The organism is Paenibacillus sp. SJS-P3, from assembly GCF_056711585.1.
In genome coordinates, this window is the sequence record NZ_CM160043.1 from 2,067,916 (window position 1) to 2,296,572 (window position 228,657).

General features: G+C 58.9%; 229 protein-coding genes, 1 tRNA gene, 2 pseudogenes and 1 riboswitch (2 of these 233 cut by a window edge). Of the genes and pseudogenes, 200 read left to right on the plus strand and 32 right to left on the minus strand.

From position 1 onward, the window contains the following. Positions 1-338: the 3' portion of a stage II sporulation protein M gene (gene spoIIM, locus AC06G8_RS09400; RefSeq protein ID WP_480285123.1), read on the plus strand. 301 nt of this gene lie to the left of the window's left edge; the window shows 338 of its 639 coding nt (coding positions 302-639); the start codon falls outside the window, past its left edge; the stop codon is at positions 336-338. Between the two features lie 77 nt (positions 339-415). Next, entirely contained in the window at positions 416-874 is a 459-nt protein-coding gene (fur, locus tag AC06G8_RS09405; RefSeq protein ID WP_447661829.1) for a ferric iron uptake transcriptional regulator, read from the plus strand. A 66-nt stretch (positions 875-940) separates the two neighbouring features. On the opposite strand, the gene AC06G8_RS09410 is transcribed toward fur, so the two are convergent. Next, entirely contained in the window at positions 941-1,207 is a 267-nt protein-coding gene (locus AC06G8_RS09410; protein ID WP_480285124.1) for a hypothetical protein, read from the minus strand. Between AC06G8_RS09410 and AC06G8_RS09415 the strand changes: the two genes are divergently transcribed. From AC06G8_RS09415 to AC06G8_RS09565, 31 genes are all read left to right on the plus strand, one after another. Beyond that, complete coding sequence (locus AC06G8_RS09415) at positions 1,206-1,439, plus strand: DUF4227 family protein (protein WP_480285125.1); 234 nt, start codon at positions 1,206-1,208, stop codon at positions 1,437-1,439. The genes AC06G8_RS09410 and AC06G8_RS09415 overlap by 2 nt on opposite strands. A gap of 97 nt (positions 1,440-1,536) precedes the next feature. Next, entirely contained in the window at positions 1,537-2,508 is a 972-nt protein-coding gene (locus tag AC06G8_RS09420) for a tyrosine recombinase (protein WP_480285126.1), read from the plus strand. A gap of 21 nt (positions 2,509-2,529) precedes the next feature. Then, positions 2,530-3,360, plus strand: a complete 831-nt coding sequence (locus tag AC06G8_RS09425) for a purine-nucleoside phosphorylase (protein ID WP_447661826.1) — start codon at positions 2,530-2,532, stop codon at positions 3,358-3,360. A gap of 111 nt (positions 3,361-3,471) precedes the next feature. Beyond that, positions 3,472-3,648: an aspartyl-phosphate phosphatase Spo0E family protein gene (locus AC06G8_RS09430; RefSeq protein ID WP_447661825.1), complete on the plus strand. Its 177-nt coding sequence runs from the start codon at positions 3,472-3,474 to the stop codon at positions 3,646-3,648. A 217-nt stretch (positions 3,649-3,865) separates the two neighbouring features. Further along, positions 3,866-5,104: a D-alanyl-D-alanine carboxypeptidase family protein gene (locus AC06G8_RS09435; protein WP_447661824.1), complete on the plus strand. Its 1,239-nt coding sequence runs from the start codon at positions 3,866-3,868 to the stop codon at positions 5,102-5,104. 110 nt (positions 5,105-5,214) lie between these two features. Further along, positions 5,215-5,568, plus strand: coding sequence for an anti-sigma F factor antagonist (spoIIAA, locus tag AC06G8_RS09440; protein ID WP_048748177.1), 354 nt, complete (start codon positions 5,215-5,217; stop codon positions 5,566-5,568). Continuing rightward, entirely contained in the window at positions 5,565-6,017 is a 453-nt protein-coding gene (spoIIAB, locus tag AC06G8_RS09445) for an anti-sigma F factor (RefSeq protein ID WP_480285127.1), read from the plus strand. The genes spoIIAA and spoIIAB overlap by 4 nt, the downstream gene beginning before the upstream one ends. Before the next feature lie 19 nt (positions 6,018-6,036). Then, a complete protein-coding gene (gene sigF, locus AC06G8_RS09450) occupies positions 6,037-6,792 on the plus strand; it encodes an RNA polymerase sporulation sigma factor SigF (RefSeq protein ID WP_447661822.1) in 756 nt (251 codons plus the stop codon). 130 nt (positions 6,793-6,922) lie between these two features. Then, the gene (locus AC06G8_RS09455) at positions 6,923-7,582 is read left to right on the plus strand and encodes a stage V sporulation protein AA (RefSeq protein WP_480285128.1); all 660 of its coding nucleotides are present in this window, start codon (positions 6,923-6,925) and stop codon (positions 7,580-7,582) included. Continuing rightward, entirely contained in the window at positions 7,575-8,003 is a 429-nt protein-coding gene (locus AC06G8_RS09460; RefSeq protein ID WP_447661820.1) for a stage V sporulation protein AB, read from the plus strand. The genes AC06G8_RS09455 and AC06G8_RS09460 overlap by 8 nt, the downstream gene beginning before the upstream one ends. Before the next feature lie 488 nt (positions 8,004-8,491). Continuing rightward, positions 8,492-10,243 (plus strand): spore germination protein, encoded by a 1,752-nt coding sequence (locus tag AC06G8_RS09465; RefSeq protein WP_447662240.1) that lies wholly within the window; start codon positions 8,492-8,494, stop codon positions 10,241-10,243. Between the two features lie 152 nt (positions 10,244-10,395). Continuing rightward, entirely contained in the window at positions 10,396-11,727 is a 1,332-nt protein-coding gene (gene lysA, locus AC06G8_RS09470) for a diaminopimelate decarboxylase (RefSeq protein WP_480285129.1), read from the plus strand. Between the two features lie 798 nt (positions 11,728-12,525). Continuing rightward, the gene (locus AC06G8_RS09475) at positions 12,526-12,957 is read left to right on the plus strand and encodes a peptidylprolyl isomerase (RefSeq protein WP_447661818.1); all 432 of its coding nucleotides are present in this window, start codon (positions 12,526-12,528) and stop codon (positions 12,955-12,957) included. Between the two features lie 217 nt (positions 12,958-13,174). After that, positions 13,175-13,378: riboswitch (FMN riboswitch) on the plus strand. Positions 13,379-13,655: 277 nt separating this feature from the next. Further along, positions 13,656-14,786, plus strand: coding sequence for a bifunctional diaminohydroxyphosphoribosylaminopyrimidine deaminase/5-amino-6-(5-phosphoribosylamino)uracil reductase RibD (gene ribD / locus AC06G8_RS09480; RefSeq protein WP_480285130.1), 1,131 nt, complete (start codon positions 13,656-13,658; stop codon positions 14,784-14,786). Further along, a complete protein-coding gene (locus AC06G8_RS09485; RefSeq protein ID WP_447661816.1) occupies positions 14,771-15,445 on the plus strand; it encodes a riboflavin synthase in 675 nt (224 codons plus the stop codon). The genes ribD and AC06G8_RS09485 overlap by 16 nt, the downstream gene beginning before the upstream one ends. Before the next feature lie 24 nt (positions 15,446-15,469). Further along, positions 15,470-16,702 (plus strand): bifunctional 3,4-dihydroxy-2-butanone-4-phosphate synthase/GTP cyclohydrolase II, encoded by a 1,233-nt coding sequence (locus AC06G8_RS09490; protein ID WP_480285131.1) that lies wholly within the window; start codon positions 15,470-15,472, stop codon positions 16,700-16,702. Between the two features lie 37 nt (positions 16,703-16,739). After that, positions 16,740-17,210, plus strand: a complete 471-nt coding sequence (ribH, locus tag AC06G8_RS09495; RefSeq protein WP_447661814.1) for a 6,7-dimethyl-8-ribityllumazine synthase — start codon at positions 16,740-16,742, stop codon at positions 17,208-17,210. Between the two features lie 86 nt (positions 17,211-17,296). Next, complete coding sequence (locus AC06G8_RS09500; RefSeq protein WP_076356475.1) at positions 17,297-18,079, plus strand: segregation and condensation protein A; 783 nt, start codon at positions 17,297-17,299, stop codon at positions 18,077-18,079. 13 nt (positions 18,080-18,092) lie between these two features. Then, positions 18,093-18,662, plus strand: coding sequence for an SMC-Scp complex subunit ScpB (gene scpB / locus AC06G8_RS09505; RefSeq protein ID WP_480285132.1), 570 nt, complete (start codon positions 18,093-18,095; stop codon positions 18,660-18,662). A 115-nt stretch (positions 18,663-18,777) separates the two neighbouring features. Further along, a complete protein-coding gene (locus tag AC06G8_RS09510; protein WP_480285133.1) occupies positions 18,778-19,464 on the plus strand; it encodes a DUF2953 domain-containing protein in 687 nt (228 codons plus the stop codon). Beyond that, the gene (ytfJ, locus tag AC06G8_RS09515; protein ID WP_447661812.1) at positions 19,437-19,898 is read left to right on the plus strand and encodes a GerW family sporulation protein; all 462 of its coding nucleotides are present in this window, start codon (positions 19,437-19,439) and stop codon (positions 19,896-19,898) included. The genes AC06G8_RS09510 and ytfJ overlap by 28 nt, the downstream gene beginning before the upstream one ends. Before the next feature lie 137 nt (positions 19,899-20,035). Next, positions 20,036-21,226: a serine hydrolase gene (locus tag AC06G8_RS09520; protein ID WP_447661811.1), complete on the plus strand. Its 1,191-nt coding sequence runs from the start codon at positions 20,036-20,038 to the stop codon at positions 21,224-21,226. A 21-nt stretch (positions 21,227-21,247) separates the two neighbouring features. Then, entirely contained in the window at positions 21,248-21,934 is a 687-nt protein-coding gene (locus AC06G8_RS09525) for a nucleoside recognition domain-containing protein (RefSeq protein ID WP_447661810.1), read from the plus strand. A gap of 24 nt (positions 21,935-21,958) precedes the next feature. Beyond that, positions 21,959-22,492 (plus strand): spore maturation protein, encoded by a 534-nt coding sequence (locus tag AC06G8_RS09530; RefSeq protein WP_021878382.1) that lies wholly within the window; start codon positions 21,959-21,961, stop codon positions 22,490-22,492. Positions 22,493-22,631: 139 nt separating this feature from the next. Next, positions 22,632-23,378, plus strand: a complete 747-nt coding sequence (locus AC06G8_RS09535; protein WP_447661809.1) for a pseudouridine synthase — start codon at positions 22,632-22,634, stop codon at positions 23,376-23,378. 76 nt (positions 23,379-23,454) lie between these two features. Continuing rightward, a complete protein-coding gene (locus AC06G8_RS09540; protein WP_447661808.1) occupies positions 23,455-23,985 on the plus strand; it encodes a redoxin domain-containing protein in 531 nt (176 codons plus the stop codon). 53 nt (positions 23,986-24,038) lie between these two features. Next, positions 24,039-25,697: a cytochrome c biogenesis protein ResB gene (gene resB / locus AC06G8_RS09545; RefSeq protein WP_480285134.1), complete on the plus strand. Its 1,659-nt coding sequence runs from the start codon at positions 24,039-24,041 to the stop codon at positions 25,695-25,697. Beyond that, positions 25,694-26,953 (plus strand): c-type cytochrome biogenesis protein CcsB, encoded by a 1,260-nt coding sequence (ccsB, locus tag AC06G8_RS09550; protein ID WP_480285135.1) that lies wholly within the window; start codon positions 25,694-25,696, stop codon positions 26,951-26,953. Before resB ends, ccsB begins: the two co-directional genes overlap by 4 nt. A 36-nt stretch (positions 26,954-26,989) precedes the next feature. Beyond that, positions 26,990-27,706, plus strand: coding sequence for a response regulator transcription factor (locus AC06G8_RS09555; protein ID WP_447661805.1), 717 nt, complete (start codon positions 26,990-26,992; stop codon positions 27,704-27,706). 2 nt (positions 27,707-27,708) lie between these two features. Continuing rightward, the gene (locus AC06G8_RS09560; RefSeq protein ID WP_480285136.1) at positions 27,709-29,151 is read left to right on the plus strand and encodes a sensor histidine kinase; all 1,443 of its coding nucleotides are present in this window, start codon (positions 27,709-27,711) and stop codon (positions 29,149-29,151) included. Between the two features lie 181 nt (positions 29,152-29,332). After that, positions 29,333-29,890, plus strand: coding sequence for a histidine phosphatase family protein (locus AC06G8_RS09565; RefSeq protein ID WP_447661803.1), 558 nt, complete (start codon positions 29,333-29,335; stop codon positions 29,888-29,890). A 111-nt stretch (positions 29,891-30,001) separates the two neighbouring features. Here the strand turns inward: AC06G8_RS09565 and serA are convergent, their stop codons facing one another. Next, complete coding sequence (gene serA, locus AC06G8_RS09570) at positions 30,002-31,594, minus strand: phosphoglycerate dehydrogenase (protein ID WP_447661802.1); 1,593 nt, start codon at positions 31,592-31,594, stop codon at positions 30,002-30,004. A 361-nt stretch (positions 31,595-31,955) separates the two neighbouring features. On the opposite strand from serA, the gene AC06G8_RS09575 reads away from it, so the two are divergent. Continuing rightward, the gene (locus tag AC06G8_RS09575) at positions 31,956-32,297 is read left to right on the plus strand and encodes a rhodanese-like domain-containing protein (RefSeq protein ID WP_447661801.1); all 342 of its coding nucleotides are present in this window, start codon (positions 31,956-31,958) and stop codon (positions 32,295-32,297) included. Between the two features lie 3 nt (positions 32,298-32,300). Here AC06G8_RS09575 and AC06G8_RS09580 read toward each other — a convergent pair whose 3' ends face one another. Further along, on the minus strand, positions 32,301-33,221 hold the full coding sequence (locus AC06G8_RS09580; protein ID WP_447661800.1) for a hypothetical protein: 921 nt from the start codon (positions 33,219-33,221) through the stop codon (positions 32,301-32,303). A gap of 61 nt (positions 33,222-33,282) precedes the next feature. On the opposite strand from AC06G8_RS09580, the gene AC06G8_RS09585 reads away from it, so the two are divergent. The 3 genes from AC06G8_RS09585 to AC06G8_RS09595 are packed head-to-tail and all read left to right on the plus strand — an operon-like array spanning position 33,283 to position 35,047. Beyond that, complete coding sequence (locus AC06G8_RS09585) at positions 33,283-33,876, plus strand: CPBP family intramembrane glutamic endopeptidase (RefSeq protein WP_480285137.1); 594 nt, start codon at positions 33,283-33,285, stop codon at positions 33,874-33,876. Beyond that, positions 33,873-34,157, plus strand: coding sequence for a hypothetical protein (locus AC06G8_RS09590; RefSeq protein ID WP_447661798.1), 285 nt, complete (start codon positions 33,873-33,875; stop codon positions 34,155-34,157). Before AC06G8_RS09585 ends, AC06G8_RS09590 begins: the two co-directional genes overlap by 4 nt. After that, a complete protein-coding gene (locus AC06G8_RS09595) occupies positions 34,142-35,047 on the plus strand; it encodes a metallophosphoesterase (protein ID WP_480285138.1) in 906 nt (301 codons plus the stop codon). The genes AC06G8_RS09590 and AC06G8_RS09595 overlap by 16 nt, the downstream gene beginning before the upstream one ends. Here the strand turns inward: AC06G8_RS09595 and AC06G8_RS09600 are convergent. Beyond that, positions 35,023-35,661: a polysaccharide deacetylase family protein gene (locus AC06G8_RS09600; RefSeq protein ID WP_447661796.1), complete on the minus strand. Its 639-nt coding sequence runs from the start codon at positions 35,659-35,661 to the stop codon at positions 35,023-35,025. The genes AC06G8_RS09595 and AC06G8_RS09600 overlap by 25 nt on opposite strands. On the opposite strand from AC06G8_RS09600, the gene AC06G8_RS09605 reads away from it, so the two are divergent. The 60 genes from AC06G8_RS09605 (at position 35,660) to AC06G8_RS09900 (ending at position 85,429) form a co-directional block, all read left to right on the plus strand. Continuing rightward, positions 35,660-35,878, plus strand: a complete 219-nt coding sequence (locus AC06G8_RS09605) for a hypothetical protein (RefSeq protein WP_480285139.1) — start codon at positions 35,660-35,662, stop codon at positions 35,876-35,878. The genes AC06G8_RS09600 and AC06G8_RS09605 overlap by 2 nt on opposite strands. A 207-nt stretch (positions 35,879-36,085) precedes the next feature. Further along, positions 36,086-36,424 (plus strand): hypothetical protein, encoded by a 339-nt coding sequence (locus tag AC06G8_RS09610; protein ID WP_447661794.1) that lies wholly within the window; start codon positions 36,086-36,088, stop codon positions 36,422-36,424. 162 nt (positions 36,425-36,586) lie between these two features. Continuing rightward, the gene (locus AC06G8_RS09615; protein ID WP_447661793.1) at positions 36,587-37,201 is read left to right on the plus strand and encodes a genetic competence negative regulator; all 615 of its coding nucleotides are present in this window, start codon (positions 36,587-36,589) and stop codon (positions 37,199-37,201) included. Positions 37,202-37,305: 104 nt separating this feature from the next. Continuing rightward, on the plus strand, positions 37,306-38,001 hold the full coding sequence (gene prsW / locus AC06G8_RS09620) for a glutamic-type intramembrane protease PrsW (protein ID WP_447661792.1): 696 nt from the start codon (positions 37,306-37,308) through the stop codon (positions 37,999-38,001). Positions 38,002-38,059: 58 nt separating this feature from the next. Next, the gene (locus tag AC06G8_RS09625) at positions 38,060-38,218 is read left to right on the plus strand and encodes a hypothetical protein (protein ID WP_021878400.1); all 159 of its coding nucleotides are present in this window, start codon (positions 38,060-38,062) and stop codon (positions 38,216-38,218) included. Between the two features lie 80 nt (positions 38,219-38,298). After that, on the plus strand, positions 38,299-39,645 hold the full coding sequence (gene ypeB, locus AC06G8_RS09630) for a germination protein YpeB (protein WP_447661791.1): 1,347 nt from the start codon (positions 38,299-38,301) through the stop codon (positions 39,643-39,645). Between the two features lie 92 nt (positions 39,646-39,737). Continuing rightward, a complete protein-coding gene (locus AC06G8_RS09635) occupies positions 39,738-40,388 on the plus strand; it encodes a flagellar brake protein (RefSeq protein ID WP_480285140.1) in 651 nt (216 codons plus the stop codon). Between the two features lie 79 nt (positions 40,389-40,467). Next, positions 40,468-40,623: a hypothetical protein gene (locus AC06G8_RS09640; RefSeq protein ID WP_480285141.1), complete on the plus strand. Its 156-nt coding sequence runs from the start codon at positions 40,468-40,470 to the stop codon at positions 40,621-40,623. A gap of 118 nt (positions 40,624-40,741) precedes the next feature. Next, complete coding sequence (gene cmk / locus AC06G8_RS09645) at positions 40,742-41,449, plus strand: (d)CMP kinase (protein WP_480285142.1); 708 nt, start codon at positions 40,742-40,744, stop codon at positions 41,447-41,449. Continuing rightward, entirely contained in the window at positions 41,446-42,018 is a 573-nt protein-coding gene (locus AC06G8_RS09650; protein WP_480285143.1) for a lysophospholipid acyltransferase family protein, read from the plus strand. The genes cmk and AC06G8_RS09650 overlap by 4 nt, the downstream gene beginning before the upstream one ends. Before the next feature lie 127 nt (positions 42,019-42,145). Beyond that, the gene (gene rpsA, locus AC06G8_RS09655; RefSeq protein ID WP_447661786.1) at positions 42,146-43,396 is read left to right on the plus strand and encodes a 30S ribosomal protein S1; all 1,251 of its coding nucleotides are present in this window, start codon (positions 42,146-42,148) and stop codon (positions 43,394-43,396) included. Positions 43,397-43,547: 151 nt separating this feature from the next. Next, positions 43,548-44,186: a YphA family membrane protein gene (locus AC06G8_RS09660; protein WP_480285144.1), complete on the plus strand. Its 639-nt coding sequence runs from the start codon at positions 43,548-43,550 to the stop codon at positions 44,184-44,186. A gap of 2 nt (positions 44,187-44,188) precedes the next feature. Next, positions 44,189-45,115: a YIEGIA family protein gene (locus AC06G8_RS09665; RefSeq protein ID WP_447661784.1), complete on the plus strand. Its 927-nt coding sequence runs from the start codon at positions 44,189-44,191 to the stop codon at positions 45,113-45,115. Continuing rightward, positions 45,108-45,290, plus strand: a complete 183-nt coding sequence (locus AC06G8_RS09670; protein ID WP_447661783.1) for a capping complex subunit for YIEGIA — start codon at positions 45,108-45,110, stop codon at positions 45,288-45,290. The genes AC06G8_RS09665 and AC06G8_RS09670 overlap by 8 nt, the downstream gene beginning before the upstream one ends. Before the next feature lie 100 nt (positions 45,291-45,390). Next, a complete protein-coding gene (gene der, locus AC06G8_RS09675) occupies positions 45,391-46,713 on the plus strand; it encodes a ribosome biogenesis GTPase Der (RefSeq protein WP_447661782.1) in 1,323 nt (440 codons plus the stop codon). 12 nt (positions 46,714-46,725) lie between these two features. Continuing rightward, entirely contained in the window at positions 46,726-47,325 is a 600-nt protein-coding gene (gene plsY / locus AC06G8_RS09680) for a glycerol-3-phosphate 1-O-acyltransferase PlsY (protein WP_447661781.1), read from the plus strand. A gap of 8 nt (positions 47,326-47,333) precedes the next feature. Further along, positions 47,334-48,365 (plus strand): NAD(P)H-dependent glycerol-3-phosphate dehydrogenase, encoded by a 1,032-nt coding sequence (locus tag AC06G8_RS09685; protein ID WP_447661780.1) that lies wholly within the window; start codon positions 47,334-47,336, stop codon positions 48,363-48,365. 118 nt (positions 48,366-48,483) lie between these two features. Continuing rightward, positions 48,484-48,759, plus strand: a complete 276-nt coding sequence (locus AC06G8_RS09690; protein ID WP_447661779.1) for a stage VI sporulation protein F — start codon at positions 48,484-48,486, stop codon at positions 48,757-48,759. Between the two features lie 142 nt (positions 48,760-48,901). Continuing rightward, positions 48,902-49,090: a DUF2768 family protein gene (locus AC06G8_RS09695; RefSeq protein WP_021879539.1), complete on the plus strand. Its 189-nt coding sequence runs from the start codon at positions 48,902-48,904 to the stop codon at positions 49,088-49,090. A gap of 17 nt (positions 49,091-49,107) precedes the next feature. Beyond that, on the plus strand, positions 49,108-49,404 hold the full coding sequence (locus AC06G8_RS09700) for a 2Fe-2S iron-sulfur cluster-binding protein (RefSeq protein WP_447661778.1): 297 nt from the start codon (positions 49,108-49,110) through the stop codon (positions 49,402-49,404). 30 nt (positions 49,405-49,434) lie between these two features. Next, complete coding sequence (locus AC06G8_RS09705) at positions 49,435-49,803, plus strand: 2Fe-2S iron-sulfur cluster-binding protein (protein ID WP_447662238.1); 369 nt, start codon at positions 49,435-49,437, stop codon at positions 49,801-49,803. Between the two features lie 22 nt (positions 49,804-49,825). After that, positions 49,826-50,590, plus strand: a complete 765-nt coding sequence (locus tag AC06G8_RS09710) for a hypothetical protein (protein ID WP_447661777.1) — start codon at positions 49,826-49,828, stop codon at positions 50,588-50,590. Positions 50,591-50,864: 274 nt separating this feature from the next. Beyond that, entirely contained in the window at positions 50,865-52,343 is a 1,479-nt protein-coding gene (gene spoIVA, locus AC06G8_RS09715) for a stage IV sporulation protein A (RefSeq protein ID WP_447661776.1), read from the plus strand. A gap of 286 nt (positions 52,344-52,629) precedes the next feature. Then, the gene (locus AC06G8_RS09720; protein WP_447661775.1) at positions 52,630-53,748 is read left to right on the plus strand and encodes a sugar ABC transporter substrate-binding protein; all 1,119 of its coding nucleotides are present in this window, start codon (positions 52,630-52,632) and stop codon (positions 53,746-53,748) included. Positions 53,749-53,823: 75 nt separating this feature from the next. Beyond that, positions 53,824-55,314, plus strand: coding sequence for a sugar ABC transporter ATP-binding protein (locus tag AC06G8_RS09725; protein ID WP_480285413.1), 1,491 nt, complete (start codon positions 53,824-53,826; stop codon positions 55,312-55,314). Next, positions 55,311-56,297, plus strand: a complete 987-nt coding sequence (locus tag AC06G8_RS09730) for an ABC transporter permease (protein WP_480285145.1) — start codon at positions 55,311-55,313, stop codon at positions 56,295-56,297. The genes AC06G8_RS09725 and AC06G8_RS09730 overlap by 4 nt, the downstream gene beginning before the upstream one ends. Before the next feature lie 176 nt (positions 56,298-56,473). Next, positions 56,474-56,749 carry an HU family DNA-binding protein gene (locus AC06G8_RS09735; RefSeq protein WP_076356399.1) on the plus strand — a complete coding sequence of 92 codons (276 nt, stop codon included), beginning with the start codon at positions 56,474-56,476 and terminating at the stop codon, positions 56,747-56,749. 253 nt (positions 56,750-57,002) lie between these two features. Then, positions 57,003-57,079 (plus strand) — tRNA-Pro (locus AC06G8_RS09740). A 93-nt stretch (positions 57,080-57,172) separates the two neighbouring features. Next, on the plus strand, positions 57,173-57,394 hold the full coding sequence (gene mtrB, locus AC06G8_RS09745) for a trp RNA-binding attenuation protein MtrB (protein WP_076357080.1): 222 nt from the start codon (positions 57,173-57,175) through the stop codon (positions 57,392-57,394). 212 nt (positions 57,395-57,606) lie between these two features. Beyond that, a complete protein-coding gene (locus tag AC06G8_RS09750) occupies positions 57,607-58,140 on the plus strand; it encodes a hypothetical protein (protein ID WP_447661773.1) in 534 nt (177 codons plus the stop codon). 105 nt (positions 58,141-58,245) lie between these two features. Next, positions 58,246-59,118, plus strand: coding sequence for a heptaprenyl diphosphate synthase component 1 (locus AC06G8_RS09755; RefSeq protein ID WP_480285146.1), 873 nt, complete (start codon positions 58,246-58,248; stop codon positions 59,116-59,118). An 8-nt stretch (positions 59,119-59,126) separates the two neighbouring features. Then, positions 59,127-59,846 carry a demethylmenaquinone methyltransferase gene (locus AC06G8_RS09760; RefSeq protein WP_480285147.1) on the plus strand — a complete coding sequence of 240 codons (720 nt, stop codon included), beginning with the start codon at positions 59,127-59,129 and terminating at the stop codon, positions 59,844-59,846. Beyond that, positions 59,843-60,721 (plus strand): UbiA-like polyprenyltransferase, encoded by an 879-nt coding sequence (locus AC06G8_RS09765; protein WP_480285148.1) that lies wholly within the window; start codon positions 59,843-59,845, stop codon positions 60,719-60,721. The genes AC06G8_RS09760 and AC06G8_RS09765 overlap by 4 nt, the downstream gene beginning before the upstream one ends. Beyond that, positions 60,712-61,368: a UbiX family flavin prenyltransferase gene (locus AC06G8_RS09770; RefSeq protein ID WP_480285149.1), complete on the plus strand. Its 657-nt coding sequence runs from the start codon at positions 60,712-60,714 to the stop codon at positions 61,366-61,368. The genes AC06G8_RS09765 and AC06G8_RS09770 overlap by 10 nt, the downstream gene beginning before the upstream one ends. Then, complete coding sequence (locus AC06G8_RS09775) at positions 61,337-62,194, plus strand: menaquinone biosynthesis protein (protein WP_480285150.1); 858 nt, start codon at positions 61,337-61,339, stop codon at positions 62,192-62,194. Before AC06G8_RS09770 ends, AC06G8_RS09775 begins: the two co-directional genes overlap by 32 nt. Before the next feature lie 4 nt (positions 62,195-62,198). Continuing rightward, positions 62,199-63,173 carry a polyprenyl synthetase family protein gene (locus tag AC06G8_RS09780; RefSeq protein ID WP_447661768.1) on the plus strand — a complete coding sequence of 325 codons (975 nt, stop codon included), beginning with the start codon at positions 62,199-62,201 and terminating at the stop codon, positions 63,171-63,173. A 42-nt stretch (positions 63,174-63,215) separates the two neighbouring features. Beyond that, the gene (gene ndk, locus AC06G8_RS09785) at positions 63,216-63,659 is read left to right on the plus strand and encodes a nucleoside-diphosphate kinase (RefSeq protein WP_447661767.1); all 444 of its coding nucleotides are present in this window, start codon (positions 63,216-63,218) and stop codon (positions 63,657-63,659) included. Next, the gene (locus tag AC06G8_RS09790; RefSeq protein ID WP_480285151.1) at positions 63,631-64,452 is read left to right on the plus strand and encodes a CheR family methyltransferase; all 822 of its coding nucleotides are present in this window, start codon (positions 63,631-63,633) and stop codon (positions 64,450-64,452) included. The genes ndk and AC06G8_RS09790 overlap by 29 nt, the downstream gene beginning before the upstream one ends. Positions 64,453-64,776: 324 nt before the next feature. After that, positions 64,777-65,946 carry a chorismate synthase gene (gene aroC, locus AC06G8_RS09795; protein ID WP_447661765.1) on the plus strand — a complete coding sequence of 390 codons (1,170 nt, stop codon included), beginning with the start codon at positions 64,777-64,779 and terminating at the stop codon, positions 65,944-65,946. Between the two features lies 1 nt (position 65,947). After that, positions 65,948-67,051, plus strand: a complete 1,104-nt coding sequence (gene aroB, locus AC06G8_RS09800) for a 3-dehydroquinate synthase (protein ID WP_447661764.1) — start codon at positions 65,948-65,950, stop codon at positions 67,049-67,051. After that, entirely contained in the window at positions 67,048-67,425 is a 378-nt protein-coding gene (gene aroH, locus AC06G8_RS09805; RefSeq protein ID WP_048746911.1) for a chorismate mutase, read from the plus strand. Before aroB ends, aroH begins: the two co-directional genes overlap by 4 nt. A gap of 427 nt (positions 67,426-67,852) precedes the next feature. After that, positions 67,853-69,427, plus strand: a complete 1,575-nt coding sequence (gene trpE / locus AC06G8_RS09810) for an anthranilate synthase component I (protein ID WP_447661763.1) — start codon at positions 67,853-67,855, stop codon at positions 69,425-69,427. After that, positions 69,424-70,482, plus strand: coding sequence for an anthranilate phosphoribosyltransferase (trpD, locus tag AC06G8_RS09815; protein ID WP_480285152.1), 1,059 nt, complete (start codon positions 69,424-69,426; stop codon positions 70,480-70,482). Before trpE ends, trpD begins: the two co-directional genes overlap by 4 nt. Continuing rightward, a complete protein-coding gene (gene trpC, locus AC06G8_RS09820) occupies positions 70,469-71,266 on the plus strand; it encodes an indole-3-glycerol phosphate synthase TrpC (RefSeq protein ID WP_480285153.1) in 798 nt (265 codons plus the stop codon). Before trpD ends, trpC begins: the two co-directional genes overlap by 14 nt. Continuing rightward, on the plus strand, positions 71,263-71,964 hold the full coding sequence (locus AC06G8_RS09825) for a phosphoribosylanthranilate isomerase (protein WP_480285154.1): 702 nt from the start codon (positions 71,263-71,265) through the stop codon (positions 71,962-71,964). The genes trpC and AC06G8_RS09825 overlap by 4 nt, the downstream gene beginning before the upstream one ends. Further along, entirely contained in the window at positions 71,961-73,166 is a 1,206-nt protein-coding gene (gene trpB / locus AC06G8_RS09830; RefSeq protein WP_447661759.1) for a tryptophan synthase subunit beta, read from the plus strand. Before AC06G8_RS09825 ends, trpB begins: the two co-directional genes overlap by 4 nt. After that, entirely contained in the window at positions 73,153-73,959 is an 807-nt protein-coding gene (trpA, locus tag AC06G8_RS09835) for a tryptophan synthase subunit alpha (protein WP_447661758.1), read from the plus strand. The genes trpB and trpA overlap by 14 nt, the downstream gene beginning before the upstream one ends. 177 nt (positions 73,960-74,136) lie before the next feature. Further along, entirely contained in the window at positions 74,137-75,234 is a 1,098-nt protein-coding gene (gene hisC / locus AC06G8_RS09840; RefSeq protein ID WP_480285155.1) for a histidinol-phosphate transaminase, read from the plus strand. A gap of 1 nt (position 75,235) precedes the next feature. After that, positions 75,236-76,330 (plus strand): prephenate dehydrogenase, encoded by a 1,095-nt coding sequence (locus AC06G8_RS09845; RefSeq protein WP_480285156.1) that lies wholly within the window; start codon positions 75,236-75,238, stop codon positions 76,328-76,330. Between the two features lie 679 nt (positions 76,331-77,009). Further along, positions 77,010-77,603: an RNA polymerase sigma factor gene (locus AC06G8_RS09850; protein ID WP_447661755.1), complete on the plus strand. Its 594-nt coding sequence runs from the start codon at positions 77,010-77,012 to the stop codon at positions 77,601-77,603. Beyond that, positions 77,600-78,199: an anti-sigma factor family protein gene (locus AC06G8_RS09855; protein ID WP_447661754.1), complete on the plus strand. Its 600-nt coding sequence runs from the start codon at positions 77,600-77,602 to the stop codon at positions 78,197-78,199. The genes AC06G8_RS09850 and AC06G8_RS09855 overlap by 4 nt, the downstream gene beginning before the upstream one ends. Positions 78,200-78,269: 70 nt before the next feature. Next, a complete protein-coding gene (locus AC06G8_RS09860; RefSeq protein ID WP_480285157.1) occupies positions 78,270-78,854 on the plus strand; it encodes a histidine phosphatase family protein in 585 nt (194 codons plus the stop codon). A 120-nt stretch (positions 78,855-78,974) separates the two neighbouring features. After that, positions 78,975-80,195 carry a hypothetical protein gene (locus tag AC06G8_RS09865; RefSeq protein ID WP_480285158.1) on the plus strand — a complete coding sequence of 407 codons (1,221 nt, stop codon included), beginning with the start codon at positions 78,975-78,977 and terminating at the stop codon, positions 80,193-80,195. A 215-nt stretch (positions 80,196-80,410) separates the two neighbouring features. Further along, entirely contained in the window at positions 80,411-80,596 is a 186-nt protein-coding gene (locus AC06G8_RS09870) for an IDEAL domain-containing protein (protein WP_021877924.1), read from the plus strand. Between the two features lie 226 nt (positions 80,597-80,822). Then, on the plus strand, positions 80,823-81,227 hold the full coding sequence (locus AC06G8_RS09875) for a DUF2487 family protein (protein WP_447661751.1): 405 nt from the start codon (positions 80,823-80,825) through the stop codon (positions 81,225-81,227). 271 nt (positions 81,228-81,498) lie between these two features. Continuing rightward, positions 81,499-82,032: a Rieske 2Fe-2S domain-containing protein gene (locus AC06G8_RS09880; protein WP_480285159.1), complete on the plus strand. Its 534-nt coding sequence runs from the start codon at positions 81,499-81,501 to the stop codon at positions 82,030-82,032. A 15-nt stretch (positions 82,033-82,047) separates the two neighbouring features. Next, positions 82,048-82,719: a menaquinol-cytochrome c reductase cytochrome b subunit gene (qcrB, locus tag AC06G8_RS09885; protein ID WP_048746929.1), complete on the plus strand. Its 672-nt coding sequence runs from the start codon at positions 82,048-82,050 to the stop codon at positions 82,717-82,719. Between the two features lie 19 nt (positions 82,720-82,738). Then, positions 82,739-83,617 carry a menaquinol-cytochrome c reductase cytochrome b/c subunit gene (locus AC06G8_RS09890; RefSeq protein ID WP_076356355.1) on the plus strand — a complete coding sequence of 293 codons (879 nt, stop codon included), beginning with the start codon at positions 82,739-82,741 and terminating at the stop codon, positions 83,615-83,617. Positions 83,618-83,723: 106 nt separating this feature from the next. Then, a complete protein-coding gene (locus tag AC06G8_RS09895; protein ID WP_480285160.1) occupies positions 83,724-84,365 on the plus strand; it encodes a DUF1405 domain-containing protein in 642 nt (213 codons plus the stop codon). Between the two features lie 140 nt (positions 84,366-84,505). Then, the gene (locus tag AC06G8_RS09900) at positions 84,506-85,429 is read left to right on the plus strand and encodes a sporulation protein YpjB (RefSeq protein WP_480285161.1); all 924 of its coding nucleotides are present in this window, start codon (positions 84,506-84,508) and stop codon (positions 85,427-85,429) included. Between the two features lie 25 nt (positions 85,430-85,454). Here the strand turns inward: AC06G8_RS09900 and AC06G8_RS09905 are convergent, their stop codons facing one another. Then, a complete protein-coding gene (locus AC06G8_RS09905; protein ID WP_447661747.1) occupies positions 85,455-86,336 on the minus strand; it encodes a YitT family protein in 882 nt (293 codons plus the stop codon). 138 nt (positions 86,337-86,474) lie between these two features. On the opposite strand from AC06G8_RS09905, the gene AC06G8_RS09910 reads away from it, so the two are divergent. The 25 genes from AC06G8_RS09910 (at position 86,475) to AC06G8_RS10030 (ending at position 109,663) form a co-directional block, all read left to right on the plus strand. Continuing rightward, positions 86,475-86,813 (plus strand): nucleotide pyrophosphohydrolase, encoded by a 339-nt coding sequence (locus AC06G8_RS09910; RefSeq protein WP_447661746.1) that lies wholly within the window; start codon positions 86,475-86,477, stop codon positions 86,811-86,813. 51 nt (positions 86,814-86,864) lie between these two features. After that, positions 86,865-87,383 (plus strand): tetratricopeptide repeat protein, encoded by a 519-nt coding sequence (locus AC06G8_RS09915; RefSeq protein ID WP_480285162.1) that lies wholly within the window; start codon positions 86,865-86,867, stop codon positions 87,381-87,383. Between the two features lie 42 nt (positions 87,384-87,425). After that, positions 87,426-88,232: a 4-hydroxy-tetrahydrodipicolinate reductase gene (dapB, locus tag AC06G8_RS09920; RefSeq protein ID WP_447661744.1), complete on the plus strand. Its 807-nt coding sequence runs from the start codon at positions 87,426-87,428 to the stop codon at positions 88,230-88,232. Positions 88,233-88,275: 43 nt separating this feature from the next. Next, a complete protein-coding gene (locus AC06G8_RS09925) occupies positions 88,276-88,689 on the plus strand; it encodes a methylglyoxal synthase (protein WP_447661743.1) in 414 nt (137 codons plus the stop codon). A 4-nt stretch (positions 88,690-88,693) separates the two neighbouring features. Next, positions 88,694-89,404 carry a bacillithiol biosynthesis deacetylase BshB1 gene (gene bshB1, locus AC06G8_RS09930; protein ID WP_480285163.1) on the plus strand — a complete coding sequence of 237 codons (711 nt, stop codon included), beginning with the start codon at positions 88,694-88,696 and terminating at the stop codon, positions 89,402-89,404. A 64-nt stretch (positions 89,405-89,468) separates the two neighbouring features. Further along, complete coding sequence (gene bshA, locus AC06G8_RS09935) at positions 89,469-90,632, plus strand: N-acetyl-alpha-D-glucosaminyl L-malate synthase BshA (protein WP_447661741.1); 1,164 nt, start codon at positions 89,469-89,471, stop codon at positions 90,630-90,632. Next, complete coding sequence (locus AC06G8_RS09940) at positions 90,629-91,987, plus strand: CCA tRNA nucleotidyltransferase (protein WP_480285164.1); 1,359 nt, start codon at positions 90,629-90,631, stop codon at positions 91,985-91,987. The genes bshA and AC06G8_RS09940 overlap by 4 nt, the downstream gene beginning before the upstream one ends. Further along, positions 91,984-92,964: a biotin--[acetyl-CoA-carboxylase] ligase gene (locus tag AC06G8_RS09945; protein WP_447661739.1), complete on the plus strand. Its 981-nt coding sequence runs from the start codon at positions 91,984-91,986 to the stop codon at positions 92,962-92,964. The genes AC06G8_RS09940 and AC06G8_RS09945 overlap by 4 nt, the downstream gene beginning before the upstream one ends. A 339-nt stretch (positions 92,965-93,303) precedes the next feature. Continuing rightward, positions 93,304-94,158, plus strand: coding sequence for a 3-methyl-2-oxobutanoate hydroxymethyltransferase (gene panB, locus AC06G8_RS09950; RefSeq protein WP_048749013.1), 855 nt, complete (start codon positions 93,304-93,306; stop codon positions 94,156-94,158). Next, positions 94,155-95,048 carry a pantoate--beta-alanine ligase gene (panC, locus tag AC06G8_RS09955; RefSeq protein ID WP_480285165.1) on the plus strand — a complete coding sequence of 298 codons (894 nt, stop codon included), beginning with the start codon at positions 94,155-94,157 and terminating at the stop codon, positions 95,046-95,048. Before panB ends, panC begins: the two co-directional genes overlap by 4 nt. Before the next feature lie 16 nt (positions 95,049-95,064). Next, on the plus strand, positions 95,065-95,448 hold the full coding sequence (gene panD / locus AC06G8_RS09960) for an aspartate 1-decarboxylase (protein ID WP_076356336.1): 384 nt from the start codon (positions 95,065-95,067) through the stop codon (positions 95,446-95,448). A 144-nt stretch (positions 95,449-95,592) separates the two neighbouring features. After that, a complete protein-coding gene (locus AC06G8_RS09965) occupies positions 95,593-96,432 on the plus strand; it encodes a hypothetical protein (RefSeq protein WP_480285166.1) in 840 nt (279 codons plus the stop codon). Positions 96,433-96,450: 18 nt separating this feature from the next. Further along, a complete protein-coding gene (dinG, locus tag AC06G8_RS09970; RefSeq protein WP_480285167.1) occupies positions 96,451-99,315 on the plus strand; it encodes an ATP-dependent DNA helicase DinG in 2,865 nt (954 codons plus the stop codon). After that, on the plus strand, positions 99,312-99,971 hold the full coding sequence (locus AC06G8_RS09975; RefSeq protein WP_076356330.1) for a redox-sensing transcriptional repressor Rex: 660 nt from the start codon (positions 99,312-99,314) through the stop codon (positions 99,969-99,971). The genes dinG and AC06G8_RS09975 overlap by 4 nt, the downstream gene beginning before the upstream one ends. After that, the gene (locus AC06G8_RS09980; RefSeq protein WP_480285168.1) at positions 99,952-101,250 is read left to right on the plus strand and encodes an amidohydrolase; all 1,299 of its coding nucleotides are present in this window, start codon (positions 99,952-99,954) and stop codon (positions 101,248-101,250) included. Before AC06G8_RS09975 ends, AC06G8_RS09980 begins: the two co-directional genes overlap by 20 nt. 23 nt (positions 101,251-101,273) lie before the next feature. Continuing rightward, positions 101,274-101,771 carry a cell wall elongation regulator TseB-like domain-containing protein gene (locus AC06G8_RS09985; protein ID WP_447671041.1) on the plus strand — a complete coding sequence of 166 codons (498 nt, stop codon included), beginning with the start codon at positions 101,274-101,276 and terminating at the stop codon, positions 101,769-101,771. Between the two features lie 155 nt (positions 101,772-101,926). After that, entirely contained in the window at positions 101,927-102,463 is a 537-nt protein-coding gene (locus AC06G8_RS09990; RefSeq protein WP_447661732.1) for a hypothetical protein, read from the plus strand. Further along, complete coding sequence (locus tag AC06G8_RS09995) at positions 102,456-103,955, plus strand: AAA family ATPase (RefSeq protein ID WP_480285169.1); 1,500 nt, start codon at positions 102,456-102,458, stop codon at positions 103,953-103,955. The genes AC06G8_RS09990 and AC06G8_RS09995 overlap by 8 nt, the downstream gene beginning before the upstream one ends. Before the next feature lie 219 nt (positions 103,956-104,174). Continuing rightward, on the plus strand, positions 104,175-105,047 hold the full coding sequence (locus AC06G8_RS10000; RefSeq protein WP_048749027.1) for a 3-hydroxyacyl-CoA dehydrogenase family protein: 873 nt from the start codon (positions 104,175-104,177) through the stop codon (positions 105,045-105,047). Then, complete coding sequence (locus tag AC06G8_RS10005) at positions 105,044-106,267, plus strand: acetate/propionate family kinase (RefSeq protein WP_480285170.1); 1,224 nt, start codon at positions 105,044-105,046, stop codon at positions 106,265-106,267. The genes AC06G8_RS10000 and AC06G8_RS10005 overlap by 4 nt, the downstream gene beginning before the upstream one ends. After that, positions 106,264-107,562, plus strand: coding sequence for an asparagine--tRNA ligase (gene asnS / locus AC06G8_RS10010; protein WP_480285171.1), 1,299 nt, complete (start codon positions 106,264-106,266; stop codon positions 107,560-107,562). Before AC06G8_RS10005 ends, asnS begins: the two co-directional genes overlap by 4 nt. 79 nt (positions 107,563-107,641) lie before the next feature. Continuing rightward, entirely contained in the window at positions 107,642-108,322 is a 681-nt protein-coding gene (locus AC06G8_RS10015) for a DnaD domain-containing protein (protein ID WP_447661727.1), read from the plus strand. Between the two features lie 205 nt (positions 108,323-108,527). Further along, on the plus strand, positions 108,528-108,749 hold the full coding sequence (locus AC06G8_RS10020; protein ID WP_447661726.1) for a DUF1450 domain-containing protein: 222 nt from the start codon (positions 108,528-108,530) through the stop codon (positions 108,747-108,749). 129 nt (positions 108,750-108,878) lie between these two features. Further along, positions 108,879-109,382 carry a ferritin gene (locus tag AC06G8_RS10025; RefSeq protein ID WP_480285172.1) on the plus strand — a complete coding sequence of 168 codons (504 nt, stop codon included), beginning with the start codon at positions 108,879-108,881 and terminating at the stop codon, positions 109,380-109,382. Positions 109,383-109,456: 74 nt separating this feature from the next. Further along, complete coding sequence (locus tag AC06G8_RS10030; protein WP_480285173.1) at positions 109,457-109,663, plus strand: hypothetical protein; 207 nt, start codon at positions 109,457-109,459, stop codon at positions 109,661-109,663. Positions 109,664-109,668: 5 nt separating this feature from the next. Here the strand turns inward: AC06G8_RS10030 and AC06G8_RS10035 are convergent, their stop codons facing one another. Both AC06G8_RS10035 and AC06G8_RS10040 read right to left on the minus strand, forming a co-directional pair. Next, positions 109,669-109,869 (minus strand): hypothetical protein, encoded by a 201-nt coding sequence (locus AC06G8_RS10035; RefSeq protein WP_447661724.1) that lies wholly within the window; start codon positions 109,867-109,869, stop codon positions 109,669-109,671. 22 nt (positions 109,870-109,891) lie between these two features. Next, on the minus strand, positions 109,892-110,818 hold the full coding sequence (locus AC06G8_RS10040; protein WP_480285174.1) for a helix-turn-helix domain-containing protein: 927 nt from the start codon (positions 110,816-110,818) through the stop codon (positions 109,892-109,894). A 155-nt stretch (positions 110,819-110,973) separates the two neighbouring features. Between AC06G8_RS10040 and AC06G8_RS10045 the strand changes: the two genes are divergently transcribed. From AC06G8_RS10045 to AC06G8_RS10055, 3 genes are all read left to right on the plus strand, one after another. After that, positions 110,974-111,825, plus strand: coding sequence for a sugar phosphate isomerase/epimerase family protein (locus AC06G8_RS10045; RefSeq protein ID WP_480285175.1), 852 nt, complete (start codon positions 110,974-110,976; stop codon positions 111,823-111,825). After that, the gene (locus AC06G8_RS10050) at positions 111,822-112,853 is read left to right on the plus strand and encodes a Gfo/Idh/MocA family protein (protein WP_480285176.1); all 1,032 of its coding nucleotides are present in this window, start codon (positions 111,822-111,824) and stop codon (positions 112,851-112,853) included. The genes AC06G8_RS10045 and AC06G8_RS10050 overlap by 4 nt, the downstream gene beginning before the upstream one ends. A gap of 63 nt (positions 112,854-112,916) precedes the next feature. After that, complete coding sequence (locus tag AC06G8_RS10055; RefSeq protein WP_480285177.1) at positions 112,917-113,495, plus strand: ExeA family protein; 579 nt, start codon at positions 112,917-112,919, stop codon at positions 113,493-113,495. Positions 113,496-114,693: 1,198 nt separating this feature from the next. Here AC06G8_RS10055 and AC06G8_RS10060 read toward each other — a convergent pair. After that, positions 114,694-115,647, minus strand: coding sequence for a methyltransferase domain-containing protein (locus AC06G8_RS10060; RefSeq protein ID WP_480285178.1), 954 nt, complete (start codon positions 115,645-115,647; stop codon positions 114,694-114,696). A 429-nt stretch (positions 115,648-116,076) separates the two neighbouring features. On the opposite strand from AC06G8_RS10060, the gene AC06G8_RS10065 reads away from it, so the two are divergent. Together AC06G8_RS10065 and AC06G8_RS10070 are read left to right on the plus strand one after the other, a co-directional pair. After that, positions 116,077-116,955 carry a sugar phosphate isomerase/epimerase family protein gene (locus tag AC06G8_RS10065; RefSeq protein ID WP_480285179.1) on the plus strand — a complete coding sequence of 293 codons (879 nt, stop codon included), beginning with the start codon at positions 116,077-116,079 and terminating at the stop codon, positions 116,953-116,955. Positions 116,956-117,193: 238 nt separating this feature from the next. After that, positions 117,194-117,586 (plus strand): DUF3238 domain-containing protein, encoded by a 393-nt coding sequence (locus AC06G8_RS10070; protein ID WP_480285180.1) that lies wholly within the window; start codon positions 117,194-117,196, stop codon positions 117,584-117,586. Positions 117,587-117,650: 64 nt separating this feature from the next. On the opposite strand, the gene AC06G8_RS10075 is transcribed toward AC06G8_RS10070, so the two are convergent. After that, positions 117,651-118,082 (minus strand): DUF6843 domain-containing protein, encoded by a 432-nt coding sequence (locus tag AC06G8_RS10075; RefSeq protein ID WP_480285181.1) that lies wholly within the window; start codon positions 118,080-118,082, stop codon positions 117,651-117,653. A 544-nt stretch (positions 118,083-118,626) separates the two neighbouring features. Beyond that, entirely contained in the window at positions 118,627-119,607 is a 981-nt protein-coding gene (locus tag AC06G8_RS10080; protein WP_480285182.1) for a hypothetical protein, read from the minus strand. 135 nt (positions 119,608-119,742) lie between these two features. Between AC06G8_RS10080 and AC06G8_RS10085 the strand changes: the two genes are divergently transcribed. The 3 genes from AC06G8_RS10085 (at position 119,743) to AC06G8_RS10095 (ending at position 121,657) form a co-directional block, all read left to right on the plus strand. Then, on the plus strand, positions 119,743-120,045 hold the full coding sequence (locus AC06G8_RS10085) for a hypothetical protein (protein WP_480285183.1): 303 nt from the start codon (positions 119,743-119,745) through the stop codon (positions 120,043-120,045). Positions 120,046-120,498: 453 nt separating this feature from the next. Then, positions 120,499-121,023, plus strand: coding sequence for a hypothetical protein (locus tag AC06G8_RS10090; protein WP_480285184.1), 525 nt, complete (start codon positions 120,499-120,501; stop codon positions 121,021-121,023). Positions 121,024-121,147: 124 nt separating this feature from the next. Further along, a complete protein-coding gene (locus tag AC06G8_RS10095) occupies positions 121,148-121,657 on the plus strand; it encodes a VanZ family protein (protein ID WP_480285185.1) in 510 nt (169 codons plus the stop codon). A 118-nt stretch (positions 121,658-121,775) separates the two neighbouring features. Here AC06G8_RS10095 and AC06G8_RS10100 read toward each other — a convergent pair whose 3' ends face one another. Then, positions 121,776-122,774: a DMT family transporter gene (locus tag AC06G8_RS10100; protein WP_480285186.1), complete on the minus strand. Its 999-nt coding sequence runs from the start codon at positions 122,772-122,774 to the stop codon at positions 121,776-121,778. 96 nt (positions 122,775-122,870) lie between these two features. On the opposite strand from AC06G8_RS10100, the gene AC06G8_RS10105 reads away from it, so the two are divergent. The 3 genes from AC06G8_RS10105 to AC06G8_RS10115 all read left to right on the plus strand — a co-directional run bounded on the left by AC06G8_RS10105 (position 122,871) and on the right by AC06G8_RS10115 (position 127,328). Then, positions 122,871-124,325 carry an aminotransferase-like domain-containing protein gene (locus AC06G8_RS10105; RefSeq protein WP_480285187.1) on the plus strand — a complete coding sequence of 485 codons (1,455 nt, stop codon included), beginning with the start codon at positions 122,871-122,873 and terminating at the stop codon, positions 124,323-124,325. Positions 124,326-124,402: 77 nt separating this feature from the next. Then, on the plus strand, positions 124,403-126,229 hold the full coding sequence (locus AC06G8_RS10110; RefSeq protein ID WP_480285188.1) for an RNA polymerase sigma factor: 1,827 nt from the start codon (positions 124,403-124,405) through the stop codon (positions 126,227-126,229). After that, entirely contained in the window at positions 126,216-127,328 is a 1,113-nt protein-coding gene (locus AC06G8_RS10115; RefSeq protein ID WP_480285189.1) for an extracellular solute-binding protein, read from the plus strand. The genes AC06G8_RS10110 and AC06G8_RS10115 overlap by 14 nt, the downstream gene beginning before the upstream one ends. A 193-nt stretch (positions 127,329-127,521) precedes the next feature. On the opposite strand, the gene mtnB is transcribed toward AC06G8_RS10115, so the two are convergent. From mtnB to AC06G8_RS10155, 8 genes are all read right to left on the minus strand, one after another. Beyond that, positions 127,522-128,184, minus strand: coding sequence for a methylthioribulose 1-phosphate dehydratase (gene mtnB / locus AC06G8_RS10120; RefSeq protein WP_480285190.1), 663 nt, complete (start codon positions 128,182-128,184; stop codon positions 127,522-127,524). After that, a complete protein-coding gene (locus AC06G8_RS10125; protein WP_480285191.1) occupies positions 128,181-128,918 on the minus strand; it encodes a 2-hydroxy-3-keto-5-methylthiopentenyl-1-phosphate phosphatase in 738 nt (245 codons plus the stop codon). The genes mtnB and AC06G8_RS10125 overlap by 4 nt, the downstream gene beginning before the upstream one ends. Positions 128,919-129,130: 212 nt before the next feature. Beyond that, positions 129,131-130,351, minus strand: a complete 1,221-nt coding sequence (locus AC06G8_RS10130; protein ID WP_480285414.1) for a 2,3-diketo-5-methylthiopentyl-1-phosphate enolase — start codon at positions 130,349-130,351, stop codon at positions 129,131-129,133. 16 nt (positions 130,352-130,367) lie between these two features. Beyond that, on the minus strand, positions 130,368-131,279 hold the full coding sequence (gene proC / locus AC06G8_RS10135; RefSeq protein WP_480285192.1) for a pyrroline-5-carboxylate reductase: 912 nt from the start codon (positions 131,277-131,279) through the stop codon (positions 130,368-130,370). 32 nt (positions 131,280-131,311) lie between these two features. Continuing rightward, entirely contained in the window at positions 131,312-132,592 is a 1,281-nt protein-coding gene (locus AC06G8_RS10140) for a glutamate-5-semialdehyde dehydrogenase (RefSeq protein ID WP_480285193.1), read from the minus strand. A 1,203-nt stretch (positions 132,593-133,795) separates the two neighbouring features. After that, entirely contained in the window at positions 133,796-134,899 is a 1,104-nt protein-coding gene (proB, locus tag AC06G8_RS10145) for a glutamate 5-kinase (protein WP_480285194.1), read from the minus strand. 364 nt (positions 134,900-135,263) lie between these two features. Next, positions 135,264-136,466, minus strand: coding sequence for an aminotransferase class I/II-fold pyridoxal phosphate-dependent enzyme (locus AC06G8_RS10150; protein ID WP_480285195.1), 1,203 nt, complete (start codon positions 136,464-136,466; stop codon positions 135,264-135,266). A gap of 131 nt (positions 136,467-136,597) precedes the next feature. After that, positions 136,598-136,840 (minus strand): hypothetical protein, encoded by a 243-nt coding sequence (locus AC06G8_RS10155; protein ID WP_480285196.1) that lies wholly within the window; start codon positions 136,838-136,840, stop codon positions 136,598-136,600. A 386-nt stretch (positions 136,841-137,226) separates the two neighbouring features. On the opposite strand from AC06G8_RS10155, the gene AC06G8_RS10160 reads away from it, so the two are divergent. Next, on the plus strand, positions 137,227-138,030 hold the full coding sequence (locus AC06G8_RS10160) for a carbon-nitrogen family hydrolase (RefSeq protein WP_480285197.1): 804 nt from the start codon (positions 137,227-137,229) through the stop codon (positions 138,028-138,030). On the opposite strand, the gene AC06G8_RS10165 is transcribed toward AC06G8_RS10160, so the two are convergent. After that, entirely contained in the window at positions 138,024-138,935 is a 912-nt protein-coding gene (locus AC06G8_RS10165; protein ID WP_480285198.1) for a LysR family transcriptional regulator, read from the minus strand. The genes AC06G8_RS10160 and AC06G8_RS10165 overlap by 7 nt on opposite strands. Before the next feature lie 141 nt (positions 138,936-139,076). Here AC06G8_RS10165 and leuC point away from each other — a divergent pair, with 141 nt between their 5' ends. Continuing rightward, on the plus strand, positions 139,077-140,498 hold the full coding sequence (leuC, locus tag AC06G8_RS10170) for a 3-isopropylmalate dehydratase large subunit (protein WP_480285199.1): 1,422 nt from the start codon (positions 139,077-139,079) through the stop codon (positions 140,496-140,498). 37 nt (positions 140,499-140,535) lie between these two features. Then, positions 140,536-141,135 carry a 3-isopropylmalate dehydratase small subunit gene (gene leuD / locus AC06G8_RS10175; RefSeq protein WP_447661700.1) on the plus strand — a complete coding sequence of 200 codons (600 nt, stop codon included), beginning with the start codon at positions 140,536-140,538 and terminating at the stop codon, positions 141,133-141,135. 363 nt (positions 141,136-141,498) lie between these two features. On the opposite strand, the gene yedF is transcribed toward leuD, so the two are convergent. Continuing rightward, entirely contained in the window at positions 141,499-141,744 is a 246-nt protein-coding gene (gene yedF / locus AC06G8_RS10180; protein WP_447661699.1) for a sulfurtransferase-like selenium metabolism protein YedF, read from the minus strand. Beyond that, entirely contained in the window at positions 141,716-142,942 is a 1,227-nt protein-coding gene (gene yedE / locus AC06G8_RS10185; RefSeq protein WP_480285200.1) for a selenium metabolism membrane protein YedE/FdhT, read from the minus strand. Before yedE ends, yedF begins: the two co-directional genes overlap by 29 nt. A gap of 138 nt (positions 142,943-143,080) precedes the next feature. Here yedE and AC06G8_RS10190 point away from each other — a divergent pair, with 138 nt between their 5' ends. The 16 genes from AC06G8_RS10190 (at position 143,081) to gyrA (ending at position 168,792) form a co-directional block, all read left to right on the plus strand. Further along, positions 143,081-143,578: an endonuclease/exonuclease/phosphatase family protein gene (locus AC06G8_RS10190; protein ID WP_480285201.1), complete on the plus strand. Its 498-nt coding sequence runs from the start codon at positions 143,081-143,083 to the stop codon at positions 143,576-143,578. A 126-nt stretch (positions 143,579-143,704) separates the two neighbouring features. Next, positions 143,705-145,228, plus strand: coding sequence for an N-acetylmuramoyl-L-alanine amidase (locus tag AC06G8_RS10195; RefSeq protein ID WP_480285202.1), 1,524 nt, complete (start codon positions 143,705-143,707; stop codon positions 145,226-145,228). Between the two features lie 297 nt (positions 145,229-145,525). After that, on the plus strand, positions 145,526-147,073 hold the full coding sequence (locus AC06G8_RS10200; RefSeq protein WP_480285203.1) for an N-acetylmuramoyl-L-alanine amidase: 1,548 nt from the start codon (positions 145,526-145,528) through the stop codon (positions 147,071-147,073). A gap of 16 nt (positions 147,074-147,089) precedes the next feature. Next, the gene (locus AC06G8_RS10205; protein WP_480285204.1) at positions 147,090-147,737 is read left to right on the plus strand and encodes a GerMN domain-containing protein; all 648 of its coding nucleotides are present in this window, start codon (positions 147,090-147,092) and stop codon (positions 147,735-147,737) included. A gap of 31 nt (positions 147,738-147,768) precedes the next feature. Beyond that, positions 147,769-150,477: an S-layer homology domain-containing protein gene (locus AC06G8_RS10210; protein WP_480285205.1), complete on the plus strand. Its 2,709-nt coding sequence runs from the start codon at positions 147,769-147,771 to the stop codon at positions 150,475-150,477. Positions 150,478-150,619: 142 nt separating this feature from the next. Further along, the gene (nth, locus tag AC06G8_RS10215; protein WP_480285206.1) at positions 150,620-151,336 is read left to right on the plus strand and encodes an endonuclease III; all 717 of its coding nucleotides are present in this window, start codon (positions 150,620-150,622) and stop codon (positions 151,334-151,336) included. Between the two features lie 7 nt (positions 151,337-151,343). Further along, positions 151,344-151,625 carry a hypothetical protein gene (locus tag AC06G8_RS10220; RefSeq protein ID WP_021879354.1) on the plus strand — a complete coding sequence of 94 codons (282 nt, stop codon included), beginning with the start codon at positions 151,344-151,346 and terminating at the stop codon, positions 151,623-151,625. Between the two features lie 209 nt (positions 151,626-151,834). Further along, entirely contained in the window at positions 151,835-155,515 is a 3,681-nt protein-coding gene (locus AC06G8_RS10225) for a dynamin family protein (RefSeq protein ID WP_480285207.1), read from the plus strand. A 479-nt stretch (positions 155,516-155,994) separates the two neighbouring features. Next, the gene (locus AC06G8_RS10230) at positions 155,995-157,770 is read left to right on the plus strand and encodes an ABC transporter ATP-binding protein (protein ID WP_447665273.1); all 1,776 of its coding nucleotides are present in this window, start codon (positions 155,995-155,997) and stop codon (positions 157,768-157,770) included. A gap of 62 nt (positions 157,771-157,832) precedes the next feature. Next, entirely contained in the window at positions 157,833-159,638 is a 1,806-nt protein-coding gene (locus AC06G8_RS10235) for an ABC transporter ATP-binding protein (RefSeq protein WP_447665279.1), read from the plus strand. A 279-nt stretch (positions 159,639-159,917) separates the two neighbouring features. Next, on the plus strand, positions 159,918-161,102 hold the full coding sequence (gene purT, locus AC06G8_RS10240) for a formate-dependent phosphoribosylglycinamide formyltransferase (protein WP_447665272.1): 1,185 nt from the start codon (positions 159,918-159,920) through the stop codon (positions 161,100-161,102). 226 nt (positions 161,103-161,328) lie between these two features. Beyond that, entirely contained in the window at positions 161,329-162,144 is an 816-nt protein-coding gene (locus tag AC06G8_RS10245; protein ID WP_480285208.1) for a GDSL-type esterase/lipase family protein, read from the plus strand. Positions 162,145-162,318: 174 nt separating this feature from the next. Continuing rightward, positions 162,319-163,275 (plus strand): ABC transporter ATP-binding protein, encoded by a 957-nt coding sequence (locus AC06G8_RS10250; protein ID WP_480285415.1) that lies wholly within the window; start codon positions 162,319-162,321, stop codon positions 163,273-163,275. Beyond that, positions 163,272-164,258 carry an ABC transporter permease gene (locus AC06G8_RS10255; RefSeq protein ID WP_480285209.1) on the plus strand — a complete coding sequence of 329 codons (987 nt, stop codon included), beginning with the start codon at positions 163,272-163,274 and terminating at the stop codon, positions 164,256-164,258. Before AC06G8_RS10250 ends, AC06G8_RS10255 begins: the two co-directional genes overlap by 4 nt. Before the next feature lie 85 nt (positions 164,259-164,343). Continuing rightward, positions 164,344-166,326: a DNA topoisomerase IV subunit B gene (gene parE, locus AC06G8_RS10260; RefSeq protein WP_447665270.1), complete on the plus strand. Its 1,983-nt coding sequence runs from the start codon at positions 164,344-164,346 to the stop codon at positions 166,324-166,326. A 12-nt stretch (positions 166,327-166,338) separates the two neighbouring features. After that, on the plus strand, positions 166,339-168,792 hold the full coding sequence (gene gyrA / locus AC06G8_RS10265; RefSeq protein ID WP_480285210.1) for a DNA gyrase subunit A: 2,454 nt from the start codon (positions 166,339-166,341) through the stop codon (positions 168,790-168,792). Between the two features lie 99 nt (positions 168,793-168,891). Here gyrA and AC06G8_RS10270 read toward each other — a convergent pair whose 3' ends face one another. Beyond that, positions 168,892-169,071: a hypothetical protein gene (locus tag AC06G8_RS10270; RefSeq protein WP_048744240.1), complete on the minus strand. Its 180-nt coding sequence runs from the start codon at positions 169,069-169,071 to the stop codon at positions 168,892-168,894. A 225-nt stretch (positions 169,072-169,296) separates the two neighbouring features. Here AC06G8_RS10270 and AC06G8_RS10275 point away from each other — a divergent pair, with 225 nt between their 5' ends. Next, a complete protein-coding gene (locus AC06G8_RS10275) occupies positions 169,297-169,707 on the plus strand; it encodes a MarR family winged helix-turn-helix transcriptional regulator (protein WP_076356242.1) in 411 nt (136 codons plus the stop codon). Positions 169,708-169,958: 251 nt separating this feature from the next. Here the strand turns inward: AC06G8_RS10275 and AC06G8_RS10280 are convergent, their stop codons facing one another. The 3 genes from AC06G8_RS10280 to AC06G8_RS10290 form a co-directional block, all read right to left on the minus strand. Beyond that, the gene (locus AC06G8_RS10280; protein WP_480285211.1) at positions 169,959-170,735 is read right to left on the minus strand and encodes an RluA family pseudouridine synthase; all 777 of its coding nucleotides are present in this window, start codon (positions 170,733-170,735) and stop codon (positions 169,959-169,961) included. 4 nt (positions 170,736-170,739) lie between these two features. Then, positions 170,740-171,603, minus strand: coding sequence for a class I SAM-dependent methyltransferase (locus AC06G8_RS10285; protein ID WP_480285212.1), 864 nt, complete (start codon positions 171,601-171,603; stop codon positions 170,740-170,742). Positions 171,604-171,821: 218 nt separating this feature from the next. Continuing rightward, a complete protein-coding gene (locus AC06G8_RS10290; protein ID WP_447665266.1) occupies positions 171,822-172,151 on the minus strand; it encodes a helix-turn-helix domain-containing protein in 330 nt (109 codons plus the stop codon). 202 nt (positions 172,152-172,353) lie between these two features. On the opposite strand from AC06G8_RS10290, the gene AC06G8_RS10295 reads away from it, so the two are divergent. The 3 genes from AC06G8_RS10295 (at position 172,354) to odhB (ending at position 178,221) form a co-directional block, all read left to right on the plus strand. Next, positions 172,354-173,802, plus strand: a complete 1,449-nt coding sequence (locus AC06G8_RS10295; RefSeq protein WP_480285213.1) for an aldehyde dehydrogenase family protein — start codon at positions 172,354-172,356, stop codon at positions 173,800-173,802. 291 nt (positions 173,803-174,093) lie between these two features. Beyond that, positions 174,094-176,946 (plus strand): 2-oxoglutarate dehydrogenase E1 component, encoded by a 2,853-nt coding sequence (locus AC06G8_RS10300; protein ID WP_447665264.1) that lies wholly within the window; start codon positions 174,094-174,096, stop codon positions 176,944-176,946. Between the two features lie 6 nt (positions 176,947-176,952). Next, a complete protein-coding gene (odhB, locus tag AC06G8_RS10305; protein WP_480285214.1) occupies positions 176,953-178,221 on the plus strand; it encodes a 2-oxoglutarate dehydrogenase complex dihydrolipoyllysine-residue succinyltransferase in 1,269 nt (422 codons plus the stop codon). A gap of 75 nt (positions 178,222-178,296) precedes the next feature. On the opposite strand, the gene AC06G8_RS10310 is transcribed toward odhB, so the two are convergent. After that, positions 178,297-178,569, minus strand: coding sequence for a DUF3784 domain-containing protein (locus AC06G8_RS10310; protein ID WP_447665262.1), 273 nt, complete (start codon positions 178,567-178,569; stop codon positions 178,297-178,299). 91 nt (positions 178,570-178,660) lie between these two features. Here AC06G8_RS10310 and AC06G8_RS10315 point away from each other — a divergent pair, with 91 nt between their 5' ends. From AC06G8_RS10315 to AC06G8_RS10340, 6 genes are all read left to right on the plus strand, one after another. Beyond that, on the plus strand, positions 178,661-178,876 hold the full coding sequence (locus AC06G8_RS10315) for a hypothetical protein (RefSeq protein WP_480285215.1): 216 nt from the start codon (positions 178,661-178,663) through the stop codon (positions 178,874-178,876). A gap of 172 nt (positions 178,877-179,048) precedes the next feature. Further along, positions 179,049-179,498, plus strand: a complete 450-nt coding sequence (locus tag AC06G8_RS10320; RefSeq protein ID WP_447665260.1) for a Fur family transcriptional regulator — start codon at positions 179,049-179,051, stop codon at positions 179,496-179,498. 273 nt (positions 179,499-179,771) lie between these two features. Beyond that, positions 179,772-180,479, plus strand: coding sequence for a metal ABC transporter ATP-binding protein (locus AC06G8_RS10325; protein ID WP_447665259.1), 708 nt, complete (start codon positions 179,772-179,774; stop codon positions 180,477-180,479). Beyond that, positions 180,425-181,321: a metal ABC transporter permease gene (locus AC06G8_RS10330; RefSeq protein ID WP_447665258.1), complete on the plus strand. Its 897-nt coding sequence runs from the start codon at positions 180,425-180,427 to the stop codon at positions 181,319-181,321. Before AC06G8_RS10325 ends, AC06G8_RS10330 begins: the two co-directional genes overlap by 55 nt. Before the next feature lie 27 nt (positions 181,322-181,348). Further along, positions 181,349-182,320 (plus strand): metal ABC transporter substrate-binding protein, encoded by a 972-nt coding sequence (locus AC06G8_RS10335; protein ID WP_447665257.1) that lies wholly within the window; start codon positions 181,349-181,351, stop codon positions 182,318-182,320. Between the two features lie 115 nt (positions 182,321-182,435). Further along, complete coding sequence (locus AC06G8_RS10340) at positions 182,436-183,686, plus strand: GTP-binding protein (protein WP_480285216.1); 1,251 nt, start codon at positions 182,436-182,438, stop codon at positions 183,684-183,686. A 113-nt stretch (positions 183,687-183,799) separates the two neighbouring features. Here AC06G8_RS10340 and AC06G8_RS10345 read toward each other — a convergent pair whose 3' ends face one another. Continuing rightward, positions 183,800-184,846 carry a CobW family GTP-binding protein gene (locus tag AC06G8_RS10345; RefSeq protein WP_480285217.1) on the minus strand — a complete coding sequence of 349 codons (1,047 nt, stop codon included), beginning with the start codon at positions 184,844-184,846 and terminating at the stop codon, positions 183,800-183,802. Between the two features lie 150 nt (positions 184,847-184,996). On the opposite strand from AC06G8_RS10345, the gene AC06G8_RS10350 reads away from it, so the two are divergent. From AC06G8_RS10350 to AC06G8_RS10420, 15 genes are all read left to right on the plus strand, one after another. Continuing rightward, positions 184,997-185,473 (plus strand): Fur family transcriptional regulator, encoded by a 477-nt coding sequence (locus tag AC06G8_RS10350; protein WP_447665255.1) that lies wholly within the window; start codon positions 184,997-184,999, stop codon positions 185,471-185,473. Positions 185,474-185,485: 12 nt separating this feature from the next. Continuing rightward, a complete protein-coding gene (locus AC06G8_RS10355) occupies positions 185,486-185,986 on the plus strand; it encodes a GrpB family protein (RefSeq protein ID WP_480285218.1) in 501 nt (166 codons plus the stop codon). Between the two features lie 294 nt (positions 185,987-186,280). Beyond that, positions 186,281-187,765 (plus strand): glycan biosynthesis hexose transferase WsfD, encoded by a 1,485-nt coding sequence (wsfD, locus tag AC06G8_RS10360; RefSeq protein ID WP_480285219.1) that lies wholly within the window; start codon positions 186,281-186,283, stop codon positions 187,763-187,765. Further along, on the plus strand, positions 187,735-188,577 hold the full coding sequence (locus tag AC06G8_RS10365; protein ID WP_480285220.1) for a GGDEF domain-containing protein: 843 nt from the start codon (positions 187,735-187,737) through the stop codon (positions 188,575-188,577). Before wsfD ends, AC06G8_RS10365 begins: the two co-directional genes overlap by 31 nt. Beyond that, the gene (locus AC06G8_RS10370; protein WP_480285221.1) at positions 188,567-189,904 is read left to right on the plus strand and encodes a hypothetical protein; all 1,338 of its coding nucleotides are present in this window, start codon (positions 188,567-188,569) and stop codon (positions 189,902-189,904) included. The genes AC06G8_RS10365 and AC06G8_RS10370 overlap by 11 nt, the downstream gene beginning before the upstream one ends. 4 nt (positions 189,905-189,908) lie before the next feature. Continuing rightward, the gene (locus AC06G8_RS10375; protein WP_480285222.1) at positions 189,909-191,171 is read left to right on the plus strand and encodes a glycosyltransferase family 2 protein; all 1,263 of its coding nucleotides are present in this window, start codon (positions 189,909-189,911) and stop codon (positions 191,169-191,171) included. A gap of 12 nt (positions 191,172-191,183) precedes the next feature. Beyond that, positions 191,184-193,490: a cellulose biosynthesis cyclic di-GMP-binding regulatory protein BcsB gene (locus tag AC06G8_RS10380; RefSeq protein WP_480285223.1), complete on the plus strand. Its 2,307-nt coding sequence runs from the start codon at positions 191,184-191,186 to the stop codon at positions 193,488-193,490. Between the two features lie 5 nt (positions 193,491-193,495). Beyond that, entirely contained in the window at positions 193,496-194,563 is a 1,068-nt protein-coding gene (locus AC06G8_RS10385) for a glycoside hydrolase family 113 (RefSeq protein WP_480285224.1), read from the plus strand. A 122-nt stretch (positions 194,564-194,685) separates the two neighbouring features. Then, positions 194,686-195,525 carry a DegV family protein gene (locus AC06G8_RS10390; RefSeq protein WP_447665247.1) on the plus strand — a complete coding sequence of 280 codons (840 nt, stop codon included), beginning with the start codon at positions 194,686-194,688 and terminating at the stop codon, positions 195,523-195,525. Between the two features lie 117 nt (positions 195,526-195,642). After that, positions 195,643-195,948 (plus strand): hypothetical protein, encoded by a 306-nt coding sequence (locus AC06G8_RS10395; RefSeq protein WP_480285225.1) that lies wholly within the window; start codon positions 195,643-195,645, stop codon positions 195,946-195,948. 66 nt (positions 195,949-196,014) lie between these two features. Beyond that, positions 196,015-196,989, plus strand: coding sequence for a phosphoenolpyruvate hydrolase family protein (locus AC06G8_RS10400; protein ID WP_480285226.1), 975 nt, complete (start codon positions 196,015-196,017; stop codon positions 196,987-196,989). A gap of 43 nt (positions 196,990-197,032) precedes the next feature. Beyond that, on the plus strand, positions 197,033-197,731 hold the full coding sequence (locus tag AC06G8_RS10405) for a methyltransferase domain-containing protein (RefSeq protein ID WP_480285227.1): 699 nt from the start codon (positions 197,033-197,035) through the stop codon (positions 197,729-197,731). Continuing rightward, on the plus strand, positions 197,658-198,887 hold the full coding sequence (locus AC06G8_RS10410; protein WP_480285228.1) for an NAD(P)/FAD-dependent oxidoreductase: 1,230 nt from the start codon (positions 197,658-197,660) through the stop codon (positions 198,885-198,887). Before AC06G8_RS10405 ends, AC06G8_RS10410 begins: the two co-directional genes overlap by 74 nt. Before the next feature lie 38 nt (positions 198,888-198,925). Beyond that, complete coding sequence (locus tag AC06G8_RS10415) at positions 198,926-199,390, plus strand: SRPBCC family protein (RefSeq protein WP_447665243.1); 465 nt, start codon at positions 198,926-198,928, stop codon at positions 199,388-199,390. Next, positions 199,387-200,619, plus strand: a complete 1,233-nt coding sequence (locus tag AC06G8_RS10420) for a beta-ketoacyl-[acyl-carrier-protein] synthase family protein (protein WP_480285229.1) — start codon at positions 199,387-199,389, stop codon at positions 200,617-200,619. Before AC06G8_RS10415 ends, AC06G8_RS10420 begins: the two co-directional genes overlap by 4 nt. Before the next feature lie 76 nt (positions 200,620-200,695). Here the strand turns inward: AC06G8_RS10420 and AC06G8_RS10425 are convergent, their stop codons facing one another. After that, positions 200,696-200,974, minus strand: coding sequence for a DUF2653 family protein (locus AC06G8_RS10425; protein WP_048749306.1), 279 nt, complete (start codon positions 200,972-200,974; stop codon positions 200,696-200,698). A 6-nt stretch (positions 200,975-200,980) separates the two neighbouring features. Then, complete coding sequence (locus AC06G8_RS10430; RefSeq protein ID WP_447665241.1) at positions 200,981-201,412, minus strand: hypothetical protein; 432 nt, start codon at positions 201,410-201,412, stop codon at positions 200,981-200,983. A gap of 192 nt (positions 201,413-201,604) precedes the next feature. On the opposite strand from AC06G8_RS10430, the gene AC06G8_RS10435 reads away from it, so the two are divergent. Next, positions 201,605-202,153 carry a DUF309 domain-containing protein gene (locus tag AC06G8_RS10435; protein ID WP_480285230.1) on the plus strand — a complete coding sequence of 183 codons (549 nt, stop codon included), beginning with the start codon at positions 201,605-201,607 and terminating at the stop codon, positions 202,151-202,153. 78 nt (positions 202,154-202,231) lie between these two features. Here AC06G8_RS10435 and AC06G8_RS10440 read toward each other — a convergent pair whose 3' ends face one another. Both AC06G8_RS10440 and AC06G8_RS10445 read right to left on the minus strand, forming a co-directional pair. Beyond that, positions 202,232-202,822 carry a beta-class carbonic anhydrase gene (locus tag AC06G8_RS10440; protein ID WP_480285231.1) on the minus strand — a complete coding sequence of 197 codons (591 nt, stop codon included), beginning with the start codon at positions 202,820-202,822 and terminating at the stop codon, positions 202,232-202,234. A 33-nt stretch (positions 202,823-202,855) separates the two neighbouring features. Next, positions 202,856-203,191, minus strand: a complete 336-nt coding sequence (locus AC06G8_RS10445) for an iron-sulfur cluster biosynthesis family protein (RefSeq protein WP_021880760.1) — start codon at positions 203,189-203,191, stop codon at positions 202,856-202,858. Positions 203,192-203,314: 123 nt separating this feature from the next. On the opposite strand from AC06G8_RS10445, the gene AC06G8_RS10450 reads away from it, so the two are divergent. The 22 genes and pseudogenes from AC06G8_RS10450 to AC06G8_RS10555 form a co-directional block, all read left to right on the plus strand. Next, positions 203,315-204,832, plus strand: a complete 1,518-nt coding sequence (locus tag AC06G8_RS10450) for a carboxypeptidase M32 (protein WP_480285232.1) — start codon at positions 203,315-203,317, stop codon at positions 204,830-204,832. A 396-nt stretch (positions 204,833-205,228) separates the two neighbouring features. After that, entirely contained in the window at positions 205,229-206,227 is a 999-nt protein-coding gene (locus tag AC06G8_RS10455) for an ABC transporter substrate-binding protein (RefSeq protein ID WP_480285233.1), read from the plus strand. 87 nt (positions 206,228-206,314) lie between these two features. Beyond that, entirely contained in the window at positions 206,315-207,112 is a 798-nt protein-coding gene (locus AC06G8_RS10460) for an ABC transporter ATP-binding protein (RefSeq protein WP_480285234.1), read from the plus strand. 94 nt (positions 207,113-207,206) lie between these two features. Then, positions 207,207-208,007, plus strand: a complete 801-nt coding sequence (locus AC06G8_RS10465) for an ABC transporter permease (protein WP_480285416.1) — start codon at positions 207,207-207,209, stop codon at positions 208,005-208,007. 183 nt (positions 208,008-208,190) lie between these two features. Further along, positions 208,191-208,460 carry a hypothetical protein gene (locus AC06G8_RS10470; protein ID WP_480285235.1) on the plus strand — a complete coding sequence of 90 codons (270 nt, stop codon included), beginning with the start codon at positions 208,191-208,193 and terminating at the stop codon, positions 208,458-208,460. Continuing rightward, a complete protein-coding gene (locus AC06G8_RS10475; protein ID WP_480285236.1) occupies positions 208,441-209,433 on the plus strand; it encodes an aromatic acid exporter family protein in 993 nt (330 codons plus the stop codon). The genes AC06G8_RS10470 and AC06G8_RS10475 overlap by 20 nt, the downstream gene beginning before the upstream one ends. Before the next feature lie 146 nt (positions 209,434-209,579). Next, positions 209,580-210,149: an outer spore coat protein CotE gene (locus tag AC06G8_RS10480; protein ID WP_447665234.1), complete on the plus strand. Its 570-nt coding sequence runs from the start codon at positions 209,580-209,582 to the stop codon at positions 210,147-210,149. 177 nt (positions 210,150-210,326) lie between these two features. Then, complete coding sequence (locus AC06G8_RS10485) at positions 210,327-211,943, plus strand: putative amidoligase domain-containing protein (protein WP_480285237.1); 1,617 nt, start codon at positions 210,327-210,329, stop codon at positions 211,941-211,943. A gap of 330 nt (positions 211,944-212,273) precedes the next feature. Beyond that, positions 212,274-215,048, plus strand: a complete 2,775-nt coding sequence (gene mutS / locus AC06G8_RS10490; protein ID WP_480285238.1) for a DNA mismatch repair protein MutS — start codon at positions 212,274-212,276, stop codon at positions 215,046-215,048. 28 nt (positions 215,049-215,076) lie between these two features. Further along, positions 215,077-217,237, plus strand: a pseudogene (mutL, locus tag AC06G8_RS10495) (DNA mismatch repair endonuclease MutL). 251 nt (positions 217,238-217,488) lie between these two features. Next, a pseudogene (locus AC06G8_RS10500) lies at positions 217,489-218,016 on the plus strand (class I SAM-dependent methyltransferase); the annotation flags it as partial. After that, a complete protein-coding gene (gene miaA, locus AC06G8_RS10505; RefSeq protein WP_447664666.1) occupies positions 218,009-219,007 on the plus strand; it encodes a tRNA (adenosine(37)-N6)-dimethylallyltransferase MiaA in 999 nt (332 codons plus the stop codon). The pseudogene AC06G8_RS10500 and the gene miaA, both read left to right, overlap by 8 nt. Further along, positions 218,991-219,236 (plus strand): RNA chaperone Hfq, encoded by a 246-nt coding sequence (hfq, locus tag AC06G8_RS10510; protein WP_447664667.1) that lies wholly within the window; start codon positions 218,991-218,993, stop codon positions 219,234-219,236. Before miaA ends, hfq begins: the two co-directional genes overlap by 17 nt. A gap of 162 nt (positions 219,237-219,398) precedes the next feature. After that, on the plus strand, positions 219,399-222,035 hold the full coding sequence (locus AC06G8_RS10515) for a transglycosylase domain-containing protein (protein ID WP_480285239.1): 2,637 nt from the start codon (positions 219,399-219,401) through the stop codon (positions 222,033-222,035). A gap of 242 nt (positions 222,036-222,277) precedes the next feature. After that, positions 222,278-222,967 carry a peptidylprolyl isomerase gene (locus tag AC06G8_RS10520; RefSeq protein ID WP_480285240.1) on the plus strand — a complete coding sequence of 230 codons (690 nt, stop codon included), beginning with the start codon at positions 222,278-222,280 and terminating at the stop codon, positions 222,965-222,967. An 84-nt stretch (positions 222,968-223,051) separates the two neighbouring features. Further along, a complete protein-coding gene (locus tag AC06G8_RS10525) occupies positions 223,052-223,306 on the plus strand; it encodes a hypothetical protein (protein WP_480285241.1) in 255 nt (84 codons plus the stop codon). Between the two features lie 195 nt (positions 223,307-223,501). Further along, positions 223,502-224,488: a cytochrome aa3 quinol oxidase subunit II gene (gene qoxA, locus AC06G8_RS10530; RefSeq protein ID WP_447664671.1), complete on the plus strand. Its 987-nt coding sequence runs from the start codon at positions 223,502-223,504 to the stop codon at positions 224,486-224,488. 25 nt (positions 224,489-224,513) lie between these two features. Then, positions 224,514-226,484 (plus strand): cbb3-type cytochrome c oxidase subunit I, encoded by a 1,971-nt coding sequence (locus tag AC06G8_RS10535; protein WP_447664672.1) that lies wholly within the window; start codon positions 224,514-224,516, stop codon positions 226,482-226,484. Then, entirely contained in the window at positions 226,484-227,089 is a 606-nt protein-coding gene (gene cyoC / locus AC06G8_RS10540) for a cytochrome o ubiquinol oxidase subunit III (protein ID WP_048745903.1), read from the plus strand. Before AC06G8_RS10535 ends, cyoC begins: the two co-directional genes overlap by 1 nt. Then, positions 227,090-227,428, plus strand: coding sequence for a cytochrome o ubiquinol oxidase subunit IV (gene cyoD / locus AC06G8_RS10545; protein WP_447664673.1), 339 nt, complete (start codon positions 227,090-227,092; stop codon positions 227,426-227,428). A gap of 230 nt (positions 227,429-227,658) precedes the next feature. After that, positions 227,659-228,216, plus strand: coding sequence for a ribonuclease FAU-1 family protein (locus AC06G8_RS10550; RefSeq protein WP_048745902.1), 558 nt, complete (start codon positions 227,659-227,661; stop codon positions 228,214-228,216). Next, a protein-coding gene (locus AC06G8_RS10555; protein ID WP_480285242.1) for a YdcF family protein crosses the window boundary here: on the plus strand, positions 228,213-228,657 show its 5' portion. The gene runs 266 nt beyond the window's last position; 445 of the gene's 711 nt are visible here — the first part of the coding sequence; the start codon lies at positions 228,213-228,215; its stop codon lies beyond the right edge, outside the window. Before AC06G8_RS10550 ends, AC06G8_RS10555 begins: the two co-directional genes overlap by 4 nt.

Genomic DNA, 228,657 nt, shown 5'->3' on the forward strand with positions numbered 1-228,657 from the left:
TCAAAGGCGTGCTCGTCGGATTCGCGATCGGAACGCTCGTCAGCCAGCTGTCGTGGAGAGGCTTCGCCTTTTCCCTGCTGTCAGTCGTTCCTCCGAATTTGATCGGCGTCCCGGCATACTTGGCCGTCAGCAGCGCATCGATCTCTTTTTCCCTCTATGTCATCCGCAACCGGTTCATCCGCAGGAAAGGTTCCCTGCTGCCTCCCGCAGCTGCGCTTGCCGGCACTGCGGCGGCGATGTTCCTTGTGCTGGCGGCTGCTTCGGCGGTCGACGCCTGGCTGTCTCCGTCCTTGATGAGATGGGCGGCGGACTGGGCGGCAGCAAGCCGGAATCATTGACTTCATAGAAGTTTTCCAACTATAATAGGTTCATAAGCGCCGGCGGCAAGCCGGCTTTCTTGTAGTAGGGGGGAATTATGGAATCCCGCATTGATGCCATTAAGCAGCAGCTCCAGTCGCAGGGCTACAAGTTGACCCCGCAGCGCGAAGCAACCGTTCGCGTCCTGCTTGAGAACGAAGAGGATCATCTCAGCGCCGAGGATGTGTTCATGCTCGTCAAGGATAAGGCTCCCGAGATCGGCCTTGCCACCGTCTACCGCACGCTTGAGCTCCTCAGCGAGCTTCACGTCGTGGAGAAGATGAACTTCGGAGACGGCGTAGCCCGTTACGATCTCAGAACGGACAACAGCAAGCATCACCATCATCATCTGATTTGCGTGCAATGCGGCTCCATGGAGGAGATCAAGGACGACTGGCTCGGACCTCTGGAAGAACGTCTCGAAGCCGAGTACGGATTTTCCGTTCTGGACCACCGGCTTGATTTTCAAGGGATCTGCAGGCGCTGCCGAGACCTGAGCGACTCAAAAAAGCCATGACAGCTCTGCATTCGTTTCCGGCCCCCAGCGGGGAGGGAAATGGAATGGCAGAGCTGTTTTCTGCTTTCAGCGGGCAGCGTGTAGGCAGGACTTTGCCGCCGGCAGACAGACGGAGCCGATTCGTCCGAGCTGGAGCAGTCCGGCTCCTTGGGAGCGGCTTCCATAGCCCGGCAGCCTGCGTGCACACCGCTTGAGCACCGATGCGGCTCCTGCCGGGGGAAGGCAGGGATGGGCGGCGAGCAGCAGGGCGGCGCCTGCCTTGCGGGAGCAATTATGGGCATAGAGCGCGATCGGCGAGCATAGGTTGTCACTGTAAAGGAGGCGCCTGTCCATGATTCTCTCCATCCGAAGCTGGCTGTCGCGGCTGGCTTTCATCGCGCTGTTCGCTGCCCTTACCGTCGTGTTCTACGAAGGCTGCCGCTTGGCTGAAAGCTGGGTCGCTCCGGTCAATCCTTATGCGCTGCCCCGAGGGCCTGCCCTCAAAGTATTCGAGCCTCACGGGGCGCCGCCGGAGGGCGGTACGATCGCCGACAGGCTGCGCTGGTTCTACTATAACGGGGAATGATCGGATACGGCGGAAGAGCCGGCATGATGCCGGAGCTTCCGCCGTTTGCCGTAAAGGGGGTTCACCGTCTATACTGACAAGCGAGGGGGAGGTTGGAATGGAGCTGAATCAATGCCTGTTCGCATATCTGGAAGAGCTGCAAAACGGCAGGAGAGTTTCGGCATCCACCTATGATGCCTACCGCCGCGACCTGGAGCATGCGCTGGCGTATCTGGAGGGGCAAGGCCTCTCGTCCATCGGGAGCGTCCAGAAGCATCATCTGATGCGTTATTTGCAGCGCATCAAGGAGGAGGGCTGCCGTCAGTCCACCGTTTTGCGCCGGCTCGCTTCGATTCGTTCCTTCTATCGCTTCCTGACGCGGGTCGGCTATACCGACCGCGATCCTTCCATGCATGTGGAGCTGTCCCGCAGCGAGCTGCCGAGACCCGTGCCCCTGACGCTCGACGAGGTCGAGCTGCTGATGAATGCTCCGGAGACGGATTCTCCGGCAGGTCTCCGGGACAAGGCGATGCTGGAGCTGCTCTACGGCTCCGGCATCCGGGTGTCGGAGCTGCTCGGCATGAGCGTGTCCGATGCCAATACCGGCATGGGCTACGTACGAGTCGTATCTCCCCGGTCCAGGGAGCGGATCGTTCCGCTCGGCCATATCGCCTCCGGCTGGATGGGGCTTTATTTGCGGGAAGGCAGGCCGAGGCTTGCAGAGCAGGCGGAAGCCGGAGACGGGCTTTCGAGGCGGCGGCCCGACGTTCATGACCGGGAAGAGGCAGCGCCCTTGTTTCTCAATCCGGCCGGGGAAAGGATGTCCCGACAGGGATTCTGGAAGCTGATCAAGAAGCATGCGCGCCACTCCGGAATCGACGATCCCGAGAAAATAACGCCGCATTCGCTGCGGACTTCGTTTGCCGCCCATCTGCTCGAGCGGGGCGCCGACATGCGCGCCGTGCAGGAGATGATGGGCCATGCCGGAATCGTGTCCACGGAGCGTTATGCCGGCACGGAAAGGCCTCGGGTAAAGGACGTATACGAAAGAGCGCATCCGCGCGCAGGCAATCCCGCAGATCGTTTTTGAGACAAGAAAGGAAGATGAATAATGACGACAGCAGCACCGACGGCCTTACATATCCGGGAGGCAGCGGATTATATCGCCTCCAAGACATCGATCAAACCGCAGGTCGGCCTCATCATGGGATCCGGCCTCGGCATTCTCGGGGATTATATCGAAGAAGCGGTGACGATCCATTACAGCGACATTCCCCACTTTCCGATCTCGACCGTAGAAGGGCATGCCGGCGAGCTGCTGGTCGGCAAGCTTTCAGGCGTGAGCGTCATCCTCATGAGAGGGCGCTTCCATATGTACGAAGGATATGGAGCCGAGCTGACGGCTTTCCCGGTCCGTGTCATGAAAGCGCTTGGAGCGGACAAGCTGCTAGTCACCAATGCGGCAGGCGGAATCAATACGAACTATGAAGCGGGCGACCTGATGCTGATATCCGATCAGATCAACTTCACCGGACGCAACCCGCTCATCGGACCGAACGACAGCTCGATCGGCGTCCGCTTCCCGGACATGTCCGAAGGCTACAGCCGCAGAATGCGTGCCGTAGCGAACGAGATCGCTTCGGAGCAAGGCTTCGCCCTGCGCGAGGGCGTCTACCTGGCCGTTCTCGGTCCATCCTACGAGACTCCTGCCGAGATCCGCATGATGCGTACTCTGGGAGCGGACGCCGTCGGAATGTCCACCGTAGCCGAGGTCATCGCGGCGCGGCATTGCGGCATGGAGACGGTCGGGATTTCCTGCATCACGAACATGGCTTCAGGCATCTTGGACCAGCCTTTGTCGCATGAAGAAGTCATCGAGACGACAGAACGCGTCAAATCTCGCTTCCTTGGGCTTGTGCAAGCCCTCATTCCGCGCCTTTAGTCCTTTCTCGCCTCCAAAAATGATTCTTTCGGCTCGACGCGGCGCGACAGCATTTTTAATTCGCGTGGCGTATGATGACCGTGATAAATCATGAAATTTGGAGAGGAATGTATGAACGAGAGCGTTCCATTAAATCAGCAGATCGAACGGCTGCGCGGCCAAATGGTGCAGTCGGCTGAAACCCAGAATACGCTTCTGCACCGCGAAGTGCTGCGGATCAGCCAGTCTCTGGACCGGCTCATCGTGCAGGTACAGGAAGAGCGGATGACCAAGAGTCGCAAATACTAGCAGCTTTTCGGACCTGTCGAACGGGAGCCGGGCTGCCAATCGCAAGCGGGCCATGCGGGCCATTCACCGGAGAAATGTCTTCGGAGATAGCCGCATGACCCGCTATTTGTGTTGAGCCTTAGAATATCTTCCTCTTAATTGGGCGATACTGGAAAAATGTTGTGCGCCATCCTGCCACATTCCAGGAGGCCGCCAGACCTATTAGGAGGGAAACGAATTGAAACGATCCGGTAAGAAATGGGTAGCGATCATATTAGGCTTGCAGCTGATTCTGGCCTTGCCGGCCGCGGGAGCCGCCGCCCCTGCGCTTCAGCCGCTGACGCCGGGAACGGCAGAGGCGCTTGAAGCCGCTTCTGCGGCCAACCCTGCGGCGTCGACAGGCTCCGACCTGGCTCCTTCCGCCCGTTCGGCCATCGTCATGGATGCGGACAGCGGAACCGTCATCTATGAAAAGAACAGCCACGCCAAGCTTCCTCCGGCAAGCATCACCAAGATCATGACGATGCTGCTGACGATGGAAGCTTTGAAGGACGGCAAGATCAAGCTGACCGACAAGGTGCGGACGAGCGAATATGCGGCTTCCATGGGCGGTTCCCAGATCTTCCTGGAGCCTGGGGAAGAAATGACGGTGAACGATATGCTCAAGGGCATCGCGATGGCGTCGGGCAACGACGCTTCGGTCGCGATCGCCGAGAAGCTCGAAGGGACCGAAGCGGAATTCGTCGCCATGATGAACGCCAAGGCTGCTCAGCTCGGACTCAAGGATACGCATTTCGCCAACTGCAACGGGTTGCCGGCTGCGGATCATTACTCATCCGCCCACGATATCGCCGTCATGTCCAGGGAACTGCTCAAGTACGGCGACATCACCAAATATACCGGCCAATACCAGGACTATCTCCGCAAGGATTCGGCCAAGCCGTTCTGGCTCGTCAACACGAACAAGCTGGTGCGCTTTTATGACGGCGCCGACGGCCTCAAGACCGGCTACACGACCGAAGCGAAGTACTGCCTGTCGGCGACGGCTTTCCGTGACGGCATGAGGGTCATCGCGGTCGTCATGGGAGAGCCGAACACGAAGACGCGCAACGCGGAAGTGTCGGGACTGCTCGATTATTCCTTTGCCCAGTACGCCAACTACCCAATCCTGAAAAAAGGCGAAAGCATGGGGATGCTGACGATCGAGAAAGGCGTGAAGAGCAAGCTTCAGCTGACCGCGCAAAACAATTACAGCATCCTGATGAAGAAGGGCGCCGCGGCCAAGGATATCCGCTTCGAGCTTAAAATTGAAGGCCCTGTCAAAGCTCCGGTCAAAATCGGCGATCCCGTCGGCAAGCTGATCGTCTATCAGGGGGACAAGGTGATCAAGGAATTCCCGGTCGACATGCCGGTATCCGTGGAACGCGCCGGATGGTGGAAGCTGTTCAAGCGCTCGACCGGAAGCCTGTTCTCTTAAGCGAGAAATGTCATAACCTAGCGCCCTGCTTCTAGTTTTGTCGTCAGGCAGGAAAGGAGCTTCGCCATGGAGAATCCCTCTGTCATTCAACGGGAGGAGTGTGCAGAGCAATGAGTCTTCATGTCGATCTGGAACATCAGCGCCATATCCTGATCGTCCGCCTGCAGGGAGAGCTGGATCACCATACGGCGGATGAAGTCAGGGCCAGGATGGAGGATGCGATCCTCAGGGGAAACAGCACCCATGTCATCCTCAGCCTGAAGGAACTGGCCTTCATGGACAGCTCCGGGCTTGGAGTCATCCTCGGCCGCTACAAGCTGCTGAAGAGCCGGGGAGGCAAAATGGTCATCTGCGACGTCAGTCCGGGAGTGTACAGGCTGTTCGAGCTGTCAGGCCTGTTCAAGATCATGCCGATTCACGACAATGAGCGCGACGCGCTCTCAAGCCTGGAGGTTGCCCTATGAATGCATCCCGGTCCAATGCCATGCAGCTCAGCTTCAGCGCCCGTTCCGAGAACGAAGCCTTCGCGCGAGTCAGCGTGGCGGCATTCGTCTCCCAGCTTGATCCGACGATGGAGGAGCTCAACGACCTCAAGACGGTCATTTCCGAGGCGGTAACCAACTGCATCATCCATGCCTATGACTGCGACGAATCCAAGATGGTCAGAATCGAAGCCTCCATCGAAGGCGATTCCGTGACCATCGTCATTTCCGATGAAGGAAGCGGGATCGAGGATCTGGAGCTGGCGCAGCAGCCGCTGTATACATCCAAGCCTGAATTGGAGCGTTCAGGCATGGGCTTCACGATCATGGAAAATTTCATGGACAGCTTTGAGGTTACCAGCGAGCCCGGTCGCGGTACCCAGATCGCCATGACCAAGCGAATCGAATCCAAAAAGGCGCTCTACAATTAGAACGCATAGGGGCTGAATCATGGATGCCGAGTTGAAGAAAAACGCGGGTCCTTACCTGGACGATTCGGAAGTCAAGCGGCTCATCGCTCTGAGCCAATCCGGAGATTCCCTTGCCAGGGATACGCTGGCCCGCTGCAATATCCGTCTGGTCTGGTCGGTCGTCCAGCGCTTCATCAACCGCGGCTACGAGCCGGAGGACCTGTTCCAGATCGGCTGCATCGGATTGCTCAAATCCGTCGACAAGTTCGATCTCAGCTATGACGTCAAATTTTCCACTTATGCCGTTCCGATGATCATCGGCGAAATCCAGCGCTTCCTGCGGGATGACGGCACCCTCAAAGTAAGCCGCTCCCTCAAGGAAACGGCCAACAAAGTGCGCAAGGCGAAGGACGAGCTGTCCAAGACGCTCGGCAGGCTGCCGACCATCTCCGAGGTGGCCGGATTTCTCGGCATTACGCCGGAGGACGTCGTCTTCGCCCAGGAAGCCAATAAACCTCCGACATCGATCCACGAGACGGTATTCGAGAATGACGGAGATCCGATCACGCTCATGGATCAGATCGCCGACGAGTCCGGGGAGCGATGGTTCGACCGGCTGGCACTCAACGAAGCGATCGGCGGGCTGACCGAGCGGGAGCGCCTGATCGTGTACCTGCGTTATTACCGGGATCAGACCCAATCCGAGGTGGCCGGCAGGCTCGGCATCTCCCAGGTGCAGGTATCGAGGCTCGAGAAGAAAATATTGCAATCGATCAAGGACCAGATCGCCCAATAGGGCGGCCTGGCCTTTTTTTGCTGTTGGAGCCTGCCGGATGAGAACGGGGCGATTTGCCCCGGGACGAGTAACCTTAATCATCCTGTCCCATACTATCCATGCACAGGCAAATGCGGAAGGAGGCGGGAGAATGAAGGGCAAGCCGGCTGATCCTACGGAGACGAAGGTCTACCTTCGGATGAAAAAAAGAATAACGGTTCCGCCTGGAAGCACAGTCCGCCTCGGAGCGGTCGCGCGGCTGCTCGCCGAGCCGCCGCTGCTGGAGCGGCTGCAGCAGCTGCCGCTCTACACCCACCGCAAGGAAGACGGCAACCGGGTCGTCATCGACGTGCTGCAGATCATCAAGACGCTGCGGGAGAAAGCGCCGGCCACGATGGTGGAGACATACGGCGATCCCCAGGTGCTGATCATGGTCGAGGAGAACGGGGCATCCGCAACGCCGCGCGCCGCCGTTCTGGTCGCCGCCTGGCTGCTGCTTTTTTTCGGAGCGGGTCTGGCCATCATGAACTTCCATACGGATGTCAGCATGAAAGAGGTCCATCAACGGCTCGCCTTCCTGCTCACCGGCAAGCAGACGCTCCATCCGCTCTGGTTCCAGATTCCGTATTCGTTCGGAGTCGGACTGGGAATGATCATTTTCTTCAATCGTATTTTCCGCAGGCGGTTCAACGAGGAGCCTAATCCGCTGGAGCTGGAAATGTACACCTATCAGGAAAATATCAACGCCTACGTCATTGCCGATGAGATGCGGAAGAAAGCGGGGAGAGTGGAGGAGAAAAGCGATGGCTGACCTGTTCGCGGGAATATTCATGGGCGTGCTTGGCTTGGCGGGGGGCATCGCGGTCGGGAGCGGCATGGTGGCGCTGCTGATTGTCTTCGATCTGATTCCGAGGCTGGCTCAGCTTGCCCGGGCGTTCAGCAAAGCCGCCGTGTTCGAGTCGGCTGTCGTCGGAGGTTCGGTGTTCTGGACCTGGGCCGATTTCTTCGATTGGCGGATTCGCCTGCCGGTTGTCCTCGCCCTTCCATTGCCGGGACTGTTATGCGGAATCTTCATCGGCATGCTGGCCGCCGCCTTGACGGAAGTGATGAATGTGCTTCCGATTCTGGCCAAGCGGCTGCGGCTGACCGCATTCATGGGAGCGCTGGTCATGGCGATGGTGATCGGCAAGACAGCGGGTTCTTTGTTCGACTGGCTCGTTTATCAGTGGTAGCTTGCCCGTGCAAGCAGCTGGCCTATATGGAAGGCGTGCATTTCCTTCCTTCTGAACGATCAACATCATGACACGGCGGTGATTGCATTATGACGAAATGGCAGCGAGTGAAGCGGATCGGCGAAGAGAAAGGAAAGCCGGCGGAGAGCCGCGAGGAGAAAAGGAATTTCTCCATCGACGAGGACTGGATGGAAGCTTTCCTGTTGGAGGGCTCGGGAGATCTCGGAGAGCGGAGCGAGGCTGCTGAGGATGACCTGGCTGGCGCGCTCGTCGCCGAAGCGCCGGATCGAGCCGAATCGTCCAAGTCTTCGGCGGATCGTCCGGCAAGCAGGCGCGAAGCCGAATCCGTAGACGAGGATTGGGCCAGCCTGCTGGCCGAGGAGGATAAATCCTTGCCGGCGAGACAAGCCGATCCGTATGAAGGAAACAGCAGCAAGCCGCTCGATCATGGAAAGCCGGCTGCCTTCGATGGCCATGGACGGAAAGAGCTGGCCTCTGTAGAGGCGCATGAGGAAACGGAGTCTCCTTTTGCCGGCCCGGATGCCGGAAGCGCGCCGGATGCCAAGGGCAAGACGGAGCGGGGCAGGCCGGATGCTGTCGAATCCGCCGATGATAGGTCCAGTGAAGGCAGAAAAGATAGATCGGGCCAGGGCAGGACTGGCAAAGGTGATTCCGAGCAAGCGGATTCTGGAAAAGGGAATTCGGAGAAGGGCCAGTCCGGCAAGGGCAAGCAAGCCGGGAAAAATTCCGCGCCTGGAACGAACGGAGATGCGCTGGAGCCAATTCCGGACGATATCGAGGAGTTCGTCGAGCGCCTGAAGGAGGAGGCCGGCTATAAGACGAGCTTCGACGTCATTGTCCGGCAGATGACTTTAGGCGGCAAAAAGACGGCTTTCTTCATGCTCAACGGACTTTCAAGCGGGCAGCTCATGACCGAGATCATCGAACGGCTGACCTTCCTGCAAGCGGACGCGGTTACGTCGCATGCGTTGGAGTCGTTCATGACGCTCTATGTTCCGGCCGTACAGGTCGAGCAGGAGAAGGACTGGAACATGATGATGACCGGCGTGCTGAGCGGCTCCACGGGCATGTACATCGACGGGGAATCGACGATGCTCATTCTCGATACGAAGATGTTCCCGATGCGCGGTCCGGAGGAGCCTTCGCTGGAGCGCGTCGTCCGCGGATCGCGCGACGGGTTCGTCGAGACGATGCTGATGAACGTGTCGCTCGTGCGCCGCAGGCTGCGGGATCCAATGCTGCGCCTGGAAAGTATCCGGGTCGGAGAGCGGACAAGGAGCGACGTCTGTGTCGCTTATATCGACGACATCGCGGACAAGGAGCTCGTCGAGTCGATCCGCGATAAAATTACGGCCGTCAAGCTGGACGGCATTCCGCTCGCGGACAAGCAGCTGGAAGAAGCGACAGTCAAGCGCGGATGGAACCCGTACCCGCTTGTCCGGTATTCGGAGCGTCCGGATGTGGTCGCCGCGCATTTGCTGGAAGGCAACGTCGCCGTATTCGTCGACACCTCTCCGAGCGTCATGATCCTGCCGACGACGTTTTTCGATCTGGTCCAGCATGCGGAAGAGAACAGGCAGACGCCGTTCATCGGAACATATTTGAGATGGCTCCGTTTTTTCGGCATCATGGCTTCGTTGTTTCTCGTTCCGATCTGGCTGCTGTTCGCCATGAATCCGCATCTGCTCCCGCCTTCGCTGGCTTTCATCGGGCCGGATAAGCACAGCAAGCTGCCGCTGTTCGTCCAGTTCCTGCTGGCGGAAGCGGGCATCGACCTCATGCGGATGGCCGCACTCCATACGCCTACGCCGCTGGCGATGGCGATCTCGCTCGTGTCCGCGATACTGGTCGGGGATATCGCCGTCAAGAGCGGCCTTTTCATCAACGAAGTCATTCTGTACGTGGCCGTCGCCGCCATCGGCATGTACGCCACTCCGAGCTACGAGCTCAGCCTTGCCAACAAGATCGTGCGGCTGCTGCTGATCTGTCTGGTGGCGGCCTTCCATATTCCCGGGCTTGTGCTGGGATGGACCGCGGTGTTCGTTCTGCTCGTCATGCAGCGTTCGTTCAACCGGCCCTACATGTGGCCTTTCATCCCGTTCGATCCGCAAGGGATGATCAACATCATTTTGAGGTTGCCGGTCATGAAAAACAAAAAGCGTCCGAACCTGCTTCGTCCGCAGCAGCGGGACAAGATGCCCGATGCCGAGGGAAGCTGAAGCGGCAGACTTCGGCGGCCCGGTCGAAGATGCAACAAATGCAAATGAAAGGACACAAAATCCATTTCTCCTCCAAACAGGGGTCGTTTATACTTGGATCACAATGATAAACGATTCCCTCCGGCGGAGGGCGGAAAGAAGGTGCTCTTTTCATGTATTTGCACGGAACAGCCCAAGTCAATGAACAGGGCCGCCTGGAAATCGGCGGCTGCGATACGAAGGATCTGGCGGAACAGTACGGCACTCCGCTTTATATTGTCGATGAGGCTCTTGTGCGTCAGCGTGCAAGGGAATATGTCGACGCATTCAAGGCTTCCGGATTCAAGTTCCAGGTTGCTTACGCAAGCAAGGCGTTCAGCACCGTGGCGATGTGCGCGATCGCCGAGCAGGAAGGGATGTCTCTCGACGTCGTATCCGACGGAGAGCTGCACACAGCTCTGCAGGCCGGTTTCCCGGCAGAACGCATCCACTTCCACGGCAACAACAAGACGCCTTTCGAGATCGAGATGGCCATCGACGCCGGCATCGGCTGCTTCGTGGTGGACAACTTCACGGAGCTTGAGTTGCTGAACGCGATCGCCGGGTCCAAAAACCGCAAAGTCAATATTCTGCTGCGGATCACACCGGGTGTAGAAGCGCATACCCATGACTATATTTCCACGGGACAGCAGGATTCGAAGTTCGGCTTCGATCTTGCGGCCGGTGCCGCTTATCGTGCCGTAGAGGAAGCGTCCAAGCTCGATAATATCGTGCTTCTGGGCATCCACTCCCATATCGGCTCCCAAATCTTCGAAGTGGAAGGATTCCGCATGGCCGCTGCCAAAGCGGCTGAATTCTCTGTCGAAGTCCGAGACAAGCTGGGCCATATCTTCCGCGTCATCAACCTCGGCGGCGGCTTCGGCATCCGCTACACGGAAGAGGATGCCCCGCTTCCGGCCAGTACCTATATCGCCGCGATCACCGATGCGATCCGCTCCAACTTCTCCGCAGCCGACTATCCGCTGCCCGAGATCTGGATCGAGCCGGGCCGCAGCATCGTGGGAGATGCCGGTACGACGCTGTATACCGTCGGCACGTTCAAGGAAATTCCCGGCGTGCGCAAGTACGTCGCCGTCGACGGCGGCATGACCGACAATCCGCGCCCTGCGCTGTATGAATCCAAGTACGACGCCGTGCTTGCGAACCGCGCTTCCGAGCCAGCGAGCGAGACGGTTTCCGTAGCGGGCAAATGCTGCGAGAGCGGCGATATGCTCATCTGGGACCTCGAGCTGCCGAAGGCGGAAAGCGGCGATCTGCTGGCTGTATTCTGCACCGGCGCCTACAACTACGCGATGGCGAGCAACTACAACCGGATCCGCCGGCCGGCCGTCGTCCTCGTCAAGGACGGCCAGTCCGACCTCGCCGTGCAGCGCGAATCTCTGGAAGATATATCCAGAAACGACCTTCTGCCTGAGCGCCTGCGCAAGGCTGGCGTCCAATCCTAGTCGTAAAAGCATAGCCCTTCGGAGAAACCCGCGTTAATCAACGTCGGGCTTCTCTTTTTTTAATTCCGTTTGCCTAGTTCTCCGAGGTTCTTCGGTAGTGAGTGAATTAGACGGATTTTTCGCCTAATTCCTTGAAATTAGGGTAAATAGGAGCGAATAAGAAGGGTTTTCCGCCTTATTCCTTGAGATTAAGGTAAATAGGAGCGAATAAGACGGGTTTTCCGCCTTATTTCTTAAGTTTAAAGTAAAAAGGAGCAAATAAGACGGGTTTTCCGCCTTATTTCCTCGAGTTTAGGGTAAAGAGATGGGAATTAGACGAATTATTCGTCTAATTTCAAAAATTTGGAATGAACACCGTGTTTGACGAACTTATCCAACGTATTGATGGACGGACAACAAAGGTTTCTCTCTGCTCCTGTGCAAACGGAGCTGTCCTCTGTTTGGACAGCTGCCGTTTTGCTTTTCGAGAATAGAACCCGCGCGAGAACCGCGGTTTCTCTCTGCTCCTGCGCAAACGGAGCTGTCCTCTGTTTGGACAGCTGCCGTTTTGCTTTTCGAGAATAGAACCCGCACGAGAACCGCGGTTTCTCTCTGCTCCTGCGCAAACGGAGCTGTCCTCTGTTTGGACAGCTGCCGTTTTGCTTTTCGAGAATAGAACCCGCGCGAGAACCGCGGTTTCTCTCTACTCCTGCGCAAACGGGGCTGTCCTCTGTTTGGACAGCTGCCGTTTTGCTTGGAATGCTGCCTTAGTGTATGATAGAATCCGTACATACCGTTAGAGGACAAGGAGTGACTATCATGGCAAAACAAGCAAAAATCACGCTGGAAAACGGCGGAGAAGTGGTTCTGGACCTGTTCGAAAAGGACGCCCCGAACACGGTCGCCAATTTTGAAAAGCTCGCGAACGAGGGCTTCTACAACGGACTGAGCTTCCACCGCGTCATTCCGGGATTCGTCGCTCAAGGCGGCTGCCCGAACGGCACCGGCACCGGCGGCCCTGGCTATACGATCAACTGCGAGATCAACCCGAACAAGCATGAGCGCGGCTCCCTCGCGATGGCGCATGCGGGACGCAATACGGGCGGCAGCCAGTTCTACATCTGCTATCAGCCGCAGCCGCATCTGGACGGACAGCATACGGTCTTCGGCAAAGTTGCCAAGGGCATGGAGTATGTCGATGCGTTCAACAACGGCGCGAAAATGGCCAAAGTAGAAGTTTCCGAGGCTTAAGGAAGGCTTTGCCCGAATAGTCCGGCGGAGGGACAGCCCTCTGCCGGCTTATTTCTTTTCTCCCTTGTCCGCAGCCGCGAAGCCGGAACGGCTCCAATTCCAAGCCGCCGACTTGCAATTTGGATGGAGGCAAGGTAAGATGCAGGAAGAACAGTTATCATTCTGGATACAGTTTCTTGCCGGCATGATCGTTCGACAGGTTTGAACCAAATACAGCGGTTTCCTTCGGGGTCGGGTGAAAGTCCCAACCGGCGGTGATCCGCCTGCGAGCGCATGAGCACATGCTCCGCTCGGCAGCGCGGCAAGTCCGTGACCCGATTGCCATTTCCCGCAAGATCTCGAGAGCCTGCGGCGCAAGGCAAGCGGTGGACCTGGTGAGATTCCAGGACCGACAGTACAGTCTGGATGGGAGAAGGAGCCGCTTTTGATGCTCGCCATGCCTTGTTCCAAGGCGTCTATTTTGGCATCCATCAGCGAAGGCCATCCCTCCGGATGGAGGATGTTTGGCTTATTCGCGAAATGTTTTGCCATAGACACCTGCTGGTACGAAGCATGCATGGGGGAATAGCGACGGGTGTCCGTCTGCTTTCCCCTACCCTGGCAAGGAACTGTACTTTCCTTGCCGGCGTGATCATCCTAAGCGGACTCGATTGTCATCCACACCCCCGAAGGTTTAGCGTCGGGGGTGTTTTTGCGTTATGGAACGGATGGACGACGGATTTTATATGGATCTGGCCCTGGAGATGGCTGCAAAGACGTCGGGGCAGACCTCGGTCAATCCGGTCGTCGGCTGCGTCGTCGTCAACAACGGCCGCATCGTCGGCATCGGAGCGCATCTGAAACGGGGAGAAGGCCATGCCGAGGTGCATGCGCTCAATATGGCCGGCGAAGAAGCGGAAGGCTCGACCGTCTATGTGACGCTTGAGCCATGCAGCCACTTCGGCCGGACGCCGCCGTGCTGCGATCGGATCATTGCCGCCCGCGCGGCCAAGGTCGTGATTGCGGCGATCGACCCGAATCCCGCTGTCGCGGGAAGCGGAGCCGGCAAGCTTCGCGAGGCCGGCATCGAGGTCGTCACCGGAGTCCGCGAAGCGGAATCCAGACGTCTGAATGAAGCGTTCAACAAATTCATTACGACCGGGCTTCCGTTCGTCACGCTCAAGACGGCCTCGACGCTGGACGGCAAGATCGCGGCGAAAAGCGGCGACAGCCGGTGGATTACCGGACCGGAATCACGCGAGGCGGTCCATGCGCTGAGACATCGCCATCAAGGCATCATGGTCGGGATCGGGACCGTGCTGGCCGACGACCCTTCGCTCAGCGCAAGGCTTTCCGTGCCGGCGCTCCAGCCGGTCCGGATCGTTGTCGATTCAACGCTGCGGCTCCCGCCGAAGGCCAAGCTTATGGATGGCGCCGCCCCGGTCATCGTGCTGGCGTCTGGCGCTGCCGACCCGGCGAAGCGGGCGGCTCTGGAAGCCGCCGGCGCCGAGGTGATCCTTTGCGGCAATGGCCGTACGGTCGACTTGAAGCAGGGAATGAAGCAGCTCGGCGAGAGAGAAATCGGCTCGATCCTCCTCGAAGGAGGGGGCAGGCTGAACGGGGGCATGCTGGATAACAGGCTCGTCGACCGGATCAGGCTGTTTTTCGCTCCGAAAATCATCGGAGGGGGAGCCGCTTCGCCGGGAAGCTTTGATTTCGGCGGGTTTCTGCGGATGGAAGAGGCGATAACCCTCGTGGATACGGAGATGGAGCGGTTCGGAGACGACTGGTGCTTGTCCGGAGTTCCGCTTTACGGAGATAAGGAGGCTGAGCCATGTTCACCGGCTTGATCGAAGAAATAGGCACCCTGCAGCGGGTGTCCCAGAGGGGCGAGGCTCTCTTGCTGACTATTGGAGCTTCCAAGGTTTTGGAAGGGGTCGGCCTCGGGGACAGCATTTCCGTCAATGGAGTGTGCCTGACGGTTACTTCCTGGGACAAACGAAGCTTCAATGTGGACGTCATGCCGGAAACCTACCGTCATACGAATCTGAAGGACCTCCCGGCCGGAAGCCCCGTCAATCTGGAACGGGCGATGGCGGCAGGGGGGAGGTTCGGAGGGCATATCGTTCAAGGGCATGTGGACGGCACCGGCATGATCATGCAGCGCAGGGTCGACGCCAACGCGGTCGTGTTCCGGATCAAGCCTCATGATGACGCGCTTATGCGATATGTCATTCCCCAGGGATCCATTACAGTCGACGGTATCAGCCTCACGGTAACCGGTACGGAAGGCGGCGGACTCGACATATCGATCATCCCCCACACGTTGGCCCAGACGGTGCTTCAGCATAAAAAAGCCGGAGACACCGTCAATCTGGAATGCGACATTGTCGGGAAATACGTGGATCACCTGCTTCATTACGGCAGCCGATCCGTATCCTCGCCTTCCGCTTCCCAGCCCTCTGGCGGTCTAAGCGCCGCCTTCCTTGCCGATAATGGATTTATTTGAGAAGCCTGAAGGGAGAGGACAGAAGTGGAACACTTTGACCATCAAGAAGGACCGTCACCGTTCGATACCGTCGAGGAAGCGATCCAGGAGCTGCTTGCAGGCAAGCCCGTCATCGTCGTCGACGACGATGACCGCGAGAACGAAGGAGATCTGATCGCGCTGGCCGACAAGCTGTCTCCGGCCGTCGTCAATTTCATGATTACGGAAGCCCGCGGACTCGTATGCGTGCCGATTACGGCGGAAAGAGCCGAGGAACTGGAGCTGCCTCCGATGGTGTCGCAAAATACGGACTATCACGGAACGGCGTTCACGGTATCCGTCGACCATATCTCCACGACGACCGGCATATCCGCCCATGAGCGTGCGGAGACGATCAAGGCGCTGGTCGACGGGACGGCCAAGGCGGGCGACTTCCGCCGTCCGGGCCATATCTTCCCGCTGATCGCCAAGGACGGCGGGGTGCTGCGCCGGGCTGGACATACGGAAGCCGCGATCGATCTGGCCCGGCTGTGCGGCTCCAAGCCCGGAGCGGCTATCTGCGAAATCATCAAGGAAGACGGAACGATGGCCAGGCTGCCCGATCTGACCGCGTTCAAGGAGAAGCATGGCTTGAAGCTCATTACCATCCAAGCGCTGATCCAGTACCGCCATCGCCGCGACAAGCTTGTCGAACGGGTGGTAGAGGTGAACATGCCGACCGACTTCGGGGTTTTCCGGGCTGTGGCCTACACCAATGAGACAGACGGGAAGGAGCATGTGGCCTTCGTGAAGGGAGAGATCGATCCGTCCAAGCCGACGCTTGTCCGCGTCCATTCGGAATGCTTGACGGGCGACGTCTTCCATTCGCGCCGCTGCGATTGCGGTCCGCAGCTGGCGGCGGCTCTCCGTCAGATCGAGGAAGCCGGGAGCGGCGTCCTGCTCTACATGAGGCAGGAAGGCAGAGGGATCGGGCTCATCAACAAACTCAAAGCCTACAAGCTGCAAGAGCAGGGATTTGATACGGTAGAGGCGAACCTGAAGCTCGGCTTCGGGGCGGACTTGCGGGATTATGGCATTGGAGCCCAGATCCTGCGCGACCTCGGCATCGCCGAGATGCGCCTGATGACGAACAATCCCCGCAAAATCCGCGGTCTGGAAGGCTACGGACTGAGCGTTGTGGAGCGGGTTCCGATCCAGATGGAGCGCAACGAAAGCAATACGAACTATCTGAATACAAAAAAATCGAAGCTAGGCCATCTGTTGGAGTTTGAAATATAAGCCGATTATCATAGAATAGAAAGGTGTGTTCAGTTCCATGACGAAATATTATGAAGGACATCTGGTCTCGCAAGGTCTTAAATACGGGGTTGTCGTCGGCAGGTTCAACGAATTCATCACAGGCAAGCTGCTGAGCGGGGCGCTGGATGCGTTCAAGCGCCATGGCGCTGGAGAAGAAGAAGTGGAAGTGGCCTGGGTTCCGGGAGCGTTCGAGATTCCCTTGATCGCGCAGAAAATGGCCGAAAGCGGCAAGTACGATGCGGTCATTACGCTCGGTGCTGTCATTCGGGGATCGACGCCCCACTTCGACTACGTATGCAGCGAGGTAGCCAAAGGGGTGGCGGCCATCAACCTGAAGACCGGGATTCCGACCATCTTCGGCGTTCTGACGACCGATTCCATCGAACAGGCCGTGGAGCGGGCCGGAACAAAGGCAGGCAACAAAGGATGGGAAGCGGCGACGGCAGCCATCGAGATGGCGAATCTGACCCGATCCATCCAGGGCTGAGCAAGGAACAGACCTTGCCGGCGCAACGTTCCGCCGTCCGATACGCATACGAACGAGCGGGACGACTAGACGGAGGGTGAAGCGGCATGTCCGTGCACTACAAACTGGAGTCATTTGAAGGGCCGCTGGATCTGCTGCTTCACTTGCTCGACAAAGAAGAAATCGAAATCTACGACATACCGGTAAGCCGCATCACGGATCAGTATATGGAGTATCTTCATGCGATGCAGGAGATGGAGCTGGATGTGACGAGCGAGTTTCTCGTCATGGCTGCCACTCTGCTCGCGATGAAGAGCGGCCAGCTGCTGCCGAGGCCTCCGGTCATGGAGGAATACGAAGAGTACTGGGATGAGGACGAAGGCCTTGACCCGCGGGATGAGCTCGTGCTCAAGCTGGTGGAATACCGCAGGTTCAAGCAGCTTGCCGAGCAGCTTCGCGACCGCGAGATGGCCAGAAGCCTCGTGTACAGCAAGGAGCCGGAGGACCTGACTCCTTATTTGAAGGAAGACGACACCCATCCTCTGGAAGGGCTTGACTTGACCGACCTCATGGCCGCCTTCCGCAAAGCTCTGCGCAAGGCCGTCCGCCGCAGCGCCGTCGCTACGGTGCACAGGGACGAGATCAGCGTGAAGGACCGCATCCGTGACATCTCGGAGCTGCTGCGCGAGCATGAGACGGTCCGCTTCTCCCGGCTGATCGGCGGCGGCTTGGAGCGTCATGAGATCGTCGTGACGTTTCTGGCCATTCTGGAGCTGATGAAGATGAAGCAGGTCCGCGTGTTCCAGAACAGCCTGTTCGACGATATTGTCATCCATTGGAGAGGGGAAACGTCTGAAAGTGATGTATCAGCAACTGAAATCGATTATTGAGGGACTCCTGTTCATGGCAGGAGATGAAGGACTGAACGCCCGCCAGCTGGCGGATATCATGGAGATCGACGCCAAGGCCGCGGCGGACATCGCCCGCTCTCTCCAAGCAGATATGGAGAAGGACGGGAGGGGGATCCGCATCGCCGAAGTGGCAGGGGCATTCCGATTCACGACCCATCCCGGCCATGCGGCCTACTTCGAGCGGATGGCTTACAGTCCGACGCGGTCGAGCTTGTCCCAGGCGGCGCTTGAAACGCTGGCGATCGTAGCCTACCGCCAGCCGATTACGAGGGTGGAGATCGAGGAGATCCGCGGGGTCAAGAGCGAGAAGGCGATCCAGACTCTGGCCGCCAAGGATCTGATCGAAGAGAAGGGCAGAGCCGAGCAGATCGGCAGGCCGATCCTTTACGGGACGACCCGGTCCTTCCTCGACCACTTCGAGCTGTCATCCTTGGCCTCTCTGCCCGAGCCTTCCTCGGTCAGTCCGGACAACGATCTGGACGAGCAGACCCAGCTGCTGTTCGACAGGCTGGAGCAGCGGCAGCTGACGATAGACGATGCGGACAGGGAAGGAAACGACTGACGCGGAATGCAAAAAAGATCGGCATAAGCCGGTCTTTTTTTTCATTTCTGGGCATGCTAGCCATAGGCGCGGCCGCAGAAGAACAGCCAAGGCTGCCCTCAAAGGTGGTGCAGACATGCTTGGCTACCCTTATGGCTGGCTTACGCCTCTTATTCTGCTCGCAATCGCCGTCGCCTCCGCTTGGCTGGCTCCGCTGCGGATCCGGGCGGAGTTCGAGCGGACAGGCAAGGATGACAATATCGTCGTTGAATTCCGGACCTTGTTCGGGCTTCTGCACTACAAGTGGTCCGTTCCGTTCATCCGCCTGACCGGCGGCGGTGTCGATGTCCGCAACCAGACCAATCTGGATAAGGGCGTCCTGGACACGGAGACACGCAGAGACGGCAAGGTTACGATGGAGAGCGTGAACAAGTGGATCGAGCGGGCCAAACGGATGTTGAGGCAGACCGACGATCTGACCGGCCTTGCACGCCATACGCTTTCGAGAGTGGAAGTGCGGAAATGGGAATGGAACTCCGCCATCGGAACCGGGGACGCGGTATGGACTGCAATGGCCACGGGAATGGTATGGTCCGTCAAATCGGCCATTCTTGGCGTGCTCTCGCAGCTGACCCGGCTCAAAACAAAGCCTTCCGTCACGGTCCAGCCCGAATACCGCGGCGCAGGGTTTACAACGAGTTTCTTGTGCATAGCCCAAATCCGCTTTGGTTATGCTATCCTTGCCGGACTGCAGCTGCTTGTCCGGATGAAGAGAACGGGAGGAGGCGTCAGATTATGGCAGAACATCCTATTCAAGGCCTAATGCAGACCGCCATGGAGAATATCAAGGAAATGGTGGACGTCAACACGATCGTCGGCGATCCCGTGCAGACGCCGGACGGCAGCGTCATCATGCCGATCAGCAAAGTCGGCTTCGGTTTTGTCGCGGGAGGAAGCGACATCCGTTATGACGGATCGGACAATAGCGCGCAGTCCCAAACGGAGGGAAGCTCGGCGAACATATCGCTGCCATTCGGCGGCGGCAGCGGCGGCGGGGTATCCATCACGCCGATCGCATTTCTAGTTGTCGGCAGTCATGGCGTCCGCGTCGTGCCGCTAGACAACCAGACGCATCTCGTCGAGAGAGTCATCGATTCGGTGCCGCAGGCGTTCGAGAAGATTACCGGCATGTTCCGCAGCAACAACGGGACAGAACGTGTGGAAAGCACTCTTATCGACACCGATCATCTCATTTGATTTCCGGGCCAATAGGCCTTTCCGCTGCCCGCGAGACGGGCAGTTTTTTTTCTTGGAAGAGAGCTTGTTCATAATTGCGGGACAAGGCACATAATCTATCAACAGGGAGTCGGCCCTTGGCTGATCCTTCAAGGAGGATGTACGAATTGACGGCAAAATCGGCATTCAAAACGTGGGGCGCGGCGCTGCTGTCCTGCGCTCTTGTCCTTACGGTCCGGACGGGAACAGCTGCGGCCGAGCCCGCTCCGTTGTCCACCAGCGCCAAGGCCAGCGCATTGATCGACGTGCAGTCCGGCAGGATTCTGTACAGCGAGTCGGGCGACGAGCCGATGCTTATCGCCAGCCTGACCAAGATCATGACCGCGATCACCGCCATCGAAGACGGAAATATCAAGGATACGGTGACTGTAGGTCCGCGTGCCGTGGGCAAGGAAGGCTCTTCGATCTATTTGCGTCTGGGCGAGAAAATGAGCTTGCACAATATGCTGTACGGCCTGATGCTGCGTTCCGGCAACGATGCCGCCACGGCGATCGCGGAGCATGTCGGAGGTTCGGAGGAAGGCTTCGTCCGCATGATGAACGAGAAGGCGGAATGGATCGGTCTGGAGCATTCGCATTTCGAAAACCCCCATGGACTGGACCAGAAGGGCCATCTCTCCACAGCGAACGATCTTGCGAAGCTTGCCGCCTATGCCCTGCACAATCCGGTGTTCGCGGACATCGTCAAGACCAAGGTGCGCAAAGCGCCGAACCCCAACGATCCGTGGGACTACAGCTGGGCGAACAAGAACAAGATGCTGGCCTTCTATGAAGGCGCGGACGGGGTCAAAACCGGCTATACGAAAACAGCTCTGCGCTGCCTGGTGAGCTCTGCGACCCGGAACGGCCAGCAGCTTGCGGCCGTCACCTTGAACGACCGGGACGATTGGAAGGATCATCAGAACATGCTTGATTGGGGATTCCAGCATTACCCTTTGCGCCAGATCGCCAAGAAAGGCGAGGCAGTCCAAGGCTATCCCCTGGCGTCCGGGAGAAGCTTCAGCTACCCGCTTGCCGAGGGAGAGGAAGCCGGACTGACCGCGAAGCTTATTCTGCTGGACTCGGCGAAGCAGCCGACGCGCTATGCTCTCGGAGAACGCGGCAAGCTGGAATGGTCGCTGGCAGGAAAGCCGATCGGCGGGTCACCTGTCTATGATGCCGGCAGCCCGAGGCTCGGCATGCCCGACAAGCCTGCGGGTTCGTTCCGGCCGGGCGGCATGTTCCCGACCCGCTCCGAGAGATTCGCGGCAGCGCTCAAGAAGACGGAAGAGGTATTGTTCGGCAAGTAGAGCGGAAGGAGCTGATGCCGGTTGGTCAACTGGATCTGGCTGTTTTTCATCGTGGTCAGCATCGCGGCGGCGGCATTCACAGGCAGGATGGACCAAGTCACGCAGGCGGCTTTCGACGGAGCCAAAAACGGAGTGACGATCTGCTTCGGGCTGATCAGCATTCTCGTATTCTGGATGGGACTCATGAGAATTGCCGAGGACGCCGGGCTGCTGAAGCGGCTGGCCAAGCTGCTGAGCCCTCTCGTGCGCCTGCTGTTCCCGGATGTGCCGAGCGGCCATCCAGCGCTTGGCTATATCATGAGCAACATGAGCGCCAACATCCTGGGACTCGGCAATGCCGCCACGCCGATGGGAATCAAGGCGATGCAGGAGCTGCAGAAGCTCAATCCGAGGCCGGACACGGCCAGCCCGGCCATGTGCACCTTGCTTGCCCTCAATACATCCAGCATCACGCTCGTACCTACGACTCTGATCGCAATCCGGATGAACTACGGCTCTGCGAACCCGGCGGAGATCGTCGGCACGACGCTGGCCGCTACCGCTGTCGCGACTGCGGCCGCCATCGCCTTGGACCGCTGGTACAGGCGCAAGCAGCCGCCGGCGGAGCTCATGCCCCCTGCCTATCCGCGCGATAACGGGCTTCGTTCCAGCGGCAGGAGCCGCTCGTCCGGAACGGCGCCTCCCGGCGCTGCCCGGCCTCCGGCCTAGACAACGGGAAGGGGAGACAAGTCCATGCTGCAGATGATCAATATCCTATCCGCCTGGATGATCCCCGCGATCATCGCCTTCATCCCGCTCTACGGCGCCTACCGCAAAGTTCCCGTCTACGAGACGTTCACGGAGGGGGCCAAGGAAGGATTCGGCACGGCGATCGGCATCATCCCGCATCTTGTCGGCATGCTGGTCGCGATCAGCATGTTCCGCGCTTCCGGAGCGATGGATGTCATCGTCGGCTTCATCCAGCCTCTGCTGGGAAAGGCGGGCATTCCCGGCGAGGTTCTTCCGCTGGCCTTCCTGCGTCCGCTCACCGGCGCCGGCTCGCTCGCCTTCACGGCCGACCTGATCCAGACCTATGGGCCGGACAGCATGATCGGGAGAATCGCCTCCACGATTCAAGGGAGCACGGATACGACGCTGTACGTCCTGACGGTTTATTTTGGAGCGGTCGGAATCCGCAAAACCCGTTATGCCCTGAAGGTCGGCTTGGTTTCCGATCTGGTCGGTTTTCTCGCGGCGGTATTCATCTGCTTGTACATATTCAACTGAGCCGCGCCACTCGCCTAACCATCAATAGATCAAGCCTGCTCCTCCGGAGGGCAGGCTTTTTTGCGCATGGGGCAGCATCGCTCCGTCCAGCTTGTGCTTTTGTCCTGCAATCGGTATGATGAGGGGTGAGGTGAAGGACGTGGAACGTTTACAGAAAATCCTGGCCGCTGCCGGCGTGGCATCGCGCCGCAAATGCGAGGAACTCATTACGAGCGGAGCGGTCGAGGTCAACGGGATCGTCGTCAAGGAGCTCGGCACGAAAGCCGATCCGGCCAACGACATCATTGCCGTCAAGGGCAAGCCGATCGCATCCGAAAAGAAGATTTATTTGATGCTCAACAAACCGAAGGGCGTCATTACGAGCGCTTCGGACCCGAAAGGACGCAAGATCGTCAGCGACTTCCTGCCCGGCATCAAGGAGAGGGTATACCCTGTAGGCCGGCTGGACTATGATACGGAAGGCCTTCTGCTGCTTACGAACGACGGCGAGTTCGCCAACCTGCTGACGCATCCGAGCCACCACGTGCCGAAAACCTATCTGGCGACCGTGAAGGGCGTGCCGCACGGAACCGCTCTGGAGAAGCTGCAGAACGGCATCAAGCTGGAGGATGGAATGACCGCCCCCGCAGAGGTCGAATATCATGACGTCGACATGGACAGCAAGCAGTCCACCGTCCAGATTACGATCTACGAGGGACGCAACCGGCAGGTGCGCCGCATGTTCGAGGCGGTAGGACACCCCGTAACGCGCCTGAAGCGGATCCAGTTCGGCCATCTTGGGCTGGAGAACATGCAAAGGGGCAAATTCCGTCATCTGACGGTCTCCGAAATCAAGGAGCTTATCGACGCGGCGAACAGCAAGTCACATAAAGTTCATAAAAAGTAAGAGGCAGCCCGCTGCTGGAAACTTTTCCGCGCTATAATGAATGATAAGAAACGCTTTCATTAGGATGGTGAACATCATGAGGGGCTCTGCCCGCAGACCCGTTCAAATCATAATCCTTCTCGGCGTCTTGCTCCTGGGCGGTTACGCCATCGGCAAGACGCTGTTTGCGTCGAAGGAAGGATTGCCGTCGCCGGGCGACACGCCGCCGGCCTTCACGCTGTCCACTCTTGACGGCAAGACGGTCTCTCTGGATGAGTACAAGGGCAAGCCCGTCGTGCTCAATTTCTGGGGCAGCTTCTGTCCTCCATGCGTCAAGGAAATGCCGGAGTTCGAGCGTCAGTACGAGAAGTGGAAGGGAGAAGGCCTGGAAATTCTGGCCGTCAACCTGAGCGAGGACAATCTGACCGTGCAGAATTTCGTCGCCGGCATGGGGCTTACCTATCCGATCCTGCGCGATGTGGACAAGGACACGGAACGGCGGTACAAGCTCAGGCAGTATCCGACCACGTTCTTCATCCGTCCGGACGGCAAGATCGGGGAAGTATACGCCGGAGGAATGAAGGAAGCTGACATCGACGAGCGCGTGCAGCGGCTGCTCCAGGACTGAGGTCCGTCCGCCGCTGCGCCGCACACACAGCTCCATGACAGGGGGATACATCGGTGTTCCAAAACACCAAATGCGAATGCGGCCATCAAAACCCGACCGGCACCGTGTTGTGCGAGGCTTGCGGCAAGCCGCTCGACGAGAAGGAAGCCGGCGGCACCGACTTGCTGGAGATGCGCTACGATGGAGTGGCACGCCGTTCCCAGAAAGCCGACCCATCAATCATCGACAAGATCTGGAATTTCTTCTCTTCCGTCAAGATCGCCGTTTACCTGATCATCATCACGCTGATCGGGGCATCGCTCGGCACGATCTTTCCGCAGGAGGATATTTTCCTCTCCAACATGGACATGCCTTCTTACTACAAGGATACATACGGAACGCTCGGCAGCATCTATTACGAGCTGGGACTGTCGCATACATACGAATCCTGGTGGTTCATCCTGCTGCTCGTCATGATCGGCACCTCGCTTGTCATCTGCAGCCTAGACCGGGTACTTCCTTTATACCGGGCGCTCAACAAGCAGCAGATCCGCAAGCACGAATCGTTCCTGCAGCGGCAGAAGGCCGTCTATGCCGGAGAAACCGACCAAGGCCAGGACTTCATCGACTTGTTCGCCAAGCAGGCCAAGAAGCGGCATTACAAGGTGACGCGGACCGAAGACGCCCTGCTGGCGGAGAAGAGCCGCTTCAGCCGCTGGGGACCATACATCAATCACATCGGCCTCATCGTCTTTCTGCTGGCAGTGCTGGCGAGAGCGATTCCGAGCTGGCAGCTGGACGAGTACGTGACCGTCCCGGAAGGGGATACGGTGAGGATCGAGAATACGGACCTCTTCGTCAAGAACGAAAAGTTCACGGTCCAGTACTACAAGGACGAGGAGCTGCCCGCCGAGCTGCGGGGAACGAACCGCGCGAAGCTGTACCGGACCGATGCGGTCCTATACCGCTGCCTGGCGGATTGCGGTCCGTCGTCGCCCGAACCGAAGCTGGAGCAGGTCGCTTCCCATCACATCGAGGTGAACAGCCCTCTGGAATACAAGGGGCTCAAGCTTTACCAGTTCGACTATGACAGCACTCCTGTCCTGCGCGAGGTCAGCCCCATGCTGGTGGACAAGCAGACCGGCAAGCAGTACGGACCGTTCAAGCTGGCGATGAAAAATCCGCAGACCAGCTACGAGCTCGGGCCTTACAAGCTGGAGCTGAGGCAGAACTTCATGGAGTTCGCCATCGGCGAGGACGGCAAGCCGATCACCAAGTCGAGGGATCCGAAGGCTCCTGCGTTCATTTTCCTTATCAAGGGGCCTGGATTGGCCGAGGAAGGCGAGCCCTACATCTACTTCCCGATGCAGAAGGACAAAGCCGCGTTCAGCCAGGACAAGCTCAACAAAGGCATCGCCGACCGGTTCGAAATCAAGGTCGGCAGCATGCAGAATGTCAAATTCGTCGAATTCACGACGTTCCTCAACGTCAGGGTCGACAAGGCGATGCCTTACATCTGGACCGGCCTGGCCATCTCGATGATCGGCTTGATCATGGGCGCCTATTGGCAGCATCGGCGCATCTGGCTGCGTCTGGACGGCAATGCCGTCACGATCGGCGCGCATACGAACAAAAACTGGTACGGCATGAGGGCCGACCTGGCCGCTGCGCTCAAGGCAGCAGGAATCCAGGTTGATCCCAAGAGCCTCGACAACGGAGGGAACCGGACGTGAATTGGCTTGATTTCAGCAGCTCGGCTTTCGTCGCTGCTTTCTTTCTCTACTGTTTCGGATTTTTATTTTTCGTAACGGCTATCGTCGGCCGCAGATGGAGCCACGGCAACCCGGAACGGCATGAAAAGCGCTGGGGAAAAATCGCTTTTATCGTGTCCGTGCTCGGACTTGCGGCCCATCTCCTCTTCTTTACCACCCGCTGGGTCGGAGGAGGCCATATTCCGATCAGCAACATGTATGAGTTCATGACCTTCCTGGGCATGGCTATCATGGTGGCATTTACCATTATTTATCTCATCTACCGCAAGCCGATTCTGGGCATGTTCGCCTTGCCGCTTGTCGTGATCATCGTCGCTTACGCGTCCGTGTTCCCGCAGGAAGTGCAGCCGCTGATTCCGGCGCTCAACTCCTACTGGCTCAAGATCCACGTGACGACAGCGGCGCTCGGAGAGGCCTTCCTGGCCGTCGGCTTCGCCGCCGGGCTGCTCCATCTGCTCCGCACGATCGACTTTGCCGGCAAATCCGAAGACTCCCGCAAGGAGCGCCTCTGGATCGAAGTGACGATGTTCATGATCGTCGTCGCCGTCGGATTCATCATCACCGTATTCGCCTTCCGTGCGGCAGGGTATGAAGCCCAGTTCACCCAGGAGAACGTGCAGGTCAGCCAGGCTGGCGAGGAGAGCTCCAAGGTGGAGACCGTGAACTACTCCATGCCTCCGATCGTCAAGCCGTTCAACAGCACATTGGTCCAGATGGACAGCTTCCTCGGCATCAAACAGCCTGTATTTGAAGCTCCGTCCTGGATGAACGGAATCAATGCCGGCCGCAAGCTGAACACCGTCATCTGGTCCTTCCTTTCGGGCCTGATCCTGTACGGCATCCTGCGTCTTGTTCTGCGACGGACGCTGTCGGCAGCCATCCATCCGTACACGACGGATATCGATCCCGACGATCTGGATGAGATCAGCTACCGGGCGATCGCGATCGGCTTCCCGATCTTCACGCTCGGAGCGCTTATCTTCGCGATGATCTGGGCGAGCATCGCCTGGTCGCGCTTCTGGGGCTGGGATCCGAAGGAAGTATGGGCGCTCATCACCTGGCTCTACTACAGCGCCTACCTCCATCTTCGGCTGTCGCGCGGCTGGCACGGCAATCGCTCGTCGTGGCTGACCGTCATCGGCTTTCTCATCATCATGTTTACGCTCGTAGGCGTCAACCTGGTCATCGCCGGGCTGCACTCCTACGCAGGCGCCTAATAAATTCGTTAAGGGATCGAAAGGAGCTGATACGGAGTGAATGAATATTTGCATCGCATCCTCGTCGTCGACGACGAGGAGCGGATTCGCCGCCTGCTCAAGATGTACCTTGAGAAAGAAGGGTATCAAATCGAGGAGGCGGATGACGGCGAGACAGCTCTTCGCATGGCTTCCAGCCAGGATTTCGATCTCATCCTGCTGGATGTCATGCTTCCCGGCATCGACGGCATCGAGGTATGCAGCCGGCTTCGCCAGATCAAGGCGACACCGGTCATCATGCTGACAGCCAAAGGCGAGGAAATGAACCGAGTGCAAGGCTTCGAGGTCGGGGCGGACGACTATGTCGTCAAGCCTTTCAGCCCGCGCGAGATCATCTACCGCGTCAAGGCGATCCTGCGCCGTTCCTCGGCGACAGCGTTCCTGTCGCGGGAGACGGCCGCCAGCAGCAACATCGTGTTCCCGCATCTCGTCATCGAGCATGACGCGCACCGTGTAACCGCTGGCGGGCAGGAGATCAGCCTGACGCCGAAAGAGTACGAGCTGCTCCATTACCTGGCCGTAAGCCCGGATAAAGTATTCTCCAGGGAAGAGCTGCTGAAGGATGTATGGAACTATGAGTTCTTCGGCGATCTGCGGACGGTCGACACCCATGTCAAGCGGCTCCGCGAGAAGCTCAACAAGGTGTCTCCGGAAGCGGCCGCGATGATAACGACCGTCTGGGGAGTCGGCTACAAGCTCGAGGTTCCGAAGTAAAGATGAGATGGCTGTGGAGAAGCGTCGTCGGCAAGCTGTGGATCACGATCATGCTGCTCGTGGCGGTCGTTCTGATCATCCTGGGCATGTTCCTGCTCCAATACATCGACATCGCCTTCGAGGATTCATTCCGGGTCAAGGTGCTGTTCATTTATATCGGGATAATCGGGTTCCTGCTGTCTACTTTTTTCGCTTTCTTCCTATCCAGCAAAATCACTCAGCCGCTCCTTCAGCTCAAGGATGCGGCTGACCTGATTTCACAGGGCGAGTATCGGACAAGAGTGCCGATCCGCTCCTCCGATGAAATCGGCGAGCTGGCAGGAACGTTCAACCGGATGGCGTCCGAGCTGCATGAGCTCATAACGGATCTGAACCATGAGAAGGAGCATCTTTCGAGCGTGCTGCGCAGCATGGCGGACGCGGTCATCACGCTTGATGCAGGCGGCAACGTCGTTCTGGCGAATCCGCCCGGAGAGCTGCTGCTGGAGCGCTGGAGAAGGGTGGACTGGAATCAGGACGAGGATCCGGAAGGGATTCCCCTGGAGTCGGCGCCTCGTCCGCTGCGGGATCTGTTCCGCACGGTATCGATCGAAGGCAGGGATCTCAGCCAGAAGCTGCAGGTCCAGAGCGGTGTGTGGTCGGTCGTAATGGCCCCTCTCAAGTCGGAGGAAACCGTGCGTGGAGTCGTGGCCGTCATGCGGGATGTTACGGAAGAGCATCGCCTGGAGAAGCTGAGGCGGGATTTCGTCGCCAATGTGTCCCACGAAATCCGGACGCCGCTGTCGATGCTGCAAGGATACAGCGAAGCGCTGCTCGACGATATCGCCGGCTCGCCGGAGGAGCGGCGCGAGCTCGTTCAAGTCATACACGACGAGTCTCTGCGAATGGGCAGGCTCGTCAAGGATCTGCTTGATCTGGCGCGGATGGAAGCCGGCCATGTGGAGCTCAACTTCAATTCCGTGGATCTGGACGGGCTGGTGAGCCGTGTCGTGCACAAGTTCCAGGTGTACAGCATGGACCGGGACATCAAGATAGAATACCGTTCTCCGGAAGAGGCTGTCATCTTGGCGGAGGCCGACGAAGACAGGCTGGAGCAGGTGCTTACCAATCTGCTCGACAACGCCGTGCGGCACAGCTCCGACGGGTCTGCCATCCGTCTTGCGCTCGGACTAAAGGATGAAGCCGGCGGCACAGCTGCCGTGCTCAAGGTTGCCGACGAAGGCCAGGGTATTCCGGCGGATGACCTGCCTTATATTTTCGAGCGCTTCTATAAGGCCGACAAAGCCCGCAAGCGGGGCGCGGGAGGCGGTACAGGGCTGGGGCTGGCGATCGTGCGCAACATCGTGGATGCCCATGGCGGCACGATCCGCGCAGAGAGCACCGAAGGCGTCGGAACATCCTTTACGCTGCAGCTGCCTGTCGAAGGCCATCGTGTTATGTCTTAACACCCTCCATAGGAGGGTGTTTTTTGTTGAATCCGGGGCTCTAATCTTGTTGCTTGTGAAACATTTAAGGCGAATAGGAGGAGGCGTCTGCCGGAATGCCGAAAAGTTCGAAATGGAATCCGAGGCATTGACGATCGAAAGGAATGGAATTGATTTTGAACGGATGGAGGGAAAAGCTGGAATGAAATCCATTTATTTGATCCGCCATGCCCACTCCGTTTATACTCCCGACGAGCGCAGCCGGCCTTTGTCGGATGCGGGGAAAATGGATGCCGGGCGAGTTGCGGATTTGCTGGAGCATGAAGAGATCGCGGAAATCTGGTCCAGTCCTTATTTGAGGTCTGTCCAGACCGTGGAAAAGCTGGCGGAGCGGATAGGGCAGCCTATCCGGTTGAAGGAGGGCTTCAGGGAACGGCTGCTCTCTGACGTGCCTGTCCGCGATTTCGGAGCTTCCGTGAAGCGGTTATGGGATGAGCCCGAGCATGCCTTCCCTGGAGGGGAATCCAACCGCATGGCGACGCTCCGTGGGATGGAGGCGTTAAGGGGAGTGCTGGAAAGCTCCAGTTCAAACCGCATAGCCGTCGGAACGCATGGCAATATCATGGCGATGATGATGAACGCCTTGGACGGCAGCTGCGGCTACGAGTTCTGGAGAGGGCTGGAGATGCCGGATATCTATAAGCTTTCCTTCGGAACAGAGGGAAGGTATAAGGGAGCCGAGCGCATCTGGAGCCGATAAGCCTCGGGAAGGACAAGCGTTCATCTCTAGTGGATCAGAGAAGAGGATACGGAGCTAATGGAAAAACCCCGCGGGCAGGCTGCCCGCGGGGTTGCTATGGTCCTGGAGGAATCAGTACAGCGTGATTTCCTTGGCCGATTTGAGCTCGTCGAGCTGCGTCATTTGGCCGAGCACGTCTTTCGGAACGCTTTTGTCTACCGTCAGGACCATGATGGCGGCGCCGCCTTCGGCTTGCCGTCCGACCTGCATGGTCGCGATGTTGACTTCGTTCGAGCCGAGCAGCGTTCCGATGCGGCCGATGATTCCCGGACGGTCATGGTGGGAGATCAGCACGAGATGGCCGGATGGAGCGACGTCAACCGGGAAGTTGTCGATCTGCACGATGCGAGGGCCGTATCCGGTCAGCAGCGTACCGGCGACATGGCGGCTTTCGCCGGAGGTGCGCAACGATACGGTGACCAGATTGGTGAAGTCCTTTGCCGCATGGGACTGGTTGATCACGACGTTGACTCCGCGTTCCTTGGCCAGATGCAGGGAGTTGATGATGTTAACCTGATCGCTTCCCAGATGGTGTCCAAGCACGCCTTTGATGATATATCGGGTGAGAGGCTGGGTATCTACTTCGGCAAGATCGCCGGAATAGCCGACCGTAATTTCGGCAACGGGGCCTTCGGCTATCTGCGCGGCCAGCATGCCCAGCTTCTCTCCAAGCTCGAAATACGGCTGCAGCTTGGTCATGACCGCTGCGGCGACCGGAGGCATATTGACCGCATTCACGAACGGCTCGCTGCGGAGAATATGGAGCACCTGCTCCGAGACGTCGATGGCGACGTTCTCCTGGGCTTCGACGGTCGAGGCGCCAAGATGCGGAGTGACGATGATTCTAGGATTGTTCAGGAAAGGATGATCCGCTGCAGGAGGTTCCGATTCAAAGACGTCGAAGGCCGCGCCGGCCACGATGCCTGCGTTCACGGCATCGACGAGAGCGTATTCGTCGACGATGCCGCCGCGGGCGCAGTTGACGATCCGCATGCCCGGCTTCATGACCTTGAACTGCTCCGCTCCGATCATGTGGCGGGTTTCCGGCGTGAGCGGAGTGTGGACGGTCATGAAGTCCGCGCCGCGCACGATATCGTCGACGCTGGCGAGCGTCACGCCGAGCTTGTCCGCCTTCTCTTCCGTGAGGAACGGATCGTATCCGAGAATGTCCATGCCGAACGCCTTGGCGCGCTTGGCCACCTCGCTGCCGATCCGGCCCATGCCGACGACGCCGAGCTTCTTGCCGCGCAGCTCTACCCCCAGGAAGGATTTGCGGTCCCATTCCCCGTTGACGGTCTTGGCATAAGCCTGCGGGATGTGGCGGGCTACAGCCATCATCATGGCGAAGGTATGCTCGCAGGTCGTAATCGTATTGCCGTCCGGCGCGTTGATGACGATAATGCCTTTGCCGGTAGCGGCTGGAAGATCGATGTTGTCCACGCCGACTCCCGCCCGGCCGACGACCTTGAGGGAAGTGCCGGCTTCGAGCACTCTGGCCGTCACTCGCGTCTGGCTGCGGACCAGCAAGGCGTCATATTCGCCGATGATGGCTACAAGCTCGTCCTCGCTGAGGCCGGGCTTCTTGTCCACCGATACGTCGGGAGCATCCATCAGCTGCTGGATGCCCAAATCGCTGATAGGATCGGAAACTAACACTTTGAACATGGGATTGCCTCCTAGCAATGGGGTGTAGGCATACGGCGCTGTGCAGCGCCGCCTTCATGGAGGCGGCAACCGTATGCGCAGGAACATCATGCAGACTATCGTGGTTCAATATAGAAAAAAGCCCGTTCCGACGATGGGAATGCCCAGCCGGGACGGGAATTTCTGGAGAACTGCCGGGCTTGATGGAGACGGCCGGGGATGGAATCGCCTTATGTCCTGTCGTTTGAAACCATATGCTGGTGCTGGCTGACCTCTACTATTCTAAAGCGGTGAAGTCCTAATTGCAATGACAAAACTTGATGGAGGCGCTTTTTTTCGCTATCATTCTTCCTACCAACACTAGGGGGAGGTAGAACATGCCATGTCAGCATTGCAACAGCCTTCCATTAGGGAAATCCAACCCTCGGACCTGCTGGAAAAGGTCCGCTCCGGAGCAGTCCGGATGGATCAGATCATCGATGTGAGAGAAGAGGGCGAGTGGGAATACTACCGTCTGGAAGGCTCCCGTCATATTCCGATGAATTCCATACCGGAGCATCTCCCGGAGCTTGACGCCGAAGAGGAATGGTTCCTCATGTGCGCTCACGGAGTGAGGAGCCTTTATGTCCTGGACTATATGCGCAAGCAGGGATTTTCCAACCTGCTGAACGTAACGGGGGGCATCAGCGCCGCCGCGTCCGAGCTCGGCTTCAGCTATGATTAAGGCCTAATTGTCCGGCGGCAGGAAGAATGGCAGCTGAGGCAGCGTCTCCTTGCCGTACAGGCGGGACTTCATGGTCCAAAAGTCGCCGCCTCTGACTGCTCCCGTGCCGGTTACGACATCGGCAAGCTCATTGATGGATGACGCATGCAAGCGCTGCGATTCGCCGGATTGGAGGAGAGCGTCGACGGATCCCGCAAGATCCTGGGGATAATAGTCGGTCCATTTCCCGCGCTTCTCGAGCAGATCGGCCATCAGCTTGATCTTGACGAGGAGCGGGTAGGAGGTCCAGGCGCTGCTCTGGACCGTGCCGGTCAGGGAGGCTTCGGACGGGACGCTGCCGTCGACGCCGGATGCCCACTTCAGCATGGAGGAATAATAATCCTTCTGGGCGGCCAGGCCTTTTCGGGCAGCATCCTTATAGGACGGCTGCTTGCGGAGGGAGGCGAGGAAGCTGTCCGCCGGCTGGCCTGACGCCGACTTGGCTGCTGCAGCCGAAGCCTGCGAGATGGAATCTAGGCTGGCCAGATAACCGTTTCTTGCGCTGGCCAGAAGACCTGTATCCGGGACGGAGCGCACCGACTCGATCTCCTTGCGCTTCTCGTCCGCGAGATCTCCGAGGTCCTTGAGAAGAGATGACGAGGCCGGTATGTTGCGGGACTCCACTTTCTTCTCCATGGCGAGCCATGCGTTCTGAAATTCACGGTAAGGAGAAAATACGGTATGATAGAACGATACCAGATCTTGCTGGGAGTACGAGGTCTTGGCGGAAGCGGCGGAGGCCAGCAGCTTCTTGGCCTCGTATCTTGATTCCGTGCGGCTTGATCCCACTTGGAAGCCGGCGAAGAATGCGCCGACCGCCGCGACCAGCATGAAGATGAAACCGAGGCTGAAGAGCATTTGATAGCGGCTGAGATGTTTGTCCATTGTTTTCTCCTCGATGATAAAGATTAACGGATTTCGATTCCTTCAAGACAGGCGGGACTACATGAAAAAATTCGACATCCGCAACATTCGCGTCCGGAGCGTTTCGGTAGACGAGCTCGACGACCGGATGCTGCTGCTCAACTTGTACATGACGCAGGCTATTACCCTCATTATCGGCTTGGTCTGGTGTTTTTTTCAGGGCCGCAATCCGATTGCGCTGTTCCGTTGGCCCGACAGCCTCGCCTTTCTATACTGGGGCTTCGGTTTCGCCCTCCTGATTCTCGCGGTAGACCTCTTCATTTCCCGTTGGGTGCCCGAGGAAGCAGCCGATGACGGCGGCGTGAACGAACGCATTTTCCGCAACAGGCCGGTCTGGCATATCGCCCTTTTGTCCCTGGTGGTAGCTATATGCGAGGAGCTTCTGTTCCGGGGCGCGATCCAGCATTCGCTGGGAGCCTATTGGACCAGCATCCTGTTCGCGGCTATCCATGTCCGGTATTTGAAGCATTGGATTCCGACCGCGCTCGTCTTCGGCATCAGTTACGGCCTGGGCTGGATCTATATCCGCACCGGAACGCTCCTTGCTCCGATCGCCGCCCATTTCGCCGTCGACTTCATCATGGGCATGATCATCCGCTACAGGAGGCAGCCATGAGCAGGATCGAGAAATTCGGAAGACGAAGGCTGGAGGAGCAGAAAACGACTTCGGTTGAAGCCGGGACGGAGCTTGAAGGCGACGGTTACCCGCCGAGGCGGGAAAAGCATCCGTCCCTGCAGCCCAAGCTGACGAAGTGGCTTGTCAATACCTTGATGCTGCTGTTCATCGTCCTGGCCTGCACGCTCTTCTTTTGGGGACGCAGCTTGTTCGCCCCGCAAGAAGGCGCCCACGATGCGGCAGAAGCATGGAAAGGAGCATGCCTTTGCGCTTCTACCTGATCCTATTCATTCTCGTCGTCGCTGCATGGCTGGGAGCCATGTTGATCAGACGGATGATGGCCGAAGCGGCAAGCAGCCGGATCGCAGCCGAGACGGTCGCTCTCGAACGGCTTCCCGAGGCGCTGGAGGGGTATCGCATCCTGTATATGAGCGACATCCACAGGCGCAGTCTCAATGAAGATGTCCTCCGTCAAGCACGCGACAGTGGAGGGGCCGACCTCGTGCTGATCGGCGGCGACATGAGGGAGAAAGGCGTTCCGCTCGATAGAGTGGAGGACAACATGCGTTTGCTGGCTCGGATAGCTCCCGTTTACGCGGTGTTCGGCAATCACGATCATGACGAGGATATCGATTCCTTGGCAAAGCTTTTGGAACGCTGCGGAGTCACCGTGCTCGTGAATCGTTATGTATGGGTTCAAGACGGGGCGGCGGCCCCGTTCAAGCTGGCCGGAGTCGATGATCCCCGCTTGGGCAAGGACCGTCTCCAGGCTGCTCTTGGAACGCCGCTTGAAACAGCGGAAGTCAAAGCGGACAGCTGGCCTGATGATCCATTTACGATTTTGCTTGCCCACGATCCCATCATCGCGCATCGCAACCCTTCTATTGAAGCCGATCTCGTTCTTTCCGGACATACGCACGGCGGGCAGATCATCCTTCCATTAATCGGTCCGGCGATGAGAACGGCCAGCGTAAGAAGGTTTCGGTCCGGATGGTTCGACCTTGCGGGCTGGTGTGGAAAAGGCCAAGACAAAAACGGACCCGAAAGGGTCCGCATGCTGGTCAGTCCTGGATACGGCACGTCAAAAGCACCGATACGCTGGAATTGTCCGCCTGTCATCCATCTGCTGTCGCTGACCCGCAGCAATCAGCCTTGCGGCAAGTCGATGTAGGCAGGGTCGATAAAGCCGTAGCCTTTTTCCTCGAGCTTCGTCAGTAGGCTGTCAAGGGCTTCCTTCGTCCACGGAAGCTCATGCATCAGAATGTTGGCTCCGGGATGAAGCTGCTCCAGCACGTTTTTGATGACCAGCTGGGGATCTTTCTTCGTCGCCTTCAGATCCCAGTCAAGGGAACCGTTCGACCAGGTCATGTACAGCATGCCGTCTTCCTTGGCGACTTCCTTGCCGACATCTCCGCCGGTTCCGAATGGTGGCCGGAAAAATTGCGGCCGTTTTCCGGTCAGCTCCTCAACCAGATCCGACACATCGCCGAGCTGCTTCTGCACCTCGGCCTTGCTTTTTTTATGGAGATCGATATGGTCCCAGGAATGGTTGCCGATCGTCTGGCCGCGTTCGTCGATCAGCTTCAGCAGCTCGGGATTTTCCTTCACCCTGTACCCGTTGACGAAAAAGATCGCCTTGGCGCCGTGTTTGTCCAGCGTGTCGAGCATGGAGGTCAGCTCTTCCTTTTCCTTCGGCCCGTCGTCGAATGTGAGCAGGACGGCCTTGTTCGACATTTCCGGATCGACGGGGGAGAAGCGGAACGTTTTCGAGCTCATTTTGAACATGGCTTCGGCCTCCTGCGGGGTTGCGGACGGCTGCGGCGAAGGTGACGACGATATGGACGGCGAAGGCGATGACGCCGACGGCGCAGGAGAGGACGATGCGGAAGGAGGCGAGGAGGGGGCAGGAGTTCCGGATGCGCTGGCGCCGTCCGTCTTCCCTCCGCAGCCGGAAAGCAGGACAGCTGCCGCGGCAGCAAGTCCGATGGTCTGGAGTGCATAAGATTTCATGTACGTTTCAACCTCCACAAGCAAAGCTGTATTCATGGGGATCCTTCAGTCCCGACACCGGGAAATACGATCCAAGACATCCATTTTATCATATTAAACCTTGCTTCGCTTACCCAATCGGAATGGATGATAAGGAGTCGGCCGGGCATACTACTCCTATCATGAACAGCCGGGTATCGGCGCTTAGGAGGCAGATGAAATGAAACTGGGAGGATTTATTGCCGGAAGTTTGATTGGAGCGGCGGCAGCCCTGTATGTGGCCCGCAAAAGGCCGGGGGCGGCAGCGGCAGCGTCGGGCATTGCCGGAAAGCTGTGGTCCAAGGCCGCCGGGAGAGCGATGTCTGGGATGATCCGGAACAAAAGCGGCGCGACGCCGCGCCGCAGCCCGGTGAGATCCTCGTCGGGGAATGGCTCCAGCCGGGTCGCGGACAGCGGTTCTTGGGAGCGGATCGCTGCGCTCGTGAACAGCGATCCGGAGGTCAAAAAGGAATCGGAAAAGATCATCGCAGAAGCTTCATCGTCCCCGGCAACCCATTGAATCTTCCGGCCGCTTCCCTCTATGGGGAGGCGGCTGTTTTTTTGACCTGCTCGTGCATTCCTTCTTCATAGATGTTAATATAGATATATGGCACGTATGCCGCACATTATGGCTTGCGCTTCATACGCTGTTATATCCGATGCTGCAGAGGAGGATCCTGTCATGAAGATCGAACGGTTGGGGCAAGACAAAATTCGCATTTTTCTGACGTTCGACGACCTGCTGGAGCGCGGGATCCAGAAGGACGACATGTGGCGCGAGATACCGAAAGTGCATGAGCTGTTCAGCGAAATGATGGACCAGGCCTATTCGGAACTCGGCTTCGATGCGAACGGACCGCTTGCGGTCGAAGTCATCGCGATGCCGGCTCAAGGCATGGTGGTGATCGTCACCCGCGGCAAGATGAATGCAAGCTCGGACGCGGGACGTGCCGACGAGGACGATGCGGACGAGGATATGTACGAGATGGAAGTGACGCTCGAATCCAGCGATACGATCATGTACATGTTCAAGGATTTCGAGGATGTCATCTCCGCAGCCAAGCAGCTCTCGGCCTCGGAACTGACGGAAGAAGGAAGACTGTACGCATACAACGGACGCTGGATCCTCGCTTTCGATACCGCTTCGGCGGAACCGGCGGGACAGAATGCAATGATTGCCATTCTGGCGGAGTTTGGAGACGCGACCTCGGTAACCTATGCGGTTTTGGAGGAGTACGGCAAGATTGTCATGCCGGCCGATGCGGTTCGCGGGCTTTGCCTTCATTTTAAATCTTAGTCCCAGTTGCCAAGAGCATTCGCGATTCATCGGGAATGCTCTTCTTTTGTGCTGAACGGGACTGAACCTATACTTTCATCAAAACGAAGGAGGCACGGGATCCCTTGCTGCTTTTCTCGATATTGACGGCCGCAGTGGCTCCGGGCATCTCGCTGCTCACCTATTTGTACCTGAAGGACCGCTACGACAGCGAGCCCATCCATCTTGTCTTCAAGCTGTTCCTCACCGGCATGCTGGTCGTCGTGCCGATCATGGTCATCCAAAGAGGACTGGAGCTCTGGCTTGGAAGCCATCCGCTTCTATTCTCCTTCGCCTTCTCTGGAGGCGTCGAGGAGATCTTCAAATGGTTCGTCCTTTACCATATCATCTACAATCACATGGAATTCGACGAGCCGTATGACGGCATCGTATATGCGGCCAGCGTCTCCCTCGGCTTCGCCACCCTGGAGAACATCATGTACGCCGTATTCTATCCTTCTACTTTCGGAACGATGATGCTGAGGGCGCTGCTGCCCGTGTCGGGACATGCCTTGTTCGGCATCATGATGGGCTACTATTTCGGCAAGGCGAAATTCGCTCCCAAGCGCCATATCCGCAGGTTCCTGCTGCTTTCTTTGCTTCTGCCTGTCTTGTGGCACGGCTTGTACGACTGGATCCTCACATCGACAGCGAGGGAATGGGCTTGGATCATCGTGCCATTCATGGCGGTGTTGTGGATCTGGGGCCTCCGGAAGATCGGCAGGGCCAATTCCCGCTCTCCGTTTCGGATCGTGGGCAGGGAAGAAGAGGTTAAGCTTTGATCGTTCCGTCCATACTTGCTTGTAGAGACAGTCGCTCAACGCGGGAGGACGCAAGCATATGGATGAGGCAAGAGTGAAGATCAGCATTCGCTGCCGGCTTTGCGGGGAGAAGTTCGTTCTTCGCGGCCGCAGGGACCAAGGCCGTGTCGATACCGGCTTCAAGCAGTGCCTGTGCAGCAATACCGATGATTTCGAAATCGAAGAGCTGCCGGTATAAAGTCATAGCCGCGTGCATAAAGCTCCTTTACTTCAACCAAACTAACACCAGGTTTGGCATAAGAAAGGAGCTTTTGCCGTATGTACCAACGTTTAAGCCGTGTGCTTTTCCCCGTTATGACGCTGCTTTTTGTCGGCGCGATCTATTGGGGCTACCAGGAGCATCAAGAGAAGAATTCGGTCTTGATCAAGGCGGAGAACCAGTATCAGAAAGCATTCCATGAACTGAGCTATCATGTGGACCAGCTCCATCACCAGCTCGGCAGCACGCTGGCCGTCAATGCCGCCTCCCAGGGCTACCAGCGCAAAAGCCTCGTCAATGTGTGGAGATTGACCAGCCAGGCGCAGAGCGAGATCAACCAGCTGCCTGTCAGGATGATTCCTTTCCATAAAACCGAGGACTTCCTGTCGCATATTTCGAATTTCGCCTACAAGACATCCATGCGGGATTTGACGAAGCAGCCGCTGAGCGACGGCGAGATGAGCACGATGAAAACCTTGTATGCAAAATCGGCCGAGATCGCCCAGGAGCTTGGAAAGGTGCAGGATAAAGTGCTGCAAAACAAGCTGCGTTGGATGGATGTCGAAATAGCGATGGCCGCCGACAAGCAGAAATCCGGCAACTTCATCGTCGACGGATTCAAGGGCGTCGATTCCCGGATGGACAAAATGGCCTCGATCGATTGGGGACCGACGGTAAACGGCTTGTATGAGAAGAGATCCGTCAGCATGCTGAGCGGCAAGCCTGTTACGGCCGAGGAGATCAAGTCCAAGGCGGCCAAGTTCCTCGGCATGTCTTCGACGGAAGGCATCCGGGTCGTCGAGAACGGCAAAGACACCAACTATAAGACCTTCTCTGCCGTCGTCAAGGAAAAGGGAACGGGCAAGAACATTTCGATGGACTTTACTTCCCGCGGAGGCGACCTGATCTGGTTCGTCCATCCCCGCGATGTGGCCGACAAGACGATTGGCATGAAGGAAGCCCGCGCCAAGGCCGACGAATTCCTGGACAAGCAAGGCTACAAGAAAATGACGCCCGTAACCTACGACGAATATGCCAAGGAAGCGGTATTCACCTATGTAGGAAGCGACAACGGCGTGCTGATCTATCCGGACAAGCTCAGCGTGAAGGTCGCGATGGACAAAGGCGATGTCATCGGGCTGCAAGCCAGCGACTATGTCTTCGCGCACAAGGAGCGCAAGCTCGGCAAGCCGGCGATGACGGAGGCCAAGGTGCGCGGCGGCTTGAGCGAGGCGATGAAGAAGTCGCCAGCCAAGCTTGCCCTGATCAAGAACGACGACAACCAGGAAGTGCTGTGCTATGAATTCAAAGGCGAGAGCAACGGCACCAAATACCGCATCTATCTGAATGCGGACACCGGGCTCGAGGAAGCGGTGGAGGAACTGCCGGGAGAGAGCCGCTCCTAGATCGCCGACCAGGCAAAAAAGCCCATTTTTCGATATGGCTCCCCATCATCCGACATGCTATAATCATGGCATTACGGGAGGGGGAGCCTATTTTGCTGCCTAGGGTAAACGAAAATCTATACATTCAAGTGGCTTCTTCCGATGAAGAAGAAGCTCAGATGGTCTTCAAGTCCCGGATCGCGGACGAGGATGCCGAGGCCATATACATTGAAGTTCCGCTTCATGAGCCCAGCCGCAAGCTGAAAAAGCTGTACATCGGGGACGAGCTTTCAGCCCATATCGTCAGCTCGGAAGGCATCAAGCATTATTTCAACTCCCATGTTCTCGGCTTCCGGGAAGACGTCATCCGTCTGGTTCGGATCCGCAAGGCCGATCCCGACAGCATGACGAAAATCCAGAGGCGCAGCTTCCTGCGAGTGCCGGCCGATCTGGAGCTTGCGGTGTCCATCCGCGGACGCATCCGGTTCGTGGCGATGACGGACGATATCGGCGGCGGCGGCATATCGTTCCTCTGCGATCAGGCAAAGCCGGTCGAACAAGGAATGGAGCTGGAGTGCTGGCTGCTCGTGCCTTACAAGAACGGGACGCTCGAGCATGCCTTCTTCAAGGGCGAGGTTGTCCGTGTCGACATGACGGATACGGGCAAGAAGCAGGCGATGCTCAAATTTACGACGATTTCGGAGCCGGACCGGCAAAGAATCATCCGTTTCTGCTTCGAACGGCAATTGGAATTCCGGAAGTAATCTTGTTCTCGAGCGTACATAACCTAGTTTTTAATGGGCAACATAGGCCTATATTCCTGCGATTGGAAGGGATGGGCTGATGAGAAGGATGGAGGACAAGGTCACCTGGGGGCTTGCCGCCTGCTTTCTTCTTCTGTTCGCCGCTTTGCTGGCCGTACAGGCTGTGGCATGCATGCATCGCGACCGGGGGGATATCGTCAGCCGCCGCAACCAGGAGGGGGAGAAATTCCGATAGACGGTTACTGTTTTGCATCCAACAGTCGACTGTGATATAATTATTTGGCAGGCACAGCCTGCTTTTTTTCTGATTTTGAAGAAGAAATTCTCATGGACATCGCTTGGAGGAACGCCCTTTGAGTACCCATCACGACGGGGTAGGCGAGCGCATCAACATTGCGATCGACGGACCCGCCGGTGCCGGCAAGAGCACCGTAGCCCGGAGCGTTGCCGAGGCATTAGGCTATATTTATATCGATACTGGCGCCATGTACCGCGCAGTTACATGGAGCGCGCGTTCCGCCGGCATCGACATCGGCGACGACGGCGCGCTGGCGGAACATGCGGAGGGACTGGATATTTCCTTGGCTCCGGGACCCGACGGCCAGATCGTCTTGCTGAACGGAGAGGATATCACAGCCTTGATCCGCTCCCGGGACATCAATCTGAACGTTTCCCAAGTCGCGGCCAACGATCGGGTCCGGATGCTGCTGGCGGACAAGCAGCGCAAGCTGGCGGACGGCAAGGGCGTCGTCATGGACGGCCGGGACATCGGCTCGCATGTACTGCCGGATGCCGAGCTCAAGATCTACCTGACGGCCAGCGTCGAGGAAAGGGCGCTCAGAAGGTTCCGCGAGACGGATCCCGATTCGGGGCTGACGCTTCAACAGCTGGAGAAGGAGATCGAGGAGAGGGACCGCAAGGACATGCAGCGCGCCGTGTCGCCTTTGATCCGTACGCCGGATCATATTCTGGTGGATACGACCGGCATTCCTGCCAGCGGGGTCATCGACACGATCGCATCGCTCAGCCGCAAAAAACTGGCGGAGGCGAACTTGCCATGATCTACATCTTTTGCCGCGCTGTCCTGAGAGGCGCCTATGGCTTGCTGTTCCGTCTCGAAGCCAGAGGACTGGAGAACATACCGGCCGCAGGGCCAGTCATTCTCTGCTCCAACCACATCAGCAATTTCGATCCGCCGACCGTCGGCATCAAGCTCAGCCGCAAGGTCCACTACATGGCGAAGGCCGAGCTGTTCAACGTGCCGCTGTTCGGCCCCTTGATCAGGGCTCTGGGCGCATTCCCCGTCAAGCGCGGCGGAGTGAGCAAGGACTCCATCAAGACGGCGATAGCTCTTCTCAAGGAAGGCAATGTCATGGGCATCTTTCCCGAAGGAAGCCGCAACAGCGGAGGCGACGCAGCCAAGAAAGGCGCGGCCATGATCGCCATGCGCAGCGGAGCGGTCGTCATACCGGTCGCCATTTCGGGGTCCTACAAGCTGTTCCGCAAGACCGTCGTCTCCTACGGCAAGCCCGTGGACTTATCCGAATTCATGTCTTCATCCGGAGATGCGCTGGAACAGGTGACAAGAGCCATCATGAAGCGAATCGAAGAACTGCGCAAGCAAGCGTAAGCATGTTTTATTCCCTTGTTCCTGTCAGGGTAGGGATTCATCGGGAGCCCAAGTTTCCGCCCTTCCGTTTCAATGGTACAATATGGGTTTAAATAAAGTTGGGGTATGAACTGAGGAGGTTATTTCAATGTCAGAAGAAACAAAGATCCAGGACTCTGTCCAAGAATCTCAGCAAGGTCTTAGCCAAGATGAGCTTGAGAACATCGTTTCCCTCAAAAAGGGCGACATCGTGACCGGCACGATTGTGAAAGTTGAAGACAACCAGGCAACCGTAAGCCTAGGTTATAAATATGACGGTGTGGTTCCACTGCGCGAGCTCAGCTCCGTACAGCTGGACAGCGCCAATGACGCGGTGAAGCTCGGCGAGGAAATCACGCTGAAGGTCATCACGATCGACGACGAGAAGGAGAAGCTCGTTCTCTCCAAGAAAGCCGTCGATGGCGAAAAGGCTTGGGATTCCCTGCAAGCCCAATTCGAAGCCGGCGAAGTTCTTGAAGTTACCGTGGCCGATGTCGTCAAAGGCGGTCTCGTCGTTGACGTAGGCGTGCGCGGCTTCATTCCGGCTTCCATGGTCGAGCGTCATTTCGTCGAGGACTTCAAAGACTACAAGGGCCGTACCCTGAATGTCAAAATCAAAGAAATCGACCGCGAAAACAATAAAATCATCCTCTCCGCGAAAGATGTTCTGGAGCAGGAATTCGAGAAGAACAAGCAAAGCGTCATTTCCGGCCTCGAAGTCGGCCAAGAGCTTGACGGAACGGTTCAACGCCTGACTCCGTTCGGCGCATTCGTCGATATCGGCGGCGTAGACGGCCTTGTTCACGTTTCCGAAATGTCCTGGCAGCATGTTGCGCATCCGAAGGATGTCGTAACGGAAGGCCAATCCGTCCGCGTCAAAGTCCTCAAGCTGGACCCTAACGCAGGCAAAATCAGCCTCAGCATCAAAGCTGCCCAACCGGGACCATGGGAATCCGTAAGCGGCCAATTCAAAACGGGCGACATCGTAACGGGTACCGTTCGCCGCCTTGTAACCTTCGGAGCTTTCGTTGAAATCGCTCCTGGAGTGGAAGGCCTCGTTCATATTTCCCAAATCGCTCACCGCCACGTGGCGACTCCTCAGGAAGTGCTCAAGGAAGGCCAAGAAGTTCAAGCCAAAATCCTTGACTTCAACCCGTCCGAGAAGCGCGTAAGCCTGAGCATCAAAGAAACGGAAGAGGCTCCGGAGCAAGCTCCGCGCGCCGAGCGTCCTCAGCGCGAGCGTTCCGACCGCGGCGGATTCAAGGAGAAGATCGACAACCCGAACGTCTCCCTGAGCAACCAAAGCATGAGCTTCAACCTTGGCGAGCGCTTCGGCGACAAGCTGAGCAAATTCAAGTGATTCAAGACGGTGCAGCCCCGCGCTTATGATGCGGGGGCCGCATCGGCTCGACAGCCTTTCCGATTCAGGTCGGAAAGGCTTTTTTATTTGCTTTCGCTCCGCGATTCAAACCTTGGCACTTCGCGCATAATACGCGGAGGAGGTGCAGGCAATGAGTGGAATGGAAGAAGGATTTCTGGCATTGGAGCTCGCGGCTGTCTGGCTGATTCTGCTTGCGACCGGCTGGAACATGGAAGCGGCAGGAGGATTGAGATGGAAGACGGCGATGGCAGGCATCGTCGGCATGATCATACTGTCGCGGGTCGAGCTTGATCTGCCGTGGGGTCTGAAGGCAAGCGCATCGGCAGCCGCCTTGCTGCTGGCATGTCTTGCTGTCTGGATGTCGGGAGTGCGGCGCGGAGACCGCTTCTATACGGCGGGCTGCGCCTTGCTTCTGGGGCTGCTTATGGCATGGATGAACACGCTGTATGCTTCAAGCCCGCTGCTGACCGTCGTGAGGGCGGGCTGGGACATTCCGATCTTATGCGGCATGCTCGCTGCCCTCCTCTCTCTGCGGGCGGCCAACCAATTTGTCATTATCGCCGCGGGATATTGGATTGCATCGGTTTTTCCCGCATGGCTTCCCTCATCCCTTGGTGCCGCGTCCGCCATCGGCAAGGCAGGCTGGTGGGACGGCTTTGCCGCAGCCGCAGCGTCATGCCGTCTTCTGACGGTTGTCATTTCCGCGGCCGCGTCCGGATTCTCCCGCTTATTCATGCAGCGAATGGATAACAGGGAAGGGGATATCTGAGGATGGATGACGTGTCGATCTACTTGCATGAACATCGCATGGTCGTCGGCGTAATGGCCGGCATCGCCTTTGGATTGCTGGCACGGATCCTGCTGCTGCGCACGGATTACAGGCAGTATCCCACTTACCCGCACGGCCAGATCATCCATATCTCGCTCGGAGTGATCGCCTCGGCGCTTGGGGCGGTCGCCGTTCCGGCACTCTACCAGAAAAACCTGACGGCCTTGACGTTCCTGACGGTCGCCGCCCAGCAATTCCGCGAGGTGCGCAATATGGAAAGGGAGACGCTGAGCAAAATGGATTCCATGGAAATCGTCTCGAGAGGGACTTCGTACATCGAAGGGATCGCCATGGTCTTCGAAGGGCGCAATTATCTGGTCATCATGGCGGCCATGGCCGCCAGCCTGTTCGCCGTCGCTTTCAATCTCTGGATCGGGATAGCGGGAGGATTGCTGTCCTTGATCGTCGTATGGAAATTGAAATCGGGTAAATCGCTCTCTGCCATCGCGGACATTATTCCCGGCGAGGTCAGAATCGAAGGCCCGGATCTGTATGTCGACAACATCTACATTATGAATGTCGGCCTGCAAAGCAACCGGGACATCATCGCGAAGCATGGCCTTGGACTCATCGTCAAGCCCCGCAGCGCCAACGGCCGGGTCACATTGTCTAATCTTGGACAGAGGCAGGCGCTCCTCTATGATCTGTCCACGATTCTAGGCCTGCACAGCGACGAAGGGGAGCCGGCCTTGGTCCCGATGGCCAAGCTGGACCTGGACAGCGGCTGCCTTGGCGTCTTCATTATTCCGCATGAGCGCGATCTGTCCAAAGCGTGCGAAATCGCCAGGCGTGTCCCGCTGCTGGAGATGGCGGTTCGAATGCCGTCCAAAGCGGGAGTCAATCAGGGGGAGGGCGGATCGAATGGCTAGCATCGTTGCCATTGTCAGCACCAGCCATGACTCTGTAGCTGGCGGAGCGCCGATTTTTATTGAGAAAGATGTTGAAAAAGCCCAGGAGACGGCATTTTTCCTGGAGAAGATCATGGACGCGACCGCGCATGATCTGAAAAACGGATCGTTCATCCTGGTGGACAGAAGCCGGTAGGCGAACCCTGCGTTTCCATAGGAAACCATTGAAAAGTTAGCCAACGAGGCTGTTTTTTGCTATGATGAATGGCGTGAGTATTTTTGAGAGGGTGTATACTATGGCAAGACCCGTTATAGCCATCGTGGGCAGGCCTAATGTGGGGAAATCCACGATCTTCAATCGGGTCATAGGCGACCGCCTGGCTATCGTTGAGGATAAACCTGGCGTCACGCGTGACCGGATCTATGGAACCGGTGAATGGAATGGAAGATCGTTCAGCATCGTCGATACAGGCGGCATCGAGATCGACGGAGAAGACGAAATCATGAAATCAGTCCGGATGCAGGCTGAACTGGCTGTCGAGGAAGCAGATGTCATCATCTTCATGGTCGACGCCAAAACCGGACTTACCCTTGCGGATGAAGAAGTGGCTCAAATGCTGTTCCGTTCGCGCAAGCCGGTTGTCGTAGCCGTCAACAAGGTGGACAACCAGGGCCGGATGGAAGACATTTACGAATTCTTCGGGCTCGGCTTCGGAAGCCCGATCGCCATCTCCGGTTCCCATGGCACCGGCATCGGCGACCTTCTGGACGAAGCCGTATCGAAGCTTCCCGAATTGGAAGAAGATCATTACGACGAGGATGTCATCAAGGTCGCCTTGATCGGCAGGCCGAATGTAGGCAAGTCCTCGCTCGTCAACGCGCTGCTCGGCGAAGAGCGGGTTATCGTCAGCGAAGTGGCGGGAACGACCCGCGACGCGATCGATACCCCGTTCGAGAAGGACGGCCAGCGCTACGTACTTATCGATACAGCCGGCATGCGCAAGCGCGGCAAAGTGTACGAAACGACGGAGAAATACAGCGTCATGAGATCGCTCAAGGCGATCGAACGAGCGGATGTCGTTCTGATCCTGATCAATGCCGAGGAAGGCATCATCGAGCAGGACAAGCATATCGCCGGATATGCCCATGAAGCTGGCAGAGCCTCCATTTTTGTCGTCAACAAATGGGATGTCATCGACAAGGATGAAAAATCCATGCAGAACTTTACGCAGAATATCCGGGATCATTTCCTGTTCATGTCGTACGCGCCGATTGTATTCCTCTCCGCGCTGACGAAGTCCCGTCTGCATAAGCTTCTGCCGGTCATCAACCACGCCTCCGAGCAGCATTCCCTGCGCATTCAGACTCATCTGCTCAACGATGTGATCTCGGATGCCGTTGCGATCAATCCTCCGCCTACAGACAAAGGACGCAGGCTGCGGATTAATTATGTCACGCAGGTGGCGGTAAGGCCTCCGACGATCGTCATCTTCGTCAACGCTCCGGAGATCATGCACTTCTCCTATGAGCGCTATCTGGAGAACAAGATCCGTGCCGCGTTCAACTTCGAAGGCACGCCGATCCGTCTGTTCACGCGCAAGAAGTCGGACGAGGATTAGGAGAGAACGAGGTTGCTGACATCCATCATTGCGATTGCAGCGAGCTATTTGCTCGGCTCTGTTTCCTTCAGCATTCTGATAGCCCGCTATGTGAAGGGCATTGATATCCGCCAGCATGGCAGCGGCAATGCCGGAGCTACCAATACGCTCCGCGTGCTCGGCAAAGGCCCCGGCATCGCCGTCTTCCTGCTGGACATCGCCAAAGGCGTCTGCGCCGTCCTGCTCGGGCAGCTGCTCGTCCCGGAATCGGACTGGGTACCCGCGATTTGCGGACTGGCCGCGATCATGGGACATAATTGGCCGCTATATTTCCGCTTCAAGGGAGGCAAGGGAATCGCCACGACGGTAGGAGCTCTCGTCGTCCTGTCGTTCCTGCCCTGCCTGATCGCCGGCATCATTGCGATCGCGGTCATAGCCCTGACCCGCTACGTTTCGCTCGGCTCGCTCGTCTTCGCTTTGTTGACGCCATTATTCATTTTCTTCCTTGAAGGTGCCGAGCCGGCGTTATGGGCAGCGATGCTGTTATGCTTATTCGCTTTTGTCCGTCATCGGACCAATATCGTCAAGCTGGCGCGCGGCCAGGAAAACAAGCTCGGATCGAAGAAAGGATGAGCAGCACAATGCCGACAAATGCGGAAACCAACGGGCGGCGGCGCCTCCGCGTAACGGTACTTGTCGCAGGCAGCTGGGGAACGGCGCTGTCATCGGTGCTTGCGGACAATGGCCACGAGGTGACCATATGGACCCGCAGCGCCGGACAGGCGGAGGAAATCAGCCAGCGCCACACCAACTCCCGTTATTTGCCGGATATTCCGCTGGCGTCTGCGCTTCGCGCGACGACGGATATGCAGGAAGCTCTTCGCGAAGCCGAGCTGGTGCTGTTCGCAGCTCCTTCCTCCGCAATGCGGGAAGTAGCAGCCGCCGCGGCGGGGGCGATCGGCCCGGAGGCCGTCATCGTCCATGCCACCAAAGGATTTGAAGCGGAGAGTCTGGAGCGCATGTCCCAGGTGCTTGCGGGCGAGCTTGGAAGGGATGAGCGCGAGATCGTCGTGCTCTCGGGACCGAGCCACGCCGAGGAAGTCGTGCGCAAGCTGCCGACGACGGTTGTCGTCGCCTCGATATTCCCTGGACCGGCCAAACGGGCGCAGGACGCCTTCATTAATTCCTGCTTCCGGGTCTATACCAATCCCGATGTCATCGGAGTCGAGGTCGCCGGCGCGATCAAGAACATCATCGCGCTGGGAGCCGGCCTCTCCGACGGACTCGGCTTTGGCGACAACGCCAAGGCGGCGCTGCTGACCCGCGGCTTGGCTGAAATCGGCCGCCTCGGCTCCGCGATGGGGGCGACGATGATGACGTTCGCCGGGCTCGCCGGAGTCGGCGACCTCATTGCGACCTGCACGAGCCCGCATAGCCGCAACTGGAGAGCGGGCTCGCTGCTCGCCAGCGGCCTGTCTCTGGACGAAGTGCTGGAGAAGGTCGGCATGGTCGTGGAAGGCGTGCGCACGACCCGCTTCGCCCGAACGCTCGCGGCGCGCTACGGCGTCGAAATGCCGATAACGGACCAGCTCTACGAGGTGCTCTTCGAGGGCAAGGATCCCCGCGAAGCGGTGGAGATGCTCATGCTTCGAGACCGCACCGGCGAACTGTAGTCCTTACCCGGCATCCGCCCTCACCCCGAGCGGCTTCTCCTCATAAGATGAGGCTAGAGCGGTTATGACGCCGGCTTCGGCCGGCGCTAGCCCCATCAATACTGGGGAGGCGACAATGGTGAGCAAACATTCGCCGAAGGATATTCTTGGAGCAGTCAACAAGAAAACCGGCAAAAACATTACGGAGAATCAGGTCAAAAAAATCGCCAGCGGAGTCACTCCGGAGACGATCCAGAGTGAGGAAGAGCTTCGCAAGCTGGTGAAGCAGGTTGCCAATATGGCGAAGGTCCCGGTGTCGGAGCAGACGATGAACGACATCATCAAAGCCGTCAAGGCGAGCGGCATGAACATGGGCAGCCTGGAAAGCTTGATGAAAATGATGATCAAGAAATAAGGACGCATCGTTCCTGGAACGGCCTCGGACCGGCTGAGCTTACGCTTGCCCGGTCCGTCGTTCCGGAGCGGCCGGGGACAAGCCTTTTGCAGGACGGCGGCATCGCTCGGAGGTGGTCCGGAGGAATGGAGAGGCGTAACAAATGCAACCGAGTCCGATGACCGTAATGTGGATCTCGCTGGCCGGAATCGGCCTGATGGTCATATCCGCATTGGTGATTACGTTCGCCCGCATGAAAACGAAGGGGATTCTGCGAGGCGTTCTGTCGCTGGCCGCATTCGCCATGCTGGTATTCGGCTTTATCCTTGGCGTGTTTTCGATTATCGTCTGACCGGAGGGAATGACACGATGATTACTCTCATCGGCCGTACGCGCGCTACGGACGCGGATGCCGTGAAAGGCCGCACGCTGCTCCAGCATGCGGTGAAGACCAGGGCGGAATGGGGCTACAACTGCAGCCGTGGAACATGCGCCCGCTGCCGCTGCCATGTCGATCAAGGCATGGAGCATCTTGAAGACGTCACCGACGCCGAATGGGACCGCCTGGAGCCGGAAGAGCTTGATCAGGGCTTCCGTTTGTCCTGCCAGGCTGTCGTGAACAGCGACGATGCGGTCATCGTCGTCCGGCACAAGCCTTATTTCTAATTAGACAGCCTACATAAAGGAGGCGGCGCGATCATGGCAGAGGCGACCTTTTGGCCATCGGGCAAGACCGTCAAGGTCAGGCCGGGCACGACGCTGCTGAGCGCTGCAAGGCAGGCAGGCCTCAGCGTTCCCGTGCGCTGCGACGGCAAAGCCGCCTGCCTCATGTGCAAGATGTCGCTGCTCCCCGACCACGGGGAGGAGGGGCTTTCCCGCCTGAGCGACGTGGAGCGCCGCAAGCTTGGAACCGACGGGCTTGAGCGGCTGGGCTGCCAGAGCAGGATTACGGGAAATTGCCATGTCAGCATACCCGAAAGTCCGCTGAAAGCAGCTGTAAGACGTCAATTGGAGCGTCAGGCCGCTGAAGACGATGACGATTGGCTGCGGGGATTCCGAAGCTAGTCCGAAGCAGGAGGATGGCATTATGTTGAGAAAAGGATCCCTTGGCCGCCCGGCGGAGGGGCGCAAACGGCGAGGCATCGCAGGAGCCGCAGCCGCCATGATGCTGGCGGCTGGCTTGTCCGGCTGCATGTATCCGCGAGAGCGCATGGCCGAAAGCCAGGTTCCATCGATGGACGCCGTTGCCGGGGTGCAGGCGGTGGTCGATCTTTATCAGCAGAAGAAGGGTCTTCTGCCGATCAAGAACGCCAACCAGGAAACGCCGATCTACGAAAAATTCGTCATCGATTTTCCCAAGCTGCAGCGGGAGAACTTCATGTCGGATCTGCCGGCGGCTTCGTTCGAGAAAGGCGGCAGCTATTACTTTCTGATCCAGAACGAGGAGAAGGATCCAACCGTGAAGCTGATGCCGCTGATGATCTTCCAGGCGGTGAACGACGTGCAGGGCTGGGTCGACCAGTACGGCCGCAGCCATGGAGGCGATCTGCCGGCCGCCGGCGAAGCTTATCCGGGCTACAGCCGGATCGACTTCAAAAAACTGGGCCAGCGGGAGCCTTCCGTCCGCAGCCTGTATTCCGGCGGCGCCTTGCCGTTCATGATGAGCGATGAGGGGCGGGTCTACGCGGATTACGGAAGCGACCTGATGCGCTTCGTCCAGAAGCGCGGCCTCGACAAGGTGGGGGCGGAGCTCGACCTGCGGCAGCTGCTGGCGGAGGACACCGACTTCGTGCCGGTCAAATCCCCGCCGTTCAAGCTTGTCGGCGGGGAGCCTGTGGCCCAGCCCGAATAGATCTTATAGGACGAGAACCTTCTTGTCCCTTTTTCGCGAAGCGCGAGAGGGATGGAAGGTTCTTTTCTGCTATCTGGGGGCATATCAATCTATCTTGAAAGGGCTATGGATATCCGGACCGGGATGCAAGAATGTTGGACGCAACCGTCATAATCCGGAAGGATGGACAATAAGCTATTACTAGTCCACAGCATGTACGAGTTGCGTCGCTTGCCTACCCTCTTGACCGGTGGAAGGCGACGAACCGGATATTCGATTGGGAGGGGATCTGAAAGTGGAAAAAGTGGATATTTTCAAGGACATCGCGGAGCGTACCGGCGGAGACATCTACCTCGGCGTCGTCGGTGCGGTCCGAACAGGCAAGTCGACGTTCATCAAGCGATTCATGGAAACGACCGTACTTCCCAACATTACGAGCGAGGTGGACCGCATCCGTGCGGTGGATGAGCTTCCGCAAAGCGCGGCAGGCAAGACGATCATGACGACGGAGCCCAAGTTCGTTCCGAACCAGGCTGTCCGCATTCATGTCGCCGAAGGCCTGGAAGTCAACGTCCGCCTCGTCGATTGCGTCGGATACGCTGTGGATGGCGCCAAAGGCTACGAGGACGAGAACGGCCCGCGGATGATTACGACGCCTTGGTTCGAGGAGCCGATTCCATTCCAGGAAGCGGCGGAGATCGGAACCCGCAAGGTCATCCAGGAGCATTCCACTCTCGGCGTGGTCGTTACGACTGACGGCACGATTGCCGAAATTCCCCGCAGCTCGTATGTCGAATCCGAAGAACGCGTCATCGCCGAGCTGAAGGAAGTCGGCAAGCCGTTCGTACTCATCATCAACTCCACCCGTCCGAAAAGCGATGAAGCCCTGCAGCTTCGCGGCGAGCTTCAAGCCAAATACGACATTCCGGTCATGTCGCTGAGCGCGGCTGCCATGGGCGAGGAGGAAGTGACCTCCGTCCTGCGCGAGGTGCTCTACGAATTCCCTGTGCATGAGGTCAACGTCAACCTGCCCAGTTGGGTCATGGTGCTGAACGAAAGCCACTGGCTGAGAAGCAATTTCGAGAATTCGGTCCGCGATACGGTCCAAGACATCCGCAGGCTGCGCGATGTGGACCGTGTCGTCGCCCAGTTCATGGAATACGACTTCATTTCCAGAGCCGGCCTCAGCGACATGAATATGGGGCAGGGCGTAGCGGAGATCGACCTGTACGCTCCGGATGAGCTGTACGACCAGATCCTGATGGAAGTGGTCGGCGTCGAAATCCGGGGCAAGGACCATCTGCTGCAGCTCATGCAGGATTTCACCCATGCCAAGCGCGAATACGACCGCTTCTCGGAAGCGCTGGAGATGGTCAAGACGACCGGCTACGGCATCGCGGCTCCGACTCTTGCCGAAATGCAGCTTGACGAGCCGGAGCTGATCCGCCAAGGCTCCCGCTTCGGGGTCAGGCTGAAGGCGACGGCGCCTTCCATCCACATGATTCGAGTGGACGTGGAATCGGAGTTCGCTCCGATCATCGGGACGGAGAAGCAAAGCGAGGAACTCGTGAGATACCTCATGCAGGACTTCGAGAACGATCCGATCAAGGTATGGGATTCAGACATGTTCGGCCGTTCGCTGCATTCCATCGTGCGGGAAGGCATCCAGGGCAAGATTGCGATGATGCCGGACAATGCCCGCTACAAGCTGCAGGAAACGCTTGGCAGGATCATCAACGAAGGCTCCGGAGGCCTTATCGCGATCATTCTCTAATGAATTAATTATTCAGCACCGGGGGGCTATCGCCCTCCGGTTTTTTGCGTGCGCCGGACAGAGAGCAGGGGGGGATAATGACTGGAATATTTTGGAGCGACAGCGCTTTAAACAAAAAAAGCTTGAATATTATTCGTGAAGTTCTATAATTATCCCTATCCAAAATATTCAAGCCATTTCGACGTCAAATCATTTAAATCCGATTGACATGCTTGGATAAAATGCTATGATGTTGCTTAACAAGCACATTCAGGAAGCTTGACATCACGGGGGAGGAAATACAGAGATGAACTGGGGCAAAAAATCACTGATCGTTCTCGCAGCGGCAGCTTTATTGGGTACGGCCGCATGCGGGCAGAAAGGCAATAATTCCGAGGCAGACGGAGCTGGCACGGGTGGAAGCGCGGCAGCCGGCAAATCAAATGGAATTCTCGCCACGCTCGGCGAAGGCAATGATTCGCTGAAGGGCAAGAAGATCGCGCTCATCATGCAGTTCAACGAAGGGGCGTTTTCCGCCCAATACGTTGCCGGCGTGAAGGAGCAGGTCGAGAGCTTCGGAGGCACGGTGCAGGTGCAGGCCTCGGGCAACAATCTGGCCGAGATGTCCTCCAAGCTTGAAGCTGCGGTCAACGGCGGCGTAGACGGCATCCTTACCGACCACGGCACGGCGGAAGCGCTGAAGTCCGGCGTAGAGAAAGCGGTCAGCAAGGGAATTCCGGTCGTAGCGTTCGACGCCGACATTACGGTGCCGGGAGTCACCGTGCTGCAGCAGAACGACCAGGATATGGCGGACAAGTCGCTGGAGAAGCTGAAAACGGATATCGGCGGCAAAGGGAACATCGTCAAGGTGTGGGTTGCAGGCTTTGCGCCGATGGAAAGACGCCAGATCTCGTACAAGAAGTTCATGGATGCGAACCCGGATATCAAGGAAATCGCGCATTTCGGCACGGCGGACAAGCCTGCTCTGGATACGCAGAACCAGATGGAAGCCATCCTCAAGCAATATCCGAACAAAGGCGACATCGCAGCTGTCTGGGCATCGTGGGATGAATTCGCCAAAGGAGCCGTCCGCGCTATCCAGCAAGCGGGCCGCAATGAGATCAAAGTCTACGGCATCGATATGAGCGACGAGGACCTGCAGATGATCCAGGATCCGAATTCTCCTTGGATCGCCTCGGTTGCCGTGGATCCGAAGGATATCGGCCGCGTGCAGGTACGGTACCTGTACCAGAAGCTGCATGGCGACAAAACCGATGACAAGGTCGTCCTTGATGCGGTTGCCGTAACCCGCGACGCATTGCCGAAGGACAAGAAGATCAACACGACCGAGCTCAGCGAGTATGTCGAGGGATGGGGCAAGAGCGAGCAGGGAATCGCCGATTGGATGGGCAAGACAGGCAATTAAGGGACAAGCAAGAAGGATTGCGACCAGATCGATGAACGGGAGGGATGACGCTTGAGCCAGCCAAGCATGCTGTGCATGTCTGGGATATGCAAGTCCTTTTCCGGAGTCCCGGCATTGAAGGACGCCGGCCTCGAGGTGGCGGGAGGAGAGGTTCATGCTCTTCTCGGCGCCAACGGGGCAGGCAAAAGCACCCTGATCAAAATACTCTCCGGCGCGTACGGAGCCGACTCGGGCAGCGTGGAGATCAACGGGGGACCGGTCGCTCTCGGCAGTCCGGCCGAGGCGAAGGCGCTAGGCATCCACTGCGTCTACCAGGAAGTGGACACGGCGATCGTGCCGGCACTCAGCACGGCGGAGAACATCCTCCTCGACCGCCATGCAGCCAGCGGCGCGGGACGATGGGTGAACTGGAAGGCGATGGCCGAGGAAGCCGGAGCCGCGCTGAAGCGGCTTGGCGTGGAACTTCCGCTCCATAAGCCGGCCGGAGAGCTGTCCCTTGCGGAAAAGCAGCTGGTGCTTATTGCCCGCCTGCTAACGGAACGCGCACGATTCGTCATTCTGGACGAGCCTACGGCGCCGCTCAGCCTGGAGGAGGCTGAGCGGCTCTTCCGTGTCATCGAAGGGCTCAAGGCAAGCGGAATCGGCATTATCTTCATCACCCACCGGCTTCCGGAGGTGTTCCGGGTCAGCGACCGAATCACCGTCATGCGCGACGGCATGCGGGTCCTTACCGCAGACAAGGGGGAGCTGACCCCCGAAGGCGTAGTGGAAGCGATGCTCGGACGCAAATTCGAGGAAGAGTATCCGAAGCTGGAGGCAGATATCGGCGAAGTCGTCCTCGATGTCAGCGGACTGCGGAGCGGGAGCCGGGTGAAGGATGTCAGCCTGAAGGTGCGGAGCGGCGAAATCGTCGCGGTCGTAGGGCTTGTCGGGGCAGGCAAGACCGAGCTGTCCCGAGCCATCTTCGGCGCCGATTCCGTCGAAGGCGGGACGATCAGCGCAGGCGGAAGACGACTGAGGCTGAATCAGCCGGCCGACGCCGTAGCGGCGGGAATCGCCCTCGTGCCCGAGGAGAGAAGGCGGCAGGGCATTGTCGCGTCGGATTCCGTGCTGCGGAATCTCAGCCTCCCTTCCTTGAAGCGCTGGACGCGGCTCGGATTTTTGGCTGGGCGCAAGGAGGAGGACTCGGCCTCGGGCCTGATCTCTTCGCTTGGAATCAAGACGGCCGGCTTCCAGCAGATCATCGCGACGCTGAGCGGAGGCAACCAGCAGAAGGTCAGCATCGGCAAATGGATTCCGACGGAAGCGTCGGTATATCTGTTCGACGAGCCGACCAAGGGAGTGGACATCGGCGCCAAAAGCGATATCTTCCGCGTCATCGGCAATCTTGCCGCGCAGGGCAAGGCGATTCTGTACCTGACTTGCGAATTCCAGGAAGCCGTCGGCATCGCCGACCGGATTCTGGTCATGTATGACGGGGCTATCGTGAAGGAGTTCCCGAGAGGACAAGCCTCTCTGGAAGAGCTGCTCATCGAAGCCAGCGGAGGAAGAGGAGGAACAGCATGAATTCCAGATCGGCCGATTTCATTTTCAAATATGGATCGCTCTTGGTCATCGGCATTGTCATTATTTTCTTTTCTTTTTGGGATAAGCATTTCTTTACGTACGACAACCTGGCCTCGATTCTGAGGGCGATCTCGATCACGGCGTTCGTGGCGATCGGCGTCACATTCTCCTTGTCCGTGGACGGCTTCGACCTCTCGGTCGGCTCGACCGTATCGATCGTCATCGCTTTTTCGACGGCGCTCATGGTCTGGTATCAGATGCCGCTCGCGGTCGTCATTATCGGCTCGCTCCTGCTCGGAGCGGCGGTAGGGCTGATCAATTCGCTCCTGATCGTGCGGGTGCGGATTCCGGACTTGCTGGCCACGCTCGCGATGATGTATGTCGTCTCGGGCATCCAGCAAATATTCACCAAAGGCAATTCCATCTACAGCAACATGATCATGCCGGACGGCTCGACCGCTCCGGGTACGATTCCTTCGTCCTTCCTGTGGCTGGGGCAGGGCGAGCTGCTCGGCATCCCGGTTCCGGTCGTGCTGATGGCCGTCGCATTCGTGGCCGTATTCATCTTCTTCAAATACACGCGGATCGGACGCCAGATGGAAATGACCGGGGGCAACGAGGAAGCGGCTCGTCTATCGGGCGTAAGGGTGAAGCGCATCCGCACCGCGTCTTATGTGCTGTCGGGGTTGTTCGCCGCCATCGGAGGCCTGCTCTTCGCAGCCCGTACCGGCAGCGGCCAGTCCGGCGCTGGCGCGCCGATCCTCATGGAAGCGGTAGCGGCCGTATTCGTCGGCTATTCGGTGCTGGGCAAAGGGCGGCCCAACATCGTCGGCACCTTCTTCGGGGCCGTTCTGATCGGCGTGCTGCTGAACGGACTGACGATGATGAACGTTCCGTACTATTCCAACGACTTCATCAAGGGCGCCGTACTGGTGCTCGCGCTGGCGATCACATTCATTCACCTGAACCGAAAAAGGGCTTGATACGCCTCTTTGAAACCGGTTTTCAAACCGCTCTCCAAGGGCTTTGTCCTGCCAAAAATAGTCTTGTATTCCGCTTGTTGCTGGTATAGTATAAGTTTGTTCCGCTTCAAAAGGTATATTTTTGCAGGAAACGGCAAAACAAGTGATAGGGTTAGTACCATTGGGAGGTGAGATCATTGAACAAGACCGATCTGATTGCCAAAGTATCCGAGCTGACCGAGCTGTCCAAAAAGGACGCGACGAAAGCTGTTGACGCGGTGTTCGACGCCATCTCCGACGCCCTTCAGGCGGGAGACAAAGTCCAGCTTGTCGGCTTCGGCAACTTTGAAGTTCGCGAGCGCCAAGCACGCAAAGGACGCAATCCGCAGACCGGGGAAGAAATCGAAATCCCTGCGAGCAAGACGCCTGCCTTCAAGCCGGGCAAGTCCTTGAAAGACCTCGTATCCAACTAATCCCTCCTTGCAGGGAGCCGTCCGAATGCTTCCGTTCGGACGTTTTATTTTTTTGGGCTCAAAGGATTCAAGGCCGTATAAGTGCGTAAGAGAGAATCCTTGAACGACCTCAAGAACGGTTGCAAGCCCCTGCACGAGGATGCTATAATCTTTCCTGTGCCGAAGCGAAGGATGTCGTGAATCATTCTTTTTCTTCTTCCGGATCGGATATCCGAAGCGCGAATGCAGCCGACGCAAGGCAGATCGATGTTGTCGGGGTATGGCGCAGCCTGGTAGCGCGCACCCTTGGGGTGGGTGAGGTCGCAGGTTCAAATCCTGTTACTCCGACCATACATATGTATCGCAAGCTGCTTTCCTGGATTGTCCGGGAGAGCAGTTTTTGATAGAAGCCCTGCTGAAATGAACAGTGAAGGAGGCATGGACATGGAAGCTCTCGAAGGAGATTACATTGTCATCAAGGCGAAGGATCAAGGCGTAACCGTCATCGGCCTCACTCGCGGAACGGATACCAAGTTTCACCACTCCGAGAAGCTGGACAAGGGGGAAGTCCTCATCGCCCAGTTCACGGATCATACATCCGCGATCAAGATCCGCGGCCGTGCGACGATCATGACGCGATACGGCACGGTCGAAGCCGGAGAATGAAGGACAGGCGGGAGCCTGTTTTTTTTTGCCATCTGGAGACGAAGGGATTCTCTTCCACTCCCATGAAATCCAGAAGCAAGAGGCTATGATTGCCCGGAGAGGCCGCTTGCAGCAAAGCTTGGACATGATTTGCGCCCGCAGCCCGTATACTGATCTCATAAGCGCTTGGAGCATCAGGCGCTTCAGGCCGACAGGGCAGGAGGTGCGCGCTTATGCGTGCGGGAATCGGGATTCGGCTGGCTGCTGCCGGCTGCGCAGCTTTGGGGGCTGTACTGTTGCTGTCCATCTTCCCCTCGCCCGGCGGGGTTGCCGTGGATAAGGAGAAAGCCGTGTTCCGCGTCCAGCGGCCTGCTCTGCTGGACCAAGGCAGCTTGGTGGACCGGCTCAGCGCGATGAGCCTGACGAGGCGGATCACAAGGGTGGAATGGACCGGGTCGGTCCTCAAGATCGATCTTGACGGGCAAGGAGCAGCTCCAGGAGGCCGCGACTGGCTCGGCGATATCCGCCAGCTGGCCGGCCTGAGCTTCGTGCAGGCCGCCAATGTAAGCCGGCTGCTGGTGCGCGTCGAGGACAGCAGGGGCACGCTGCTCGCAGCGGCGGATATGAGGCGGGCGGATCCGTGGATGAATGCGGAACAGCTCAAGGACTGGAGCGATATCAATCCGGCGCAAAACAAGCTTTGGGCGTCCAGGCTCCGCCTTACCTACCATTCGGAATGGGCGGCCGGATCAGTCGGCAGGCTGTGAATCCGTCTTGACGGCGACGCCTGTGCTTAAACTATTCGATTGTGGTATAATAGTTTAGATTATTGAACGGTCAATTATCGGCCGTTATGTTCGGAGGCTTACCCGATGACACGATACCGAATTCCTGAACTTGCCAGCAAATACATCGACCATGAGATGATCAGGCGCCACGCGGCCTTGCCGGATTTTCCCGACAGCCGGATCCGCCTGCTGTTCGGATTCCTCAGCCAGCACAGGTTTGCGGCTGCCGCAAGCGAGCTCTATTCGCTTGCGGTTTCTCTCGTGCAGCTCGGGCTTGACACCCATGACCGCGTCGATACCGAAGCCGGGGATCGCGGCATCAAGGATATGCGCGAGCGCCAGCTGCGCGTGCTGGCTGGCGATTATTTCAGCAGCCGCTTCTACCAGCTGCTGGCCGGAGCGGGCCAGATCGATATGATCCGCCGCCTCAGCAGCTCGATCTGCGAGGCGAACAGGCTCAAGACCAGCCTGTACGTGCAGGCCAAGGACAACTCCCTGACGGCGGAGGAATACCTGGATCGGCATGCCGGCATCCGCAGCATCCTCTTTGACAGCTTTACGATTTTGCTGGAGGAAAAGATTCGTCCCCTATGGAACGAGCTGCTGCTTACGCTGGCGCGAATGGAAGTCCTGCACGAGGAGTGGTCGCTTTCGCTTCGCGGGGATGCGCTCGCGGGAGGCTGGGGCTACTGGCATGTGCTCGAGGCGGGTTCAGCGGAGGACCGGGAGCTGCTTCTGCAGCCTTCCGCTCCGGATTCCGCCGCAGCCCGGGATCTGATCGAGCGCTATCGGATCCAGCCGCTGCTGGCGGACAAGCTTGCCGCTTGCGCGGACAAGTTCAGGACGCTGGCTGGGCGCATCGAGTCGGATCGCCTGGCGCAAGAAGTGCTGCTGATCGGCGACCGGCTGATGGCCGCAGCCGTACCGACTTCCCCAATGACCGGCGAGATGAGGTGACAACGAGAATGGAACAGAATGAAAAAGCCAGACACGTTCACGGCGTATTCGAGAAGATCGCTCCCAAATACGATTTGATGAACGATTTGCTGAGCTTCCGCCGGCATAAGGCCTGGCGGAAATTCACCATGCGCAAAATGAATGTGCAGTCCGGCCAGACCGCGATCGACCTCTGCTGCGGCACTTGCGACTGGACGCTCTCCATTGCAGAGGCGAGCGCGCCCGGCCGTGTCGTCGGGCTGGATTTCAGCCAGGCGATGCTCGATGTCGGCAAGCGCAAGGTCGTCGAGGCAGGACGAGGGCAACAGATCGAGCTGATCCGCGGCAATGCCATGGAGCTGCCGTTTCCCGACGATTCCTTCGATTTCGCGACGATCGGATTCGGCCTGCGCAACGTGCCGGATTTCGAGCAGGTGCTGCGGGAGATGAAGCGGGTGGTGAAGCCTGGCGGCAAAGTGGTCTGCCTGGAGCTGTCGAAACCTACCTGGCAGCCGTTCAAGGGCATTTATTATTTCTATTTTCAGCAATTGCTGCCGCAGCTCGGCAAGCTGTTCGCCAAGTCGTATGAGCAGTACAAGTGGCTCCCGGATTCTCTCAAGCAGTTTCCAGACAGGCATGGATTGACGGAGTTGTTCCGCAAGACAGGGCTGGAGTCGGTGAGCGCGGACGCGCTGACCGGGGGCATTGCAGCGCTGCATATCGGAACGAAGGGGACGGAAGGAAAATGATTCGCAAACTCCGCATTTTTCTGGAAATGATCAAGGTTGAACATACGATTTTCGCGCTTCCATTCGCTTATATGGGCATGCTGCTCGGCTCCGTCACCATGGAAGGGCATCTCCCCTCCTGGGCGGAGGCGGGATGGATTACGCTGGCCATGATCGGGGCGCGCAGCACGGCGATGGGGCTGAACCGCCTCATCGACAAGGCGATCGACCTGCGAAATCCGAGAACGGAAAAGAGGGCACTTCCTGCCGGTCTGCTCAAGACAGGAGAGGTTGTGCTCTTCGTCATCCTTTCCTTCGTCCTCTTTTTCATCGCGGCCTCGCAGCTGAATCCGATCTGCCTGAAGCTGATGCCGATCGCGATTTTCTTCCTTGTCATTTATTCCTACGCCAAGCGGTTCACCTGGCTCTGCCACCTCATCCTGGGGCTTACGATCGGACTGGCGCCGCTCGGCGGCTGGGTAGCCGTCACCGGCTCCTTCCATCCTGGAGCATGGGTGCTTTACATCGCCATCGTGTTCTGGCTGGCCGGCTTCGATACGATTTATGCGCTTCAGGACATCGATTTCGATCGCAAGGAGAAGGTCTACTCCATTCCTGCGCGGTTCGGGGTCAACCGCTCGCTGACGATCGCGAAGCTGTTCCACGTCATCACGGCAGCCTGCTTCCTGCTGCTGTTCGTCATTACGGATCTCAGCTGGCTTTACCTGGCCGGCGTCGTCATTTCTCTCGGCATCCTTTTCTATGAGCATCTCATTCTGAAGCCGACGGACATGAGCCGCCTGCAGACGGCGTTCTTCACGATGAACGGTGCCTTGGCCATAACCATGCTGGCCTTCGCTATCCTTGATCTGGCGGTGATTCGGGCATGGAGCTAGATACCGGAGGGATGCCGCCTGCAGCTCCTATGCGCTGGGTCGTCGGCATAACGGGAGCGAGCGGGGCTGTCTATGGGGTCCGTCTCGTGGAGGAGCTGCTCCGCGCGCGCGTGCAAGTGCAGCTGGTCGTTACGGATTCGGGCTGGCGGGTTCTGAAGGAAGAGCTGGGCTGGAATGCCTCCAAGCGGACGGAAGCGCTTGAGCTGGCATTCGGCGATGCGTTGTCCGAAGGCCGGCTTCGGCTCTATCCGAATGGAGACATCGGGGCCAATATCGCCAGCGGCTCTTACCGGGTGCAAGGCATGGCGATCGTGCCCTGCTCGATGGGGACGCTGTCCGCTGTCGCGCATGGCTCTTCCGACAATCTCATGACCCGCGCCGCGGATGTGATGATGAAGGAAGGGCGCAAGCTGATCCTCATGCCTAGGGAAACCCCGATGCATGCGGTTCATTTGGAGAATATGCTGAAGCTCTCCCGAATGGGAGTGTCCATCGTGCCGGCCATGCCGGCTTTCTATTACGGTCCCCGGACGATGGAGGACCTGGTCGACTTTCTGGTCGGCAAGCTGATGGACGTGATGGGATTGGAACACGACTTGTTCCGGAGATGGGGAGATGATGACAATGGCTCACAGCGGACCGATTGACGTCGGGAGGATCGATTACACCAATGCATGGCCGATGTTTCATTATGTACCGGATACCGACGAGGCGTATACGATCATCAAGAAGGTGCCGTCCGATCTGAACCGGATGCTGAAGGCCGGAGAGCTCGAGGCGTCTGCCGTATCGTCCTTCATCTACGGAATGGATCCGGAACGCTACCTGCTTCTGCCGGATTTGTCCGTCGGCACGGTGGGACCGGTCCAATCGATTCTGCTGTTCATGAAAAAACCTCTGAAGGAAGTGCTCCGCGGCCGGATCGCCTTGACCCGTACATCCGCGACTTCCATCAATCTGCTCAAAATGATTCTGACCTTGCGGTATGATGGCAATCCGGAATATTCGGTCATGGAACCGGACCTGGATTCCATGCTGGCGGAGCATGACGCCGCCCTGCTGATCGGGGACAGCGCGATCAAGGCGTCGTGGCTCAGCCACGGGCTCGAAGTGATGGATCTCGGCGAGGAGTGGCATACCTGGACCGGACTCGGCATGACTTACGCCGTCGTTGCGGCGGACCGCGGCGCAGTGGGCCGGCACCCGGACAGTCTGGCCAAGCTGCATCGGGACATGCTGGAGAGCAGGCGGCGCAGCCTGCAGGATCTTACCCCTCTCGTGGAACGGGCGATGGCATCCGTTGGCGGCACATCGGCTTATTGGAACGCTTATTTCCAGGGGCTGCGCTATGATTTCGGACCGGAGCTGCGGGCGGGACTGGAGCTGTACTATAAGCACGCGCACACGATGGGGCTTATCGATCGGGAAGTGGCGCTGGAATTTTTGAACTCGCAATCATTCTCGGGCAGGTGAATTCATGAAACTTCTTGATTTGTACGCCAAAATGAAGGGCGACCTCAATGGAATCGAACGGCAGCTCGAGCTGGCCGTCGCGGAGGACAGCAGTCTGCTCGGCGAAACCTCGCTCCATCTGCTCCAGGCTGGAGGCAAGCGGATCCGTCCTGTGTTCGTGCTGCTCGCCGGCCGGTTCGGAGATTACCGGCTGGAGGAGCTGCAGCGGGTCGCCGTCACGCTCGAGCTGATCCATAGCGCCAGCCTCGTCCATGACGATGTCATCGACAATGCCAGGACGCGCCGCGGCCAGCCGACCGTCGGCTCCAAGTGGGACAACCGCATCGCCATGTACACCGGGGACTATATCTATGCCAAGGCGCTGGAGCTGATCACGACGTTCTCCAATCCGGAGCTGCATCAGATTCTGGCCAAGGCGATGGTCGAGATGTGCATTGGAGAAATGGAGCAGGTACGCGACTTCTTCAACACCGAGCAGTCGGTCCGCAACTATCTGAAGCGGATCCGCCGCAAGACCGCTCTGCTCATCGCGATCAGCTGCCAGCTCGGCGCCGTCGCCGCGGGCGCGGACCGCCGGACTAGCGGGCAGCTGTACCGGTTCGGGTACAACATCGGCATGACGTTCCAGATCCGGGACGATCTTCTGGATCTGCTCGGCACCGAGAAGCAGATCGGCAAGCCGCCCGGCTCCGACATCCGCCAAGGCAACATGACGCTTCCGGTGCTGCTTGCTCTGCAGGAGCCGGAGCTGCGCGAGCCGCTGCTGCGCGAGATCGCCGTCATCCGCGAGCATGAAGGCCATTCGGATACGCGAAGCGCCATCCAGCTCGTGCGCTCGAGCGTCGGCGTAGGCATCGCGGAGCAGATGGCGGAGCAGTTCATGGCAAAAGCTTTGCAGGCTCTGGAAGGACTTCCGGACTTGCCGGCGAAAAAGAACTTGACCGACATTGCCCGATTCATCAACAAACGCAGCTATTAACGGCAATTGCCGGCATACGACTGCAATCAGGAGGGAATTCGCATGGAAAGAACGTTCTTGATGGTCAAGCCCGACGGAGTGCAGCGGGGCCTGATCGGCGAAATCGTCACCCGATTCGAGAAAAAGGGACTGCAGCTGGCCGGAGCGAAATTCATGCGCGTGAGCAAGGAGCTCGCGGAGCAGCATTATTACGAGCACAAGGGCAAGCCCTTCTACGAGCCGCTGCTTGCTTTCATAACCGCGGGACCGGTCTTCGCCATGGTATGGGAAGGGGACAACGTCATCGCCCTTACCCGCGCCCTCATCGGCAAGACGGACGCTGCCGAGGCGGCGCCCGGCACCATCCGCTCCGATTATGCCGTACATACGAACCTGAACCTGATCCACGGTTCCGATTCCCCGGATAACGCCAAGCGGGAAATCGGCCTGTTCTTCAGCCCGGAGGAGCTTATCGACTATGACCGGACCATTGCCCGCTGGATCTGACAAGACGAAGGCGGAGGATGAGGATTTCCTTCGTTTTGTCGGCTTGATCCGCTCATCTACCCGAATCGACCTGTCCCAGTACAAGGAAGCCCAGATGCGGAGACGGCTGACGACTTTGCGCCATAAGCATGGCTACGCCACATTCGAGGCTTATTGGAAAGCCCTGTCCGGCAGCGACGCCTTGATGGACGAATTCCTGGACCGGATGACCATCAACGTAAGCGAGTTCTGGCGCAATCCCAACCGCTGGGATGTGCTGGCGAGCCGGTTCCTTCCCGAGCTGCTCGGCGAATCGTCGAGGCTTCGCTGCTGGAGCGCCGCATGCTCCACCGGAGAAGAGCCGTATACGCTGGCTGTTCTGCTCAACGAAGCCGGCGCGCTGTCCCGCAGCCAGATCGATGCGACGGATCTGGACCGCACCGTGCTTGCCAAGGCCGCTCAAGGCTCATATCCGTCCCGTTCCGTCAAGGATGTGCCGAAAAAGGTGCTGGACAGCTATTTCGAAGGCTCGGGAGACAGCTATCGGATCCGCAAGGATATCCGCGAGAAAATCTCGTTCCGGCAGCATAACCTGCTCGATGATGCTTTTGGAGGTCCGTACGATCTGATCATCTGCCGCAATGTTATGATCTATTTTACCGAGGAAGCCAAGTCGGGGCTGTACCGCCGGTTTGCCGCAGCCTTGAGGCCGGGAGGCATTCTGTTCGTGGGCAGCACAGAGCAGATTTTCTCCCCGGGCGACTATGGCCTGGAACCGGCGGACACGTTCTTCTACCGCCGCAGCCACGCATGATTCCGCCGGCTCCCCGAGAGCCGGTTTTTTTGCGTCCATGCGACATGGTCCCCGTCGTCAATCCAAGCGCAGGCGTTCGATTCATTGCGGCGGGAACCGCTCTGGTCTTTCTTGTCAAAGTGGATGGGCTATACTATAATGGGCAAAGAAACTTGGACGAACGGCGAAGAATTGCAAAGGGCTGAGCGCTGCCCGGACAGGTCATTCCTTCCGGCTGCGCCCAGTCCGTCTTGTCGCAGTATGGCACTTGCATTCTTAAAAGCGTTGTCGTATTAAAGCGAGCCCGGCGATGCCGGCGCTTGCCATGATGAGGGGGAGTTAGTCATGAGTTTACGTTACCTGACAGCGGGAGAAACACACGGCCCCCAGCTGACGGCCATTATCGAAGGGTTGCCGAGCAATCTCCAGCTTGATTTCGAGGAGCTGAACTTCCAGCTCCACCGCAGGCAGCTCGGCTACGGCCGCGGCAGGCGCATGCAGATCGAGAAGGATACGGCCGATATCGTCGGAGGCGTCCGTCATGGCCGCACGACCGGCGCCCCCGTAGCTCTAGTCGTCGCGAACAACGACTGGAAGCATTGGACTTCCGTCATGAACATCGAGCCGATCGAAGGCGGCGACGAGGCCAAGCGCCGGGTCCACCGTCCGCGTCCGGGCCATGCGGATCTCAACGGAGGCTTGAAATACAACCTGAAGGACCTGCGCAACGTGCTGGAGCGCTCCAGCGCGCGCGAGACGGCTGCCCGCGTGGCGGTCGGCGCCGTCGCCCGCCAGCTGCTGGCGGCATTCGGCATCAAGGTGGCCGGCCAGGTCATCCGGATCGGCGAGATCGAGGCGCCGCCGAACAACCTCTCCGCCGACGAGCTTCGCGAGCTGACGGAGCAATCGTCCGTCCGGGTCGTAGACAAGGCGACGGAAGAGAAGATGACGGCTTACATCGATCAGATCAAGGCCGAAGGAGACTCTATCGGAGGCATCGTGGAGTGCATCATCGAAGGGGCTCCTGTCGGACTCGGCTCGCATGTGCAGTGGGACCGGAAGCTGGATTCGCGAATTGCCGGCGCAGTCGTCAGCATCAACGCGTTCAAGGGCTGCGAGATCGGCATCGGATTCGAGGCCGGCGTGCTGCGCGGCTCGCAGGTGCATGATCCGATTCTCTACAGCGAGGACCGCGGCTACCACCGCGCCTCCAACCGCGCTGGCGGCTTTGAAGGCGGCATGACGACCGGAGAGCCGATCGTCGTGCGCGGCGTCATGAAGCCGATCCCGACGCTGTATAAGCCTCTTGCAAGCGTCGATATCGACACGAAGGAGCCGTTCACCGCGCAAGTGGAGCGCTCCGACAGCTGCGCGGTTCCGGCCGCGAGCGTCGTCATGGAGCATGTCGTCGCCTGGGAAGTGGCGAGGGCGTTCCTGGAAAAGTTCGGCGGCGATTCCATGGAGGAAATCCGCGCCAACTACGACGCCTACCTCAGTCAAGTAGGGGAATACTAGCATGCGCGAGCTCACGGTCAACCTCGGGGACAGATCCTACCCCATCTACATCGGCCAAGGGCTGATCGCGCATGCCGGCGGGCTGTTCGCCGAGAAGGGAATCAGCCGCAAATCCCCGCTCCTGATCGTCACCGACGAGAATGTCGCGGACAGATGGCTGGAGCCGCTCGCCGCGGCGCTGGAAGCTTCGGGCTATGCCGCGGCGCGGTTCGTCGTTCCTGCCGGGGAAAAGTCGAAGTCTCTGGACATGTTCCAGAACGTCATGACGGCTTGCCTCGAAGCCGGCCTGGACCGGAAGTCCGCCATCGTGGCGCTCGGCGGCGGCGTCGTCGGCGATCTGGCTGGTTATGCCGCCGCATCCTATATGCGCGGCATCTCTTTCGCCCAGGTGCCGACGACGATTCTGGCGCATGACAGCAGCGTCGGCGGCAAGGTGGCGGTCAATCACCCGCTCGCCAAAAACATCATCGGCGCTTTCCATCAGCCGGAGCTCGTGCTGTACGATCTGGATACGCTGCTTACGCTGCCTCCGCGCGAGGTGAGCAGCGGCCTGGCCGAAGTCGTCAAGCATGGCTTGATCCGCGATGCAGGGTTCGTCGAATGGATCGTCGGCCATGCGGGGCAGCTGCTTGCGCTGGAGCCGGACGTGCTCGGCCATGCTCTGTACACGGGCTGTTCCGTCAAGGCGGATGTCGTCTCCCAGGACGAGCGGGAGAACGGCCTGAGGGCCATTCTCAATCTGGGGCATACGATCGGCCATGCGCTGGAGGCGGTCGCCGGCTATGACGAGCTGCGCCATGGAGAAGCGATCTCGATCGGCATGATCGGATCCGCCATGCTCGGCGTCGAGCTTGGAGCGCCGCGGGAAGTCTACGAGACGACAAAGCGCGCGCTGGAATCGGTAGGACTTCCGGTCACGCTGCCGGAGCATTACGATGTCGATGCCGTCATGGAAGCGATGATGCATGACAAGAAGTTCGGCGAAGGCCGGATGACCTTCATCGTGCCGACGGCCGTCGGCTCGGTCGAGATTCGAAGCGACATCGAGGCAGGAATGGTGAGAGCCATCGTCGAGAGGCTGAAGCGGGAGGAGAGATGGACATGAGCGTAAGAGGAATTCGAGGAGCGATCACGGCGGACTCCAACGAGGAGCGTCCTATTCTGGATGCGACATTGGAGGTTCTTCAGGGAATCGTAGCCGACAACGGAATTGATCCGGAAGACATATGCAGCGTCATGATTACGGTAACGGCCGATCTCGACGCCGCGTTCCCGGCGAAGGCGATCCGGGAAATGGACGGCTGGGAGCTGGTGCCTCTCATGTGTTCGGTCGAAGTTCCGGTGAAGGGCAGCCTGGAGCGGTGCATCCGCTTGATGCTGATGGTGAACACCGACCGGACGCAGCGGGAGATCCGCCATGTCTACATGAAAGGCGCAAGGGCGCTGAGACCGGATCTGAGCGGCACATCGGCTCCCTAGTACGCTGCGGCCGAGGGAGCTTGAAGAAGCTTTTCAGTCCTCCTTTTGATGATTCGGCGCTTGCAGGCCAATCCTTTCTTCTTGACGCCTGCAGTCATCGTCCTGTATAGTTGAGGCAGTTAAGCAAAGTCCGAGTGGGACTTTCCAAGGCAGTCTTCGTACATGTCCGGCGGCAAGAGGGCCGAGAGTGGCGGGGAGCCTTAGATGAGACTAGACGAGCCCGAGTTTGAGCTGAAGCATGGAGGACAGCCCGCTGCGGCTGCTTCATTCGCGATTGCCGTACTTTCCTGCAGAGGGAGTGTGGTTCGTGCATGATTCCTTGCCTGCCATCGTCTTTTTTGTCTTATCTATTTGGAACGCTCCCGCGCATGCGGGAGCGTTTTTTGCTTTACTGCCATCCTGGATTTCAAGAAGGAGACGATAAGCGATGAATCAAGAGCTTGAGACGATCAAGTCGATGGCAGGACGCTACAACCTTATTCCGGTCGTAAGGCAGCTGCTGGCCGATACGGAGACGCCGATCCGGCTGTTCCAGCATTTTGCCGGCGAGAAGCGCGCCTTCTTGCTGGAAAGCGTAGAAGGCGGAGCGAAGTGGGCGCGGCATTCCTTTATCGGCATGGACCCGTTCATGATGATCAGCGGCAAGAACGGTTCCATGGTGATGGAAACGAACGGGGAGCGCATCGAGCTTGACGGCAAGCCGCTGGAAGCGCTGAAAGCAAGATTGAGGGCATACCGAAGCCCCGAGCTTGCAGGACTTCCTTCCTTTACCGGCGGGGCGGTCGGATTTTTCGGATACGATCTGCTCCACTACTACGAGAATCTGCCGAGGCACAGGCAGGACGACCTGCAAATGAACGATCTTCAGTTCATGTTTTGCGATACGATGATCGTTTTCGACCACTTCAAGCAACAGATTCAAGTCATCGGCAACGTGCATATTCCTGAAGCCGCCACGGACAGCGACATCGAGCGCATGTACAACGCTGCGGTGGGCAGGATCGACTCTGTGCTTGAACGGATCCGGCAGCCGGTGCCTCTTCCGCTTACGTCAGGCGGAGCTCTCCCGGAAGATCCCGATCTCGGCGATATCCGCTCCAATGTCACGAAGGAGCAGTTTCTCTCAAACGTGGACAAAGCCAAAGAGTACATCCGCGCGGGAGACATCTTCCAGGTCGTTCTGTCCCAGCGGTTCCATGTCGAGACGGAAGTGGATCCGCTCCATGTATACCGGGTGCTGCGCACGCTGAATCCTTCTCCGTATATGTATTATCTCAAGATGGATGAGGAAGTCATCGTCGGCACGTCGCCCGAGGCGCTCGTGAAGGTAGCCGACGGCAAGGTGGAGACGAGGCCGATCGCGGGCACGAGGCCGCGGGGCAGAACTGCCGAGGAGGACCTCGCTCTCGAAGAGGAGCTGCTCGCCGACGACAAGGAGCGGGCGGAGCATTTGATGCTCGTCGATCTCGGCCGCAACGACATCGGCCGCGTGGCGGAGTTCGGCACGGTGAAATGCGATTCCTTCATGCAGGTCGAGCGGTATTCCCATGTCATGCATATCGTATCCAACGTGACGGGCAAAATGCGCGGCGACCGGGATTTCTTCGATGCCTTCATCAGCTGCCTGCCGGCCGGAACGGTGTCGGGAGCGCCCAAGCTGAGAGCGATGGAAATCATCGCCGAGCTCGAGAACGAGGCGCGCGGCGCTTATGCCGGGGCGATCGGCTACTTCGGCTTCAGCGGCAAAAGCATGGATACATGCATCACGATCCGGACGATCATCTTCAAAAACGGCAAAGCCTATGTCCAGGCCGGAGCGGGAATCGTCTGGGATTCGGTGCCGGTCAAGGAATACGAGGAGACGGTGAACAAGGCCAAGGGCATGCTCAAGGCGATCCGCATCGCCGAAGCGGCTTTTCCGGCGGCTGCGAAGCGGATTCCTGAGCTGCAGCTGGTCAACAGCGACTATTACGCCGATACGATGAAGGAGGCGCGGACATGATGGAAGCGATGCAAGGAGTTACAATCACCGATGCTCTCGGCCGCCTGATCGGCGGCGGCAGCTTGAGCCGCGAGGAAGCCGGAAGCGTGATGCGTCTCATCATGGAGGGAGAGGCGACCTCAGCCCAGATCGGCGGCATCGTCACCGCACTCCGCATGAAAGGCGAGACCGTGGACGAAATCAGCGGCTTCGCCGAGGTCATGCGCAGCTACTCCGACCGCGTCAGCACGACCCGCGACGGCCTGCTCGATACTTGCGGCACGGGCGGCTCGGGCATCCATAAGTTCAACATCTCCACCTCTTCTTCCATCATCGCGGCGGCTGCCGGAGTACGGGTCGCCAAGCATGGCAACCGCGCCATGTCCGGCAAGGCCGGCAGCGCGGACGTGCTGGAGGCGCTTGGAGTCAACATCAGCCTGACCGCCGTGCAGGCGGCCGAATGCCTTGAGGAGATCGGCATCTGCTTCATGTTCGCGCAGCTCTACCATCCTTCCCTGCGGCATGCGGCGGGTCCGCGCCGCGAGCTCGGCGTGCGCACGATCTTCAACATGCTTGGACCGCTCACCAACCCGGCAGGAGCCGACCGCCAGCTGCTCGGGCTGTACGACCGCTCCCGCACGGAATCCGTTGCCCGCGTCCTCGGCGGGCTCGGCCTGAAGCGGGCGATGGTCGTCTCCAGCTACGACGGATTGGATGAGATCAGCATATCCGCTGCAACGCAGGTATCGGAGCTTGCCGTGGACGGAACGGTCCGGACCTACGATCTGACGCCGGAATCGCTGGGGCTGCGGCGCTGGCCGCTGGAGGCGATATCCGGAGGCAGCCCGGCGGACAACGCGGAGATCATCCGCTCCATTTTCAGCGGACATGAGACCGGAGCCTACCGGGATATCGTTCTTTTGAACGCCGGGGCTTGCATCTATGTCGGAGACAAGGCACAATCGCTGGAGGAAGGCGTCGAGCTGGCGCGCCGCATCATCGACGGAGGAGCCGCAGCAGCCAAGCTGCAGCAGCTGATCCGCAAGACGGGGGAATACAGCCATGTTTCTGGATAAGATCGTCCATACCAAAAAAGAAGAAGTCGCGGAGCTTGCCTCCCGATTCAAGCTGGGAGAAGCCGAGAAGGAAATTTCGCGGATGGAGCCTGCCAGGGGATTCATCCATGCCGTCACCGCAGGACGGAAGCGTCCCGTCGGGCTTGTCGCGGAAGTCAAGAAGGCGTCTCCGTCCAAAGGGCTGATACGGCCGGACTTCCAGCCGGAGAAGCTGGCCCGGTCTTATGAGAGTGCCGGAGCGGACTGCCTTTCGGTGCTTACCGACAGGGACTATTTTCAGGGGTCGAACGAATATCTGACGGCCGTCTCCAGGACGGTGAAGCTGCCGTTGCTGCGCAAGGACTTCCTCATCGACTTCCGCCAAGTCTACGAGGCCAGGCTGATCGGAGCCGACGCCGTTCTGCTGATCGCCGCCATCCTGAAGCGGGCCGAGTTGAAGGAGCTGCATGAGATCGCCGAATCGATCGGGCTCGACGTGCTTGTCGAGGTTCATGACGAGCGTGAGATGGACATGGTGCTGGAGCTTGGCTTGGCTAAGCTGGTCGGAATCAACAACCGCAACCTGCATACCTTCGAGACGGATCTCGGCACGACGGCAAGACTGGCGGCGATGGTGCCGCCGGACGTGTCCCTGATCAGCGAGAGCGCGATCTCCAAGCCGGAGGACGTCGAGTATGTCGCCTCTGTCGGCGCTTGCGGCGTTCTGGTCGGAGAGCATTTCATGCGCCAGCCGGATCCCGGAAAGGCAGTCCTCGACTTGATGGAAGCGGCCGCGGCGAGATGACAGGCGCGGGATATCCAAGTCGACAGGAGTATCCTCTGCTCAAAATATGCGGCATCAGGGACGAAGCGACGGCGTGTCTCGTCGGAGGGCTTCCCGTGGATTACGCGGGATTTGTATTCGCCCGCAGCCGCAGGCAGGTATCGCCGGAGCAGGCGGGGGCATTGATTGCAGCGCTGCGTGCGGGCGCCAACCAGTCTCGCGGAGATTTCCCGTCGCCGCAAGCGGTGGGCGTGTTCGTGGATGCATCTCCGCAAGAGCTGGAAACGGCGTTGAGGCATGCTCCGCTCCAGGCGCTGCAGCTGCATGGGGACGAAGAGCCGGAGCTATGCCGGATCGCCGCCGGCTTCGGCGTTCCGGTCTGGAAGGCTCTTCATGCGGATCCGGACGGGACGCCGGCCGGCATCAGCCAGAAGCTCGGGGAATTCGCGGAGGCGGGAGCGGACGCTTTCCTGCTCGATACGGCAGGCGGCGGTACCGGCAAGACATTTGATTGGAGCTTCATACCGGCCTATCAGTCTGCGGCGCGCAGCATCGGGAAGAGGCTGTTCATAGCCGGAGGACTTCATGCCGGCAACGTATCGGGTCTGATTCAGCAATTCTCGCCAGACGGCATCGACGTCTCGAGCGGCGTTGAAGCCGCAGGCGTCAAGGACCCGGAGCTGATCCGGGCATTTACGGAAAGGGTGAAGCAAGCATGATTCAAGTACCAGACGCAAGCGGACGATTCGGCAAGTTCGGCGGCCGTTACGTTCCGGAGACGCTGATGAACGCGCTCCTCGAGCTCGAGGAGGCATACAAGCATTATTCCCAGGACCCTGACTTCCAGGCTGAAGTGAACGAGCTTCTCCATCAATATTCCGGCAGGCCGACATCCTTGTATTTCGCCGAGCGGCTGACTCAGCATCTGGGCGGAGCGAAGATCTATCTCAAGCGCGAAGACCTCAACCATACAGGCGCCCATAAAATCAACAATACGATCGGACAGGGCGTACTCGCCAAGCGGATGGGCAAGAAGAAAATCATCGCCGAAACCGGCGCCGGCCAGCATGGCGTCGCTTCCGCCACGATCGCGGCCTTGCTCGGACTCGAATGCAAGGTATTCATGGGCGAGGAAGACATGAAGCGCCAGCAGCTCAACGTGTTCCGGATGCAGCTGCTTGGAGCGGAAGTGGTGCCGGTGCTCTCCGGCACGCGCACGCTCAAGGATGCCTGCAACGAAACGCTGCGCTACTGGGTCAGCAATGTGGACGATACGTATTACATTCTCGGTTCGGTGACAGGTCCCCATCCTTATCCGATGATCGTAAGGGATTTCCAGCGCATAATCGGGGACGAGGCTCGCGAGCAGATTCTGAAGGATGAGGGACGGCTTCCGGATTATATCGTGGCCGCCGTCGGCGGCGGCAGCAACGCCATGGGCATTTTCTACCCGTTCGTAGGAGACGAGTCCGTCCGTCTGATCGGCGTCGAAGCAGCCGGACGCGGCGTGGATACGGAGGAGCATGCCGCCACGATGACCAAGGGCCGGCACGGCGTCTTCCAAGGCTCTCTCAGCTATGTCCTGCAGGATGAGACGGGTCAAGTGCAGCCGGCGCATTCCATATCCGCCGGACTCGACTATCCGGGAATCGGTCCCGAGCATGCTTATCTCAAGGACGTCGGACGGGCGGAATACTTCCCGGTCACCGACGCCGAGGCTCTCGAGGCTCTCCAGCTGCTGTCGCGGACGGAAGGCATCATTCCCGCCTTGGAGTCGGCCCATGCGATCGCGCATGTGATGAAGCTTGCACCGTCCCTGCCCGCCGACCAGACGATCGTCGTCAGCCTCTCGGGGCGCGGAGACAAGGATGTGGAAACGATTATGGGATATCTCGGAGGGCTGAAGCATGAATCCAATTGACCTCGTCTTCGAGCGGCTCAAAGCCGAGAAGCGGACGGCGCTCATTCCATTCATCACGACCGGTGATCCCGATCTGCGCACGACGGTCGATATCGTCGTCGAGCTGGAGAAGGCCGGAGCCGACATGATCGAGCTCGGCGTGCCGTATTCCGATCCGCTTGCCGACGGCCCTGTCATCCAGAAGGCTTCCGAGAGAGCTCTGCGCAATCCGATAACGCTGGAAGCATGCGTCGATGTCGCGGCCAAAGCCCGGGAGGCAGGCGTCACGATGCCCTTCATCCTCTTTACTTATTACAATCCGGTGCTCCAATACGGCCTCGAACGATTTTTCACCTTGCTCCACGAGCAGGGCATCAGCGGTCTGATCATCCCGGACCTGCCGATCGAGGAGGATGGCGAGGTGCGCGAGATGGCGGCGGAAGCGGGCGTCCATCTCGTGCCGCTCGTGGCGCCGACCTCCAAGGCGCGCGTCCAGCGGATCGCCGCCGAGGCCCAGGGCTTCGTCTACTGCGTGAGCTCGCTCGGCGTGACGGGCATGCGCAGCGAGTTCCATGCCGGCCTCGAAGGCTTCCTGGAATCGGTGCGCGAGGCGACGCCGCTGCCGATCGCCGTCGGATTCGGCATCAGCAGCCGGGAGCAGGTGGAGCGGATGAGCGCCAGCGCGGACGGAGTCATCGTCGGCAGCGCCATCGTCCGCCAGGTGGAGGAGGCGCTGCCGCTGCTCTCCGACGAAACGACGTACCGGCAAGGCATCGAGCGGATCGGCCGTTTTGTCGCCGGATTGCGGGTCTAGCCTGTCCGGCAGCCATTCCTGAATGGCTTCACAAAGAGCATCGGCTTCCTTCGGGCGTCGATGCTCTTTGTGATAGTGCAACGCTTTAAAGTGCTTCCATCTTTCCGCCATCTGTGAGACAATAGATGCCATAACGCAACACCCAGGCGGAAATCAAATCATTGAGGTGACGACCCTATGCAAGCAAAGCGCAACATCCTACATCTGCCCGTCTACCAGCCCGGCAAGCCGGTGGAGGACGTCAAGAGGGAGCTTGGACTGGACGAAGTCATCAAGCTCGCCTCCAACGAGAACCCTTACGGCAGCTCGCCGCTGGCCCGGCAGGCCATCATCGCCGAGATCGAGAACAACAGCATCTATCCCGACGGAGCCAGCATCGAGCTGACGGCGGCCATGGCCGCCAATCTTGGGGTGCAGCCGGAGCAGCTGATCTGGGGCAATGGAGCGGACGAGATCATTCTCATGATCGCTCGCTCCTTCCTGGAGCCGGGAGACGAGACGGTCATGGCCAGCGAGACGTTCTCCCAATACCGCCATAATGCCGTCGTGGAGAACGCCGTCATTATCGAGATCCCTCTGGTCGAAGGCAGGCATGACCTTCCTGCGATGCTGGCAGCCGTAACGGACAAGACGAAGGTGGTCTGGATCTGCTCGCCGAACAATCCGACAGGCGCGATCGTAACGCAGGAGGAGCTGTCTTCCTTCATGAACAGCATCCGCAGCGACGTCCTTGTCGTGCTGGACGAGGCTTACTGCCATTTCGTCGACGATGTGGACTACCACGACAGCCTGGAGCTGCTGAAGCGCTTCGACAACCTGATCTCGCTCCGCACCTTCTCCAAGATCTATGGACTCGCGGCGCTGCGCATCGGATACGGAATCGCCCACCCGTCGGTCATCAACAGCATCAACCTGGTGCGGGAGCCGTTCAATACGGCCCGAGTCGCCCAAGCTGCGGCGAGGGCGGCGCTTGCCGACCAGGACTTCGTCGACGGCTGCCGCGAGAAGAATATCCGCGAGCGCGATTACCTGCAAGGGGAATTCGACCGCCTTGGACTGAAGTATTTCCCGACTCAGGCGAACTTCATCTTCGTCGATGTTCGGTTTCCTTCCAAGGACGCTTTCGACGCCCTGCTCCGCAAAGGATTCATCACGCGGGCCAACTGGCCGAAGTCGCCGAACTGGCTGCGGATCTCCATCGGCAAGGCGGAGGACAACCGCAAGCTGATCGCGGCTCTGGAACAGGTTTTGAGAGAAGCGGCGGTGCTCGGGTAAGTTGGATACTAGAATCGCAGTTATCGGAGCCGGCCTGATCGGCGGCTCTCTTGCCCTTTGCTTCAAAGGAATGGAAGGATTCCATGTCACAGGATACTCCTACAGGCAGGAATCCGCGGACAAATACTTGAAGCTTCATGTCGTGGATGAAGCGACGACTTCGCTGGAGTCGGCCGTCCAGGAGGCCGACTTCATCTTTCTGTGCGTGCCGGTGGGGTTGATCGGCGACTACCTCGTCCAGCTCGGCAAGCTGCCGCTCAAGCCGGGCTGCATCATTACCGACGTAGGCAGCACGAAGGCCGGCATCATGGATACGGCATCGCAATGCGATCTCGGACGCGGCTTGTTCATCGGCGGCCATCCGATGGCAGGCTCGGAAAGAGCGGGAGTCGAGGCCGCTTCAAGGCATTTGTTCGAAAATGCCTTCTATATCCTTACTCCTGACCCGGCTGCGCCGGAGGAGGCTGTCGCGAGGCTCAGCAGCCTGCTTGCCTTGACGAACGCGAGAGTCGTGTCGATGGACCCGGTCCAGCATGACCGCATCGTCGGAGCGATCAGCCATCTGCCGCATCTGATTGCAGTCGCCCTGGTCAATCAGGTGCAGAAGCGGAACGAGGATTCCGGCATGTACGCCATGCTGGCGGCAGGAGGATTCCGGGATATTACGCGGATCGCTTCGAGCGATCCGACCGTATGGAGGGATATTCTGCTGGACAATCGTGATGTCGTGCTCGACCTGCTGGACGAATGGAAAGGCGAGATGAGCCGTTTCGCCGATATTCTGAGGGACGGAGACGGGGAGGCTGTCAGCGAAGCGTTCCGGAGCGCGGGCGAATTCCGCGATTCGCTGCCGGAGAGACGCCGCGGCGTGCTGCAATCCGTCTATGAATGCTACATGGACGTGCCGGATCATCCCGGCATCATCGGCAAGATCGCCACGGAGCTCGGCAACCGCAGGATCAACCTCAGCAACCTGCAGATCATCGAGAGCCGCGAGGATGTGCCAGGCGTGCTCAGGCTCAGCTTCCGCACGCAGGGCGATCTGGATCAGGCCGTCGACGTGCTGGAGCAATTCAAATATACTGTCAAGTTCTGAATAAATAGAAAGATCCCGGGATCCGGGATCTTTTTTTACAGGGGGGGACTCTTGCAGGGCGAACCGCCGACCTTCCCATCAAAGGGCATCAATCCATGCAAAAATGTCTATTTACCTCGCCAAAATAAAAAATGAAAACGCTTATTGACAAATTGAAAACGGATACATTATACTAGCACTACAGTATGGTTTCTCTCCACTCCTATCCAACTCCATCGCACGTCTTGTGCGGGCCGCCTTTTATAAGGCGGCTTTTTGTTTTTAATGCTTGTCCCATCGGTGATGATTGCGAATCTTGCTTGTCCTGCAGCACGTTCAAAACGGTTGATTCGATGAAACAAATAAACGGAAGCATCTCTGTGCCGGGCCGCCTTCTATAAGGCGGCTTTCGTTTTTCTTAAACTTTCCTCATTTTCCGATTTAACCTCCGGGCCCATGCTACAATACAGTGAGTTTTGGTCCATCCAATTTATGGGTAATGATTCTTGTCGAAGGCGGCAGGATTATGAGGTTCCTTATCGAATTGGAATCTATACAGAATGAGATCCGCCATTCCGAAATACTCATAAGAGGCCGCCCGAACTTTTTTCTTCAGACAGCGCAACTTTCTGCAGCCGCTCCGGTACAATTGTGTAACCGGAACGGAATATTTGCAGGTGAGGAGGTACTACCGCCTGTCATGGTTGATTCCGAACTTATCCGGCAAATCAAAGACGGAAATATTGAGCTCTATTCCGAATTAATGAGGCGTTACCAGCGTAAGATCATGTCCTTCATCCTTCAAATGCTGCGAAGCTCCAAGATGGAGCTTGTCGCGGAGGATCTGTGCTCCGAAACCTTCTACAAGGCCTATCGAAGCCTGAGCTCCTTCCGTGAGGTGGATGCCCAATTCTCCACATGGCTGTACACCATCGCGCGCAATACGGTGCTCAGCGAGCTGCGCAAGCAGCGCAGCATACATATCCCTCTCGAAGAGAGCGGCCTGATGCCGGCAGCGCCGGAGGAGGCGGCTCCCGAGCAGCAGATCCTTCAGGGAGAGCGCATGACGCTCGTCAGAGATGCGATCCGCACCTTGCCCGAGAAGCAGCGATCCGCGCTCGTGCTGAGAGAATATGATGGATTGGATTATCAGGAAATCGCTGATATTCTTGGAGGCACGGTCAGCTCGGTCAAATCCTTGCTCTTCCGCGCCAGAAGCAGCGTGAAGATGCAGCTGGAGCCTTACTTCGAAGAGGTTGCGAGCGAAGATTTCGAAGGGATGAAGCTGCGATGAAATGCGATGAAGTGCAGGAGGCGCTCGGCCTTTACTGGGATCTCCCTGAAGGCGATCCTTTAAAGCTGTCCGTCGACCTGCATTTGAAGCATTGCATAGCTTGCAAGGAAGATTTCCGCTTATGGGAGGAAAGCGAGCTGCTGATCAGGCAGCTCGCGGAGGAAGACGAAGCTGCTTCCTGGGAATCCGCTGAGTCAGTCAACCGACAGGTTATGGATCGAATTTATGCGGAAGACGGGTACAATCCCAAGCCGCGCATGTTTCATCCGCTGGGCAGGCATCTGAACAACCGGGTTTCGGCTGCTGTGGCAGCTTGCCTGGCGATGTTTACGACCAGCTTGTTATATGTACTGTTAAGCCGCGGCGACGCGGATTCGGAAACGGTTACCAAGACCGGGTTGATGGAGACCGCAAGCGCCTCATCGGGCACGATGTTCAAGGCAAGCTTTTCCGCCGATACTCCCGTAGCCCAGGTCAGCGATCCGTTCATACTCAATATCGTGCCTACAACGCCTCAATATTGGATCATCTTGTCCATGCTGGGGCTGGTACTGATTTTGTTCATGCTGAATTGGCTTTCGCGAATTCGCAAATAATGGTCAAACCGTTTCCGGCTGCATTTGCGGCCGGATTTTTAGGTTCAGAACGAAGGAGAGAATGGACAAGATGATGAAGCTAGGGCTGATCCGTCATGGGAAGACGGATTGGAATGCAGAGGGACGAATTCAAGGCATCACGGACATTCCGCTGAACGGAGAAGGGCGGGATCAGGCCGGAAGACTTGCGGATAGGCTGCTGAGGGACGGCGACAAATGGGATGGAGTCGTGACCAGTCCTTTGGCCCGTGCGCGTGAAACCGGGCGAGTGATTGCCGAGAAGCTGGACATTCCGCTGCTTGAGCCGGAACAGCTTCTGTCGGAGCGCAGCTTCGGTCTTGTGGAGGGAACAAAGGAAGCGGAAAGGATAGAGCGTTGGGGAGCGATGTGGCGGACCCATCCAGATGCGGGCATCGAGTCGGATGAACGCGTGCAGGAACGAGGACAAGCCTTCGTCGCCAGCATGGAGAAGCTGTACCCTGATTCCAGGCTGCTAGTCGTTACCCACGGAAGCTACCTGGCTCAACTGCTGGAAGTTCTCTGCGACGGACTCAGCCAAACCTATCTCAACAACATGTCCTATTCCATTCTTGAGTTCGACGGCAGCAAGTGGACGCCGCTGCTTCATAATTGCACCCTCCACCTCGAGAACTAAGCCGAGTCCGGTTTCATGCCGCCTTCGCCTTCCGGCGAAGGTTTTTTTCGTTCCCGCCATGTCTTAAACTTCGAGGATCTTCCCATAATGGTACTAGCAAATGGCAGGAGGGAAGAGAGAATGAACTTCGCGGATATGCTGGGTTACGCCGATATCGCCCAGCTCAGTCGGATAGCGGACGTATACCAATGCGAGTGCAACGGACATTCCAAAAACGAGCTGATTCAGTCCATCCTTTCCAAGGTGGGATCAAGGGAAGTATTCGAGGCTCAGGTGGGCAGCATGCGTTTGGAAGATTTGCGTTTCATCAACTCTCTGCTATTCGACAAAAGGGAATTGTTCAGCCTGGAAGAGTTGATTGCACGGGTGCAATCGAGCAAGCTTCAAGAAGATGAGGCTGATGGCGGGTCACGGATAGCGGAAACGAAGCGTCCGCTTGCGGACAGCGTTCCGAAAAACCGCCGCAAGGGCAAAGCTCAGCCCGTACCTGAATCGGGCCCAAGGGAAATCATCTCCCGCTTCAAGCAGCAAGGCTGGCTGTTCAACGGAATAAGCGGCCCGGAGCGGTATCTGTTTCAGATTCCGAAAGATCTGAAGGTGAAGTTCCGAGATGCGCTGGGACGGCGCTTCCGTGAAAGCCTCATCTATGCGGGCGAGCCTTCCGTCTACAGGGATGAACAGGAGCTGCTCGGCGAGGACGTACATGCGTTGCTCTCCTATGTCCGCCATCACGAAGTGCCGCTGACGAGAGACGGATACATGCACAGGCGTACAGTCATGCAGATTATGGAGAGCTTCGGCGTGCAGGAGGAGCCACCGGCCAAAGCGGCATTCCGCTTCGGATACGGGCGCCGATTCCGCGAATATCCCGAGCGATTCTCGCTGGTCTATGATTATTGTTTCTATAATAAGTGGATCGTGGAAGATGAGGACATGCTCGTCTTGTCGGAGAGGGGAACCGAGGCGCTATTGGACAGGCGCGCGGCGACAGCCGAACAGCTCTATCGCTTCTGGCTTCGGCTGTATAAGGGCGCAGTCCCGAATCTTCTGTCCCTCGCTCATTGGATCGACGATTTGGCGGACCGCTGGGTGACGGCGGATTCGCTCCGAGCTGTCCTCCTTCCCTTCATCAAGCCTTATTATTACGATACGGCCGATTCCGTGATGGACAAGCGGATTCTCATGATGCTTCTGCATCTGGGCATGCTGCGGATCGGGGAAGACGAGAAGCTGGGCACCGTCGTGAGGATGACCAAGCTGGGAAGCGCGGTCGTGGCCGGCGTCCATGTGGAGCATCAGGACGTGCTGCATGTGGAGGCGGGCGGCGATCCCGTACTCTAGCAAGTAGCACTCGGGCTGCCGCACATTTGATTGGAGCGGGCTTCTGTAATCTTCCCTCTGAAGTCCGGCGGAATAGAATGATAGCAGGAAGAATGGCTGCGGGCAGTCTCTACATCTATACGCTCTACCTGAAAGGAAACTAGTAACGGGCATCATGAAGATCTAGGAGAGAGCTTGTATAGGTGCACGGATGATTCGATACGGAGGTGTATCCTATGATGGACAAATTGAAAGCGAACTATGAAGTCATGCTGGGTCTGACAGCTGAAATGATCCTGGATGAAGCCTTGCTTAAATTTCGCAGAGCCAAAATCTATGCAGCCATAAACGATGCGCTCGAAACCGGAGACAGGGATCGCTTCCAGAAGCTGTCCGAGGAGTGGAACGCTCTCCGCCGCTGAGTTTTCCCGCTTCATGTCGGCCTTCGGTCCGGCCGCTTCCGCGGCTGGCCGGAGGCTGTCGTTTTTTTTGCCCCGACGGACACGCCGCCGACACGCAGGCCGGTTGCTGCCCGAGGAGTGGATGTCCGGAGCGGAACGAATGAACCTGGCAGGCTGAGGATGTTGGCAAAAACGTCCCTTCAAGGTAACATAAGGGAGGCGAAAATAACGAAGGAAGTGGAACTGCATGAAATTCAGCGAAATTGAACGTCAGCGCTGGCCCGAGCTGCAGCCGTACATGGATACTTGCCTGCTTCCGGTGACCGGTCTTTCCGGCACGGAATCTCCTTGGCAGGCGGCTGAGGCGCTCGAGAAGCTGCGCGATCTGCTTGACGCGGCGGAGATTCCGTTCAAGGGCAGAATCATTTCTTATCCGGCCGTGCAGTATCGCTCCGGCCATGATCTGGCCGAATTGGACGAGCTGTGCAGGAAAGTCAAAAGCGGTGGCTTCCGCTATGTCATCGCTGCATCGGCTGCCGTCGACCTGTCGGGGCTGGAGGAGGCGGACTTGGCGCTTGGCCCGGACGACAGCGGAGCGCTGCCGGGGCCTTCCGATATCTCCTTGCGGATCCGGGAGTTATGGAAAGCCTGACAGAATGGAATGAAGCTTTTGCGACGAATGGGATGCATAATTTCTTTCCGCGAAGGGGAAACCATTTGTCAGGGAATGATTGTAAACTCGCCCCCGTGCGATCGCCCTCAAATGTGACAAATTAGCAACAAACATGGGAGCGATTTTTGAACATTGAACTTCCAAATTCTTGACGCTCCCAAACGTCTAAAGTATGATAGGAATTGCTTGGTTCGACACGGAATGTCTGGCGGACAAGGCATCCGATATGGTTGCAAAGGGGGTTGAACAGATGAGTACTCACGAAAATCAAGAATCCGCACACGCTCCCGTGAAGCGCAAGGAAATGTCGAGAAGGCAGTTTTTGGCTTACACCCTCGGAGGAGCCAGCGCATTCATGGCCGGCGGAGCCGTCCTGCCCATGATCCGGTTCGCCGTTGATCCGCTGCTGGAGAAACGCTCCGCAGGCAGCTTCGTCAAGGTCGTGGAAGAGAGCAAAGTGAAGGTCGGCGAGCCGACGGAGTTCAAGTTCAAAATTCATCAAGTCGACGGGTGGTATGTAAGCGATCCCGAGCAGGCCGCATGGATCATGAAGGACGACAACGGCAAGATTTTCGCGCTTTCTCCGATCTGCAAGCACTTGGGCTGCACGATCGGCTGGAACACCGAGAAAAACAACGAATATGTGTGCCCTTGCCACGGCGCCCACTACACCGTAGACGGCAAAAACCTGTCTGTAGCGCCGGCTCCTCTTGACGAGTATCAGGTCAAGATCGAGAACGGCTTTGTTTACCTGGGCGATATCGTTCCGAACACAAGGGTTTAGGAGGCGTTAATTCAGATGTTTAAAAGCGTATACAACTGGATCGACGAACGTCTTGACGTGACGCCCCTGTGGAGGGATGTTGCGGACCATGAGGTGCCGGAACATGTCAATCCCGCGCATCACTTTTCAGCCTTCGTCTATTGTTTCGGAGGATTGACGTTCTTCATTACCGTTATCCAGATACTGTCCGGCATGTTCCTCACCATGTACTACGTTCCGGATATTATCAACGCTTACGCGAGCGTGGACTATCTTCAGCACAAGGTGCCGTTCGGCTCGATCGTACGCGGCATGCACCACTGGGGAGCCAGCCTCGTTATTGTCATGATGTTCCTACATACGCTTCGCGTCTTCTTCACCGGATCCTACAAGGCTCCGCGCGAGATGAACTGGGTTGTCGGCATGCTGATCTTCTTCATCATGCTTGGACTCGGCTTCACCGGTTACCTGCTTCCTTGGGATAACAAAGCGTACTTCGCAACCAAGGTCGGCATTCAGATCGCCGATTCGGTGCCTTATATCGGGGAGTACATCAAAGTCTTCCTGCAGGGAGGAGACATCGTCGGAGCGACTACGCTGACCAGGTTCTTCGCGATTCACGTGTTCTTCCTTCCAGGCGCCCTGCTGGCTCTGCTGGCTGCGCACTTCTTGATGATCCGCAAGCAAGGCATCGCGGGTCCTCTATAACGGTAGAGGAGGGACTCACATGGCGCACGGCAACAATTCAAACGAAAAAGTCGTTTATGTCGGCGATTCACGTGTTCGCAAGCGCGAAACCGTCAACAGCATCCCGCCGGACTACACTTCCTTCCCTGGACGTTCGGAAGCCTTCATTCCGAACTTCCTGCTGAAGGAATGGATGGTCGGCTGCGTCGTGCTCGTCGGATTCCTCGTTCTTACGATCGCAGAACCGCCACCGCTCGGTTATCCGGCGGATCCGACCAACTCGGCATTCATTCCGATGCCGGACTGGTACTTCCTGTTCCTGTACCAGCTGCTCAAGTACCCTTGGGTATCCGGCTCGTACGTACCGCTCGGCGTTATGGGCGTGCCTGGCGTCGCTTTCGGCTCGCTGCTGCTTGCTCCGTTCCTGGATACGGGCAAGGAGCGCCGCTTCTACCGCCGTCCGATCGCAACGGCTCTCATGCTCTTGTCGCTGGTGTCGTGCTATTATCTGACCAAGGTCAGCTGGGACCACTATCAGCATGAGCTCGAGATCACCAATACGGTGCCGGAGCATATCGAGCGCGAGGAAAAAGCCCGCGAAGCGGCCGCTTCCGGCGAAGAACCGCCTTCGGCAACGAAGCCGAAGGAGGACGTCGCTCTCGTCGATGCCGACAACGCCGGCGTGAAGACGATCATGGAAAAGGCCAAATGCATGACTTGCCATGGCACGGATCTGAAAGGCCAAGCCGGAGCGAAGATTCCATCCCTGCACGGCGTCGGCGATCTGCTGGACAAAGCGCAGCTGACGGATATCGTCACCAACGGCAAGGGCGGCATGCCGGCCTTCAAGGACACTCTCTCCGCGGAAGAGATCGATACGCTCACCACTTGGCTCGCCAAGCAAAAAGCGGCTCAATAAGACAACCAGCCTGATCGTTCCCGGACGATCAGGCTTTTTCGTCAACCGACGCGCTTATCATTATTTTAAAGGGCGACACGCACGCTAACCAAGGAGGCTCATCGTCTTGTTTTCGAATTTGTTCAGCCGCTATGCCTTGTTGAATCGCCGATTCCTGTGGCTGCTGCTCGTCGTCAATGCGCTGGGCACCGTGTACGGATACTATTGGTATAAAGGACAGCTGGAAGCGACCGTCGACGCCGGCAATCCGCTCTGGCAGCTCGTGTTCGTTCCGGACAGCCCGACAGCCAGCCTTTTCTTCACCTTGAGCCTGCTTTACCTGCTCTTTCCGCCTGCGAATCCGGGACGGCTCGGCAAGACGGTCCGTGTCTTGATCGAAGGTCTTGGAACCGTCACATCGGTGAAATACGGCATTTGGGCAACAACGATCATTCTCGCCGGCGCTGCCCGGGGAGAGATGCTGGAGCCTGCGCATTTCATGCTGATGGCTTCACATCTGGGCATGGCGCTTGAAGCTCTTCTCTATGTCCGTTTCATGGCTTTGGGCAAGATCGCCGCGCTGGCGGCGGCCGGATGGCTGCTGCTCAACGATTATTTCGATTATCACTACGGCATCTACCCCTATCTGCCAAATGCGCTTGAAAACGATGTGCCCGCTGTGCGTACATTCACGATCGGGCTGTCGATATTCAGCTTGCTGGCCGTCTGGCTGGCGCAAACGATCGGGCGCAGGAGGCAAGGACGCTGACTTGCAGTACCCTCGAATGACGATCTGACTCAAGCGCTGAAGGTGGCCGCTCCGCATGCCGAGAATCCGCTTCAATCGTACAAGCCGTACATATCTCCCTATCCGCAAGCATAGTAGTAGGATAGACAGGAGGGATAGGCATGTCCGGCAAATGGACTGGAGTGTGGATCGGCTTACTGACAGGGGCGGCTGCCCTGCTGCTGCTCCATGGAGCGGTGTACGCTTCGGGCAGCGCATACATCGGCAATTCGGAGATCGGCTCGGCTGCCGAGCCCGTGCAAAGGTTCCGGAGCACCGCGAACAACCTGTACACGGCCGTCGTGAACGGGGAGCGCAGCAGCTCCTATTACGAGTTTGTCAAACTTGCGAAGCTTGCCGGCGACCGCAGCCTGCGCTTGCATGGATATAGCGCCGGCTGGGCGGCGGTCGACAAGAGCCTGTCCGAGGCCAAGGCAGCGCTGTCCGCAGGGACAGAATCGGACAGGCTTCTGGAGGCTGCGTCGAGGCTGAGGCTGGCGGCGGACAGCTTGGCGGGAGGCGACGAGGCGTTATGGCTGCAGTACGAGCCTCTGCTCAAGGAGGATGCCCGGCAGATCGCGATCGCTTGGACGACTAGCGGCAGCTTGGCCGAGGCTGCGGCAACGGCGAGGCTTGCCACCCTCGAGCGGCACTGGGAGGTCATCGAGCCTGCCGTGCTGCTGAGCCGCGACCCGCTTCAGGCCGAGGCGATGAGGGAGGCTGTGATCTACACCGGGAAGCTGCTGAAGGCGGGCGGCGACTCTCAGTCAGCTTGGATCATTCAATCCTTCCGTTCTCTTTCGGAGACGGCGGGCACGCTCTTCCGCGCCGAAGGGTCGGAAGGCAAGGAAGATACGGAGCCTGCCGTCGCGCCGCCAGCGAGTCCGATCATGCCGGGAGGCTGGATGCTTTATACGCTCGTGCCTCTCATTGCCGCCGTGCTGGGCTATGCCGGCTGGAGCAATTACCGCGGCGGCCAGCATGGCGTCCGGGTGCTTCCGGCCAAAGGCGAGCCGCCAAGCCATAACGGAGTCGCTCGCAAATAAAAGAAGAAGCCTGGCCGGCAACCGGTCAGGCTTCTTCTTTGAATCCTTCTCCAAGCACGTCGTGGACGTCATTGATGACGATGAATGCGCGGGGGTCGATGCTGCGGACGATCATGCGAAGAGTGCGGATTTCCTGCCGCGAGACGACGCAGTAAACGACTTGCTTGTCCGTTTTGGAGTAAGCTCCGACGGCGGGAATAAGCGTGACGCCGCGCTCCATTTCCACGGTGATCTTGTCGGCGATGGCCTCGCCGTGCTCGCTGATGATGGAGAACGCCTTGGCCGCATACGCGCCTTCCTGGATGAAGTCGATCAGCTTGGAGGCGATGAATACGGCGACGAGAGTGTAGAGCACCTTCTCCTTCGGAATGTAGATGAGCGACAGGCCGATGATGATGGCATCCGCCGCCAGGATGACCTGGCCCATGCTCCATCCTTTGGAGCGGGTGAGGATGCGCGCGGCGATATCGACGCCGCCTGTCGTGCCGCCGAAGCGGAAGACGATGCCAAGGCCCATGCCGAGCGTGACGCCGGCGTAAAGGGCAGCCAGAATGAAATCATGCTCGGCGTAGAAAGGCACCATCCATCCGGCCGAAATCGCCTTTTCGAAGATGGCCAGAAATACGGAGAGGCTGACGGTTCCGATGATCGTCATGACCATGGACAACTTGCCGAGAATGCGGAGGCCGACCAGGAACAACGGAATGTTCAGGACAAGCGTCGTAATGGACAGCTTCCATCCGAGCGCATAGTTGAGAAGTATGCCGATGCCGGTAACGCCGCCTTCCATCAGCTGGTTCGGGAGGACGAAGTACTGAAGTCCAAAGGCATAAATGGCAGTTCCCAGCATGATCGGGAAGATCGTGCGATAAATGTAGTTCCATTGAATCTTGGATAGCTTGGACATAGACGGTTTCTCCTTGACGATGACTTCGCTTGCCTGCCATGGGCGCGAGCCGTTAGTAGGCAGGGGCTTAAATATTGTGTTCAAAACTGCTTTAGGATAACATAGGTAAAGATACCTTGCAAAGAAGGGAACTTGTCCATGAGCGAAAAATCTCTTGCCGCCATCCAGCGGGAAGTCGACGAATACATAAGCCAGTTCAAGGAAGGGTACTTCAGCCCCTTGTCTCTCATGGCCAGACTCACGGAGGAATGCGGCGAGCTGGCGAGGGAGATCAACCATACGTACGGGGAGAAGCCCAAGAAGCCGGACGAGGCGGACAATTCCGTCGAGATGGAGCTGGGGGACATCCTCTTCATCCTGAATTGCTTCGCCAATTCGCTGAACATCGATCTGACGAAGGCGCATGATGCCGTCATGCACAAGTTCAATACGAGGGACGCGGACCGCTGGACCCGCAAAAACGGCGAACCGCAATAAAGCCCCTGGCATATGCTGTAACCATCATCCTCTGAGAAGGAAGGTGGGCGGATGGACGGGGAAAGCTGCATCAAGAAAGCATACGAATCCATACTCGGCGGCGACTTCGACGGCGCGATCGGATGGTTCCGGCAAGCAATCGACATGGAGCCTGACAATGCGTCTTTTCATTATAAATGCTCCGTCTCTTGCACGCGCAGCGGCAGATGGGAGCTGGCCCTTCATCATGCCAGACTTGCAAGCGAGCTGGATCCGGGCCATGCGGAGTACCGCTTCCATCTGGATGTCGTGGACTCCCGCAGGCTCGTCTCGGATGCCAAGCTGCTGCTGGCGGCCGGACCTGCCCATGCCTCCGAAGCTCTTCTATTCGCCCAGGAGGCCCGGCTTCTGGATCCGCTCAACGCCGAGGCCAGCCTCGCGGCCGGACAGTGCTATTACGTGCTCAATCGGCTCCAGAATGCAAAAGATTGCGTGATGGAAGCATGCAGGCTGGATCCTTCCTCCGAGGAAGCCCGCATCCTGCTGCGCAAGCTGAACCGGGCGATCAAGCCGACGAACAAGCCGCGCTGAACGGTATGGAAGCCGACTACTTAACTCGAGGTGATCGATATCATGAATACTCCTATCAAAGTCGCGGTAGCCGGCGCTTCCGGACGAATGGGCCGCGAAGTCGTCAAGCTGGCCCTGCAGGATGAAAGCTTCCAGCTGACGGGCGCCATGTCCCCGTCGGCCGGCGCTGTCGACGCGGGCCGTCTTGTCGGTCTCGAGCCATGCGGCTTGACGGTGTCTCCATCGCTGGAGGCGATGCTGGACAGCGGAGAAATCGACGTTCTCGTCGATTTCACCGTGCCGCAGTCCGCATATTCCAACACGCTGGAAGCCGTAACGCGCGGGATTCGCCCTGTCGCCGGCGTGACCGGCTTTACTCCGCAGCAGATCGCCGAGCTGGACGAGCTGTGCAAGCAGCAGGGGATCGGCGGGCTGATTGCTCCGAATTTCTCCATCGGGGCGATTCTGATGATGAAATTCGCCGCGGAAGCCTCCAAACATTTTCCCCATCTTGAAATCATCGAATATCATGGGGACCAGAAGCTCGACGCTCCCTCCGGCACTTCAATCAAGACGGCCGAGCTTATCTCCGAGGCGCGGCGCGAGCTGAAGCAAGGCAATCCTCGGGAGGAAGAGACGATCGAAGGCGCTCGAGGCGGCTACTATGACGGCTTCAGAATCCACAGCGTGAGGCTGCCCGGCGTGTTCGCCCAGCAGGAAGTCGTCTTCGGAGCGTTCGGGCAGACGCTCAAGATCCGCCATGATTCCTATGACAGAGCCGGCTATATGCCGGGCGTCGCCCATGCGATCAAGAAAGTGATGACATATGAAGGCCTCATCTATGGATTCGAACATATCATGGAACCGTGACAGCGACCGAACAAACGCATCGATACATGAAGGAGTGAGAGCGATGCTTAGCATTGCATTTATCGCGCATGACCGCAAAAAAGACGAGATGGTCAACTTCGTCACCGCTTACGAGGAAGCATTCATCGGCAACAAGCTGTATTCGACCGGCACGACGGGCTCGCGCATCATGGAAAAGACATCTCTCAACATCCACCGGTATATGTCAGGTCCGCTCGGCGGGGACCAGCAGATCGGAGCGCTCGTCGCCCAGGATCAGCTCGACCTCATCATTTTCCTGCGGGATCCGCTCATGGCTCAGCCGCATGAACCTGATATCATCGCCCTGCTGCGCCTCTGCGATGTCCAAGGCATACCGGTGGCGACCAATATCGCGACCGCGGAGCTGCTCGTCAAGGCGATGCAGCGCGGGGACTTCGCTTGGCGCGAGCTGGTAGACAAGTACAAGCCGGAGTAAGAAGATGAGACAGCAGACAGACATACTCGTCTTCGGCGCCCATGCGGACGATGCGGAGATCGGCATGGGCGGCACGATCCTGAAGCATACCGATGCCGGAATGACGGTCGGGATCTGCGATTTGACGGAATCGGAGATGAGCTCCAACGGAAACGTCGAGCTTCGCAAGCAGGAAGCCGAGACAGCCGCCAGAATTCTCGGCCTGACCGTCCGCAGCTGCCTGGGCCTTCCCGACCGCGGCCTGACGGGGGAAGCATCCCAGCTGGCTGCCATCACCAATGAAATCAGGCTGCGCAAGCCTAGAATCGTGTTCGCTCCTTATTGGCAGGACCGCCATCCGGATCACAACGCGGCCAGCGCCATGGTCGAAGAAGCGGTATTCAACGCCAAGCTGAGACGTTATTTGCCGGATTCGGACCTGGAGCCGGTCAACGTGGAGCAGCTTGTTTTTTATTATATCAATGACCAGCGCGACATCGCCTTGACCGTGGACATCAGCAGCTACATCGGCCGCAAGCTCGAAGCGCTGTCGGCGTACCAATCGCAGTTCGCCCCGGCAGCCGCAGGCGACGGCAGGGTCGATACGCCATTGACTCAAGGCTATGTCAAGCGGGTCGAATATCGCGACTACCTGACCGGACAAGCGGCGGGCTGCCCGCATGCGGAAGGCTTCGCGCTCAAGAAGCCGCATCCGGTGTCGCATTTCATCGGCTGATGCCTAAAACCCCGGTTAGGGGAATACATATGGAAGCAGAGCGCCACGAGCGGGAGGAACCCACATGACCAGAAAACTGAAAATCGGGATTACCTGCTACCCGACCCTAGGCGGATCGGGCGTAGTCGCGACGGAGCTCGGCAAGCTGCTGGCCGAGAACGGACATGAAATCCATTTCATCACGCACAGCATTCCTTTCCGGCTGGGCCAGTTCCACAAAAACATTTTCTTTCACGAGGTCGAAGTCAACAACTATTACGTTTTCCGCTATCCTCCCTACGATCTCAGCCTGGCCAGCAAGATGGCTCAGGTTGCGGAGATGCAGAAGCTCGACATCCTGCATGTCCATTATGCGATTCCTCATGCCGTATGCGCGTTTCTGGCCAAGCAGATTCATGGCAAAGGCCTGAAAACGGTGACGACGCTCCATGGCACCGATATTACGGTGCTGGCGCAGGATGAGTCGCTGAAGGACCTGATCCGTCTCGCCATTCACGAGAGCGACGCGGTGACGGCCGTCTCCCGGGATTTGATCCGCGAGACGAGGGAGCTTCTGGACATCACGACTCCGATCGACTTGACCTACAACTTTGTGGACAAAAGAGTCTATTACCCCCGGGATACATCCAGCCGGAGGGGGGATTACGCCGCGCCGGACGAGAAAATCCTGATGCATATTTCCAACTTCCGTCCGGTCAAGCGGGTCGGCGATGTCATCGACATCTTCCGCCGGGTATCGGAACATGTCCCTGCCAAGCTGCTGCTTGTCGGAGAAGGACCCGAGCTGTCGCGCATCCAGTGCCAAATCCGCGAAATGGGCTTGGAGGACCGGGTGCATTTCCTCGGCAAGCAGGAGGACGTAGCCGAAGTCATTTCCCTGGCGGATCTCATGCTGCTTCCCTCCGAGAAGGAGAGCTTCGGCCTTGTCGCGCTTGAAGCGATGGGCTGCGGAGTTCCGACGATCGGGTCCACGGCAGGCGGCATTCCCGAACTCGTCTCGCATGGAGAGACCGGCTTCCTCTCGCCGATCGGCGATACGGCCGATATGGCGCGCAATGCGGCGAGGCTGCTGACCAACCCGTCCATGTACGATCAATTTCGGAGCGCGTGCATCAGGCGCGCTTACGGAGAATTCTGCAACGAGCGGATCACGCGCGAATACGAGAAGATCTACTACCGGGTGCTCGGCATGGAGGCGGAGCTGCCCGTTCCGGCTTGCGAGGGATGAACGGGGAGCCCATCACGTCGCTTCCTCTTGAGATGCGGGATGCGGCTCCTGTCCTGCGGAGGCTGCAGGAGGCCGGGCACACAGCCGTATTCGTAGGCGGCTGCGTTCGCGACATGCTGCTCGGGCTGCCGCTCAAGGATGTCGACATCGCGAGCTCCGCTTCTCCGGAGGAAGTGATGGAGCTGTACCCGGACAGCATTCCGACCGGCCTTCAGCATGGAACCGTAACCGTACGGCATGGGGGAGAGCTGTACGAAGTGACGACCTTCCGCACGGAGGGGGAGTACGCCGATCACCGGCGTCCGTCCGAAGTATCGTTCATCCGGGAGCTTGCAGGCGACCTGCAGCGGCGCGACTTCACGATCAATGCGATGGCTCTGCATCCGGACGGAGTTCTGGAAGATCCGTTCGGGGGCATGTCGGACCTCCGGCGCAGGCTTATCCGCGCGGTGGGGGATCCCGAAGCCCGCTTCGGCGAGGATGCGCTGCGCATGCTGCGGGCGGTGCGGTTCTCGTCTGTCTACGGCTTCCGGCTGTCCCATTCGACCTGGCGGGCATTGCTGCGCCATCGCGGCAGCTTGAAGCATGTCGCGATGGAACGAATCGGCTTGGAGCTTGATCGCATCGTTGCGAAAGGGAGCATCGGATCCGGTGCTTCCTGGCTTCATGCGAGCGGACTTCTGGAATGCTTCAAGGAGCCTCTGTTGCTGCCCGGCGGGCAGCTGTCGCGGCCCGGTCCAGCCCATAAGAAGCGGCATGGAGAAAAAAAAGCAGCCGATAGCCTGCTCGGCAGGCTCGCTGCCCTGGACAAGCTCGCAGACGGGGAGCAGCGCTGGCAAGGGCTGTTCATCGTCCTCGGAATGGACAAGGACATGGCCGGGGAGTGGTTCCGGCGGCTGCGGTATTCGCGCGCCCGCAAGGAGAAGCTGGAATCCGTGCTCTCGATTCATCGCTGGATGACCGTCTCGGGAGACAAGCCCACTTCCTCGGAATGGCATGCCGCTGTGCTCGGCATCGGAGCGGAGGCCGCCGAGAGCTGGCTGCGCTTGATGGAGGCGGCGGCTTCGGCAGGACTTGGACTTGATTTCGAAGCGCTGCCTCCGGGCTGCGAATCTTCCGCCGCAGAGATTCGGACCTGGATGGAGCAGATGCCGGTACGCGGCATCGGCGGCATGGCGGTGGACGGCAAGGACATCCAGCAGGTGATCGGGGCGCGTCCGGGACCTTGGATGGGCAGGCTGCTGGAACAGCTGGCCCTGGAGGCTGCCGGAGGAGCGGTGCCGAATGAACAGAAGCCTTTGCTGGAACGGGCGGCAGAGCTGTATGTACAGAAGCAGGGAGGCACGCCGTCATGAATACGGAACAATTGCTTCGACTATTCGAAGAAAGCGGCGATGAATACCTCTCGGGGGAAGCGGTCAGCAGGGAGCTTGAGGTGAGCCGGACTGCCGTCTGGAAGCAGATCCGCAAGCTGGAGGAGGCTGGCTTCGTCTTCGAGGCTTCCCGCAAGCGGGGATACAAGCTGATTTCCAAGCCGGACCTGTTGTCGGAGGAGCGGATAGCCGCCCATCTGCAGACCCGCGAATTCGGCCGCAGGCTGCTGCTGATGGACAAGGTGGATTCAACCCAGAACATCGCAGCCAAGCTCGCTGAACAAGGAACAGAGGAAGGGACGCTCGTGCTGGCGGAGCAGCAGCTGAGCGGCCGCGGCCGGATGGGCCGCGGCTGGGTGTCGCCATACGGCAAGGGGCTCTGGATGAGCCTGGTGCTTCGTCCGCCGCTTCCGGTCAGCAGCGCGCCGCAGCTGACACTGCTGACGGCGGTCGCCTTATGCCGGGCGCTCAGGCTTCATACCGGGCTGGATATCGGAATCAAATGGCCCAACGATCTGCTTCATGAAGGGAAAAAGCTGAGCGGCATCCTGCTGGAATCGGCCGCCGAGGACGAGCGGATCCGCCATATCGTAGCCGGCGTCGGCATCAGCGTAAACATGGCTGAAGGCGATTATCCCAACGAGCTGCTGGAGCGTGCGGCATCGCTGCGCATCGCGGCAGGCCGTACGTTCGACCGGGCTGAAATCGCCGCCGCCTTCCTGAACGAATGGGAGTCGCTGTACAAGGTTTATCTGGCGGAAGGCTTCGCTCCTGTCAAGCTTCTGTGGGAAGCCTTGTCGGTGTCGCTCCATCGCAAGCTCGTCATCTCGACTCCTCAGGGAGAGATACAGGGAACGCCTATCGGGCTCCACGAGAGCGGAGCGCTGCAGGTCGAGCTCGAGGACGGCACGGTCACAGCGTTGTTCTCGGCAGAGATGGGCGAGCCTGCCCGATCCTGATCTTTCAAGCCGGTCCTGGACACTAAAGGGCCGGCTTTTGGCTTCATTTACGGAGCTGGGGCGATCTGTTATACTGGTGATGACCGGGCGGTATCGACAAGATCCGAACCGCACTGGCACAGCCGGGCAGAAGGCAGCACATCTGCCATTTTACAGAAGGAATGTTGCAAGACCAGCAGTGCGTTTACTTTTGCTCTGAGCCGCTTCAGGACCGAGACAAGAGGAAAGCCCGCAGGCGTTTTTGACATCCTTTTTCGGGCTGGATCTTTTAGCGGCGGCTAAAAGGTTTTTTTGTGTTCACACTAACCTGGATGGGTACCGAAAGGGGAACAACGCGAAATGAAACAAGCGCTAACGATTACGAAACTGCAAAAAATGAAGGCAGAGGGAGAGCCGATCACGATGGTGACGGCATACGATTACCCGTCGGCCAGACTGGCAGAAGAAGCGGGAATCGACACCATTCTCGTCGGCGATTCGCTCGGCAATGTCGTGCTCGGCTACGACACGACCGTACCGGTGACGCTGGACGATATGATATATCACGCGCGGTCGGTTGCGCGCGGAGCACAGAACACATTCCGCATCGTCGACATGCCGTTCATGACGGCGCGCATCAGCCGGGAGGAGACTCTCCGGGGGGCAGGACGCCTCATGCAGGAAGGCCACGCCCATTCCGTCAAGATCGAGGGCGGCGAGGAAATCGCGGAGCATGTCGCCGCTTGCGTGCAGGCCGGCATTCCTGTCATCGGCCATATCGGCCTGACGCCTCAGTCCGTGCACCAGCTGGGCGGATACAAGATCCAAGGCAAGCTGGAAGCAGAGGCGGCGCGCCTCGAAGCCGACGCGCTCGCTCTGCAGCAGGCAGGGGCTTACGCGGTTGTCCTTGAGCTCGTCACGGAACCGATCGCGACGGCCATCTCCGGCAAGCTCACGATTCCCACGATCGGAATCGGAGCCGGTCCTGGCTGCGACGGGCAAGTGCTCGTCTACCACGACCTGATCCAGTACGCATCTCCATACCGCGCGAAGAAATTCGTGAAAACCTACGCCGATGTCGGATCGACGATCCGCGAGGCGCTCGGCCAGTATGTGAGCGAAGTCAAGGGCCGCAGCTTCCCTGCGGCCGAGCATACTTTCGGAGCTGCCGCTGCCGCGCCGGTCGGCGCTCTGTACGGAGGCGAGCGGAAATGAGCGCAACGGCTGTCAAAACGAGCCCTCTCGTGCTGAGGACAATTGCTTCTCTTCGGGAGGAGCTGTCCGCGCGCCGGACGGCCATGCCGCAGCTCCAGGTCGGCCTCGTGCCGACGATGGGCTATCTCCATGACGGGCACGGCAGCCTGATCCGCCGCTCCTCGTCGGAAAACGGCTTGACGGTTCTGAGCATCTTCGTCAATCCGCTGCAGTTCGGGCCGAGCGAGGATCTCGACCGCTATCCGCGCGATGAGGAACGCGATCTGCGCCTCGCGCGCCAGCAAGGCGCCGATATCGTCTTCATGCCGAGCGTCGAGGAGATGTATCCGCGCAAGCCGCTGACGAGAGTGCTGGTCTCCGAAGTGACCGAAGCTCTTTGCGGCGCTTCCCGCCCCGGCCATTTCGACGGGGTCGGCACGGTTGTAAGCAAGCTGCTCAATCTGGTGAAGCCGCAGAAAGCCTACTTCGGGCTGAAGGACGCTCAGCAGGTGGCGGTCGTGCAGCAGATGGTCGACGATCTGAACTTCGACGTCGAGATCGTTCCTTGCCCGACGGTCAGGGAACAGGATGGATTGGCGCTGAGCTCGCGCAATGTCTACCTGACGCCGGAGCAGCGCCAGCAGGCGCTCGTGCTTTCCCGGACGCTGCGCGCCGCTGCGGACTGGGCCAAGGAGCCCGGCATGACGGCCGGCGATCTGGAAGCGCGGGTGAGGTCGGCCATCGCCGAAGCGCCGCTTGCCGCCATTGACTATGCGGAGCTGAGAAGCTATCCTTCATTGGAGGCCCTGCTTCCCGGCGGCAAGCTGGCGGACTTCGGACAGCCGATGCTGCTCGCGCTTGCGGTGAAGTTCGGCTCGACGAGGCTGATCGACAACGCTATACTCCACTGACAGGAGGTCAGGACTTATGTTCCGGACTATGATGAAATCCAAGCTGCACCGCGCGACGGTGACGGAAGCGAACCTGAACTATGTAGGAAGCATCACTATAGATGAAGCTCTGATGGAAAAGGCCGATCTCTGGGCGAACGAGAAAGTCCAGATCGTCAACAACAACAACGGGGCCCGGCTGGAGACGTATATCATTCCAGGTCCGCGGCATTCGGGCGTCATCTGCCTGAACGGAGCGGCAGCCCGTCTCGTGCAGCCCGGCGACAAGGTCATCATTATCTCCTATGCGGCCATGTCCGAAGAGGAAGCCCGCGCCTACAAGCCGAAGGTAGTCATTCTGGACGACCACAACCAGCCGGTCCAGGTTATGGATGAAGAAGTTCATGCCGTCATTATTTAATCCTTATCCTTACGTCTGAGGGAACTGTTCCGCAGGGTATACAAAAGGGCGCCAAAACACAGAATGAGGGTACCGGAGAGAGCTTGACCGGTCATTGCTTTCATTTGCATAGCCTTTATTCCCTGTGGAAGGCGGGTGTCCGGGATGTTTCAACAGCTGTTTGCCGTTATGAACGATATGCTGGACGACATCATGCTGCGTTACCCGCATTGCAGCTCCGAAGAACGCAAAGAAATGCTGGAGCAGCTGGCTCAGCTGCGAGGAATCAGCGACCAGTTCATTGAAGAATGGCTTCGCCTGGAAGAGAAGCTGGCGGATTTCCGCGAGGAATTCCCGGCAGCGGCGGCATCGGCCGGCATAACGGCCGGCTCATCCTTCCCATTGCCTGACAGCGCAGCCGCCGGAGGCGGGCAGTCCGCTTCTACCGCCGCTGTCGGAGCTTCAGACAGCCGGATCGCAGGCGCCGGCATGGTCACCGCGGCTACGAAGGAAGCTCCTGGCGGTCCGGCGATCGGCAGCGGTGCGGACATGGCGGCCAAGCCTCAGCAAGGCTCGTTCGCCATGGATGTGTCGGGCGACAATGTGGAGAGGATCGCCAAGGGCCAAGGATACTTCAAGCTCTTCATGTTTCCGCAGGCGGCCCGGCATTTCCAGAAAGCGGTGGAATGCTCGCCTGAATGCGATCTGGCCCGCATGTATTTGGCCATGACGCTGATGCATCTGCAGCAATGGAGCGATGCCGAGCTTCATTTCAAGCTGCTGGTCAGCCTTACGGACCACCCCCGCTGGCAGGCGATCGGATTCAATGCGCTCGGCTGCATACAGGCGGTGCGCCTCAACATGGACCATGCGGAGATGCTGTTCCGCCAGGCGCACAAAATCGATCCGGCCTTTGAGGATCCAATAACCAATCTCAAGTCATGCCGGCAGACTCCCGGGCCATTATCCCTTTATTTCGGGAGTGCGGAGCTGACTTGCCTGTGAGAGGAAGTTTTGCTTCGAATGATCTATGCCGTATTGGATTTAGAAACGACCGGAACAAGCAACGAGGATGAAATCATACAAGTCGGCCTTGTGCTGATGGACGAGGAGTTCAATGTCTTCCAGACACTGAACTCCTTTGTGCGCCCTAGCGGACCGATCCCAGCCTTCATCACCCAGCTTACCGGCATTGACGACGCCATGGTGGCGGATGCGCCCGAGCCCGACGATCTTCTGCTGGAGATGATTCCGCTGCTTCAGGATGCCGTGCTGATCGGCCATAATGTATCCTTTGATGCCGGTTTCCTTAATATGGCTCTCGACAGGGCAGGCTATTCGCCGTTCGACGGCAGAAAGCTCGATACCGTCGAGCTGCTCCGCATGCTCTATCCTTCCCTGAGCTCCTATCAGCTCGGGGCTGTGTCCGAGCAGTTCGGCATCCGCCACGATCAGCATCATCGCGCGGACAGCGACGCGATGGCGACGGCGATCCTGTTCGCCGAATGCGTGAAGAAGCTGCGCGGCCTGCCGCTGCTGACGCTCCAGCGGTTCGTGATGCTGAGCGCCGACAACGATCTCGGGTGGATGCTGCGCGAGGAGCTGGCTCTACGGGAAGCGTCCACCGCTCTAGATACCGACAGCCACCGATATTTCCGCCAGTTCGCCATGAAGGCTGGAGAGTGGACGGAAGAGGAGCCGCCTCGCAACGAAGGAAACGACAAGCCGCTTGAAGGCGTCGGTTTCGAGGACTATCTGGAGCAGGTGCGGGAAGGCTTCACCGCCTTGTTCCCGGACTATGAGGAGCGCGAAGCCCAGCAGACGATGTTCCGCGAGGTGAACGACGCCTTCGAGAACAACCGGCATCTGCTGATCGAAGCCGGGACAGGCACGGGCAAATCGCTCGGCTACTTGATCCCTTCCCTTTACTTCGGCGTCAAGAACGAACGGAAGATTGTCGTCAGCACCCATACGATCAATCTGCAGGAGCAGCTCAGGCAGAGGGATTTGCCGCTGCTCAAACAGGTGCTTCCTTTCGACTTCCGCGCCAGCGTGTTCAAGGGGAGAGGCAACTATATCTGCCTCCGCAAGTTCGAAACCAAAATCCAGTCGCTCGACTTCGCCGCAACGGCCGAGGAGCGGCAGACGGCGTCCCAGATGATCGTCTGGCTGGGCGAGACGGAGACGGGAGACCAGGAAGAGATCAACTTCGGCAATCGCGGAGGGGAATTCTGGAATACCGTATCGAGCGACGCCGATTCCTGCTTGAACCGGGCCTGCCCGTGGTTCAAGCGCTGCTTCTATCACCGGGCCAAGCAGGAAGCGAATCTCGCCGACGTCGTCATTACGAACCATTCGCTTTTATTTACCGATATTAGAGCCGATCACCGCCTTCTTCCGTCTTATGAGTATCTCGTCATCGACGAGGGGCATCAGGTGGAGGAAGTGGCCGGCAAGCATCTGGGACAGCAGCTGAGCTTCTACTCGTTCTTGAACCTGGCGAACCGGCTTGCCAAGGATTCGCGCAGCGGCCTGCTGCCGCAGCTCCGTTCCCACATTCAGGGGGAGAGCGAAGACGAAGTGCCCAAATGGACGGAGCAGCTGGACGAGATCATCCCGCGCTTCGGCTCGCTCAAGGACAGCTGGGAGACGGTATTCGAGCAGCTCCAGTCGCTGGCATCCGCCTCTTCCGGAGGAGGCCAGACCGAGACGGGGCAGAGCGTCCTTCGCCTCAAGCCGGGCAGCCTGCCGAGCCAGTGGGAGCCGATCCAGAACGAGGAAGGCATCTACTTCAAGGAAATGAACCGGACGATCAAGGTTCTCGACAAGATGCTCTCGGACATGAAGGACAAGCTGGACGATACGGGGCTGCAAGGCATGCTGACGGATTTGGCCGGAGCGGTCAAGGATGCCGGACGCATCCGGGACGAGCTGCGCGTGTTCGTGCGGGCGGACAAGCCGGAGATGGTGTACTGGATCGAGTCCAATCCTTCCGCGCGGACGAAGAGCATCCAGCTCAACACGGTTCCGGCGGATGTCAGCGGGCAGATCCGGGAATATTTCTTCGACAGCAAGAAGAGCGTCGTCATCACGTCCGCTACGCTGAGCGTGCAGAAGTCGTTCCAATACGCCGCCGAGCAGCTGGGACTGAATATGGCGGACGAGCGCCGCTCGCGCACCGTGCTTCTGCCCTCGCCGTTCCATTACCGCTCCCAGGCGCTCGTCATGATTCCGCGGAACTTCCCGGCGGTCAAGGGAGCCGCGGCCGATCCGGCCTACCTCAGCGCCCTAGTCGCCTCCTTGTCGGAAGCGGCCCGGGAAACCGGCGGGCGGATGCTCGTTCTATTCACAAGCTACCGGATGCTGAAGCAGGTATACGATCCGCTGAAGGAAGCCCTCCAGGGCTCCGGCATTCAAGTGCTTGGGCAAGGGCTCGACAGCAGCAACCGCAGCAAGCTTACCCGCCGCTTCCGGCAGCAGCCCGAATCCGTGCTGCTCGGAACGAGCAGCTTCTGGGAAGGGGTCGACATTCCCGGCGACGCGCTCATCTGCCTGGCCATCGTCCGCCTGCCGTTCCAGCCGCCGAACCATCCGCTTCAAGAAGCGAAGGCGGAGATGCTTCAGGAATCCGGACAGAATCCGTTCATGAAGCTGTCCGTGCCGCAGGCGGTCATCCGATTCAAGCAAGGGTTCGGACGGCTGATTCGAACTTCCCGGGACAAAGGGATCGTCCTTATTTACGATACGAGAGTCATCGAGACGTTTTATGGAAAACACTTCCTTTATTCGCTGCCTGGACCTAAAATTGAACATATGCATGCTGATCAGTTCGTTCCGAGAATGAGGGAATGGCTGTCCGAAGACTCCAAGGAGGCGGTCCGGCAATGAGCAAGCAGGGAAAAGCGATATCGGAGGCGGTCGTCCGCCGGCTCCCCGTTTATTTGCAAGTGCTGGGCGAGCTTCATGTGCGCGACGTGCAGACCGTCAGCTCGCAGGAGCTGGGCCTCAAGCTCGAGCTCAATCCGGCTCAGATCCGCAAGGACCTGGCCTATTTCGGGGAATTCGGACGCAAGGGCGTCGGGTATGACGTCAACTACCTGATCGAGAAGATCAGAGGCATCCTCAAGCTGGATCAAGTGATGCTTGTCGCGCTCGTAGGGGCCGGCAATCTGGGGCATGCCTTATGCAACTACAGCACTTATTTGAAGGACAATATGAAAATCACCGCGGTGTTCGATGCCAATCCGGCCAAGATCGGCACCCGGATCAACTCGCTCGAGGTGCAGCCGATCGAGCGGCTGCAGCAGGCCGTGCAGGAACAGGATATTCAGATCGGCATCATTACGGTGCCGGCAGCGGAGGCTCAGAACGTCGCGGACCGGTTCATCGCGGCCGGCGTCAAGGGGATCCTCAATTTTGCCCCGGTCGTGCTCAAGGCTCCGGAGAAGGTCCGGATCCATTATGCCGATTTTACGACCCAGCTGCTGAGCCTCGCCTATTACATGGATAAGGAAGGAACCGAACATGAGCAAATGGTGGATTGAAAACGGGACCTTCGTCACAATGGACGAAAGAAGTCCCGTACTGAAGGGACATATGGTCGTCGAGGACGGGCTGATCGCCTACATAGGGGAAGAACGCCCGGCCGATGCCGACGGGATCGGAGTCAAGATAGACGGCAGCCGCCTCGCGTTCATGCCGGGGCTGATCAACACGCACGGCCATGCGGCGATGTCGCTGCTTCGCGGTTATTCCGACGACGAGGCGCTGCAGACATGGCTGCAGGATTACATGTGGCCGATGGAAGCGAAGTTCCGGGACGAGGACGTCCGGTGGGGAACCTCGCTGGCCGTGCTGGAAATGCTCAAGTCGGGTACGACGACGTTCGTCGACATGTACGACCGGATGGATGAAGTCGCCAAAGTCGTCGAGCAGTCCGGCATGAGAGGAGTTCTGATGCGCGGAGCCATCGGGCTGTGCCCGGAAGACGTGCAGCTCCAGAAGCTGGATGAAGCGGTCCGGTTCGCCAAGGATTGGAACGGCCAGGCGGATGGCCGCATCATGACCATGATGAGCCCGCATGCTCCGTACACTTGTCCGCCCGCGTTCATCGAAAAATTCGTTCAGGCCGCGCATGATCTCGATCTTCCGATGCACACGCATATGTCGGAGACGGCAGCCGAAGTGGAGCAGAACGTCCGCGAGTACGGCCTGCGGCCTGTCGAGCATCTGGACAAGCTCGGCTTCTTCTCTCGTCCTGCATTTGTCGCCCATGCCGTCCATCTCACCGATGCGGAGATCGAGCTGCTTGCCGCCAGAGGCGCGGCCGTGTCGCATAACCCTGCCAGCAACCTCAAGCTTGCCAGCGGCGTCGCCCGCGTTCCGGATCTGCTCCGGGCCGGCGTCACCGTATCGCTCGGCACCGACAGCGCAGCCAGCAACAACAACCTCGACCTGTTCGACGAGATCCGGCTTGCGGCTCTGATCCACAAGGGAGTATCCGGCAATCCGACTGTCGTGCCGGCGGCCGAAGCGCTGAAGCTGGCTACTCTCGGCGGAGCCGCTACGATCCGCCAGCCGCGGCTCGGCGCGCTGCAAGCAGGGATGAAGGCCGATTTCATCGCGATCGACACGGATCAGCCGCATTTCTATCCACAGTCCGATCTGGTCTCCCATCTTGCCTACAGCGGCTCCGGCCGCGATGTCGTCCACGTATGGGTGGACGGCATCCAAGTCGTCAAGGACGGCGTCAGCACGCTGCTTGACGAAGAGCGGATCAAGCATGAAGCCCAGGCCTGCTACGGCAGGCTGACGGGGAACTGATGGCGCGCCGGCGGCGCGGCCTCATGAGCAGGCGCGGCTGGACGCTGTGGATCTCCGCGCTTGTTGTACTGCTGCTCGTGTGTCTACATGCCGAGTACCGGAGCTTCCAGCGTCCGATATGGGCTGCGCAGCTGCAGGCCGAGAAGCTCGCCCAGCAGAAGGCAGGACTCAAGGAAACCTCCTCGGCAGAGAAATACGTATGGGATGCGCCGGTATGGGTCGTCCGCGGCAAAAATGCCGAGGGACAGGAAGTAATCGCCTGGCTTCCCGAAAAAGGGGAGCCGCTTCTGCTGGACATGGCGTCAAGCCGCAAGGAAGGCGATATCCGCAGCATCTTCAAGCAGCGCGTTCCGGACGCCGACATCCATCATGTCCGGGCAGGCATGATCGGCGGACAGCCGGCATGGGAAGTGTTCTATACCCGCAAGCAGGGGCAAACCCGCTATTACTATGATTTCTATCGTTATCAGAACGGCGACTATATCACCACGTACTCGCTGACGACAAAAAAAGCTTCCTAAAGTTGTAACGATTACCGCCTCCTCTATGAATATCGATGTGATATACTCTTCGTATAGCAAATGTGATATACTAATCCGTATACGCATGAAGCAAAGTAGACGAAGAGGATGGCTTCAGTGCCGTCGCTTCGATTTTCATAAAGGGGGCTTTTGTTTTGATCAAAGTAAGGCTTGTGCCTTTTTTGACCACGATCGCCATTTCCGCAGCCTTGTTTTTCGGCGGCTGGTACGCCTATGACCAGGCCGTCGTGGAGCGTCCGCTGCAATCTGCAGTGGATTCGCTGCCGGGTGTCGTTTCTGCCGTCCCGACCCTTTCCAAAGACTCGTTGACCGTACGCCTGAAGCTGGGCGCCGGAGCCGATCTGCGGGGCATTCATGACCAGATTGCCGATCGCAGCGCCAAATGGCTTGAAGGACGCAAGCTCGTCATTACGGTCGATCAGAGCTCGCAGCCCAAGCTGGATTCCATCTGGACAAGCCAGCTGTTCACAGTCGCCGAAGCGATGGAGAACCGCCGCTATTCCGAAATACCGGATGCATTGAAGGAAATCGAACGCACGACGCCGGGCCTCAAGACGGCCACCTCGATCGATGACAGCAACGTATATGTGACGCTGGAGCTCGGCACCGATACGAAATATGTGATTCTGCCTAGAGCCGGCGAGCGAATGGGGGTTTGGACGAATGCCTAAGTACAGCATCGAGATAGGCGGGGGAGTTCTGGTCTCGCTGTTTGCGTTTCTGTTGTTCCGGGGCGTGAATATCATTCCTCTTCTGCTTGCGCTTGCGCTCGCGGGCGTGCTGCTGTTCGCGCTCAAGTCAAAAGGACAGCTGGCAGCGGCCGGAGGCCGCAGAGAGGCTCGGGTGAAAGGCTCGACGCCGTTCTCCTTCGACGATATCGGAGGACAGGAGCGTGCCAAAGGGGAGCTGGTCGAGGCGCTCGACTTTCTGGTCAAGCATGAGGAGATCAGCAAGCTCGGCATCCGCCCGATGAAGGGCATCCTGCTTACCGGTCCTCCCGGAACAGGCAAGACGCTGATGGCCAAGGCGGCCGCCCATTATACGGATTCCGTCTATCTGGCCGCATCGGGCAGCGAATTCGTGGAGATGTATGTCGGCGTCGGAGCGGGCCGGATACGCGATCTGTTCAAGGAAGCCCGCAAGAAGGCCGGCAAGGAAGGCAAGAAGAATGCGGTCATCTTCATCGACGAGATCGATGTCATCGGAGGCAAGCGCGACGGCGGCTCGCATCGGGAGTATGACCAGACGCTCAACCAGCTGCTGACGGAGATGGACGGCATCCATACGAACGAGGCGCCCCGCATCCTCCTCATCGCGGCGACGAACCGCAAGGAGATGCTGGATTCGGCGCTGCTGCGCCCAGGACGGTTCGACCGCCATATCGGCGTCGATCTCCCGGACAAAAAGGGCCGTCTTCATATCTTAAACATCCATTCCAAAAACAAACCACTTCATGACGAAGTAAATATGGAAAAAATCGCCGAGGAGTCGTTCGGATTTTCCGGCGCCCAGCTCGAAAGCGTCCTGAACGAAGGCGCGATCTATGCGATGCGCGAAGGATTGGCGCTTGTCGAGCAGCATCATTTGACGATGGCGATCGACAAGGTCATGATGGGCGAGAAGACAGACCGCGAGTCCACCAAGGAAGAGCGGGAGCGGGTGGCGATCCACGAGCTCGGCCATGCGATCGCGGCGGAGCTGCTTCGTCCGGGCAGCGTATCCCAGGTCGCGCTCGCGCCGCGCGGCGGAGCGCTCGGCTACGTGCGCCACAACCCGAGCGACGACCATTATCTGTACACGAAGGACTATCTGGAAGCCCAGATCATGATCGCTCTTGCCGGCGCGGCCGCGGAGGAGATGTTCTACGGCGGCCGCAGCACCGGCTCCCGCAACGACTTCGAGCAGTCGCTCAATATTGTCCGGACGATGGTGGAATGCGGCTTGACCGAAGTGGGCATCATTGAGGACAGGATGATGACGCCGGACCGCTGGGCCCAAATATCCGGCAGCGTGCTGGACGGCCTCATGAGCCGGGTCAAGGAAATGCTGGCCGCAAGACGGCAGCTGTTCACGCATTGCCTGAACATCCTGATCGACCGCGAGACGCTCGGCGGCGAGCAGTTCCGCAAGCTCATCGCATCCGAGGAGAGCCTCAGCGCGTAAGCGGGAGCGGCGGGCAGGCATTCAAAAAAGAGACGGAGTATGCCGTCTCTTTTTTCATTTGCATCGATTCGGCGGCAATATGGGAACGAATGGTTGAATGGAGCTGGAACAGCCCGGATTTTTATAGCGGAAAAGAACGGTGTCAAGTTGTGTCGGCAGCCGTCGGAACGTTATAATAAAGGGTACTTTATAGATACAGGGAATAGGAGAGACCATACTGTGAATTACAGAAAGATCGGAGTGATCGGCGCCGGCACGATGGGACAGAGCATCGCCGAGATGCTTTCATACAAAGGGTTGGACGTCTATCTGCTGGAACTGTCGGAAGAAAGGCTGAAGTCCGGCCTGGACAATATCGGAGTCAGCCTCGACAAGCAGATCGAGAAATGGGCGCTGACCCAAGCGGAGAAGAAGCTGATCCTGGGACGGATCCATGGCGTGTCGGCGATCGAAGACCTGTCCCAATGCGAGCTCATCATCGAGACGATCACCGAAGACCTCGACGCGAAGAAGGAAGTGTTCCGCGCCGTCGACAAGGCTTGTCCGCCATCGGTCATTCTGGCAAGCAACACGTCGACGCTGTCGCTGACGGAGCTGGCCAGCGTCACCGCGCATCCGGAGCGGGTAATCGGCATGCATTTCGTTTATCCGGTATTCAAGGTGGATCTCGTGGAGATCGTGCGCGGACTCCGCACTTCGGACGAGACGTTCAAGGGCACGAAGGATTTCGTGGAGCAGGTGATCGAGAAGAAAGGCGTCATGGTGTTCGAATCCCCCGGATTCGTCACGACGCGCCTCATCTGCCTCTTCATCAACGAAGCACTGCACATTCTGGAGGAAGGCACGGCTTCCGCGGAGGACATCGACAGCGCGATGCGCATCGGCTATTCGTTCCAGCACGGTCCGTTCGAGATGGCCGACCGGTTCGGGCTGGATTCCGTCCATGCCGCGCTCTCGTCCATGTTCCGGGAATACGGAGAGCTGAAATACCGGCCGTCCTTCATCCTCAAGAAAATGGTGCGCGCCGGCCAGCTCGGCGTCAAGAGCGGGACTGGATTTTTCAGCTACGACAAGGACGGTGACCGCGTATGAACATTCTCGTCATCAATGCCGGCAGCTCCTCGCTGAAATACCAGCTCTACGACATGAAGGACGAATCCGTCCTAGCCAGCGGCCGCGTGGAGCGGATCGGCATGGATACCGCGATTCTGACGCATGAGCCTGCCGACAAGCCGGAAGTGCGCATCGTCGACGAGATTCTGGAGCATACGAGCGCAATCAAGCGCGTCATGGACATGCTCGTCCATCCGGAGCATGGAGTGCTCGGTTCCGTATCGGAGATCCATGCGGTCGGCCATCGGGTCGTGCATGGCGGGGAGTCGTTCAAGGAATCCGCTATCGTGACGAGCGAGACGAAGCTGGAGATCCGCAAGCTGTTCGATCTTGCGCCGCTGCACAATCCGGCGCATATGATGGGCATCCTCGCCGTCGAAGCGGTGCTGCCGGGCGTTCCGCAGGTCGTCGTGTTCGATACGGCCTTCCATCAGACGATGCCACAGGAATCGTACCTGTACCCGGTTCCGATGGTGCTCTACCGCCGCCACGGCATACGCCGTTACGGCTTCCACGGGACGAGCCATGCCTATGTAAGCGAGCGCGCGGCGGAAGTGCTCGGCCGTCCGCTGGAGGAGCTGAAGCTCGTCAGCTGCCATATAGGCAACGGCGCGAGCGCGACAGCGATCCTGAACGGCAAGTCGTTCGACACGAGCATGGGCATGACTCCGCTCGAAGGGCTCATGATGGGCACTCGCAGCGGCGATCTCGATCCGGCGATCGTGCCTTACACGATGAACAAGGAAGACCTCACGCTGACGGAGGTCAACTCCATGCTGAACAAGCACAGCGGACTGCTGGCCATATCCGGCCTCAGCAGCGACATGAGGGAGATTACGGAAGCGATGTCGAACGGCGACAAGAATGCCCGTCTCGCTTTTGAAATGTATACTTACCGCGTACGCAAATACATCGGTGCTTACGCGGCCGCCATGAACGGCATCGACGTGCTTCTGTTCACCGCCGGAGTCGGAGAAAATTCCGTCGTCCTGCGGGAGCGGGTATGCGAGGGGCTGACGTTCCTCGGCATCGAGCTCGACCGCGAGCTCAACGCCCAGCGCAGCAAGGAAGCCCGGATCATCTCCACGCCGGAATCCCGAGTGAAGGTGATGGTCGTGCCGACGAACGAAGAGCTGCTGATCGCCCGCGATACGTTCAAGCTGGCCGTGCAGCAATCGAAGGGAGAAACCGAAGCATGATTGAAAATCTCGTAACCATCAAGCAAGTATCCGCCCATACGGGCGAGCGCGTCACGATTGGAGCCTGGGTGCATGGCAAACGCTCCAGCGGCAAGATCGCCTTCCTCCAGCTTCGCGACGGCAGCGGTTATATCCAAGGCGTAGTCGCCAAGAACGAAGTCTCCGAGGAAACGTGGGAAGCGGCAGGCAAGCTGACTCAGGAAAGCTCGCTGTATGTGTCCGGCATGGTCAAGGAAGAGCCGCGCAGCGCTTCCGGCTACGAGCTGCTCGTGGACGGCATCGAGATCATCCAGGCTACCCAGGAATATCCGATCACGCCCAAGGAGCATGGCGTCGACTTCCTGATGGATCATCGCCATCTGTGGCTGCGTGCGCCGAAGCAGCGCGCGATTCTGACGATCCGCGCGGAGATCAAGCGCGCCGTGAACGAGTATTTCGATACGAACGGCTTCACCCAGGTCGATCCTCCGATCCTCACGCCGACTTCCGCAGAGGGAACGACCAACCTGTTCCATACGAAATACTTCGACGAGGACGCCTATCTGACCCAAAGCGGACAGCTGTACATGGAAGCTGCCGCGATGGCTCTCGGCAAAGTATACAGCTTCGGCCCTACTTTCCGTGCGGAGAAATCCAAAACCCGCCGCCATCTGATCGAGTTCTGGATGATCGAGCCGGAAATGGCTTTCGTCGATCTGGAGCAGAGCCTCCGCATCCAGGAAGCTTTCGTCAGCCATGTCGTGCAGAGCGTCGTCAAAAATTGCCGTCCGGAGCTCGAGACGCTTGGACGCGACATCTCCAAGCTGGAGGCGATCCAGGCTCCGTTCCCGCGAATCACGTATGACGAGGCGATCGACTTCCTGAACAAAAACGGCTTCGAAGTGCCTTGGGGCGAAGACTTCGGCGCTCCGCACGAGACCGCCATCGCTCAAGAGTACGACCGTCCGGTTTTCATCACCCATTACCCGGCTTCCATCAAGTCGTTCTACATGAAGCCGGATCCGAACCGTCCGGAAGTCGTGCTGTGTGCGGACATGATCGCGCCGGAAGGCTACGGCGAGATCATCGGCGGCTCGCAGCGGATCGACGATCCGGAGCTGATGGCGCAGCGCTTCGAGGAGCATAACCTTCCCCTGGACGCTTATCAGTGGTACATGGACCTGCGCAAGTACGGCACCGTGCCGCATTCCGGCTTCGGCCTCGGTCTGGAGCGCACCGTCGCCTGGATCTGCGGCCTCGAGCATGTGCGCGAGACGATCGCATTCCCGCGCACGCTGTACCGTCTGTATCCGTAAGACAGCAATGTTCGCCATCGCCGCCGGATTGTCCGGCGGCAGTGCTTAAGTTGCAGCGATCAGGAGGAAGGTGAGCCGCTTGAACGAGAACAACCAGCATGAATACACGAGAGCATTGGCTTCCCTTATGGGAGAACGGGGAGTTTTCCTTCCCGCGCTCCTTCTTCGCAGCTATCGGGAGCTGGGCCTCAGCGACAGCGACATGATGCTGCTTCTGCAGCTGATGATGTTCCGCGATTCGCTGCGCCAGGATTTCCCGACGCCGGATGAGCTCGGCCGGCTGACCGGCGCGACCGCCAAGTCGGTCCAGCAGCAGCTCGGTCGGCTGATCAAGGAAGGCTTCCTGACGATCAACGACGCCGTCGACGCCGCCAGCGGCATCCGCTACGAGCGTTACGACTGGCAGGGCTGGCTGGAGCGGGCGGCCGCTTGGGCGGCTGCCGAACGCCCGGAGCCCGCTTCGCCGGAACCGGCTGCCCGTCAGACGGCTGCGATGGAGCTCAACTTGTTCTCGGTGTTCGAGCAGGAGTTCGGAAGGCCGCTGTCTCCGATGGAATGCGAGCGGATCAGCAGCTGGCTCGACCTTGACCAGTACAGCGACGAGCTCATCCGCTTCGCGCTCAGGGAAGCGGTATTCGCAGGCAAGCTCCATTTTACTTACATCGACCGCATCCTTCTAGAGTGGTCCCGCAACCGGGTATCGACGCCGGAGGAAGCGAAGGTTCATTCCCGCAAGTTCCGCGGGACATCGAAAAACTGACGGGATTAGGCGGGGCCGCTGAAAAACGGGCGGAGGGTGCGGAATCGTTCTGGAGAAGCGAACGCGGTCGCCTTTGTCACCGGATTTCAACCGTAAAAACGGCAAGAAATCTGAGAAATACGGGGACAACAGCGATCGGAAGAACGATCCGCGCACGCAGCGACACCTTTTTCAGTGGCCTTGATGAGGCGGGGAGGATGGCCGGATGAAAATCCGTTTTTGCCGGCGCAACCTGAAAAACGGTGCGAAGCCTGCCTACCGCAAGCTCAAGTCGGAGGCGGGAGTCAAGCTGGTCAAGGAAGACTGCCTCGGCAGCTGCGGGCTATGCAGGGAAGCCTGCTTCGCCGTCGTCAAGGGGAAGACCTTATCGGCGTCCGGCCCCGCCAAGCTGCGGCGCAAAATCAAGAAGCGGTTGAACAAGCGATGACCGCATGACGATGAGGCCGCTGAAAAACAAGCGAAAGGCGCGGATCGTTCTGGAGAAACGTCGGAACAATGATTCGCGAACGCAGCGGCAGCTTTTCAGCGGCTTCCATCACGACAGGGGGATTCACAGGTGAACGATCAGTTGGCGACCGCTCTCAACGAGCAGATGAATTTCGAATTCTATTCCGCGCATGTCTATCTGGCCATGGCGGCCTATTGCTCCGGAGACAGCCTGGAAGGCTTCTCCAACTTCTTCCTCGTCCAGGCGGAGGAGGAGAGGTTCCACGCGATGAAGATTTACCGGTTCCTCAACGACCGCGGACGCCGCGCGACGCTGAAGGCGCTGCCGGAGCCGAAGAATGGATACGATTCCATGCTGGACGTATTCGAACATGGATACCGCCACGAGCAGCAGAATACGAAAAACTTCTACCAGCTCGCGGATCTCGCGCTTGATTCCAGAGAGCATGCGACGATCTACTTCCTCAAATGGTTCATCGACGAGCAGGTGGAGGAAGAAGCGCTGTTCGACGGCATCATCCAGAAGCTGAAGCGCATCGAGAGCGACAGCAACGCTTTCTATATGCTCGATGCGGAGTTTGCCGGCAGATCCTTCACGCCTCCAGCCGAGTAGAATTGCCTCTGCGAGCACCTCTTATCGGGGTCATTGGACAAACACCTGCTTCAGGTCCAATGAGTGCGAAAGGGGTGCTTTTTGCTGTTCAAGGAAGGAATGCAGGAGCGATCGGATCGGAAGCGGGAGGCATGGCGGCCGGCTTCCGCAAAGTGAGCAGCTGGCTGCTTACGTCCGCCTACCGGCTGGAAACCTATACAGGCTCTGTCGGCGAAATGGAATGGGTATGCGTCATCCTGGGCATGAACGCGATCCAGAAGGCGGCCCGTTCGGCGAATTGATTGCTTTACTTGCGGGGAGGGAGCTTCAGGAGGATAGCGGCGAGAAGAAGGACGATGATCCAGGGACTCACATAGGATGTCATCCACTCGAAAGCGGTCCGAACCTTCGAATCCTCCGAAAAGGAGGCTGTCGACAAGCCGTTGACGAGCATGGAAACGATGAACAGCGGTACAATCCAAAATCCGATCAAGCTCCACTTCTTCAATGTTCGGCACCTCCGTATTGGGCTAGCGGCGGGAATCGGACGGCAGGGAAGCGGCCGCCGTTACGGTCCGCGAATATTCCGACGGCGGCATTCCGGTCGCTTTCTTGAAATCCCGGGAGAAGTAATGAAGGCTGGAATAGCCGAGCCGGTCGGCGATCTCCGTATACGTATGGCGCTGCTCCCGGATGAGCGTCTTGGCTTCCTCGATCTTCATCTCCTTGAACGCATCCATGACGCCCATTCCGGTCTGGGACAAAAAGATTTCCTTCAGCCGGCTCCGCCCCAAGTGGACCGCCCGGCATAGATCGTCCAGCGCCAGCGGCTCGGACAGCCGCTGCCTCATGATCTCGCGCACCCGGCGCACCGTATCCTGCTCCAGCCGGGCGGCCTTCACCGGGACGCTGCGGCGCTGTTCGGCCTGCTCGCCCAGTGCTTCGGAGCGGGCGCTGCGGATCTGCCCGATCAGCAGCAGCTCCAGCAGCAGGCGGAATGCCTGCTGACTGGCCGCCGGCGCCTGCGGGTTGCGGCGCAGCTCATGGCTGCCGGGTGTATGGTAGGGCGGAAGGAAGCTGGCGAAGCCCTCCTGCAGCAGCAGGGCGAGCCAGCTTCTTTCGCGTTCGCCGGGGTACGATACCCGGTTCTCGAGCTCTTGCATGAGCGGGCTCGAGCAGCCGAAAGCGATGACGATGAGATTAGGCGGCCTATGGCCGCGATCCACGCGCACGGTGTGGAATTCTCCCGGCTTATGGAAGATGAGCTGGCCTTGCTTCAGCGTCAGCAGCCGGTCGTCCGCCCGAACCTCCACTTCTCCTTTGTCTACGTAGAGAAGCTCCCAGAAGTCATGCGATTCCCCTTCGAACAGAAATCCCGTCGGATATTCGAAATAATGAAAGGAGATCAGGCTCTCCACCTGTACGGAAGTCTCCAGAATCAAGCGGCTGAACGGCATGGATGCATCTCCTCGCGGCCTAGATATACAATCGGCTTCCATTTTACCATGGTTGAGTGCAAATTTAACGGCTGATGTCATAAATCCATCCGGCTGGGAGATTGATATAATCGCAGCAAGGAAGCGGATACACATTCCGAAGGGAGCTGCATGACATGAAAAAAGGAATCAACGCCTGGTCGTTCCCGGCGGGAACGGGCATCGGAGAAAGCATGGACCTGGCGCTTGCCGCCGGCTTCGACGGCATCGAGCTTGCGCTGGAGGAGAACGGGCCTCTGAGCCTGGAAAGCACGGACCGGGATATCATCGAGATCCGCAAGCTGGCGGAGGATAAAGGCATCGAGCTGGCCAGCCTCGCGAGCGGCTTGTACTGGAATTACCCGATCACGAGCTCGGATGCAGCCATCCGCATGAAGTCGGCCGATATCGTCAAGCGGCAGCTGGAATGCGCCGCGCTGCTCGGCGTGGACACGATTCTCGTCGTGCCCGGCGCAGTCGGAGTCGACTTCATTCCGGATGCGGAGGCCGTCCCTTACGACGCTGCATACGACCGCGCGCTGGAAGGCCTCTCGCGGCTCGCCAAGGACGCCGAGACGGCCAAGGTGGCGATCGGCATCGAGAACGTCTGGAACAAGTTCCTGCTGTCTCCGCTGGAACTGAGAGGATTCATCGACGAGATCGGCTCCGATTACGTCGGCTCCTATTTCGATGTCGGCAACGTCGTTCACTCCGGCTATCCGGAGCATTGGATCCCGATTCTCGGCAGCCGGATCAAGAAAGTCCACTTGAAGGACTATCGCAGGCAGGCGTGCGGCTTGCACGGCTTCGTCGACCTGCTGGCCGGCGACGTCGACTACCCGGCCGTCGTCGGAGCGCTGCGCGCTATCGGCTACGACAGCTATGTAACGGCGGAGATGATTCCTCCGTACGCCCATCACAGCAGCCAGATCATCTTCAATACTTCGGCGGCTATGGACGCCATTCTCGGAAGGAGCGGCCGCGCATGATCAGAATCGGCATCATCGGACTTGGATTCATGGGAAGGGCGCATCTGGAGAACTACGTCAGGCTGGCCAAGGAGGGCGTTGCCGTGCAGGTGACGGCGATCTGCGACGCGGATCCGGCCAAGCTTCGCGGCGAAGGCGGCGGAGGCAACCTGGATGCGGGCACTTCACAGCTCGATCTGTCCTCTATTTCCCTTTATACGTCGCTCCAGGAAATGCTGGACAAGGAGCAGCTGGACGCCGTCGATATTACGCTGCCGACGCATCTGCATCGCAGCGTGACGGTCATGTGCCTGGAAGCGGGCCTGCATGTGCTGTGCGAGAAGCCGATGGCATCGAACGGGGCGGAATGCCTGGAGATGCTCCAAGCTTCCGAGAGAACGGGAAAATCGCTGATGATCGGGCAATGCCTGCGTTTCTGGCCCGCTTACGTATACTTGCGGGATCTGTTCGCCGGCGGAACATACGGCAAGCCGACCTATGCGTACTTCTACCGCGGCGGCGGCACGCCGGACTGGGGCCCTTGGGTGCTGCAAAAGGATAAGGGAGGCGGTGCTCTGCTCGATATGCATGTGCATGACACGGATGTCGTCAACTGGCTGTTCGGCATGCCGGAGGCGGTATCGACGCAGGCTGTCAACGTCATTCCGGGCAGCGGCTACGACATCGTGTCCACCCATTACCGGTATGGCGGCGGCGAGGTCGTCCATTCGCAGGTCGATTGGACGCTGAACGGCGACTTCGGGTTCGAGATGGGCTTCCGGGTCAACTTCGAGCGGGGCAACGTCCAGTTCAGCGGCGGCGCCGTGAAGGTGAATCCGAATGACGCGCCCGGCTTCGAGGCGGATCTGGCGGAGGACCAAGGCTATTACTACGAGCTGAAATACTTCGTGGAGAAGCTGCTGGCCGGAGAGCCGATCGAGGAAGCCCACCCGGCGAGCACTATGTCGACGATCGCTATCGTGGAGGCGGAGCTGGTTTCCGCCGACAAGCGGGGCGAGTGGGTGAGCCTGGCTGGAGCGGCGGTTTAATAAGAGCAGAGCGTTGAATCGTTCTACGGACTAAGCCGAACACCATTCTCGCGGAATATCGAGGTGGACAAACTTTATGTCTCAGTCATCCTGCAGGAGACGCTTGGCAGGCTAGAATATGCGGCGGAGCGTCAGCTATTTGCCGTTATTACTGGAGATTGCGGTACCGGAAAGACAACGACCATTCGCCGGGTTACGCAATCCCTGGATGCGGCGAAATACAAAGTTTTGTATTTGTCGGACTCCAAGCTCACCCACCGTCACTTCTACAAAGGCATGCTAGAACAGCTCGGATGCGAATCGAAGTTTTATCGGGGTGATGCGAACCGGCAACTCCATCGGGAGATTGAGCTCATGCGTGGCATCCATCACGTGCAACCAGTATGCATCGTCGACGAGGCGCATCTGCGAATTGACTTGCAATGTAAGCTCCCCCACTACGACCGCGCCCAAGCGGGTGAATATATCGCTAAGCACCTTGCCTATGCGGATGCGCAGCAGGACATTTTCTCACATGGCGCTGTCGATGAAATCTATCGATTTTCTAGCGGATCGGCACGGCTTATTAATAAGGTGTCGCTACGCACAGCCTCATCTATGGCTCGCAGAATGAACGCCGAATCATTGACGACCACATGGTAAAGCAAGTCATTCAAGGTGAACTTACATGAGGCACATTTGGTCGGATATGAGATATGACCGTGATGCGGATCGCTGGGTTGTGATGTGGGACGGAAAAGAATATTAACGAGTTAGAGCCACGTTGTTAATAAAATAGAGCCATGATGTTAATGTGTAGAGCCACTTTAGATTTAGGCTATAAAAAAAATTATTGCGAGTGGTCACTGGGCTAACGGAAGGTACAGCTTGATTTAAGCTTGACATTGTGAAGTTTTGCGAAGATGTAACCCCCGTGTTACGTTGACGTATAAAACCGTCCATCATTTATAAGTCAGACAAACAAATTTCTTAACAAAGTACACATGGGCTACATATATTAATCCATGACAATTGACTATCTCAATTGAAATGGAGGATGATTAATGATTAACTCACTCATGTCCCAATATGCTTATGCTGGCGAACCTTATTGGGGGTTACCGACGGTTACGGACGACCGACAGATGATGCCGCATCCCATACTTCTGGAGGCTAGACAAACTGCTCCAAATCAAATATTGCTTATGTACGATCAGCGGACTGATTTAGCATCGGCAACAAATATCTCCAATTACTGGATTAGAAGCAATGTGGGGCCCGTTGGAATTGCAAGCGTTGGGATGGGCGAAGCAATTTCGCCAGCTAATCTAATACGTCCTGAAATGGGAATGATTTCGCCTGTGGACAATTCGAAAACGAGATTTGTCATGACTTTTAGAGAAAATGCAATGACGGGGGTCCTATACGTTGTGCTTCCTTGTTTTGTTAACTTGGAGGGAAGATCGGGTTACGGGGGAGCAAACTGGGGTCCCTTCAGCAGAAATATGTTTCTCGGAATGTAAATCAGATATTGAACTATCGTTGATGCCATCACCTATTATTGCGTTAACGGAGAACGATAGTTAAATTGGTTGACTGAGAGCCATAATTTACTTAATGGCTTTCGTCACTGGCACCATGGCTCTATTTTATTAACTCAGTGGCTCTAACTCATTAACCAGATCTCTCTGGTACTGAAATATTCATAGGGGATGGAAGCACGTCGGGAGGCGGTGCTTCCATTTTCCTTTGGTGGTCCTAATAATCGTCAATGCCTAGACAATGTACACCGTCTATTGCTGGACATTATGCGGCGTCAGTAACAGTATAAGGAGAAAGGCCAAGGTGACTGATGCATGGATCAAGAGACAACTGCCAGCAGCATTCCGTCCGCGCAGCGGAATAGTTCGCATTCGTCAGCGGCCAGGGGGCCCCGGAGCGCGTCGAGCTCCCTGTCGGTCAGCGGCGCCGCGATCGCCAGCCTGCCGCCGGGCAGGAGCACACGGCGCATTTCCTGCAGAGCGAGGAGGCGTTCATCATGCCGCAGATGCTGCAGCACGAAGCTGCTTGCCGCGAAGCGGCAGCTTCGATCGGGAAGCGGCAATGCAAGCAGGTTGCCTTGCCGAGTTTCGATCTGCGGCAGCGAGCGAGCCAGCAGGGATAGCATGGACGAGGAGACGTCGACAGCGATCAAGCGGGCGCCGCCGGCGGCGAGTAGCCTCGTCAGATTGCCGGTTCCGCAGCCGAGATCGGCGCCGGTTTCTCCTGGCAACGGGTCGAGCCAATCAGCCAGCTCTTCAAGCGTCGCTCTATACCGCTCGGATGAGTATCCGAAAGGAAGCGATCGGACCGGCGCTTCCTCTCCGGCTGCTGCCGCCATCCTGTCCCAGCCGATCCCGTCGGTCCAGCTGCCGCGGGTTTTTCGCTGTTGCTGCAGCTCCCGAGACAACTCGTTCAATTGATCCAGTGAAGGGAGTTCGGAGCGGCTCTGCCAAGCTGCCATTCCCTGGTCCAGCGACTTCAAGGCGGCTGAGGCGTCCAGCCATTGCTCATACAGCGATTGCCTCGCTGCTCCAGCCGCCAGCAGGAAAGCTTCCCGGTCGCCGAGGCTGTCCAGCATGCCGGCAACGGAGGAGAGAGGGATGCCCCATTCACGCAGAGCCGCGATCCATCTCAGGCGATCGATGTCATCGCCGCTATAGAATCGATAGCCGCCTTCGGTTCGTGCGCTTGCCGGCAGCAAGCCGGTCTGTTCGTAATAACGGATGGCCCGGGGAGTAAGGCCGGTCATGGCGGCTGCCTGACGGATATGCATGAGTACGTTCTCCTTTCCGGCATTACCGGAATTTTGATTTGGATGTCGGAGTGCAATTCTATCGTTATCTTTAAAACACAAATTGACCTAGCTTTTTTAAATTTCTACCGTAGACAGGCAGCTATTCTAAAGATCAATCGCAGAAATCTATGGCAAAGATATCGTGTAATCTATCGCTAAGATTACTAGAGACATCTAATACAAACATTAATTGCATATATATCGCAAATACCTAGCGCAGAAAATACCCAGATTTTCGATTTTCCCGTCGATGCGGTTGGCTACATCTTACACCTTGACGCACGGAGAAGGTCAAGCGTCTCATAAGCACAAAAATCCAAATGGTCGGCATCGGAGTTCTAGAGGGGATATCTCCGGGCAGGTACAATGAAAGCAGAACGATAACCTTCCTAAAAGGCGGTATGTGGCATGACTAAAATCAATAATCCTATCGGCGTCATCGTGGACAGCTTCCAGCTCGGCGTTCGTCAAGGGCTGCTGAAGGCTAAGGAAGTTGGAGCGGACGGCGTGCAGATCTATGCGGTGAAGGGAGAAATGGATCCCGATGTGATGGATGCCGCCCGCCGCAGGGAGCTGAAGGAATATGTGGCTTCCCTCGGCTTGCAGATTTCCGCCCTTGTGGGCGATCTGGCGGGACACGGCTTCCAGGACGCCAAAGAGAACCGCTGGAAGATCGACAAGTCCAAGCGGATTCTCGATCTGGCGATGGATCTCGGCTGCCCGATCGTCACGACCCACATCGGCATCGTGCCGGATGACGAGAATGGCGAGATCTACCACACGATGCAAAGCGCCTGCGATGAGCTGAGCAGTTATGCCAGCAGCATCAACGCTTACTTCGCGATCGAGACCGGTCCGGAGCGGTCCGCCCATCTGAAGAAGTTTCTCGATACGCTCAGCACGAACGGCTTGTCCGTCAACTTCGATCCGGCCAACATGGTGATGGTGACAGGCGACGATCCGGTTCAAGGCGTCTATACGCTGAAGGACTATATCGTCCACACCCATGCCAAGGACGGCATCCGGCTGCGGGAAGTCGACCCGCGCAAAGTATACGGCATGCTCGGCTACGAGGCGATGAGCCATGAGGCGTTGGCGGCATCGGCCGAAGCCGGCGAAGACTTCCGCGAAGTTCCACTGGGCCAAGGCAGCGTTGATTGGCCGAACTACCTTCAGGCGCTTCAGGATATCGGCTACTCCGGCTACCTGACGATCGAGAGGGAAGTCGGCACCCAGCCTGAGCAGGATATCGCCGAAGCGGTCCGGTTCTTGAAGAGCTTCAAGTAATCTGCACACCCAGCACAGAAAGCGAAGAATCCATTCCGGCATCGGAGGGGTTCTTCGCTTTTTTTACTTCAAATCAAATTCACATCCATCAGACGGACTCGGATTCGGACGTCCGAATGTTGCGGCCGGCCGCTTCAACAGCCCGGCGTCTGCTGCGGGAGGAAGCATATTCCTTCAGCTCGGGCAGGCGAGGAATGACGCGACGTATACTCATTTTCGGAATACGGGTGTCACTACTGTGCGAACGAGGGTTTATGGTACTAATTTCTCGAGCGAAAGTAGCGATCAGGCAAGTCCTGAAGGTATCACACTTACGAAAACCGGTGGAAGTACAACGGGAAGTGACAGTGACTTTCTGGAATTTAAACTCCGGTGTTCGGTATCCAATCCGCTGGAGCTTGCCGCACCAGCCAGTGACTATGATTTTACGGCGAGGGTTTACAAAAATGGACTCATCACCCTTGTAGGCGATCATGATGGATTCCCATCCTGTGAAGTCTATGCGAGCGTTAATGGGGGGACATGGCAAAATATTTATTTGTATGATCATCGAGATACGAATCAAACAACGACCAGTTTGTTTCCTCCAATGGAGATCCATGCCAGCGTACAACGAGATATCGTCGCATAACCGTGAAAGCTTAAATAGAAGACACATGCTGCTTCAGCATGTGTCTTCTATTGCAATTACGACGTCAATTGAGCGGGTATTGTGCCTGTCCAGCAGCCTCAGCCCTTTCTTTCGGTCCAACAAAGAACGCGACGACCTGCGGATAAGTCTTTGTCTCTGTCTGCTTATCAAGCACACCAGAATAATGAATCATGGTCCCTACTGCCAATTCTTTGGTAGAACCATTTTTTGCAGCATAGTAATACTTATCATTCGCACCGTATGCAGGCTTAGGAGTCGATGTTTTTAAAATTCCCGAAGAATCAATATTAAATATTCGCTTTCTCTTTTCTTCTTTAATCGGCTCAAAGCCATTCTGATCAAAGATGACATAAACCCAACCGACATATCCTTCTTGAATTAAGAAATGGTTTTGCTGAATCTTGTTGGCGCATCCGCCTATTATAACTAGCAGTGACAACGAAAAAATGATAGTTATTCTTCTCGTAATCTTCATCCCCTTCTCAATCCCTGATGATTGCTTTTATTATAACTCCCAGCATGTATGAAACAACCCTAAAATTCGATAAGGCCGGCTTCGCAGCAAAGCGTAGAGCCGGCTTGCCCTTGACCTTCCGCGTCGCCGGGTACCCGTGGTTTCATCTGTATCGTTCTTCTGCAGATGAAAAAAACCCAATGGAACCGGTGTTTTTCCGGGTCGCTTGGGTTTTAGCGGGTGGTGGGGTTTCGCGGCAATAAACTAAAGATTAATAATGATGTAAGAGCCGTTCAGGATTCTGGACGGCTCTTACACTTGAAGGATCATTCAAGACTTCGCCAAAGGCTAAGCTCCCTTCCCTGCATTTCCATTAACCTGGCGGCATAGCGTAGAGACAGGCCCGATATCTAAAAAACCCAATTGGGCCGATAACCTTCCGGGTCATTTGGAGGTTTCGCGGGTGGTGGGATTCGTGGTCGGAACCATATACTGCTCAAAAATAAATGAGGAATTAAATAGAGCCAAACCAATGAAGACGGTTTGGCTCAAAAATGTATTAGGATTAACCTTGGGTAGGAGTCGTACTGACTGTAAAGGTGCTATCCCAGTTCCATTTTTCACCCGAGAAAGCAGACCACTCGATACTGAGATACTTTAGTGCGACACTAACAATACCACCCGTAACCGGATGTGCATAACTGCTAATGACCTGTTTGTGAAGACCTTTCATTGAAATCGGTACCTCCAGGCGATCGGAAACAGCTCCATACTGAGCCGGATTGTAACCAATATCGACATTCATCTTGGTCGCACCGATAGCACGAACCGGCGTAATTTTTTGCTGTTGCCAAGTTGTATCATTAGGAAGCTTCTTCCATTGATGTGTTCCTGTCGAAGACATGCTCGAAATGCCGCTGTCCCAAGCTTGAGCTATTGTATCTGTAAGGAAAAATTCCGGATATCCACTCCAGTTATAGCCGGAATAGAAATCATACAAGAAGGCGGTCGCTGTTGCATTCTTTCCAACATAGAAGATGGAAGCTGATCCCGTAAACAGCCTGTCCTTTACAGAACCTAAAGCAAAAGGAGTGATTCCACCTGATTGCATTTTGAGAGTGGCGGCATCGCGATCTTGAATGATTTGTACCTCAGCACGATTCGCATCTGTAATGACGTGCGTAGTACCATCAAGCGCGGTATAGGTGTGCTCTCGCTTAGTCGTCTCTAAAGGAATAGCAACTCCTCCCCGACTAACGATTTGACGCTTCGTATCCAACGAATATATAGGAAGTTCATTGAACGGAACTTGCATGGCAGCAAGGACTTTATTCAGTTGAGCTTCGCTCAGCGACTGTGCGTTGGAGACGGGAGAGATTCGTCCATCGGACAACTTATCGACTGTGAGCTGCGAATCGATAGCCATCTTAACAGAGACCGGCGAAGAAGTTGTTACGCTTTCTGTTCCATAGGTAGAAGCACTTGCTAAAGGAGCTGCCATAAGAAACATGGATACAACTGGAATAGAAACATATCTCTTCTTCATTTGGGTAATATCCCCTTTCGATTTGACTTTATCATCATAGCATTATGAAACAAACGCTGTAAAGATAGTTGCAAAAAAAAAATATTAGTGCAAAAATGTTAAATACCAACTTCAGAGAAAAGAGGGATACATGACGTGAATAAAAAACGAGTTTTTTCAATTGCTTTAGTGGTAATTATTTTAAGCGCCGCTATTTATTATTTCAATTCATCCAATCCACTAAACAAGACAGCTTCCCACCATGCTATAGCTGAATTGGTTCAGATTAATGGGAATAAGCTTGTCTTTGCCACACAGGCTATGGAGGAAATAAGAGCGGAAGCTCCAGAAATCGTCCTTCCATTTCTAGAAAAAGGGAAGCGCTACTCGATCACAGTGGATACGAATAAAAAAGACGGAGCAATCCTAAAAGAAATAAAGCTCTCTGACGTGCAGTAAATAGATATGACATTGTAATGACGGAAGAGAACAAAATTAATCTCTAGTAAGAGTCTTTCATTTCAGAAAGACTCTTCTTGTACGTTCACTCAAGTCTAGCAGTTATTCTCTCAGCACTTCTGTGTAACAGGATATGCGACATACATGCAGAGCTGGCCACCATGCGCCGATCGTCACACAGACGCACGCGTCTTTTCCTCTCGCATTCATCCAGGAAGGCCGGCCACGCAGCAAAGCGTATAGCCGGCTTGCTCTTGAACCGGACCGCCCCCTGCATATAACTGTAATTCTGTATTAATGTATTTACAGGATGCGACGACAAAATTCTACATAATTTAACAAATTCATTTCATTACTTTTAAACTATATACAGAAAGTCGATAATATTTTACTATATAAGTGAAAGTTTGATAAAACTTTCTAAATTATGAAATATGAAGGGAAGATGTAATTATGAAGAGGAAAAAAATCTTATCAGTTTTAGGTACTGCAACCGTAATGAGTTCAATTCTAGCATCATCTGTTTATGCAGACACCACCAAAGAATTCCAAACCCAAATGACCACTAGTGATGTTCATAATTTAAGTACCACTCCACCAGGAGCAGGTTTTTCAACGCAAGGTCAGGATCCTCCACCAAGTGGTGCATCCGTCCACGATTTATCCATTAGTCCTTATAATTATCAGGTCATAGAAGTCGGAGCACAGGTGTTCACTGATAAGTTTCTTAAAGGAAAAACGAGTATGAAAATTTCAGTATTAAACTGGAAATATAGTGGCGAAGCTGTTCCTAATGATTCGCTTGTACTTACTGTGTTTACCAAGAGTGGTGAAGTTAAATTACAAAAAACACTTACTGGTATTACTTCATCAACAAGTTATACTTTTACCGGCCTAACTTCTACGTCAGAATATTATGTGAGATTTGCCGTTCCTAGAAACGATAACAAATACTCATTTAACGGTTCTATAAGCTAATCAATTCCTGAACAAGAGTAGGTTGTATACAAACAGATTCCAGAAATTTTTTCTGGTATCTGTTTCTTTTTATTGAAATATGTAATAATATCTGATTATTAAAAAACATTGGAGATCAACATTTATGACAAATATATTATCAAGAAAATTTTTTAGTCTTACATTTATTTTATATGTATTATTACTATCCAACCTAACTATTTTTAAATATTTCGGTAGTGTGCAACAAGTCATTAGAAGAATAGAAGATACCGCATATCAAAAAAAGCTTGGATATTTGAATTTAAATTTAGTGCCATTTAAATCAATCACTTCGTCAATAGGTTCTTACATGCGAATTGGGACAGAGCCTTCAGCAAACCTCGTAGGCAATATAATCTTGTTTGTTCCGATGGGTTTTTTACTCCCGCTGATTATAAAAAGACCGTCCTTCTTAAAGACGATTGGGATTTCATTTGTAATTATTTTTTCAATAGAAATCATTCAATTTATTACCTGTTTAGGTGTTGCTGATATTGATGATGTCATCCTAAATATTGCTGGCTGCGTATTTGGCTATTCGTTATATTTGATTTTTAAGAAACTAACCAAGACTAAAAAAAGCGAGAACAATAATAAACAATTGGCAAAATAGCCTACGATTCATCATTAAAGTAACCGGAAAAAAGCCCATACCATGTATGCCTTGCGGAGACAGGCCTTGGGGTGGCCGCCTGGATGACGGGGAGAAAAGGTTCAGCTGCAGGTAGAACTTATGCGCATTCAGTTTGAACCCTCCTTTTAGGCCCCACGGGCGACGTTAGAGTAAAACGACAAACGGCGTCAACAGGTTGTCTTCCGCCTGAAAAAAATAAAAAGCTATCCGGTTTGGATAGCTTCCTTTGAACTGTCTTTTCCGCGCCACCGGTTACCAGCACCAGCAGGCTTCCGCCTAACGAAAGCAGAGACAGCCGCTCATTTTGCAGAAGCGCCCCGAGACTGAGCGCGATGACGGGGGAGATGTACAGCCAGGTGGATGGGAAAAAGGCGTTGGTCGCTTTGATGAGCCAGGCATAGAGGCTATGTCCGAGCATGGAGCCGACTACGGTCAGGTAGATCAGCGATCCGGTTGCCGACAAGAAGTCGAGCGACTGCGTCGAGGGCCTTTCGGCGAAAGCGGAGAGAATCAGCAGCCCGATGCCTCCATAGATCATCTGCGCGGCGTTCAAGGCGACCGGCGGCAGCTCCGGAGAGCGAAGCAGCGCACGCCGGGTCAATAGGCTGCCTGCCGCATAACCGAACTCTCCCAGCAGGACGAGCAGGCAGCTGACCAGCCAAACGACATTCGCCTGAGCATGAAGCTCCGGCAGCATGAGCGTGATGACGCCAAGCAGGCCGATGCCGCAGCCAGCTCTCTCCAGGAAGCCGGTTCGCTGCCGGAGCGCCACGGATTGCATCAGCAGAATGGCCATCGGGCCTGTCGCCGACAGGATGGCGGCCATGCCGGAGTCGATATGCTGCTCGGCCCAGTAGAGTCCGGCAAAGGTGGCGAATGTGCTGCCGGCGCCGATGAAGGCGAATTCCTTGCGGAACAGCATCGAGAATTGGACCTTGCGGCGGGCAAGCATCCAGCCGAACAGCAGCAGCCCGGCGGCGGTGAAGCGGATTCCTGCCGACAGGAACGGGGGCAGGCCGGCAGCCACGCCGATTTTGATTACGAGAAAAGTCGTGCCGAAAATCGCGCACATGAGCAAGTAATTGAAAACAACCATCAGCGGGCCTCCTCTTTCTATTTACTATATAGGTTGACGAATAGAACAGATGGGATAGGATTAGACCAGATAGGCTGATATCGGGAGGAATGGGAAGTGGAGAACAACATCGCTGCCGCGGCTCGGGGCAACAACGCCGTCACCAAGCTGGCGCTCGTTCAAGACGAGGTGAGAAGCGGCATGAGTCGGGGAGAGTGGAAGGCCGGGGAGAAGCTTCCATCGGTCAGGTCGATGGCGCAGCGGCTCGGGGTGCACCGGCTGACCGTGCTCAAAGCCTATCGGCTGCTCGAAGAGGAAGGCATCCTTTCCTCCAGGTACAAAAACGGCTATTACGTGCGTGCCCGCGAGGACGCGCGGACGAGCGCTCCGGATGGAGATGCCGCTCCGGGGTGGGCTTATGCAGCCGCTCCGGGCTACGTCAACCGCAGCCGGCTTTCGGACATCCACAGCGTGCAGGTCAGATATCAGATGTCGGAGGCTTTGATCGATCCGGCTCTGCTTCCGAACCGCTTTTTATCGAATCATGTGAAGCAGGTGCTGGATCTTCATCCAATGGTTCTAAGCACTTATTCCACTGTGCTCGGCGATCCGGAGCTGAGAGAGGCTTTATCGGCGTTTTTTGCCGAAGCGCATGGAATCGATGTCGCTGCGGGAGAATTGCTCATCACGTCGGGGTCGCAGCAAGCGATCGATCTTGTGTCGCGTTCTCTGGTCAAGCCCGGCGACCGCGTCTTGATCGAACGGCCGACGTACAGTCCTGCGATCGACGTCTTCCAGCAGCAGAATATCGTTCTGCTGCCTGTCGAGCTGACGGCGGAAGGATATGACCTGGACGCTGTCGAAGCGCTGATGGAGAAGGAGAAGCCCCGCCTGTTCTATATGAACCCGACCTTCCACAACCCGACGGGTTATACGGTGCCGGCCGAGCAGCGCAAGCTGCTGGTGGAGCTCGCGGAGCGGCATGACTGCATCCTGGTGGAGGATGACGTCTACCACGATATCTATTTTGACCAGCCCCCGCCTCCGCCGCTGTTCTATTACGATACGGAAGGATACGTCGTCTATATCCGCAGCTTCAGCAAATATATCGCTCCCGGCCTGCGGATATCTGTGCTTGCCGCGCGCCCTTCCGTCATGGAGGGCATCCGGCCGCTCAAAGCGTTGTCCGACAGCGGATCTCCGCTGCTCAACCAAAAAATATTCCAGCATTACTTTTTCTCGAGCCGCATGCAGGAGCATGTCCAGAAGCTGAGAACCGCGGTCCGCATGCGCAGGGATGCAATGGAAAAAGCGCTTGCCCGGACGGGCTGGAGCTGGGACAGCCCTGCCGGAGGTTTGAACCTGTGGATCTCCCTGCCGGATGGAATCCCGGCCGATCTGCTGCTGGAACGATGCTTGGCGCGATCGGTCGCCTTTGTGCCCGGCAGCATCTGCGATCCGCTGGGCGACATGAATGCGAGGATCCGGCTCAGCTATTCCTTTTTGAGCGAAAAACGGATCGCAGAGGCCGTCGAGCAGCTGATACAGGCGGCGGAAGAGCTTCGCCGCTGAATTTTGCTTATTTTGTTCAAATCCGTGGCGGGAGCGGCATCTCTCTGAATAGGCCGAAGAGAAGCGAGGAGATCAGCATGGAATCGATTGCCGAAGAAGAACACATCGGCACGTCAATGGCATTGCCGCCTGCAGAGCCAAGCCATGATGCGGATGACGAACGCAAGCTCGCGGACCGGGCCAGAGCGGGAGATGCCGAAGCTTTCGGGGAGCTGTTCGAACGTCATCGCCAAAAGGCGAAGGGCTTGGCGCAGCGGCTGACAGGTGACGCGCATATGGCCGATGACGTCGTGCAGGAAGCGCTCATCCGCGCATTCCTCCATCTGGGGACGCTTGCCGATACGAGCCGGCTGCTGCCGTGGTTTTACCGGATCGTCCGCAACCAGGCCAACATGAAGCTGCGCCGGGGCGGACCGTACCGCAAGGAAAGGCCGTTCAACTCGCTTGCAGCTCCTGTCGGGCGAGAGGCCGCCGCTGCCGACTGGGAGGATCTCGACAGCATTTTGTCCCACTTGGCCGGTCGGGCGAGCCAGGAGGCGGCTCTCAGCCAGGATCCGGCAGAGGTGCTGCTTCGCAAGGAAACGTATGAAACGATTCATGCGCTGCTCCATTGCCTGAGCGCCAAGGAAAAAGGGATCTTCAAGGCTTATTTTTTCCGGCAGCTCCGTCCGGAAGAAATCGCCGGGATGTACGGGATGACGACCGGATCCATCTACACGTACATTCACCGTTCCAGGCAAAAGCTGCGCCAGGAGCATATCCGGGCTTCTCTCGGCCTGATGCCGGATGCGAAGAGAGGTGCGGGAATGGAAAACGGCAAGCTGCTTGAGCTTGCGTCAGGGAAAGAAGACCAGCCCAGGCTGTTCACGCTCGCAAGCAGTCTGGGGCGGATACTTGCGGCAAATGGAGAGCCGAGGAGCGGCGCGGAACTGATGGGAGACTCGGGGATGGCTTTCCGCATGAGCATTTCGGAGAAGACGACGTTCTCGGACGGGCTTTACATCTTCGATTGGAGGTCGTCAATACAAGAGCTGATGGCAGGATACGGGTACGAGACGGCGTTTTGCTGCGGGCAGCTGGCCGGCTCTCCGGTTCCGCTGCTCGGGGCCTTGGAGAGCTTCCCGGTCGTCCTGCCGATCGAGGAAGCTGTCCTGCCGTTCATCCGCAGCCGGATCGACGCCGGAATGCCTGTGCTTTATTTCGATACGCAGGCTTCTCGGCCGTTCGTCCATGAATGGTCCGTCATCCACGGTTATGACGACGACCGGCGCATCGTGAATGTGACCGATCCTGTGCTTCCCGAAGGGAAAACCTTGCCCTACGAGGATGTGGCCGGCAATCCCGTCCGGTTTCTGGCCGCTTTTTCGCGGAAAGGGAGCAGCAGGACGGTGAGCAGGCAGGCGGCGGACAGCGATGCGGTGGTCCGGTTCGTCCAAGCTGCCTGCAAGGGAATTCATTTCGCCAATGAAGGATCGCAATATCGTCCTCGAACCTCGTACTTGAGCTATGCGGCGGGGCTTGCGGCTTACGAGGCTTGGATCCGCCATCTGGCCGATCCGGACACGGCGCCGAACCGATACGGCATGGGCCAGCTTGCCGCTGCCTATGCCGAGGCGAAGCGGTACGCGGGTGCGTACTTGCGGGCGGCACCTTTGCGCGGGGAGGCGATGAGGATGGCTCTGCTGGCATCGGAAGCTTATGAGCAGGCGGCGCTTGCGCTGGAGGAGCTCAGCCTCCTGGTTCCTTTCGTCAAAACGGCGGAAGTGATGCCTCCGAGCCTGCGGGAAGACTGCATGTCCCTGTTGAGGAAAGCCAAGCGGTTCGAAAGCGCCGCCGTGGGCTATATGGAACAAGCATTGAAGCTGCATATCGAGGAGAGGGTTGAAGAAGATGAGCAAGCTTAGATTCATGACCGAGTTCACGAATTTGAAGCGGATTATGGAGGCCAAGGAATCGTTCGAGCGGCTCCATCCAGAGGTTGAGGTCGTCATCGAGCAGTCGGCGGATCATTTCGAGTCGCTCAGCGCTTGCCGAACGGATGAAGCGCCCGACATCATCGAATCGGGAGGCTGGGCGCTGTTCAACCGCGAGGGGATGTTCGTCGACTTGAACCCATTTGTCGAGCAGTCGGGGATTGAAGCGGATCTTTATTCGGGGCCGCTGGCGATTGCCCGCCATAACGGCACGCTGCCGGGACTTCCCGTCGACATGAGCGTTCCGCTGCTCGTGTTCAACAAGGAGATGTTCGACAAGGCGGGCCAGCCTTACCCGGAGGACGACTGGACATGGGAACAATTCGTTGAAGCGGCCAAAAAACTGACGATCCGCGGCGAAGACGGGGTGGCGCTCCAGTTCGGCTTCGGCATCGGCGTGGACATCGAATGGTACGAGCCGTTCGTATTCCGGAATGGCGGATCGTATTTATCTCCCGACGGCCGGACAGCGAGAGGGTATGCCGACAGTCCGGCAACCATCGATGCGATGCAGAAATTGATCGACGCTTACCGGGTGCATGGCATTATCCGCAAACCGAAGGAGCCATCATCTGCCGGGCAGCTTCATGAAGGCTTTGCCATGATTTTCGGCTTCATGTGGTTTGCCGGGGGTTTGATTCACCACGGCATCGATCATCGATTCGGGGTGGCAAGGCTGCCGCGGTTGGCGGAAGGAAGAGACGGCAATATGATCTATATGGGCGGAGCGGGCATAACGGGCAATTCCCTGCAACCTGGCCTGGCCTGGGATTTCCTGCGGCATTATCTCGTCGACAGCCCTTCGTGGCCGCTGCCGATATCCCGAAGCCAGGCGGAGGAGAGAGGCTTGCATGAGCACAGGATCTGGTCCCGCTATCTGGAGGAGCTTCAGCATGCGCAGCCGAGCGGCTTTTATTTGAATGAGAAATGGAACTCTTCCCGTCAGCTGATCAACGAGGACATCGAACGAATGATTGTAGACGGAGCGGATGTAGCGAAGACGCTGCGTTCATGGACCCGGTTTGCCTGAGACGACGTGGAAGGGCAAAAGCAAGCAGGCGGGAAGCAGCATGAAAAACGCTGGCTCGAGGCGGCACAAGCGCAAGATTTCGTTGCTGTTTACCCGGCCTTTATGACCAGCGCCATCAAGTGAAAAACGGCCGTCCAACCGAGCTTCGCTCGCAGGACGGCCGTTTTTCACTTTCATCGGACGGGCTGGGGGGTTAGGACCGCCCTTTGTTCAGCAGTTCCCAGCGGTAGACGTATTCGAACAGAAACTCGAACGATTCCAGATGGCGCTTGGCTTCGAAGGCATTCGCTCCCCAGGCGTAGATGCCGTGCTTGCGCAGCAGGATGCCCGGCAGGCGCGGATTCAAGTGATCCGTCACTTCGGGCACGATGCGGGGAATATCGGCGAAGTTAGGCACGATGGGAATGTCGATATGCGCCTCTTCCTCCCAAATGCCCAGCCCTTTGATCAGCTCGACTCCGGTCACCGGAACGCTCCGGCGCTCCCAGAAATATTCCGAGACGAGATTGCTGTAGACGGAATGGATATGGAAGATCGCGCCGCAGCCGGTGAGACGGTAAATCTCGCAGTGGATCAGCGTCTCGGCAGAAGGCTTGAGCGAGGTCGCTTCGCTGGACTTCCCGTTTTGATCCACGAGCAGGAAGTCCTCCGGCGTGGACTTGGACTTGTCCTTGCCGCTCGCCGTGACGGCGAATTGGAAGCGCCCCGGATTGAAGTCGCCAACGCGAACGGACAGATTGCCGCTCGTGCCGGGGAACCAGCCCCGTCCGGCGAACAGCTCCTTCACTTCGGAGAGCTCGGCGAAAGCTCTCTGCTTCTCTTCGAGTGTAATCGGGGAATCCATGTAATCGGTCATGGCCGTTCACCTGCTTTCTGAAGTTGCTGCCGCTCTTTGAGACTGGCGACCACGTCGTGAAAAGTAGTGAATTCCACATGCGGAAGGCCAAGCTCGCGGCATTTGGTCGTGAGATGGGAGCGGGAGAAGACGAGATCGGCAAGCTTGGCGCCTTCAAAGTCGGTCACGCTGTCCCCGATCAGAATCCGGTCGTGCTTGTCGCCCGCGAAGAGGCGGATGACGGCTGTTTTGCACATGCCGCATTGTCCGTTCGGACATTCCTCGTCGCAGCTATGCGGCCAGACAATCTCGATGTTCTCTCCGCTGAAATCGCTGCTGTTGCAATAGATATGGTCTTCCGGAATGCCGAAGCGGGACAGCAGCGGATAGACGAAAAAGTCGATGCCGCCGCTGGTGACGAAAAATTCGATGTTCTCCGCCTTGCAGTAATCGAGCAGCTCCTGGAAGCCGGCCCGAATGACGGCGTTGGAGATCGAGTAGGCGATCACTTCTTCCTTGAGCGAGGATGGCAGGAGACGGAACATTTCGCCGACTCCCTGCTTGATCGACTTGCGCTGGTCGATGGTATCCTGGGCGATCTGTTCCCAGCCCTCAGGATTGAAATGGCGGATGATAGCGATGATGTTGTCGTTCTCGGTTATCGTGCCGTCGAAGTCGCAGAAAATAACCGGCCTGCGGGCTGCCCCGGCGTTATAGGAGGCAGAAAAGCCGGATTCGGTCAGGGATGAGGTCATGAAGACAAGCCTTCTTTCATGCGGGATTGTTCTCGAAGAGAAGGATGCCTCGGGCAGCCTCTGCATTCGACTCCAGGGAAGGGCTTCGCATGGCAAATACGTCAAAGCCTTTCAAAGCCTGTACAAGAAGAAAGCATACCACAAGCTTGTCTTCTTCTCTACGCCGAAATGGCCGCCTCTGAAGACGGCGGCCATTTCGGCGGAAAGGAAAGTCAGCCTTCGCGAACGCCCCAGGCTTTGATGGCTGCGGCAAGTTCTTCTCGTCCGGAAGCTGCAGCCGCTTCCTGGAGAGACACTCCCTCCAGCGCCGCGTCGATCGCCTGCCGGAATGCGCGGCCGCCGGCCGCCGCTCCCATCGGATGGCCATGGACGCCGCCGCCGGCGTTCACGACGACTTCGCCTCCGAAGTCTCTCAGGATCAGCGGCACAAGTCCGGGATGAATGCCCGCAGACGGCACGGGGAAGCTTGTCCTTGCAGGGACAGAAGGGTCCAGCAGCGCTTCCTTGATCGCCATGTTCTCCTGCTTCGGCATGACGACGGAGCCGTAGGGCGAAGGGAAGAGGACCAGGTCCGCGCCAGCCAGCCGCATAAGCTTGCCCAGCAGCAGCGAAGCGGTGATTCCGTAGTGCGGGGACGGATAGAAAGCGCCCGCCAGCGCGGGATGCGCCGCGATCGGGACGTTGATGTCCGGATCGCTGCTCAGCTCGTGAAGAACGTCGTAGCCGTAGGAAAGGACGTTGAACAGCAGGGCGTTGGCGCCTTCCGATATTGCGGTGCGGGCCTGTTCGGCGAGCTTGGAAGTCGGTCCGGTCAGATTGACGGCGTACAGCAGCTTCTGTCCGGTATGCTCCGACGCTCTGCGAGCGGCTTCCATGCAGACGGCGACACGGCGGCGGATGCCGATCTCCTCGTTCTCGAACAGAATCTCATCATCCTTGATGAGATCCACTCCGCCGAGCGCCTGCTGGTAGAACTGCTCCTCCAATCCTTTCAGGTCATGGCCGATGACCGACTTGAAAATGCTCATCAGCAGCGGCCGGTCATGGACGCCCAGCAGATCCCGCACGCCTTCGATGCCGAACTTCGGTCCGGGGAAGGCGCTCCTGAAGCTCTCGGACACATCGAGATCAAGCAGCCGCACGCGGCCGTCCATCGACAGCTTGCCGAACACGGTGACGAGCAGGGCTGGAATGTCCCGGCTGAAATTGATGTCGGGATAGGCGATCCGAATATCGGCATAGCGCGATCCCGGCGTGCCGTCGCCTTCATGGACGTCGATGGAGACCGTGCGTCCCAGATGCTTTTCCATTTCGGCCTTCCGTGCGTCCGGAAGCTCGGTCCAGCTGCCGACCGTCAAGCCTACGGCGATGGAGTCCGCTTTTTTGCTGAAATCCGCCTTGTCGTCATGGACACGGTAAAGGGCGGTGCACATGCCTGGAATGGCGATGTTACTTCTGCTCTCGTTCACCAAGAACGCTCCTTTCGATCTCGCGGCCGATCTCGTCCGCACGTTGCGCGGACTTTTTCATTCCGGCCTTGAAAAATTCGGCGACATGATGCTCCTGCATCAGCTGGATCGCCGCTTGAGTCGTGCCGTTCGGGCTGGTCACCTTGCGCCTCAGCTCGGCCGGCTGCTCGCCGGTCACCCGCATCATTTCGGCGGCGCCGAGCACGGTCTGCACGGTGAGCTCGCGCGAGGAATCGCTGTCGAGCCCCATTTCCATCCCGGCTTCGATCATGGCTTCCATAATATAATACAAGTAGGCCGGTCCGCTACCCGACAATCCGGTGACGGCTTCCAGCAGCCGCTCCTCCACGACCGTTATGAGGCCGATCGAGCGGAACAGCTGCTCCACGGCTGCCCGCTGCTCCGGATCCGTCTCCGGGGAATAGCTCAGCGCCGTCGCGCCGAGGCCGATCGTGCTGGACGTGTTGGGCATCGTCCGGGCGACGGCCGCTTCCGTCCCGACCAGAGCTTGGATCGTGCGGATCGACAAGCCTGCGATGAGGGAGACGATCAGCTTGCTGCCGTCGATGAGATGGGAGATGGAGCGCAGCGCTTCCTCGGCGTCCTTGGGCTTCATGCTGAGCACGATGACGTCCGCGCCGGCCAGCATCGCCTCTTTTTCCTCCGGAGTCTCTGCGGTCAGGACGCCGTATGCCGAGCGGAGCTCGGCCAGCCTGGAGCCGCCGCTGCGGTTGAACATGCCGATGCGCGAGGCTCCGCACAGTCCGCGCGATATCATGCCGCGGGCGACGGCTTCGGCCATGGAGCCGGCTCCGAAGAAGCAGTAGCTCAGCGTTTCCGGCTGGGCGAACAAGGCGGGAGTTCCCGCCGACGATGGGAATGGCGTAGTCAATAGTAGTCCTCCTTAACGTTCCTTGACGGCTGTCAGCCTCTGATCTGGCCGGTGCCCCGGATGCGGTATTTCGTAGATGTAAGCGCCGGCAGACCCATCGGTCCCCGTACATGAAGCTTTTGCGTACTGATCCCGATCTCGGCTCCATAGCCGAATTCGAAGCCGTCCGTGAAACGGGTGGAGGCGTTATGATAGACGGCCGCGGCGTCCACTTCATTCAGGAATCGTCCTGCGGCATCGGCATCTGGCGTCACGATGCACTCGGAATGGCGGGTGCCGTATCGCGAGATATGGTCCAGCGCCTCGTCCAAGCTGTCCACGACGCGAATGTTGAGAATATAGTCGTTATACTCCGTCGCATAGTCGGCTTCGCCGGCCGAGGCCATTTCGACCGCGCTTCCCGCTATGCGGCGCGCTTCGCTGCAGCCTCTAAGCTCGACTCCGGCCCCGGCAAGCGCAGCTGCCAGAGGAACCAGGCCATGCTCCGCATAGCGGGCGTTGACGAGCAGCGTCTCCATGGAATTGCAGACGGATGGACGCTGGGCTTTGGCGTTGACGGCAATGGAGGCCGCCATGGCCGGATCGGCTTCCGCATCCACATAAGTATGGCAGATTCCTGCCCCCGTCTCAATGACGGGCACGGTGGCGTTCTCGATGACATTGCGGATCAGAGCCGCGCCGCCGCGAGGAATGATGACGTCGAGCAGGCCGTTCAGCTTGAGCATGGCGTCTGCGGATGCGCGGCTAGGATCCTCGATCAGCTGGAGCGCTTCCGGCGGCACGGCTGTAGCTTGCAGCGCTCCGCGAAGCACTTCCACGACGCGCCGGTTCGTATGGAGGGCGGCGCTTCCACCGCGAAGAACGACGCTGTTGCCTGTTTTCAGGCATAGGGCCGCGGCATCTACCGTTACGTTGGGACGGGCTTCATAAATCATGCCGATGACGCCGAGCGGCACGGATACCTGCTCGATATGGAGCCCGTTCGGGCGCTCGATCGTCTGCACGGTCCGTCCGACCGGGTCTTCAAGGGCGATGACCTCCCGGACTCCTTGGGCGATCGAGGCAATCCGCTCGGCATTCAGAGCGAGCCGGTCGAGCAGGGAAGGGGCGGTTCCGGCTTCGCGTCCGCGATCCAGATCCAAGGCATTGGCCTCCAGGATGCTGTCCGTCTCCACGATCAGCGCGGCGGCCATCGCCTCCAGCGCCCGGTTTTTCTCGGCCGTGTCCAGGCTGCCAAGCTTGCGGGCGGCTTGCTTCGCGAGCGCGGCTTTGACGGCCGCTTCGGATGCGGCGGTTTTTTGCTCTATCGTCATGTTTCATTCTCCTTTCGGGTTTGGGGCTGCTGCTCGGGACTCAAGTTGCTTGCGGCTTCGCATGCAGTCCGCTTGAAGTGCGCCGCTTCACGTACAGTTTGCTTTAAGTGCGCCGCTTCGCGTGCAGCCTGCTTAAAGTGCGCCGCTGCGCGTGCAGCCGATCTTCCGATCGCTGTTCCCGTCGGATTCCCTGATTCTCATGGACAAGGGAAGGAATCCTCCGGAAAAGGCGACCGCTGACGCTTCTCCAGATTCGGCTGGCACGCTTCGCGGGCAAGCGCGCTATGCTCGCTGCGTGGGGCAGAAGTGCGTGCCGCTGCGCATGCAGTCCGCTTGAAGTGCGCCGCTGCGCGTGCAGCCGATCTTCCGATCGCTGTTCCCGTCGGATTCCCTGATTCTCATGGACAAGGGAAGGAATCCTCCGGAAAAGGCGACCGCTGACGCTTCTCCAGAACCGGCTGGCACGCTTCGCGGGCCATGGCGCTTATACTCGCTGCGCGGGACTCAATTTGCGTGCCGCTGCGCATGCAGTCCGCTTGAAGTGCGCCGCTTCACGTGCAGTTTGCTTTAAGTGCGCCGCTGCGCGTGCAGCCGATCTTCCGATCGCTGTTCCCGTCGGATTCCCTGATTCTCATGGACAAGGGAAGGAATCCTCCGGAAAAGGCGACCGCTGACGCTTCTCCAGACCCGGCTGGCACGCTTCGCGGGCCATGGCGCTATGCTCGCTGCCGGGATCAAATGGCTTGCCGCTGCGTATGCGGCGGGTGTAACGGCGTTAACTAATGGGTCAAGCTGCGCCGACTCACGTTAAGCTTCGTCATTTTTGTTACGCTGCGTATTTCGTGAAGCAGCGTTAATTGCGCGTCAAGCGGCGTCAAGTTCACGACAGCCTAGCCGCCAGAGGCCGGCAGAGTCGCCGCGAAGCGGCTCCTCCAATCGAATAATCCCAGCGTAGCGAGCCGGCCAATCCATAGAAGCGCCAGCGTTCGCCTTTGCTGATGTATTCTGACCACTGAACCAAAAATTCAGAGAATACATCAGCAACAGCGATCGGAGGATGGGCGGCCCGCGCAGCGTTCAGAATTATTCCCGGAGGATTGCCGGCCCGCGCAGCGTTCAGAATTATTCCCGGAGGATGGCCCGCGCAGCGCCCGTAATGTTCCCTGGATGGCCGACGCGCGCAGCGCAGAACTCAGGTATCGTTCATTTCAGCGTAATCCACTCATCCCGATGAATAACCTCGATCCGCTGCACGTCGATGCGCCGCTTCGCTTCCTCCGAGCCGAGGCCGGCAACGGCGCGAAGCTGCCAGGCGGCATAATTGACGATGCCGCGGCCGACCAGCGAGCCGTCCCGGTCCTGCACCTCGATGACATCGCCAGGATGGAAGTCGCCGGTGACGTTCGTCACGCCGGCGGGAAGAAGGCTTTTGCCGCCCGCTACCAGAGCGTTGCAAGCGCCCTCGTCGACCTTGATGCTGCCGGACGGCATGGAGTGGAAGCCTAGCCATTGCTTCTTTACGGGAAGACTATGCTCGTGAGAGGTGAAATAGGTGCCTTTGCCGCGTCCCTCGGCCGCGAGGACCAGATCTCCCGGCTCGGACACCCGTCCGATGAATGCCGGCACGCCGCCGCGCATCGCGATGCGTGCCGCCTCGATCTTGGAGCGCATGCCTCCCGTGCCGACTGCGGAGCCGGCGCCGCCGGCCAGGCTCATGAGCTCGCCGGTGATTTCCTCGACGCGCTCGATTTTGCGGGCGTCCGGATTATGGCGGGGATCGGCGGTATAGAGGCCGTCCGTGTCCGTGACAATGATCAGCTTGCGAGCCTTCACGAGATTCGCGACGAGCGCCGACAGCATGTCGTTGTCCCCGAACTTCAGCTCGTCGGTCGAAACCGTATCGTTCTCGTTGATGACGGGAACGACCCGCTGGCGCAGCAGCTCCTCGATCGTCATCATAGCGTTCCGGCCCCGGTCGCGGCTGCTGAAATCGTGGCGGGTAAGCAGCACTTGCGCGCATGTGACGCCTCCGGTCGCAAAGGCTTCCTGATAGGCCTGCATGAGCAGCGCCTGGCCGACGGCCGCGGCCGCTTGTTTTTCATGGAGCAGCTTGGGGCGAGACTCGTACCCGATGACGCTGAAGCCGGCTGCGACCGCACCGGAGGTGACCAGCAGCACCTCATGGCCCTGAGCGTGAAGCTTGCCAAGCTCGCCGGCGTAAAAGACCATGTTTTCTTTATTGAGTCCGCCCTCGGGGCTCGTCAGCGAGCTGCTACCGATCTTGACGATGATTCTTTCCTTCGGCATCCCCCGAACCTCCTGTCTATCCGTGCCGTTCTTGTGAATCAACATGAATGCTAGGCGAAAAACAAATAGGCCTCCGTCCTCAAAAAGGACGAAAGCCTATGCTTCCGCGGTACCACCTTCGCTTGGGCGGCATGAATGCCGTCCCACTCCGGACCCTTGTAACAGAGGGCGCTGTCCGGCTCGTCGCCGGCCGCTCCGGGATGGGTGCAGGCGATACGGCACGGCAGCCTCTCCCAGCCGATGGAGGCTACTCTCTGGCGTGCCGCTGTGACGCCTGGCGGTTCCCTTCATTGCGAATGTCGGTTTTCAGTTGCACTTAGAATACCATGCCTCTTTGCTGCTGTAAAGCGGCGGACCATTCTCCTTAAGAGAACAAGCCCAGCTTGCCGATCCGGAGGATCGCTTCCCGCAGCCGCTCTTCGCCGCTCAGCAGCCCGAGCCGCACATAGCCTTCGCCATGCGTGCCGAAGCCGATGCCGGGAGCGACGACGACGTCGGCCTGCTCCAGAAGCAAGTCCGCGAACGACTCTGATGTATGGCCGTCCGGGACGGGCAGCCAGCAGAAGAAGGAGCCGCCCGGGCGCGCAGCCTTCCAGCCGATGTCGTCCAGCGCCGAGAAGACGGCCTCGCGGCGGGACTGATAGAGGGCGTTGAGCTCCGCCACCGATTGCTGCGATCCCGTCAGGGCAGCGGAAGCGGCTTCCTGTATGCCTCCGAACAGGCTGCAGTAATAGTGGTCCTGGATCGTATTGATCAGCTCGACGACGGTGCGGTTGCCAAGCGCGAAGCCGACTCTCCAGCCGGCCATGTTGTACGTTTTGGAGAGGGTGTAGAACTCGACTCCGACCTCTTTGGCGCCGGGAGTCTGCAGGAAGCTGACCGGACGCTTGCCGTCGAAGCCGAGGGCGCCGTAAGCGAAATCGCTGGAGACGACGATGCCGTTCGTGGCGGCGAATTCGACGGTCTCCCGGTAGAATTCCGGCGTCGCCACCGCTCCGGTCGGATTGTTCGGGTAGTTGATGAACATGAGCTTGGCGTCGCGGCGGTCTTGCTCGGATACGAGGCTGTAGTCCGGCAGGAACGCATTGCCTTCGAGCAGCGGCATGAACGACATTCTCGCGCCCGCGAGCGAAACGCCGGACCAATAGTCCGGGTAGCCCGGATCCGGCACGAGGCACAGATCGCCGGGATTGAGCAGGCACTGGCTGATCTCGATCAGCCCGGTCTTGCCGCCGAACAGGATGGCGACCTCGGTCTCGGGATCCAGCTCGACTCCGTAATCCTCCTTATAACGCTTCGCCACGGCTTCTTTCAGGAAAGGAAAGCCGCGGAAGGGAGGATATTTGTGATACTTGGGATCGGCGGACGCCTTCTGCATCGCTTCCACGATATGGGTCGGGGTCGGCGTATCGGGATTGCCTTGGCCGAGGTTGATGACGTCGCGGCCTTTGGCCGCCTGGGCGTTCGCCTTGCCGACCAGCTTGGCGAAAAATTGTTCAGGCAGCCCTTGCAGCCGCTCGGCGGGCTGAATATCGATCAGCGCGCGGCTGCCGATGGGATTGGTCATGTACGGTCACTCCAATTCAATTTGCTTCGGGACGGTCCGGCATAGCCGCAGCCGCCGCTTGTATGAAGCCATGGTATCAGAGAGGCTGCGGCATGTCGAGAAATCCTTCCCGGAATAACCGGATATCTTGATCAGGACTTGGGCTCGAAGCGCGCCAAAGCGAGGAAAGGCCGCAAATCGGTATTGACGCGAAGCAAATAGGGCTTGTTTTTCAGATCGAAGGCGAGCATCTCCGGCTCTTTGCCGCGGCAGTAGAACAGAAACACTTCTTGGACCTCGAAGCCGGCCTTCTCGAGCTGCACTTTATGCACTTCCTTGAGCGGGATCCGGAACACGTACCCGCAGCGGTCGTCCGGCGTGAAGTTCGGCGACATTCCTTGGACGTCGTGCAGCCATTGCCGGGCAACAGCCTGGAATTCGGCTGAATTAGCCAGCGTTCGGACGACCTGGCCGGCCTCAACGTCAAAAATTTGAACCGGCCGCTCACCTCCCGTTGATAGGGGAGGAAGCGCCTTTGAAGCTTCCGGAGACGAAGCTGGCGATGCTGGAGCCGCCGAAAAGGCGGTCCCGCTAAAACAGGTCATAACGGCGAGCAGAACGATTGCGGCGAGGCTTAGCGGTCGGAACATGGGATACCTCCATTGGTCTTTTCCAGTTGAAGGGGATGCCTTTAAGCTGTCCAACTTGACAGACTTCCATGAGGAAGTATCATAGAAAAGACAATTTGAGGCGGCCCTGCCGCGTCCGGAGGTACCTGCCCATGAAGAAATCTTCTGCCAAACTTCGCATCGCCCTCTTGCAAATCCCCGTACACGCCGGTGATCCCGAAGCCAATTACCGGCTCGTGGAACAGCGGCTGCGGGAAGCTTCGGAGCTGAATCCGAAGCCGGATGTCCTCGTGCTTCCGGAAATGTGGAATACGGGCTACGCGCTGCAGCAGATCCAGCAGCTGGCCGATTCCGACGGGGCTCGGACCCGCAAGCTGATCTCGGATTTCAGCCGGAGCACGGGCATCCATGTCGTAGCCGGCTCGATCGCCGAGAAGCGCGGCAGCGAAGTCTACAACACCGCCTATGCGTATGACCGGGACGGCCGGCAGGCCGGCTCCTATTCTAAAATCCATCTTTTCCGCCTGATGGAGGAAGAAAAGCATTTGTCAGCAGGAAGCGAGCCGGGACTGTTCCCTCTTCAGGATGAGCAGGCTGGCATGATGATCTGCTACGATATCCGCTTCCCCGAGCTGGCGCGCAAGCTTGCCTTGTCGGGCGCCAAAGTGCTGTTCGTGCCGGCTGAATGGCCGCATCCGCGCCTGCATCATTGGAGAACGCTTCTGACGGCCCGCGCGATCGAGAACCAGATGTATGTGATCGCCTGCAACCGGACAGGCGCGAGCGGCAAAGACGTCTTCTTCGGCCATTCGATGGTCATCGATCCGTGGGGAGAGATCCTTGCGGAAGGCGGGGAAGAAGAGACCGTCCTCGTCGCCGACATCGACCTCGGCCTCGTGGACGAGGTGCGCGCGCGGATTCCCGTATTCAAAGACCGCAGGCCTTCCCTCTACTGACGGCTCCCTTCCTTGTAATGCTTGCTCACCGCAGCCTTCATCGTCTCGATGAAGGCTTCTGCCGCTTTGGACAAGTAGCGTCCCTTCCGGCTGGCGATGACGAGCGTTCTCGAAGGGTTTCCTTGAATGGAGCAATAGCTCGGCATGAACTCGCTGCGCGCCCCGCGGGCGATCATGTCCGGGATGAACGCAAGCCCCATTCCGGCCGCCACGAGGGATTGCACGGTCTCGATATTGCTGCTCTCAAAGACGATGCGCGGCTGGAAGCCGGCGCCGGCGCACAGATCGAGCGCGATCTGGCGGAAGCCCTGGCCTTTCTTCAGCACGATGAAGGGCTCCTCCGACAGCGTCTCCAGGCTCACGGGAGCCTTCTCGCCGGCAAGGCGATGGCTGGGCGGGACGGCAAGGGAGATTTCTTCCCGGATGAGCGGCTGATAGACGAGTGTGGAATCGATCAGAGGCAGCGAAAGAAGGCTGATATCCGTCTGTCCGCTGGCGGCCAGCTGCTCCAGCTTGACCGTCGTGTCCTCGACGAGCACGATCTCGATCTCCGGATAGGCGGCTCCGAATTCCGGCAGCACGATGGGGAGGATATGGGAGCCGGTGATCGGAAGGCTGCCGATGACGAGCCGGCCTCGTTTCATATGGGCCATATCCTCCATCTCCGTCCGCAGCTGCTCGATGCTGCCGAGGATGGATTGGGCTTTGTCGACGAACACTTCGCCGGCATGGGTAAGCTCGACGGAGTTCGTCGTGCGGCGGACGAGAAGGACGCCGATCTCCTTCTCCAGCTTGGACAGCTGCTGGCTCAGCGATGGCTGGGCGATGTGGAGCTTTTCCGCGGCGCGGGAAAAATTGAGTTCTTTTGCGATTTGAATGACGTATTGCAGCTGGCGGAGCTCCATTTGCTGCCATCCCCCTTTGATTATTATCTATACCTATAACTATTATAGATATTATATCTTGGAACAATCAAGGGAAAGCAGGTATGCTGGATTCAATCATTAAGAAACGGCAATCTACTGAACTTATACGGGGTGATTCGCATGGCGAAGCGTACAATGTTTGAAAAGATCTGGGACAATCACGTCATCCATTCGGAAGAAGGCAGTCCGAGCATCATCTATATCGATCTGCATCTAGTGCATGAGGTTACTTCTCCGCAAGCGTTCGAGGGGCTGCGTCTCTCGGGACGCCAGGTGCGCCGTCCGGACCGGACGTTCGCGACGATGGACCATAACGTGCCGACGAAGGACCGCTTCAACATCAAGGATCCGATCTCCAAGCAGCAGGTGGACACACTCACGAAAAACTGCGAGGATTTCGGCGTCAAGCTGTTCGACCTCAACAATATCGACCAAGGCGTCGTGCATGTCATGGGGCCGGAGATCGGCCTGACCTGGCCGGGCAAGACGATCGTATGCGGCGACAGCCATACGTCGACGCACGGCGCGTTCGGAGCTCTCGCATTCGGCATCGGCACAAGCGAGGTCGAGCATGTGCTGGCGACCCAGTGCCTGCAGCAGTCCAAGGCCAAAACGATGGAAATCCGCTTCATCGGAAGCCGCCGTCCCGGCGTGACCGCCAAAGACATGATCCTCGGCCTCATAGCCAAGTACGGAACGGACTTCGCGACGGGTTATGTGCTTGAGTATACCGGCGAATCCATCCGCAGCCTCAGCATGGAAGAGCGCATGACGGTCTGCAACATGAGCATCGAGGCAGGCGCCCGCGCCGGCCTGATCGCTCCCGACCAGACGACGTTCGACTACCTGCGCGGCCGGGAATACGCTCCTCAAGGAGCGGATTACGACAAGGCGGTCATCGCATGGAGCGACCTGGCTTCCGATGAAGGCGCCGAGTACGACACCGTGCTCGAGTTCGACGTCGACGCCCTCATTCCGCAAGTGACCTGGGGCACGAGCCCGGGCATGGGCACCGACATCACGGCTGCCGTCCCGAATCCGGCGGAGCTTCCGACGGAGAACGAGCGCAAGGCGGCCGAGAAGGCGCTTGAATACATGGATCTGAAGCCAGGCACGCCGATAGCCGAGATTCCGATCGACTATGTGTTCATCGGCTCCTGCACGAACGGCCGCATCGAGGATCTGCGCGCCGCAGCCGAGATCGCCAAGGGCTACAAGGTCAGCGACCGCGTGACCGCGATCGTCGTGCCGGGCTCCGGCCGCGTCAAGATGCAGGCGGAGAAGGAAGGGCTTGACGCCATCTTCACCGCGGCCGGCTTCGAGTGGCGCGAGGCGGGATGCTCGATGTGCCTCGCGATGAACCCCGACGTGCTGCAGCCCGGACAGCGCTGCGCCTCGACGTCGAACCGCAACTTCGAAGGCCGTCAAGGACGCGGCGGACGCACGCATCTCGTATCCCCTGCAATGGCGGCCGCGGCTGCGATCAAGGGCCGCTTCACGGATGTGCGCGACTGGAAGATCAATCAGGAAGTGGCGAACTAGAAGACAGGCGCCTGCCTAGAAAAGGGGAGTACCGAACATGCAAGCATTTGAGACCTTTACGGGCATCGTAGCCCCCGTCGACCGCGTCAACGTGGATACCGACGCCATCATCCCTAAGCAGTTCCTGAAGCGCATCGAGCGCAGCGGCTTCGGCCAATATTTGTTCTATGAGTGGAGATTCGACGAAGAGGGCAACGTGAACCCGAACTTCGAACCGAACAAGCCGCGCTACAAGGGCGCTTCCGTGCTGATCTCCCGCGCCAACTTCGGTTGCGGCTCCTCCCGCGAGCATGCTCCCTGGGCGATTCAGGATTACGGCTACAAAGTCGTGATCGCGCCTTCTTACGCGGACATCTTCTACAACAACTGCTTCAAGAACGGCATTCTTCCGATCAAGCTGAGCGAAGAGCAGGTCGAGGAGTTGTTCAAGCGCACCGCTGCGACCGAAGGCTACGAGCTTACTGTTGATCTGGAGAGCAAGACGATCGCGGACAATCAAGGACTCAGCATTCCGTTCGAGCTCGACGAGCACCGCCGCCAGTTCCTGCTGCAAGGATTGGATGACATCGGCCTGACCCTCAAGCATGCGGATGAAATTACCGCTTACGAAGAGCGCCGCCAGGGCTCATTCGCTTAAAGCCGGCCCAGGCGCATCCGCATATGACCAGGCGGATGTGTCCGGAAATGAACGGCCCGATCTCAGTCGCGATAACTCTTCCGGCGTTTCCCCGCAGGCTCCGGAACTATTGTCCTGCTGAGCATTGGACTATGGACCACAGAGACTGTCCCATCCGTCATGTCATGACTAGGGACAGTCCTTTTTTTGTTTCGGCAGACACAAAGAAACCGGCTCATCATGAAATGGCCGCGAGGCTGCCATTCCAGAGAGTCGGTTTCTTTGTCCATTCAAGCTATTCTGGGCCATCGATGAGGGTGCTGTCGGGACAAGCCTCGCCGCAGACCACGTCAGGCCGCACACCGCGACAGGCCGCACACCGCGTCAGGCTCTAATATAGAACACAAGCTCGCGGCCGTTTTTTTCCGGCTCCATTTCCATGGTGTAGCCATGCTTGACGACTTCTTCAGGAACGTTCCTGAACGAGGCGGGACAATCGGCTACGACCTGCAGCAGCTGCCCCTTTTGCAGCTGAGTCAACGTTTCCAGTGTATAGATGACCGGATAAGGACAGGATTCGCCTCGGACATCAAGCGTATAGTCAACGGTTGGCGGTTGTTTTTGCGACATGGGCGGTCGCTCCTTTCTTGAAGCCGTCTTTGAACCGGTAATGCTTCTGCCAGTACACGGCGATGATGAACGCGGCCGCCAGGACGACCAAGGTAGTTGCAAGCGCCGCTCCCGGTCCCATGACATCGATGAGGTTGATCTTGGAGCCGCTCTTCACGAGCGTGTTGTAGACGCCGAGATGGTCCCAAGCGTATGCCAGGGCGCCGGCGCCGATCACGTTGCCTATGAACACGGGCAGGAAGACGATCTGGCCTTCCATGAGCCGATACATCATGCCCGTCTCGCAGCCGCCGGCCATGACGATGCCGAGGCCGAACAGCAGCCCGCCGACAAGGGTGCTCAGCCCGGCGACCTTCGTAATGGGCTCCATGCCGTTCAACAGAATGATGGCGAGCGTTGCAACGGAACTGACGGCCATGCCGACGATGATGGCTTTGGTCATAGTAGCGCGCCCGCTGATCCACAAGTCGCGGAACGCCGAGGTGAAGCAGATCTGGGCGCGTTCGATCAGGATGCCGAACAGGGCGCCGAACAGAGCAGCGACGCCGAGCATCTTATGTCCGCTGGCGAAAAAATAAACGACCAAGCCGGCATAGGCGGCCGCTGTGGCGCCTCCTATAATCGGCTGAACGGCCGAAGACTTGGCGGCCTTCCGGGCGATCGGGCCTTTCGTTACGACCGGCTTGCCCTTCCACCAGGACGTGCCCGCCAGCTTGGCTCCAAGGAAGGTGCCGCCTGCCGTCGCGATCATGAAAATCCAGGCATGGAGCGAGAATTGGGGCACGCCGGTGAAGAAGGCGGCCAGGTTGCAGCCGAGCGCCAGCCGGGCTCCGAATCCGGCGACGATACCGCCGGCGAACGCTTGCAGCCAGCGGCGTTTTTGCCGCGGAACGGTGATTTTGAAGTTATTGTTCAGAAGCACCATAATGAGGGCGCCGGCGAACATGCCCCATACGATCCAGCCGTCCGTGCGAGTAAAGGATGTTCCTTTCATGCCGATCAGGTTGAAGTAGTCCCAGTTCGAAACATCCGCCCCGAACAGCGCCATCACATGCCCTGCGAGTCGCGTGAACTCGCCCGTTACAGCCCACACCGTATGCGTGATTCCGAAATACAGCGCGCTGAGAACGCCGGCCAGCGCCATGACGAGATAGGGATTCCAGTAGTTCTGAAACAGCTTTTCGTATAATGATTTCATTTCCAATTCCTTTCTCCCTGTCTTATTCAACTTATTCTACTATAAATATCGGAACGCGTGGCCAGTAGAACCAACATAAATAAGGAGGGATCGTCATCATGCCGGAGACAGCAGCCCGAGAGCCGCAACATCCGCTTCATGACCTGCAATATCCAGCATGGCATGGGAATGGACGGAGCCATGGACATCCAGCGGACGGCAGCCGTCATCGCCGGAGCCGGCCCGGATATCGTCTTTCTTCAAGAGGTCGACCGATTCGTGTCCAGGAGCGGCGGAGTCGACCAGATGATGCGCCTGGCGGAGCTGACGGGGCTGTCTCATGTCCAATTCGGCCGGTCCATCGATCTGGAGGGCGGCGAATACGGCAATGGAATCCTGTCGCGCTATCCGCTTCAGCTGCTGGAGCTGCTGGAGCTGCTGAACGATTGGAGGACCGCTCCGGGAGGGATGGAAATTCCGACTTATCCTCCTTCACCAAAGCCCGTCTGCCAGCTCGATTATCTGTTCCTCAACCAATCGGCGAGGCGGGAGAGGCATCCGTGCAGGCTTGGTCGGAGAGGGAGGCTTCCGACCAATTGCCGATCATCATGGATGCCGTTCTCCATCTTGTCCGCCGCTAGGCTTTCCGGAAAATAAAAAATGGCGAATGATCCATATATTTGCAACCTATTCCGGCAAAATACGTCTGTTTTTCTGTTCGGCATTCAAGCCATAGACGAAGCGAGCTGCAGGCTTGGAGGACAATCCATATACCTGAGGTGGATGATGAAAAAAACAGCAACGCTGCTGGCGATGGCAGCCATGCTCCTGGCATCGGTTCCGGGACATTCCGCCGCCGCAGCGAAAGCTCCCAAGCTCTATTTGGACGGGACGGAGCTTACGGCGGCCGCTCCCAGGATCGACAAGGATACAACCTATATTCCCATCCGGACGGTCGCCGAAGGAATGGGCTTCGACGTCGATTGGGACAAGTCTTCCAAAAAAGTAGGCATCCGTAACGGCACAAGCGCAATCGAGCTCACGATCGACAAAAAGACGGCTCTGGTGAACGGGCAGAAGGCTGCGCTTCCGGTTCCGGCACGGATCATGGGGACGTCGGCGAGCGCGGCGACGATGGTACCGCTCCGTTTCGTCAGCGAGAATATGGGTCTGAGTGTTTATTACGACGCTCCAGCCAAGTCCGTGTACTTATACCAGCCATACGCGGCCGAAGGGGAAGAGCAGGCTCCGGCGGACAGCGAGAACGTCGATCCTCAAGGCGGGGCGGCCGGCTCCGGAGGGGCAGGTTCCGGCGCCGGTTCCCCGCAGCCCGGAGGAACAGGACCCGCAGGCCAGGCCGGAGACGGCTCCGGATCGTCGCCCGTGTCAGCCGCAGGCTCCGTCACATCGATCCTTTATGACGGAATCGGCACGACGACGATATCTTATCAGGGCGCCATAACGGCTGCGGAACCGTTCCTCATGACGGGCCCGGACCGGATCGTCCTGGATATGCCGGCTTCATCGTTCGCGGACTCGTTCGGCATCCAGTCCGGCTCAAGCCAATCCGGCGAACTGACGGTGGACGGACCTCTCTTGAGCAAAATCAGGTATGCCTATTTGACGGAACAGCCGACGACGGTCAGGGTGGTGTGGGATGTCGCGCCGGCCGTGACGTATACGCTGCTCAAATCCGACGGAGTGATCCAGCTGGGACTGCTCGGCGCGGGGCAGGCTGTTCCCGCAAATCCCGCGGCTCCATCCGGCGACCGCATCTACAAGGTCGTCATCGACGCAGGACATGGAGGCAGCGCGCCCGGGGCTATCAGCCTGTCCGGCAAATTGGAGAAAGCGTTCAATTTGGCCGTAGCCCTCAAGCTGAACGCGCTGCTGGCTGCCGATCCCCGCATCCAGCCGATCATGACCCGGACGGACGACGCGAGCATCGATCTGAAGCCGCGCGCGGAATTCGCCAACCGGATGGGCGCCGACCTGTTCCTGTCGATCCATGCGAATTCGCTCGACATTCCGGCTTCGGGGACCGAAACCTATTTTTACCGGGCCGACAGCAAGGCGCTGGCCGATATCGTGCACAAACATCTGATCGCCGCAACCGGCCTGCCCGACCGGAAGGTGAAGACGGCCGCCTTTGTCGTCATCAAGGAAACGGTTATGCCGGCCGTGCTTACGGAGTCGGGATTCCTCACCAATGCCAGGGACGAGACCGTCCTCTTCGACGAGCAGAGCCAGAACCGGATCGCCCAAGCGCTAGCGGACGGGATCAAGGAGTATCTGGGATTGTACTGATTCATTGGAAATGGGCCGTGGCAGGCTCGTCAGCTGTGTCCGCTTGCTCGGCGTCAAGACAGCGACAGGCCGTCCCTGACAGGGGACGGCCTGCTTTGTTCGCGGAATGAATCATAGGCAGACTTCAAAAGTCAACCCTTTTTGACGAAAAAAAAGGTGGCAAGGTTCCTTTTATTTCGCAACTTTGCTTGGCGAACAGCGTCTAATTTTCTGCCTGACTTCATGACAGCGGAGCCGCCGGCTGAGTGAAGGAAGGGTCAATCCAGGTTCTAGAGGTGAATGATGAAGAAAGCTGCAATGTTGCTGGTGTTTTTGGCTCTGTTCGTAACCGCGTTCGCAGGATCCGCATCCGCCGCCACGAAGACTCCCAAGCTGTATTTGAACGGCCAGGAGCTTCAGTCGGCATCGGCGCCCCGCATCGAGAAGGATACGACGTATATTCCGATCCGGACGGTAGCCGAGGGGATGGGTTTTGACGTCACTTGGGACAAGGCGGCAAAGCAAGTAAGCATACATAACGGCAAAAGCATGATTGAGTTGACCATCAACAAAAAGATTGCTACGGTGAACGGCCTTTCGGTCGCATTGCCGACTCCTGCCAAGATTATGGGTGCCGGCTCGACAAGCACGACGATGGTTCCGCTTCGTTTCATCAGCGAGAACATGGGGCTCGAGGTCTACTACGACTCTCCGTCCAAGTCCGTGTATCTGTATCAGAATGAGGCTTCCTCGGGCAATGGATCAGGCGGCGCAACGCCATCCCCGACTCCAACGCCTACGCCGACTCCAACGCCGACGCCGACCCCGGCGTCGACGCCAGGCAGCGGCGGGACGGGAAGCGAGACCCCGACACCGACGCCGGGCAGCGAGACGCCGACACCGACGCCGGGGAGCGGCGGCTCTACCGCGCCGGCCGACGCGACGGGACTGATCACGTCGATCAGTTACGACGGAATCGGAACGACGACGATCGCCTACACAGGGACGGTCGGCGATTCGCAGCCGTTCCTCATGACAGGTCCTGACCGGATCGTCATGGATATTCCGGCAGCGTCGTTCGCGGCGGACTTCGCCAATGGCTTCACGGCGACGAGCGCCAAGATGGGGGAAGTGGTCATCGACAGCCAGCTGCTGACGAAGGTCCGCTATTCCTATTATTCGGACAAGCCTTCGACGGTCCGCGTCGTCTGGGATCTTCAAGCTGCGGCCGAGTATACGGTGACGAAAGGCGAGGGCATGATTCAGCTCAGCCTGCTCGGCGCGCTGGAATCTGTGCCGACAACGCCGACGACTCCTTCGGGCGACAAGATCTACAAGGTTGTCGTCGATGCGGGCCATGGCGCGCAGGATCCGGGAGCGATCGGAATCAGCAAGAAGACCGAGAAATCCTTCAACCTTGCCATCGCCCTCAAAGTGAATGCCCTGCTGAAGGCCGAGCCTCGCATCCAGCCGATTCTGACCCGCTCGGACGATACGTTCATCGCGCTGGACGAGAGAGCTGCGATCGCCAACAGGCTGAACGCCGATCTGTTCATTTCCATCCACGCGAATGCCCTGCCGGGGTCTTCAGCGTCCGGCACCGAAACCTTCTACAACCGGGCGGACAGCAAGACGTTCGCCGACATCGTCCATAGACATCTTCTGGCGGCGACGGGACTGACGGACCGCAAGGTCCAGACAGCCGGATTCGTCGTCATCAAGAAGACGACCATGCCCGCCATCCTGACGGAATCCGGATTCCTGACGAATTCGAAGGATGAGGCAATCCTGTTCAACGAGCAGAAGCAGAACGAGATCGCGCAAGCATTGGTAGACGGAATCAAGGAATATTTGAAATTGAACTGAGGAGGCTTGAGCGCCTATGAACCGACGCATGAACAAGACAGCGGTGCTCTTGACCGCCGCCGCGATCGCACTTAGCCTTTCGGCTTGCGGAGCAAGGGAAACGGCCGGACCGGGGGCGGGAGCATCCGGCAATGCGGGAGCATCCGAGCCCGCTGCCGTCTCCCCATCGCCTTCCGCCGCTCCTTCTCCCTCGCCGGCAGCTGCCGAAGGCAGCGGCAAGGGCTCGAGCGCGGCAGGCGGCATTGGAGCCGTCAAGGAGTCCGATCAAGTGAAGCAGGAAATCTCGATCTATCAGACCGACGATCAGCTGCTGGAACTGAAGGCCGTCAAGGCCGAGATCAGCTACGGCAGCGCCGAGGAGAAGCTCGCAGCCGCTCTGGAAGCGCTGGCCGGAGACGATCGGGAAGGAACCATCTCCCTTTGGAAGGGAGTGGAATTCAAGAAGGTGTCGCTCAAGGACGGCGCGGCGACAGCCGATATCCATATTCCGGACGAATCCCGTCTCGGAGGAGCCGGCGAGGAATTCGCGCTTGAGGCGATCCGCAAAACCGTATTCCAGTTCGATGATGTTCAAACCTTCGATCTTCTCGTGGACGGTCAGGCTGCCGAAACCCTCATGGGGCATATGGAGCTTGAACATCCGATGAAGAAGAGCAATCCATAATCCATACTTGTTGCTAAGGGAGAGACGGAAAATGCATCGTTCGCCATCCTATCATATCGCTACGGGCATGATCGCCCTCTCCCTCCTGGCAGGAGGACCGGCCGCTGCAGCTGCAGCGGCTTCTTCTGCCTTAGGGGGGACGGCCGTATCTGCAACCGCGCCATCATCGTTTTTTGCCGATGTCAAACAAGGCCATTGGGCTGAAAAGAACATCGTCAAGCTTGCTCTGCAGGGAATCATCGTGGGAGAAAACGGCAATTTCAGACCTGCGGCCAACGTAAGCCGCCAAGAAGCGGTCGTGATGGCTCTGCGGTTCATGGGCAAGGAAAAGGAAGCCGACCTGCAGCAGGCGGTCATCTTCCCGGAATCGTTCAAGGTGAACAATTACTACAAGCCTTACATAGCGCTGGCGATCAAGCTCGGCCTGCTCGAGGAAAGGGCGGAGTTCAAAACGGCGGAATCCGCCAAGGGCGAATGGGGCAGCTCGCCCGCTTCGCGCGAATGGCTGACGAAGCTGATCGTCAGGGCCGCAGGCAAGACAAGCCTGGCGCAGGAGCTTGCTTCCCGAGCATCCGCTTTCCAGGACGGAGCTTCGATCGGCGCCGGTTATGTCGGCTACATCAATGCTGCGGGTTCGCTCGGCATGGTCACGGGCGTCACGCCGATGCAGTTCCAACCGGCGGCAGCCGTCAACCGGGCACAGGCGGCCACGCTGTTCAGCAGGGCGCAGCAGGTCGCTCCGGTCGCTTATCCGGGTGAAACCGGCGGCATCCTCACGGCGATCAACGGGGCCAGCGTATCGGTGTATACCGATCAAGGGATCCAGACGTTCAATCTGGCGGCGGATTCCCGCTTCTACCGCTTCGATTCGGATGCTTCGCTCAAATCGTCCTCGGAGCTGACGCTGTATACGCATGTCCGCATTCTCGGCGGAGGGATGGATGCCCTCTACGTCGAACAGACGGATCCGGACCAGCAGGTCAAGACGATCGAAGGAACCGTATCGAGAGTCGTGGCGGCTCAGAACAAGATCTGGCTGTGGGTCGGCGACAATCCGGTCGAAATCCAGTACGATTCGTCTCTGGTCGTCAAAAAAATGGACGGAACGAAGCTCGGACTGGCCGATCTGACGGTGGACAGCCAGGTTCAGGTGAAGGAGGATGCCTTCCGGGACAAGCCGCTGGGGCTTGAAGTCATCGTGAAGTCGGCTCCGGTATCGAAGGACGGCTCCGGAACCGTGGCTGCCGCAGGCAACGGCGCGCTGAGCGTCAAGACGGCCGCCGGAGCGGACGAGACATGGACGGCTTCTCCAAGCCTGGCCGTCATCGGCTGGGACGGCAGAGTGCTCGAAGGGGGCCTCTCTGGCTTGAAGGCAGGCGATGCCGTCACTTATACGGTGAAGGACAGCGTGCTTGTATCCGTCAAAGTGACGACGGCGGGAAGCGCGTCCGTCCAAGGAAAGTTCAGCAACATCAGCGACGGCATCCTGACGGTGCTGGCAGGCAATTCCCTGCAGTCCAACTATTTGTCCGAATCGGTCACTCTGGTCATTCCTGGTGTGGAGCAGCCGGTGCTGGGCGATCTGTACAAGGACGACCAGCTTGAGCTCGTCCTCGATGCCGGAGGCAAGGTGACGAGCATCAAGGTGACGAACCGTTCGCTCAGCACGCTGACAGGAGCGGAGATTCTCAGCTACAGCAGCGATCAGAAGGCATTGACGGTCAAGGGAACCAACGGCAAGCTGGCCGCCTTGCAGCTGTCGGACAAGACCAAGTTCGAGATGAACGGAACGACGCTCAATCTCGCGTCGGCCGCGCCTCTGCTCCGTCAAGGACAGCGGGTTACGGTCGGTTATTCCGGCAGCGACGCCATGCTGGTGCGGGTCGTCTACCAATATACCGGCTCCGTCGTTATGCTGAATACGGCCACCAAGACGCTGGCTCTGTCGCTGGATGACGGCTCGTCGGTGACGCTTCCGTTCGATGCTCTCGGAGTCGAGTGGTACGGCCGCAGCGGGACCGGCGTGGCGGATATCAAGAACGGCATGAGGGTGACGGCGCTCCTCGACGCCAGCCAGACCAAGGCAGCAGCGCTGCGCGTCAACCAGAATGTCCAGTACAAGATCACGACGGTCGACGCGGCAGCCAAAGCGCTCTCGCTGCAAGCAGCCGACGGAAGCCGGACGACGGTGACTGCCGGCAGCCTTGTCCTCAAAGGAACGGATGGAAGCGCCCTGGCGTTCGCCGGCTTCGCCGCGGGACAGACGGTCAACGTCACTTATGTCGGCAGCACGCCGACAGCCGTCTCGCTCGTCAAAGTGACGTACGGCAAAATCGCCGCTGCCTCTGCCGACTCCATCACGCTGCAGGAATATGGCGGCTCAAGCCAGACGCTTCCGCTCGGAAGCGGCTTCTCCATCGTCAAAGGAGGAAGCGCGGGATCGAGCGCTTCGACTCTGGCTGCAGGAGACCGGGTTGAAGTGAAGAAGAATGCAGACGGTGCCGTCGTCGTCACAGTCAATGCCGGAGTGGCGAAAACATTCTGGAAGGTGGATGCCGCAGCCGGCCAGCTTCTGATGAGGAAATCGGGTGTCAACGACAACGATTACCGCTTCGCTTATTCATCGTCCACGCTCATTACGGCGGGCGGCCAGCCGGTTACTCCCGAGTCGCTCAAGGACGGGGACAGCCTCGTTCTGTACCTGTTCGAAGGCAAGCTGCTTGAGGCTGCCAAGGCATGACGCTCATGGCGGTTTGATGAATTATTGTAAAAAAGACCCCTCGCGGGGTCTTTTTTTCGTTCAAGGGATGATTTCCGGTTGCATGGCGCGTGGATATTCGCTAAACTTTGAACGACAGTGCAACTAGGGAGAGTTAATGACCATGAAGGCTTCGGATAAGATGCGGCGCATTCTGGACACGATGGCCGAGATGTTCCCGGATGCCCATTGCGAGTTGAACCATGCCAATCCGTTCGAGTTGACGATTGCCGTCCTGCTGTCGGCCCAGTGCACGGATGAGACCGTGAACCGGGTGACGGCGGACTTGTTCCAGAAATACCGTACGCCCGAGGATTATTTGGCCGTCGACCTGGAGGAGCTGCAGCAGGATATCCGGCGCATCGGGCTGTTCCGCAACAAGGCGGCCAACATCCAGAAGCTGTGCCGGATACTGTTGGAGCGCTACGGAGGAGAAATCCCCGAGCGGCATGACCAGCTGACCGAGCTTCCCGGCGTCGGGAGGAAGACGGCCAATGTCGTCGTCTCCAATGCATTCGGCGTTCCCGCCATCGCGGTCGACACTCATGTCGAACGGGTATCAAAGCGTCTCGGCTTGGCAAAGCAAGAGGATAGCGTCCTTGAGGTCGAGAAGAAGCTGATGCGCAAAGTTCCCCGAGAGGAATGGACGCTTACTCATCATCGGTTCATCTTCTTCGGCCGGTACCATTGCAAGGCGCAGCAGCCGAAATGCGACATCTGCCCGCTGCTCGACATGTGCAAGGAAGGCCAGCGCCGAATGAAAGCTGCCTGCACGACCACGAAACCCGCAGCGGCTTCGAACAAGCGAGCCGCCGCTTCCAACCCCCTGAGCAAAGGATGATGAAACGATGAAATGCATCAGCGTATTCACGAATGATTTTGGTCTGTTCTCCGATATTTACGAGCAGGTCATGGAATCTCCTCCGGGAGAGAACGAGGATCTCGTCATTGAAGGCGTAACGGTGAGCGGCTCCGGCGATCTGCCGGCCCAGTACCTGGAGCGCATGCGCCAGAAGCCCGAAGTTGTCGTGATGCGCGAGAAGCAGCGCAACATTACGATTCTTCAGCACGGCAACGTGTTCGAAATCTGCATTCCGACGGATGAGGACGACGAGGCTCCGGCGGTTTAAGCAGGGAGATGCTCCGAATCAAGAGAACAAGCAGCCGTCCTTGCGTTCAAGGGCGGCTGTTTGACGTATCCGGCCGCGGCTGACAGGCGATGCCCGCCTCTCGTAAGAGGGCAGGCGAGCCGCCGATGCGGCTATGCAACGGATCGCGGGAAGGGAGATGGCCCGATGCTTGGGCCGCTCCGATCAGAGGAAGACAGGGAGAGAGAATCATGAACGGACTACAAGAGAGCAACAGGACCGCGGCGACGGACCGAGAGGCGGCATTGGCCCGGGCTGCGGCCAGCCTGCAGGCCGGATTCGGCTCGGCAGGGGACCATGGCAACGCGCAGCGGGCGGAGCAGCTGTCCGCCAAGCTGGAGAGCGGGCTGCTTACGGTCGCTTTTTGCGGCCACTTCTCCGCGGGAAAATCGACGCTTGTGAACGCGCTGTGCGGGAAGCAGCTGCTGCCGTCCAGTCCGATCCCGACGAGCGCCAATGTCGTGTCCATCCGCAGCGGCGAGCCGGCCCGTGCGATCATCCGGGCGCTTGCGGACGGCAAGGAGACGACCTTCGAGGCGGATCCGCTGCGTCTGGACGACTATTGCAAAAACGGCGAGGAGTTCATCTCCGTCGATATCGTTTATCCGATTCCCCGCCTAGGCTCTTCGACCGTTCTGCTGGATACGCCGGGCATCGACTCGACGGACGATGCGCACCGGATGGCGACGGAGTCGGCCCTGCATTTGGCTGATGCGGTGTTCTATGTGATGGATTACAACCACGTCCAGTCGGAAATCAACTTCGAGTTCGCCAAAGGATTGAAGGATTGGGGCAAGCCCCTCTATCTGATCGTCAACCAGATCGACAAGCACCGCGAGGAGGAGCTGCCGTTCGAGGAGTACCGGAACAGCGTCGAGGAGGCATTCCGCAGCTGGCATCTGGAGCCGGCCGGCATTCTTTATCTGTCTCTGCGCGAGCCGGATCATCCCGGCAGCGAGTTCGCCTCCCTCGAAGGGCTGCTGAAGGAATTGGCGGAGGAGCGCGAGGAGCTGTCGCAATGGAGCGTGGACGCCTCGCTGCGCCATTTGGTGCGGGCTTCCCTGCGCTCGGCCGCCGAAGAGGAGGAGGCGCAGCGGCAGAAGCTTCAGGATGAAGCCGGCAGCGAAGAGGAAAGGGCCGCGCTTGCGGAGAGGATCGCGAGCCTGGAGGCCGAGGTGGAGGAAGCGGACAGCAGGCCGGCTGCCATGGAAGCATCCTTGAAAGCTGATATCGTCAAGCTGTTGGACAACGCCAGCCTGATGCCTGCCGCCACGCGAGATCTCGCGGCCGAGTTCCTCGACAGCCGCAGGCCGGGCTTCAAGACCGGCTTGCTGTTCGCAGGCGCCAAGACGGCGGCGGAGCAGCAGCGGCGCGCAGAAGCGTTCCGCGATGACCTGAACCGCCAGATCCAGGCGGCTGCCGTATGGCATCTGGGGGATCTGCTCCGCAAGGCTGCCGACGAAGCCGGCCTTGCAGGGGCGGAGCGCGAAGCATGGGAGCAAACGCTCGAGGATGGGCTCAGCTGGCGTCCGGACATCGATTGGCTGGCCGGGCGCGTGAATACGGGAGCCGTATTCGGCGGCGAGTATACGCTCGTCTACACGCGCGAAGCGGCCGTGGAGATCAAGGGGCGGCTGCGCCGCGCCGCCGGCGAGGCGGCCGAAGCGCTCGCCGCCTGCGCTGCGCCGGCCGCTGCCGCTGCCGCAGCCGAGGCGCGGGCAGGCCTCGCGGCGCTCGGCGCCCGCGCCGGCGCGCTGGCGCAGCTGGCGGCGCTGGACGCCGCCGCAGGCGAGCGCGCCGCGCGGCTTGCGGCGCAGCTGCCGCCGGCGCCGCAGCGCCCGGCGCTGCCCGCGCCGCGCCGCGCGGCCGCGGCTGCGCCGGCGGCGGCCGCCGTGCCGGCCGCGCAGCCGGCAGCGGGCGCTGCGCCAGCGGCGCCGGCACAGCGCGCCAGCGGCGAGCGCGCCGGCGCCGCAGCCGGCGCGCTCGCGCCGCAGCGGGCGGCCGCCGAGCGGCTCCGCGCCGCGGCGGCGCTGCTGGCGCCGCATCCGGCGCTGGCCGGAGCGGCCGACGCGATGCTCGCCCGCGCGGCGCGTCTCGGCGCGAGCCGCTTCACGATCGCGCTGTTCGGCGCATTCAGCGCAGGCAAATCCTCGCTCGCCAACGCCTTGATCGGCGAGCGCGCGCTGCCGGTGTCGCCGAATCCGACGACGGCGGCGATCAACCGCATCCTCGCTCCGACGGCGGAGCAGCCGCATGGAACGGCCCGCGTCTCGATGAAGTCGCGGGATGATCTGCTCGACGACCTGCGCTACTCGCTGTCGCTTCTCGGCGAAGACGCCTCCGCCTCCAGCGAGGAGGAGCTGCTGCGCCGGATGGGAGCCTTGCAGCCGGACGGCATCCACGCCGCCGGACGGCCTCATTACAGCTTCCTCAAGGCGGCGCTTGCCGGCTGGCCGGAGCTCTCGCCGCTGCTCGGACAGGAGCTGCGCGTCGGCGAGGAAGAGTACAGGCGCTACGTGGCGGAAGAAAGCCGTTCCTGCTTCGTGCGCGAAATCGAGCTTTATTACAGCTCGCCGCTGACCGACCAGGGCATCGTGCTCGTGGACACCCCGGGAGCCGATTCCGTCAACGCCCGCCATACGGGAGTCGCCTTCAACTATATCAAGAATGCGGACGCGATCTTGTTCGTCACCTATTACAATCACGCGTTCTCGCAAGCCGACCGGCAGTTCCTGATGCAGCTTGGAAGGGTGAAGGACCAGTTCGAGCTCGACAAAATGTTCTTCCTCGTCAACGCGGCCGATCTGGCTTCCTCGGAAGGAGAGCTGAAGGACGTGCTCGGCCATGTGGAGAGCAACCTGCTGCAGCATGGCATCAGGTTCCCGAGACTGTATCCGGTCTCGAGCCTGCTCGGCTTGCAGGGCAAGCAGTCCGGTGACAGCGAGAAGCTGGAGCGTTCGGGCATCCCGGCCTTCGAGCGCAGCTTCCTCTCCTTCACGCGCGACGAGCTCGGCTCGCTGGCCGTGCAGGCGGCGGACATGGAGATCAGCCGCTCCGTCTCCGTCATCGACAGCTGGCTCGCCGCTGCCGAAGGCGACGCGGGCAGCCGGGCTGCGGAGCTCCAGCGGCTTCAGGAGCTTGCTTCCGAAGCGCTGCAGCTGCCGAGCGAAGCCCGCGGGAACGTGCCGGCCGCAGAGCTGGACAAGGAGCTGCAGGAGCTGTTCTACTACATCCGGCAGCGGATCCAGTACGGTTTCGGCGAGTTCTACCAATACGCCTTCAATCCCGCCAGCCTGCAGGACGACGGACGGGATTTGCGGCGCGCGGTATGGACCTCGTGGCTGGAGCTGCAGCGGATGCTGCAGATGGAGCTCTCCCAAGAGCTGCTGGCGACGACGCTCCGGCTGGAGAGCGCCGGCAATTCGCTCATCCGCAAACGCTACGAGGAGAGCGCCGCGAAGCTCAAGCACCGTCTTCCCGGCTTCATGCCGGAACCGTACGAAAGCATCGCCTTCCCGGCTCCGCTGGAGCCTTCCCCGTGGAAATGCGATACCGTGGAGGCCAAGTGGCTCTATGGAATGTTCCGCAATCCGCGGAGCTTCTTCGAGGGAGAGGGCAAGAAGAAGCTGCGCGACGAGCTGGAGGCGAAGCTTGGCGCGTCCATCCGCGTATGGATGGATGCCGCCGGCCAAGACTGGAAGGCGGCTTATGCCTCCCGGCTTGCATCCGGCCTTGAAGAGGCCATGTCGGCTTTGTCGGAAGCCTTTATCCGATATTCCGACGGAACGAGGCTGTCGCTCCAGGACAACAGCGGCCTCGAATCGCTGCGCGAGATGCGCGGCGGATTGGATCGGCTGCAAGCTTCGATATAACCGCCATCTTCCTTCCCTGCACGGCCTCCATATGAGGCCGTGCTTTTCTTCGTCAGCGCAGCCCCTCCCATGCATTCCATTCCGCTTTTTGCCAAGCAAATCCAGCTTCTGTCCCGCCAAAGCGGGGCCATTCAGGCTGACAAAGCTTTATCGAAAAAGCCGTAAAACCCGGCTGAATCCAGCCTTTTCTCCCCTTCGGAACAATGCCGCTGCATTCATTCCGGTAAAGAACGAATTAATCCGTTTTCAACAAAAAGACTCTTTTTAAGCATATTTTGGCGAAAATGTGTCATGCGAGTGACAATAACGTGATTATTCGGAGAATACCCCCCCTCGGGCTTCCCTCACTATCCCTGAGCGGGGCAGAGGTGGATATTCGGCTTCTGAAGGCGTTTGCCGGAGGAGAGGGATGCTGATAACATTCATCCATATTGCAAAGATTTCCATCACCAAACCTAACAAATGGGGGAGACATCAACTTGGAGGTTTTCAAGAATCTCAAGCCGTTTTACTGGGTCGAGCGAAAGTTCATCTTCGCCTCGATCCTGTGCCTGGCCTGCGCGACGGCGCTCGGCCTGGTGTATCCGAACCTGCTTCGGTATCTGATCGACGACGTCATCCAGACGAAGAATTGGGGAGTCGTGCCTGCGCTGTCCCTGACCGTCGTAGCCGTCGTGTCGCTGAAGGGATGCCTCAACTTCCTGAGCGGCTTTTTCGGCGGCAGGCTCGGCAACCGCGTCGCTTACCGGATGCGGAATGCTTCCTATGCCAAGCTTCAGGAGCTCAGCTATCCCTATTACGACACGGCCAAAACCGGAGACCTCATGTCCCGCCTTACCGCGGACCTGGAGGCTATCCGCCAGTTCGTCGGCTTCGGCTTCGCCCAGATCCTGAACACGGTGCTCATGATCCTGTTCGGCGGCATCATGATGCTCAGCATCGACTGGCAGCTGACGCTGATGACGCTCGTCACGATCCCGCTGCTCGCCTTCGCGGCGATCCGCTTCGAGAAGAACATCCATCCCGCCTTCCGCGAGATGAGGCAGGCGCTCAGCCATCTGACGACGGCGGTCCAGGAGAACATCACCGGCGTCCGTACGGTGAAATCCTTCGCTAGGGAATCGCATGAGGTGGAGAAATTCTCGGTGCGCAGCACCGCCTATCAGAACAATCAGGTCGGGGCCGCGGCCATCTGGGCGCGCTTCTTCCCGCTCATGGAGCTGCTTGCCAATATGGGCGTCGTCATCCTGCTCGTGGCCGGGGGCCTGCGGGTCATCGACGGGCCTCTGACGCTCGGGGAGCTTGTCGCCTTCTTCAGCATGATCTGGTACATCATCGGTCCGATGTGGAACATCGGCTTCCTGATCAACAACTACACGCAGTCCAAGGCTTCCGGGGAGCGCGTGCTCGAACTTCTCCATTCCTACGTCCATGTGAAAAGCGTCGAGGACGCGGTCGTCCTCGAGAAGGATACGATCAAAGGCCATGTCCGGTTTGAAAACGTCACCTTCTCTTATGCGGACAAGGAGCCTGCCCTGCGCGACATCAGCTTCGACGCCCCTGCGGGCAAGGTGATCGGCCTGCTGGGCGGCACAGGCTCCGGCAAGAGCACGATCATCCAGCTGCTGATGCATGCCTACAACGTCAAGCAGGGCCGGATCACGATCGACGGCTTCGACATCCGCAACGTCGACGTGCAGAGCCTGCGCAGCCAGATCGCGACCGTCTTCCAGGAAACCTTCCTGTTCTCGGCCTCGATCCGCGACAATATCGCTTATGCCAACAAAGACGCCACCATGGAGGAGATCGAACGCGCAGCCAAGCTCTCCAAAGCCCATGAATTCATCATGGAGCTGCCGCTCGGCTACGACACGCTCGTCGGCGAGCGCGGCATGGGCCTCTCGGGCGGCCAGAAGCAGCGCATCGCGATCGCCCGCGCCTTGATCCGCAATCCGCATATCCTCGTGCTCGACGACGCTACCAGCGCGGTCGACATGGAGACCGAGCATGAGATCCAGGCCGGCTTCAAGGAGCTGATGCATGGCCGGACGACATTCATCATCGCCCACCGCATCAGCTCGCTCAAGGACGCCGACGAGATTCTCGTCCTGGACGGAGGCCGGATCACACAGCGCGGCACCCACCAGCAGCTGATCCGCCAGCAAGGTCCTTACCGGGACGTCTACAACATCCAGTACGCCGACCGTCCGCAAAGCGGCGAAGACGAACCGGCCGTGAAGGGAGGAACGGCATAATGGCAAGCAAGAAGAAGGACATCCTTCCGGAAACCGGCCAGGCGGGAAGCCTGGACGAACAAATGCAGGCCGCGGCGGAATCCCAGCGCCAGCGCTTCAAGTACCAGGATGACGACATCATCGAGAAGCCGTTCAACTGGAAGCAGATCGGGCGCCTGTTCGGCTACATGAAGCCGTATTACCGCCAGCTCATCCCGATGGTGTTCATGATGCTGCTCGGCACGTTCACGCGCCTGGCGGCTCCGGCCGTCATCATCCTGGCCATCGACGACGCCATCGGCAAAAACAACAAGAACATGCTGCTCGTGTACGGCGGCGTCATGCTGGGTCTCTACATCATCCAATGGATCGCGAACACGATCCGGATCAAGTATACGAACATCATCGGACAGAAGGTCATCTTCGATCTGAGGCAGCAGCTGTTCGAGCATATCCAGAAGCTCAGCTTCCGCTTCTTCGACAAGCGCCCGGCCGGCTCCGTGCTCGTGCGCGTCACCAATGACGTCAACTCGCTGCAGGACCTGTTCACGGGCGGAGTCATCAACCTGCTCATGGACTGCATCCAGCTCGTCGGCATCGTAGCGATCCTGCTACTCTGGAACTTCAAGCTCGGCCTTGCCGTCATGATCACGGTTCCGCTCATGTTCGTCGTCTCGACGGCGCTGCGCAAGCGGATCCGCTTCGCCTGGCAGGACGTCCGGATCAAGCAGTCCCGCCTCAATTCCCATCTCAACGAAGCGATTCAGGGAATGAAGGTGACGCAGGCTTATGTCCAGGAGAAAGAGAACTACAAGTTCTTCGACAATATGAACACGGTCAACCTGAACAGCTGGAACCGCGCGTCGGCGCTCAACCAGACGTTCGGTCCGGTCATCGAGATCACCTCGGCGATCGGCACGCTGATCCTGTTCTGGTACGGCTCCCATCTCATCCAGGTCGGAGCGATCACGATCGGCGTGCTCGTCGGCTTCGCCAACTATGTCGGCAACTTCTGGGATCCCATCAACCGGCTCGGCCAGATGTACTCCCAGCTGCTCGTCGCGATGGCGAGCTCGGAGCGGATCTTCGAGTTCATCGACGAGGACCCGACCGTCAAGGAAAGCGGCCGCGCCCGCATGCTGACCGGCGTCAAGGGCGATGTGAGCTTCGAGAATATTGTCTTTGAATATGAAAAGGGCCGCCCGGCCTTGAAAGGCATCTCGCTGGAGGCGCGCGCGGGCCAGTCGATCGCCCTCGTCGGCCATACGGGCTCAGGCAAAAGCACGATCATCAATCTGCTTTGCCGCTTCTACGATCCGGTGGAAGGCAGGGTGACGATCGACGGCACCGACATCCGCGACGTCACCCTCGAAAGCCTGCGCACTCAGGTCGGCATCGTGCTTCAGGACACGTTCATCTTCTCCGGCACGATCCGCGACAACATCCGCTTCGGGCGGCTGAACGCGACCGACGAGGAAGTGGAGATGGCGGCGCGCGCCGTGCATGCCCATGATTTCATCGCCAGCCTTCCCGACGGCTACGACACCGAGGTCCAGGAGCGCGGCAGCGTGCTGTCGATGGGCGAGCGGCAGCTGCTCAGCTTCGCGCGGGCGCTGCTCGCCGATCCGTCCATCCTCATTCTCGACGAGGCGACGGCCAGCATCGACACGGAGACGGAGCTCAAGATCCAGGAGGCGCTCAAGACGCTGCTCGCCGGCCGCACGAGCTTCATCATCGCCCATCGTCTCTCGACGATCCGCCACTGCGACAATATCATCGTGCTGGATCACGGACGCATCGTCGAGCAGGGCGACCATGCCCGGCTGATGCAGCACGGGGGCGTGTACCGCGGCCTCATCGACGCCCAATACCGATTCCTTTCCGCCTGAGCTTGCGGGAAGCGGAGCGGGAAGCCGGTTCCCTTTCGGGATCCGGCTTTTTTTATCCTGCCGGTAGGACTTCATTCGTGGGGAAGGTCATGCGAAGCACAGCAGTCGCCGGCATCGACGCTATCGTTCCGGAGACGCACAAGGCTCGCCAGGATAAGGTTCTCCATAAGGCAAGCTTGATTTTTCGATAGACAGCATCCACAATAAGATGACATTCGTCTCGGTATTCATTGCCATGGAGGCAGATGCCATCAACGCCATTATATAGGGGGTATCATCATGTCCTACGGTTCTCCGCTCTCTTCGCGGGCCCGCAAAATGCTTCTGCTCGGTTCAGGCGAGCTCGGCAAGGAAGTGATTATCGAAGCGCAGCGTCTGGGAGTCGAGACGGTCGCCGTCGACCGGTACGCAGACGCTCCCGCCATGGGCGTCGCCCATCGCTCCCATGTCATCGATATGCTTGATCCGGAGCAGCTCCGGAATCTGATCAAGCTGGAGAAGCCCGATCTCATCGTGCCGGAGATCGAAGCGATCGCCACCTCCACTCTGGTCGAGCTGGAGCAGGAGGGCTTCAAAGTCGTTCCGACGGCGCGCGCCGCCCGGCTGACGATGGACCGGGAGGGCATCCGCAGGCTCGCGGCCGAGACGCTGCGCCTGCCGACCGCGCCCTACCGGTTCGCCGATTCCTACGAGGAGATGCGCGACGCCGTGCTGGAGCTCGGACTGCCCTGCGTCATCAAGCCGATCATGAGCTCGTCGGGCAAAGGCCAGAGCGTCTGCCGCTCCGAAGCGGAGATCGCCAGCTGCTGGAATTACGCCATGGAAGGCGGACGCGCCAAGAAGAAACGCGTCATCGTGGAAGGCTTCGTCCATTTCCAATCCGAAATCACGCTGCTCACGGTCCGTTCCGTATCGGGCACCGTCTTCTGCGAGCCGATCGGGCATGTGCAGAAGGACGGCGATTATATCGAATCGTGGCAGCCGCATGGCATGAGCGCCGCCCAGCTGGAGCAGTCGGAGCATATCGCCAGACAGATTACGGACGCTCTCGGCGGCTGGGGCTTGTATGGAGTCGAGCTGTTCCTGACGGAACAGGGCGTGCTGTTCAGCGAAGTGTCGCCGCGGCCGCATGATACGGGCATGGTCACGATGGCCACGCAGGATCTGTCCGAATTCGCGCTGCATGTGAGGGCGATTCTCGGCTTCCCGGTTCCTTCTGTCCGCCTGCTGTCGCCGGGAGCGAGCCATACGCTCAAGGCGGCCCGGGACCACCGCGATTTCACGATCGAAGGTCTGGAGGAGGCGCTTGCGGTTCCATCGACTCAGGTTCGGGTATTCGGCAAGCCCGACACGAGAAAGGGCCGCCGCATGGCGGTCGCGCTCAGCACCGCCTCGGATGCCGAGGAAGCGAGAGCTCTCGCCAGATCCGCCGCAGAAGCTTTGTCCGTGTCCTACAACGATTGATTTGCCGGCGCCGCTGGTTGTCCGGCGCATATATAGCCGTTCCGGTTCTCCTGCTTCAGGAGAGTCCCGGAGCGGTTTTTTATTGCGGCGCCTGAAGCCGGGCAGTGTGCGAAAAGCCGAAAAACATTGTGCTGGCTTTATTTGCAAATTCTTGTCGAAAGCCTTATTTTTAAGTACAAAGCGTCGTAAATTAAAAAACGGTAAATGAGTCAAGGGGGATAAGAGAATGGATTCCAGCCGGTTATGGCGGATTCTTGGCACGGGCTCGCTTGCAGCCACGCTGCTGCTCGGCGGAGGCTTTGTTTATGCCGTCCAGGATATGCTCGGCAGCGGAAGCGGCCTGTCGGCTCCGGCAAAAAAACCCGTCCTCGCGGAGACGGGCGGCTCCTTCGCGGATGCTTCAACCATTTATGTGACCGCGCTGGGGGATTCCTTGACGAAAGGCATCGGGGACAACACCGGTGAAGGGTATGTGAAGCAGGTGCTCAAAGGTCTCGGCGAGGCGACAGGAAAACCGGTTCAGCAAATCAACAATCTGGCTGTCGCCGGCCTGACGGCCAGCGAGCTGGACGAAATGCTGGAAAAGGACCAAGGGATGGCCTACCCGATTCGGCAAGCGAACCTGATTCTGCTGACGATCGGAGGCAACGACCTGTTCCGGACTGCATTGGCGAAAGCGGAGGACGGCAATGCAGCCGAGATTTCGGTGGAAAGCGTCGCGTCGCGCATTCCGGACGCCATTGCATCGTTCAAGAGCGTGATCGGCCGGATCCGTGCCATCAATCCGGACGCGACCATAGCTTATATCGGCCTATATAATCCATTCTACGACATTCCGGAATTGAAAGAAGGAATCGTTCCTGTACAGAAATGGAACGACGAGGCATTCGCCGTACTCGGCAAGGACCCGCACGCAGTTCTGGTTCCGGTGCTGGATCTGTTCCAGCTGCATGGCTCCGGCTACTTGTCATCCGACCATTTTCATCCCAACCATGAAGGCTATGTGAGAATTTCGGACCGCATCATCCAGTCGCTGAGCTGAGTCAAGAGTATCGCTGGATGATTCAGAAATAGGCAATGGATCAAGATATAGGGACAAGGATCAGGGCAGGAGGCGGCCATAGTGACGATAGAGTACAAAATCAGGAAGCTTGATCAGGAAAAGGAGGTCTTGCCGCAGAAGTCGGAGCCGGAACCGGACGGAAGGGACAAGCGCCTGTCCGAAGCGGCGACCGTTCTGTCCGTGCGCGGACTGAAGAAGAAGATCCGGGGAACATGGATCATCCATCAAGTGGATTTCGATGTGAAGGCCGGCGAAATTTTCGGCTTTCTCGGGCCGAACGGCTCCGGCAAGACGACGACGATCCGCATGCTCGTCGATCTCATCAAGCCGACGGAAGGGGAAGTGCTGATCGGAGGGTACAGCGTGCAGCGGAATCCCGAGCGGGCGCTCGCCGAGGTCGGCTCCATCGTCGAAAATCCGGAGATGTATCCGTTCATGAGCGGATGGGAGAATTTGGAGCATTTTGCGCGCATGCAGAGAGGGATCGACAAAAACCGCATCCGCGAGGTGGCGGAGATCGTCCGGCTCGACGACCGCATCCATGACAAAGTGAAAACCTACTCGCTCGGCATGCGCCAAAGGCTCGGCATCGCGCAGGCGCTGCTGGGACGTCCCAAGCTGCTCATTCTCGACGAGCCGACGAACGGCTTGGATCCGAAGGGCATCAAGGAGCTGCGCGAATTCATCCGGATGCTGGCGGACAGCGGCATCAGCCTGTTCATCTCCAGCCATCTGCTGAGCGAGATCCAGCTGATGTGCGACCGGGTCGCGATCATCGCCGGCGGACGCGTCCTGTCGGTCGGACGAGTGGACGAGCTGGTGGCGCAAGCCGGCTCCTATGTGCTGTGGAAGACCGACCGGCCTGCGGAGGCGGAGAAGCTCCTGCTCCAGGAGCCGCAGCTCCGTATCCTGAGGGAGGGCGAATACCGGATGGACGAGATCGCGCTGGCCCATCTGGAGGGTGCGGTCGTCACGACCGTCCCGGAGGCTGTGCTGCCCGGACTCGTAGCCCGTCTGGCGGGAGCGGGCATCGCCATCCATGCGGTGCAGCGCGTCGCGCCAACGCTCGAAGAGATGTTCCTGACGCTGACGGAGGAGACTGAATCGTGAGAGACCTGCTGCCGCTGATCCAGAATGAAACCTTGAAAATTTGGAAAAAGAAACGGTTCTATGTTATCCTTCTTATTCTACTGGTGCTGATTCCGATCTTTACTTATGCGCAGATGAGGGTGTCGCAGACCAACGCCGTCCACTTCAAGGATTGGCGCAACCAGATCCAGCAGCAGATCACAGATCTGCAGAATACGCTGGCCAGCGACAGAGTGCCCGAGGAGTGGAAGAAATACGACCGCATCGAGATTCTCCGCCTGCAGTATTATCTCGATCATGACGTGAATCCAAGCAGTCCGGACGCCGTCTCGTTCACCAGGCAGTTCATGGCGAGCTCCGTCTCGCTTTTCTTCCCTCTAATGATTTTGGCGATCGCCTCCGATCTAGTATCGGGAGAGCGCTCGAGCGGCACGATCAAGATGCTGCTGACTCGGCCGGTGAAGCGCTGGAAGATCCTCATGAGCAAGCTTGTCGCGCTGACGCTGTACGTATCGCTCGCGATCGTAGCGACAGGAGCGGTCTCCTACCTGATATCGGGCGCCGTATTCGGCTACGGAGGCTGGAGTATGCCGGTGTTCACGGGCTTCGGCGTCCAGGGCGGCACGATCGACGCCAGCGGCGTGCATGCCGTGCCGCAGTGGCTGTACCTGTTCATGCAGAGCGGGCTGATCTGGGTGTCCTGCATGACCGTCGCCGTCTTGTCGCTCATGGTTTCCGTGCTGATGAGAAGCACCGCCGCCAGCATCGTGACGATGATGGCGGCCGTCATTTCCGGCACGATCCTCTCGGGCATGACTTCCTCCTGGGAGAGCGCGAAATATTTATTTTCGGTGAACATCGACCTGACCGATTACCTCGAAGGCGTGCCGGCGCCGATCGACGGCATGAATCTCGTTTTTTCGCTAGGCGTGCTCGCGGCATGGTCCGCGGCGGCTTTGGCCGTATCTTTCGGCATCTTTACGAAACAGGACATCTTGAATTAAAATAGCTAAGATTCTCGGATGCGCATCGTTTCCCGCCCGGCGGGACGCTCCGGGCACAGGCTTCACAACGAAAAGGGGGACGCGTATGGCCGAACAACTGGACCTCTACGCAACCGAAGCGGCGAATACGGCGACAGGCAGCCCTTCCTATGACGCGGACGACATTCAGATCCTGGAAGGGCTGACCGCGGTGCGCAAGCGCCCCGGCATGTACATCGGCAGCACGACGAATTCAGGTCTGCATCATCTCGTCTGGGAGATCGTGGACAACGCCGTCGACGAGCATTTGGCCAAATACTGCACGGATATCAACGTCACGCTGCACAAGAACGGATCGGTGACGGTTCACGATAACGGCCGGGGAATTCCGACCGGCATGCACAAGACGGGCATTCCTACGCCTCAGGTCGTCTTCACGATCCTCCACGCCGGAGGCAAGTTCGGCGGCGGCGGCTACAAGAAGTCCGGCGGCCTTCACGGCGTCGGAGCCTCGGTTACGAACGCGCTTTCGGAATGGCTCGAAGTGGAGATCTTCCGCGACGGCAAGGTACATAAACAGCGCTTCGAGTACTGGGTGGACAAGGACGGCAAGGAGCATGTCGGCGAGCCGGTCACGGGACTCGAGGTGACGGGGACGACGCGCCAGACGGGCACGAAGGTCACGTTCAAGCCGGATTCCCGCGTGTTTCACGGCAACACCTCGCTGAGCTTCGACACGCTTTCCGACCGGCTGCAGGAGATCGCCTTCCTCAACTCCGGCCTCAAGGTCGTGCTCAAGGACGAGCGCACGGGCAGCGAGAACGTCTTCCACTACGAAGGCGGCGCCAAGCAGTTCGTTGAGTTCCTGAACGAGGAGAAGTCGGTGCTTCACGAAACGGTGCATTTCAGCGCGGAGAAGGACGACATCGAGGTCGAAGTCGCGCTGCAGTACAACGACGGCTATACGGAGACGATCGTCAGCTTCGTGAACTCGATCCCTACCCGCGGCGGCGGCACGCACGAGACCGGCTTCAAGACCGCGTATACCCGCGTCCTGAACGATTATGCCCGGCGCACGGCGATGATCAAGGAGAAGGACAAGAACCTCGAGGGCGGCGACCTGCGCGAAGGCATGATGGCCGTCATCAACATCAAGATGTCCGAGGTCGAGTTCGTCGGCCAGACGAAGGACCAGCTCGGCAGCTCCTCCGCGAGAAGCGCCGTCGACGCGGTCGTCGCGGACAAGATGGCCGTATTCCTGGAAGAGAACCCGCAGGTCGGCCAGATGCTCCTGAAAAAGGCGATCCAGGCTTCGAAGGCCCGCGAGGCGGCGCGCAAGGCGAGGGACGAGATCCGCAGCGGCAAGAAGCGCAGCGAGAGCTCCAACCTCGGCGGCAAGCTGACGCCGGCCCAGTCCAAGGACTCCACGCGCAACGAGCTGTTCATCGTCGAGGGCGATTCCGCCGGCGGCTCCGCCAAGCAGGGACGAGATTCCAAGATCCAGGCGATTCTGCCGCTCAAGGGCAAGCCGATGAATCCGGAGAAGGCCCGCTTGGCCGACATCCTCAAGAACGACGAGTACAAGGCGATCATCGCTGCGATCGGCGCAGGGGTCGGACCTGAGTTCGATGCATCCGAGTGCAATTACAGCAAGATCATCATCATGACGGATGCCGATACCGACGGCGCCCACATCCAGGTGCTGCTGCTGACGTTCTTCTACCGCTACATGAAGCCGCTCATCGACGCCGGCAAGATCTACATCGCGCAGCCCCCGCTCTACAAGATGAGCCGCAAATCCGGCAAGCTGGAGACGGTCCGGTACGCTTGGACCGACGAGCAGCTGCAGAATTACAGCAAGGAAATGGGCAAGAACTACGAGCTGCAGCGGTACAAGGGACTCGGCGAGATGAACCCCGACCAGCTGTGGGAAACGACGATGAACCCGGACTCGCGCACGCTGCTGCAGGTCCGGATCGAGGACGCGGCCAAGGCCGAAAGGCGCGTATCGACGCTTATGGGCGACAAGGTCGACCCGCGCAAGCGCTGGATCATCGACAATGTAGACTTCAGGGAATACGAGGAATAGGGGGATATACCCATGAGCACGAGCGAGCAGTTTTTGCCGGCTTTCCTCGAGGAAGTCGTCGGCGACCGATTCGGTCGCTATTCCAAATATATTATCCAGGACCGCGCCATTCCGGATGTCAGGGACGGCCTGAAGCCGGTGCAGAGGCGCATCCTGTACGCCATGTACGATTCCGGCAATACGCCGGACAAGCCTTACCGCAAATCCGCCAAAACCGTCGGCGACGTGATGGGCAACTATCATCCGCACGGCGACTCCTCGATCTACGAGGGCATGGTGCGGATGGCGCAGCCGTGGAAGATGGGGCATACGCTCGTCGACGGCCACGGCAACTGGGGCTCGATCGACGATGATCCCGCGGCGGCGATGCGTTATACGGAAGCTCGCCTGTCGAACATCGCGATGGAGCTGCTGCGCGATATCGAGAAGCGCACCGTCCTCTTCAAGGACAACTTCGACAACACCGCCAAGGAGCCGGTCGTGCTTCCGGCCCGCTACCCGAATCTTCTTGTCAACGGAGTCAGCGGGATCAGCTCGGGCTTCGCGACGGAAATTCCGCCCCATAACCTCCGCGAGGTGATCGATGCCTGCATCGCGCTCATGCTGGACGGAAGCCTCGAGGTCGCCGACCTCATGGGCATCATGAAAGGCCCGGATTTCCCGACAGGCGGCATCATCATGGGCGAGGACGGCATCCGCGAGGCGTATACGAACGGCAAGGGCCGCATCCATCTGCGCTCCCGGACCGAAGTGGAGGAGCTGCGGGGCGGCAAGAAGCAGATCGTCGTCACGGAAATCCCCTACCAGGTCGTCAAGTCGCGTCTTGTGACCGCGATGGAGAACATCCGCCTGGAGAAGAAGGTCGACGGCATCGCCGAGGTGCGGGACGAGAGCGGCCGCGAAGGCATGCGCATCGTCATCGAGCTGAAGAAAGACGCCGACGCCGAAGGCATTCTGGCTTATCTGCTCAAAAAGACCGACCTGCAGGTGACCTACAACTTCAACATGGTCGCGATCGTCAACAAGGCTCCGCGCCAAATGGGGATCAAGGAGATTCTGTCCGCCTATATCGGACATCAGAAGGAAGTCGTCACCTTCCGGACGCGCTTTGAGCTGGAGAAGGCGGAAGACCGAGCCCATGTGCTGGAAGGACTCGTCAAGGCGCTCAACATCCTCGACGAAGTCATCGCCAGCATCAAAGCTTCCAAAAACCGTTCGGACGCCCAGAACAACCTGATGCAGCAGTTCGGCTTCAGCGAGCGCCAGGCGGACGCGATCCTGACTCTCCAGCTCTACAGGCTGACGAATCTGGAGATTACCTCGCTGGAGAAGGAGCTGCGCGAGCTGGCCAAGAAGATCCAGTATCTTCGCTCCATTCTGGAGAGCGAGCGCAAGCTGATCAAGGTCATCCAGGATGAGCTGACTGAAATCCGGGAGAAATACGGCATCGATCGCCGCTCGGAGCTCCGCGGCGAGGTGGAGGAGCTCAAGGTCGGACTGGAAGTGCTCGTGAGCGCGGAGGACGTGCTCGTGGCGATCAGCCGCGAGGGCTATGTGAAGCGCACCGGCATGGTCGGCTTCACCCGCTCCGGAGGCGAGATCGATGCTTCCGGCGTCAAGGACGGAGATTCCATCCGCTACCTGCTGGAGGCGAGCACGATCGACAGCCTGCTCGTCTTCACCCGCAAGGGAAGCTATTACATGCTTCCTGTCCATGCGATACCGGAATTCAAATGGAAGGATGCGGGCACCGCGATCGTCAACGTCATTCCGATTCCGAAGGATGACGGCATCGTGGCGGTCATTCCGGTCAAGGACATCCAGAAGCCGGGCGAATCGCTGTTCTTCTTCACCCGGAGAGGACAGGTGAAGCGCACGGAGCTCAAAGAATACGCGACCAACCGTTCCACGGCCATAGCCGCGTGCAAGGTCGCGGACGGGGACGAGATCGTTGCGGTCGCTCCATCCCGCGGCGAGAGCCATCTGCTGCTCGTCAGCAAGCTCGGCTCGGCCATCCGCTTCCCGGCGGAAGAAGTCAGTCCGATGGGACGCGTCTCCGGAGGCGTTCGCGGCATGCAGTTCAAGGAAGGCGACGAGCTGGCCGCGGCGCTTGAGGTGAGCCGAGAAGACGAGGGCGAGATTCTCGTCATCAGCGACCTCGGCTACGGCAAGCGCAGCCTGCTCGCCGACTATCCGGTGCAAGGGCGAGGCGGCAAGGGCGTGCAGTCCTTCGAATTCAAGGAAGGCAAGCGGGTCAAGCCGAACGGCAGCCGTCTTGCCGGCGCTTGGTACTGCCGTCAGCCTCGCGAGCTGAACGTGCAGCTCGCGAGCGGCGCCGTGCAGCGCTTCCTGACGGAGAAGACGCCGATCGAAGACCGCAGATCGATCGGGCGGCAGCTCGCTCAGGTCGAGAAGAGCGACTCCGTGCAGCAGCTGTATGCCCGTCCAGAGCTTGGACAAGGCTGATTCAACGGCATGACGGGATGAGAATAGCGAAGCCCGACCGGCTGATCCAAGCCGGTCGGGCTTTTTTGCTTGTCGGCCAGGCCATTTCTCTGCCTGCGCTCAGTCGAACGGCCGGTCCTCGGAAGGCTCAAGTCGGTCGATAACCTGTAAAAGCGCATCCAGCAGAACCCACATCGGAACGGGCTCATCCGGCTTCTCCAGCCAGACCGAGTCTTTGATGATTCCGTATGCGCGTATTTTGCGGATCACGGATTCCTTATGCTCTTCCACGGTTACCACCCTTTCGCCTTCGCTCGAATTTCTTCTCTGCAGTCTATGTCAGAGTGTGTCTAATGGTTCGGAATGGTATCGATTAAGGTCTGCAATTATTAATCCGATTAACCTTTCTTTCGACATTTTCAGATGGTATAATTTAGGATAGGAATCAGGAGCAGGATCTTGCCCGGGCTTCCTGCGGACGAGCCTGGCCAACTGAACAGATTGGGGTTGAAGTCGTTGTCGGTTATGATTACGGAGGATTTCGCCAAATTGTGGATGAAGCTTTCAAGGGAATGGAAAACCCATCTGGAAGACAGCCTGCTGCCGAACTTGACGGAAGGCCAGCTCAACGCGCTTGAGCTGCTGATCAAGCATCAGCCGATGAAGCCGTCCGAGCTGCTGCAGCATCTTCATACGACGCCGGCTGCCATCACGACGCTGCTCGACCGGATGGAGCGCGGCGGCTTGATCGAGCGGGGCCGGGATCTGGCCGATCGCCGGATCGTCTGGGTGACCGTTACGGAGCATGGAGAGAAGGAAGCCGCGCGCGGCACGGAAGTCAGGGAAGCCTTCATCCGCGGAGCTCTGGACAGGATCTCATCCCATAACCAGCAGCTTCTCGTTTATTTGCTCGGAAAAGTGGCGAACGCCGGCTGATTGCCGGCGTTCGTTTTCTTTTGGCCCACATGGGGGGCTTCTGCTGTCTAGCTTCAGGATGATGATTTCGACGGCAGCAGCTTGGTATTGCAGCGTAAAGGTTTTGCAAAAAAGTTGCATGGCTGCCCGTGCCCAGCTGCGTTAAGCCCAGCTGCGCCAAGGGCGGAAGTGTTCCGGAAACGAACAACAGCGGCAGCCTTGGAGACGCTTGCTCTCCTTGGGCTGCCGCTGTTTTCCTGTCGTCTCTGCCATTATCGGGGTTCTGTGTTCCCTGCTTCCGCTCCGAATTCCGTCTCCAGATGCAGGGCGGCTCCGTCGAGCAGGCTGTCCTCCCAGAGGTTCCACGGAAAGGAGCTTGGCGGACGGGAGGAGAAGATCATCCACTCCTTGCTGACCGGATGCGGAATGCCTGCTGCCGCCGACCAGAGCGCGATGTCCGCATGGCCGCTCTTGGACTTGTCTCCGCGCGGGACGGGGGCTCCGTATTTCAGGTCGGCAAGGAGCGGACAGCCGATGGCAGCCATTTGGACGCGGATCTGGTGAGGCCGGCCGGTATGAAGGCGGACGGCCGCCAACGTCAAGCCTTCCGCCTCGCCGAGCACGGCATAGGAAAGCCTTGCTTCCTTGGCTTCTCCCCGAGGCTTGTCGTAAGCCGCGACGACGTTGCGCTTCGAGTCCTTGTCCAAGTAATGCTTCAGCTGTCCCTTGGACTGGGGCGGCTTGCCGTTCAGAACGGCCACATACGTCTTGCTGAAGGTCCTCGTCCGTACGGAATCGGACAGCCGCCCGGCGGCCTTGGACGTCTTGGCGAACAGCATGACGCCTCCTACCGGCCGGTCCAAGCGGTGGACGAGCCCGAGAAACACGTTGCCGGGCTTGTCATGCCGCAATTTCAGGTCCTGCTTGAGAAGCGTGAGCATATCCGCGTCGCCGCTCTCGTCCGCCTGAGACGGAATGCCTGGCGGCTTCACGACCGCGAGCAGATGGTTGTCCTCGTAAAGCACGGGAATGCCCGGAGAGGCCGCCATGCTCTCAGGCCTCCCAGCGGCCAAGGATGCCGCAGGGCAGCACGAGACCGGAGGCGCTGATCGGCAGGCCGATCTCGCCGCAGTTGATGCTGCCGCCGAAGCGCTTGCCTGCGGTCATATGGAGCAGGTTGTGGAGCACCTGCGGCGACAAGCCCGTCGTATAGGAGTTGATCAGCAGGAAGAGCGGGTTGTCGGTCAGTATTTCCATGCAGGATTCCAGGAAGGGGAACAGGCTCGACTCCAGCTTCCACATTTCTCCGCCCGGACCTCGTCCATAGGACGGAGGATCCATGATGATGGCATCGTATTTGCTGCCGCGGCGCTGCTCGCGCTGCACGAATTTGAACACATCATCCGTAATATAGCGGATCGGCCGGTCGGCGAGGCCGGACAGCTGGGCATTCTCCTTGGCCCATTGGACCATGCCCTTGGCTGCGTCGACATGGCAGACGTCGGCTCCGGCCGCTCCGGCTGCAACGGTGGCTCCGCCGGTATACGCGAACAGATTGAGGACGCGTACAGGTCGCCCTGCGCCGCGGATCTTGTCCATCATCCAGCTCCAGTTGACCGCCTGCTCGGGAAACAGTCCCGTATGCTTGAAGTTGGTCGGCTTGATGTTGAACTTCAATTCTCCGTAGGATACGGTCCATTTGTCCGGAAGCTGCTTGCGGAAATCCCATTGTCCGCCGCCCGCCGAGCTGCGGTGGTAATGGCCGTCTGCGTTCGACCAGCTGCGGCGGTCGCCCCGGTAAGGCCATATGATCTGCGGATCCGGCCGGCGCAGGGTGACATCCCCCCAGCGCTCCAGCTTGTCTCCGTCGCCTGTATCGATAAGTTCGTAGTCTTTCCATTGGTCTGCAATGTACATAGTGGTCTGCTTGGCCCCTTTGCTTCAACAATCGTCCACTTATTATATCGGGTGGCCGTTGGGGAAGCAATGAAAGCGGCAAGGAGGGAGGACAATCCGAGAAAGTTGAAAAGAATAAGGAGAGTCGCGGAAAACGAAGGAAAAAAATAGACCCGGTATCGAAGCCGATCAGGGAAGCGCCGAAGCGCCTGCCCCTTCCGCGGCATGAAGGCAGGCGCTTATTCGGCTTGCTTGAGCACATCCATCATCCGGTCTATGGAACGCTGACGCTTCTCGGCATCCATTCCGCTCAGAATTCTCAGAATTTCGAACGTTTCCGGAGCGACCTGGGCTTCGCTTTGATTTTGCTCTCCGCCGATCATATAATCCAGGGAGACTTCAAAAAACGTGGCAAGCTTGATCAGGGTTTCATAGACGGGCTGGCGGTTATTGATTTCATAATGACTGTAGGCGGAGCGGGTAATGCCGATCTTTTTCGAGACTTCCTCCTGGGACATGTTCTTGTTAAGCCGGAGTTCACGCAATCGATCTCCCATCGTCAGGGTCATGTCGGGCTGCTCCTTACTTCATTCTAAGCGGCAGTGCCGGTTGAAGATTGCGGGCATGCAGTGGCACGGCCTCAATCAAACTTTATGATACAATATGTATCATTGTCAAGCGTACGCACGGAGATCCTGTATGATAACGCGAATCGCAAACACGAATTTAAAGCCCGGAACATGCGGGTCACTTCGAAAGGAGAGGGAATGATTGATTCAAACAACGAAGCTGTGGATAGGCGGAAAATGGGTGGAAGGAAGCCGCACCGAGCCGCTTCATGCGCCGTATGGGGGAGAGCGCCTGGCGGAAATCGGCTATGCTTCGAAGGAGCAGGCCGCGCAAGCCGTCATCGCCGCAAGAGACGCTTTCCGCGATTTCCGTGCCGAGCCAGCCCATCGCAGAAGCTCGATCCTGTATCAGGCTGCCGATCTGCTGGAGCGCCGCAGCGCCGAGGCGGCCGAGATCGTCGCCTTGGAAGCGGGCAAGCCGATCAAGGCTGCCCGGGCCGAGATCGCGCGTACGGTGCAGACCTATCTGTTTGCCGCGGAGGCGGCGAGAAACCTGAGAGGAGAGACGATTCCGATGGACGCGGCTCCCCGCGGCGAAGGACGAAGGGCGATGCTGGGGCGGGAGCCTGTCGGCGTCGTAAGCGCGATTACTCCGTTCAACTTCCCGTTCAACCTCGTCGCCCACAAGGTCGGTCCGGCCATCGCGGCGGGCAACGCGATCGTGCTCAAGCCCGCCGAGCAGACGCCTCTGTCGGCGCTGTTCCTGGCTGAGCTGTTCGAGGAAGCCGGCCTGCCGGACGGCGTGCTGAACATCATCCCGGGCAGCGGCAAGGAGCTCGGGGAGACGCTCTCCTCGCATCCCGATATCGCCTTCGTCACCTTCACCGGAAGTCCGGAGGTGGGCAAGCAGATCCGGGCGCAGGCGGGTCTGCGCAAGGTCACGCTGGAGCTTGGCAGCAATTCCCCGCTGCTGGTCGACCGCGGCTTTTCCCCGGAGGAACTTGCGCGCATCGCCGATGAAGCGGCTGCAGGAGCTTTCGCCTACAATGGACAGGTGTGCATATCGGTGCAGAGGGTGCTCGTGCATGAAGAGCATTTTGAAGTCTTCACGGAGCTGCTCGCGGAGCGCGCGCGGAAGCTGACCGCAGGAGATCCGCTCGACGAGCGGACGGATATCACCCCGCTCATCAATGAGCGAGCCGCGGACCGACTCAAGTCTTGGCTCCAGCGGGCCAAGGAAGGAGGAGCCCGCGTGCGCTGCGGCGGGAGCTTCGACGGCTCGCTGATGATGCCCGCCGTGCTCACCGATGTGCCGGAGAACGCGGAGCTCAGCTGCGAGGAGGCATTCGGTCCCGTTGCGGTGGTGGCGCCTTTCGGCAGCTGGGAGGAAGCCATCGCGGCGGCCAACCGGTCCAAGTTCGGACTGCAGGCAGGCGTATTCACGAAAAACATGGAGAATGCCCTGCAAGCCGCCGACCGTCTGCATTGCGGCGGCGTCATGATCAACGACGTCCCGACCTTCCGCCTGGACCATATGCCTTACGGAGGGGTCAAGGACAGCGGCAGCGGCCGGGAAGGCGTCCGGTACGCCATGGAGGAGATGACAGAGCCGAAGCTCGTCAGCTTCCGCAGCGGATTCTTCGAGGGCTGACATGCCGTGCATGGAAGCCTTTGCAGCTGCGTTCGTCGCATTTTACGAAAGGTTGTCGACAAACATTGAATAAGCGCCGCGTTTTCTTTATAATAGAAGCACAAACGAAGCCGATCCTGTTCAATGACTCCAAGGAGCCGGGATCTTTCCCGGGCCTCCTTGACTTTCAACCTGCCATTGTCAGGCCGCCGGTTACCAAGCCGGCGGCTTTTTGCCGGGCTGATGCTTGCGAGGCGGCTTCATTGTTATCATCCGTACCAACCTTTTTTACTTAACGGAGGTAGTTGGCAAATGACCGACGAATCAAACACTAAACGGCAATGGAATGATTACTTCGGACCCAACCTGGGCTACGTCCAGGAACAGTACGAGCGCTACAGCAGCGATCCCGAATCCGTCGATCCCTCTTTCCGCGACCTGTTCGCGGAGCTGGGCGAACCGCCGGCTGACTTTGCTCCTGCAGCGGTTCAAAGTGCTGCTCCGTCCGGCCAGGTTTCCGTCGACGTCTCGCTTCTGAAAAAGCTTGCGGCCGCGGAAAAACTGGTAGGCAACATCCGTACCTACGGCCATCTGGCCGCAAACACCGATCCGCTCGGACTCCGCGCTTCCTCGGATACGCGTCTTGTCGAGCCCGCGACTTTCGATCTCACCGAGTCGGACCTCAGCCGGTTCCCGGCTTCCATCCTCTGGGATCATGCTCCAGCCAGCGTCACGAACGGCTGGCAAGCGATCCAGCAGCTTCGCAAGTCTTACACCCAATCCATCGGATTCGAATTCAGCCATGTCCATACCGAGACGGAACGGGACTGGCTCAGCGCCAAGGCTGAATCCGGCATTGCCAACTCCTCCCTGAACCCGGAAGAGCGGAAAGCTCTCCTTGACCTGCTTATTCATGTGGAACAATTCGAAGCGTACTTGCACCGCACGTTCGTCGGCCAAAAAAGGTTCTCCGTCGAAGGCGTCGACATGCTCATTCCGGTCATCGACGAGATCGTCCGCCAATCCGTTCAGAACGGAGCCGAGCATGTCCTGATGGGCATGGCGCACCGCGGCCGCCTGAACGTGCTTGCCCATGTCCTGCGCAAGCCGTACGCGAAGATCTTCTCGGAATTCCATCATGCGCCGAACAAGGAGCTCGTTCCTTCCGAAGGCTCCATGGGAATCAATTCCGGCTGGGCCGGCGACGTGAAGTACCATCTGGGCGCGGACCGCTCCATCGAGACCGGCGCCCGCATCCTGCTGGCCAACAATCCGAGCCATCTGGAGTACGTCAACTCCGTCGTCGAGGGCTTCTCCCGCGCCGCTCAGGAAGACCGCAGCAAAGCGGGCTACCCGGTGCAGGAGCTCGACAAGTCCATCGCGATCCAAGTCCATGGCGACGCCGCGTTCCCGGGAGAAGGCATCGTTGCGGAAACGCTTAACTTCACCGGTCTCGACGGCTACCGAAATGGCGGATCCATCCATATCATCGCGAACAACCGCATCGGCTTCACGACCGACAGCAAGGATTCCCGCTCCACGCATTATGCGAGCGACCTTGCCAAAGGCTACGAAATTCCGATCGTGCATGTCAACGCGGACGATCCGGAGGCTTGCATCGCGGCCGTGCGCCTTGCTTGCGAGTACCGCAACAAGTTCAAGAAGGACTTCCTGATCGATCTTGTCGGCTACCGCCGCTACGGCCACAACGAAATGGACGATCCGGAAGGCACCCAGCCGCTCGTGTACGAGAAGGTGCGCAAGCACTTGACGGTTGCGAACCTGTACGCCGAGCGTCTCAAGGCGGAGGGAGCCCTCTCCGGGGACGAGATCGACAAGCTGATCCAGAATACGCTGCAGGAGCTTCAAGACGCCTACGACGTCATGAAGGAAAATGCGGCCAACGGCAAGCATGCCGACACGGGTCCGATTCCGGTTGCTCCGGAAAATACCGAGACGGCTGTTCCGCTCGACAAGCTGCGCGAGATCAACGCCGAGCTGCTTAAATATCCGGAAGGCTTCACCGTCTATCCGAAGCTGCAGCGCATCTTGCAGCGCCGCGGCTCCATGCTCGACCAAGGCGAAAAGGTCGACTGGGCGCTCGCCGAGACGCTGGCGTTCGCGACGATCCTTGCCGACGGCAAGCCGATCCGCATGAGCGGCCAGGATGTCGAGCGCGCGACGTTCTCGCATCGCCATATCGTGCTCAACGACCATAAGACGGGCGAGAAGTTCTCTCCGATGCACCGCTTCCCGCAGGCGAAGGCATCGTTCGCGATCCACAACAGTCCGCTGACCGAAGGCGCGGTGCTCGGCTTCGAGTACGGCTACAACGTATTCTCGCCAGAGACGTTCACGATCTGGGAAGCCCAATACGGCGACTTCGCGAACTCCGCGCAAGTCATCTTCGACCAGTTCATCTCGGCGGGCCGCACGAAATGGAAGCAGCGCTCCAGCCTCGTCATGCTGCTGCCTCACGGCTACGAAGGCCAAGGTCCGGAGCATTCCAGCGCCCGCCTCGAACGTTATCTGCAGCTGTGCGCAGAGAACAACTGGACGGTGGCGAACCTGTCCACGGCGGCCCAGTACTTCCATCTGCTCCGCCGCCAGGCTGCCTGGACCGAGCATGAGGGAGCGCGTCCGCTCGTCATGATGTCGCCGAAAAGCCTGATCCGCAACCCGCGCGTCCTGTCGCCGGGCGAGGATCTTGCGAATGGCAGCTTCAAGCTCGTTCTGGAGCAGAATGGCCTTGGCGCGAAGCCGGCTGCGGTCCGCCGCCTGATCCTGTGCTCGGGCAAGGTCGCCGTCGATCTCGAGGAAGCTCTGGAATCCGCCGGCGATCAGGATATGAGCTGGCTGCATATCGTGCGCGTGGAGCAGCTGTATCCGTTCCCGCAAAAGGAAATCGCCGAGATCATCGCCCGTTACGGCAAGCTGGAAGAAATCGTATGGGTACAGGAAGAGCCGAAAAACATGGGCGCCTGGACCTTCATGGAATCCCGCATCCGCGAAGTGGCGGGCGACAAAGCTGTCCACTATATCGGACGCCCGGACCGTTCGAGCCCGGCAAGCGGCCACCAAGACGTTCACGCCGCCGAACAACAATCCATCATCTCGCTCTCGCTGCAGCAAAAAGCGTTGAACACGATTTTACTTGGGAGGTAGAAGCAAGTGTCTGATATCAAAGTGCCTGACTTAGGCGAATCCATCTCGGAAGCAACGATCACCAAATGGCTCAAGAAAGAAGGGGAAGCCGTAGCCCAGGGCGACCTTCTTCTGGAGCTTGAAACCGATAAAGTCAACCTGGAAATCAGCGCCGATTCCAGCGGCGTGCTGAACAGCATCGTCAAAGGCGAGGGCGACACCGTCCTCGTCGGCGAGACGATCGGCGTCATCGGAGAGGGCGGCGCAGCCGCATCCGCTCCGGCCGCCGCTCCTGCGCAGCCGGTCCAAACGGAAGCTCAGGTCGCGCCAGCTTCCGCTCCGGCAGCCGCTGCCGCACCGGCGCCGGTGCCTGCGAACGCGAGCAGCGAAGGCTCCGCCATCGCCTCGCCGTCCGCGCGCAAGCTTGCCCGCGAGCGCGGCATCGATCTGAACCAAGTCAAAGGTACGGATCCCAACGGCCGCATCTACAACCAGGACGTGGCGAACCACGGTTCCGCTCCTGCTGCTCCTGCCGCCGCGCCAGCCAAAGCTCCAGCCGCTCCGGCGAAGCCTAGCTTCACGGAACAGCCGGGCAAGCCGGTCGAGCGTACGAAAATGTCCCGCCGCCGCCAGACGATCGCAAAGCGCCTGGTGGAAGCCCAGCACACGGCTGCCATGCTGACGACGTTCAACGAAGTCGACATGACGGCGATCCTCGACGTGCGCAAGCGCCGCAAGGACGCTTTCAAGGAGAAGAACGAAGTCGGCCTCGGCTTCATGTCCTTCTTCACGAAGGCTGTCGTCGGCGCGCTGAAGAAATACCCGCTGCTCAACGCGGAAATCGACGGCGACGATCTGATCCTCAAGAAATACTATGATATCGGCATCGCCGTCGCCGCTCCGGACGGCCTCGTCGTTCCGGTCGTGCGCGACGCCGACCGCCTCGGCTTCGCCGGCATCGAGAAATCGATCTCCGAGCTTGCAGGCAAAGCCCGCAAAAATACGCTGGCGCTCTCCGATCTTCAAGGAGGCACGTTCACGATCACGAACGGCGGCGTCTTCGGCTCCCTGCTGTCGACCCCGATCCTGAACGCTCCGCAGGTCGGCATCCTGGGCATGCACAAGATCCAGATCCGTCCTGTAGCCATCGACGACGTGCGCATGGAGAACCGTCCGATGATGTACATCGCCCTGTCCTACGACCACCGCATCGTGGACGGCGCCGAAGCGGTCCGCTTCCTCGTGACCGTCAAGGAACTGCTGGAAGATCCGGAATCCCTTCTTCTCGAAGGCTGATATCGTCCCGGAAATAGACAAGCCCGGAGATGCCATGGCATCTCCGGGCTTTTTATATTCTTTCTTGATTATCCCTTACATCTTGCGGTTGCAGTACAGCAGCAGAATGACATAACCGGCCCCGATGCAGACGAGGAGGTAGGACAATTCGGGAAGGTTGATAACGCCGACAAAAAAGACGACGACGCTGGCGATGAGATTGTACATGGCGATCGTCCGGTACAGCTTGTCGCGGTCCCGGATGCGGCCGGGTGCGAATGCGGCGAGCAGCCATGGGCTGCGTCTGACGCCGGTGAAATAGGCGACGGCATAAATGATGAGAGCGAGCAGCAGCAGATACACATTCATGGTGGCTGTATCCCCTTGTTGATGAGCTGGATCAGGCGGCCGGAAAGCGCGCTGTATCCTTTATTATACGTCGGCATTCCAGGATGTGGGAATGGTTTTTATTGCGGGAAATCGGAATATCGCCGGCCGCTGCCGCATAGGAATGTACGGGGAGCCAAAGCTTGATCCGCTAGTTCATGGGAGAGGATGCCGGCCGACGGAAGCATGTCTTCGGGAGGCGGCACTTATGGGCACGGACACTTTGATTGCGCTGCTGGCGCTGGTTGTATCGATCATCCAGCTGGCCGGGCGCAACGGCAAGCTGTAACGGCTGCACCGCAGGCGGGCAGGGAACTTTTCAGGTTCCCTGCCCGTTTTTTTGGCGCGGACGAGGGGCGCCTCTGTCAGGCGAGGCCGGGATTGGACACATTTCGAGGAAAGGCATTTCTATGGTATACTTGGGATATCCTATGATTGTTACGCGGAAAGGAAGACTGGCGATGGCGGGAACGATGACGAACGGAACAGCCAAAGTGATGCTGGATGCGATGTCCAGGAGCGGATGGAGAATTACCGATCAGCGCCGCAAGCTGGCGGATATTTTCTCTGCGACCGAAGGCTATTTGTCTCCCAAGGATGTGTACGAGGCAATGGCGGTCTCTTACCCCGGCGTAAGCTTCGATACGGTCTACCGCAATTTGCGGCTCATGAGCGAGATGGGCGTGCTCGAACAGTTCTATTCCATGGATGCCGGCCTTAAGTTCAAAGCCGCCTGCTTCCATCACCATCATCATCATCTGATCTGCACGAACTGCGAAAAGACGCTAACGCTCGACTACTGTCCGATGGAGCAGGAAATGCGGCTGCCGGGCAACTTCAAGATCATGAACCACCGATTCGAGGTCTACGGCATTTGCGAGCATTGCCAAAAGGAGCAAGCGGGGAGCTGAATGCCGGCTTGTTCTTTTTTGCGGCGATGAAGCTGCTGTATGACGGCCGCCTTGCAGGTGGCTGCCGGGCATTTTACCGGATCCGGCTCCAGATCGCTTCCGTGCGATGTCTTCGGATGGGAGCCCGTTTCGGTCATTGACTTTGAGAACCGACCCTGATAGAATTGTCGAGGTGTAATGATTACTATTAAGCGCGTATTCCTTCCGCTAGGCGGGAATGGCGACTATCAATCTACTGAATATGTAATATTTACGATAGAAGGAGGGATGGCCATGCTTCTGGCATCCTTGAAAGACGTTGACTTCGGATACAGCGATGTGCCGACGCTAAATAACGCCTCCCTCGAGGTGCACAGCGCCGAGTTCGTCGCCGTGACGGGACCGAACGGAGCGTCCAAGACGACGCTGCTCAAGCTCATGCTCGGCTTGCTGAAGCCGTGGAAAGGAAAGGTGCAGTTGGCGCGGAGACGGGATGACGGCCGCAGGCTTACCGTCAGCTACGTGCCGCAGCAGATCGCCGCCTTCAACGGAGGCTTTCCGAGCAACGTGCAGGAGTTCGTCCTCTCCGGCGTCCACAGCCGCGGCTCCTGGTTCCGCAAGGTGACGGAGAAGGATCGGGCAGCGGCGGAAAAATCGCTTCGCCAGGTCGGAATGTGGCAGCTGCGCAGCCGCCGCATCGGCGAGCTGTCCGGCGGGCAGAAGCAGCGCATCATTATCGCGAGGGCGCTGACCCAGCGGCCGGATCTGCTCATCATGGACGAGCCGACGACGGGCATGGATCAGGAAAGCCGGGCCGGATTTTACGAGCTGATGCGCCATATGGTCGAAGTCCACGGCATGACCGTCGTCATGGTGACGCATGGACTGGATGAATGCCGCCCTTACCTGGACCGGATCATCGAGCTGGAGAGAAAGGGGGAGGGCGGATGGAAATGCTGCAGTACGACTTTATGCAACGGGCATTTTGTGCCGGCGGGCTGATTGCGATCATCGCTTCCGTGCTTGGCGTGTACCTCATGCTCAGACGGCAGGCGCTCATGGCGGACATGCTTTCCCATGTATCTCTGGCCGGGGTCGCCGCCGGGGCATACCTCAATTGGAACCCGACCTTGTCGGGCTTCCTGACTGCCATCGTCGGAGCGGTAGCCGTCGAATATGTTCGCCGTTCCTACAAGACGTACAGCGAGATATCGGTCGCGATCATCATGGTCGGAGGGCTCTCGACGGCGGTCGTCCTCATGAGCCTGAACAAGAGCATCAGCAAAAGCTTCACGTCGTATCTGTTCGGATCCGTCGTCGCGGTCGATCAGACCCAGCTCATCCTGATGGCGGCCGTGACGGTCATCGGTGGCTTGTTCTTCTTCCTGCTGCGGCGTCCGCTGTACCAGATGACGTTCGACGAGGAGACGGCCCGCGTCAGCGGCCTTCCCGTCGGGCTCATCTCGATGACGTTCAGCGTGCTGACCGGCATGATCGTCGCCGCCGCGATGCCGGTCGTCGGCGTGCTGCTCGTCTCCTCGCTGATCGTCCTGCCGGCATCGCTGGCGATCCGGATCGCCAGCCGCTTCAGCGCCGCGCTTCTGCTCGCTGTCGGCATCGGCCTGACGGGCGTGTTCACCGGCCTCACGGCCTCTTACCAGCTGAGCCTGCCTCCGGGCGGCACAATCGCGTTGGTTCTCCTCGCTCTGCTGCTGATCGGCGTCGGACTCAAAAATGGGATTCGGTTCGTACGCTCCAAGAGCAGCCATGTGGCGGCTGCCGATACAGAGATGCATACCTACGGCCCCATTCCAAGGCTGAGCGAGGATTCACATAGCCATTAATCAAGCGGAAAGAAGGAATGTACCCTCATGAACAACAGCAGATGGATTCGAAGCACGGCTGCCGCCGCCGCGCTGACGCTGGTCCTTGCGGGCTGCGGCGCCAAGACGGACGGGAACGCCGCTTCCCCCGAAAGCGCAGAAGGCAAGCTCAAGGTCGTCGCCACCTTTTATCCGATGGCGGAATTCAGCCGTCAAGTCGGCGGGGATCTCGTCGATGTCACCGCTCTCGTCCCGGTCGGCACGGAGCCCCATGACTGGGAGCCGAGCGCAAAGGACATGTCCAAGATCAGCGAAGCGGATGTATTCGTCTACAATGGCATCGTGGAGGAATGGGCCGAGCGCACGCTGGAGAGCGCCGGAAGCAACAAGCGGGTAGCCGTCGAAGCGAGCAGCGGCATCGAGCTGCTGGAAGGCGTCGAGGAAGGGCATGGAGAAGATCATGAAGGCGACAGCGCCGAAGAGAGCCATGGCCATCCAGTCGATCCCCATGTGTGGCTGAGCCCGGCTCTGGCGGTGAAGGAAGTGCGCAGCATTGAAGCGGCATTCAGCCAGGCCGATCCCGAACATGCGGAGCAGTACAAGCAGAACGCGGATGCTTACGCCTCCAAGCTCCAGGACTTGGATGGAGAATTCAAATCCCAGCTATCCGATGTCAAGCGCAAGGACTTCATCACCTCTCATGCGGCCTTCGCTTATCTGGCCAAGGAATACGGCTTGAAGCAGGTTCCGATATCGGGATTGTCGCCGGAGCAGGAGCCTTCGCCGGAGCAGATGGCTCAGGTCGTCAAGTTCGTCAAGGACAACAACGTCCGCACCATTTTCTTCGAAGAGCTGGCCGACTCCAAAATCGCCGATACGATCGCGGCCGAGACGGGCGCGGGCACGGATGTCCTCAATCCGCTCGAAGGCTTGACTCAGGAAGAGACGGCTGCGCAGGAAGACTATGTCTCCATCATGAAGAAGAACTTGGCTGCATTGAAGAAAGCCTTGAACGAGTGACTCTTGCTTTCTTTCTGCTGAAAATCGTAAATTTAACCATTTGCCGGATTCGTCCGGCTCTATTCTTCCCATTAAATCGTAAAAATTACAAAAAGGTGAGTGGAAAGTTTTGACTATGGAACCCCGTGAGACGAAAGACGTCAGCAGCTATGCGAATATTGAAGGAAAAGCGGAGAGTAATTCCGGAAGGATCTTGCCGGTCACCGTGCTGAGCGGCTACCTGGGCTCGGGCAAGACGACGCTGCTGAACCATATTCTGGCCAACCGGGATGGAATGCGGGTAGCGGTCATCGTCAACGACCTCAGCGAAGTCAATATCGACGCCACCCTGATCAGGGATGGAGGAGGGCTTTCCCGTGTGGATGAAAAGCTCGTGGAAATGTCGAACGGCTGCATCTGCTGTACGCTCCGCGAGGATCTGCTGCGGGAAGTCGAGCGGCTCGCTCAGGAGAACCGCTTTGATTATATCCTGATCGAATCGACCGGGGTAGGCGAGCCGGTGCCGGTAGCCCAGACGTTCTCGTATGCCGACGAGGAATCGGGCATCGATCTGTCCCGCTTCTGCCGGCTGGATACGATGGCGACGGTCGTGGATGCGAGCCGGTTCTGGCATGATCTCGGTTCCGGAGATTCGCTGCTGACGAGGAAACAGGCTGTCGACGACGGCGACAGCAGGGATGTGGCAGACTTGCTGATCGACCAGATCGAGTTTTGCGATGTGCTGATTCTGAACAAATGCGATCTGGTTCCAGAGCAGGAGCTGGCGAAGCTGGAAGCGGCGCTGCGCCGTCTCCAGCCCCGGGCGAAGCTGATCCGCGCCGAGCATGGCAAGGTCGCGCCTGCGGAGCTGTTGAACACCGGACGTTTCGATTTCGAGGAGGCGAGCTCGTCGGCGGGGTGGCTGAGAGAGCTGGAGCAGCCGGTCCATGTCCCGGAAACAGACGAGTACGGCATTTCCAGCTTCGTCTACGAACGCGCGCGCCCCTTCCATCCGCGCAGGCTGGAGGAATGGATGGCGGATTGGCCGGAGCAGATCGTCCGCGCAAAAGGCTTCATGTGGCTGGCGAGCCGGATGGAAACGGCGCAGTCCATCAGCCAGGCGGGACCGTCCATCACCTTCGGGCCAATGGGATACTGGGCAGCGGCGCTTCCGGACGAGGAGCTTGACATGCTCATGAGCGAGCAGCCGGATCTGAAGCAGGACTGGCATCCGCTCTACGGAGACAGGATCAACCGGGTCGTCTTCATCGGAATCGGACTCGAAGCGGATAAGGTTGCGTCTTCGCTGGACGGCTGCCTGCTTACGGATGAGGAAATGGCGGAGGATTGGAGCCGGCTGGAAGACAGTTTGCCGGGAGCATCCTGATCAAGGCTGCAAGGAAGAAGCTTCCACCGTTTGAACCAAGGAATCTATAAGTGCGGATAAAGAAAAGGGCTGCCCCAAAGCCATTGGCTTTTGGGACAGCCCTTTCCTTCGTATCAAGACGGCTTCAGCAGCTTCCATTCCTCGGCCAGCCTCAGTTCGGGAAGATCGGTGCCGATCAGCACCAGATAAGGCTTGCCGGGATAATTGGACGGGCTCCACTCCGCTCTCCCGCTGCTGAATTGCAGCAGCAGCATCCGGCCGCCGACAACGAGATGCCCTTTGGCGCGGAGAAGACAGGCTTCATGGCGGGCTAGGAAGGTTTCGACAGCTTCAGCGTCCAGTTGCATGCTCTCGGGCATTGGAAGGGTCAACGAACGAATCGCTGCGGCTGGATTCCCTTCGGGATGCCCGTGATGGGCAGCGGCGGGGGACGCCATTCGAAAAGGAGTGAGCGTCGCTGCGCGGGAAGGATGCAGCGCACCCGCGGGCTGCATCGCCGTCCCGGCAGCCGGCTGCCGGGGACCCGGCGCCTGAGGACGAGGATGAACGGAGTGGAGCAGCGAAGCGACGTCCATGGAACAGCGGACGGACGGCAAAAGAGCCGCTTTCCCGTTCAGCTTGCGCAGGGATTTCTGTACTTTGTCGAGCTCGCCGGCCGGAGCCAGATCGGATTTGTTCATCAGCACGATATCGGCCTCGCTTACCTGGCTGCGGAGCAGGCGCACCAGCTGCCTCTCCGCGGAGAAGCGGCTGTTGTGCTCCTGGAACCGGGATGCGTCTACGACAGTCAGGACGCGTTCGAGCTCGAGTCCGGGAGGCAGCTCATCATTACACGGGGAGAACATGGCGACAAGCTCGGCAGGGTCCGCGACTCCGGTCAATTCCATGAATATCAGATCCGGTTCTCCGGCTGCAAGCTGCTTCAGGCTTGCCTCCACCTCGCTTCTTTTGGTGCAGCAGATGCAGCCGTCCAGCAGCTTTTGGACCGGCAGGCTGATCTTCTCCTGCACGATCGCGCCGTCCACATCCTCGCGTCCCAGCTCGTTCATCAGAATTCCCGGCTTCAAGCCTCGCCGATCGGTCTCAACGAGCAGGTTCAGCAGCAGAGTCGTCTTGCCGCTGCCCAGAAATCCAGTCAATATAAATACGGGTATAGACATAAAAGCTCACCTCGCATCGAAGGGTATTACAAGAAGTACTCTTGTCCGGCTTGTCTTAGAACGAGGCGTTTTGATCTTTTTTGGCGATTGAGGTACAATCAAATAAGAATGATTCTAAACAATAGCGCAGGACAAAGGGGGTTCAGATTCATGTCCCAGCATGCGATTGCACTCATGGATGCTGTCAACAGCATGGTCGTCGGAAAAGGGTACAGGCTGACCCCGCAAAGGCGGGCGACGCTGGAAGTGCTGATCGGGAACGAGAGCGACCATCTCAGCGCAGAGGACATCTATTTGAAAGTCAAAAAGCTTCATCCGGAAATCGGCCTCGCGACGGTCTATCGGACGCTGGAGCTGCTGAGCGAGCTCGCCGTCGTGGAGAAGATGCATTTCGGCGATGGGGTTGTCCGCTATGATCTTCGGGCGTCGGGCCAGGCACATATGCATCATCATCTCATCTGCAGCAGATGCGGCCTCGTCAAGGAGATCCAGGACGACTGGCTGGCTGAGCTTGAAGCCAGAGTGGCGAGGGAATACGGCTTTGCCGTGACCGACCACAGGCTGGATTTCACCGGCACCTACCTGCACTGCGGCAGGAAGAGCTGCCGGCGCAAAGCGGTTTCGTGAGAGGGCGATAGGATGGAAAAAGTCCGGTTTCAGGACAGCAGCGCCTTCAGGGAGGCTGCGGAATCGTTGTTCCTGGCGGAGAAAGCCAAGCTGCTCGCCGTTCTTCCGGAGGCGGATATCCAGCATGTAGGCAGCACTTCCCTTCCCCGGGGACTGACCAAAGGCGACCTGGACATTCAAGTACGCGTGCAGGCTGACCGCTTCGCGGAAGCAGTCCGGACGCTCTCATCCCTATACGAGCGTAACGAAGGCAGCTCAAGCACGGATCAATTCAGGGCGTTCAAGGACGACGGCGCCGTGCCGCCGCTTGGCATCCAGCTCACCGTCGCAGGCTCGGAGACCGATTTTTTCTGGAAGCTCAGGGAGGTTCTGGCCAGGAACGAGTCTTATCTCGAGGAATATGATTCCTTGAAGCGGAGATATGAAGGCTGCGGCATGGACGAGTATCGGGCCGGGAAGAATGCATTTTTCGAGCGGCTGATGACGACGGAGGCGTTCAAAGAGCTGGAATAGTGCTGGCTTAGGGCAATTCCGGAAAGAGCTTGATGAGAATGTCGAGGAATTAGACGAGAGCCCCTTTCATAGGGGCTTTTTGCGTTGCACGGCATCATGGTGCGGGAATCGTCCCCGGAAGGACAAAAATAGAAAAATGTAGATTATTGTCGAATTATATTAAAAGAAATAAGATAAGTCTCATAGTGAACCGGGTAACAATACATAACGTGTTACAGATAGACGCATTTCGGCAAGTTCATCATGACCGTAATGAAATGGCTCCATGAACAGAGCGAGGGTGGGCAGGCAGGCATGAGAAAATTTCCAAAACCGGGAGCCGCAGCGGCCGCGGCCGCTGCGGTCGGGATGCTGTTGATCGTCCTTCTCTTCACAAAGCCTTACGCGGGCATTGCGGACAACGGAGATTACTTCCGGGAGATCCATAATCCGGGTCTGTATTATTTGACGGACAGCTTCGACGACCGGCATTTCGGCTACTTCAACCGCGAATTCGGCATTCGGGAGTACCCGTATGACCAGAATTCCCGCTTCATTTCCTCGCTGTCGCTGATGATCCGGGCGGCGCTCGGAATCGATCTCGCGATTACGGGAGACAACCGATTCGACCTTCGCTTTCTTGGTGCTTTGTATTCCGTCCTGTTTATGGCCGCCGTGTACTTGATCGTAAAGGAGGCGGCTAGCAGGCTGAAGCCGGGCATGGCGGCATTTGCCGCGGCTGCGGCGGTTTTCATTCTATCCGATACCGGCTATACGGTCTATTTCAACTCCTTCTACGGCGAGCCGGCCTCCTATATTTTTCTTCTTCTGTCGCTTGTGCTGATGATGAGGCTGCCGGAGCGCAAGGCGGGATGGACGGCGTGGTTCATCGCTTGGACAGCATGCGCGGTGCTGTTCGCCGCGGCGAAGCAGCAGAACGCTCCGGCTGGAATCCTGCTCGCCTTGATGGGGCTTAGACTCTCCTTCCGGATGGACAAGGGCAAATGGAGGCGCGCCGCGCTGTCCGGAACGGCCGCGATCGCGGCCGCGTCCGTCGGCGTCTATCTGTTCATGACGGACGATATCAAGCATATCAACCAGTATCATGCCGTCACCCGCGGAATACTGGAGGGCTCCCTGAATCCGGAACGCGACCTGAAGGAGCTCGGCCTCGACCCCAAGTTCGCGGTTCTTGCAGGGACGACCTACTATGACAAGTATCAGCTGGAGCCGGTCGAGTCTCCGCTGATGGAAAAAGAGTTCTACTCCAAGTTTGGATACGGAACGATCATCGGTTATTATCTCCGCCATGCGGACCGGGCTTTCGAGAAGCTGGACATGGCCGCATCCCAGGCTTACTCCATCCGTCCGGATGCGATGGGCAACTACGAGAAGAGCGCCGGCAAGCCTTATGGAGCCAAGACCTTTTTCTTTTCCGGCTGGAGCTCGCTGAAAAAGTTCCCGGACGGATTCCGCTTCATTCTGCTTTATTACGGCGTTTATTATGGAGGGCTTGCCTTCTATTACGCCCGCGCATGGCGGCGGCGCCATCATGAGGACATGTTCCGCCTGGAAGTCATGGCGCTCCCCGGCGTCATCGGCTTGTCGCAGCTGGCGATCGCCTTTCTCGGGGCGGGAGACGCGGACCTCGCCAAACATCTCTTTTTGTTCAACGTCTGTTTCGATCTCATGTTCGGCGTCATGCTCGTTCATGTCGTCCGCCTCTTGGCCGCTTGGCTGACTATTCGATGGAAGGCAGGAATGCATCGGTGGAAATCAAGAAACTCGATATCTGGATGATGGCGCTCATCATCCTTGCGTACGGAATCGTCAACTGGTTCGCGCTATTGCCAAAGGAAACCTATCTGGAGAACGCCATTCTGATGAGCGTGCTGTTCGCCATCGTTCTTGTCTCTTATGTAAGCAGCCTGGTCGTCGCTCTCTGCGTATCGGCGATCGCCATTTTCTTCTACGGCAGCTATGTGATGTACGGCGCCGTCGTCCTCGGAAGCGGCATCGAATCCCATGTCTACTACTGGCTGGTGCTGCTGCCGGCTGCCGCGATCATGACGGCGTCCGCGGGACAGTCCATCCGTTCCATCCAGCGGGAGAACGGCCGCCTGCGGGAACGCTATTCGGAATACGTGACGATCGACGAGAGAACGGGATTGGACAACGCCAAAGTGTTCCACGCCGTCCTGAATCAGTATATGGGCCTCTCCAGACGCTACAAGCTTCCCTTGTCGGTCATGCTCGTCCGGCTTGATTATTATGACGATATCCGCAGCATCGTCGGGAACGAAGCGATGGGCGATGTCGTCCGCTGGATCGGCAAGCAGCTGGTCGGCAGCACCCGAACGGAGGATTCCGCCTATATGCTGGAAGACGGAAGGACATTCGCTCTGCTGCTGCTGGGCAATGCCGACGGCGCCCACATCGTGAAGCGGAGAATCAAGGAAACGATCTACTCCTACGAGCTGGAGCGCTCGGCCAAAACCGTCTCTGTCCGGCTCGAGCTGAGAATAGGGGTGGCGGAATACGACTCCGCTCAAAACCAGGATGCCATCATGCTGCGGCGCTTGGCGGAGAAGGAAATGGAATATGACGTGTAGGATGCGGCTGCTTGCTTTGATGGCAGCGGGGCTTATAGCCGCCGGATGGATCGCCGCTCCGGCCTCCGCGCTGTATATCGCGGGCAACGGCAGCAGCCATGCCGTTCCTTCAGTCGCGGAGCGTTCGGATAAGGCCATGCTGCTCTACGGGAACGATGTTCCTAGAGACAGGCTTATGGCCCAGTACCGGATGCTGAGGTCGACCCATGACTCCGTCGCGCTTCAGCTGGCCGGCCAGGAGATGCCTGGAGAACGAGCCGGCTTGGCGCAAGCTTACGTGACCGGCGATCAGGCAGAAGCGGCCGCCTTTGCCTGGCGCAAGTGTTTCGCGGAAGAAGGAATCGGACTGGAAACGCTGGATGAGCCGGGAGAGCCGAAACCGGCTGTGCAGGAGACGAAGACAGGCCTTTCTTATTTTATGCTGAAGGATGTCAATCCCTTTCTGGATCTGGGCGAGCTGGAGCGCAAAGGGGAATGGCTGCAGGAGAGGAACATCTCCTTTTTCGTGGAGCTTCGTCCCGTATTCGTGAACACGGAATCGGAAGGAATAAAAGCTTATTTCGCAGAGGTCAGAAGCCTGCTGGAACGAGGCGGCATACCGCTGCTCGCCCCGCTCAAGGGCTGGTCGCCTCCGGATGAGTGGCAGTCCTACGTGGAAGGCTCCATGCTCGCGGGAGTGACCGATTCATTGGAGCCCGAACGGCTTATGAAGCAGGCATGGGATGCCTACGCGCAGCAAGGAATTCTCATCGCCGGGATGTCCGGGCCGCTCGATCTGCTGTTCGATCCGTCCTGGCAGCCGATTCTGCAACGCTCCAGCCTGTTCGTCGAGGATGGGGCTTGGCAAGGGTTTTCCCGCGATATCGGCGGAGAGGATGCCTGGAAAGGAATCTATCTTCCTTATCGGGAAGGATTGGAGCCGGCTGCTTCCGAAGGGGAGCTCCCCTCGGCGGCTTCCCGCGTCATCGGGCTCGAAGCCGGCGCCGATGCTGCAGCAATGTCGTCGATGCTGGAAGAAGCGGCCAGCGGCGGCACCGTGTTCGCCGAGGCTTCCCTTGTAGACGGCCGGATCCAATGGGACCGCGACGTCCGGCGGACCGGAGGGAAGCTGCTGGTCGACGGCAAACCGCCTGCCGAGTACAGTCCCCCCGGCGGCCAGACGGCTGTGCCTGCCCAGCCGGAAGCCGACACCTCGCTCAAGCTGGTGAACAAAAGCATCAAATCGGCCATGGTCGTGCTGCTTGTCGTTTCCATCCTCGTCGCCGCGGCGTTCGCCACCTTTTTCGTCGTCGGCAGGCAGATCAACCGCAGAAAGTTTTTGAGGTGAGGCCATGAACGGGCAGCTTGGGGTTGTCGACTATCTTTTCCTATATTGCATGATATGCATCTGGGTCATGCTGCTCATCAATATCGTGCTCACGATCGGCGGCTATATTTATTATCTCAAAACGCTGAGGATGCGGGTGGACGAGCCGCTGCAGGGCTATCCCTCCGTATCCGTGCTGATTCCCGCCCATAACGAAGAGCGGGTGATCGGCCAGACCGTATCGGCTCTCATCCAACTGGATTATCCCCGGGACAAGCTGGAAATCATCGTTGTCAACGACAACTCCTCGGACCGTACCGGGGAGATTCTGGCGCAAATGCAGGCCGACCATCCCGAGGTGAATCTGCGCGTGCTGACGACCGATGCCGTCACCGGAGGGAGGGGGAAATCCGGAGCGCTCAACAACGGATATCTCGCCAGCACCGGGGAGGTTCTGGCCGTATATGACGCGGACAATACGCCGGAGCGCTCTGCGCTCAAAATTCTGGTCCACGCTCTGGAGCGGGATAAGCGGCTCGGAGCCGTCATCGGCAAATTCCGCACCCGCAACGTATCCAAAAACTGGCTCACCCGATTCATCAACATCGAGACGCTCGGATTCCAATGGATGGTGCAGGCGGGGAGATGGCAGCTGTTCGGACTGAGCACGATTCCGGGAACGAACTTCGTCGTGAGGCGCTCCATCATCGAAGAGATGGGCGGATGGGACACGAGAGCGATCGCCGAAGACACCGAGATCAGCTTCCGGATCTACCGGCTCGGCTACCGGATCCAGTACATGCCGCTGTCGGTGACCTGGGAGCAGGAGCCGGAGACGATCCCGGTGTGGATCAAGCAGCGGAGCCGGTGGGTGAAGGGCAATATCTACGTGCTGCTCAAAAACATGGGCCTTCTCTTCTCCCGCGATTCGCGCAGGATCCGGTTCGATCTGCTTTATTTCTGCACGGTCTATTTCCTGTTCCTGAGCTCGGCTCTGTTATCCGACATCATTTTCGTGCTCGGGATGATGGGGCTGATCGAATACAATGTAGCTGGAAATACGGCGCTTCTCTGGTTCATGGCTTATCTGGTCTTCATCCTGGAGATGGCGATCACGCTCAGCATGGAGAAGGGACAGAGCCGGCCGCGCAACATCGGACTCATCGCCGTCATGTACTTCACTTACTGCCAGCTGTGGCTCGTCGTGGCGGTGATCGGATTCTGCCAGTATGTCCGCGACGCTGTGCTGCGCAAGGAAGCCGGATGGTACAAAACGGAACGATTCTAGGAGGATAATGAAATGCAAATAAAAGCGATCGCCGCCTTGCTGCTGGCATCCATCCTGCTTGCGTCATCTCCCGGCGCGCGCAGCGCCGGAGCGGAGCCGGCGGCCAATGCGGCAGGGACGCCGTCCGCGACGGAGCCAGCGGCCAATGCGGCAGGGACGCCTTCCGCGACGGAGCCGGCAGCCAACGCGGCAGGGACGCCGTCCGCGATGGAGCCGGCGGCCAATGCGGCAGGGACGCCGTCCGCGACGGAGCCGGCGGCCAATGCGGCAGGGACGCCGTCCGCCGGACAGCCGCGTCATTATGCGAACGGGACGCTCTCCGCCAAGCTTCCATACCTGCAGGAGCTGCGGCTTCAGGGCATTTACGCATCCCAGGCATCCTATTTCAATCTCGGCACCCGCTGGTCGGTGCAGCAGTCCTTGCTGCATCTCGATTTCCGGGCAAGCCGCAAAGCCTCGCTCAGCTCCTTGACCGTCGAGATCAACGGCAAGCCGGTGCATTCGGCCGCTCTGAGCGGTTACGGCGAGACCGGCAAGAGGCTAGATGTAGCCGTGCCGGCCGATGCCTGGCGTTCAGGCAGCAATGAGATCCGCTTATGGCTCGGCAATAAGGAATACGGAGAAATCGGATTCTGTGTCGACGAGCGGGACAAGGACAACTGGCTGACCGTCCAGAAGAGCTCCTGGCTGGAGATCGGCTACCGCACCGAGCTGCCTTCCCTGGAGCTGTCGCAATTTCCTTATCCCTTTCTGAAGGATGCAGGCGATACGTCCGGCAGCGGCACCTCCATCGTCCTACCGGACCAGCCGGACGACGCGGAGACGGCCGCCGCCCTCCAGACCGCCGCTTCCTTGGGCTCCTATGCGCCGGACGGCCTCGTCGGACTCCATATGGACAAGCATGCGGCAATCGTTGCCGGAGATCATCGGAACGACCATCTCATCTATGTCGGCCGGTTGTCCGGAATGCCCGCGGTTATCCGTTCCGCGGCGCCGCAGGAGGCGGTGTCCCGCATTGGAGAAGGTCCGGTGCTATTCAGGACCGTATCGCCCTATAACCCGAACCGCATCCTGATGGTCATCGCAAGCGGAGACGATACCTCCGTTCTCGACACGGCGGCCCGGCTGCTGCAGAACAAGGACATGACTTCGCAGCTGCGCGATTCGTCCGCGCTCATTCCGGCCGGCACGGACATCAATCCGGCTTCCGGCCGATTGACCGGCGACACATGGACGCTGGAGCAGCTCGGCTACGACAACGGGCTGGAAGTAAAAGGGCCGCTGCGCCAGCAGACGACGTTCGACATCAAGCTTCCTTCCAACAAGCTCGTCGTTCCGGGAGCGAAAGCCAAGTTCCAGCTCCGGTATGCCCGGAACCTGAATTTCGGCCAGTCCCTCGTTACGCTGTATGTGAACGGGATTCCGGCCGGCAGCAAAAAGCTGGATGCCTCCAAGGCGGACGGCGATGAGTGGGAAGTCAACATTCCGAGCCGCGCGGCCAAGCTGTCCTATCTGGAGTTCTCGGTCGCGTTCGACTTGCAGATGAACGATTTGAGCTGCGAGCCGATGGGAGAGCATACTCCGTGGGCGTATATCGATCCGTCCTCCTCCGTCAGCCTCCCGGCCAAGGATGAGCGCTCGATGCTTCTGGATTATTATCCTTGGCCCTTCATCAAGAACGGCAAGTGGAATGACGCGGCTTTCGCGCTTCCATCCGATCCGGACGGGGACGCCTACTCGCTTCTGGCTGGAGCGGCTTCTTATCTGGGCCGTTCCCTGACCGACAACAGCGCTTCCCTGAAGGTGCTGTCCGAAGGAAAGTGGAATCCTTCCCGCGACAAGGGCGTCAATGTCATCGCGGCCGGCACGCCTGCCAGCCTCCCGGCGCTCAAAGCGATGAACGGCAACTTATGGTTCCGCTACGATTCTTCCTTCAGCTATTTCATGTCCAATGAAAAACGCAGGCTGTTGCCTGATTTCGCGAAGCAGCTCGTTTCCTTGCAGCTTGTGCCGTCTCCGGCGGACCCGGCAACGGCCGTGCTGGCCGTCACGGCTCCGGACGAGCGGAACTTGGCGCTGGCAGGCAAATTTCTCGCACAGGATAATAATGCCTCCGGCCTGATCGGCAACGCCGTCCTGATCGACCGCTGGGGAGAAGCGACCAACCATGCCTTCAGCGGCGACGACAGCTACAGCCTGAGCGAGAAAGTGAACCTGAGCACCGGGCAAGCCCGGCTGTTCACGATTCTATTCGGCACGGTGCTGCTTCTCCTGATCATGGGAATCGTCTTCTATCTGCGCAAATACCGGAGGAGGTAGCGCCTGTGTTCCCGATCGGACGCCTAGTGAAGATGCTGCTTGCAGCGGGTCTGGCTGCAGCGGCTTTTGCCGCCGCTGTATGGATGTGGACGTCATCCCATCCGATGGAAAAGACGGATTTCCTGAGCCTGAAGGTCAAATCCGCCAACCTGTCGGTCGATTACGATCCGGGACAAGTGCTGGAGGATGTCGGCAGGCTTGGCCTGAACACGGTCAATGTTCCGATCGTCGTCGAAGTAAGCGATGTGCGCTCGAGCGACATGAAGCTTGACGAAGCCAGCCTGGACAAGGCCATTGAGCTCATTCCCCGGCTCCAGAGCCGAGGCCTGCGGATCATCGTCGAGCCTTATCCATGGATCGATCGAGGCAGCGAAGTCGAGACCGACTGGAATCCGGATCAGCCGGATGCCTTTTTCGACCATTGGCTGAGCAGAGTGCTTGTTCCGCTCGCACGCCGGGTTGCCGAGCCTTATCACGCCGATGCGATGATCGCCGGCTCCAATCTCGTGCATCTGGAGCGGTTCGGCGGCGAATGGAGCGCCATGCTCCAGCAGCTGAGAGGCGAATACAGCGGACTTCTGACGTATAAAACCAATTGGTGGTATACGGCTGTCTGGGACGTGGCCAGCACGGCCGCTTACGAAGCCAAGCGCGACAATCCGCTCTGGGCGGATACCGACTTCATCACGGTCGCGGCCTATTTCGAGCTGGCGGAGCGCCCGGCCAATACGGCCGGGCAGCTGATTTCGGCATTGAGCTCCACCGAAGTGAACGGCCGCGGCCAGGATGTCGTGAGCGAAGTGATGGCGTTGTCCGGCAAATGGGGCAAGCCGGTTTATTTCGGCGAGCTCGGGTTTCCTGCCCGCGAATATGCGGCGAAAGAGCCTTGGAATCCATCGCCTTCGGACGTTGAGGACGGAGCCGAGCAGGCCAGGCTGTTCGAGGCTTACCGGGAAGCCTTCTCCGGCAAACCGGGATTCATGGGCTTCTCGGTATTCGCGGTCGGCGAGAATAGCGAGGACAAGCACTATTATCCTTCGGACGATAGCGTTGAAGTGATCCGTGCCTGGTAAGGCTCGCCATCGTCCGGGCTTGGCCAATGCATACAATGATCCTTTTGACAAGTTATATTTGTTACTATTTTTGAGGGGAACGGTTTCGGTATAATGAAAGCAACGAAAGGAGCGCTTACACCATGCCTATTCAAATCATCACAGACAGCGGTTCTGATCTCCCGACCGACTTGATTGCAGCTCATTCCATAAAAATCGTTCATCTTCCCGTCTCGTTCCAGGACGAGCTTATGCCGGATGAGACGGATGCCGCAAGCTTTTATGCCCGCATGAGGGAATGCCCAGAGCTTCCGCGGACCGCGAGCCCAAGTCCGAACACGTTTTTGGAAGCGTATAAGGACGTAGAAGCCGGCCGCGACATTCTTGTTGTCAGCATGTCCTCGAACATCAGCAGCACCTATCAGTCCGCCTTGATCGCCAAGGGGCTGTATGAGGACGAGGGCCTGCCGAACCGGATCGAAATCATCGACTCCAAGACCTTTTCCGGCGGCTTGTCCCTGGTGGTGTCCCAGGCGGCCGAATGGGCGCGCGCTGGCTCCAGCCTCGACGAGCTCAAGGACAAGGTCAGCAGGCTGGCGCTTGAGACAAGCGCCTTCTTCACGCTCGACAGCCTCGAGAACGTCATCAAGGGCGGAAGGCTGAGCAGGCTTGCCGGCGGCGTGGCGTCGGTGCTCAACATCAAGCTGCTGCTCAAAATCAATGAAGACGGCGTCGTCGAGGTCGAAGAGAAGACGCGCGGCTTCCGCAAAGCGCTGAACTCTCTGCTCGCAAGGCTCGATGACAAGCAGCATGACTACGAGAACGGTTTTGTCGCGATCGTCCACAGCAACTGCGAGAAGCTCGCTCTCGAGTTCAAGGATCGGGTGCTGGAGAAGCATCCGTTCAAAAAGGTGCTGTTCTCCAGCATGGGACCTGTCATGGGAACTTATGCCGGCGAAGGCGGAATCGGCGTCGCGTTCTGATGTCAAGATAAAGAGGGAAATGAAGGGTGCGGCCGCCGCTCCCTTTTTTGGCTTGGACAGGCTTGGATGGCGGCTGCAAGAAGCCGCAGCGGTTATGAGAAAGGAGGCTTGCAGGAAATGCTGGCCAAACAGCGCTACGTCAGAATGGAGCGGGTCTTGAATGGCTCCAGGATGGACACCGTCGTCCTCGAGCTGCATTTGAGGCTGGACCAGGAAGCGATAACGGCGGAAGGCAGAAGCTTCCCCTTGAAGGAAGTATACGACATTTCGTACCGGATCGTCGGCGGACAGCTCGGCATCCTGTACCTGCATACGAGCTCCGGAGTCTACCCGTTCAACGTGGAAGACGATCCGGCTGCCTTCATCCTCGCTTTTAAAAGCTCGTTGAATATGTCCGGAAGCAGCGGTTCGAATTCGCTCTGAATCCGATGCAGACTTGGCGAGCTCATGCCGCTCAGGCGCAAGGATAACCGACAGGGGGAATGCATCATGAACAGCCGCAAAGAGGCTGTAAGCCGCCTCAAAGCAGAAGCATCGACGGGAAGAGCTCTGCTCGGAGCCGGAGCGGGAACGGGGATTTCGGCCAAAAGCGCCGAAGCCGGAGGCGCGGATCTCATCATCATCTACAATTCCGGCCGATACCGGATGGCAGGCCGCGGCTCGCTGGCCGGCCTCATGCCTTACGGAGACGCCAACCGCATCGTCGAGGAGATGGGGGATGAAGTGCTGCCCGTCCTGACCCGGGGCACGCCGGTGCTCGCCGGGGTATGCGGGATGGATCCGTTCCGCATGATGGACCGCTTCCTGAAGCAGCTCAAGGAGCAAGGGTTCGCAGGCGTGCAGAACTTCCCGACCGTCGGCCTGATCGACGGCGTGTTCCGCGCGAATCAAGATCCCGCTCGATCCCGGCCAAGGGATGGGGAGCAGGATCTTTTTTTATTTCTCCAGTTCGATATATTCCCTCGCCAGCTTCCACTGTCCGTCCTCCAGCCTCCATACGAACATGAACCGCGCCGGATGCGGAGCGCCCTCCACCAGATTGATCTCCCTGCCGAGGACGATAACTTCCTGGCCGTTCCCGCGCTCCTGGATATCCGAGATTTGATAGCTCTTCGAAGCTTCTCCGTATTGGCTGAGAACGCCTTCGAGATCATAGCCGAACCCGTACTGATCCGGCCGCTCCAGTCCCGAATGCGCCCAATAACCGGCAAAGCCCGGCGACATCATGGCACGGATCGCATCGGCGTTTTTGCTGACGAAGCCGTCGTTCCAGGCCTGGAAATACTTGTCCATCACGGAATAGATCCCATGCAAGCTTATCCCTTCTTTCATTCCATTATATTCCATGAGTATAACATGGATTTATCGCCGACGACTCGGTTGACATGTATTGAATTTCAAAATTTCGTTGCTACCGGCATCGGCCTCTTCATTTCCGCTGCGGATGGATGGTTTTGGCAATGAAGCGCATACTACGCCTGACGACAAGATCAAGGAGGAGCACACTGTGAAACGTCAGCTGAGAAAGGAATGGCTGGATGAAGAGGAGGCTCTGTCGCAGGAGGAGCTGGAGGCAAGCTTGCTGGAAGTATGGGCGGTCAATCGCTGGCTCGGGGGCAATCCGCCTCTCTTCCGGCATCTGGGCAGGCTGCTGACGGGCTCGAGAGGAAGCGCCGCTCCCGTCCGCGTGCTCGATGTGGCGACCGGCATGGCCGATCAGCCGCTCGCTCTGTGCCGATGGGCGGAGAAACGGGGCATTCCGCTCGAAGTGACCGGAGTCGAGATCAGTCCGTCCATCGCGAAGCTGGCCCGCAAGCGGGTCGGAGGCCACGCCTCCATTACCATTCATGAAGGGGATGGCCGCAAGCTTCCTTATGGCGACGGAGCTTTTGATATCGCCTTCAGCAACCTCGCCCTGCACCATATGAGCGACGAGGATGCCGTCTCGATGCTGCGGGAGATGGACCGCGTGACGAGGACGGGCTGGATCGTCACGGATCTGGAACGGAGCCGTATGGCATACGGCATCGCGAGGCTGCTCGCCAAGCTGGTGTGGCGGAGCCCGGTGACGCGGCATGACGGCCCGTTGTCCGTCCAGCGTTCGTTCACGGCGGCGGAGGCGCGGAGGCTGCTTGCCGCTGCAGGGCTTGAAGCAACGGTCAAGCGCCACTTTCCCTACCGGCTGGCGCTGCTCAGCCGTGTATGACGTGCTCGTGGCGGGAGCCGGTCCGGCCGGAAGCGCGCTTGCATGGACACTCGCGAGAGCCGGGCTGAAAACGGCTCTGCTCGAGGCGCGGCGGCATCCCAGAGGCAAGCCATGCGGAGAGTCGCTGAACCCCGGCGCGGCAGCCGCCTTGGAAAGGCTGGCCGGAAAGAAGCGCTGCCTCGAAGGCGGGTCGGCAGGCCCGGCCCAGAAGTTCGGACATCCGCTGCGCGGCTGGCTGCTGCACTGCGGGTCCGCGAGCATGGAAGCGGAGTTCCCAGGCGGCGCGGCCGGATTTTCCTGCCGCCGCGATCAGCTGGACGGCTGGCTGCTGGAGCAGGCTGAGCTTGCCGGTGCCGAAGTGCTGCAGGAGCATCGTGTACGAAGGGCGATGCGCGACGATGAAGACGGCTGCCTCGTGGAGGGGGAGGCGGGCAGCGGTGCCTTCCGCATTCGAGCCCGTTATGTGGCCGGCGCGGACGGCATCCGCTCCGCCGTCGCCCGTTCATCCGGACTTGGAGCTCCATGGGGAGCGCTGCGCAAAATCGCCATGACGGCGCGCATGAGCGGCATCGAACAGCTTCGCGACAGGGTGGAGCTGCATCTGAATGATGGATCGACGCTTGGAATCGCCCCGCTCAAAGGAGATGCCGCCAATGTGACGCTTGTCCTGCCGGCAGGCTCGGCATGGGCGGAGGAAGGCAGGAACAAGAGCGCCGCCATGCTGCGGGAGCTGTCGAGGCGCCCCCAGCTGGAAGGGCGCTGCCGTCAAGCCGTCCTGGAGGACGAGCCTATCGCATGCGGCCCTTTCCATCAGCCCATTCCGCAGCCAGCCTCCGGACGCATCGTGCTTGTCGGGGATGCGGCCGGTTATTACGATCCGCTTACCGGCCAGGGCATCTATCGGGCGCTCAGGAGCGCCGAGCTGGCCGCGCCGCTGCTGCTGCGGGCGCTTGAAACCGGAGACGAGCGTCAGCTCAGCGTGTACGGCCGGCTCTATCGGAAGGAATTCGCGGCTGCGGCGGCGCTGCAGCGGGTGATCGAATTCGGGGCTGCGCGGCCCCGATTGTTCGAAGCGTCCATCCGGATATTGGGCCGGACGCCCGGAGCCGGGAGCCGGCTCGCTGCATGGATCGGCGATTGCGGCGGCGTTACTTGACCGGATCAGACAGCCCATCCCGAAGGAGGAGTGCAGCTATGCATACGTATAATGAGATTTACATCGACAGAGCGCCCGACGAGGTGTTTCCTTACGCTAGGGATGTCGATCAATGGCCGGTTCATCTGCGCCACTACCGCTCCGTGTCGTTTCGAACCGGAGCTCCTGAGTACGGCATCGTGGAGATGGCCGCATGGAGGCATTTCGGCAGGCTGCGCTGGCCGGTGTGGTGGGTGAGCAGGATGGAATCGAGGGAAGCCGAGCGCCGGGTATTGTACCGGCATATCGAAGGGGTGACGAAGGGCATGGACGTGGAATGGAAGCTGGAACCGAGCGGGGAAGGCACGAGGGCGTCCATCGTGCATGAATGGGATCGTCCGCCGGTAGGCGGCCTGGCTGCGAGAGGAATCATAGGGCCAGCCTTCGTGCAAGTCATCGCGGACCGGACTTTGGCAGGAATCAAATTCGCGGCGGAAGCCGCCGGAATGGGGCATCGTTCATGAGTGATCGCAGGGCAGTCATAACGGGAATCGGATGCGTGACGCCGATCGGCACTGGAGCCGAAGCTCTTTGGGAAGGGGTGCGCCGGGGAGAAAGCGCCGTCGGGCCGATCGACCGCTTCGTTCCGGAAGGCTTGAAAAGCCGGATCGCAGCCCAGATCAAGGACTTTCGGGCCGAAGACTATATGGATCGCAAACGGGCGCATCGCACGGACCGGTACTCGCAGCTGTCGATCGCATCCGGCCGGATGGCGCTGCGGCATGCGGGCATCGAGGCCGGAGCGCTGGATCCGGAGCGGACGGGCATCTTCATGGGAAGCGCGCTGGGAGGCATCTCCTACGCCGAGGAGCAGTGCAGCCAGTACATGGCCGGGGGCTATCGGAGCGTATCGCCGACGCTCGGCTTCTCCGTCTTCGGAGGAGCTTCCTCCTGCAACATGGCGATGGAGTTCGGCTTCAACGGCCCGAACGAGACCAACGCGATGAGCTGCGCCTCGGGCGCTGTGGCGATAGGCAGGGCGCTGCAGGCGATCCGCCGCGGCGAAGCCGACGTCATGCTTGCGGGGGGCGCGGAGTCTCCGCTGTCACCGCTGTCGTTCGGAGCCTTCGACCTGCTGCGCGCGATGTCGACGCGCAACGACGAGCCGGGAAGGGCCAGCCGTCCGTTCGACCGCACGCGGGACGGATTCGTCATGGGGGAAGGGGCGGCCGTGCTCGTCATCGAGGAGGAAGGCCATGCCCGCGCCCGGGGAGCCCGCATCCTGGCGGAGATCAGCGGCTTCGGCGTGACGAACGACGCCCACCACATGAGCGTTCCGCTCCCTTGCGGCACGCAAGCCCAGCGGGCGATGAGGCTGGCGCTGAGCGATGCGGACATGCTGCAGGAAGAGGTGGGCTACATCAACGCCCACGGTTCTTCAACGCTGCTCAACGATGTGACCGAATCGAAAGTCATCCGCAGCGTATTCGGCAGCCGTCCGGTGGCGGTCAGCGGCACGAAAGGGCTATACGGCCATCCGCTCGGAGCGTCGGGAGCGATCGAAGCCGCCATTACATGCCTGTCGCTGCATCATGGATGGCTGCCGCCGACGGCCAACCTGACGGAACCCGACGAGGAAACCGATCTCGATCTCGTCTACCAGCATGGACGGGACAAAAGGCTGGATGCGGCGCTGTCCAATTCCTACGGCTTCGGCGGCATCAACGCGACGCTCGCTTTCCGCAGCAGATAGTTCCGTCGGAACACGAAAAAAAGCTTCCCCTGACCATCTCATCCGAGATGAAGGGGAAGCTTTTCGGCTTGGAGCTCTATTCGGCGATATCCGCCCAGAACTCTTCGTCGGCGTCCAGCGTAATCTGGGAACGATAGACGCGCATGCCGTACTCCTTGAACATGTACTGCTCGATCGCTTCCTTGAGGTTGGCCTCGACGAGGTAATGCGATCGGTCGCCGATAAATACTTCGGCGGAGAAGCCGTATTCCTCGTCCCAGCCGAGCTGCACCTCGACCTGCGAGGGCTGGAGCCCGCGCCGGCTGGATTCGCTGAGGCATACGGCGTTGATGATCTCGTCCGTCAGGATCCGCATCGGCGATCAGTAAGGCCCGCGGCGATCGTCGGTCGCGGCCTTGCGCTTGTTGCGGAAGTGGACGACGATGGACCGGATGACCATGAACAGGATGTAGATCGCGAGCAGGTTGATGATCAGGCCGAAGAAGTCGCCCATGAAGCCCATGCCGGAGAACATGCTGCCGAACATCAGTCCTGCCAGGCCGCCGATCATGAGGCCTTTCATCATGCTGCCGCCGCTGAAGAAGCCGCGGTTCGCCGTCGTGCCGGCTGCCGCGCCTGCAGCCGGGGTTTTATTGTTGTCCGCCCGCTGTACGTTCTCGGTCGATTTTTTTGGAGTCTGCGTAAAGCTCTGGCGCGGAGATTTCATGCCGCCGCGCTTGGCGTCAACCGTTCCCGCCGCCGTGAAGGCGAACAGAACCGTAAAGGCCAGCATCAGAATAAATCCTTTTTTCATGTCGTGAAAGTCCCCCTCCGAGTGGTAAGTGATGGTATGAACGCCGGGTTCTCGGCATGAACCTCCATTGCGTTTGATTGTGTATACGTCTATGATGATAGTCAGGTTTCATTTTTATGTAGATGCAGTTGAGTTTTATTTCACAATCTGCCGCCGGGCAGGTCTGAACTTATAGTAGGAAGGCTGGCAAGCATGATGTTGATCTCCCACAAATACCCCGAGGCCTATATCCGATATCTCGCAGAGTTCCACGGGACAAGGGATTACTTCGAATGCCACGAAATTCTGGAGGAATACTGGAAGGAGCATCCCGAGGATGAGCAAGCCCAGCTCTGGCACGGGCTGATTCAGATTGCCGTCGGCCAATACCATCTGCGGCGGGGCAACCGGGAAGGAGCCCGCAAAATGCTGCGCTCCGCCTGGGAAAGGCTGTCGCTGCCGCTGCTGGAGCAGGCGGGCCTTGACGGCGGCTTGCTCCGCAGACAGCTGGACGAAGCCGCCTCGCTGCTGGAGCGGGGCGAGGGAATTCCTTACTCCGGCTGGATGCTGCCGATCCGGGACCTCGAGCTCGCGGCTGCCTGCAAGGAGCGCTGCGCTGCGGAAGGACTGGATTGGTGCGGCGACATCGTGGCGGGCGATGAGCTGATCCACCGCCATCTGACGCGCGACCGCAGCGAAGTCGTACAAGCGCGGGAGCAGTCGCTCCGACTCAAGAGAGAAGAGGCGCGAGGCGGAGGCTGACCGCCTCGCTGTGAAACTAAAAGGCTTATCCGAATCGGGCTGCGGCCCGATTCGGATAAGCCTTTGTTGGTCTGCGGGTTATTCTGCGGCAGGATCCGCATTGTTCAAAAATTCGTACCCTTCCGTCACAAGATCAAGCTTGCCTGTCTGAGGATGGATGATCATGCCGTGCACGGGCGTGCCCGGAGGGAGCAGAGGGTGGTTGCGGACGATGCTCACGCTCTTCTCGACGCTCGAGCGCACATTGTCGAAGCCGGTCAGCCAACGGGTGAAATCGACGCCGGAATGCTTCAGCGTGCGGATCGTCTGGGAAGGCACTCCCCGATCCACCATCTTGCCGATCATGCTGTCCGGGTTGATGCCCGTCATGCCGCAGTTGTAATGGCCGATGATGAACACTTCATCCGCGTTCAGCTCATAGAGCGCGACCAGGATGCTGCGCATGATGTTGCCGAATGGCTGCGTGATGATGGCGCCGGCGTTCTTGAGGATCTTGGCGTCGCCGTTGCGGAGATTGAGCGCCCTTGGCAGCAGCTCCGACAGCCGCGCATCCATGCATGTCAGGATGACCATGCGCTTGTCGGGGAATTTGTCGGTCAAATATTCCTCGTACTTCTTGTCCTCGACGAATTTTTCGTTATAGGCAAGCATTTCCTGGAGATTGTTCATGATGCTCCCGACCTCTCTTTCGCGCAGTTGGTTTTAGAAGGTGGCCGTTCCTTGCGGGAAGAACCGCAGGTCATGGCTGTAGATCTGGCTGTCGCTCGCCAGGATGAAGGCTTGTCGAGCCGGGTTGTAGTCCAGCTTCAGCTCGGGCTCGAAAAACACCTCGTATCTTTCCTCGTAGAGGAAAGGAAACGGGTCGCCTTCGCCGATGACGTCGCCGGGACTCGCTTGGCCGACGATATGAAGGGCGGACACGCCGTTGACGACGCAGCCGCAGCCCTCCGTATCGTAGACAAGCTTAAGGATGCCCTTTCCGTCTTCGAGATAAGGCTTCAGCGCCTCGACGGCGGCTGTCTTGAATGTGATGCGCATCTTCCGCCACTCCTTTGTCCGAGGCTTCCGTGCAGCCGGCGGCCCCGTTTGATCACCGTTGATTATAAGGTCTGTCCCCGCTATGATCAAGTATAGGACGTATAGACGAAAGGGTGACGACCTGTGACGACATCTACATACGAAAAGACTTTGGCCGATTTCCGCGCGCTGGACCGGAAAATCCGGAATTACCATGAAGCCCAGGCTATTCTCGCCTGGGATCTGCGCACCGGCGCCCCCCGCAAAGGAATGGACGCCCGCTCCGAGGTGCTCGGCCAGCTGGCCGGCGAAGCGTTCAAACTCTCCACCTCTTCCGAGATGGGAGAGCTGCTGCAGGCTCTCGAACAGAAGGGAGCGCAGGACAGCCTGGGCGAGATCGACCTCAAGCTGGTCCATGAAGTCCGGCGCCAGTACGACCGCAGCGTCAAGATTCCGGCCAAGCTGTACGAGGAAGCCGTCGTTCTGATCTCGCAGTCGGAATCCGCCTGGGAAGTCGCCCGCGGCAACAACGACTTCGCTTCGTTCGAGCCGTTCCTGGACAAGGTCATCGGCTATACGAACCAGTTCATCGATCTATGGGGGCCGAAGGCTACCCGGTATGATACGCTGATCGACGATTACGAGCCGGACATGACGGTGGCCGAGCTGGACTCGATCTTCAGCTCGCTGCGCGACGAGCTCGTCCCGCTGTCTTCGGCCATCGCGGAATCGGCGAACAAGCCTTCCCGCGAGTTTCTTAACCAGCTGTTCGACAAAGGCGCGCAGAAGGACTTCAGCCTGTTCATGCTCGGCCAGATGGGCTACGACTTCGAAGCCGGACGTCTGGACGAGACCGCGCATCCGTTCGCTACGGGAATCAATCTCGGCGATGTGCGGATCACGACGCGTTATTTGGCCGATGACGTGACGAGCGCTTTGTTCGGCACGATCCATGAGGGCGGCCATGCGCTGTATGAGCAGAACGTCTCTCCGGAGCTCGCCGGAACTTCCCTGTTCGGCGGAACGTCGATGGGCATCCACGAGTCGCAGTCGCGCTTCTGGGAGAACACGATCGGCCGCAGCCGCCCGTTCTGGCACCGGTATTTCGGCGACCTCCAGAGCCGCTTCCCCGGCCAACTGAACATCAGTCCGGAGGAATTCTACCGTTCGCAGAACACCGTCCAGCCTTCCCTCATCCGCATCGAGGCTGACGAGCTGACCTACAACCTGCATATCATCATCCGTTACGAGATCGAGAAGATGATCTTCAACGAAGGAGCGAAAGCATCCGACCTCCCGGCGATCTGGAACGACAAATACCGGGAATACCTCGGCATCACGCCGCCGAACGACGCGCAGGGCGTCATGCAGGACGTGCATTGGAGCGCCGGGCTGTTCGGCTACTTCCCGTCCTATTCCCTCGGCAACATGTACGCGGCGCAGATGGCCGACACGATGGAAGCCCAGCTTCCGGAGCTGTGGGAGCTGGTCGCGCGCGGCGAGCTGGCGCCGATCAAATCCTGGCTGACAGACCGCGTCCACAAATACGGCAAGCTCAAGACGCCGAAGGAAATCATTCTCGGAGCGACGGGCAAGCCGCTGGACCCGAGCTACCTCGTGAAGTATCTGCGGGCCAAATACACGGATATCTACAAGCTGTAAAGGTCGAGCGGCGCCGAGCTGCAGCGGCCTTGAGGCAACGATGCCATGCAGATTCCAAGCTCCGATACGATGGGCCGCCCGAGCCGGAACCAAGCCGGAACCAAGCCGGAACCAAGCCGGAACCAAGCCGGAACAAGCCGGAACCAGCCGGAACCAGCCGGAACCAGCCGGAACCAGCCGGAACCAGCCGGAACCAAGCCTCTCCACCTGCCTTCACATGGCGGAGGAGGGGCTTTTTTTGTCATGCCCCTTGATGGCTCGGATCCGGACCGCGCTCTTGGGAGATGCCGCTCCGCTTGCCGGCGAACGCCTGCCATCATCTCCCGCCATTCACCACCTGGCTGCCGCAAGCATAGGCTGTAGCACACAAAAGTCCACGTGGGAGGAAACATCCATATGAAAAAACAATCTATCGCAGGCCTGCTGCTGGCTGCTTCGCTGCTTCTGACGGCATCGCTGTCCGGCTGCGGCAGCAAGAGCGACGGTCCGGTGAAGATCCGTATCGGCGAAGTGACGCGCTCGCTCTTCTACGCTCCGGAGTATGTCGCCTTGTCCAAAGGGTTTTTCAAGGACGAAGGGCTTGATGTCGAGCTGCAGACGACCGCGGGCGGCGACAAGACGATGACCGCATTGCTGTCAGGCGCCATCGACGTCGCTCTCGTCGGCTCCGAAACGTCCATCTATGTCTATCAGCAGGGCTCCGACGATCCCGTCATCAACTTTGCCCAGGTGACGCAGACCGACGGAACGTTCCTCATGTCCCGCACAGGTGCCGCCTTCGACTGGAACAACCTCAAGGGATCGACCTTCCTCGGCCAGCGCAAAGGCGGCATGCCGCAGATGGCGGGTGAATTCACCCTCAAGAAAAAAGGCATCGATCCGCAGAAAGACCTCAAGCTGATCCAGAACATCGACTTTGCCAACATCACCGCGGCATATGCGTCCGGAACCGGCGATTATGTGCAGCTGTTCGAGCCTCAGGCTTCAATGATGGAGAAGGAAGGCAAGGGAAAAGTCGTCGCTTCGTTCGGCGTAGAGGGAGGGCATCTGCCCTATACCGTCTTCATGAGCAAGCAAAGCTACATCAAGAAAAACGAGGATGCGGTGCAGAAGTTCACGAACGCGATCCAGAAGGCGCAAGCCTGGGTCAAGGAACACAGCGCCCAGGAAATCGCCGATGCCGTCGGCACTTATTTCCCGAGCACGGACAAAGCCATTATCATAAGCTCCATCGACCGCTACAAGCAGCAAGGATCCTATGCGGATAATCCTGTCATCGACAAAGAGGAATGGAACAACCTGCTCGACGTCATGACAACCGCCGGCGAGCTCAAGGATCGTCCCGATCACGACAAGCTGGTAGACAATTCATTTGCGGAAAAGGCCGGCAAGTAGCTGTCCGGCGATTGAACGGCAGGCCGGCGGACACGTCCGGCCTGCATGCTACGTTTCGGGGCGACGCTTGGAAAGGAGGACAAGGACATGGACGACAAATCACCGATGCTGGAGCTGAGGGGAGTCTCGCATGTCTATGTAGGCAGGAAAGGGGCTTCCCTAGCTGTCGACCGGATGGAGCTGGCTGTCGGACAAGGAGAATTCATCAGCCTGGTCGGTCCCAGCGGCTGCGGCAAGACGACCGTTCTCAGCCTGCTTGCGGGCTTGTTTCCGCCGGCAGCGGGCCAGGTGCTGCTCGGCGGCAGACCGGTAACGGAGCCGTCCGCCAAGGTCGGCTACATGCTTCAGCAGGACTGCCTCCTGCCATGGCGCACGATCCGGGACAATGCCGGGCTCGGCCTGGACATCGCAGGCAGGCGCGCAGCTGCGGAACGGAATCGGGTCGAAATGCTGCTCGAGGAAGTCGGCCTTGCCGGAACGGGGGGCAAGTATCCGGGAGAGCTGTCCGGCGGCATGAGGCAGCGGGTGGCGCTGGCGAGGACGCTGGCGCCGGAGCCCGATGTGCTGCTGCTCGACGAGCCGTTTTCGGCTCTGGATATGCATATCAAGATGCAGCTTGAGGATCTCGTGCAGGCGACGCTGCGCAAGCTGGGCAAGACAGCGGTGCTCGTCACCCATGATTTGGCCGAAGCGGCGGCGATGAGCGACCGGGTGATCGTGCTCGGCCGCAATCCGGGCCGGATCCGCAAGGAAATCGCCGTGCCGGAGGCCATCAGGAGACTGGCGCCGACGGAGGCGCGCAAGCATCCTTCCTTTCAGGCGCTGTTCGATGCGCTGTGGGAAGAACTGAACGCCGGAGAAAGAGAAGGTGGGTCGCGTGAGTGATGATAAAGCCTGTCATCCGGCAGGCGGAGAGTACGAGGCGGTTTCTCCAGGAGACAATGGCGGATCGCATGCCGGAGCGGACCGGGAAGGATGGCTGAATGCGCTCCATGCCGCCTACCGCCGCCGCGAGCGGGGCATCGGAGCTGCCGTGTTGTCGGTGCAGCTGCTTCTGCTGGCTACATTCGTCCTTCTATGGGAAGCGGCGGGACGCTTGAAATGGATCGACCCGCTCCTGTTCAGCTACCCGTCCAAGATCGCCGCCCAGCTGGCCTCCTCGAGCGCGGACGGCACGCTGTGGCCGCATGTCGGCGTCACTGTGGCGGAGACGGCGGCGGGATTCGTCCTCGGGACGCTGATCGGGACAGCGCTTGCCGCGCTGTTATGGTGGTTCCCGTTCGCATCGAAAGTATTCGATCCCTATCTGGTCGTATTCAACAGCCTTCCGAAAGTCGCCCTCGGGCCGATCTTCATCGTGGCCATGGGCCAGGGCTTCCTGTCGATTCTGTCCGTGACGCTGTCGATGACGGTCATCGTGACGACGATCGGCATCTACAACCGGTTCCGTGATATCGAGCCCGGCCTCGTCAAGGTCGTGCGGCTGCTCGGAGGGACGCGGCTGCAGCTGTTCCGGCTCGTCATCCTGCCTGCATCGTTCCCGATCATCATCTCGACGCTGAAGGTCAATGTCGGCTTGGCATGGGTCGGCGTCATCGTCGGCGAGTTCCTGGTCGCCAAGGAAGGGCTGGGCTACCTGATCATCTACGGCTTCCAGGTGTTCAATTTCACGCTCGTCCTATCGACGCTCGTCGTGATCGCAGCTGCGGCGACCATGATGTACCAAGGTGTCGCGCTGCTGGAGAAGAAGCTCATATCCGGCGGGAGAGAGCCTTCGTAAATCTGGATCCCTAAGCAGCCTTGGAATTCGGAGCGGCGAGCACGATGCAGCCCCTCTCGCGGGCAGAAGGCGCAGGGGGAATCCGTCCCGGCAGCTGCATCGAGGGCTGGCATCCGGACCGGAGCCAAAGTGGCGGGTCCGGATGCGCTCCCGCAATTGACGTGCCGGGCAGGAAGGTCTAGGATGATACGACAGGCGTGGCGCTTCGGCGGCATCCGGGCGGAGGCCCGGCTGGCCGAAGCGTTTTTTTTTTCATGGGCTGCAGGAGGACAGGCGGACTTGCCGCTCGCCGAAGCGAGGAATGCGGCTGGCCATCCTCTTGCCCGCATCTCGCGGGAATCAGCGCGGGTGCGGATGCCCACAATCGCCGCGCGCAAGCCGCAGAAGCCGGCTAACGCGTCAAACGGAATCGGAAAGGCAGGGAGAAATGGTCGTGAAAGGAATCGGGCTTAGAGTGGCGAAAACGGCTGCTGCCGTCGCGGCTGCCATCTGGACCGCCCAACTGCTGGACTTGACGGAACCGCTGTTCGCAGGGGTGCTCGCCATACTCGGAGTCGAGACGACCCGGCGCAAAGGCTTCCGCAGCCTGTTCGAAAGGCTGGCCGCAGGCATGATCGCGCTGCTGGTTTCTTCGGCTCTGTTCGAGCTGATCGGATACCGGATCTGGACGGCGGCCATCTATGTCCTGCTCGTCTTCCCCTTGCTGTCGAGGCTCCGCCTTCGGGACGGCATCGTGCCGGGCAGCGTGCTTGTCTTCCACGTATACGGCGCCGGAGAGGTTACGGTCGGCCTGCTGCTGAACGAATTGCTGCTGCTGCTCGTCGGTCTCGGATGGTCGGCGCTGTTCAACCATGTCTACATGCCCGGGGAGACGAAGCGGCTGCAGCAGCTCCGGACCTCCGCAGAGAGGAAGTTCGGGGAAATATTCGCCGAAATGGCGGCGGTCCTTCGCGATCCCAACCGTGTCTGGAGCGGCTCGCAGCTGCTGGAGCTGGAGGCGGACGTCGCCGAGGGAGAGCAAAGGGCGCAGCGGGAACAGCATAACCGGCCATGGGAGCCGGACTTTTACTGGACCGTTTATTTTGCCATGAGGAGGCTGCAGTTGGAAAGCCTCGCCTCGATGCTGCAGCTTCTATCGTATGTATACGGGCGACTGCCCCAAGGCGAGCTGCTGGCCGATCTGCTCGAGAAGATCGAAGGCGACATCTCGTCGGATTATTATGAAGACCGGACCCGGCTCGCGCTGGCCGAGCTGCGGCGACACTACCGGACGATGGAGCTTCCCCGCACGCGGGACGAATTCGAAGCCCGCTCGGCATTGCTTCAGCTGTGCCTGGAGCTTGAACGCTTCCTGGATACCGCAAGCCGGCACAAAAAGCGCCGCAATGCCGGCGACAGCCCCATCAGCGGGACGTCCCGGGAATAATTTGCCGCGCAGTGTCATCTTCTCCATGCCTGCCCCATACAATGAATCAGGGAAAATTCGTTGCGGCGCCCGGAAAAGAAGGAGTCACCCTAGACGAATGTCCTGCATACACTTGTAAGGAATGATTGTATGGAGGAGGTTAAGAAATGACGATTGCAGATAAACAGCTTCAGACTAGAGAAATCATCACGAAAGCTGTCTGCGGTAAAGGTCGCAAGTTCTCGACGGTATCGCATACCGTCACGCCCCCTCACCGCCCCACCAGCATATTGGGCGCTTGGGTCATCAACCACCAGTATGAAGCGGTTCGGTCGGGGGACGGCATTGAGGTCGTCGGATCTTACGACATCAACATCTGGTATTCGTACAACAAAAACTCTCAAACCGACGTAGCGAAGGAAACGGTCTCTTATGTCGAAAACATCCCGCTCTCCTACGTGGACCCGAAGCACCGGGCAGTCACGGAGGAAGTTTCGGCTGAATCGACGCAAGAGCCAAATTGCATCGAAGCGAACATCTCTTCGAACGGCTCTTCCGTAGTCGTGCGGGTCGAGCGCGAATTCGCGGTCGAGATGATTGCCGAGACCAAAGTATGCGTGGCAGTCGTTCCGGGCGGCTGCGACGACTTTGACGGCAAAGACGGCAAATATGGTTTTGACGACGGGGACAGCGGCTTCGACGACTTGGATCCCGATCTTCTCGACGACGAGCTGTAAAAGCCGGGCCTCAAGGTTCTTACTTCAGGGTATGCAGGCATACGAAGGAATTCGAGGGCGAAAGCCCTCTTTTTTTGTAGGGAAAGAGCATAATTTCTTCTTGCTTCATTCCTGCAAGGCGAATTGCAGCGTCAAGGACAGATGAGGCTGCGGCAAATCACTCGGGGAGGCGATGCCATGGCTGGCAAGGTGTGGCTATGGTGCGACGGCCAGGAAGACGATGCCGCCGCGTTGTCCACGCGTCTAGGCATTCCTTTATGCCATAACGGCGAAGCCGGACCGGGCCGGCAGGATGCCGTTTTTGTCTGGGGAAGCTCGCGGCTTCCGGAGCGTTGGATCGCGCTCTTGCGCGGCGACGGGCCGGGAGCGGGCGAAGCGGCCGGCCTGCCATGGCTGCTCAATGCCAATGCCGCCCGCGTAGCGGCCATGGGGCCGGAGCGGCTGCAAAGGGAATTGGAGGCGTCGGGCCTGCATGCGGGAGGAGCTGCGGAGACCGGCAGGCTGTACCGGGTTGCGGTCGGAGAGGGAGAGCCTTTGCTTGCGCATCGGGTCCGTTCCGAATTCTGGCGCAAGGGGATGCTCGCCGGGAGCCTGGCTGGCGGCATAGAGGATGGCGGCGCCAGCTTGCAACCGTCAGGGCCGACGGGCAGCGGCGGTTTGCCGGGCTCTATTCCCGGCACCGATGCAGCCGCCAATGCCGGTCCCGCAGGCATATGGCGTTATGCCGAGGATCCGGCCATGCGGCGTTCCGTGCGCGCGGCGCTGAGAGCGGCATACGAGCTCGGACTTGATGCTGCCGAGGTGCTGGTCCGCGCGGCAGACGGCGGCCGGGCGTCCATCGCCGGCATTCGTCTGCCCGGCTGCCGGCGCTTTCTGCTTGCCGGCGAAGGAAAGCTTGCGGAGGCGGATGCCGTGCCGGAAGCGGCAGCGGGCTTGTGGAGCCCCATATGCTGCCGAATCCAGGGTTTGCTGGACGCTTCAGCGCAGCAGGATGGACCGGGCATCCGGATCGGCGCCGATCCGGAGTTCGTCATCATGAGGCCGGACGGAAGGATCCACTCCGCCTCCCATCTCGGCGGCCTGAGCAGCGCCGTCGGAAGCGACGTGCTGCTGACCGGGCGCCAGATCAGGCAGCCGGTCGGAGAGCTGCGACCGGAGCCGTCGGCAACGGCGCAAGGTCTGGCCGAGAACATTCGCCTCTTGCTGCTGCGGGCTTCGAGGCGGGGGGCATCGAAGCCCGGCATGCGCTTGCTTGCAGGAGCGATGCCGCTGCCCGGCCTTCCGCTGGGAGGCCATGTCCATCTCAGCGGGCTGCCGCTGACATCGCGCCTCCTCCGCGTGCTGGACAGCTATGCCGCCTTTCCGATGGCTCTGGCGGAAGATCCGCGCGGGCGAGCCCGGCGGCCGCGGTACGGCACGCTTGGAGACAGCCGGGCGCAGCCGCATGGAGGGTTTGAATACCGCACGCTGCCGAGCTGGCTCGTCTCGCCGGCCGCAGCGCGCTACGCTCTGGCCGTCAGCATGCTGGCGGCCGAGGACGGCTGCCGCCTGGATTTTTTGCCTTCCATGGATGGGCGGTACGTGAAGGCGTATTACGAAGGAGACAAGGAGACGCTCCGGGAATGCCTTCCGGGACTTCGGACGGCGCTGGAGAAGGTTTCCTCGTATTCCAAGCATCAGGCCTGGCTGGAGCCGTTCCTGGATGCCGCCGGCAACGGAGCGAGCTGGGATGAAAGCAGGGATATCCGAATCCGCTGGGGAATCCCAGTCCCCGAACCATCCTCGCCGACATGAGAGGACGCTGCTTGAATCCAGCCAGCCTGTCGGCATTGTCCAAGAGCAAAGGTGCTTTCCTTATCGGGCCGAGCTTGTGTCCGCGTCGCTTGAAGCGGGGAGGAACATATTTACCCCTTATTATGGAAGTTTTTCGAATTCAAAACGGGGCAAGGAGGACGAACAGGCATCCTCTTTGTCTCAAATGTCGGCCTAAGCGCGCCAGCGCCCGGCCTTTTCCGGCGTTCTCCTTTTGTACGGCAATTCTTGAACTGCTATAATGAGATGATTGTGTTCATAAGGCCGCTGCGGCGGGAAGAGAAAATACTGGAGTTTGACCGGGAGGGCCCAATGGCTGCACTTACGCCGATGATGGAGCAGTACATTTCCATCAAGCAGGAAGCGAAAGACGCTTTCCTATTTTTCCGTCTTGGAGATTTCTACGAGCTGTTCTTCGACGATGCCGTTCTGGCCTCGAGGGAACTGGAAATAACGCTGACCGGCCGCGCAGGCGGCGGCGAGGAGCGGATACCGATGTGCGGGGTTCCGTATCATTCGGCAGAGGGATACATAGCTCGCCTGATCGAGAAGGGCTACAAGGTCGCCATCTGCGAGCAGGTGGAGGATCCGGCCGCGGCAAAGGGCGTCGTGCGCAGGGAGATCGTCCGCGTCGTGACGCCGGGAACGGTCATGGAGACAAAATCGCTGGCCGACAAAGCCAACAACTATATTGTGTCCGTCGCTCAGGAGAGCGGCCAGTTCGCGCTGGCAGCCTGCGACTTGACGACGGGAGAGCTGTACGCCACCTCGTTCACGGGCGGGCTCGAGCTGCTCCAGGACGAGATCAACGTCTACGTGCCGGCCGAAATCGTCGGGGACGCTTCCGTGCTGGACAGCCTGAAGCAGAAGCTGACTGCAGGCGCGAGGCCGGTTCTGTACACCGCTCGCGAGCCTATGGCTGCACCGGAGCTGGCGGCGCTGTTTCCGGACGGAGCGCTTGACGGGCTTGCTTCTTCGAGGCTGCGCGCCGTCGCCGCTCTCGCCGGCTATCTGGTGGAAACCCAGAAGAGGTCGCTCGGCCACGTCCGCAGCATCCGCAGCTATGAGCCGAACCAGTATCTGATTCTGGATCCGTTCACCCGCCGCAACCTGGAGCTGACCGAGACGGTGCAGGGACGCAGCCGCAAAGGATCGCTGCTCTGGCTGCTCGACCGGACGAAAACCTCGATGGGCGGCAGGCTGCTGCGCCGCTGGATCGACAAGCCGCTGCTGTCGGCTGCTGCGGTCGAGGAACGGCTGGAGGCGGTGGAGGCGCTGCATGGAAATCTCATCCTGCGCGAGGATCTGCGCGGCGAGCTGGATGGAATCTATGATCTGGAAAGGCTTGTCGGACGGGTCGCCTACGGCACGGCGGGCGGCCGCGATCTGGCGGCTCTGAGAGCTTCCCTGGAGCGCGTGCCGGCTGTGCTGGAGCTGCTTGCCGCTTCCCCGTCGAACACGCTCCGGCAGCTCGCGGACGGCGTGGACGAATGCGCCGACCTGAGAGAGATGATCGACACCGTGCTCGTGGACGAGCCTCCCGTGTCCGTGCGCGAAGGCGGACTGATCCGCGCCGGATACGACGCCTATCTCGACCAGCTGCGCGAAGCCAGCACGGGGGGCAAGAAGTGGCTGGCCGAGCTGGAGCGCAGGGAGCGCGAGGCGACGGGCATCAAGACGCTGAAAATCGGCTACAACAAAGTGTTCGGCTATTTCCTTGAAGTGTCCAAAGCCAATATTTCCGCGCTGCCGGAAGGGCGCTACGAGAGAAAGCAGACGCTGGCGAATGCCGAGCGCTACGTCACGCCGGAGCTCAAGGAGAAGGAGAGGCTCATTCTCGAGGCCGAGGAGAAAATGACGGATCTCGAGTACAGCCTCTTCCTGCAGCTCCGCGACGCCGTATCGGCTCAGCTGCACCGGCTGCAGCGGCTCGCGGAAACGATCGCCTGCGCCGATGTGCTGCAGTCGCTCGCCGCGGTCAGCGCCGAGCGCCGCTATGTCCGGCCCGCCGTATCGGATGGGTACGACCTGGTTATTGAAGGCGGCCGCCATCCCGTCGTGGAGGCGGTCATGGAGGACGTCAGCTTCATGGCCAACGGAGCCGACCTGTCGCAGGACGGCGCCCGCGTCCTGCTTATCACGGGACCGAACATGGCCGGCAAAAGCACCTACATGCGCCAGACGGCTCTGATCTGCGTCATGGCCCAGATCGGCTGCTTCGTGCCGGCGCGCTCGGCCAGGCTGCCCCTGGTCGACCGGATCTTCACCCGCATCGGAGCGGCCGACGACCTCGTCGGCGGCCAGAGCACATTCATGGTGGAGATGCGCGACATCCAGCAGATGACCGACAAGGCCACGGAGCGCAGCCTCGTCATCATCGACGAGCTGGGACGGGGAACCTCGACCGCGGAAGGAATGTCGATCGCGCAGGCCGTCATCGAGTACCTGCACGACCGGACGGGCTGCAAGGCGCTCGTATCGACGCATTTCCACGAGCTGTCCCATCTGGAAGAGTCTCTGGAGCATCTGAGCAACGCCTCCATGGCGGTCAAGGAAAGCGGCGGCGACGTCACCTTCCTGCGCCGCCTCGTGCCCGGAGCGGCCAGCACCAGCTACGGCATCTACTGCGCCCGTCTCGCCGGACTGCCCGAGAGCATCATCGGACGCGCCTATGAGCTTCTCGAGTCAGCGGAGAGCCACCATTCGCCGGGAACGCCGAAGGGCGATCCGGGCGAGAGCAATAGGGCGGCTCCAGACCGGCAAGCCGATTCCATGCCCGCCCCGTCGGGCTCGGCTGGGGCGGCGATGCGGCATCCAGGAGGGACAGACAAGGCGGAGCAAGCGATGGAGGGTGCCGCAGCCTACCGGGCCGAAGCGGCAGCCGGCATCGCCGGCGCAGATCCGGTCCAGCTGTCCATCTTCGGCGAGGAGGCCGCGCATCCGGATTCGCTGCCCAAGCGCAAGGCGGGCAAGCACGAAGAGGCGGCCGATGCTTTTGCAGACAGCCTTCGCAAGCTGGATCTGCTGAACATGACTCCGCTTCAGGCGATTCAGTGGCTGAGCGACATGAAAGCCAAGCTGGGCTAGAACAGCGGCACAGGAAAGGAGACCGGCCATGGCCAGAATTCAAGTGATGGACGAGCATTTGGCGAACCAGATCGCCGCGGGCGAAGTCGTCGAGCGGCCCGCGTCAGTCGTGAAGGAGCTGGTGGAGAACGCGGTCGATGCCGGAGCAACCTCCATCGACATCACGATCGAAGAGGGAGGACTCAGCCTGATCCGCGTCCAGGACGACGGCGGCGGCATCGAAGCGGAGGACATGGAGACGGCGTTCCAGCGGCATGCCACGAGCAAGCTGCTGGACAGCCGGGATTTGTTCCGCATCGCGAGCCTCGGCTTCCGCGGCGAGGCGCTGCCGAGCATCGCGGCTGTCGCCAAGGTCGACTGCACGTCGGCCGGAAGCGACAGCGGACTCGGCCGGCGCATCGTGATGGAAGGCGGGCGGATGACCGCCGACGAGCATGCCGGAGCCGCTCAAGGCACCGATATGCTCGTGCGCGATCTGTTCTTCAACACGCCCGCCAGGCTCAAGTACATGAAGAGCATCCAGACGGAGCTTGGACATATATCGGACTATATTTACCGCATCGCGCTCGCGCATCCCGGGATCGCCTTCTCGCTGACCCACAACGGCGGCAATCTGCTGCGGACGCTAGGCAACGGGGATCGGCTGCAGGTAATCGCGGCGGTATACGGCACCGCTACGGCCAAGGCGATGCTGCCGCTGCGGGGAACTCATCCCGACTACGAGCTGAACAGCTACATCTCCAAGCCGGAGATGACGAGGGCGAGCCGGAGCGCGATCACGACCGTCGTCAACGGACGTTATATCCGCAGCTTCACCGTGCAGCAGGCTCTCCTGGCCGCCTACCATACGCTGCTGCCGATCAACCGGTTCCCGATCGCAGTCCTGGAGATCGGGATGCATCCCGGTCTCGTCGACGTCAACGTGCATCCATCCAAGATGGAGGTGCGCTTCAGCAAGGAGCCGGAGCTCAAGGCGTTCCTGGAGGAGACGGTCAAGGAAGCGCTCGGCGGCAGACGGCATATTCCAGGCCCGGAGTCCGGCCGTTCCGAGCGTTCCGGCCCGTTGTACCGCCAGGAGCAGCTGCGCTTCCATCAGCCGGAGCCTGATGCAGGCCGCTCCGCCGCCGGCGGCGGAGCGGCGGAGCCGCCGCCTGGCCTGGCTTCCGCGGCGCGCGAGGCAGCCGCCGGCTCGGCGCATGCTGCATGGCCCGCGCAGGCCCGCGCTGCCGGCACCGGACGCCAAGGCCCGCCTCCAGGCAGCGCGGCGGCCGGGCCCTGGCGCCCTGCGGCAGCCGCCTCGGGCGGCCCCGCCGTTCCGCCTGACGCCGCTCAGCGGCTGTACGCGCCTGCCGCCGGCATGGCGGCCGATCGCGCCGGAGCCGTGCGGGAGCAGGCAGGCGGAGCTTATGCCGCCGTTCCCGCTCCTGCAGGCGCCGTGCCCGCTGGCCTTGCGGGCGGAGCTTTCTTCCCCGAGCCGGCGGTCAGCGGCATGGCTCCGTCCCCTCAAGCCGGCTCTGCCGAACCCGGAGGTCCGGACATGCCGGCCGAATCCGTCCCTGGAGCGGCGAGCAGCCTCTCCGATGCCCCCGAAGGCGGGACGGGCTTCCCGGAGCTCAGCTGGGTCGGACAGATGCACGGCACGTATCTGATCGCGCAAAACGAGGAAGGCATGTACATGATCGACCAGCATGCCGCCCACGAGAGGATCAATTACGAATACTATTACCGCAAGTTCGGGGAGCCGGGCAGCGAGAGCCAGGTTCTGCTCGTTCCCTTTACGCTCGAGTATACGAGCGCAGACGCCCAGCAGCTGGCCGGGAGGCTGGAGCTGCTGGCGGAAGCAGGCGTGGAGATGGAGCCCTTCGGTCCCCAATCGTTCCTCGTCCGCTCCCATCCTCATTGGTTCCCCAAGGGCGAGGAGCAGCAGCTCGTCGAGGAGATGGCGGAATGGGTGCTGCGCGAGAAGCGGGCGGTGGACATCGCCAAGCTTCGGGAGGAAGCGGCCATCATGTGCTCCTGCAAGGCTTCCATCAAGGCGAACGACCGGCTGAGCCGCGAGGAAGGCGAAGCCCTTTTCGCCAGGCTGGCCGCCTGCGCCCAGCCCTATACCTGTCCGCACGGGCAGGCCGATTCTGGTCCATATTTCCAACTATCAGCTAGAGAAAATGTTCAAACGGGTGATGTCATGATCGTCACGACGACGGATCAGCCGAGCGGAGCCATGCTTGACGCTGCCGCCCGCCTGGCGGAGGAGCTGGGCGCGCGGCTCGTGAGCCGCAGAGGACGCACGCTCGGCCAATTAGCGGCAAATTACGGCGACAAGGAGCTGCTGGTCGCCACGAGCACGCAGCTTCGTTATTACGGCGGCCCCGATGAGCCGCCCTTTTATTTCCATCCCAGCATGGCCTACGTCCGCGTGAAGCGGCTGCGCAAGGGAGAATCCGATCCGCTGGTGGAGCTGGCCGGCTGCCGTCCGGGAGACAGCGTCCTGGACTGCACGGCCGGACTTGCCGGCGATTCCATCGTGTTCTCGTACGCGGCCGGACCGGAAGGAAGCGTGACGGCGCTGGAGAGCGAGCCGGTGCTGCATGCCGTAGTCCGTGAAGGGCTTCAGCGCTATGAGACGCCTCTCGAGGACGTGAATGAAGCTTTCCGGCGCATCAGGCCGGTGCTCGCCGGCCATGCCGACTTTTTGAAGTCGCTGCCCGACGACAGCTTCGATATCGTCTACTTCGATCCCATGTTCCGCGACCCGGTGCAGGAATCGAGCTCGATCGAGCCTCTGCGCGGCTTGGCGAACCACGGCGCGCTTGCAGCGGAGACCGTCCGCGAAGCTGTCCGGGTAGCGAGAAGAACGGTGCTGCTCAAGGAAAAAAACAACAGCCCGGAGTTTCAGCGGCTCGGCTTCGAGCGCTGTCCGGGGAAAAAGACATCCGCTGTCGGATACGGAGTGATTCGAATTGACTAAACAGCCGCTTCTGGTTCTGGTCGGGCCGACGGCGGTCGGCAAGACGAAGCTGAGCCTGGAGCTTGCCAAGGCATGGAACGCGGAAATCATCTCGGGAGACTCCATGCAGGTGTACCGGGGAATGGACATCGGCACGGCCAAGATCGGCTCCGATGAGATGGAGGGGATTCCCCATCATCTCATCGATGTCCGGAATCCGGACGAGCCTTACTCGGCTGCCGACTTCCAGGAAGCGTGCAGCCGCCTCATTCCGGAGATCGCATCCCGGGGCAAGCTTCCCTTCATTGTCGGCGGCACCGGACTCTACATCGAGTCGGTCTGTTACGGATACCAGTTCTCCGAGGCGGGATCGGATGAAGCCTTCCGTGCGGATCTCCAGAAGCTCGCGGCTGCCGATGGCGTCGATGCCCTGCATGCCAGGCTGGCTGCCGCAGATCCCGAGTCCGCGGCCAAGCTGCATCCGAACGATGTGAGAAGAGTCATCCGCGCGCTGGAAATCCTCCATGTGACGGGGGAAACGATGAGCAGCCAGCTCGCCGGACAGAAAAAAGAGTCGCCCTACGAATTAGTTGTTCTGGGGCTGCAGATGGACCGTGCGGAGCTGTACGGCAGAATCGAGGAGAGAATCGATCTCATGATGGAGGCCGGGCTGCCGGAAGAGGTCGCCCGCTTGCTGGAGCAAGGCGTGCCGGAGAACGCCGTGGCCATGCAGGGGCTGGGATACAAGGAGCTCGTTCCCTGGCTGAGAGGCGGGACGACGAAGGAAGAAGCCGTCCAGCTGCTCAAGCGGGATACGAGAAGATTCGCCAAGCGCCAGCTGAGCTGGTTCCGGCATATGAAGGACATTCATTGGATCGATGCTGGCGAAAATTTTCACAACAATTTGGAGCTTATCCATGCTATACTAGCAGGAAAGTTTGCAGTCGATCTTGAATATACCACTAACCAATCCTTTTTGACGGGGGTAACTTCCAATGAACAAATCCATTAATATTCAAGATACGTTCCTGAACCAGCTCCGCAAGGACAGCATCCCGGTCACGGTCTACCTCACCAATGGTTTCCAGATCCGCGGGGTTATCCGCGCCTTTGATAATTTCACAATCATCATCGATTCCGACGGACGCCAGCAAATGGTGTACAAGCATGCGATCTCGACGTTCACGCCTCAGCGCAACGTATCGCTCGTGCAGCCGCAGGACAGCTCTTCGGAATCCTAGGACAGGCTTTGCCGCTATGAGCGGTGAAACCTTTCCTGCAGCAGCTTCGTTAAGGAAATATCGGTCCGAAGAACAACCCGCTCTCCGGCAGGGTTGTTCTTCTGTTTCCAGGGTATACCTATATCGGGACAGAAGAGACCGACCGGAAGGAGAACGACAGACATGCCAGACCAGAGAAAAAAAGGGGATTTTCCGGCGCAGCCGGCAAGCAAGAAGGGCAATAGGAAAAAAGGCCGGATCAGCCGGAAGCGGAAATGGTTCTACGGCTTGTTCTTCACGGGAGCACTCGCCGTCGTCGCCGGCATCGTCGGCTACCTGCTGGTCATCCTCAACGGCGAACGCATCCTCGCCGCCAACAAGGATGTGCTCAGCCTGACGGAGGCTTCCGTCGTCTATGATTCCAGCAACAACAAGATCGCGAGCCTGGCCAGCGTCAATCGGCAGAACGCCGAATTCTCGGAGCTTCCCGAGAAGCTTCGCGACGCGTTCATCGCGACGGAAGACAAGCGATTCGAGGAGCATTCCGGTATCGACATGCTCGGCATCGGGCGCGCGCTCGTCAAGGACGTCATCGCGCGGAGCGCCAAGGAAGGCGCGAGCACGATCACGCAGCAGCTGGCGCGCAACCTGTTCCTGAACCAGGACAAGACGTTTTTCCGCAAAGCGACGGAGGCTTCGATTGCCGTTGCCCTGGAAAACCAGATGACCAAGGACGAGATTCTCACGATGTACCTGAACCGGATCTACTTCGGCAACGGCATCTATGGCGTGAAGCTCGCCGCCAAATATTACTTCAACAGCAGCCTTGAAGACCTCAAGCTGTGGCAGATGGCTACTCTTGCCGCCATTCCGAAGGCGCCAAGCTATTATAATCCGAAGGATGACATCGAGCGCTCGACGCAGCGCCGGGCCGTCGTCCTCACCCTGATGAAAGACCAAGGCTATATTACGCAAGAGGAGGAGGACCAAGCCAAGGCGGTCGTCTACAAGCCGCCGGGCGAGTTCAACTCCGGCAGCGACCGCAACAAATTCCTGACCTATGTCGACTATGCCGTCAAGGAAGCGATGCAGGTCATGGATATGTCCGAGGATGAGATCCGCTTGGGCGGATACAAGATCTACACGTCGCTGAACGCTACGGCCCAGCAGACGATCGAGGACGAGTTCGACGACGACAGCAACTTCGAGAAAAGTCCGGACGAGCAGAAGCAGCAGGCGGCCATGGTCATCATGGACCATAGCGACGGCTCGATCAAGGCGATGATCGGCGGCCGGGATTATGTGCGCAAGGGACTCAACCGCGTCACGGTTCCGCGGCAGCCGGGCTCCTCATTCAAGCCGATCACCGTATACGGCCCGGCGCTGGAGACAGGCGACTACACGCCCGGATCGACTTTGCGGGACGACAAGAAATGCTACGGCGATTATTGTCCTTCCGATTCCAACAAAAACAAATATATCGGTCCTGTCAGCATGAGCCAGTCCATCATGGAGTCGCGCAACGCCTCTGCGGTATGGCTGCTCAACGAGATTGGAGTCAGCAAGGGAGTAAGCTTTTCTGGCAAGCTCGGCATGCCGCTGGACAAGGACGACCGCAATCTGGCGATCGCGCTGGGCGGGCTGTCTCATGGCGTAACCCCCCTGCAGATGGCGACAGCGTACAGCGCATTCGCCAATGACGGCAAGTCGGTGGACGCCCATACGATCGTCAAGATCGTCGGCCATTCGCAGGAGACGAGATACGAGTATTCCGGGGCGAAGCCCAAGCAGCTCATGAAGGAGCAGACGGCGGCTTACATGACGGAGCTCCTGCAAGGTGTCGTCGGTCCGGGCGGCACGGGCCGGGGAGCGGCCATCGACCGGCCGCTGGCAGGCAAGACCGGTACGACGCAGCATGGCATCAGCGGTCTGAAATCCAGCTACAACCGCGACGCCTGGTTCGTCGGCTACACGCCGGAATGGACTGCCGCGGTATGGATGGGCTATGACAAGACCGACAAGGAGCATCTGCTCAAGAAGAGCAGCTCCGCAGCCGCGGCGCTGTTCTCGAAGGTCATGTCCAAGGCGATGAAGGACGTGCCGAAAGGCTCGTTTGGCAAAGCTCCTTCGGAGCCGACTCCGACTCCGCCGGCAGCGGATGCGCCGGAACAGGTCAAAAATCTGACGGGTTCCTACGATCCGAACCAAATGCTCGTGTCGCTGCGCTGGACTCCTGTAGAAGGCGAAGGGATCAGTTACCGGATCTACCGCAAGGATTCCTCCCAGGCGGAGTTCAGCCGCGTGCTTGATTCTGCTGCGGCGGGAAGCGTCGATGACATGAGCGTGGCGCCTGGCATGTCGTACGAATATTACGTGACGGCCTATAATAGCGAATCCGGCTTGGAAGGACCTCCTTCAGCCCGGATAGCGATTGAAATTCCTGCGGTCGAGATCAGCCCTTCGCCGACTCCTTCCGATAACGGCTGGGATGACGGCAGCGGCAACAACGGCAATGGCAATGGGAACGGCTACGGAAATGACGGCAACGGAAATGGCAATAATGGAAACGGCAACGGAAACGGAAACAACGGCAACGGAAACGGAAACAACGGCAACGGAAATGGAAACGGCCAAGGAGGCGGACAGCAGGGTGGGGAATCGACTTCCCAGCCAACCCCAACCCCGACCCCGACCCCAACGCCGACCTCGACTCCGGCCGATGCCGGGGGAACGGGCAGCGGCGATGGAACTGGCGGCACTTCTCCCTCCGGCGATGCAGCCGGACTCCCTTCGGTTCCGGCTGAATCAACCGGACCTTAGCCCAAGCGGGCATCGGAGCTTCGACAAAGCGAGCTCCGATGCCCGTTCCATTGACATCGGAGCTCCGTTTCCATGAGAGCCCCGATGCCCGTTCCATTGACATCAGAGCCCCATTCCATGCGAGCCCCGATGCCTGTCCCATTGACATCAGAGCCCCATTCCATGCGAGCTCGGATGTCCGTTCCGTCTGAAGTCGCATTCCGAAAACAATTATCTTCACGGAAAAGGAAGTCATGACAACCATGAAAAAGAACCTTCAAGCCCTATCCGTCCTCCTGCTCGGCACCGCTCTTCTTGCGGCGGGCTGCGGAGCGAAGCCTGAGGGCAACGAATCTTCTGCCGCAAGCGCCAATACGCCGGCAAGCAATGCTTCAGGCGATGCCAGCGGATCGGCCGCCAAAAGCTGGAGCAAAAAGCCCGACATGGCGATCGATACATCCAAAAAATATCAGGCGGTCGTCAAAACGACGGATGGCGAGTTCACGATCGACCTTTTCGCGAAGGATGCGCCCGAAACGGTCAACAGCTTCGTCTTTCTGGCCCGGCAGACATTTTATGACGGCATCGTCTTTCACCGGATCATTCAGGACTTCATGATCCAGACGGGCGATCCGACGGGCACGGGAGCAGGCGGACCGGGCTATACGATACCGGATGAGCTGAACAACGGTCATGCCTACAAGAAAGGCGTCGTGGCGATGGCCAATACGGGACAAGCCGACACGGGAGGCAGCCAGTTCTTTATCGGCACGGGTCCAAGCGTCGAGAGCTTGAGCCAGCTTCCGAACTATACGATTTTCGGAGAGATTTCGGGCGGAATGGACGTCGTGGACAAGATCGCGGCAACTCCGGTCGAGGGGAATGCCCAAGGCGAGCCCAGCAAGCCGACTCAAACGGTGAGCATCCAAAGCGTCGAAATCAAGGAAAGCTGATTCCCGTTGTCTGATGTTCCGCCGAATATGTGAACATGATGTGAATTTCCCTCATATGCTGTACTGGCAGAGGAGGGATCTCATATGGGCAAGCATGGCGCGGCGGGTATGGGAAGATGGCTGAGGATCTACGCCTGGGCAGTGCTGGCGGCAGGGGCGGTTTTGTGCGGAGGCTTCCTGTATCCGTTCAACGACGGCAATATGGCGCTCATGGCAGGCGTCGGCTGCCTCATAGCCGCGCCCGTCGTCTATATCGCGTCCTTCATGTTTCCGCTGGCGGACGAGTACATCGGCCGCCATTCCGGCGAAGGCGCGGAGCGTTCCGGCAGACGACGGTAATATTTCGCAAATATAAGGACATTCAATGAACAAGATTTTACGGAAATCGCACAAAAATAAGACGGATTCGTTAACGGGGGCGCCGAAAGGCGTCCTTTTTGCTATGCTGGTACACGAGAGAGGAAATGTTCTGTCTAGAGCATACTCGGTTAATGGGTAATAGCAGTATGGAGATGGCCAAAAGGAGATGAAACGATGAAAAATTCACACAAGTGGCTATGGGGGCTCGGGATTGCCCTTGCCATAGCTGCTGTGGCCATCGTGGTGGTATGGTCCGGCAGCCTCATGGTGCTGGATCCGAAAGGTCCGGTCGCGGAGATTCAGAAAAACCTGATCTGGATTTCCGTCATTTTGTGCGCGGTCATTATCGTGCCTGTGCTCGGCATTTTTGCGTTCATTATCGTGCGGTACCGCGATAAGCCGGACAACAAGGCGCCATACGAGCCGAACTGGTCTCACAGCACGAAGCTGGAGGTGATCTGGTGGGGGATCCCGATCGTCATCGTCGTGCTGCTGGGATACTACACGGTTCGCGATACGTACAAGCTGGTCAAGCCGCCGGCCGAAACCGCCCATGTAGCGCCGGTGACGATCCAGGTGACGTCGATGGACTGGAAATGGCTGTTCCAGTACCCGGATCAGGACATCGCGACGATCAACTACATCAACATTCCGGAGAACACTCCGATCCAGTTCGTTCTGACGTCCAGCGCGGCGATGAACTCCTTCTGGATTCCGCAGCTCGGCGGCCAGACGTACGCGATGCCGGGCATGGCGATGAGGATGTGGCTGCAGGCGGATGAAACAGGTGAGTACTTCGGCTCCGGAGCCAACTTCACCGGCACCGACTTCGCCAAGATGAACTTCACCGTGAAGTCGATGTCCCAGGACGACTTCAACGACTGGGTAAGCAAGTCGCAGCAGGAGACGGCCAAGCTGGACAACGCCGCCTACAACAAGCTCTCGGTCAAGGGAACGGCGGATATTCAAACCTTCGGCTCCATGGATCCGAACTTGTTCAGCTCGATCGTCATCAAAAACGGCGGGCATCACCATCCGGCCAACGGCCTGGATATCCGTGGCGCCTATCCGGTGAAGGACGGCAACAACGAAAGCTCCGGCTCCGAGCCGGATGCAGCAAATCAGACATCGGGCCTATCGCAGCCCGAAATGAACCACTAGGCGGCCAAGGGGAGGAAATTCATCCATGTTGGATTCGATAAAAGACTTTGCCGCCGATTTCTTCGTCACCGGCGATCCGCTCATCTATGGCGCGGATGTATCCATCGCTCTCGTCAGCATTGCCATCGTTTTCGTCCTGACCTACTTCAAAAAGTGGAAATGGCTCTGGCGCGAATGGCTGACGACGGTCGACCATAAGAAAATCGGCATCATGTACCTGATCGCCTCGCTGCTCATGCTGTTCCGCGGCGGCGTCGACGCCTTGCTCATGCGGACGCAGCTGGCGCTTCCGAACGTGGAGTTCCTGCAGGCGGACCACTATAACGCCATCTTCACCACGCACGGCACGATCATGATCCTGTTCATGGCGATGCCGATGATGTTCGCCCTCTTCAACATGGTCGTGCCTCTGCAGATCGGAGCCCGCGACGTCGCGTTCCCGTTCCTGAACGCGCTCAGCTTCTGGCTGTTCCTGATGGGTGCGATGCTGCTGAACGTATCGTTCGTCATCGGCGGCTCTCCCGATGCGGGATGGCTCAGCTATCCGCCTCTGTCGGAGCTCTCGGGCAGTCCCGGCGTCGGCCAGGACTTCTATATCTGGGGCATCCAGATTTCCGGTATCGGCTCCCTCGCTACCGGCATCAACTTCATCGTCACGATTCTGAAAATGCGCGCGCCAGGCATGAAGCTGATGAAAATGCCGCTGTTCTCCTGGTCCGTGCTTTCGGCGTGCATCACCATTCTGTTCGCCTTCCCGATCCTGACGATCACGCTCGCGCTGCTGTTCCTGGACCGCTATTTCGGGGCCCACTTCTTCACGCTTGACGGCGGCGGCATGTCGATGATGTATGTCAACCTGATCTGGATGTGGGGTCACCCCGAGGTGTATATCATCGTGCTTCCTGCCTTCGGCATCTTCTCGGAGATCGTGGCCACCTTCTCGAAGAAGACGATATTCGGCTACAAGTCGATGGTCTTCGCGATGATGGTCATCAGCGTCCTGTCCTTCTTCACCTGGGTCCATCACTTCTTCACCATGGGCTCGAGCGCGGACGTCAACTCGTTCTTCGCGATCACCACGATGGCGATAGCCATCCCGACCGGGGTCAAGGTGTTCAACTGGCTCTTCACCATGTTCCGAGGGAGAATCAGCTTCGAGAGTCCGATGCTCTGGACGATGGGCTTCATTCCTTGCTTCCTGGTCGGGGGAGCGACGGGCGTCATGCTCGCCGTCGCACCGGCGGACTTCCAGTACCACAACAGCTACTTCCTGATCGCCCACTTCCACCAGGTGATCATCGGCGGCGTCGTGTTCGGCTACCTCGCCGGCATCTACTACTGGTGGCCGAAGCTGTTCGGTTTCAAGCTCGACGAGAAGCGCGGACGCTGGGCGTTCTGGACATGGAACATCGGCTTCTACGTCTGCTTCTTCCCGCAGTACTTCCTCGGCCTTGACGGCATGACGCGCCGCGTCTACACGTACGGATGGGACCGCGGCTGGACTGCGCTCAACTTCACGAGCACGATCGGCGCCTTCATGATGGGCATCGGCTTCCTGTTCCAGGTATGGCAGATCGCTTACAGCGTCCGCAAGGGCGAACGGGCAACCGGCGATGCATGGAGCGGCAACGGCCGCACGCTGGAATGGTCGATTCCATCACCGCCTCCGGTATACAACTTCGCGGTTGTGCCTCAGGTGAAGCATGCCGACGACTGGTTCCATGTCAAGGAGGACAAGGCAAAAGGAATCGAGCGTCCCAAGCAGCAGCTGGAGCCGATCCATATGCCGAAGAACTCCGCCATTCCATTCGTCATGGCAAGCTTCTTCTTCCTCGTGGGCTTCGGCTTCACGTTCCACTGGACATGGATGATCATCGTCGGCGCGCTGGGCGTCTTCGGAAGCCTGTTCGCGCGTTCATTCAGCTACGATGTGGATTATTACATTCCGGTCGATGAGGTCATCGAGACGGAACGGAAATTAGGGAGGTCGTACTAATGCAGCAGCATATCGTCTCTCCTGAGGTCCACGAGCATCATACCCAGGAACAGGAGTCGCTCAAGACAGCGGGCTTCTGGCTGTTCCTGGTATCCGATACTCTGCTGTTCGGCACCTTGTTCGCGACTTATGTCGTCCTGGTCGGCCATACGAACGGCGGACCTTCGGGCAAGGAGCTGTTCGAGATACCGGGATTCGTCGCCTCGACGTTCCTCCTGCTTACATCGAGCTTCACGAGCGGCCTGGCCGTTCTCCAGATGCAGGCCAAAAAGCTGAGCGGCATGATTTTCTGGCTGATCATGACGCTCCTGCTCGGAGCGGCATTCCTTTACCTCGAGGTCACGGAGTTCGTGAACCTCGTCCATGAAGGAGCGAACATCGGCACGAGCGCGTTCCTGTCAGCCTTCTTCACCCTGGTCGGCACCCACGGAATCCACGTTACCGTCGGCATCTTCTGGTGCATCGGGCTGATCTTCCAGCTGCGCAAGCACGGAATTACAACGGTAACCAAGCGCAAGATTTCGAACTTCAGCCTGTACTGGCATTTTCTCGACGTGATCTGGATCTTCCTGTTCTCCGTCGTTTACCTCATGGGGGTGATGTAGATGAGCCAGCATTCCGATTCCCATGGACATGGCCATCACGAAGAGCATAGTCACGGGTCGCTCAAGTCCTATACGATCGGATTCATCATCTCGATCATTCTGACTGTCATCCCGATGCTCGTCGTTTTCAACGGCCTGATGTCCCGGACGGGGACGCTGCTAGTCATCCTCGTCACAGCGATCCTGCAGCTTCTCGTCCAGCTTTTCTTCTTCATGCATATCAACGAAGGCGAGAAGCCTCGGTACAACGTCATGGCGCTGGTCCTCGGCTTCGTCATCGTCATCACGATCGTTGCCGGCTCCGTATGGATCATGTCGTTCAACTCGGTCGTCCAATAAGCATTTTTCCTATCCCCGCCTCCAATCAGGAGCGGGGATATTTTCTTTTGAAGCGGTTGTTTTCGCCTTGACATGGTCAAGGCAGGTTGGTCTTATTTGGCGTTACCGCTGGAGATGGACAGTAAGATGTGGTAAGCTGTCAACTAAAGGAAAGACGGAAGAAAGGCAGGGGCGGAACGTGCATAGTCGCAGCGCCATTGCCGCATCTTAAGGGAAAGGGTACGTTCCATATGAAACGAAAATTTTCGGATCGGGCCAACTGGCGGCGTATCCTGCGCAAAAGCTACACTTGCCTGACGCTTGACGGAGAGGATTTCAGAGGGCTGGTCACGTTTTACCGGATTCACGACCTCCGGGAACCGCTCTGGAAGGAGTACAACGGACGGAGGCTCTGCCTGGCCGACCGGGGCTATCTTTGGATGCAGCATTTTCCCCGCGGCGAGCATTTCGTCGTCACGACCATGTTCGACGACAAGGGCAAGGTCGTGCAGTGGTACATCGACATCTGCAAGACGCAAGGCCTGACGGACCAGCAGGTTCCCTGGTTCGACGATCTCTATCTGGATATCGTCGTGCTTCCTACGGGAGAAGTGTTCCTGATGGACGAGGATGAGCTGGAGGATGCGATCCGCGACGGCGATGTGACTCGCAAGGAAGCGGCGATGGCCCGCAAGACGGCGGGAAGGCTGCTTGCCGCCATCAAGAACGGCCGCTTCCGCTACTTTACGCTCAGCCTGCGCCACCGCAAGACGCTGGCCGAACGGATGGGCGAGGTCAGCGAATCATGAAGGCGGCAGGGGCGGGGACGAACAAGTCGAAGCCGACAAAAAAGACCGGGGCGGCGAAGAAGCCTGCCGCCCGGCGCAAAAAAAACCGACATGGCGGCCTGCTGGGCCGCCTTGTGCGCGCTTGCCTGATTATCGGGGCGCTCGGTGTTTTTGCGGCGGGTTATCTGTTCTGGCAAATCACGCACTATTCTCCTCCCAATCCTGTGCCGCAGCGCCAGGCGGGAATCGTGCTCGGAGCCGCTCTCTGGAACGATGCGCCGAGCCCTGGACTCAAGGAACGGCTGGATCAGGCGCTGAAGCTGTACCACGCCGGGAGAGTAGAGAAGCTGATCGTCTCCGGAGGGCTGGACCGCAACGGATCCAAGCTGACCGAAGCGCAGGGAATGAGGGTCTATCTCGTTTCGCGCGGCGTACCCAAGGATGCCGTCATCCTCGAGAACC

Excerpts from the sequence above, each read along its gene's own strand:
- AC06G8_RS09770 (WP_480285149.1), top strand. The coding sequence starts at position 60,712 with ATGGAGCTAGATACCGGAGGGATGCCGCCTGCAGCTCCTATGCGCTGG.
- AC06G8_RS10050 (WP_480285176.1), top strand. The coding sequence starts at position 111,822 with ATGATCAGAATCGGCATCATCGGACTTGGATTCATGGGAAGGGCGCAT.
- AC06G8_RS10155 (WP_480285196.1), bottom strand. The coding sequence starts at position 136,840 with ATGTCGCCGAACTTCACGCCGGACGACCGCTGCGGGTACGTGTTCCGG.
- AC06G8_RS10370 (WP_480285221.1), top strand. The coding sequence starts at position 188,567 with ATGACGTGTAGGATGCGGCTGCTTGCTTTGATGGCAGCGGGGCTTATA.
- AC06G8_RS10165 (WP_480285198.1), bottom strand. The coding sequence starts at position 138,935 with ATGGAGCTCCGCCAGCTGCAATACGTCATTCAAATCGCAAAAGAACTC.
- dapB (WP_447661744.1), top strand. The coding sequence starts at position 87,426 with ATGAATACTCCTATCAAAGTCGCGGTAGCCGGCGCTTCCGGACGAATG.
- mutS (WP_480285238.1), top strand. The coding sequence starts at position 212,274 with ATGGCTGCACTTACGCCGATGATGGAGCAGTACATTTCCATCAAGCAG.
- AC06G8_RS10045 (WP_480285175.1), top strand. The coding sequence starts at position 110,974 with ATGAAAAAAGGAATCAACGCCTGGTCGTTCCCGGCGGGAACGGGCATC.
- AC06G8_RS09520 (WP_447661811.1), top strand. The coding sequence starts at position 20,036 with ATGTACGAATTGACGGCAAAATCGGCATTCAAAACGTGGGGCGCGGCG.
- AC06G8_RS09710 (WP_447661777.1), top strand. The coding sequence starts at position 49,826 with ATGTTGAGAAAAGGATCCCTTGGCCGCCCGGCGGAGGGGCGCAAACGG.
- AC06G8_RS10160 (WP_480285197.1), top strand. The coding sequence starts at position 137,227 with ATGAAGAAATCTTCTGCCAAACTTCGCATCGCCCTCTTGCAAATCCCC.
- AC06G8_RS09695 (WP_021879539.1), top strand. The coding sequence starts at position 48,902 with ATGCAACCGAGTCCGATGACCGTAATGTGGATCTCGCTGGCCGGAATC.
- AC06G8_RS10220 (WP_021879354.1), top strand. The coding sequence starts at position 151,344 with ATGAAATGCATCAGCGTATTCACGAATGATTTTGGTCTGTTCTCCGAT.
- sigF (WP_447661822.1), top strand. The coding sequence starts at position 6,037 with ATGGATGCCGAGTTGAAGAAAAACGCGGGTCCTTACCTGGACGATTCG.
- spoIIAB (WP_480285127.1), top strand. The coding sequence starts at position 5,565 with ATGAATGCATCCCGGTCCAATGCCATGCAGCTCAGCTTCAGCGCCCGT.
- AC06G8_RS10520 (WP_480285240.1), top strand. The coding sequence starts at position 222,278 with ATGAAAAAGAACCTTCAAGCCCTATCCGTCCTCCTGCTCGGCACCGCT.
- AC06G8_RS10525 (WP_480285241.1), top strand. The coding sequence starts at position 223,052 with ATGGGCAAGCATGGCGCGGCGGGTATGGGAAGATGGCTGAGGATCTAC.
- AC06G8_RS09605 (WP_480285139.1), top strand. The coding sequence starts at position 35,660 with ATGGCTTCGGCCTCCTGCGGGGTTGCGGACGGCTGCGGCGAAGGTGAC.
- cyoD (WP_447664673.1), top strand. The coding sequence starts at position 227,090 with ATGAGCCAGCATTCCGATTCCCATGGACATGGCCATCACGAAGAGCAT.
- AC06G8_RS09915 (WP_480285162.1), top strand. The coding sequence starts at position 86,865 with ATGGACGGGGAAAGCTGCATCAAGAAAGCATACGAATCCATACTCGGC.
- AC06G8_RS09880 (WP_480285159.1), top strand. The coding sequence starts at position 81,499 with ATGAGTACTCACGAAAATCAAGAATCCGCACACGCTCCCGTGAAGCGC.
- ytfJ (WP_447661812.1), top strand. The coding sequence starts at position 19,437 with ATGGCAGAACATCCTATTCAAGGCCTAATGCAGACCGCCATGGAGAAT.
- AC06G8_RS09660 (WP_480285144.1), top strand. The coding sequence starts at position 43,548 with ATGAGTGGAATGGAAGAAGGATTTCTGGCATTGGAGCTCGCGGCTGTC.
- AC06G8_RS10315 (WP_480285215.1), top strand. The coding sequence starts at position 178,661 with ATGGTTTTTATTGCGGGAAATCGGAATATCGCCGGCCGCTGCCGCATA.
- proB (WP_480285194.1), bottom strand. The coding sequence starts at position 134,899 with ATGCCGAAGGAAAGAATCATCGTCAAGATCGGTAGCAGCTCGCTGACG.
- AC06G8_RS09965 (WP_480285166.1), top strand. The coding sequence starts at position 95,593 with ATGTTTCAACAGCTGTTTGCCGTTATGAACGATATGCTGGACGACATC.
- AC06G8_RS10090 (WP_480285184.1), top strand. The coding sequence starts at position 120,499 with ATGAAGAGGAAAAAAATCTTATCAGTTTTAGGTACTGCAACCGTAATG.
- aroH (WP_048746911.1), top strand. The coding sequence starts at position 67,048 with ATGAGCGTAAGAGGAATTCGAGGAGCGATCACGGCGGACTCCAACGAG.
- AC06G8_RS09985 (WP_447671041.1), top strand. The coding sequence starts at position 101,274 with ATGAGCAGGCGCGGCTGGACGCTGTGGATCTCCGCGCTTGTTGTACTG.
- AC06G8_RS10195 (WP_480285202.1), top strand. The coding sequence starts at position 143,705 with ATGATGAAAAAAACAGCAACGCTGCTGGCGATGGCAGCCATGCTCCTG.
- AC06G8_RS10005 (WP_480285170.1), top strand. The coding sequence starts at position 105,044 with ATGAACATTCTCGTCATCAATGCCGGCAGCTCCTCGCTGAAATACCAG.
- AC06G8_RS09760 (WP_480285147.1), top strand. The coding sequence starts at position 59,127 with ATGGAACAGAATGAAAAAGCCAGACACGTTCACGGCGTATTCGAGAAG.
- AC06G8_RS09420 (WP_480285126.1), top strand. The coding sequence starts at position 1,537 with ATGGAGCTGAATCAATGCCTGTTCGCATATCTGGAAGAGCTGCAAAAC.
- AC06G8_RS10040 (WP_480285174.1), bottom strand. The coding sequence starts at position 110,818 with ATGCCGTTCAGCCGCTTGATTCTGGAGACTTCCGTACAGGTGGAGAGC.
- AC06G8_RS09790 (WP_480285151.1), top strand. The coding sequence starts at position 63,631 with ATGACCGGACCATTGCCCGCTGGATCTGACAAGACGAAGGCGGAGGAT.
- hfq (WP_447664667.1), top strand. The coding sequence starts at position 218,991 with ATGAACAAATCCATTAATATTCAAGATACGTTCCTGAACCAGCTCCGC.
- AC06G8_RS09720 (WP_447661775.1), top strand. The coding sequence starts at position 52,630 with ATGAACTGGGGCAAAAAATCACTGATCGTTCTCGCAGCGGCAGCTTTA.
- AC06G8_RS09730 (WP_480285145.1), top strand. The coding sequence starts at position 55,311 with ATGAATTCCAGATCGGCCGATTTCATTTTCAAATATGGATCGCTCTTG.
- leuD (WP_447661700.1), top strand. The coding sequence starts at position 140,536 with ATGCAAGCATTTGAGACCTTTACGGGCATCGTAGCCCCCGTCGACCGC.
- AC06G8_RS10535 (WP_447664672.1), top strand. The coding sequence starts at position 224,514 with ATGTTGGATTCGATAAAAGACTTTGCCGCCGATTTCTTCGTCACCGGC.
- aroB (WP_447661764.1), top strand. The coding sequence starts at position 65,948 with ATGCGCGAGCTCACGGTCAACCTCGGGGACAGATCCTACCCCATCTAC.
- AC06G8_RS09575 (WP_447661801.1), top strand. The coding sequence starts at position 31,956 with ATGTCAGCATTGCAACAGCCTTCCATTAGGGAAATCCAACCCTCGGAC.
- AC06G8_RS09910 (WP_447661746.1), top strand. The coding sequence starts at position 86,475 with ATGAGCGAAAAATCTCTTGCCGCCATCCAGCGGGAAGTCGACGAATAC.
- AC06G8_RS10130 (WP_480285414.1), bottom strand. The coding sequence starts at position 130,351 with ATGTGCACCGCCCTTTACCGTGTCCATGACGACAAGGCGGATTTCAGC.
- asnS (WP_480285171.1), top strand. The coding sequence starts at position 106,264 with ATGATTGAAAATCTCGTAACCATCAAGCAAGTATCCGCCCATACGGGC.
- AC06G8_RS10395 (WP_480285225.1), top strand. The coding sequence starts at position 195,643 with ATGCTGGCCAAACAGCGCTACGTCAGAATGGAGCGGGTCTTGAATGGC.
- AC06G8_RS10325 (WP_447665259.1), top strand. The coding sequence starts at position 179,772 with ATGCTTCTGGCATCCTTGAAAGACGTTGACTTCGGATACAGCGATGTG.
- AC06G8_RS10285 (WP_480285212.1), bottom strand. The coding sequence starts at position 171,603 with ATGTACATTGCAGACCAATGGAAAGACTACGAACTTATCGATACAGGC.
- AC06G8_RS09455 (WP_480285128.1), top strand. The coding sequence starts at position 6,923 with ATGAAGGGCAAGCCGGCTGATCCTACGGAGACGAAGGTCTACCTTCGG.
- AC06G8_RS09750 (WP_447661773.1), top strand. The coding sequence starts at position 57,607 with ATGCGTGCGGGAATCGGGATTCGGCTGGCTGCTGCCGGCTGCGCAGCT.
- ndk (WP_447661767.1), top strand. The coding sequence starts at position 63,216 with ATGGAAAGAACGTTCTTGATGGTCAAGCCCGACGGAGTGCAGCGGGGC.
- AC06G8_RS09560 (WP_480285136.1), top strand. The coding sequence starts at position 27,709 with ATGAGATGGCTGTGGAGAAGCGTCGTCGGCAAGCTGTGGATCACGATC.
- AC06G8_RS10300 (WP_447665264.1), top strand. The coding sequence starts at position 174,094 with ATGACCGACGAATCAAACACTAAACGGCAATGGAATGATTACTTCGGA.
- cyoC (WP_048745903.1), top strand. The coding sequence starts at position 226,484 with ATGCAGCAGCATATCGTCTCTCCTGAGGTCCACGAGCATCATACCCAG.
- AC06G8_RS10470 (WP_480285235.1), top strand. The coding sequence starts at position 208,191 with ATGATACGACAGGCGTGGCGCTTCGGCGGCATCCGGGCGGAGGCCCGG.
- der (WP_447661782.1), top strand. The coding sequence starts at position 45,391 with ATGGCAAGACCCGTTATAGCCATCGTGGGCAGGCCTAATGTGGGGAAA.
- AC06G8_RS09905 (WP_447661747.1), bottom strand. The coding sequence starts at position 86,336 with ATGTCCAAGCTATCCAAGATTCAATGGAACTACATTTATCGCACGATC.
- AC06G8_RS09700 (WP_447661778.1), top strand. The coding sequence starts at position 49,108 with ATGATTACTCTCATCGGCCGTACGCGCGCTACGGACGCGGATGCCGTG.
- AC06G8_RS10235 (WP_447665279.1), top strand. The coding sequence starts at position 157,833 with ATGCAGGCCGCGGCGGAATCCCAGCGCCAGCGCTTCAAGTACCAGGAT.
- spoIIAA (WP_048748177.1), top strand. The coding sequence starts at position 5,215 with ATGAGTCTTCATGTCGATCTGGAACATCAGCGCCATATCCTGATCGTC.
- AC06G8_RS10375 (WP_480285222.1), top strand. The coding sequence starts at position 189,909 with ATGAACGGGCAGCTTGGGGTTGTCGACTATCTTTTCCTATATTGCATG.
- AC06G8_RS10440 (WP_480285231.1), bottom strand. The coding sequence starts at position 202,822 with ATGAACAATCTCCAGGAAATGCTTGCCTATAACGAAAAATTCGTCGAG.
- rpsA (WP_447661786.1), top strand. The coding sequence starts at position 42,146 with ATGTCAGAAGAAACAAAGATCCAGGACTCTGTCCAAGAATCTCAGCAA.
- AC06G8_RS10460 (WP_480285234.1), top strand. The coding sequence starts at position 206,315 with ATGGACGACAAATCACCGATGCTGGAGCTGAGGGGAGTCTCGCATGTC.
- AC06G8_RS10095 (WP_480285185.1), top strand. The coding sequence starts at position 121,148 with ATGACAAATATATTATCAAGAAAATTTTTTAGTCTTACATTTATTTTA.
- scpB (WP_480285132.1), top strand. The coding sequence starts at position 18,093 with ATGGCAGGAGATGAAGGACTGAACGCCCGCCAGCTGGCGGATATCATG.
- AC06G8_RS10280 (WP_480285211.1), bottom strand. The coding sequence starts at position 170,735 with ATGGCGGCCTCTCCGGGCATTCCCGTGCTTTACGAGGACAACCATCTG.
- ribD (WP_480285130.1), top strand. The coding sequence starts at position 13,656 with ATGGAACGGATGGACGACGGATTTTATATGGATCTGGCCCTGGAGATG.
- panC (WP_480285165.1), top strand. The coding sequence starts at position 94,155 with ATGAGCGCAACGGCTGTCAAAACGAGCCCTCTCGTGCTGAGGACAATT.
- AC06G8_RS09615 (WP_447661793.1), top strand. The coding sequence starts at position 36,587 with ATGAAGATCGAACGGTTGGGGCAAGACAAAATTCGCATTTTTCTGACG.
- AC06G8_RS10480 (WP_447665234.1), top strand. The coding sequence starts at position 209,580 with ATGACGATTGCAGATAAACAGCTTCAGACTAGAGAAATCATCACGAAA.
- AC06G8_RS09430 (WP_447661825.1), top strand. The coding sequence starts at position 3,472 with ATGAACGAGAGCGTTCCATTAAATCAGCAGATCGAACGGCTGCGCGGC.
- AC06G8_RS09500 (WP_076356475.1), top strand. The coding sequence starts at position 17,297 with ATGTCCGTGCACTACAAACTGGAGTCATTTGAAGGGCCGCTGGATCTG.
- panD (WP_076356336.1), top strand. The coding sequence starts at position 95,065 with ATGTTCCGGACTATGATGAAATCCAAGCTGCACCGCGCGACGGTGACG.
- AC06G8_RS10210 (WP_480285205.1), top strand. The coding sequence starts at position 147,769 with ATGCATCGTTCGCCATCCTATCATATCGCTACGGGCATGATCGCCCTC.
- AC06G8_RS09725 (WP_480285413.1), top strand. The coding sequence starts at position 53,824 with ATGTCTGGGATATGCAAGTCCTTTTCCGGAGTCCCGGCATTGAAGGAC.
- gyrA (WP_480285210.1), top strand. The coding sequence starts at position 166,339 with ATGAGCACGAGCGAGCAGTTTTTGCCGGCTTTCCTCGAGGAAGTCGTC.
- qoxA (WP_447664671.1), top strand. The coding sequence starts at position 223,502 with ATGAAAAATTCACACAAGTGGCTATGGGGGCTCGGGATTGCCCTTGCC.
- AC06G8_RS09685 (WP_447661780.1), top strand. The coding sequence starts at position 47,334 with ATGCCGACAAATGCGGAAACCAACGGGCGGCGGCGCCTCCGCGTAACG.
- AC06G8_RS10205 (WP_480285204.1), top strand. The coding sequence starts at position 147,090 with ATGAACCGACGCATGAACAAGACAGCGGTGCTCTTGACCGCCGCCGCG.
- AC06G8_RS09415 (WP_480285125.1), top strand. The coding sequence starts at position 1,206 with ATGATTCTCTCCATCCGAAGCTGGCTGTCGCGGCTGGCTTTCATCGCG.
- AC06G8_RS09650 (WP_480285143.1), top strand. The coding sequence starts at position 41,446 with ATGATCTACATCTTTTGCCGCGCTGTCCTGAGAGGCGCCTATGGCTTG.
- AC06G8_RS10515 (WP_480285239.1), top strand. The coding sequence starts at position 219,399 with ATGCCAGACCAGAGAAAAAAAGGGGATTTTCCGGCGCAGCCGGCAAGC.
- wsfD (WP_480285219.1), top strand. The coding sequence starts at position 186,281 with ATGAGAAAATTTCCAAAACCGGGAGCCGCAGCGGCCGCGGCCGCTGCG.
- AC06G8_RS10340 (WP_480285216.1), top strand. The coding sequence starts at position 182,436 with ATGGAACCCCGTGAGACGAAAGACGTCAGCAGCTATGCGAATATTGAA.
- AC06G8_RS09510 (WP_480285133.1), top strand. The coding sequence starts at position 18,778 with ATGCTTGGCTACCCTTATGGCTGGCTTACGCCTCTTATTCTGCTCGCA.
- AC06G8_RS10455 (WP_480285233.1), top strand. The coding sequence starts at position 205,229 with ATGAAAAAACAATCTATCGCAGGCCTGCTGCTGGCTGCTTCGCTGCTT.
- AC06G8_RS10150 (WP_480285195.1), bottom strand. The coding sequence starts at position 136,466 with ATGACCAATCCCATCGGCAGCCGCGCGCTGATCGATATTCAGCCCGCC.
- AC06G8_RS09860 (WP_480285157.1), top strand. The coding sequence starts at position 78,270 with ATGATGAAGCTAGGGCTGATCCGTCATGGGAAGACGGATTGGAATGCA.
- AC06G8_RS09580 (WP_447661800.1), bottom strand. The coding sequence starts at position 33,221 with ATGGACAAACATCTCAGCCGCTATCAAATGCTCTTCAGCCTCGGTTTC.
- purT (WP_447665272.1), top strand. The coding sequence starts at position 159,918 with ATGTCCTACGGTTCTCCGCTCTCTTCGCGGGCCCGCAAAATGCTTCTG.
- ypeB (WP_447661791.1), top strand. The coding sequence starts at position 38,299 with ATGTACCAACGTTTAAGCCGTGTGCTTTTCCCCGTTATGACGCTGCTT.
- AC06G8_RS10115 (WP_480285189.1), top strand. The coding sequence starts at position 126,216 with ATGAGCAAGCTTAGATTCATGACCGAGTTCACGAATTTGAAGCGGATT.
- lysA (WP_480285129.1), top strand. The coding sequence starts at position 10,396 with ATGTATTTGCACGGAACAGCCCAAGTCAATGAACAGGGCCGCCTGGAA.
- leuC (WP_480285199.1), top strand. The coding sequence starts at position 139,077 with ATGGCGAAGCGTACAATGTTTGAAAAGATCTGGGACAATCACGTCATC.
- AC06G8_RS09865 (WP_480285158.1), top strand. The coding sequence starts at position 78,975 with ATGAACTTCGCGGATATGCTGGGTTACGCCGATATCGCCCAGCTCAGT.
- AC06G8_RS10320 (WP_447665260.1), top strand. The coding sequence starts at position 179,049 with ATGGCGGGAACGATGACGAACGGAACAGCCAAAGTGATGCTGGATGCG.
- AC06G8_RS10485 (WP_480285237.1), top strand. The coding sequence starts at position 210,327 with ATGGCTGGCAAGGTGTGGCTATGGTGCGACGGCCAGGAAGACGATGCC.
- AC06G8_RS09610 (WP_447661794.1), top strand. The coding sequence starts at position 36,086 with ATGAAACTGGGAGGATTTATTGCCGGAAGTTTGATTGGAGCGGCGGCA.
- AC06G8_RS10290 (WP_447665266.1), bottom strand. The coding sequence starts at position 172,151 with ATGACCCTGACGATGGGAGATCGATTGCGTGAACTCCGGCTTAACAAG.
- AC06G8_RS09855 (WP_447661754.1), top strand. The coding sequence starts at position 77,600 with ATGAAATGCGATGAAGTGCAGGAGGCGCTCGGCCTTTACTGGGATCTC.
- qcrB (WP_048746929.1), top strand. The coding sequence starts at position 82,048 with ATGTTTAAAAGCGTATACAACTGGATCGACGAACGTCTTGACGTGACG.
- trpC (WP_480285153.1), top strand. The coding sequence starts at position 70,469 with ATGTTTCTGGATAAGATCGTCCATACCAAAAAAGAAGAAGTCGCGGAG.
- AC06G8_RS09775 (WP_480285150.1), top strand. The coding sequence starts at position 61,337 with ATGATGACAATGGCTCACAGCGGACCGATTGACGTCGGGAGGATCGAT.
- AC06G8_RS09765 (WP_480285148.1), top strand. The coding sequence starts at position 59,843 with ATGATTCGCAAACTCCGCATTTTTCTGGAAATGATCAAGGTTGAACAT.
- AC06G8_RS09460 (WP_447661820.1), top strand. The coding sequence starts at position 7,575 with ATGGCTGACCTGTTCGCGGGAATATTCATGGGCGTGCTTGGCTTGGCG.
- bshB1 (WP_480285163.1), top strand. The coding sequence starts at position 88,694 with ATGAGACAGCAGACAGACATACTCGTCTTCGGCGCCCATGCGGACGAT.
- AC06G8_RS09890 (WP_076356355.1), top strand. The coding sequence starts at position 82,739 with ATGGCGCACGGCAACAATTCAAACGAAAAAGTCGTTTATGTCGGCGAT.
- AC06G8_RS09780 (WP_447661768.1), top strand. The coding sequence starts at position 62,199 with ATGAAACTTCTTGATTTGTACGCCAAAATGAAGGGCGACCTCAATGGA.
- AC06G8_RS10075 (WP_480285181.1), bottom strand. The coding sequence starts at position 118,082 with ATGAAGATTACGAGAAGAATAACTATCATTTTTTCGTTGTCACTGCTA.
- bshA (WP_447661741.1), top strand. The coding sequence starts at position 89,469 with ATGACCAGAAAACTGAAAATCGGGATTACCTGCTACCCGACCCTAGGC.
- AC06G8_RS10390 (WP_447665247.1), top strand. The coding sequence starts at position 194,686 with ATGCCTATTCAAATCATCACAGACAGCGGTTCTGATCTCCCGACCGAC.
- AC06G8_RS09900 (WP_480285161.1), top strand. The coding sequence starts at position 84,506 with ATGTCCGGCAAATGGACTGGAGTGTGGATCGGCTTACTGACAGGGGCG.
- AC06G8_RS09925 (WP_447661743.1), top strand. The coding sequence starts at position 88,276 with ATGCTTAGCATTGCATTTATCGCGCATGACCGCAAAAAAGACGAGATG.
- AC06G8_RS09850 (WP_447661755.1), top strand. The coding sequence starts at position 77,010 with ATGGTTGATTCCGAACTTATCCGGCAAATCAAAGACGGAAATATTGAG.
- AC06G8_RS10190 (WP_480285201.1), top strand. The coding sequence starts at position 143,081 with ATGACCTGCAATATCCAGCATGGCATGGGAATGGACGGAGCCATGGAC.
- AC06G8_RS10400 (WP_480285226.1), top strand. The coding sequence starts at position 196,015 with ATGAACAGCCGCAAAGAGGCTGTAAGCCGCCTCAAAGCAGAAGCATCG.
- AC06G8_RS10345 (WP_480285217.1), bottom strand. The coding sequence starts at position 184,846 with ATGTCTATACCCGTATTTATATTGACTGGATTTCTGGGCAGCGGCAAG.
- AC06G8_RS10245 (WP_480285208.1), top strand. The coding sequence starts at position 161,329 with ATGGATTCCAGCCGGTTATGGCGGATTCTTGGCACGGGCTCGCTTGCA.
- AC06G8_RS09975 (WP_076356330.1), top strand. The coding sequence starts at position 99,312 with ATGAGCAAGCAGGGAAAAGCGATATCGGAGGCGGTCGTCCGCCGGCTC.
- AC06G8_RS10125 (WP_480285191.1), bottom strand. The coding sequence starts at position 128,918 with ATGACCTCATCCCTGACCGAATCCGGCTTTTCTGCCTCCTATAACGCC.
- AC06G8_RS10020 (WP_447661726.1), top strand. The coding sequence starts at position 108,528 with ATGAAAATCCGTTTTTGCCGGCGCAACCTGAAAAACGGTGCGAAGCCT.
- trpD (WP_480285152.1), top strand. The coding sequence starts at position 69,424 with ATGATGGAAGCGATGCAAGGAGTTACAATCACCGATGCTCTCGGCCGC.
- AC06G8_RS10110 (WP_480285188.1), top strand. The coding sequence starts at position 124,403 with ATGGAATCGATTGCCGAAGAAGAACACATCGGCACGTCAATGGCATTG.
- AC06G8_RS10330 (WP_447665258.1), top strand. The coding sequence starts at position 180,425 with ATGGAAATGCTGCAGTACGACTTTATGCAACGGGCATTTTGTGCCGGC.
- AC06G8_RS10550 (WP_048745902.1), top strand. The coding sequence starts at position 227,659 with ATGAAACGAAAATTTTCGGATCGGGCCAACTGGCGGCGTATCCTGCGC.
- AC06G8_RS09475 (WP_447661818.1), top strand. The coding sequence starts at position 12,526 with ATGGCAAAACAAGCAAAAATCACGCTGGAAAACGGCGGAGAAGTGGTT.
- AC06G8_RS10415 (WP_447665243.1), top strand. The coding sequence starts at position 198,926 with ATGCATACGTATAATGAGATTTACATCGACAGAGCGCCCGACGAGGTG.
- AC06G8_RS10435 (WP_480285230.1), top strand. The coding sequence starts at position 201,605 with ATGATGTTGATCTCCCACAAATACCCCGAGGCCTATATCCGATATCTC.
- AC06G8_RS09600 (WP_447661796.1), bottom strand. The coding sequence starts at position 35,661 with ATGTTCAAAATGAGCTCGAAAACGTTCCGCTTCTCCCCCGTCGATCCG.
- AC06G8_RS09640 (WP_480285141.1), top strand. The coding sequence starts at position 40,468 with ATGAGAAGGATGGAGGACAAGGTCACCTGGGGGCTTGCCGCCTGCTTT.
- AC06G8_RS10335 (WP_447665257.1), top strand. The coding sequence starts at position 181,349 with ATGAACAACAGCAGATGGATTCGAAGCACGGCTGCCGCCGCCGCGCTG.
- ribH (WP_447661814.1), top strand. The coding sequence starts at position 16,740 with ATGACGAAATATTATGAAGGACATCTGGTCTCGCAAGGTCTTAAATAC.
- AC06G8_RS10080 (WP_480285182.1), bottom strand. The coding sequence starts at position 119,607 with ATGAAGAAGAGATATGTTTCTATTCCAGTTGTATCCATGTTTCTTATG.
- AC06G8_RS09625 (WP_021878400.1), top strand. The coding sequence starts at position 38,060 with ATGGATGAGGCAAGAGTGAAGATCAGCATTCGCTGCCGGCTTTGCGGG.
- hisC (WP_480285155.1), top strand. The coding sequence starts at position 74,137 with ATGCAAGCAAAGCGCAACATCCTACATCTGCCCGTCTACCAGCCCGGC.
- AC06G8_RS09755 (WP_480285146.1), top strand. The coding sequence starts at position 58,246 with ATGACACGATACCGAATTCCTGAACTTGCCAGCAAATACATCGACCAT.
- AC06G8_RS09590 (WP_447661798.1), top strand. The coding sequence starts at position 33,873 with ATGAGCAGGATCGAGAAATTCGGAAGACGAAGGCTGGAGGAGCAGAAA.
- aroC (WP_447661765.1), top strand. The coding sequence starts at position 64,777 with ATGAGTTTACGTTACCTGACAGCGGGAGAAACACACGGCCCCCAGCTG.
- AC06G8_RS10425 (WP_048749306.1), bottom strand. The coding sequence starts at position 200,974 with ATGCGGATCCTGACGGACGAGATCATCAACGCCGTATGCCTCAGCGAA.
- AC06G8_RS10060 (WP_480285178.1), bottom strand. The coding sequence starts at position 115,647 with ATGCATATCCGTCAGGCAGCCGCCATGACCGGCCTTACTCCCCGGGCC.
- AC06G8_RS10430 (WP_447665241.1), bottom strand. The coding sequence starts at position 201,412 with ATGAAAAAAGGATTTATTCTGATGCTGGCCTTTACGGTTCTGTTCGCC.
- nth (WP_480285206.1), top strand. The coding sequence starts at position 150,620 with ATGAAGGCTTCGGATAAGATGCGGCGCATTCTGGACACGATGGCCGAG.
- AC06G8_RS10310 (WP_447665262.1), bottom strand. The coding sequence starts at position 178,569 with ATGAATGTGTATCTGCTGCTGCTCGCTCTCATCATTTATGCCGTCGCC.
- AC06G8_RS09870 (WP_021877924.1), top strand. The coding sequence starts at position 80,411 with ATGATGGACAAATTGAAAGCGAACTATGAAGTCATGCTGGGTCTGACA.
- AC06G8_RS10420 (WP_480285229.1), top strand. The coding sequence starts at position 199,387 with ATGAGTGATCGCAGGGCAGTCATAACGGGAATCGGATGCGTGACGCCG.
- yedE (WP_480285200.1), bottom strand. The coding sequence starts at position 142,942 with ATGAAATCATTATACGAAAAGCTGTTTCAGAACTACTGGAATCCCTAT.
- AC06G8_RS10380 (WP_480285223.1), top strand. The coding sequence starts at position 191,184 with ATGCAAATAAAAGCGATCGCCGCCTTGCTGCTGGCATCCATCCTGCTT.
- yedF (WP_447661699.1), bottom strand. The coding sequence starts at position 141,744 with ATGTCGCAAAAACAACCGCCAACCGTTGACTATACGCTTGATGTCCGA.
- AC06G8_RS09530 (WP_021878382.1), top strand. The coding sequence starts at position 21,959 with ATGCTGCAGATGATCAATATCCTATCCGCCTGGATGATCCCCGCGATC.
- AC06G8_RS09565 (WP_447661803.1), top strand. The coding sequence starts at position 29,333 with ATGAAATCCATTTATTTGATCCGCCATGCCCACTCCGTTTATACTCCC.
- trpA (WP_447661758.1), top strand. The coding sequence starts at position 73,153 with ATGAATCCAATTGACCTCGTCTTCGAGCGGCTCAAAGCCGAGAAGCGG.
- AC06G8_RS09410 (WP_480285124.1), bottom strand. The coding sequence starts at position 1,207 with ATGGACAGGCGCCTCCTTTACAGTGACAACCTATGCTCGCCGATCGCG.
- AC06G8_RS10200 (WP_480285203.1), top strand. The coding sequence starts at position 145,526 with ATGTTGCTGGTGTTTTTGGCTCTGTTCGTAACCGCGTTCGCAGGATCC.
- AC06G8_RS09540 (WP_447661808.1), top strand. The coding sequence starts at position 23,455 with ATGAGGGGCTCTGCCCGCAGACCCGTTCAAATCATAATCCTTCTCGGC.
- AC06G8_RS10355 (WP_480285218.1), top strand. The coding sequence starts at position 185,486 with ATGGAAAAAGTCCGGTTTCAGGACAGCAGCGCCTTCAGGGAGGCTGCG.
- AC06G8_RS09825 (WP_480285154.1), top strand. The coding sequence starts at position 71,263 with ATGACAGGCGCGGGATATCCAAGTCGACAGGAGTATCCTCTGCTCAAA.
- AC06G8_RS10065 (WP_480285179.1), top strand. The coding sequence starts at position 116,077 with ATGACTAAAATCAATAATCCTATCGGCGTCATCGTGGACAGCTTCCAG.
- trpB (WP_447661759.1), top strand. The coding sequence starts at position 71,961 with ATGATTCAAGTACCAGACGCAAGCGGACGATTCGGCAAGTTCGGCGGC.
- AC06G8_RS10275 (WP_076356242.1), top strand. The coding sequence starts at position 169,297 with ATGATTACGGAGGATTTCGCCAAATTGTGGATGAAGCTTTCAAGGGAA.
- fur (WP_447661829.1), top strand. The coding sequence starts at position 416 with ATGGAATCCCGCATTGATGCCATTAAGCAGCAGCTCCAGTCGCAGGGC.
- AC06G8_RS10225 (WP_480285207.1), top strand. The coding sequence starts at position 151,835 with ATGAACGGACTACAAGAGAGCAACAGGACCGCGGCGACGGACCGAGAG.
- AC06G8_RS10445 (WP_021880760.1), bottom strand. The coding sequence starts at position 203,191 with ATGCGCATCACATTCAAGACAGCCGCCGTCGAGGCGCTGAAGCCTTAT.
- AC06G8_RS10100 (WP_480285186.1), bottom strand. The coding sequence starts at position 122,774 with ATGGTTGTTTTCAATTACTTGCTCATGTGCGCGATTTTCGGCACGACT.
- AC06G8_RS09665 (WP_447661784.1), top strand. The coding sequence starts at position 44,189 with ATGGATGACGTGTCGATCTACTTGCATGAACATCGCATGGTCGTCGGC.
- AC06G8_RS09585 (WP_480285137.1), top strand. The coding sequence starts at position 33,283 with ATGAAAAAATTCGACATCCGCAACATTCGCGTCCGGAGCGTTTCGGTA.
- serA (WP_447661802.1), bottom strand. The coding sequence starts at position 31,594 with ATGTTCAAAGTGTTAGTTTCCGATCCTATCAGCGATTTGGGCATCCAG.
- trpE (WP_447661763.1), top strand. The coding sequence starts at position 67,853 with ATGAATCAAGAGCTTGAGACGATCAAGTCGATGGCAGGACGCTACAAC.
- mtrB (WP_076357080.1), top strand. The coding sequence starts at position 57,173 with ATGGAAGCTCTCGAAGGAGATTACATTGTCATCAAGGCGAAGGATCAA.
- AC06G8_RS09945 (WP_447661739.1), top strand. The coding sequence starts at position 91,984 with ATGAATACGGAACAATTGCTTCGACTATTCGAAGAAAGCGGCGATGAA.
- AC06G8_RS09425 (WP_447661826.1), top strand. The coding sequence starts at position 2,530 with ATGACGACAGCAGCACCGACGGCCTTACATATCCGGGAGGCAGCGGAT.
- AC06G8_RS09995 (WP_480285169.1), top strand. The coding sequence starts at position 102,456 with ATGCCTAAGTACAGCATCGAGATAGGCGGGGGAGTTCTGGTCTCGCTG.
- AC06G8_RS09875 (WP_447661751.1), top strand. The coding sequence starts at position 80,823 with ATGAAATTCAGCGAAATTGAACGTCAGCGCTGGCCCGAGCTGCAGCCG.
- AC06G8_RS09670 (WP_447661783.1), top strand. The coding sequence starts at position 45,108 with ATGGCTAGCATCGTTGCCATTGTCAGCACCAGCCATGACTCTGTAGCT.
- AC06G8_RS09485 (WP_447661816.1), top strand. The coding sequence starts at position 14,771 with ATGTTCACCGGCTTGATCGAAGAAATAGGCACCCTGCAGCGGGTGTCC.
- mtnB (WP_480285190.1), bottom strand. The coding sequence starts at position 128,184 with ATGACCGATTACATGGATTCCCCGATTACACTCGAAGAGAAGCAGAGA.
- panB (WP_048749013.1), top strand. The coding sequence starts at position 93,304 with ATGAAACAAGCGCTAACGATTACGAAACTGCAAAAAATGAAGGCAGAG.
- AC06G8_RS10140 (WP_480285193.1), bottom strand. The coding sequence starts at position 132,592 with ATGACGATAGAGCAAAAAACCGCCGCATCCGAAGCGGCCGTCAAAGCC.
- AC06G8_RS10350 (WP_447665255.1), top strand. The coding sequence starts at position 184,997 with ATGTCCCAGCATGCGATTGCACTCATGGATGCTGTCAACAGCATGGTC.
- AC06G8_RS09980 (WP_480285168.1), top strand. The coding sequence starts at position 99,952 with ATGAGCAAATGGTGGATTGAAAACGGGACCTTCGTCACAATGGACGAA.
- dinG (WP_480285167.1), top strand. The coding sequence starts at position 96,451 with ATGATCTATGCCGTATTGGATTTAGAAACGACCGGAACAAGCAACGAG.
- parE (WP_447665270.1), top strand. The coding sequence starts at position 164,344 with ATGGCCGAACAACTGGACCTCTACGCAACCGAAGCGGCGAATACGGCG.
- AC06G8_RS09940 (WP_480285164.1), top strand. The coding sequence starts at position 90,629 with ATGAACGGGGAGCCCATCACGTCGCTTCCTCTTGAGATGCGGGATGCG.